Origin of the sequence: Rhizobium sp. ZK1 (assembly GCF_047782645.1) — a bacterium.
GTDB lineage: Bacteria > Pseudomonadota > Alphaproteobacteria > Rhizobiales > Rhizobiaceae > Rhizobium.
Genome location: NZ_CP180586.1, coordinates 1773167 through 1998282 on the forward strand (window position 1 = coordinate 1773167; position 225116 = coordinate 1998282).

224 protein-coding genes, 2 pseudogenes and 1 riboswitch (2 of these 227 running past the window's edge) are annotated in these 225116 nt (G+C 61.1%); of the genes and pseudogenes, 93 read left to right on the forward strand and 133 right to left on the reverse strand.

Annotated elements, in window-relative coordinates; translation table 11 throughout:
• On the reverse strand, positions 1-13 hold the 5' portion of the coding sequence (locus ACK9YZ_RS09130) for a hypothetical protein (protein ID WP_416066337.1). The gene continues 530 nt to the left of window position 1, outside the view; 13 of the gene's 543 nt are visible here — the first part of the coding sequence; the start codon lies at positions 11-13; the stop codon falls past the left edge of the window.
• A 192-nt stretch (positions 14-205) separates the two neighbouring features.
• Between ACK9YZ_RS09130 and ACK9YZ_RS09135 the strand changes: the two genes are divergently transcribed.
• Positions 206-1417: an NADP-dependent isocitrate dehydrogenase gene (locus ACK9YZ_RS09135; protein ID WP_416066338.1), complete on the forward strand. Its 1212-nt coding sequence runs from the start codon at positions 206-208 to the stop codon at positions 1415-1417.
• 443 nt (positions 1418-1860) lie between these two features.
• Positions 1861-2490, forward strand: a complete 630-nt coding sequence (locus tag ACK9YZ_RS09140; RefSeq protein WP_416066339.1) for a glutathione S-transferase family protein — start codon at positions 1861-1863, stop codon at positions 2488-2490.
• Between the two features lie 9 nt (positions 2491-2499).
• On the opposite strand, the gene ACK9YZ_RS09145 is transcribed toward ACK9YZ_RS09140, so the two are convergent.
• A complete protein-coding gene (locus tag ACK9YZ_RS09145) occupies positions 2500-3351 on the reverse strand; it encodes an AraC family transcriptional regulator (protein ID WP_416066340.1) in 852 nt (283 codons plus the stop codon).
• 127 nt (positions 3352-3478) lie between these two features.
• Here ACK9YZ_RS09145 and ACK9YZ_RS09150 point away from each other — a divergent pair, with 127 nt between their 5' ends.
• Positions 3479-4111 carry a LysE family translocator gene (locus tag ACK9YZ_RS09150; RefSeq protein ID WP_416066341.1) on the forward strand — a complete coding sequence of 211 codons (633 nt, stop codon included), beginning with the start codon at positions 3479-3481 and terminating at the stop codon, positions 4109-4111.
• 89 nt (positions 4112-4200) lie between these two features.
• Here the strand turns inward: ACK9YZ_RS09150 and alaS are convergent, their stop codons facing one another.
• Positions 4201-6855: an alanine--tRNA ligase gene (gene alaS / locus ACK9YZ_RS09155; protein WP_416066342.1), complete on the reverse strand. Its 2655-nt coding sequence runs from the start codon at positions 6853-6855 to the stop codon at positions 4201-4203.
• A gap of 156 nt (positions 6856-7011) precedes the next feature.
• Positions 7012-8100 (reverse strand): recombinase RecA, encoded by a 1089-nt coding sequence (recA, locus tag ACK9YZ_RS09160; RefSeq protein WP_216758250.1) that lies wholly within the window; start codon positions 8098-8100, stop codon positions 7012-7014.
• 229 nt (positions 8101-8329) lie between these two features.
• Here recA and ACK9YZ_RS09165 point away from each other — a divergent pair, with 229 nt between their 5' ends.
• Positions 8330-9274 (forward strand): carbohydrate kinase family protein, encoded by a 945-nt coding sequence (locus ACK9YZ_RS09165; protein WP_416066343.1) that lies wholly within the window; start codon positions 8330-8332, stop codon positions 9272-9274.
• Between the two features lie 30 nt (positions 9275-9304).
• Complete coding sequence (locus tag ACK9YZ_RS09170; protein ID WP_416066344.1) at positions 9305-10231, forward strand: pseudouridine-5'-phosphate glycosidase; 927 nt, start codon at positions 9305-9307, stop codon at positions 10229-10231.
• Between the two features lie 115 nt (positions 10232-10346).
• Here ACK9YZ_RS09170 and cckA read toward each other — a convergent pair whose 3' ends face one another.
• Positions 10347-12950 (reverse strand): cell cycle histidine kinase CckA, encoded by a 2604-nt coding sequence (cckA, locus tag ACK9YZ_RS09175; RefSeq protein ID WP_416066345.1) that lies wholly within the window; start codon positions 12948-12950, stop codon positions 10347-10349.
• Positions 12951-13254: 304 nt separating this feature from the next.
• Here cckA and ACK9YZ_RS09180 point away from each other — a divergent pair, with 304 nt between their 5' ends.
• Entirely contained in the window at positions 13255-14379 is a 1125-nt protein-coding gene (locus ACK9YZ_RS09180) for a flagellar biosynthetic protein FliO (RefSeq protein ID WP_416066346.1), read from the forward strand.
• A 115-nt stretch (positions 14380-14494) separates the two neighbouring features.
• Here the strand turns inward: ACK9YZ_RS09180 and dksA are convergent, their stop codons facing one another.
• The gene (gene dksA, locus ACK9YZ_RS09185; protein ID WP_007826301.1) at positions 14495-14914 is read right to left on the reverse strand and encodes an RNA polymerase-binding protein DksA; all 420 of its coding nucleotides are present in this window, start codon (positions 14912-14914) and stop codon (positions 14495-14497) included.
• A 277-nt stretch (positions 14915-15191) separates the two neighbouring features.
• On the opposite strand from dksA, the gene ACK9YZ_RS09190 reads away from it, so the two are divergent.
• The 4 genes from ACK9YZ_RS09190 to ACK9YZ_RS09205 all read left to right on the forward strand — a co-directional run bounded on the left by ACK9YZ_RS09190 (position 15192) and on the right by ACK9YZ_RS09205 (position 19073).
• Positions 15192-15686 (forward strand): SixA phosphatase family protein, encoded by a 495-nt coding sequence (locus tag ACK9YZ_RS09190; RefSeq protein ID WP_183734913.1) that lies wholly within the window; start codon positions 15192-15194, stop codon positions 15684-15686.
• A 73-nt stretch (positions 15687-15759) separates the two neighbouring features.
• Positions 15760-17235 carry a YcjX family protein gene (locus ACK9YZ_RS09195; RefSeq protein WP_416066347.1) on the forward strand — a complete coding sequence of 492 codons (1476 nt, stop codon included), beginning with the start codon at positions 15760-15762 and terminating at the stop codon, positions 17233-17235.
• Entirely contained in the window at positions 17232-18311 is a 1080-nt protein-coding gene (locus ACK9YZ_RS09200; protein ID WP_416066348.1) for a YcjF family protein, read from the forward strand. Before ACK9YZ_RS09195 ends, ACK9YZ_RS09200 begins: the two co-directional genes overlap by 4 nt.
• 210 nt (positions 18312-18521) lie before the next feature.
• The gene (locus tag ACK9YZ_RS09205; protein ID WP_416066349.1) at positions 18522-19073 is read left to right on the forward strand and encodes a hypothetical protein; all 552 of its coding nucleotides are present in this window, start codon (positions 18522-18524) and stop codon (positions 19071-19073) included.
• Between the two features lie 221 nt (positions 19074-19294).
• Here the strand turns inward: ACK9YZ_RS09205 and ACK9YZ_RS09210 are convergent, their stop codons facing one another.
• Positions 19295-19471, reverse strand: coding sequence for a hypothetical protein (locus ACK9YZ_RS09210; protein ID WP_416066350.1), 177 nt, complete (start codon positions 19469-19471; stop codon positions 19295-19297).
• A 198-nt stretch (positions 19472-19669) separates the two neighbouring features.
• On the opposite strand from ACK9YZ_RS09210, the pseudogene ACK9YZ_RS09215 reads away from it, so the two are divergent.
• Positions 19670-19882, forward strand: a pseudogene (locus ACK9YZ_RS09215) (hypothetical protein); the annotation flags it as partial.
• A gap of 21 nt (positions 19883-19903) precedes the next feature.
• Positions 19904-20479: a cysteine hydrolase family protein gene (locus ACK9YZ_RS09220; RefSeq protein WP_416066351.1), complete on the forward strand. Its 576-nt coding sequence runs from the start codon at positions 19904-19906 to the stop codon at positions 20477-20479.
• Positions 20480-20497: 18 nt separating this feature from the next.
• Here ACK9YZ_RS09220 and ACK9YZ_RS09225 read toward each other — a convergent pair whose 3' ends face one another.
• The 6 genes from ACK9YZ_RS09225 to folP all read right to left on the reverse strand — a co-directional run bounded on the left by ACK9YZ_RS09225 (position 20498) and on the right by folP (position 23930).
• The gene (locus tag ACK9YZ_RS09225) at positions 20498-20941 is read right to left on the reverse strand and encodes a DUF421 domain-containing protein (RefSeq protein WP_416066352.1); all 444 of its coding nucleotides are present in this window, start codon (positions 20939-20941) and stop codon (positions 20498-20500) included.
• A 7-nt stretch (positions 20942-20948) separates the two neighbouring features.
• Positions 20949-21443, reverse strand: a complete 495-nt coding sequence (locus tag ACK9YZ_RS09230) for a hypothetical protein (RefSeq protein ID WP_416066353.1) — start codon at positions 21441-21443, stop codon at positions 20949-20951.
• 175 nt (positions 21444-21618) lie between these two features.
• Entirely contained in the window at positions 21619-21963 is a 345-nt protein-coding gene (locus ACK9YZ_RS09235) for an oxidoreductase (RefSeq protein ID WP_416066354.1), read from the reverse strand.
• A gap of 85 nt (positions 21964-22048) precedes the next feature.
• Positions 22049-22498 carry a 2-amino-4-hydroxy-6-hydroxymethyldihydropteridine diphosphokinase gene (folK, locus tag ACK9YZ_RS09240; RefSeq protein ID WP_416066705.1) on the reverse strand — a complete coding sequence of 150 codons (450 nt, stop codon included), beginning with the start codon at positions 22496-22498 and terminating at the stop codon, positions 22049-22051.
• A 61-nt stretch (positions 22499-22559) separates the two neighbouring features.
• Entirely contained in the window at positions 22560-22925 is a 366-nt protein-coding gene (gene folB / locus ACK9YZ_RS09245) for a dihydroneopterin aldolase (RefSeq protein WP_216758276.1), read from the reverse strand.
• A 75-nt stretch (positions 22926-23000) separates the two neighbouring features.
• Positions 23001-23930: a dihydropteroate synthase gene (gene folP, locus ACK9YZ_RS09250; RefSeq protein ID WP_416066706.1), complete on the reverse strand. Its 930-nt coding sequence runs from the start codon at positions 23928-23930 to the stop codon at positions 23001-23003.
• 66 nt (positions 23931-23996) lie between these two features.
• Here folP and ACK9YZ_RS09255 point away from each other — a divergent pair, with 66 nt between their 5' ends.
• The gene (locus ACK9YZ_RS09255) at positions 23997-24626 is read left to right on the forward strand and encodes a DUF922 domain-containing Zn-dependent protease (protein ID WP_183734903.1); all 630 of its coding nucleotides are present in this window, start codon (positions 23997-23999) and stop codon (positions 24624-24626) included.
• Positions 24627-24950: 324 nt separating this feature from the next.
• Here the strand turns inward: ACK9YZ_RS09255 and ACK9YZ_RS09260 are convergent, their stop codons facing one another.
• Both ACK9YZ_RS09260 and ACK9YZ_RS09265 read right to left on the reverse strand, forming a co-directional pair.
• Entirely contained in the window at positions 24951-25271 is a 321-nt protein-coding gene (locus ACK9YZ_RS09260; RefSeq protein ID WP_112547779.1) for a 2Fe-2S iron-sulfur cluster-binding protein, read from the reverse strand.
• Between the two features lie 201 nt (positions 25272-25472).
• Entirely contained in the window at positions 25473-25844 is a 372-nt protein-coding gene (locus ACK9YZ_RS09265; protein ID WP_416066355.1) for an Hpt domain-containing protein, read from the reverse strand.
• 464 nt (positions 25845-26308) lie between these two features.
• On the opposite strand from ACK9YZ_RS09265, the gene ACK9YZ_RS09270 reads away from it, so the two are divergent.
• Both ACK9YZ_RS09270 and ACK9YZ_RS09275 read left to right on the forward strand, forming a co-directional pair.
• Positions 26309-33271 (forward strand): hypothetical protein, encoded by a 6963-nt coding sequence (locus ACK9YZ_RS09270; protein ID WP_416066356.1) that lies wholly within the window; start codon positions 26309-26311, stop codon positions 33269-33271.
• A gap of 194 nt (positions 33272-33465) precedes the next feature.
• Positions 33466-34332: a D-alanyl-D-alanine carboxypeptidase family protein gene (locus ACK9YZ_RS09275; protein WP_416066357.1), complete on the forward strand. Its 867-nt coding sequence runs from the start codon at positions 33466-33468 to the stop codon at positions 34330-34332.
• Between the two features lie 63 nt (positions 34333-34395).
• Here ACK9YZ_RS09275 and ACK9YZ_RS09280 read toward each other — a convergent pair whose 3' ends face one another.
• Genes ACK9YZ_RS09280 through ACK9YZ_RS09300 form a run of 5 tightly spaced genes read right to left on the reverse strand, consistent with a single transcriptional unit; the run spans position 34396 to position 38943 of the window.
• On the reverse strand, positions 34396-34836 hold the full coding sequence (locus ACK9YZ_RS09280) for a hypothetical protein (RefSeq protein ID WP_216758288.1): 441 nt from the start codon (positions 34834-34836) through the stop codon (positions 34396-34398).
• 35 nt (positions 34837-34871) lie between these two features.
• Complete coding sequence (locus ACK9YZ_RS09285) at positions 34872-35486, reverse strand: ABC-type transport auxiliary lipoprotein family protein (protein WP_416066358.1); 615 nt, start codon at positions 35484-35486, stop codon at positions 34872-34874.
• 54 nt (positions 35487-35540) lie between these two features.
• Positions 35541-36911, reverse strand: coding sequence for an MlaD family protein (locus ACK9YZ_RS09290; protein ID WP_216758294.1), 1371 nt, complete (start codon positions 36909-36911; stop codon positions 35541-35543).
• A 9-nt stretch (positions 36912-36920) separates the two neighbouring features.
• Positions 36921-37772: an ABC transporter ATP-binding protein gene (locus ACK9YZ_RS09295; RefSeq protein WP_216758297.1), complete on the reverse strand. Its 852-nt coding sequence runs from the start codon at positions 37770-37772 to the stop codon at positions 36921-36923.
• Position 37773: 1 nt separating this feature from the next.
• A complete protein-coding gene (locus tag ACK9YZ_RS09300) occupies positions 37774-38943 on the reverse strand; it encodes an ABC transporter permease (protein ID WP_416066707.1) in 1170 nt (389 codons plus the stop codon).
• Between the two features lie 101 nt (positions 38944-39044).
• On the opposite strand from ACK9YZ_RS09300, the gene dgcA reads away from it, so the two are divergent.
• Entirely contained in the window at positions 39045-40028 is a 984-nt protein-coding gene (gene dgcA, locus ACK9YZ_RS09305; RefSeq protein ID WP_216758298.1) for an N-acetyl-D-Glu racemase DgcA, read from the forward strand.
• Here the strand turns inward: dgcA and ACK9YZ_RS09310 are convergent.
• The 3 genes from ACK9YZ_RS09310 to ACK9YZ_RS09320 all read right to left on the reverse strand — a co-directional run bounded on the left by ACK9YZ_RS09310 (position 39980) and on the right by ACK9YZ_RS09320 (position 43850).
• Positions 39980-41200, reverse strand: coding sequence for an MFS transporter (locus ACK9YZ_RS09310; RefSeq protein ID WP_416066359.1), 1221 nt, complete (start codon positions 41198-41200; stop codon positions 39980-39982). The genes dgcA and ACK9YZ_RS09310 overlap by 49 nt on opposite strands.
• Before the next feature lie 189 nt (positions 41201-41389).
• A complete protein-coding gene (locus ACK9YZ_RS09315) occupies positions 41390-42202 on the reverse strand; it encodes a UDP-2,3-diacylglucosamine diphosphatase (protein ID WP_216758840.1) in 813 nt (270 codons plus the stop codon).
• A gap of 208 nt (positions 42203-42410) precedes the next feature.
• Positions 42411-43850, reverse strand: coding sequence for an FAD-binding oxidoreductase (locus tag ACK9YZ_RS09320; protein ID WP_416066360.1), 1440 nt, complete (start codon positions 43848-43850; stop codon positions 42411-42413).
• A 236-nt stretch (positions 43851-44086) separates the two neighbouring features.
• On the opposite strand from ACK9YZ_RS09320, the gene ACK9YZ_RS09325 reads away from it, so the two are divergent.
• Positions 44087-46399 carry an NADP-dependent malic enzyme gene (locus ACK9YZ_RS09325; protein WP_416066361.1) on the forward strand — a complete coding sequence of 771 codons (2313 nt, stop codon included), beginning with the start codon at positions 44087-44089 and terminating at the stop codon, positions 46397-46399.
• A 129-nt stretch (positions 46400-46528) separates the two neighbouring features.
• On the opposite strand, the gene ACK9YZ_RS09330 is transcribed toward ACK9YZ_RS09325, so the two are convergent.
• Positions 46529-47062: a ribonuclease H family protein gene (locus ACK9YZ_RS09330; protein WP_416066362.1), complete on the reverse strand. Its 534-nt coding sequence runs from the start codon at positions 47060-47062 to the stop codon at positions 46529-46531.
• A gap of 198 nt (positions 47063-47260) precedes the next feature.
• Between ACK9YZ_RS09330 and ACK9YZ_RS09335 the strand changes: the two genes are divergently transcribed.
• Positions 47261-48340, forward strand: a complete 1080-nt coding sequence (locus ACK9YZ_RS09335) for a DUF2865 domain-containing protein (protein ID WP_416066363.1) — start codon at positions 47261-47263, stop codon at positions 48338-48340.
• Here ACK9YZ_RS09335 and bluB read toward each other — a convergent pair.
• A complete protein-coding gene (gene bluB, locus ACK9YZ_RS09340) occupies positions 48300-49034 on the reverse strand; it encodes a 5,6-dimethylbenzimidazole synthase (protein ID WP_416066364.1) in 735 nt (244 codons plus the stop codon). The genes ACK9YZ_RS09335 and bluB overlap by 41 nt on opposite strands.
• Before the next feature lie 41 nt (positions 49035-49075).
• Positions 49076-49266, reverse strand: a riboswitch (cobalamin riboswitch).
• A 302-nt stretch (positions 49267-49568) separates the two neighbouring features.
• On the opposite strand from bluB, the gene ACK9YZ_RS09345 reads away from it, so the two are divergent.
• The gene (locus tag ACK9YZ_RS09345; protein ID WP_416066365.1) at positions 49569-50636 is read left to right on the forward strand and encodes a 3-deoxy-7-phosphoheptulonate synthase; all 1068 of its coding nucleotides are present in this window, start codon (positions 49569-49571) and stop codon (positions 50634-50636) included.
• Between the two features lie 555 nt (positions 50637-51191).
• On the opposite strand, the gene ACK9YZ_RS09350 is transcribed toward ACK9YZ_RS09345, so the two are convergent.
• From ACK9YZ_RS09350 to ACK9YZ_RS09365, 4 genes are all read right to left on the reverse strand, one after another.
• Positions 51192-51593 (reverse strand): hypothetical protein, encoded by a 402-nt coding sequence (locus ACK9YZ_RS09350; protein ID WP_416066366.1) that lies wholly within the window; start codon positions 51591-51593, stop codon positions 51192-51194.
• 104 nt (positions 51594-51697) lie between these two features.
• Positions 51698-52531: a TolB family protein gene (locus tag ACK9YZ_RS09355; protein ID WP_416066367.1), complete on the reverse strand. Its 834-nt coding sequence runs from the start codon at positions 52529-52531 to the stop codon at positions 51698-51700.
• A gap of 27 nt (positions 52532-52558) precedes the next feature.
• Complete coding sequence (locus ACK9YZ_RS09360; RefSeq protein WP_416066708.1) at positions 52559-54238, reverse strand: NAD+ synthase; 1680 nt, start codon at positions 54236-54238, stop codon at positions 52559-52561.
• Between the two features lies 1 nt (position 54239).
• Positions 54240-54428: a hypothetical protein gene (locus ACK9YZ_RS09365; RefSeq protein WP_416066368.1), complete on the reverse strand. Its 189-nt coding sequence runs from the start codon at positions 54426-54428 to the stop codon at positions 54240-54242.
• On the opposite strand from ACK9YZ_RS09365, the gene ACK9YZ_RS09370 reads away from it, so the two are divergent.
• The 4 genes from ACK9YZ_RS09370 to ACK9YZ_RS09385 all read left to right on the forward strand — a co-directional run bounded on the left by ACK9YZ_RS09370 (position 54427) and on the right by ACK9YZ_RS09385 (position 58008).
• On the forward strand, positions 54427-54963 hold the full coding sequence (locus ACK9YZ_RS09370; RefSeq protein WP_216758317.1) for a DUF1003 domain-containing protein: 537 nt from the start codon (positions 54427-54429) through the stop codon (positions 54961-54963). The genes ACK9YZ_RS09365 and ACK9YZ_RS09370 overlap by 2 nt on opposite strands.
• A 108-nt stretch (positions 54964-55071) precedes the next feature.
• Entirely contained in the window at positions 55072-55710 is a 639-nt protein-coding gene (locus ACK9YZ_RS09375; protein ID WP_416066369.1) for an ArsR/SmtB family transcription factor, read from the forward strand.
• Positions 55707-56945, forward strand: a complete 1239-nt coding sequence (locus ACK9YZ_RS09380; protein ID WP_416066370.1) for an MFS transporter — start codon at positions 55707-55709, stop codon at positions 56943-56945. Before ACK9YZ_RS09375 ends, ACK9YZ_RS09380 begins: the two co-directional genes overlap by 4 nt.
• Positions 56946-57177: 232 nt before the next feature.
• Positions 57178-58008: an alpha/beta fold hydrolase gene (locus tag ACK9YZ_RS09385; RefSeq protein WP_416066371.1), complete on the forward strand. Its 831-nt coding sequence runs from the start codon at positions 57178-57180 to the stop codon at positions 58006-58008.
• Positions 58009-58115: 107 nt separating this feature from the next.
• Here ACK9YZ_RS09385 and ACK9YZ_RS09390 read toward each other — a convergent pair whose 3' ends face one another.
• Positions 58116-58511: a GFA family protein gene (locus ACK9YZ_RS09390; protein WP_416066372.1), complete on the reverse strand. Its 396-nt coding sequence runs from the start codon at positions 58509-58511 to the stop codon at positions 58116-58118.
• 29 nt (positions 58512-58540) lie between these two features.
• Here ACK9YZ_RS09390 and ACK9YZ_RS09395 point away from each other — a divergent pair, with 29 nt between their 5' ends.
• Positions 58541-58699: a hypothetical protein gene (locus ACK9YZ_RS09395; RefSeq protein ID WP_416066837.1), complete on the forward strand. Its 159-nt coding sequence runs from the start codon at positions 58541-58543 to the stop codon at positions 58697-58699.
• 17 nt (positions 58700-58716) lie between these two features.
• On the opposite strand, the gene ACK9YZ_RS09400 is transcribed toward ACK9YZ_RS09395, so the two are convergent.
• On the reverse strand, positions 58717-59091 hold the full coding sequence (locus ACK9YZ_RS09400) for a DUF4440 domain-containing protein (protein ID WP_416066373.1): 375 nt from the start codon (positions 59089-59091) through the stop codon (positions 58717-58719).
• A 271-nt stretch (positions 59092-59362) separates the two neighbouring features.
• Between ACK9YZ_RS09400 and ACK9YZ_RS09405 the strand changes: the two genes are divergently transcribed.
• On the forward strand, positions 59363-60112 hold the full coding sequence (locus ACK9YZ_RS09405; protein ID WP_416066374.1) for an aminoacyl--tRNA ligase-related protein: 750 nt from the start codon (positions 59363-59365) through the stop codon (positions 60110-60112).
• Positions 60113-60226: 114 nt separating this feature from the next.
• Here ACK9YZ_RS09405 and ACK9YZ_RS09410 read toward each other — a convergent pair whose 3' ends face one another.
• Positions 60227-60703 (reverse strand): NUDIX hydrolase, encoded by a 477-nt coding sequence (locus ACK9YZ_RS09410; RefSeq protein ID WP_416066375.1) that lies wholly within the window; start codon positions 60701-60703, stop codon positions 60227-60229.
• A 46-nt stretch (positions 60704-60749) separates the two neighbouring features.
• On the opposite strand from ACK9YZ_RS09410, the gene ACK9YZ_RS09415 reads away from it, so the two are divergent.
• Positions 60750-61229 (forward strand): HIT family protein, encoded by a 480-nt coding sequence (locus ACK9YZ_RS09415; protein WP_416066376.1) that lies wholly within the window; start codon positions 60750-60752, stop codon positions 61227-61229.
• On the forward strand, positions 61229-61987 hold the full coding sequence (locus tag ACK9YZ_RS09420) for an NUDIX domain-containing protein (RefSeq protein ID WP_416066377.1): 759 nt from the start codon (positions 61229-61231) through the stop codon (positions 61985-61987). The genes ACK9YZ_RS09415 and ACK9YZ_RS09420 overlap by 1 nt, the downstream gene beginning before the upstream one ends.
• A 66-nt stretch (positions 61988-62053) precedes the next feature.
• Here ACK9YZ_RS09420 and tyrS read toward each other — a convergent pair whose 3' ends face one another.
• The gene (gene tyrS, locus ACK9YZ_RS09425; protein WP_416066378.1) at positions 62054-63328 is read right to left on the reverse strand and encodes a tyrosine--tRNA ligase; all 1275 of its coding nucleotides are present in this window, start codon (positions 63326-63328) and stop codon (positions 62054-62056) included.
• A gap of 293 nt (positions 63329-63621) precedes the next feature.
• The gene (locus ACK9YZ_RS09430) at positions 63622-64995 is read right to left on the reverse strand and encodes a class II 3-deoxy-7-phosphoheptulonate synthase (protein WP_416066709.1); all 1374 of its coding nucleotides are present in this window, start codon (positions 64993-64995) and stop codon (positions 63622-63624) included.
• Between the two features lie 193 nt (positions 64996-65188).
• Between ACK9YZ_RS09430 and ACK9YZ_RS09435 the strand changes: the two genes are divergently transcribed.
• Entirely contained in the window at positions 65189-66532 is a 1344-nt protein-coding gene (locus ACK9YZ_RS09435; protein WP_416066379.1) for a pilus assembly protein TadG-related protein, read from the forward strand.
• Positions 66533-66562: 30 nt separating this feature from the next.
• Here ACK9YZ_RS09435 and gor read toward each other — a convergent pair whose 3' ends face one another.
• The 3 genes from gor to rpiA all read right to left on the reverse strand — a co-directional run bounded on the left by gor (position 66563) and on the right by rpiA (position 69416).
• The gene (gene gor, locus ACK9YZ_RS09440; protein ID WP_416066380.1) at positions 66563-67948 is read right to left on the reverse strand and encodes a glutathione-disulfide reductase; all 1386 of its coding nucleotides are present in this window, start codon (positions 67946-67948) and stop codon (positions 66563-66565) included.
• Between the two features lie 170 nt (positions 67949-68118).
• Positions 68119-68700: a DUF2059 domain-containing protein gene (locus ACK9YZ_RS09445; RefSeq protein ID WP_216758341.1), complete on the reverse strand. Its 582-nt coding sequence runs from the start codon at positions 68698-68700 to the stop codon at positions 68119-68121.
• A gap of 17 nt (positions 68701-68717) precedes the next feature.
• On the reverse strand, positions 68718-69416 hold the full coding sequence (rpiA, locus tag ACK9YZ_RS09450; protein WP_216758343.1) for a ribose-5-phosphate isomerase RpiA: 699 nt from the start codon (positions 69414-69416) through the stop codon (positions 68718-68720).
• A 194-nt stretch (positions 69417-69610) separates the two neighbouring features.
• Here rpiA and ACK9YZ_RS09455 point away from each other — a divergent pair, with 194 nt between their 5' ends.
• Positions 69611-70345: an HAD family hydrolase gene (locus ACK9YZ_RS09455; protein WP_416066381.1), complete on the forward strand. Its 735-nt coding sequence runs from the start codon at positions 69611-69613 to the stop codon at positions 70343-70345.
• Positions 70346-70457: 112 nt separating this feature from the next.
• On the opposite strand, the gene ACK9YZ_RS09460 is transcribed toward ACK9YZ_RS09455, so the two are convergent.
• Positions 70458-72350, reverse strand: a complete 1893-nt coding sequence (locus ACK9YZ_RS09460; protein ID WP_416066382.1) for a L,D-transpeptidase family protein — start codon at positions 72348-72350, stop codon at positions 70458-70460.
• Between the two features lie 417 nt (positions 72351-72767).
• Here ACK9YZ_RS09460 and fumC point away from each other — a divergent pair, with 417 nt between their 5' ends.
• Together fumC and ACK9YZ_RS09470 are read left to right on the forward strand one after the other, a co-directional pair.
• Positions 72768-74159 (forward strand): class II fumarate hydratase, encoded by a 1392-nt coding sequence (gene fumC, locus ACK9YZ_RS09465; protein ID WP_416066383.1) that lies wholly within the window; start codon positions 72768-72770, stop codon positions 74157-74159.
• A 190-nt stretch (positions 74160-74349) separates the two neighbouring features.
• Positions 74350-75981 carry a fumarate hydratase gene (locus ACK9YZ_RS09470; protein WP_416066710.1) on the forward strand — a complete coding sequence of 544 codons (1632 nt, stop codon included), beginning with the start codon at positions 74350-74352 and terminating at the stop codon, positions 75979-75981.
• Between the two features lie 58 nt (positions 75982-76039).
• On the opposite strand, the gene ACK9YZ_RS09475 is transcribed toward ACK9YZ_RS09470, so the two are convergent.
• Entirely contained in the window at positions 76040-76261 is a 222-nt protein-coding gene (locus tag ACK9YZ_RS09475; protein ID WP_416066384.1) for a hypothetical protein, read from the reverse strand.
• A gap of 364 nt (positions 76262-76625) precedes the next feature.
• Between ACK9YZ_RS09475 and ACK9YZ_RS09480 the strand changes: the two genes are divergently transcribed.
• On the forward strand, positions 76626-77696 hold the full coding sequence (locus ACK9YZ_RS09480; protein WP_416066385.1) for a GGDEF domain-containing protein: 1071 nt from the start codon (positions 76626-76628) through the stop codon (positions 77694-77696).
• A 109-nt stretch (positions 77697-77805) separates the two neighbouring features.
• On the opposite strand, the gene ACK9YZ_RS09485 is transcribed toward ACK9YZ_RS09480, so the two are convergent.
• Positions 77806-80229, reverse strand: a complete 2424-nt coding sequence (locus tag ACK9YZ_RS09485; protein ID WP_416066386.1) for a glucan 1,4-alpha-glucosidase — start codon at positions 80227-80229, stop codon at positions 77806-77808.
• A gap of 162 nt (positions 80230-80391) precedes the next feature.
• On the opposite strand from ACK9YZ_RS09485, the gene ACK9YZ_RS09490 reads away from it, so the two are divergent.
• Positions 80392-81132: an ROK family protein gene (locus ACK9YZ_RS09490; RefSeq protein ID WP_416066387.1), complete on the forward strand. Its 741-nt coding sequence runs from the start codon at positions 80392-80394 to the stop codon at positions 81130-81132.
• A 185-nt stretch (positions 81133-81317) separates the two neighbouring features.
• Here ACK9YZ_RS09490 and chrA (ACK9YZ_RS09495) read toward each other — a convergent pair whose 3' ends face one another.
• The 3 genes from chrA (ACK9YZ_RS09495) to ACK9YZ_RS09505 all read right to left on the reverse strand — a co-directional run bounded on the left by chrA (ACK9YZ_RS09495) (position 81318) and on the right by ACK9YZ_RS09505 (position 85171).
• Positions 81318-82529, reverse strand: a complete 1212-nt coding sequence (gene chrA / locus ACK9YZ_RS09495; RefSeq protein ID WP_416066711.1) for a chromate efflux transporter — start codon at positions 82527-82529, stop codon at positions 81318-81320.
• Between the two features lie 136 nt (positions 82530-82665).
• Positions 82666-83571, reverse strand: a complete 906-nt coding sequence (locus ACK9YZ_RS09500) for a DMT family transporter (protein ID WP_416066388.1) — start codon at positions 83569-83571, stop codon at positions 82666-82668.
• 157 nt (positions 83572-83728) lie between these two features.
• Entirely contained in the window at positions 83729-85171 is a 1443-nt protein-coding gene (locus ACK9YZ_RS09505; RefSeq protein ID WP_416066712.1) for a DUF1254 domain-containing protein, read from the reverse strand.
• Between the two features lie 327 nt (positions 85172-85498).
• Between ACK9YZ_RS09505 and ACK9YZ_RS09510 the strand changes: the two genes are divergently transcribed.
• The 3 genes from ACK9YZ_RS09510 to ACK9YZ_RS09520 all read left to right on the forward strand — a co-directional run bounded on the left by ACK9YZ_RS09510 (position 85499) and on the right by ACK9YZ_RS09520 (position 87260).
• A complete protein-coding gene (locus ACK9YZ_RS09510; RefSeq protein WP_416066389.1) occupies positions 85499-86134 on the forward strand; it encodes a LysE family translocator in 636 nt (211 codons plus the stop codon).
• A 120-nt stretch (positions 86135-86254) separates the two neighbouring features.
• Entirely contained in the window at positions 86255-86677 is a 423-nt protein-coding gene (locus tag ACK9YZ_RS09515) for a hypothetical protein (RefSeq protein ID WP_416066390.1), read from the forward strand.
• A 4-nt stretch (positions 86678-86681) separates the two neighbouring features.
• Complete coding sequence (locus tag ACK9YZ_RS09520) at positions 86682-87260, forward strand: OmpA family protein (RefSeq protein WP_416066391.1); 579 nt, start codon at positions 86682-86684, stop codon at positions 87258-87260.
• A 291-nt stretch (positions 87261-87551) separates the two neighbouring features.
• On the opposite strand, the gene ACK9YZ_RS09525 is transcribed toward ACK9YZ_RS09520, so the two are convergent.
• Positions 87552-87863: a hypothetical protein gene (locus ACK9YZ_RS09525; RefSeq protein WP_416066392.1), complete on the reverse strand. Its 312-nt coding sequence runs from the start codon at positions 87861-87863 to the stop codon at positions 87552-87554.
• A 110-nt stretch (positions 87864-87973) separates the two neighbouring features.
• Positions 87974-88873 (reverse strand): LysR family transcriptional regulator, encoded by a 900-nt coding sequence (locus ACK9YZ_RS09530; protein ID WP_183804536.1) that lies wholly within the window; start codon positions 88871-88873, stop codon positions 87974-87976.
• Positions 88874-88987: 114 nt separating this feature from the next.
• Between ACK9YZ_RS09530 and ACK9YZ_RS09535 the strand changes: the two genes are divergently transcribed.
• The 4 genes from ACK9YZ_RS09535 to ACK9YZ_RS09550 are packed head-to-tail and all read left to right on the forward strand — an operon-like array spanning position 88988 to position 92717.
• Positions 88988-90070, forward strand: a complete 1083-nt coding sequence (locus ACK9YZ_RS09535; protein ID WP_416066393.1) for a 4-oxalomesaconate tautomerase — start codon at positions 88988-88990, stop codon at positions 90068-90070.
• A 45-nt stretch (positions 90071-90115) separates the two neighbouring features.
• Positions 90116-91117, forward strand: a complete 1002-nt coding sequence (locus ACK9YZ_RS09540; RefSeq protein WP_416066394.1) for an ABC transporter substrate-binding protein — start codon at positions 90116-90118, stop codon at positions 91115-91117.
• 12 nt (positions 91118-91129) lie between these two features.
• The gene (locus tag ACK9YZ_RS09545) at positions 91130-91960 is read left to right on the forward strand and encodes an ABC transporter ATP-binding protein (protein ID WP_216758362.1); all 831 of its coding nucleotides are present in this window, start codon (positions 91130-91132) and stop codon (positions 91958-91960) included.
• Positions 91944-92717: an ABC transporter permease gene (locus ACK9YZ_RS09550; RefSeq protein ID WP_416066395.1), complete on the forward strand. Its 774-nt coding sequence runs from the start codon at positions 91944-91946 to the stop codon at positions 92715-92717. Before ACK9YZ_RS09545 ends, ACK9YZ_RS09550 begins: the two co-directional genes overlap by 17 nt.
• Before the next feature lie 154 nt (positions 92718-92871).
• On the opposite strand, the gene ACK9YZ_RS09555 is transcribed toward ACK9YZ_RS09550, so the two are convergent.
• Entirely contained in the window at positions 92872-93618 is a 747-nt protein-coding gene (locus tag ACK9YZ_RS09555) for a sulfite exporter TauE/SafE family protein (RefSeq protein WP_416066396.1), read from the reverse strand.
• Positions 93619-93715: 97 nt separating this feature from the next.
• On the opposite strand from ACK9YZ_RS09555, the gene ACK9YZ_RS09560 reads away from it, so the two are divergent.
• The 4 genes from ACK9YZ_RS09560 to ACK9YZ_RS09575 all read left to right on the forward strand — a co-directional run bounded on the left by ACK9YZ_RS09560 (position 93716) and on the right by ACK9YZ_RS09575 (position 96718).
• Positions 93716-94597 carry a LysR family transcriptional regulator gene (locus ACK9YZ_RS09560; protein ID WP_216758365.1) on the forward strand — a complete coding sequence of 294 codons (882 nt, stop codon included), beginning with the start codon at positions 93716-93718 and terminating at the stop codon, positions 94595-94597.
• Between the two features lie 126 nt (positions 94598-94723).
• Positions 94724-96277: an acetolactate synthase large subunit gene (locus ACK9YZ_RS09565; protein ID WP_416066397.1), complete on the forward strand. Its 1554-nt coding sequence runs from the start codon at positions 94724-94726 to the stop codon at positions 96275-96277.
• Positions 96278-96342: 65 nt separating this feature from the next.
• Positions 96343-96492, forward strand: coding sequence for a hypothetical protein (locus tag ACK9YZ_RS09570; RefSeq protein WP_416066398.1), 150 nt, complete (start codon positions 96343-96345; stop codon positions 96490-96492).
• A 76-nt stretch (positions 96493-96568) separates the two neighbouring features.
• Entirely contained in the window at positions 96569-96718 is a 150-nt protein-coding gene (locus ACK9YZ_RS09575) for a hypothetical protein (RefSeq protein ID WP_113308362.1), read from the forward strand.
• A 103-nt stretch (positions 96719-96821) separates the two neighbouring features.
• Here the strand turns inward: ACK9YZ_RS09575 and ACK9YZ_RS09580 are convergent, their stop codons facing one another.
• Positions 96822-97118, reverse strand: coding sequence for a hypothetical protein (locus tag ACK9YZ_RS09580; protein WP_216758368.1), 297 nt, complete (start codon positions 97116-97118; stop codon positions 96822-96824).
• Between the two features lie 448 nt (positions 97119-97566).
• On the opposite strand from ACK9YZ_RS09580, the gene ACK9YZ_RS09585 reads away from it, so the two are divergent.
• From ACK9YZ_RS09585 to ACK9YZ_RS09600, 4 genes are all read left to right on the forward strand, one after another.
• Positions 97567-98310 (forward strand): DUF2092 domain-containing protein, encoded by a 744-nt coding sequence (locus ACK9YZ_RS09585; protein ID WP_416066399.1) that lies wholly within the window; start codon positions 97567-97569, stop codon positions 98308-98310.
• Positions 98307-98564: a hypothetical protein gene (locus ACK9YZ_RS09590; RefSeq protein ID WP_416066400.1), complete on the forward strand. Its 258-nt coding sequence runs from the start codon at positions 98307-98309 to the stop codon at positions 98562-98564. Before ACK9YZ_RS09585 ends, ACK9YZ_RS09590 begins: the two co-directional genes overlap by 4 nt.
• 386 nt (positions 98565-98950) lie before the next feature.
• Positions 98951-99742 carry a hypothetical protein gene (locus ACK9YZ_RS09595; protein ID WP_416066401.1) on the forward strand — a complete coding sequence of 264 codons (792 nt, stop codon included), beginning with the start codon at positions 98951-98953 and terminating at the stop codon, positions 99740-99742.
• A gap of 11 nt (positions 99743-99753) precedes the next feature.
• Positions 99754-100143: a YkvA family protein gene (locus tag ACK9YZ_RS09600; protein ID WP_216758371.1), complete on the forward strand. Its 390-nt coding sequence runs from the start codon at positions 99754-99756 to the stop codon at positions 100141-100143.
• Between the two features lie 12 nt (positions 100144-100155).
• Here ACK9YZ_RS09600 and ACK9YZ_RS09605 read toward each other — a convergent pair whose 3' ends face one another.
• The gene (locus ACK9YZ_RS09605) at positions 100156-101046 is read right to left on the reverse strand and encodes a LysR substrate-binding domain-containing protein (protein ID WP_416066402.1); all 891 of its coding nucleotides are present in this window, start codon (positions 101044-101046) and stop codon (positions 100156-100158) included.
• Between the two features lie 169 nt (positions 101047-101215).
• Between ACK9YZ_RS09605 and ACK9YZ_RS09610 the strand changes: the two genes are divergently transcribed.
• Positions 101216-101377, forward strand: a complete 162-nt coding sequence (locus ACK9YZ_RS09610; RefSeq protein WP_416066403.1) for a DUF1127 domain-containing protein — start codon at positions 101216-101218, stop codon at positions 101375-101377.
• Between the two features lie 92 nt (positions 101378-101469).
• On the opposite strand, the gene ACK9YZ_RS09615 is transcribed toward ACK9YZ_RS09610, so the two are convergent.
• Together ACK9YZ_RS09615 and cax are read right to left on the reverse strand one after the other, a co-directional pair.
• Positions 101470-101850, reverse strand: a complete 381-nt coding sequence (locus ACK9YZ_RS09615) for a potassium channel family protein (RefSeq protein WP_416066404.1) — start codon at positions 101848-101850, stop codon at positions 101470-101472.
• Between the two features lie 81 nt (positions 101851-101931).
• Positions 101932-103077, reverse strand: coding sequence for a calcium/proton exchanger (cax, locus tag ACK9YZ_RS09620; RefSeq protein WP_416066405.1), 1146 nt, complete (start codon positions 103075-103077; stop codon positions 101932-101934).
• 288 nt (positions 103078-103365) lie between these two features.
• Here cax and ACK9YZ_RS09625 point away from each other — a divergent pair, with 288 nt between their 5' ends.
• Complete coding sequence (locus ACK9YZ_RS09625) at positions 103366-103746, forward strand: cupin domain-containing protein (protein ID WP_416066713.1); 381 nt, start codon at positions 103366-103368, stop codon at positions 103744-103746.
• Between the two features lie 53 nt (positions 103747-103799).
• On the opposite strand, the gene ACK9YZ_RS09630 is transcribed toward ACK9YZ_RS09625, so the two are convergent.
• From ACK9YZ_RS09630 to ACK9YZ_RS09655, 6 genes are read right to left on the reverse strand one after another with little or no spacing between them, the layout of a single operon-like run.
• On the reverse strand, positions 103800-104660 hold the full coding sequence (locus ACK9YZ_RS09630) for a glycerophosphodiester phosphodiesterase family protein (RefSeq protein WP_416066406.1): 861 nt from the start codon (positions 104658-104660) through the stop codon (positions 103800-103802).
• Between the two features lie 16 nt (positions 104661-104676).
• Complete coding sequence (locus ACK9YZ_RS09635) at positions 104677-105507, reverse strand: glycerophosphodiester phosphodiesterase family protein (protein WP_416066407.1); 831 nt, start codon at positions 105505-105507, stop codon at positions 104677-104679.
• Positions 105508-105518: 11 nt separating this feature from the next.
• Complete coding sequence (locus tag ACK9YZ_RS09640; protein ID WP_416066408.1) at positions 105519-106616, reverse strand: ABC transporter ATP-binding protein; 1098 nt, start codon at positions 106614-106616, stop codon at positions 105519-105521.
• 1 nt (position 106617) lies between these two features.
• Positions 106618-107535, reverse strand: a complete 918-nt coding sequence (locus tag ACK9YZ_RS09645) for an ABC transporter permease subunit (protein WP_416066409.1) — start codon at positions 107533-107535, stop codon at positions 106618-106620.
• Between the two features lie 9 nt (positions 107536-107544).
• Positions 107545-108435 carry a carbohydrate ABC transporter permease gene (locus tag ACK9YZ_RS09650; protein WP_216758379.1) on the reverse strand — a complete coding sequence of 297 codons (891 nt, stop codon included), beginning with the start codon at positions 108433-108435 and terminating at the stop codon, positions 107545-107547.
• A 60-nt stretch (positions 108436-108495) separates the two neighbouring features.
• Positions 108496-109806, reverse strand: a complete 1311-nt coding sequence (locus tag ACK9YZ_RS09655) for an extracellular solute-binding protein (protein ID WP_216758380.1) — start codon at positions 109804-109806, stop codon at positions 108496-108498.
• A gap of 191 nt (positions 109807-109997) precedes the next feature.
• On the opposite strand from ACK9YZ_RS09655, the gene ACK9YZ_RS09660 reads away from it, so the two are divergent.
• Positions 109998-111152 (forward strand): ROK family transcriptional regulator, encoded by a 1155-nt coding sequence (locus ACK9YZ_RS09660; protein WP_216758381.1) that lies wholly within the window; start codon positions 109998-110000, stop codon positions 111150-111152.
• A 22-nt stretch (positions 111153-111174) separates the two neighbouring features.
• Here ACK9YZ_RS09660 and ACK9YZ_RS09665 read toward each other — a convergent pair whose 3' ends face one another.
• The 3 genes from ACK9YZ_RS09665 to ACK9YZ_RS09675 all read right to left on the reverse strand — a co-directional run bounded on the left by ACK9YZ_RS09665 (position 111175) and on the right by ACK9YZ_RS09675 (position 113206).
• Positions 111175-111315 (reverse strand): hypothetical protein, encoded by a 141-nt coding sequence (locus ACK9YZ_RS09665; protein WP_416066410.1) that lies wholly within the window; start codon positions 111313-111315, stop codon positions 111175-111177.
• A 280-nt stretch (positions 111316-111595) separates the two neighbouring features.
• On the reverse strand, positions 111596-112207 hold the full coding sequence (locus ACK9YZ_RS09670; RefSeq protein WP_416066411.1) for a pyridoxamine 5'-phosphate oxidase family protein: 612 nt from the start codon (positions 112205-112207) through the stop codon (positions 111596-111598).
• A gap of 48 nt (positions 112208-112255) precedes the next feature.
• Positions 112256-113206, reverse strand: coding sequence for an alpha/beta hydrolase (locus ACK9YZ_RS09675; RefSeq protein WP_416066412.1), 951 nt, complete (start codon positions 113204-113206; stop codon positions 112256-112258).
• Between the two features lie 45 nt (positions 113207-113251).
• Between ACK9YZ_RS09675 and ACK9YZ_RS09680 the strand changes: the two genes are divergently transcribed.
• Positions 113252-113719 carry a MarR family winged helix-turn-helix transcriptional regulator gene (locus ACK9YZ_RS09680; RefSeq protein ID WP_216758847.1) on the forward strand — a complete coding sequence of 156 codons (468 nt, stop codon included), beginning with the start codon at positions 113252-113254 and terminating at the stop codon, positions 113717-113719.
• Here the strand turns inward: ACK9YZ_RS09680 and ACK9YZ_RS09685 are convergent, their stop codons facing one another.
• Entirely contained in the window at positions 113720-114904 is a 1185-nt protein-coding gene (locus tag ACK9YZ_RS09685; RefSeq protein WP_416066413.1) for a low temperature requirement protein A, read from the reverse strand. It abuts the gene before it with no gap.
• 32 nt (positions 114905-114936) lie between these two features.
• A complete protein-coding gene (locus ACK9YZ_RS09690) occupies positions 114937-115311 on the reverse strand; it encodes a gamma-butyrobetaine hydroxylase-like domain-containing protein (protein WP_416066714.1) in 375 nt (124 codons plus the stop codon).
• A gap of 136 nt (positions 115312-115447) precedes the next feature.
• Here ACK9YZ_RS09690 and moaA point away from each other — a divergent pair, with 136 nt between their 5' ends.
• Positions 115448-116494 carry a GTP 3',8-cyclase MoaA gene (gene moaA, locus ACK9YZ_RS09695; protein ID WP_416066414.1) on the forward strand — a complete coding sequence of 349 codons (1047 nt, stop codon included), beginning with the start codon at positions 115448-115450 and terminating at the stop codon, positions 116492-116494.
• A gap of 297 nt (positions 116495-116791) precedes the next feature.
• Here the strand turns inward: moaA and ACK9YZ_RS09700 are convergent, their stop codons facing one another.
• Both ACK9YZ_RS09700 and ACK9YZ_RS09705 read right to left on the reverse strand, forming a co-directional pair.
• Entirely contained in the window at positions 116792-116998 is a 207-nt protein-coding gene (locus tag ACK9YZ_RS09700; protein ID WP_216758388.1) for a CsbD family protein, read from the reverse strand.
• A gap of 117 nt (positions 116999-117115) precedes the next feature.
• Positions 117116-119671 (reverse strand): methyl-accepting chemotaxis protein, encoded by a 2556-nt coding sequence (locus tag ACK9YZ_RS09705; RefSeq protein WP_416066715.1) that lies wholly within the window; start codon positions 119669-119671, stop codon positions 117116-117118.
• 311 nt (positions 119672-119982) lie between these two features.
• On the opposite strand from ACK9YZ_RS09705, the gene ACK9YZ_RS09710 reads away from it, so the two are divergent.
• The 3 genes from ACK9YZ_RS09710 to mobB are packed head-to-tail and all read left to right on the forward strand — an operon-like array spanning position 119983 to position 122099.
• Positions 119983-120891: a DMT family transporter gene (locus ACK9YZ_RS09710; RefSeq protein ID WP_216758389.1), complete on the forward strand. Its 909-nt coding sequence runs from the start codon at positions 119983-119985 to the stop codon at positions 120889-120891.
• Between the two features lie 37 nt (positions 120892-120928).
• Positions 120929-121558, forward strand: a complete 630-nt coding sequence (gene mobA / locus ACK9YZ_RS09715) for a molybdenum cofactor guanylyltransferase MobA (RefSeq protein WP_416066415.1) — start codon at positions 120929-120931, stop codon at positions 121556-121558.
• Positions 121559-121574: 16 nt separating this feature from the next.
• Positions 121575-122099, forward strand: a complete 525-nt coding sequence (gene mobB / locus ACK9YZ_RS09720; protein WP_416066416.1) for a molybdopterin-guanine dinucleotide biosynthesis protein B — start codon at positions 121575-121577, stop codon at positions 122097-122099.
• An 88-nt stretch (positions 122100-122187) separates the two neighbouring features.
• Here the strand turns inward: mobB and ACK9YZ_RS09725 are convergent, their stop codons facing one another.
• Positions 122188-124350, reverse strand: a complete 2163-nt coding sequence (locus tag ACK9YZ_RS09725; protein ID WP_416066417.1) for an OmpA family protein — start codon at positions 124348-124350, stop codon at positions 122188-122190.
• Positions 124351-124703: 353 nt separating this feature from the next.
• On the opposite strand from ACK9YZ_RS09725, the gene ACK9YZ_RS09730 reads away from it, so the two are divergent.
• From ACK9YZ_RS09730 to ACK9YZ_RS09755, 6 genes are all read left to right on the forward strand, one after another.
• Complete coding sequence (locus ACK9YZ_RS09730; RefSeq protein WP_416066418.1) at positions 124704-125477, forward strand: transporter substrate-binding domain-containing protein; 774 nt, start codon at positions 124704-124706, stop codon at positions 125475-125477.
• A 113-nt stretch (positions 125478-125590) separates the two neighbouring features.
• Entirely contained in the window at positions 125591-126397 is an 807-nt protein-coding gene (locus ACK9YZ_RS09735) for an ABC transporter permease (RefSeq protein WP_216758394.1), read from the forward strand.
• A complete protein-coding gene (locus tag ACK9YZ_RS09740; protein WP_416066419.1) occupies positions 126394-127224 on the forward strand; it encodes an ABC transporter permease in 831 nt (276 codons plus the stop codon). The genes ACK9YZ_RS09735 and ACK9YZ_RS09740 overlap by 4 nt, the downstream gene beginning before the upstream one ends.
• Before the next feature lie 162 nt (positions 127225-127386).
• Entirely contained in the window at positions 127387-127653 is a 267-nt protein-coding gene (locus ACK9YZ_RS09745) for an usg protein (protein ID WP_183734805.1), read from the forward strand.
• Between the two features lie 43 nt (positions 127654-127696).
• Positions 127697-128518 carry a class I SAM-dependent DNA methyltransferase gene (locus ACK9YZ_RS09750; protein ID WP_216758396.1) on the forward strand — a complete coding sequence of 274 codons (822 nt, stop codon included), beginning with the start codon at positions 127697-127699 and terminating at the stop codon, positions 128516-128518.
• 68 nt (positions 128519-128586) lie between these two features.
• Positions 128587-129270 (forward strand): glutathione S-transferase family protein, encoded by a 684-nt coding sequence (locus ACK9YZ_RS09755; protein ID WP_416066420.1) that lies wholly within the window; start codon positions 128587-128589, stop codon positions 129268-129270.
• Between the two features lie 15 nt (positions 129271-129285).
• On the opposite strand, the gene maiA is transcribed toward ACK9YZ_RS09755, so the two are convergent.
• The 7 genes from maiA to ACK9YZ_RS09790 all read right to left on the reverse strand — a co-directional run bounded on the left by maiA (position 129286) and on the right by ACK9YZ_RS09790 (position 135109).
• The gene (maiA, locus tag ACK9YZ_RS09760) at positions 129286-129936 is read right to left on the reverse strand and encodes a maleylacetoacetate isomerase (protein WP_216758398.1); all 651 of its coding nucleotides are present in this window, start codon (positions 129934-129936) and stop codon (positions 129286-129288) included.
• 155 nt (positions 129937-130091) lie between these two features.
• Entirely contained in the window at positions 130092-130376 is a 285-nt protein-coding gene (locus ACK9YZ_RS09765; RefSeq protein WP_216758399.1) for a YciI family protein, read from the reverse strand.
• Between the two features lie 34 nt (positions 130377-130410).
• Positions 130411-130995: a TetR/AcrR family transcriptional regulator gene (locus tag ACK9YZ_RS09770; protein ID WP_416066421.1), complete on the reverse strand. Its 585-nt coding sequence runs from the start codon at positions 130993-130995 to the stop codon at positions 130411-130413.
• Positions 130996-131091: 96 nt separating this feature from the next.
• A complete protein-coding gene (locus ACK9YZ_RS09775; RefSeq protein ID WP_416066422.1) occupies positions 131092-131913 on the reverse strand; it encodes an ATP-binding cassette domain-containing protein in 822 nt (273 codons plus the stop codon).
• Between the two features lie 68 nt (positions 131914-131981).
• A complete protein-coding gene (gene ssuC / locus ACK9YZ_RS09780; RefSeq protein ID WP_416066423.1) occupies positions 131982-132848 on the reverse strand; it encodes an aliphatic sulfonate ABC transporter permease SsuC in 867 nt (288 codons plus the stop codon).
• 40 nt (positions 132849-132888) lie between these two features.
• Complete coding sequence (gene ssuD, locus ACK9YZ_RS09785) at positions 132889-134064, reverse strand: FMNH2-dependent alkanesulfonate monooxygenase (RefSeq protein WP_416066424.1); 1176 nt, start codon at positions 134062-134064, stop codon at positions 132889-132891.
• 79 nt (positions 134065-134143) lie between these two features.
• Positions 134144-135109 (reverse strand): aliphatic sulfonate ABC transporter substrate-binding protein, encoded by a 966-nt coding sequence (locus tag ACK9YZ_RS09790; RefSeq protein WP_416066425.1) that lies wholly within the window; start codon positions 135107-135109, stop codon positions 134144-134146.
• Positions 135110-135374: 265 nt separating this feature from the next.
• On the opposite strand from ACK9YZ_RS09790, the gene ACK9YZ_RS09795 reads away from it, so the two are divergent.
• Complete coding sequence (locus ACK9YZ_RS09795) at positions 135375-136244, forward strand: NAD(P)-dependent oxidoreductase (protein WP_416066426.1); 870 nt, start codon at positions 135375-135377, stop codon at positions 136242-136244.
• A gap of 13 nt (positions 136245-136257) precedes the next feature.
• A complete protein-coding gene (locus ACK9YZ_RS09800; protein ID WP_416066427.1) occupies positions 136258-136938 on the forward strand; it encodes a DNA alkylation repair protein in 681 nt (226 codons plus the stop codon).
• Positions 136939-137043: 105 nt separating this feature from the next.
• On the opposite strand, the gene ACK9YZ_RS09805 is transcribed toward ACK9YZ_RS09800, so the two are convergent.
• The 5 genes from ACK9YZ_RS09805 to ACK9YZ_RS09825 form a co-directional block, all read right to left on the reverse strand.
• Positions 137044-137976: a LysR substrate-binding domain-containing protein gene (locus tag ACK9YZ_RS09805; protein ID WP_416066428.1), complete on the reverse strand. Its 933-nt coding sequence runs from the start codon at positions 137974-137976 to the stop codon at positions 137044-137046.
• 444 nt (positions 137977-138420) lie between these two features.
• Positions 138421-139449, reverse strand: coding sequence for a porin (locus tag ACK9YZ_RS09810; RefSeq protein WP_416066429.1), 1029 nt, complete (start codon positions 139447-139449; stop codon positions 138421-138423).
• A gap of 869 nt (positions 139450-140318) precedes the next feature.
• The gene (locus ACK9YZ_RS09815; RefSeq protein WP_007816294.1) at positions 140319-140807 is read right to left on the reverse strand and encodes an Lrp/AsnC family transcriptional regulator; all 489 of its coding nucleotides are present in this window, start codon (positions 140805-140807) and stop codon (positions 140319-140321) included.
• 71 nt (positions 140808-140878) lie between these two features.
• A complete protein-coding gene (locus tag ACK9YZ_RS09820; RefSeq protein WP_416066430.1) occupies positions 140879-141520 on the reverse strand; it encodes a uracil-DNA glycosylase family protein in 642 nt (213 codons plus the stop codon).
• Complete coding sequence (locus ACK9YZ_RS09825) at positions 141520-142065, reverse strand: thermonuclease family protein (protein WP_416066431.1); 546 nt, start codon at positions 142063-142065, stop codon at positions 141520-141522. The genes ACK9YZ_RS09820 and ACK9YZ_RS09825 overlap by 1 nt, the downstream gene beginning before the upstream one ends.
• A gap of 106 nt (positions 142066-142171) precedes the next feature.
• On the opposite strand from ACK9YZ_RS09825, the gene ACK9YZ_RS09830 reads away from it, so the two are divergent.
• Positions 142172-143707, forward strand: a complete 1536-nt coding sequence (locus tag ACK9YZ_RS09830; RefSeq protein WP_416066716.1) for a sensor histidine kinase — start codon at positions 142172-142174, stop codon at positions 143705-143707.
• Between the two features lie 13 nt (positions 143708-143720).
• On the opposite strand, the gene ACK9YZ_RS09835 is transcribed toward ACK9YZ_RS09830, so the two are convergent.
• Positions 143721-144101 (reverse strand): diacylglycerol kinase, encoded by a 381-nt coding sequence (locus ACK9YZ_RS09835; RefSeq protein ID WP_216758411.1) that lies wholly within the window; start codon positions 144099-144101, stop codon positions 143721-143723.
• A 105-nt stretch (positions 144102-144206) separates the two neighbouring features.
• Positions 144207-145223, reverse strand: a complete 1017-nt coding sequence (gene cobT / locus ACK9YZ_RS09840) for a nicotinate-nucleotide--dimethylbenzimidazole phosphoribosyltransferase (RefSeq protein ID WP_416066432.1) — start codon at positions 145221-145223, stop codon at positions 144207-144209.
• Positions 145224-145397: 174 nt separating this feature from the next.
• On the opposite strand from cobT, the gene ACK9YZ_RS09845 reads away from it, so the two are divergent.
• The 3 genes and pseudogenes from ACK9YZ_RS09845 (at position 145398) to ACK9YZ_RS09855 (ending at position 147091) form a co-directional block, all read left to right on the forward strand.
• Positions 145398-146177 carry an adenosylcobinamide-GDP ribazoletransferase gene (locus ACK9YZ_RS09845; protein WP_416066433.1) on the forward strand — a complete coding sequence of 260 codons (780 nt, stop codon included), beginning with the start codon at positions 145398-145400 and terminating at the stop codon, positions 146175-146177.
• 18 nt (positions 146178-146195) lie between these two features.
• Positions 146196-146282, forward strand: a pseudogene (locus ACK9YZ_RS09850) (DUF1289 domain-containing protein); the annotation flags it as partial.
• A 110-nt stretch (positions 146283-146392) separates the two neighbouring features.
• Positions 146393-147091, forward strand: coding sequence for a TIGR02281 family clan AA aspartic protease (locus ACK9YZ_RS09855; protein WP_416066434.1), 699 nt, complete (start codon positions 146393-146395; stop codon positions 147089-147091).
• A 182-nt stretch (positions 147092-147273) separates the two neighbouring features.
• Here ACK9YZ_RS09855 and ACK9YZ_RS09860 read toward each other — a convergent pair whose 3' ends face one another.
• On the reverse strand, positions 147274-148245 hold the full coding sequence (locus ACK9YZ_RS09860) for an alpha/beta fold hydrolase (protein ID WP_416066435.1): 972 nt from the start codon (positions 148243-148245) through the stop codon (positions 147274-147276).
• Positions 148246-148391: 146 nt separating this feature from the next.
• Here ACK9YZ_RS09860 and ACK9YZ_RS09865 point away from each other — a divergent pair, with 146 nt between their 5' ends.
• On the forward strand, positions 148392-148829 hold the full coding sequence (locus tag ACK9YZ_RS09865) for an Rrf2 family transcriptional regulator (RefSeq protein WP_416066436.1): 438 nt from the start codon (positions 148392-148394) through the stop codon (positions 148827-148829).
• Positions 148830-148882: 53 nt separating this feature from the next.
• Here ACK9YZ_RS09865 and ACK9YZ_RS09870 read toward each other — a convergent pair whose 3' ends face one another.
• Complete coding sequence (locus ACK9YZ_RS09870; RefSeq protein WP_416066437.1) at positions 148883-149509, reverse strand: TetR family transcriptional regulator C-terminal domain-containing protein; 627 nt, start codon at positions 149507-149509, stop codon at positions 148883-148885.
• A gap of 106 nt (positions 149510-149615) precedes the next feature.
• Here ACK9YZ_RS09870 and ACK9YZ_RS09875 point away from each other — a divergent pair, with 106 nt between their 5' ends.
• Entirely contained in the window at positions 149616-150473 is an 858-nt protein-coding gene (locus tag ACK9YZ_RS09875; protein WP_416066438.1) for an MBL fold metallo-hydrolase, read from the forward strand.
• 48 nt (positions 150474-150521) lie between these two features.
• Here the strand turns inward: ACK9YZ_RS09875 and ACK9YZ_RS09880 are convergent, their stop codons facing one another.
• Positions 150522-150974 carry a pyridoxamine 5'-phosphate oxidase family protein gene (locus ACK9YZ_RS09880; RefSeq protein ID WP_216758419.1) on the reverse strand — a complete coding sequence of 151 codons (453 nt, stop codon included), beginning with the start codon at positions 150972-150974 and terminating at the stop codon, positions 150522-150524.
• A 185-nt stretch (positions 150975-151159) separates the two neighbouring features.
• On the opposite strand from ACK9YZ_RS09880, the gene ACK9YZ_RS09885 reads away from it, so the two are divergent.
• The gene (locus ACK9YZ_RS09885) at positions 151160-151540 is read left to right on the forward strand and encodes a DUF4180 domain-containing protein (protein ID WP_416066439.1); all 381 of its coding nucleotides are present in this window, start codon (positions 151160-151162) and stop codon (positions 151538-151540) included.
• 43 nt (positions 151541-151583) lie between these two features.
• Here ACK9YZ_RS09885 and ACK9YZ_RS09890 read toward each other — a convergent pair whose 3' ends face one another.
• Complete coding sequence (locus ACK9YZ_RS09890; RefSeq protein WP_416066440.1) at positions 151584-152570, reverse strand: squalene cyclase; 987 nt, start codon at positions 152568-152570, stop codon at positions 151584-151586.
• A 175-nt stretch (positions 152571-152745) separates the two neighbouring features.
• Between ACK9YZ_RS09890 and ACK9YZ_RS09895 the strand changes: the two genes are divergently transcribed.
• Complete coding sequence (locus tag ACK9YZ_RS09895) at positions 152746-153669, forward strand: LysR family transcriptional regulator (protein WP_416066441.1); 924 nt, start codon at positions 152746-152748, stop codon at positions 153667-153669.
• On the opposite strand, the gene ACK9YZ_RS09900 is transcribed toward ACK9YZ_RS09895, so the two are convergent.
• The 9 genes from ACK9YZ_RS09900 to ACK9YZ_RS09940 all read right to left on the reverse strand — a co-directional run bounded on the left by ACK9YZ_RS09900 (position 153632) and on the right by ACK9YZ_RS09940 (position 160877).
• Positions 153632-154369 carry an SDR family oxidoreductase gene (locus ACK9YZ_RS09900; protein WP_416066442.1) on the reverse strand — a complete coding sequence of 246 codons (738 nt, stop codon included), beginning with the start codon at positions 154367-154369 and terminating at the stop codon, positions 153632-153634. The two genes, ACK9YZ_RS09895 and ACK9YZ_RS09900, sit on opposite strands and share 38 nt — an antisense overlap.
• A 113-nt stretch (positions 154370-154482) precedes the next feature.
• On the reverse strand, positions 154483-155880 hold the full coding sequence (chrA, locus tag ACK9YZ_RS09905) for a chromate efflux transporter (RefSeq protein ID WP_416066443.1): 1398 nt from the start codon (positions 155878-155880) through the stop codon (positions 154483-154485).
• Between the two features lies 1 nt (position 155881).
• Positions 155882-156697 (reverse strand): chromate resistance protein ChrB domain-containing protein, encoded by an 816-nt coding sequence (locus ACK9YZ_RS09910; protein WP_416066444.1) that lies wholly within the window; start codon positions 156695-156697, stop codon positions 155882-155884.
• A 160-nt stretch (positions 156698-156857) separates the two neighbouring features.
• Positions 156858-157388 carry an AAA family ATPase gene (locus tag ACK9YZ_RS09915; protein WP_416066445.1) on the reverse strand — a complete coding sequence of 177 codons (531 nt, stop codon included), beginning with the start codon at positions 157386-157388 and terminating at the stop codon, positions 156858-156860.
• Between the two features lie 121 nt (positions 157389-157509).
• Positions 157510-157875: a hypothetical protein gene (locus ACK9YZ_RS09920; protein ID WP_416066446.1), complete on the reverse strand. Its 366-nt coding sequence runs from the start codon at positions 157873-157875 to the stop codon at positions 157510-157512.
• Positions 157876-158053: 178 nt separating this feature from the next.
• Positions 158054-159367, reverse strand: a complete 1314-nt coding sequence (locus ACK9YZ_RS09925) for an ATP-binding protein (RefSeq protein WP_416066447.1) — start codon at positions 159365-159367, stop codon at positions 158054-158056.
• Positions 159364-160041, reverse strand: a complete 678-nt coding sequence (locus tag ACK9YZ_RS09930; RefSeq protein ID WP_416066448.1) for a response regulator — start codon at positions 160039-160041, stop codon at positions 159364-159366. Before ACK9YZ_RS09930 ends, ACK9YZ_RS09925 begins: the two co-directional genes overlap by 4 nt.
• Positions 160038-160607, reverse strand: coding sequence for a cytochrome b/b6 domain-containing protein (locus tag ACK9YZ_RS09935; protein WP_416066449.1), 570 nt, complete (start codon positions 160605-160607; stop codon positions 160038-160040). Before ACK9YZ_RS09935 ends, ACK9YZ_RS09930 begins: the two co-directional genes overlap by 4 nt.
• A gap of 3 nt (positions 160608-160610) precedes the next feature.
• A complete protein-coding gene (locus ACK9YZ_RS09940) occupies positions 160611-160877 on the reverse strand; it encodes a PepSY domain-containing protein (RefSeq protein ID WP_416066450.1) in 267 nt (88 codons plus the stop codon).
• A gap of 273 nt (positions 160878-161150) precedes the next feature.
• On the opposite strand from ACK9YZ_RS09940, the gene ACK9YZ_RS09945 reads away from it, so the two are divergent.
• Positions 161151-163043 carry a PhoX family protein gene (locus tag ACK9YZ_RS09945; protein WP_216758432.1) on the forward strand — a complete coding sequence of 631 codons (1893 nt, stop codon included), beginning with the start codon at positions 161151-161153 and terminating at the stop codon, positions 163041-163043.
• A gap of 130 nt (positions 163044-163173) precedes the next feature.
• Here the strand turns inward: ACK9YZ_RS09945 and ACK9YZ_RS09950 are convergent, their stop codons facing one another.
• A complete protein-coding gene (locus tag ACK9YZ_RS09950; RefSeq protein WP_253958292.1) occupies positions 163174-163545 on the reverse strand; it encodes an NIPSNAP family protein in 372 nt (123 codons plus the stop codon).
• Between the two features lie 396 nt (positions 163546-163941).
• Between ACK9YZ_RS09950 and ACK9YZ_RS09955 the strand changes: the two genes are divergently transcribed.
• Together ACK9YZ_RS09955 and ACK9YZ_RS09960 are read left to right on the forward strand one after the other, a co-directional pair.
• Positions 163942-164652, forward strand: a complete 711-nt coding sequence (locus ACK9YZ_RS09955) for a DNA helicase (RefSeq protein WP_216758433.1) — start codon at positions 163942-163944, stop codon at positions 164650-164652.
• A gap of 417 nt (positions 164653-165069) precedes the next feature.
• On the forward strand, positions 165070-165705 hold the full coding sequence (locus ACK9YZ_RS09960; RefSeq protein WP_416066451.1) for a DUF1062 domain-containing protein: 636 nt from the start codon (positions 165070-165072) through the stop codon (positions 165703-165705).
• 18 nt (positions 165706-165723) lie between these two features.
• Here ACK9YZ_RS09960 and ACK9YZ_RS09965 read toward each other — a convergent pair.
• The 4 genes from ACK9YZ_RS09965 to ACK9YZ_RS09980 all read right to left on the reverse strand — a co-directional run bounded on the left by ACK9YZ_RS09965 (position 165724) and on the right by ACK9YZ_RS09980 (position 169123).
• A protein-coding gene (locus tag ACK9YZ_RS09965; RefSeq protein WP_221111278.1) for an IS5 family transposase occupies positions 165724-166484 on the reverse strand; the annotation gives its coding sequence in 2 pieces (ribosomal slippage) (positions 165724-166157 and positions 166157-166484; 762 coding nt in all).
• A gap of 299 nt (positions 166485-166783) precedes the next feature.
• Positions 166784-167344 carry an NUDIX hydrolase gene (locus ACK9YZ_RS09970; protein ID WP_416066452.1) on the reverse strand — a complete coding sequence of 187 codons (561 nt, stop codon included), beginning with the start codon at positions 167342-167344 and terminating at the stop codon, positions 166784-166786.
• Positions 167345-167474: 130 nt separating this feature from the next.
• Entirely contained in the window at positions 167475-168479 is a 1005-nt protein-coding gene (locus ACK9YZ_RS09975) for an inorganic phosphate transporter (RefSeq protein WP_216758436.1), read from the reverse strand.
• Positions 168479-169123, reverse strand: a complete 645-nt coding sequence (locus ACK9YZ_RS09980) for a DUF47 domain-containing protein (protein WP_216758437.1) — start codon at positions 169121-169123, stop codon at positions 168479-168481. Before ACK9YZ_RS09980 ends, ACK9YZ_RS09975 begins: the two co-directional genes overlap by 1 nt.
• Positions 169124-169236: 113 nt before the next feature.
• Here ACK9YZ_RS09980 and ACK9YZ_RS09985 point away from each other — a divergent pair, with 113 nt between their 5' ends.
• Complete coding sequence (locus tag ACK9YZ_RS09985) at positions 169237-169791, forward strand: NUDIX hydrolase (RefSeq protein WP_416066453.1); 555 nt, start codon at positions 169237-169239, stop codon at positions 169789-169791.
• Positions 169792-169814: 23 nt separating this feature from the next.
• Here the strand turns inward: ACK9YZ_RS09985 and ACK9YZ_RS09990 are convergent, their stop codons facing one another.
• From ACK9YZ_RS09990 to ACK9YZ_RS10040, 11 genes are all read right to left on the reverse strand, one after another.
• Complete coding sequence (locus tag ACK9YZ_RS09990) at positions 169815-170657, reverse strand: isocitrate lyase/PEP mutase family protein (protein ID WP_416066454.1); 843 nt, start codon at positions 170655-170657, stop codon at positions 169815-169817.
• 132 nt (positions 170658-170789) lie between these two features.
• Positions 170790-171362 carry a hypothetical protein gene (locus ACK9YZ_RS09995; protein WP_216758440.1) on the reverse strand — a complete coding sequence of 191 codons (573 nt, stop codon included), beginning with the start codon at positions 171360-171362 and terminating at the stop codon, positions 170790-170792.
• Complete coding sequence (locus tag ACK9YZ_RS10000; protein WP_416066455.1) at positions 171359-171757, reverse strand: hypothetical protein; 399 nt, start codon at positions 171755-171757, stop codon at positions 171359-171361. Before ACK9YZ_RS10000 ends, ACK9YZ_RS09995 begins: the two co-directional genes overlap by 4 nt.
• 22 nt (positions 171758-171779) lie before the next feature.
• Complete coding sequence (locus ACK9YZ_RS10005; protein WP_416066456.1) at positions 171780-176309, reverse strand: caspase family protein; 4530 nt, start codon at positions 176307-176309, stop codon at positions 171780-171782.
• A gap of 273 nt (positions 176310-176582) precedes the next feature.
• Positions 176583-177344 carry an ABC transporter permease gene (locus tag ACK9YZ_RS10010; protein ID WP_216758442.1) on the reverse strand — a complete coding sequence of 254 codons (762 nt, stop codon included), beginning with the start codon at positions 177342-177344 and terminating at the stop codon, positions 176583-176585.
• Positions 177341-178267, reverse strand: a complete 927-nt coding sequence (locus ACK9YZ_RS10015) for an ABC transporter ATP-binding protein (RefSeq protein ID WP_416066457.1) — start codon at positions 178265-178267, stop codon at positions 177341-177343. Before ACK9YZ_RS10015 ends, ACK9YZ_RS10010 begins: the two co-directional genes overlap by 4 nt.
• Positions 178268-178716: 449 nt before the next feature.
• Complete coding sequence (locus ACK9YZ_RS10020) at positions 178717-179199, reverse strand: GNAT family N-acetyltransferase (RefSeq protein WP_416066458.1); 483 nt, start codon at positions 179197-179199, stop codon at positions 178717-178719.
• Positions 179200-179292: 93 nt separating this feature from the next.
• The gene (locus ACK9YZ_RS10025) at positions 179293-179583 is read right to left on the reverse strand and encodes a hypothetical protein (RefSeq protein WP_216758445.1); all 291 of its coding nucleotides are present in this window, start codon (positions 179581-179583) and stop codon (positions 179293-179295) included.
• A gap of 7 nt (positions 179584-179590) precedes the next feature.
• Entirely contained in the window at positions 179591-179824 is a 234-nt protein-coding gene (locus ACK9YZ_RS10030) for a hypothetical protein (RefSeq protein WP_183734746.1), read from the reverse strand.
• A gap of 230 nt (positions 179825-180054) precedes the next feature.
• A complete protein-coding gene (locus ACK9YZ_RS10035) occupies positions 180055-180990 on the reverse strand; it encodes a flagellin (RefSeq protein ID WP_416066459.1) in 936 nt (311 codons plus the stop codon).
• 193 nt (positions 180991-181183) lie between these two features.
• Positions 181184-181435 carry a DUF982 domain-containing protein gene (locus tag ACK9YZ_RS10040; protein WP_416066460.1) on the reverse strand — a complete coding sequence of 84 codons (252 nt, stop codon included), beginning with the start codon at positions 181433-181435 and terminating at the stop codon, positions 181184-181186.
• 211 nt (positions 181436-181646) lie between these two features.
• Here ACK9YZ_RS10040 and ACK9YZ_RS10045 point away from each other — a divergent pair, with 211 nt between their 5' ends.
• A complete protein-coding gene (locus tag ACK9YZ_RS10045; protein ID WP_416066461.1) occupies positions 181647-182378 on the forward strand; it encodes a Crp/Fnr family transcriptional regulator in 732 nt (243 codons plus the stop codon).
• A 12-nt stretch (positions 182379-182390) separates the two neighbouring features.
• Here ACK9YZ_RS10045 and ACK9YZ_RS10050 read toward each other — a convergent pair whose 3' ends face one another.
• From ACK9YZ_RS10050 to ACK9YZ_RS10065, 4 genes are all read right to left on the reverse strand, one after another.
• Entirely contained in the window at positions 182391-182885 is a 495-nt protein-coding gene (locus tag ACK9YZ_RS10050; protein WP_216758449.1) for a sigma-70 family RNA polymerase sigma factor, read from the reverse strand.
• Positions 182886-183142: 257 nt separating this feature from the next.
• Positions 183143-183526, reverse strand: a complete 384-nt coding sequence (locus ACK9YZ_RS10055) for a response regulator (RefSeq protein WP_216758450.1) — start codon at positions 183524-183526, stop codon at positions 183143-183145.
• Between the two features lie 370 nt (positions 183527-183896).
• Complete coding sequence (locus tag ACK9YZ_RS10060) at positions 183897-184871, reverse strand: flagellin (RefSeq protein ID WP_216758451.1); 975 nt, start codon at positions 184869-184871, stop codon at positions 183897-183899.
• 265 nt (positions 184872-185136) lie between these two features.
• Positions 185137-185727, reverse strand: a complete 591-nt coding sequence (locus ACK9YZ_RS10065) for a chloramphenicol phosphotransferase (protein ID WP_416066462.1) — start codon at positions 185725-185727, stop codon at positions 185137-185139.
• 134 nt (positions 185728-185861) lie between these two features.
• On the opposite strand from ACK9YZ_RS10065, the gene ACK9YZ_RS10070 reads away from it, so the two are divergent.
• Positions 185862-186209: an ADP-ribosylation/crystallin J1 gene (locus ACK9YZ_RS10070; RefSeq protein ID WP_416066463.1), complete on the forward strand. Its 348-nt coding sequence runs from the start codon at positions 185862-185864 to the stop codon at positions 186207-186209.
• A 7-nt stretch (positions 186210-186216) separates the two neighbouring features.
• On the opposite strand, the gene ACK9YZ_RS10075 is transcribed toward ACK9YZ_RS10070, so the two are convergent.
• Positions 186217-187503, reverse strand: a complete 1287-nt coding sequence (locus ACK9YZ_RS10075) for an extensin family protein (RefSeq protein WP_416066464.1) — start codon at positions 187501-187503, stop codon at positions 186217-186219.
• A gap of 228 nt (positions 187504-187731) precedes the next feature.
• On the opposite strand from ACK9YZ_RS10075, the gene ACK9YZ_RS10080 reads away from it, so the two are divergent.
• Both ACK9YZ_RS10080 and ACK9YZ_RS10085 read left to right on the forward strand, forming a co-directional pair.
• The gene (locus tag ACK9YZ_RS10080) at positions 187732-188121 is read left to right on the forward strand and encodes a DUF4440 domain-containing protein (protein ID WP_416066465.1); all 390 of its coding nucleotides are present in this window, start codon (positions 187732-187734) and stop codon (positions 188119-188121) included.
• A 119-nt stretch (positions 188122-188240) separates the two neighbouring features.
• On the forward strand, positions 188241-188672 hold the full coding sequence (locus tag ACK9YZ_RS10085) for a nuclear transport factor 2 family protein (RefSeq protein WP_416066466.1): 432 nt from the start codon (positions 188241-188243) through the stop codon (positions 188670-188672).
• 57 nt (positions 188673-188729) lie between these two features.
• Here ACK9YZ_RS10085 and ACK9YZ_RS10090 read toward each other — a convergent pair whose 3' ends face one another.
• Both ACK9YZ_RS10090 and ACK9YZ_RS10095 read right to left on the reverse strand, forming a co-directional pair.
• Positions 188730-189608, reverse strand: coding sequence for an ornithine carbamoyltransferase (locus ACK9YZ_RS10090; protein WP_416066467.1), 879 nt, complete (start codon positions 189606-189608; stop codon positions 188730-188732).
• Between the two features lie 197 nt (positions 189609-189805).
• A complete protein-coding gene (locus ACK9YZ_RS10095; RefSeq protein ID WP_416066468.1) occupies positions 189806-191626 on the reverse strand; it encodes a methyl-accepting chemotaxis protein in 1821 nt (606 codons plus the stop codon).
• Positions 191627-191925: 299 nt separating this feature from the next.
• Here ACK9YZ_RS10095 and ACK9YZ_RS10100 point away from each other — a divergent pair, with 299 nt between their 5' ends.
• Positions 191926-192312, forward strand: coding sequence for an acyl-CoA thioesterase (locus tag ACK9YZ_RS10100; RefSeq protein ID WP_113430227.1), 387 nt, complete (start codon positions 191926-191928; stop codon positions 192310-192312).
• Positions 192313-192316: 4 nt separating this feature from the next.
• Positions 192317-192901: a hypothetical protein gene (locus tag ACK9YZ_RS10105; RefSeq protein WP_216758855.1), complete on the forward strand. Its 585-nt coding sequence runs from the start codon at positions 192317-192319 to the stop codon at positions 192899-192901.
• Between the two features lie 51 nt (positions 192902-192952).
• Here the strand turns inward: ACK9YZ_RS10105 and ACK9YZ_RS10110 are convergent, their stop codons facing one another.
• The 8 genes from ACK9YZ_RS10110 to ACK9YZ_RS10145 all read right to left on the reverse strand — a co-directional run bounded on the left by ACK9YZ_RS10110 (position 192953) and on the right by ACK9YZ_RS10145 (position 202460).
• Entirely contained in the window at positions 192953-194125 is a 1173-nt protein-coding gene (locus tag ACK9YZ_RS10110) for a DUF1501 domain-containing protein (RefSeq protein ID WP_416066469.1), read from the reverse strand.
• 40 nt (positions 194126-194165) lie between these two features.
• Positions 194166-195695, reverse strand: a complete 1530-nt coding sequence (locus ACK9YZ_RS10115) for a DUF1800 domain-containing protein (protein WP_416066470.1) — start codon at positions 195693-195695, stop codon at positions 194166-194168.
• A gap of 206 nt (positions 195696-195901) precedes the next feature.
• Positions 195902-197083: a GGDEF domain-containing protein gene (locus ACK9YZ_RS10120; RefSeq protein ID WP_416066471.1), complete on the reverse strand. Its 1182-nt coding sequence runs from the start codon at positions 197081-197083 to the stop codon at positions 195902-195904.
• Between the two features lie 156 nt (positions 197084-197239).
• The gene (locus tag ACK9YZ_RS10125) at positions 197240-198478 is read right to left on the reverse strand and encodes an endonuclease/exonuclease/phosphatase family protein (RefSeq protein ID WP_416066472.1); all 1239 of its coding nucleotides are present in this window, start codon (positions 198476-198478) and stop codon (positions 197240-197242) included.
• A 237-nt stretch (positions 198479-198715) separates the two neighbouring features.
• Entirely contained in the window at positions 198716-199969 is a 1254-nt protein-coding gene (locus tag ACK9YZ_RS10130; protein WP_416066473.1) for an MFS transporter, read from the reverse strand.
• Between the two features lie 230 nt (positions 199970-200199).
• Positions 200200-201273 carry a hypothetical protein gene (locus tag ACK9YZ_RS10135; RefSeq protein WP_416066474.1) on the reverse strand — a complete coding sequence of 358 codons (1074 nt, stop codon included), beginning with the start codon at positions 201271-201273 and terminating at the stop codon, positions 200200-200202.
• Between the two features lie 120 nt (positions 201274-201393).
• A complete protein-coding gene (locus tag ACK9YZ_RS10140; RefSeq protein ID WP_416066475.1) occupies positions 201394-201678 on the reverse strand; it encodes a hypothetical protein in 285 nt (94 codons plus the stop codon).
• Positions 201678-202460, reverse strand: a complete 783-nt coding sequence (locus ACK9YZ_RS10145) for a DUF899 domain-containing protein (RefSeq protein ID WP_416066476.1) — start codon at positions 202458-202460, stop codon at positions 201678-201680. The genes ACK9YZ_RS10140 and ACK9YZ_RS10145 overlap by 1 nt, the downstream gene beginning before the upstream one ends.
• 117 nt (positions 202461-202577) lie before the next feature.
• Between ACK9YZ_RS10145 and ACK9YZ_RS10150 the strand changes: the two genes are divergently transcribed.
• Positions 202578-203798: a helix-turn-helix domain-containing protein gene (locus ACK9YZ_RS10150; RefSeq protein WP_416066477.1), complete on the forward strand. Its 1221-nt coding sequence runs from the start codon at positions 202578-202580 to the stop codon at positions 203796-203798.
• Positions 203799-203833: 35 nt separating this feature from the next.
• A complete protein-coding gene (locus ACK9YZ_RS10155; protein ID WP_416066478.1) occupies positions 203834-204466 on the forward strand; it encodes a PQQ-binding-like beta-propeller repeat protein in 633 nt (210 codons plus the stop codon).
• Positions 204467-204592: 126 nt separating this feature from the next.
• Here the strand turns inward: ACK9YZ_RS10155 and ACK9YZ_RS10160 are convergent, their stop codons facing one another.
• The 3 genes from ACK9YZ_RS10160 to ACK9YZ_RS10170 all read right to left on the reverse strand — a co-directional run bounded on the left by ACK9YZ_RS10160 (position 204593) and on the right by ACK9YZ_RS10170 (position 206911).
• A complete protein-coding gene (locus ACK9YZ_RS10160) occupies positions 204593-205396 on the reverse strand; it encodes a class I SAM-dependent methyltransferase (RefSeq protein WP_416066479.1) in 804 nt (267 codons plus the stop codon).
• Positions 205397-205484: 88 nt separating this feature from the next.
• The gene (locus ACK9YZ_RS10165) at positions 205485-205937 is read right to left on the reverse strand and encodes a TspO/MBR family protein (protein WP_253958297.1); all 453 of its coding nucleotides are present in this window, start codon (positions 205935-205937) and stop codon (positions 205485-205487) included.
• Positions 205938-206005: 68 nt separating this feature from the next.
• Complete coding sequence (locus ACK9YZ_RS10170) at positions 206006-206911, reverse strand: AraC family transcriptional regulator (RefSeq protein WP_416066480.1); 906 nt, start codon at positions 206909-206911, stop codon at positions 206006-206008.
• A gap of 92 nt (positions 206912-207003) precedes the next feature.
• Here ACK9YZ_RS10170 and ACK9YZ_RS10175 point away from each other — a divergent pair, with 92 nt between their 5' ends.
• Positions 207004-207741 (forward strand): SDR family oxidoreductase, encoded by a 738-nt coding sequence (locus ACK9YZ_RS10175; protein ID WP_416066481.1) that lies wholly within the window; start codon positions 207004-207006, stop codon positions 207739-207741.
• Positions 207742-207849: 108 nt separating this feature from the next.
• On the opposite strand, the gene ACK9YZ_RS10180 is transcribed toward ACK9YZ_RS10175, so the two are convergent.
• The gene (locus ACK9YZ_RS10180; RefSeq protein WP_416066482.1) at positions 207850-208725 is read right to left on the reverse strand and encodes an NmrA/HSCARG family protein; all 876 of its coding nucleotides are present in this window, start codon (positions 208723-208725) and stop codon (positions 207850-207852) included.
• 109 nt (positions 208726-208834) lie between these two features.
• Here ACK9YZ_RS10180 and ACK9YZ_RS10185 point away from each other — a divergent pair, with 109 nt between their 5' ends.
• Positions 208835-209752 carry a LysR substrate-binding domain-containing protein gene (locus tag ACK9YZ_RS10185; protein WP_416066483.1) on the forward strand — a complete coding sequence of 306 codons (918 nt, stop codon included), beginning with the start codon at positions 208835-208837 and terminating at the stop codon, positions 209750-209752.
• A 68-nt stretch (positions 209753-209820) separates the two neighbouring features.
• Positions 209821-210579, forward strand: coding sequence for an adenylate/guanylate cyclase domain-containing protein (locus ACK9YZ_RS10190; protein WP_416066484.1), 759 nt, complete (start codon positions 209821-209823; stop codon positions 210577-210579).
• Between the two features lie 42 nt (positions 210580-210621).
• Here ACK9YZ_RS10190 and ACK9YZ_RS10195 read toward each other — a convergent pair whose 3' ends face one another.
• Complete coding sequence (locus ACK9YZ_RS10195; protein WP_416066485.1) at positions 210622-211494, reverse strand: hypothetical protein; 873 nt, start codon at positions 211492-211494, stop codon at positions 210622-210624.
• Between the two features lie 148 nt (positions 211495-211642).
• Between ACK9YZ_RS10195 and ACK9YZ_RS10200 the strand changes: the two genes are divergently transcribed.
• From ACK9YZ_RS10200 to ACK9YZ_RS10215, 4 genes are all read left to right on the forward strand, one after another.
• Positions 211643-212212 carry a TetR/AcrR family transcriptional regulator gene (locus tag ACK9YZ_RS10200; RefSeq protein ID WP_416066486.1) on the forward strand — a complete coding sequence of 190 codons (570 nt, stop codon included), beginning with the start codon at positions 211643-211645 and terminating at the stop codon, positions 212210-212212.
• Positions 212213-212347: 135 nt separating this feature from the next.
• Positions 212348-213544 (forward strand): efflux RND transporter periplasmic adaptor subunit, encoded by a 1197-nt coding sequence (locus ACK9YZ_RS10205; protein ID WP_416066487.1) that lies wholly within the window; start codon positions 212348-212350, stop codon positions 213542-213544.
• Positions 213545-213550: 6 nt separating this feature from the next.
• The gene (locus ACK9YZ_RS10210) at positions 213551-216709 is read left to right on the forward strand and encodes a multidrug efflux RND transporter permease subunit (protein WP_416066488.1); all 3159 of its coding nucleotides are present in this window, start codon (positions 213551-213553) and stop codon (positions 216707-216709) included.
• A 355-nt stretch (positions 216710-217064) separates the two neighbouring features.
• On the forward strand, positions 217065-217862 hold the full coding sequence (locus ACK9YZ_RS10215) for a methyltransferase domain-containing protein (RefSeq protein ID WP_416066489.1): 798 nt from the start codon (positions 217065-217067) through the stop codon (positions 217860-217862).
• A 48-nt stretch (positions 217863-217910) separates the two neighbouring features.
• Here ACK9YZ_RS10215 and ACK9YZ_RS10220 read toward each other — a convergent pair whose 3' ends face one another.
• From ACK9YZ_RS10220 to ACK9YZ_RS10245, 6 genes are all read right to left on the reverse strand, one after another.
• Positions 217911-218255 (reverse strand): hypothetical protein, encoded by a 345-nt coding sequence (locus ACK9YZ_RS10220; RefSeq protein ID WP_216758857.1) that lies wholly within the window; start codon positions 218253-218255, stop codon positions 217911-217913.
• Positions 218256-218441: 186 nt separating this feature from the next.
• Positions 218442-219188 carry an SDR family oxidoreductase gene (locus ACK9YZ_RS10225; RefSeq protein WP_416066490.1) on the reverse strand — a complete coding sequence of 249 codons (747 nt, stop codon included), beginning with the start codon at positions 219186-219188 and terminating at the stop codon, positions 218442-218444.
• Between the two features lie 177 nt (positions 219189-219365).
• Complete coding sequence (locus tag ACK9YZ_RS10230; protein ID WP_416066491.1) at positions 219366-220265, reverse strand: helix-turn-helix domain-containing protein; 900 nt, start codon at positions 220263-220265, stop codon at positions 219366-219368.
• 131 nt (positions 220266-220396) lie between these two features.
• Positions 220397-220951, reverse strand: a complete 555-nt coding sequence (locus ACK9YZ_RS10235) for a hypothetical protein (protein ID WP_416066492.1) — start codon at positions 220949-220951, stop codon at positions 220397-220399.
• On the reverse strand, positions 220948-222093 hold the full coding sequence (locus ACK9YZ_RS10240; RefSeq protein ID WP_416066493.1) for a hypothetical protein: 1146 nt from the start codon (positions 222091-222093) through the stop codon (positions 220948-220950). Before ACK9YZ_RS10240 ends, ACK9YZ_RS10235 begins: the two co-directional genes overlap by 4 nt.
• Positions 222094-222331: 238 nt before the next feature.
• On the reverse strand, positions 222332-223339 hold the full coding sequence (locus ACK9YZ_RS10245; RefSeq protein WP_416066494.1) for an MBL fold metallo-hydrolase: 1008 nt from the start codon (positions 223337-223339) through the stop codon (positions 222332-222334).
• Positions 223340-223942: 603 nt separating this feature from the next.
• On the opposite strand from ACK9YZ_RS10245, the gene ACK9YZ_RS10250 reads away from it, so the two are divergent.
• Both ACK9YZ_RS10250 and ACK9YZ_RS10255 read left to right on the forward strand, forming a co-directional pair.
• On the forward strand, positions 223943-224143 hold the full coding sequence (locus ACK9YZ_RS10250; RefSeq protein WP_216758483.1) for a hypothetical protein: 201 nt from the start codon (positions 223943-223945) through the stop codon (positions 224141-224143).
• Positions 224144-224492: 349 nt separating this feature from the next.
• A protein-coding gene (locus tag ACK9YZ_RS10255) for a glycoside hydrolase family 15 protein (RefSeq protein WP_416066717.1) crosses the window boundary here: on the forward strand, positions 224493-225116 show its start. 1167 nt of this gene lie beyond the right edge of the window; only the first 624 of its 1791 coding nucleotides appear in the window; the start codon lies at positions 224493-224495; its stop codon lies beyond the right edge, outside the window.

The following is a 225116-nucleotide window of genomic DNA, read 5'->3' on the forward strand; positions in this document are numbered from 1 at the left end:
CGATCTTCTTCATGGCAAAATGTCCGGGACTCGGGGGGCTTATGCCGGCGAGACTAGCCATTTTCCTGCACTTGGCAATGGCGGCAAAAACGCTACGTCCCTGCCCGTTCTGCTTTGCGTTCCCGGCTCACAATGCTATAGCGCTCCGGACCCACATCACCCACCCGGGACAACTGTCCCTTTCTTAAGCTTACGAGGCAGATACATGAAGAAGATCAAGGTCGCCAATCCCGTCGCCGATCTCGACGGCGATGAAATGACTCGCATCATTTGGCAGCTCATCAAGGATAAGCTGATCCATCCGTATCTCGACCTCGACATCGACTATTACGACCTCTCGGTCGAAAACCGCGACGCCACCAACGACCAGGTAACGGTCGATGCCGCCAATGCCATCAAGAAGTACGGCGTCGGCATCAAGTGTGCGACGATCACCCCGGACGAAGCCCGCGTGAAGGAATTCAACCTCAAGGAAATGTGGAAAAGCCCGAACGGCACGATCCGCAACATCCTCGGTGGCGTCATCTTCCGCGAGCCGATCATCTGCCGCAACGTTCCCCGCCTCGTTCCCGGCTGGACGCAGCCGATCGTCGTCGGTCGCCACGCTTTCGGCGACCAGTACCGCGCAACCGATTTCAAGTTCCCCGGCAAAGGCAAGCTGACGATCAAGTTCGTCGGCGAAGACGGTACGGTCATCGAGAAGGAAGTCTTCAACGCACCGGGCGCCGGCGTTGCCATGGCCATGTACAACCTCGATGAATCGATCCGCGAATTCGCCCGCGCCTCGATGATGTACGGCCTGATGCGCAAGTGGCCGGTCTACCTGTCCACCAAGAACACCATCCTCAAGGCCTATGACGGCCGCTTCAAGGACATCTTCGAAGAAGTCTACGAGACCGAATTCAAGGATCGGTTCAAGGAAGCCGGCATCACCTACGAACACCGCCTGATCGACGACATGGTCGCTTCCGCTCTCAAGTGGTCCGGCGGCTACGTCTGGGCCTGCAAGAACTATGACGGCGACGTCCAGTCCGACACGGTTGCCCAGGGCTTCGGCTCGCTCGGCCTGATGACCTCGGTTCTCCTGACGCCGGATGGCAAGACGGTTGAAGCCGAAGCCGCTCACGGCACGGTCACCCGCCACTACCGCCAGCACCAGAAGGGCCAGGAAACCTCGACGAACTCGATCGCTTCGATCTTCGCCTGGACCCGTGGCCTCGCGCACCGCGCCAAGCTCGACGACAATGCCGAGCTCGCCCGCTTCGCTTCCACACTGGAAAAGGTCTGCGTCGACACCGTCGAATCCGGCTTCATGACCAAGGATCTGGCCCTGCTCATCGGCCCGGATCAGCCGTGGCTTTCCACCACCGCTTTCCTCGACAAGATCGACCAGAACCTGCAGGCTGCAATGGCCTGAGCCCTATCAGGGTAGAGATCGAAAGACCCGGCCATCGAGCCGGGTTTTTTGTTGTCGGTCAGTGCTTTTGGATCCTAAATTAGCAACGTCTTTACAAAGCAAGCCTCGCGTAAGTTGCAAGGCCTATTCAGAAACTCGCCTAAGCATGGAGGTTCTGATGGCCAAGAAGAGTTTTGTCCCCGAATTTCTGCAACTTGTAAGGCTGCTCGCGCGTCGCGAGGGTCAGGATATGATCGTCTTCTATCTCGATCTCGCGTTACTCGAGACCCAGACCCAGCATTATAATCAGCGTTTTCGCTCGCCTGCCGGTCTTGCGGCAACTGTAGAGGCGCCACCCTCGACCGAGGTCATTCCCCGCGCAGCCGTGAAGCCGCCGCCGGCGCCAAAGGTTGAAATCTCCCGCGCCAATGCTACGAAAAGAGCATGGGAGAGAGGAGTGCACGATGACCGAGGAAATCACCTTCTACACCAACCCGATGTCGCGCGGCCGGATAGCACGGTGGATGCTGGAAGAAACCGGCGTCCCATATCATACCGAAATCCTGACTTTCGGCGGAACGATGAAGGAGCCGGACTACCTGTCCGTCAACCCGATGGGCAAGGTGCCGGCGATCCGTCATGGGAAGACGATCGTGACGGAATGCGCGGCGATCTGTGCGTATCTTGCGGACACGTTTCCGCAGGCAAGGCTCGGCCCGCAGCCCGATGAACGCGCCGATTATTACCGCTGGATGTTCTTCGCCGCCGGGCCGCTGGAAGCGTCCGTTACGCTGAAGGCACTCGGCTTCGAAATCCCGCAGGAGCGACTGCGCATGGCAGGCTGCGGCTCTTTCGGCGATGTCATTGGCACGCTGGAAAAGGCGGTCTCGGCTGCCTCTCCCTATATCGCCGGCAAACGCTTCACCGCGGCTGACGTCTACGTCGGCTCGCATGTCGGCTGGGGTCTCGCCTTCGGCAGTATCGAAAAGCGCCAGGCCTTCGTCGATTATTTCGGCCGCCTTGCCGAGCGCGATGCCTATAAGCGGGCAACCGCGCTGGATGACGAGGCGGCGAAGGCCATGCAAGCCGCTTGAGCGTTGCGCTTAGACAAGCGGCATATAGATATCCGTCCGCAATTCGGTCGGCGCGACCTCGCGCGGATTGTTGAGATATTCCTCGAACATGACGCGATCCCGGATCTGCCGGCCGGATGCCGGCAGCCATTGGGCGTAGAGCCATTGATAAGCCCTATACATATCGGCATAGGGACCTTTGTGGTGCAGCACGGCATAGTCGCCGCCTTCCACCATGCGCCGCTCCAGCGGTGCGCTGGCGGTCGTCTCTTCGCCGGCCGAGACACAGGCGACGGAGCGCAGATTTTCGGGCTGTACGAGATCGGGATCGTCGAGATAGACGCCGATCATCCGCATATCGGCTTTTGCGAGGCCGCGGGCATAGAGCGTGCCGAACAGCGTCTCGAAGGCCCTGCCGATCTCCATATAGGAGCCTGTATGGGGAACGCCGACCAGTTCGAGCGGCGGGACGGTTTTCAGGGTGACATCAAACATGGCTGTCGCCTTTCCGGAGGTTGAGGGTTCGAACTGCGTGTGGCTTCCCTCTTTCCGGTAGCGTGCCGGCGGCATTCCGTAGACCGATTTGAAGATGCGGTTGAAGGATTGGAGATTGGGATAGCCTGATCGCTTCGCAATCTCGCTGACATCAAGATCCGTGCGAACGATATCGCCCGCCGCGCGATGCAGCCGCAACCGCTTGACGGTTGCCGCCAGCGTCTCGCCGTAAATCGCCCGATAGATCCGGTGCCAGTGGTAGCTCGACAGGCAGGCAATGTCGGCAAGCCGCTCCATATCCAGATCCTCATCCAGATGATCGTGGATATAAGCCGAGACCCGCCTCAGACGGTTCTCATAGAGCGCCCATGCCGTTTCACCCACCACGTCAAACCTCATGCAAAATCGATCGGCTACAGCAAAGCATAGCTCGATTTGACAAATCCTGCGCACTTGAACTGGCGGCGAATCCTGCGTAGACCGGAATTCCGGCTCGAACCCAAGAGGAAGACTGATGCCGGACTTTTCTACATTGATACTCTTTGCCGCCGCAGCGCTGGTGCTCACTGCGACGCCCGGTCCCGATATGCTGCTGATTGCCTCACGCAGCATCAGCCAGGGACGCGCCGCCGGACTTTTGACCTATGCCGGCATTGCTCTCGGCACCTATTGCCACGCGCTTGCCGCAGCTTTCGGGCTCTCGCAGCTCGTGGTGGCCGTGCCCGTCGCCTATGAAGCCGTACGCTGGGCCGGCTGCTGCTATCTGCTTTATCTTGCCTACAAGACGATCCGTTCGGAAAGCACCGCCTTTGCGCCCGCAGCCACGCTGAAGAAGCTGTCGGGTCGGCGCATCTTCTTTGCCGGTCTTGCCACCAATCTGCTCAATCCGAAAATGGCGCTCTTCGTCATGGCGCTCTTTCCGCAATTCGTGAATGCGGAGAGCGGCGTGATGACCGTACAGATGCTGGTGCTTGCAACTGTGCTGAACGGCGTCGGCCTCGTCGTGAATGGCGCCGTTATCCTGCTCGGCAGCCAGATCCGCTCACGCTTCGGCTCGATGCGCCGTTTCCCGAAACTGCCGCAATATATGCTGGCGACGGTCTTCACCGGGCTCGCCTGCCGTCTCGCGCTGCAGACCAGAAACTGACCGCCGCAGGCGCGCCGAAAACAAAACCGGCTGCGAAATCCATGATCTCGCAGCCGGTTTTCATTTCAAACAGTTCTCGGGTTCGGCGATTAGCCTGCGAGTGCCGCTGCAACAGCCTCAAGCGCCTCGTCGGCCTTGGCTCCGTCAGGGCCACCGGCTTGCGCCATGTCGGGACGGCCGCCGCCGCCCTTGCCGCCGAGCGCTGCAGAAGCGACACGCACCAGATCGACGGCGCTGAAACGATCCACGAGATCGGGCGTGACGGCAACGACAGCACTTGCCTTGCCATCCTCTGAAACGCCGATCAACGTCACGATGCCGGAGCCGATGCTGGACTTGCCGTCATCGGCGAGACCCTTCAAATCCTTCGGGTCGACGCCAGTCACGGCCTTGCCGAGGAACTTGACGCCGGCAACGTCGCGCACGGCATCGGCAGAACCGCCCTGCCCGCCGCCCATGGCGAGCTTGCGCTTGGCATCCGCCAGTTCCTTTTCGAGTTTGCGACGCTCGTCCATCAGCGCCTCGACACGGCCAAGAACTTCCGATGGCTGCACCTTCAGCGAGGCAGCGAGCGTCTTTACGCGATCGTCCTGCTCGGCCAGATATTCACGCGCCGATTCACCGGTAACCGCTTCGATACGGCGAACGCCGGCACCGACGGCGCTTTCGCCGAGGATGCGCACGAGGCCGATCTGGCCCGTCGCCGACACATGCGTGCCGCCACAGAGTTCGACCGAATAAGGCCTGTTGGCTTTGGCGCCATGCAGACCCGTTCCCATCGAAACGACACGCACTTCATCGCCGTATTTTTCGCCGAAGAGCGCCATGGCGCCTTCCGCAATGGCGTCGTCGACGCTCATCAGGCGGGTGGTGACAGGTGCATTCTGCAGAATGATCTCATTGGCCATCTCTTCGACGACTTTCAGTTCTTCTGCCGTCATCGGCTTCGGATGCGAAACGTCGAAGCGCAGGCGCTCGGGCGCGACCAGCGAGCCCTTTTGGGCAACATGGGTGCCGAGCACTTCGCGCAGCGCTTCATGCAGCAGGTGGGTTGCCGAGTGGTTGGCGCGCAGGCGCGAACGGCGGGCATGATCAACCGTCAGCACGACCGCATCGCCGTCCTTGAACGCGCCTTCGATGACAGTACCCAGATGCACGAACAGGCCCTCGCCCCTCTTCTGCGTATCTGATATCTCGATCTTGCCGTGGTCGGACGAGATCACGCCGGTATCGCCCATCTGGCCGCCGGACTCACCGTAGAACGGCGTCTGGTTGACGACGATTTGAACCTTGTCGCCGGCCCTGGCTCCAGTCGAAATCGCGCCATCCTTGACGATCGCCTGCACCACGCCTTCAGCCGTTTCCGTGTCATAACCCAGGAACTCGGTCGCTCCGTGCTTTTCCTTGAGCTCGAACCAGACGGTTTCGGTTGCCTTCTCGCCGGAGCCGGCCCAGTGCGAGCGGGCTTCGGCTTTCTGGCGCTGCATCGCATCGGTGAAGCCGGAGATGTCGACGCCGATCTCGCGGGCGCGCAGCGCGTCCTGTGTCAGATCGAGCGGGAAGCCGTAGGTGTCGTAGAGCTTGAAGGCGGTCTCGCCGTCCAGCATGTCGCCCTTGCCGAGGTCTGTCGTCGCATCCGACAGCAGCGACAGGCCACGCTCCAGCGTCTTGCGGAAGCGGTTTTCCTCGAGCTTCAGCGTTTCGGAGATCAGCGCCTCGGCGCGCACCAGTTCCGGATAGGCGCGACCCATCTGCTGCACCAGAGTCGGCAGCAGCTTGTAGATCAGCGGTTCCTTGGCGCCGAGAAGCTGCGCATGGCGCATGGCGCGGCGCATGATACGGCGCAGCACGTAGCCGCGGCCCTCATTCGACGGCAGCACGCCATCGGCGATCAGGAAGGCCGACGAGCGAAGGTGGTCGGCGATGACGCGATGGCTTGCGGAACCTTCAGCCTTTACGCCCATCGTATCTTCGATGGCGCCGATCAGGGTGCGGAACAGGTCGGTGTCGAAGACGCTCTGGACGCCCTGCAGAACGGCGGCCATGCGCTCCAGACCCATGCCTGTATCGATAGACGGACGCGGCAGCGGGTTGCGCACGCCGGGCTCGGTCTGTTCGAACTGCATGAAGACGAGGTTCCAGAATTCCAGGAACCGGTCGCCATCTTCTTCCGGCGAGCCGGGAGGGCCGCCCCAGATATTCTCGCCCTGGTCGATGAAGATTTCCGAGCACGGACCGCAGGGGCCGGTATCGCCCATCTGCCAGAAATTGTCCGACGTCGGGATGCGGATGATCTTGTCGTCGGAGAAACCGGCGATCTTCTTCCAGAGCGTCGCAGCCTCTTCATCTTCGGAATAGACGGTTACCAGCAGGCGATTCTTCGGCAGGTCGAAACCTTCGGTGACGAGCTTCCAGGCAAGCTCGATCGCATTCTCCTTGAAATAGTCGCCGAAGGAGAAGTTGCCGAGCATTTCGAAGAATGTCAGGTGGCGCGCGGTATAGCCGACATTGTCGAGGTCGTTATGCTTGCCGCCGGCGCGCACGCACTTCTGCGAGGTGGTCGCCGTCGAATAGGGACGCTTTTCGAGACCGGTGAAAACGTTCTTGAACTGCACCATGCCGGCATTGGTGAACATCAGCGTCGGATCGTTGCGCGGCACGAGCGGGCTCGATGGAACGATCTCGTGGCCGTTCTTCTTGAAGTAGTCGAGGAAGGTCGACCGGATATCGTTTACACCGCTCATTTCATGCCCTTCGATGCTGCCTGCAGGCAGGTAAAATTAAATCCATCGGCTTTTATCGTTCGACCTAGCCACTGTCCAGCAAACAAACAAAACCGGCCGCATTCTCGTTGGGGAATGCGGCCGGCAGGAAATCTGCTTCAACAGTAGAGGCGAAAATTACATATCGCCATCACCTGCATCGTCACCGGCGTCAGGTCCGCCATTCTGCAGGAAGCGGTCGGCGATCAGGCCGGCATTCTGGCGAAGCGCCGTTTCGATCTCGCGGGCGAGATCCGGATTGTCGCGCAGAAAAGTCTTGGCGTTTTCGCGGCCCTGGCCGAGGCGCTGGCTGTTGTAGGAGAACCAGGCGCCCGATTTCTCGACGATGCCGGCCTTGACGCCGAGATCGACGAGTTCGCCGGTCTTGGAGACGCCTTCGCCATACATGATGTCGAATTCGACCTGCTTGAAGGGAGGCGCCATCTTGTTCTTGACGACCTTGACGCGCGTCTGGTTGCCGATCACCTCTTCGCGTTCCTTGACCTGGCCGATGCGGCGGATGTCGAGACGGACGGAGGCGTAGAACTTGAGCGCGTTACCGCCGGTCGTCGTTTCCGGCGAACCGAACATGACGCCGATCTTCATGCGGATCTGGTTGATGAAGATCACCATCGTATTCGATTTGGAGATCGAAGCCGTCAGCTTGCGCAGCGCCTGGCTCATCAGACGGGCCTGCATGCCCGGCAGGTTGTCGCCCATTTCGCCTTCGATTTCGGCGCGCGGCGTCAGCGCTGCAACCGAGTCGACGACGAGCACGTCGATGGCGCCGGAGCGCACCAGCGTATCGGTGATTTCAAGCGCCTGTTCGCCGGTGTCCGGCTGGGAGATCAAAAGGTTCTGCAGGTCGACGCCGAGCTTGCGGGCATAGACCGGATCGAGCGCATGTTCGGCATCGACGAAGGCGCAGATGCCGCCCTTCTTCTGCGCTTCGGCAATGGTCTGCAGCGCGAGCGTCGTCTTACCGGAGCTTTCCGGACCGTAGATCTCGATGATACGACCCTTCGGCAGACCGCCGATGCCGAGAGCGATATCGAGGCTGAGCGAACCCGTGGAAACCGTTTCGATCTCGACGATGTTCTCGTTCGAGCCGAGTTTCATGATCGAGCCCTTGCCGAACGACCGCTCGATCTGTGAGAGTGCCGCTTCGAGCGCCTTGCTTTTGTCCACCGATTTGTCCTCTACGAGCCGCAATGAATTCTGAGACATTCGATCCACCTTTAGGTTATTGACGCTGCTCAAGCAATGTCGCCGCTGATGTGAAGTTTGTACCCCATTTGTTCTTATTTCGCAATGGGGTTGCAAATAATTGAAAGAAAAAGGTAAAACGGCCCGTGTTCTATTTTTGTTTTATCGATGCAAAGCAACGGCTTAATGCGTTTCGGCAAGTGAATGCGGCAGCTTTGCCCACCATTCGATTCGCTTGGGGAGTGCAGAAATGAGCCGCAAGATTCTCGTCCTCGGCGGCGCCCATATCGATCGCCGCGGCCGCATTGCCGGAGAGACGGCGCCTGGTGCCAGCAACCCCGGAACATGGTTCGAGGAACCGGGCGGCGGTGGCTTCAATGCGGCGCGTAATCTCGCCCGACTCGGTTTCGACGTAACGATGATTTCGCCACGCGGCGGTGACCCGATCGGCGAGATGGTGAGCGAGGCGGCCGACTTTGCCGGCATCAACGACCGCCCCTTCGTGTTCCTCGATCGCAAGACGCCGAGCTATACGGCGATCATCGAGAAGGACGGCAACCTCGTCATCGCGCTGGCGGATATGGACCTCTACCGCTTCTTCGCGCCGCGGCGGCTCTCGATCCGCTGGGTGCGCGACGCCTTCGCCGCCACCGATTTCATCCTCTTCGATGCCAACCTGCCGGAGGAAACGGCAGTGGCGATCGTCGCAAAGGCAAAGGCACTCGGCAAGCCGGTCGCGGCAATCGCCATTTCGCCGGCCAAGGTCGTGCGCCTCCTGCCCTGCCTCGATGGCATCGACTATCTCTTCCTCAATGAGGCCGAGGCTGCGGCCCTTGTCGGTGACCGTCCGGAAGACGCGACCGCCTGGCCGTCCCTGCTCGGTGACATCGGCATTGGTGGTGCGGTCGTCACCCGCGGTCAGCGCGAACTCGTCGCCTTCAAGGATGGACGTGCGTTTGTCCTTCAGCCACCGATTTCGGACATTGTCGCCGATGTCACCGGCGCGGGAGATTCGCTGGCAGCCGGCACGCTCTCTGCGCTCATGCGTGGCCTGCCGCTCGAAGAGGCGGTCCGTCATGGCGCGGCGGCGGCAGCATTGACCGTGCAATCATCGCATGCCGTGAACGAAAATCTTTCGCCGGAACTGCTCCGAGACATGCTTTCGCTTGTCCCGGCGGCGAGAATTCTGCATTGAAGCCGCTAAATCGATAAACGGATACGGATCATGACCAAACCCATCTCGCCCCTGCTGCCGATCTCCTACTCGAAGGAAGTGGCCGCAGCCAAGCAGCGCGGCGCCCCGATCGTGGCGCTCGAATCGACCATCATCACCCATGGCATGCCCTATCCCGGCAATATCGAAATGGCGCGCAGCGTCGAAGCGATCATCCGCGATCAGGGTGCCGTTCCCGCGACCATCGCCGTTATCCACGGCACGCTGCATATCGGCCTCGAAGCTGCAGAGCTGGAGCAGCTCGCCCAGGCCAAGGACGTGATGAAGATCTCGCGCGCCGATATCGCCTTCGCGATCGCCGAACGCCGCACCGGTGCGACCACCGTTGCCGCTACGATGATCGCGGCAGCTCGCGCCGGCATCAGGGTCTTCGCGACCGGCGGTATTGGCGGCGTGCATCGTGGCGCCGAAGAAACATTCGATATCTCCGCCGACCTCGAAGAGCTCGCCCGCACCGGCGTCATCGTCGTCTGCGCCGGCGCCAAGGCGATCCTCGATATTCCGAAGACGCTGGAAGTGCTGGAAACCCGCGGCGTGCCCGTCGTCACCTATGAAAGCGATGAATTCCCCGCCTTCTGGTCGCGCTCCTCAGGCATCCGCAGCCCTCTGACCCTGAACAGCCCGGCCGCGATCGCCAATTTCCAGACAACCCGCGAGCAGCTTGGCATCGAAGGCGGCATGCTGATCGCCAATCCTGTCCCGGAAGCCGACGAAATCGCCCGCGAGGAAATGGAGATCTATATCGAGCGCGCGCTCGACAGCGCCGAGCGCGACGAAATCACCGGCAAGGCGGTAACGCCTTACCTGCTGAGCACGATCTTCGACCTGACGGACGGCCAGAGCCTGAAGACCAATATTGCGCTTGTGGAGAACAATGCGCGCCTGGCGGCGGAGATTGCCGTGGCGCTTGGCGAGTGATTTTTGATGGGGCGGGCTGGTCCCGCCCTATTTTTGGGCTGTGCGTTTGGCCACTGCCTGCCGATAGGGTGTGCCCCACGGCACGGTCTCTCCGGTAACCGCCAGACGGTAATCTTCAGCTATCCAGCGTCTCTTTCACCACCACGGCCAGCTGCTTCAGCGAAAACGGCTTCGGCAGGAAGCCGAATTTGGCTTCCGGCGGCAGGTTGCGGGCGAATGCATCCTCGGCATAGCCTGACACGAAAATGAACTTCAGGTCCGGATAGTTCTTGCGCAATTCGCGCAGCAGTGAAGGTCCGTCCATCTCCGGCATCACCACGTCGGAAACGACGATGTCCACCTTGCCTTCCAGCTCTTCCATGATTTCGAGGGCTTCGACGCCGGACCCCGCCTCATGGACCGTATAGCCGCGCGTCTCCAGCATGCGCTTGCCGCCGCGGCGTACGGCCTCTTCGTCCTCCACCAGCAGGATGACGGCCGAGCCGGTCAGGTCTTCCGGCTGCTGCGGCTGGACCAGTTCCACAACCTGCGCGCCGCCGGCCGCAACAGCTTGATCGGCGGCTTCGGCTTCAGCGGCAACCGCCGGCTCGACGATATGGCGCGGCAGGAAGATGCGGAAAGTCGTGCCCTTGCCGACCTCCGATTCCGGCTGGATATAACCGCCGGATTGCTTGACGATGCCGTAGACCATGGCAAGGCCGAGACCGGTACCCTTGCCCACATCCTTGGTCGTGAAGAAGGGCTCGAAGATCTTGTCCATGATCTCGGGCGCAATGCCGGTGCCGGTATCGGTCACCTCGACCAGCACCATGTCTTCATGCGGCATGTAGGAATAGTTGAAGGCCGCAACTTCGGCTGCCGGCAGATTACGGGTGCGCAGCGTCAGCGTGCCGCCATCCGGCATGGCGTCGCGCGCATTGACGCAGAGATTGATCAGCACCTGCTCGAATTGCGAAAGATCGGTTTTGACCGGCCAGAGATCGCGGCCATATTCCACGTCGAGCTTGACATTGGTGCCTGAAATCAGCCGGTCGACCAGCATGCGCAGGTCGCCCACGACATCGGTCAGGTTCAACACCGTCGGCCGCATCGTCTGCTTGCGCGAGAAGGCGAGAAGCTGGCGCACGAGCACCGCAGCGCGATTGGCGTTGCGCTTGATCTCGATCAGATCGGCGAAGCTCGCATCGGCAGGCCGCGCCTGCAAGAGCAGGTGGTCGGAAGACAGCAGGATTGCCGTCAGCACGTTGTTGAAATCGTGTGCGATGCCGCCGGCAAGCGTGCCGACCGCGTTCATCTTCTGCGTCTGCGCCATCTGCGCTTCCAGCGCCTTCTGCTCGGTCACTTCGACCGCGTAGACAATGGCCGCCTCCTCGGGCGCCTCGTCGCTCTGGTCGATGACGGCATTCACATAGAAGCGGAAGAAACGCGCATCGTCCGTCGGCGTGCGGGAATCGATCGGCGCGATATCGCCCTGCCGGTCCTTGGCGGCGGCGAGTGCCGCGGCAAGTTGCGGCCGGTCGCTTTCCTGCACGATCGTTTCCAGAAGCGCGCCGCGCTCCAGATCGTCACGCGAGACGATATTGGAGAAGAGTTTCAGGAAAGGCGCGTTGGTGCGCAGGATCTTGCCGTTGCCATCGACGGAGGCAATCGCCATCGGCGTGTTGTTGAAAAAACGCGTGAAGCGCATGGCGGCTGCAGAAGCAGATTGCCCGTTCTCGCCGTCCTTGTCGCGCGTCAGCACGATCGTCCGGCTTTCGCCCGGCGCCCCGTCGCGCATGGAGGTGACACGGTGGATGATCTGCACCGGCAGGCTCTGGCCGTTGGATTTACGCAGGTCTAGGTCGAGCGTCACGGTCTTTTTCAGACCCGGCTCAGCCTGCACGGATTGGATCAGCGCCAGCCCCTCGCCCGCCACCAGATCGCCGATGTTCATCGAGCCCGGGATGAATTTGGTGAGATCGAGACCCAGCCATTCGGCAAGCGTCGCGTTCAGATAAAAGATCTCGCCCTTGCGCCCGGCTGAGAAGAAGCCAGACGGAGCATGGTCGAGATAGTCAATCGCGTTCTGCAGCTCCTTGAAGAACCGCTCCTGGTCCTCGCGCTCGGCGGTGATATCGGTGATCTGCCAGATCTGCAGAGGCTTGCCGTCGCCCTCTTCCGGCTTCAGTTGCCGGGCTTTCAGGCGGTACCAATGGGCGCCGGCGCTGCTCCCCGGTCCGACGGCGCGCAGCAGGCGGAATTCCTCGCGGCCTTCCCGGCCCTCGCGCAGGCCGTTTACCAGCCGGTAGAGCGCCTCGTTCGATTCGCGGTGGCGCGACAGCAGCGTTTCCAGCGTCTGCACCTCGGTCGCCTTGCGTGCGCCCGTCAGCGCCCCATAGGCGGCATTGGCGTAGACGATGCGGCCCTTGTCGTCGGTGATCAGCGTCCCGTCCGGATGGCTGTTCAGGAAAGCGCGCGCCAGGCCGTCGGACTGGCGCTGCGGCATCACCTCGATGAAGCCGATGACCGAGGATACCAGGAAGAAGATGCCGACCATGGCGAGAACGCCGAGACAGCCAAGCACCAACTCGTTGCCGAGCGAATCCTTGAAGAAGACGAAGGCTGCCGCCGCCGCAATCAGCACGATCGCCAGCAGGATGATGCGTATTGCCGTGCCAGAACGCCCCCCACGATCCACGAGCGGGGCGTTATAGTCGTCGACCTGACGCGATTTCGTCATCTATTCCTCGCATAAGCCCTTCCTGCCGCGCTCGTAACACCGCTACGAAGCAGGAATCAGGCAGTCTTTTCCTTCTTATCAACTTGCTGCGCCGGCAAAAACAGCAGGTTTCATCAGACTGCTTGAATTCACAGGCAAACGCGCCAATTTGCCCATAATCCCGCCGGTGCCGCAGCGAGCGTCGGGCCAAATAGCTGCACAACACGAAATCGCGTTCGCCGGTGACTGGACAGACCTGCCGGCTCTTGCCTAAGGAGCGGAAAAGTCGTCTGTTGTGCCATAATGCGAAATGGAGTGAGTGCCTATGTTCGATGATGTTGTAGGAGCTTACGGCAGCCGCTTCCTGCTTGCCGCCGGCGGCGTCGGTATTGCGCTCATCCTGCTCATCGCCATCCTGTGGTTTCTTCGCAACCGCGCGCCCTCGCCCTTCGTCCGCGGTGGCCGCAACCGCCAGCCGCGTCTGCAGGTGCTCGATGCCGCCGCCGTCGATGCCCGCCGTCGCCTGGTGCTCGTGCGGCGCGATAATGTCGAACATCTCGTCATGATCGGCGGACCCACTGATATAGTCATCGAAAGCCGTATCCTGCCGGAATCGGAAGTCGAAACGGCCGCTGAGTTCCGTCCGCAGCCGGTCGTGGAGCGCCCAGTCGTCCAGGAACCGTCTCTCGTCCAGCCGCGCCGCGAGCCGCCGCCGGCCCCGCAGCCGCGACCGGTTGCCGCTTCCGTCGCACCGCCAGTAACGGCAAGCTCCGAACCTGATTTCGAAACCTATATGCCGACGCCGACACCCGCCCCTGTCATCGCCCCGCCTGCCGAGCCTATCCGCCAGCGTGCCGAGCCCCCGGTCGCTCCGGCTGTGGCCCCGCCCATGACTGCTCAGCAAATGTCTGCTCAGCAAATGCCGAGCCAGCCGGAACGTTCCGCTCCGCAGATGTCGGCTCCGCTCACAGCCGAGCGTGACGGCCTGCAGCGCGCGCCGCAGGTTCAGCCGCGCCAGTCCGAACGCCCGGCTCCGCAGCCGGTGCCGGATGCGGCCAACGCCGCCGATATCCTCGATGCAGCCCGCCAGCGGGTGTTGCCGCAGCAACGCATCGAACCGGAAGTTTCCACGCCCCCTGCTCAGGGCATCCCCACCGTTTCGCGCGGCGCACCAGTGGCGACGGAAGATGGCGGCGTGCAATCGGCTGCCATCCGCCGGGATTTCCAGCGCATCCTGGATGAGGAAATAACCGGTAATGTCGCCGCAGACCGCGTGGTTCCCGCGCCCAATGCCCAGCAGCCGCGCCCTGCCCCGCAGCCCGGCTCTTCTCAGCCTGGATCAATGCCGCGCCGCGACCCCGAAATGGCGCCGATCACAGGTGCGGATGCAGCACTTCAGAAGGAAGTCGCCCGCATCTTCGGCGAAATGAGCGTCAACCGCGACAAGTGAGCGAGAGCGCCAGATAAAAGCTGGGGCCATATGGCCCCAGAGCAAAGGGTACTAAAACAGAAAAGGCACCGCGGTCGTCTCGCGGTGCCTTTTTTCATTCTCGGTCCGGAACCGATTATTCGTCCCGGTAAACCTTTTCGCGCCGCTCGTGGCGTTCCTGCGCTTCGATCGACAGCGTAGCGATTGGCCGGGCGTCGAGACGCTTGAGACCGATCGGTTCGCCGGTTTCCTCGCAGTAGCCGTAGGTGCCATCTTCAATGCGTTGCAGGGCTGCGTCGATCTTGGAGATCAGCTTTCTCTGACGGTCACGGGCGCGAAGTTCGATCGCCCGATCGGTTTCGGAGGATGCACGATCTGCGAGATCAGGGTGGTTTGCGCTTTCCTCAGCCAGATGGTCGAGCGTTTCGCGCGCTTCTCTAAGGATATCGTTTTTCCAGGCAACCAGCTTGGCTCTGAAATAAGCGCGCTGGTTCGTATTCATGAACTCCTCGTCTTCCGAGGGAACATAATTGCTAAGATCGATCTTCTCACTCAACGCGATTCTCCTGAAGAACATCTCATCTGGCGGGCTGTATATCCCAAGCGCTATCAGCGATTCAAGCCAAATAAGACACGTAAACAGATTTTTAAATCTGTCATAAATTTGAGCTAACAGTCTATTTTCTCACCATTATTCCGAGCGGTGATTCTCACCTCGCATTCAAAATGCCGTGTTGCGACCGCCCTTTTGCGCTCACGAAAGCCTTTCGACAGTTGACGTCGCCGGACCGCAGCCGCTACTTAAAAGGCTCCGCTCGAAGCTGGATTTGCCCATGGTCGCCCTCCTGCCTCCACCGCACCGGATCTACCTCCTCCGTCATGCCCAAGCTGCCCAGGCCGAGCCCGGACAGCGCGATTTCGACCGCCCGCTGAGCGAGAAGGGGTTTGGGGATGCCGAGATCGTCGCCGACCGTGCTGCCGACAAGGGCTACCGTCCGGATATCCTCATCAGTTCGACGGCGCTCCGCTGCCGTGACACCGCGGAGGCCGTGCATCGCGCCATGGGCGAAACGCTGGATATGCGTTTTGTCGACACGCTCTATAATGCCTCCGTCGATACCTATCTCGAAATCCTCGACACACAGGATGTGGGGAGCGTCATGCTCGTCGGCCATAACCCGACCATGGAACAGGCCCTATCGGCACTGATCGGCCACAAGGCGATGGCGGCCTCTTTGCCGAAGGGCTTCCCAACGGGCGGTCTCGCCGTCATCGACTACGTCACGACGACTGCGGCGTGGCGTCTCGTCGATTTCGTCACCGACTGAGCTTTTCGCGCCGCTTCTTTTTCGGGCAGCGGCCCTTTCCTATATTGCAGGCAGTGCCATCAGGGATTCCGATTTGCCGCCACGCCTGACATCCTTTGCCGACGATGCGCTGATCGCGCTGGATAATCTTGCAGACCGCGCCAGCGGTCTGGTCAATCCGACCATCCGGCTCGGCGTCACCGGCCTTTCCCGCTCCGGCAAGACCGTCTTCATTTCCTCGCTCGTCCATAATCTTCTGCATGGCGGCCGCCTGCCGCTGTTCGAGGCGGTGCAGTCCGGCCGCGTGTCGGCAGCGCGCCTTGAGCCGCAGCCGGACGATGCCGTGCCGCGCTTCCAATATGAGGATCATATCCGAGCGCTGGTGAAGGAGCGCAGCTGGCCGGATTCCACCCGCGCGATCTCCGAGCTGCGCATCACGCTCGATTATCAGAGCGCCAGCTCCTGGGCACGCATGTTCTCGCCCGGTCGCCTCTCGATCGATATCGTCGATTATCCCGGCGAATGGCTGCTTGACTTGCCGCTGCTCGGCAAGGATTTCCGAACTTTCTGCGAGGAAACCATCGCGCTTGCCACCACCGGCATCCGCGCCGAGCTGTCGAGCGCCTGGCTGACGTTGACGAAAGCCACTGACATCACCGCTTCCGCCGATGAAATGGTGGCCCGCGACCTCGCCACCAGCTTCGCCGACTATCTGAAAGCCTGCAAGGCCGATGAGCGCTCGCTCTCCACCCTGCCGCCCGGCCGCTTCCTGCTGCCCGGCGATCTCGACGGTTCGCCTGCATTGACCTTCGCGCCGCTTGCCTTGCCCCCCGAGGGCCGGCCGGAGCGTGGCTCGCTCTGGGCGATGATGGAGCGCCGCTACGAGGCCTACAAGTCCGTCGTCGTCAAACCCTTCTTCCGTGAGCACTTCGCTCGCCTCGACCGGCAGATCGTGCTGGTCGATGCGCTGCAGGCCATGAACCGCGGGCCGGAAGCCGTGCAGGATCTGGAGCGCGCGCTGACCGATGTGCTTGCCTGTTTCCGCCCCGGCAGCAATTCCATCCTGTCGTCGATGCTCGGCCGGCGCATCGACCGCGTGCTGGTCGCCGCCACCAAGGCCGATCATCTGCATCATGAAAGCCATGACCGGCTGGACCGGCTGACGCGCCGCCTCGTCGATCGCGCGATCGACCGTATCGGCATGGCCGGCGCCGGCATCGATGTCATGGCGCTTGCCTCAGTGCGCGCCACGCGGGAGGCCACTGTACGTCAGGATGGCCACGACCTGCCCGTCATCGTCGGCACGCCGATGGCAGGCGAGAAGATCGCCAGGGAGACCTTCGACGGCGAACGCAAGACGGCGATCTTCCCCGGCGACCTGCCGGAAAATCCCGAATCCCTGTTCGAGCGCATCGAGGCCGGCGACACCTCTGTCGAACTGCCCGACGTCAATGTCGTGCGCTTCCGCCCGCCGCAGCTCGAGGAAACCGGTGGCGGCATAAAACTCTCCGTGCCGCATATCCGCCTCGACCGTGCCATGCAGTTCCTGTTCGGAGACCGCCTCGCATGAGCAAGCCGCCGATCGACCAGCCCAATCCGCCACGCCGCCCGCCCGCCGCCTTCACTTATGAAGACGAGGATACGACGGCCGAAGTCCCGCGCGCCGCGCGCCGCAAGCCGGCAAGTTTCTCCGGCGAAGTGCTGCTGACATCAGACGAGGATGATCCCTTCCTCAATCCGGAACAGGATCTGAGCCCGTTGCCGGTCGCTGCCTCGCGCAAGCGCCGCACCTCCTTTGCCAGCATCGCCGCCGGCGCCTTCGGCATTCTGTTGTCCCTCGCCTTCGGCCTCTGGACCGATCGGCTGATCCGCGATCTCTTCAGCCGCGCCGACTGGCTGGGTTACGCCGCGCTCGCCGCGCTCGCAATCGGCATCCTCGCCGTCATCGCCATCGTCATCAGGGAGACGGCGGGCATGATGCGGCTTGCCGCGGTGCAGGCCATCAAGGCCGAGGCCGATGCCGCGATCCTCGAAACTCGCCCGGCCAAAGCCCGCGCGGTTGTCGCCCGCCTGACTGGCCTTGTCGACGCCAAGCCGGAAACAGCAAAGGGCCGCACCACGCTGAAGGCGACTGAAGGTGAGGTCATCGACCCCCCGCATCTGATTGCGCTTGCCGAGCGCGAGCTTCTCGGCCCGTTGGACCGGCAGGCGCGCGCGCTGATCGTCAACTCTTCAAAGCGCGTCTCGATCGTCACGGCGGTCAGTCCGCGCGCCATCGTCGATCTTCTCTACGTGCTCTATGAGGCCGCTCGCCTGATCCGTGCCATGGCCGAACTCTATGGCGGTCGGCCGGGCACGCTCGGCATGATCAGATTGATGCGCGACGTGCTCGCCCATCTTGCGGTGACCGGCTCGATTGCCGTCGGCGACAGCCTCGTGCAGCAAGTGCTGGGCCACGGCCTCGCCTCAAAACTTTCCGCCCGACTCGGCGAAGGCGTCATCAACGGGTTGATGACGGCGCGGATCGGCATCGCCGCCATGGATCTCTGCCGTCCGCTGGCCTTCCGGGCACTGAAACGGCCGGGAATCGGTGATTTCATCGGCGACCTGACACCCTCGATGACGGCGCGCAACGGCAATCCGTGAAGAAGAGGCCGGATTTCGACACCTTTGTGCCTTCTTGCGCAGGGCGGAGAATTTCCAGAGGATTCAATGCGCTAAAGGCACAGCTTGAGAATCCTTGCCTTGCGAAAGCCCTGCATTTCCACGCATTTCAGCGCCTCGGAAAGAAAGCATTAACCATTCTCCGGCAAAACTTCCTGCCAGTTCTCGAGTGGTGTTTGCCAAGGAAAATCCATGTATTCGCGCAAGTTTCTTTTTGTATGCGGCCTGGCCGCCGCGGCATTGTCTCCGGTGGCAGACGTCGCTTCCAACGCCACGGCGGCAACCCGCGACAAGGCCTTCTTCGAATCCGTTGCCGGCACCTGGAAGGGTCCGGGCGAAATCGTAGCCGGCAAGTACAAGGGCACGAAATTCACCTGCAATCTCGTCGGTTCGCCGGCCGATGATTCCTCCGCCGGCATCAAGCTCGACGGCACTTGCCGCGTTGGCGTGTTCAAGCAGCCGATGACCGCCGTGATTTCCCAGTCCGGCTCCACCTACAAGGGCAAGTTCCTTGACGGAGCCGAAGGCAAGGGCCTCGACGTCGTCTCCGGCGCCGTCACGGAAGACACCGTCGTCGTCGGTATCAACCGCGCCAAGCTGAATGGTGCGATGATTGCCCGCGTTCGCGACGACAAGACCATGAACGTCACCGTTTCAGTCAAGGTCGAAAGCCAGATGATCCCGGTCATCGGTCTGACGCTCACCCGCCAGGTCGACGAAATGGCGGTTGGCTCAATCGAGTAAGGTCATCTGCCGGAACGGATTTTCCTGAGCGGCGGTTTTCCGCCGCTTTTGCTTTTCTGGTTCGGAAGATCGTCAGCATTTGTATGGCTGCAGCGACGAACAGTCCGGAGATCGGCTGTTCTGAAAACTGGCTCTTCAAGGACGCCGCAGAGTTGAAACACCGAGACGAAGACATAAAAGAAGCCCACTTCTGCGGGCTTCTTTCCGTATTGATCAGGTTATCAGTTATTGTTCTTATGGCTTTGCTGACCGGCCTTCACATGCTGTTCATGCGTGCCGCCGCGGGTACCCGAACTTGATTGATTATTGGCAGGCGAAGCCTGTTGTGAACCGGCATTCTTGTGGCTCTGCTGGCCAGCCTTGACGTGCTGTTCGTGTGTACCGCCTTGGTTTGCCATGATCATTCTCCTTTTTCATGATTGCGAGGTCGGCTCATCGCCGCCTCGGTAGGAAGAACTGTGCCAGCCGGCCTCCGTTCCCCATTTTAATATTTCGTGATGGGCTTGGATCATTTCGCGCCGCGCCCCGTTTTCCGTGAATAGCAGGGCTGGTCCCTGCGCAGTCGAGGAGACAAGGCCATGAACACGACCAATGTGGATACGGAAACCAGGAGCCTGAAGCTCGCCAAGGAATATCTGCGCCTCGGCGGACACCGCCGCTCCAAGATCGACGATAACATCACCACCGTGCGCCAGTGGGAGAAGGATCCGCCGGAGGCCGAACGCTTCTGGCAGGAGCAGGTGCAGCCGCTTTCCGCAGCTGACCGCAAGCAGGTCGAGGATTTCCTGCCCAGCATCAATTCGCCCTGATTGCAGGAAGCTTAAGGTCCGATGCCCGGCAATTGGATCCATCTCTGCATCGACATGCAGAGGATGTTCGCGGAACAGACAGCATGGCATGTGCCGTGGATGGCGACGGTATCGCCGCAGATTGTTGAACTCTCAGGGCGGTATGCGGAGCGAACGGTTTTCACGCGCTTCGTCCCGCCGCCGACCGCTGATGCCATGCCGGGCATGTGGAGGAACTATTACGAAAAATGGCCGATGATGACCGGCGAACACTTGCTGCCGGAACTCGTGGATATCGTTGCCGATTTGAAACGTTTCGCACCGCCTGCCCGCATCCTCGACAAGCGAACCTATTCTCCCTGGGTCGACGGGCGGCTGCATGGAACGCTCGCGCAGGAAAAGGTCGAGGCCGTCGCCATTACCGGCGGCGAAACGGATATCTGCGTGCTCGCGGCAGCACTCGGTGCAATCGATCTCGGTTATCGCGTCATCCTGTTGAAGGACGCCGTCTGCAGCAGCGCTGACGAAACGCATGACGCTACGCTCGAACTGCTGGGCGGCCGCTTTTCAGTACAGGTGGAGATTACCGAAACGGATGCATTCCTCTCGGCTCTCTGATCCGCCGTTCCCCCTCCCTCACTCCTTCGGAATGATGCTTATATTTCCGCTCACCTCGAGAATTGCAAACCGGATATCTTTGACACTCTCGATGCCCTGCTGCGTTCTTGCGGCTTCCATCACATCGTCTGGCTGAAGTCTCGATCCCCTCAGTGCGGCCTCATCGTAGACCCCGTTGGTAACGAGGACGGTCGGAACGCCGTCGATCAATCTGGCTGTGCGGCGCGACCAGCGCTTCAGATAGGAAAGGGCGATGTCGGTCGTAAACAACGTGAGGATCAGGAGCACGGCGTTGGTGATCGAATAGTCGTCGCCCAGCATGGCCTGCTGGGTCGTCTCCGACATCACCAGCACGATGACCAGATCGAACGGTGTCATTTGAGCGAGCGTACGCCGCCCCGACAGCCTGATGATCATCAGCAGGATGAAATAGATGGCGACACCGCGAACGACTGCATCCATCAGCACCTCACGGCAAGACGATGACCGAACGTTCGACGACGTCCTGGCCAATACCGATGCGGAAGGAGCGCAGCCCCGGCTTCTGCGTCTGAAGCCTCAGAATCACCTGGCTCGCCGCGATGGCGTCGGCAGGAAAGACATAGCCGATACGCCCGTTCTCGTAGTCCGTCGCTTTCTGCGGCGGTTCGATGCTTTCGATGGAGAAGATCGTCAGGAAATCGGGATCGACAACGAACCTGCGGTCCGAAGAGGATGGTAGGAAAAAGACGCGCAGCTCGTCGGGCGCATTCCACCGCGTGATGATCGGAAGTTCGAGGCTGCCGCCGGCAAGCTTCGTTTCCTGTTGGGAGAGAGGCCCGCCGCGCCCGAGCGCTCCGAAAAGCGCGGAGATGAGAATGGCGGCAAAGCCGACCCATGCCCAGCGCTGCGCATGCCAGATGCGCTCCTGGAAGCGAGTGTGATCTTCGATGCCTTCGGGAAGGCTGCGGCTCGTGTTCGGCATGTCGGCACCTGAAGAAGCGGCTTTTCCGGCTCCCGTTGAATTGCCTCATGATATTTCCAGCTTGGTCGCCACTCTGAGTTAGAGCAGCCGGCGCAGGCGACAAGGCGTTGCTAACGCAAGGAAAAGCCCCGCATGGCGGGGCCTTTGAGAATTGTTCAAGTCTTGCAGCCTGCTCTCAATGGCAATCCTGCTGACTGTCGGGGCTGGGATGCGCCGTGTTGTCGTTCTGTGTGGAGGCGCCGCCGCTCTGCGGCCGGCAATTGTCGCCGGTTGCATCGCTGTTGCCGAGCGAGTTGTTGCCCGCATTGTTGCTGCTATTCACCGAACCGGTCGAATTATCGTCGGTCCCGCTGCCGTTCTGCGAACCGCTGCCGCTTTGGCTATTCGTATTGCCGGACATGCCCGTACCGTTGCCGCCGGAATTGCTGCCGGCGCCGCCGGTACCGCCACTCGACTGTGCAAAGGCCGACGTGGCCATGCCGAGCGTCAGCAACGATACTGCAATGATTTTCATGCCCATGATTTTCTCCTTGGGTTTGCTTACCAAGGGTCAACCGGAGCGCTTCCAGAATGTTCCGATCACAGAATTCAAAAGCTTCAGCCGTTCAAGGCTTGCGCCACCAATCACGGCTGTCGTTTGCGATCTCGATTCCCGTGATATCTGCGCTGGCCAGCCAATCGGCCACCACCCTACCCCGAACCACAAGCTCTGGCGCGATATCGGCAAGCGGCATCAGCACGAAGCCCCGCTCCGTCATGCGCGGATGCGGCAGTTCCAGCCGCGGCGCATCCTGCTCGATGCCCTCATAAGTCAGCACATCGATGTCGAGCGTGCGCGGCCCCCAGCGCTCGATACGCTCGCGCTTCATCTCCCGCTCGATCGACAGGCAGAGATCGAGCAGCGCTTCCGGAGCAAGCCGTGTTTCCACAGCCGCGCAGGAGTTGAAGAAATGGGACTGCTCGGTCTTGCCCCAGGGCGGCGTGCGGTAAAGCCGCGACACGGCCGCCACCCGGCAACCCGCGTCGGCATCGAGCCGCGTGAGTGCCGCGGCCATGGACTTGACCGGATCGCCGATATTGCCGCCGAGGCCGAGCGTTGCGAGACGGAATCCGGGATCAGACACGATGCTCAACGGTCACCTGCACGAAGTCGAGCACGCCGGGGATAGGCGCATTCGGCTTGCGCACCGTGATCTTGGCCCTGATGATCTGCGGGAATTTCTTGCAGAGCCCCTTGGCGATATCGAACGCCAGCGCTTCAATCAGGTAACGCCGCTGGCCGACGACGATTTCTTCGATGATGGTGAAGGCGGTGCCGTAGTGGACGGTCTCATCGATGGAATCGTTTTCCAGTGCACTGCCCGCTTCCACCTCCAGTTCGGCATCCACGAAAAAGCGCTGGCCGAGGAATTCCTCTTCGGCATGCACGCCGTGGCGGGCGAAGAAGGCGCAGTTCTGCATCAGGATCGTATAGGTACTCATGACGGCCTCCCCCTAAAGAATGTCGCGCAAAAGTGCGTAGCGGTTTTGCGACAACGACATGCGTAGAACAAAGACTTAAAGCGTGGCATGCGGATCTGACAGATCGTGACACGCTTTAGAAGTGTCGTTCCGGGCGGCCAGCATAGCATCGGCTACGGCAAGCGCATCCCTGTTGATTGCGACATTGTGTACCCGGAAAACAGCCGCGCCTTGAACCCGCAAGAGCGCGCTGGTCGCGGCCGTCGCCGCATCGCGCTCCGCCGGCTCCCGGCCCGTGACGGCACCGAGGAATCGCTTGCGCGAGGTGCCGGCAAGGAGCGGCAGGCCGAAGCGGTGCAGCTCTTCGAAACGCGCCATCAGTTCCAGATTTTCTCCCGGCGTCTCCTTGGCAAAACCGAAGCCGGGATCGAGTACGATACGGTCACGCAGGACGCCGGCAGCCGAAGCGATCTCCAGCGAACGATCGAGAAAGAAAATCTGGTCATCGATGATATCGGCAAGCTTCTGCCGGTTGCGGCCCGTATGCATGATGCAGAGCCCCGCCCCGGTCTCGGCCGACAGCGCGGCGATTTCAGGCTCCTTCTGCAAGCCAAAGACGTCGTTGACGATATGGGCGCCGGCACTGATGGCAAGTCGCGCCGTTTCCGCGCGATAGGTATCAACGGAAATCAAGGCTTGCGTGCGTCCGCTGAGCGCCTCGATGACGGGCAGTACCCGCGCCTGTTCCTCCGCCGCGCTGACGGAAGCCGCATCCGGCCGCGTCGACTCGCCGCCGATATCGAGGATTTCGGCGCCGTCCGCGACCGCCTGCAGCGCGTGCTCGACGGCGCTGTCGACCGTCTGATAACGCCCGCCGTCGGAGAAGGAATCCGGCGTCACGTTGACGATCGCCATGATTACTGAGCGCTTGCCGAGCTTGATCTCGCGACCATGGGCCACACGCCAGAAACTGCTATCGAGCTGATTCACCAGTCTAATCCCGTCACTAACGAAAAAAGCCGCTATCCGATATTGCGCTTACCGTGGCTATGCCCCAAGCTCCGCCAAACTTCAACACAGGTTCAGTTCAGAATGCCGCTTGCGTTGCGTTATATGCGCCTTCCCATCGCCTTTTCCATGATTGCCCTTTTCCTCTGCAGCCCCGCGGCAGCCGAAGTCATTGCAACGAAAAGCTATTCCTACTTCGATATCAAAGGAAAGACAGCCGACGAGCTGGACGATGAGCTGAGCCGCCGTGGCCCGACAGCGAACGGCTCCTCCGCCCGCCATCCCGGCGCCACCAAGATCCGTTTCGGCGGTGAAGCGACCTATATCCAGGAAAACGGACGTTGCCGCGTCGGCAACGTCAAGGTCACCGTCCACACGCAGATCATCATGCCGCGCTGGGGCAACCGCAAGGGCACGAGCCGCGAGCTGTCGATGATATGGGATGCCTTGTCGAGCGATATCAGGCGCCACGAGGAGCGCCATGCCGAGATCGCCCGCACTCAGGCCCGCGTCATGGAGCGCGAACTCAAGGCGCTCCCGTCGCAGCGCAATTGCGAGGCCATGCAGGAACTCGTCTCGAATGAGTCGGCTCGCGGAATAGAGGAGCATGACAAGCTGCAGGCCCGATTCGATCGCGTCGAAGCCGTCAATTTCCAGAATCGCATGTTGAGACTGCTCAACAATAGACTCAAGGGCAAAGGCGGCGAAAGATAAGCTCTTTTCAGCCTCAAGGCGAGTAGGGATCGTTAGCTGCACAATGAAACTTGTGCGAAACTTGTGCGCTTCCCAGCCTTTTACCGGTCATTTTTCATTCTGGTGGACTCAACCGGAAAGCGGTAATATGACTATATTCGAAAGTGCAGTAAGGCAGCTGGCTTTCGTGACTGTGTTCTCCTGGCGCGTTCCGAAGCCGCGGGTGTTCCTCCCTCATCCGTAGGTAATGCGCCCGCCTCGCCTCGCTCGCCTCCGGCGTGCGAGGCTCTCTTTTTGGTAAAGCTCCCCCATTCTCACAAGAATGTTCTTCGAAACAGTGAGAAATCAGGCCTGCCGTTCCGGCACGTGCACGGTAAGGCCGTCATAGGCAGCCTTCATCCTGATCTGACAGGAAAGGCGTGAAGTCGGACGCACGTCAAAGGCGAAGTCCAGCATATCCTCTTCCATCGCTTCCGGCGGACCGACGACTTCCGTCCACTGTTCGTCGACATAGACATGACAGGTTGCACAGGCGCAGGCGCCGCCGCATTCGGCCTCGATGCCGGGCACGGAATTGCGGACCGCATTCTCCATTACGGTGGAGCCTTGATCGACATCGAGATCGAAGCGCGTTCCGTCAAAGGCGACGATGGTAAGTTTGGGCATCAGGATTATTTCCGGTCTTTGGTCGTAGATGGGCGGATTTTCTTCCGACAATTCGGCGCGTCAGTCAACATTGCCGGATGCCCCGAGCCTCGCAGATACGCAAAGGCTGCGCCATTCCCGATGCGTCATGGAGAACGTCGCAAAAAGACCCGCCGTTCCCTAATGGAACAGCGGGCCTAGGTCGTTTACAACCTTCCTGCCTTATCCTCGGCAGAGTTTCAGGATGAAATTCTCGGCATCGATGACGGCTGCACCGAGGGCTGCCATGGCGGTCGCGTCGCCATTGTTCACTTCCACGGCTTCCGCCGACTGCGAAACCCGGAAGGCGCCGATGGAGCTTGCTGCCCCCTTCAGGCGGTGCGCGGCTGCGCCTACCTTGGCGGACTCACCGCTTGCAATGTCCTGCAGGCAGGCGCGCGCCTGGCGCGCAAACATCTGGAGGACTTCAATTTCCACCGTCTTGTCGCCCATCGTCTGGCGCGCAAGATGGACAAGGTCGATCGGCCGTACCTTGGAAGGCGAAGGCCCGTTGGAATTGTCAGGTGCTTCGAACGCAATGCTTACTGCTGCCATTTGCCAATTCTCCCGTCTCGTATCGCCTGCGGTTGCATAAGTTGTGCGGTCGGAGAATGGCGATCCTGTTAAATTCCGGCACATCAGAGGCGGAAATCTGACCGTATGGTTAACGTCCCTTAAACATCGCTAAAATATCGGCTTTTAGGCGGGATTCAAAATTTAAAGGTGTTAACAACAGGTTAAGAAGGGCGCAAACGCAAGGGTTCATTAATTGTCTAAGGCACCCAGATGTGTCACTACGATACTGTTGAGGCGGGCTCATGCCGCGCGCCTTTGCCGTCAGAGTGGATAATGGTAGTGTTTTGATACCTTTCGTTTGAAAAATCGGCTATCTACTCTGAAATAACATGCTTATCCGTCCGTCTTGGGATGGAAGGCTGGAACGGCGAAGGTTCTTTCCGGGCAAAGGCGGTGGCCCGGATGCGCTGCCGGACTTGCCGGGAATTGTGAGGCGTATCGGAATGGCAAATAACAAGTACAATGAATCGATCGAGGACAAAGCGTTCAAGGCATTGGACGAGGCGCTTCAGATCGATTTCGGCCAGGAAAACGTGCCGCCCCGCCGCGGTAACGCGCCCCACGCCCCGGAGGCTAATGTGACTGACCCATCCAATGCCCGTAATCAGGCCCAGGAAGAAGCACAACGCCGCCGCGGTCGCGCTGGCCGCACAGGCGATCAGCAGGCACCGCGGGCGCCGGCCTTCGCCCCCGCCAACGACGCCAGCCGCAATTCACCTGCCTCGCTTCTGAAGTCGCTGGAAAACGGCTCCAGCCGCCCTGCCCTGCGCACGGCCACTCTCGTCTCCATTCTGTGGGTGGTCATCGGCCTCGGCCTGATGTTCATGCTCTATGCGCCGCAGATCGCGCAGATCCGCTCGCTGACCGATCTCGCTGCCCTACCGGGCGTGATCGCCGGCATCGTCGGCATCATCGTGCCGGTCATGATGTTCTATGCCTTTGCCATCATGATCTCGCGTGCCCAGGACATGCGCAACGCCGCCCGCTCCATGGCCGAGGTTGCACTGCGCCTTTCCGAGCCGGAAACCATTGCGTCTGAACGTATCATGACGGTCGGCCAGGCCGTGCGCCGCGAAGTATCGGCCATGAACGAAGGCATCGAGCGCACCATTGCGCGTGCTTCCGAACTCGAAACGCTCGTGCATTCCGAAGTGAATGCGCTGGAGCGCTCCTACGCAGATAACGAACTGCGCGTTCGCGGGCTTGTCCACGAGCTCGGCTCCGAGCGCGAGGCGATCGTCAACCATGCCGACCGCATCCGCTCTTCCATCGCCGGCGTCCACGACCAGCTCAAGGAAGAACTGTCGCTCGCCACCGAAGAGATCGCCATCCGTCTTGCGACCTCGGGCGAAGCCTTCGCCTCGCTGATCGATACGCGCGCCGCCGCGATCATGGAGAAGTCGGACAGCGCCATGCAGTCGCTCGGCACGCTGCTGGCCGCCAAGACGGATACGCTGCTCCATACGCTGACTGCCTCAGGTCTTGCGATCGGCAATGAATTCGACAACCGCCTGGACGCGCTGACCAACACGATCAACGAACATGGCGAGCGCCTGCTCACCCAGTTCGAGACGCGCGCCTCGACGATGGACGCCAGCACCGAGCGCCTGAATGCGGCGCTGCAGGAGCGCACCCAGCAGCTCAACGAGATTCTGATCTCCCGCACCCGAGATATAAATCAGAGCCTGACATCGGGCGAGCGCACGATCGGCGGCACGCTCGATGACGTGCTGACCAGGCTGAACGCGGCTCTCGACGAAAAAGGCGCCAGCTTCCGCCAGAGCCTGCAATCGACGGCCGACGATGCCGTCATGGATCTCGACTTGCGCTCGGGCTTCTTCGAGGAGCGTCTGCAGACGACTGTCGCCCAGCTTTCGACTGCCTTCGACGAACGAGTCGCCGAATTTACCGACGCCTTCGACAAGCGCGCCGGTTCGCTCGACACCAAGCTCATCGAGAGCCTTACCCGCATCAACAAGACGCTGTCGGGCAGCGCCGATTCCATCGATAACATCCTCAATTCCAATATCGATCGTCTCGGCACCTCCATGACCGAGCAGTCGCTGGCGCTGGCGACCGCCTTTGCAACCGGCCAGGAAGTGCTGGAAGGCACGCTTGCCAGCCGTGCGAAAGAGATTACCTCGGCGCTGACGACCCGCACCGGCGAGCTTAGCTCCGCTCTCGGCAACGCCACCTCGGAAATCTCGCTGGCGCTCGCGACCGGGACCTCCGAACTGCAGAACAACCTCGCCGCCCGGGCAGCCGAATTCCGGGATACGCTACAGACGACCACGACCGAACTCGCCACTGCCGTCGACAGCGGCACCGAAAAGGTCACGGGCGCATTCGGCGGTCGCGCCGAAGAGCTGAGCAGCGTTCTCGCCGCCCGCGCTGCTGAAATCACCGATGCGCTGAAGACTGCCCATACCGGCCTTGACAGCGTGATGGCCGAACGCGGCGGCGCCCTGATCGGCGCACTCGCCGACCACCACACCCGCTTCGACGAAGCGCTCACGAGCCGTTCCGAAGCCATCATCAATACTGTCTCGGGCACGCATGACCGTCTCGCCGAAACCCTCGACGAAAAGGCCATGGCGCTGGCGATTTCGCTAAACGAGACGCAGTCGCGCATCGAAGACACGCTGGCGACCCATTCGGAATCGCTCATATCAGCCGTTTCCGGCACACATGACCGCCTCTCCGATACGCTTGATGAAAAGGCGATGGCGCTTGCCATCTCGCTGAACGAGGGCCAGGCCCGCATCGACGATACGCTTGCGAGCCACTCGAAAGCCATCGTCGATGCCGTTTCCGGCACGCATGACCGCCTTTCCGACACGCTCGATGAAAAGGCGATGGCGCTTGCGATCTCGCTGAACGAAGGTCAGGCACGTATCGAGGATACGCTTGCGAGCCACTCGAAAGCCATCGTCGATGCCGTTTCCGGCACGCATGACCGCCTTTCCGACACGCTCGATGAAAAGGCGATGGCGCTTGCCATCTCGCTGAACGAAGGTCAGGCTCGCATCGACGATACGCTGGCGACCCGTTCTGAGGCGCTACTCGGCGCCGTTTCCAGCACGCATGACCGTCTCGCCGAGACACTGGATGAACGGGCGATGGCGCTCGGCATTTCGCTGAACGAAACGCAGGCGCGCATCGAAGACACGCTGTCGACGCATTCGGAAGCGTTCATCAATGCCGTATCGGGCACGCATGACCGCCTCGCCGAAACGCTCGACGAGAAGGCGATGGCGCTCGGCATTTCGCTGAACGAAACGCAGGCGCGCATCGAAGATACGCTGTCGACCCATTCGGAAGCGCTGATCAATGCCGTCTCCGGCACGCATGACCGCCTCGCCGAAACGCTCGACGAAAAGGCAATGGCGCTTGCCATCTCGCTGAACGAGAGCCAGAACCGCCTGGAAGACACGCTGACGGCGGGTGCTGACGCTCTCGTCAATGCCGCCGCCGGCACCCATGACCGGATCGCCGCATCGCTCGGCGAAAGCCAGCTCCGCATCGAGGAAGCGCTCACCAGTCGCGCCGAATCCATCGTCCATGCCGTGACCAACAGCGCTGACCGCCTGTCCGATACGCTCGACGAAAAGACCATGGCGCTCGCCATTTCGCTCGACGACGGCCAGAGCCGCTTCGAATCCGCGCTCGAAAACCGCAGTAACGCTATCATGGACACTGTTGCCAGTGCCGAAGAGCGTGTTGCCGGCGCCTTTGCCGACCGCACGGAAGCGATCCGCACCGCCTATACGGACAATCAGGCTCGTCTCGAAACCGCGCTTGCCGAGCACAGCGCTACGCTTTCGGAAGCTCTGGATGCCGGTGGCGCTCGCATGGAAGGCATCATCGGCAGCATGACGGGCCGCATCGAGGATAGCCTCATCGATGCGCAGCAGCGTCTGGGCAGCGTTGCGAACGATGCCGCAAACAACATCGAAGGCGGTCTCGAAGCCGCACATGACCGCATCCGCGCCACGCTCGACGATCGCACCAATGCCATCACCCTGTCGCTGACCGAGGCCCATAACCTCATCAACGACACGCTTTCCGAACAGGCGACCTCGATCGGTACGTCGGTTGCGACGAGCATCGGCATGCTCGAAATGTCGCTGGAAGATCGCGAGGCCGCGATCCGTCAGGCGATCGACAACAGCGCCCAGACGCTCGAGAACCGCATGCGCGAAAGCGCGGGTCAAATCGCCGGCCGCTTCCAGGAAGCCGCCAACACGATCTCGCGTTCCGCCGCCGATTTCTCCGGCCATCTCGACCATTCCGTCGACAATCTCACCGGTCGGTTCACTGAAACCGGCGCTCGCGTCGAAGCCGGACTTGCCGCCATCGAGGCTCGCATCGCCGATGGCGTCGGCGGCGTGGCCGATAAGGTCGACGCGGCAGGCAATCATCTCTCCGGGGTGCTGAACGACGGTATCTCCCGCCTCGGCGCGATCGGCGACGACACAGCCGAGCGCATCGCCACAACGCTCGGCAACAGCGCCGCAAATCTGACGCATGCGCTCGACAGCCGCAGCACCAGCCTGACCGAGGCCCTCGATAGCCGTGCCGCCAGCCTGACGGAAGCATTGCATGCTGGCACTGCCAACCTCACTCAGGCCCTCGACAACAGCAGTGCAAACCTCACGCAGGCTCTGGACAGCCGCCGGGCACATCTTGCTGAAACGCTCGACAGCAGCAGCGCGACCATGGCGCAATCGATCGATGGCCGCACCGCGGCACTGAGCGACATGATGGATCGCGGCAACGCGCGCATCGAGGAACGTCTCTCCACCATGGACCGCGCTCTGACCGTCGGTCTGGATGCCGTCAACCGCACGATCGAAGGCAAGGCCGCGGGTCTCGCCGCAAGCCTGCGCAGCGCCGTTGCCGAAGCTGCCGAAGGCATGGATGGCGAAGCCGCGAAGTCCTCGGAACTGCTCAGCCGTACCGGCCAGCAGTTCGCCGAAGCCATGGACGAGCGCTCGTCGCAGATCGTCAACCGCGTCGCCGAGGCGCAGAGCCGCCTCGCCGGCCAGGCTGCTGCCGTTGCCCAGACCTTCTCCGAGGCCGGCAACGTCATCGTCAGCAAGGTGGCGGAAGCAGAAAGTATCGTCAGCAGCCAGGTCAGCGCCATCAATCACGCGCTTGCCGATGCCGGCCAGACGCTGGAAGCGCACGGTAATTCGATCCGCTCGACCCTGACGGATGCCAGCAGTCAGATCACATCGAGCATGGCTGATGTCGACCGCGCGCTCGAAGCCCGCACCAGCATCATCCGCTCCAGCCTGGAGCAGCGTGCCCGCGAGATCGATACGACGCTCACCGATATCGACAAGGCGCTGGAAGCACGCGGCAGCTCGATCCGCGCAACTCTCGACGAGCGCACACGCGAATTGAACTCCATGCTGGCTGGCCGCTCCACCGAGCTGACGCGCATCCTCGACGAGACGGCGCGCCCGATCATCGACCGCTACACCGATGCCGGCCAGGAAGCCGCAGCCCGCATCACCGCGGCGGCAAGCCTCAGCGCCGAGCGCCTCCGTGCGGAAAATGACGCAATCACCCAGGCCGTCGAAGCGCGTGCCGAAAACGTCGCCAATGCCGTCGCCGCCATCGAGAACAGCCTGACGAACAACGTCGATGGCCTCGTCCAGCGACTGTCGGAAAGCAGTGCCGCCATGGCCATGATGATGACGCGCGCCGCCGACCAGCTGACCGGCGTCGACGGCCGTCTCAGCGACACGACCTCGCGCTTCACGGACTCTGCCGCCAAGGCCGCCGAAATGGTGTCTGCCTCTACCCGCCTTCTCGAAGGCAAGGTCGATCGCCTGTCGGATATTTCCGGCCAGACGCTCGCCCAGGTCGGCAGCATCATCGGTCGCTTCGACGATCACTCGAAGGTTCTGGGCCAGGCCTCGCATCTTCTTGCCGCCGCCCAGTCGGGCCTCGTCTCCACGCTGGAAGAGCGCGAAGACGCCTTGCAGACGCTGGCGGCCGGCCTCGTCCAGCGCTCGGGCGAGATCGAAAAGACCATGCGCGGCCTCGGCGGCATGATCGAGACGGTCTTCGAGCGCGCCGAACAGCGCTCCAATCAGGTCACCGGCACGTTGCGCCAGAGCGTCCAGGCCTCCTTCGCCGATATCGGCCGGGTGCTTTCGGACACCGAGAAGCGCGCCGAAGAGGCAGCTTCCACCATGCGCGAAGCAATCAACCGCGCCGGCGAGGAAGCCAATGCGACGATCGACAGCAGCTTTGCCAATGTCGAGCGCCGCTCCGGCGACCTCACGAACCGCCTGCGCGGCGGCCTGACGGCCTCGCTCTCGGAAGTCGAGCGCATGCTCGGTGAAGCCGGCCGCGCCTCCGACAATGCAGCGCAGAACCTGCGCGGATCGCTCCGCGATGCGATCGAGGAGGCGGTCGGCCGATTCTCGGGCGCAACAGAGGATATCCGCCGCTCGGCAGCCGATATCCGCAACGAACTCGACGCCACCCGCGCCGAGCTGAAGCGCGGCGCCTTCGACCTGCCGGAAGAAGCCAAGGAGAGCGCGTCTGCCATGCGCCGGGCCGTCGCCGAGCAGATCAAGGCCCTGCAGGATATTTCGCAGATCGTCGGCCGCTCCAGCCAGCGGCTCGAACTCTCCGAGCCGGTCGCCCGCACGCTTGCCCAGGCCGAACCTGCTCCGCGCGTTACCCAGCCGGTGATCCCGACGGCGCCTGCCCCGCAGCCGGCACCGACGGCGCGCCAGTCGATCGAATCCATGGGCCTGCGCGGCACTATTTCGCCAGCCCCGACTGCAGCGCCCGCTCCGGCTCCTGCACCCGCTCAGCAGCGTCCGGTCGCCCAGGCTCCGCAGCCGGCCCCTGCTCCAGTTCGCCAGGAAGCTCCGCGCACGGAAGGCGCCGGCGGCGGCTGGATCAGCGATCTCCTGCGCGGCGCCTCGCGTGAAGAGGCCGAAGAGGCTTCGCGTGCTCCGGCCCGCCCCGCTGCCGAAGCGGCCGCTCCGGCCCCTGCTCCCGCCCAGCGCGCCAATGACAGCCGCAACCCGCGCCATGTCGTTGAATCGCTGAATTCGCTCTCGGTCGATATCGCCCGCGCCATCGATCATGACGCCTCTGTCGACCTGTGGCGCCGCTATCAGCGCGGCGAGCGCGACGTCTTCACCCGTCGCCTCTACACGCTGAAGGGCCAGCAGACCTTCGACGAGATCAAGCGCAAATATGATCGCGAGCCCGAATTCCGTACCGCCGTCGACCGCTACATCGGCGATTTCGAAAAGCTGCTCGCCGATGTCGCCCGCACCGATCCGAACCGTACGGTGACGCAGTCCTACCTGACCTCCGACACCGGCAAGGTCTACACGATGCTTGCCCATGCGGCGGGCCGGTTGAACTGAGTTGCTGCGCCGGACGATCAAAACCTGAGAGTGTGAGACAAAAGGGGTCATCTGTGGATGGCCCTTTTTTATTGCCGCGGCTCCCTCATTCCGTCACAAACATCCCTGATCCGCATGGGCCGGACGGGGCGGTAGGCCCCGGCCAGGCCAATCACCAAGCAAGTTGCTTGTCACGACAGAGACCGTAGATATTGATGACCAAGACGACCTCCCGGCTGATAGTCGCCGCCTTCTCGTCCCTATTTCTTTTGGGCGCCTTCATCCAGGCCGAAGCCGGCCAGGCAAGCTTCCTCGTGGACGCGCAGTCCGGCCAGGTTCTGGAAGCCTCCAATCAGGACGATCTGAATTATCCGGCGTCGCTCACCAAGATGATGACGCTCTATCTCACCTTCCAGGCGCTGCATGAGGGACATCTGACCTGGGATCAGAAGCTCACCATGTCGGAAAATGCCGAGAGCAAGGAGCCCTTCAAGCTTGCCGTCGGCGCCGGCCGTAAGGTGACGGTCAAGGAAGCCGTCGAAGGTATCGTGGTGCTGTCGGCCAATGATGCCGCTGTAGCGCTCGCCGAACAGCTTGGCGGCTCCGAGCAGGCCTTCGGCTCGCTGATGACGGTAAAGGCGCATGAGCTCGGCATGAAGGACACCATCTTCAAGAATCCGTCGGGCCTGCCTGATCCGGAGCAGGTCACCACGGCGCGTGACATGGCGACATTAGGCGTTTCGCTGATGCGCGACTTCCCCGAGGAGTTCAAGCTCTTCTCCATGCGCGGCTTCCAGTTCCGCGGCATGAAGCTGCGCGGCCACAACAACCTCATGTATCGCTACAATGGCGTCGACGGCATCAAGACCGGCTTCACCGACGCGTCGGGCTATAACGTCGTGACCTCGGCCACCAAGGACGGCCGCCGCGTGGTCGGCGTCGTCATGGGCGAAAAGACAGCCAGCCTGCGCGACGACAAGATGGCCGGCCTGCTCGACAGCTACCTGCCCTCCGCTTCGACCGCTACTGCTTCGGCAACGGGCGGCACCCCGACGATGACGGATGCGCAGCCCACGAAATGACGTGGTAGGCAAAGGCTGCTCAGCAGTTTTGCCTACCACTGGGATGCCAGTGCATCATTGCGTTCAGTGGCTGGAAAGAAATCGTTGCTGGGCCTGCTCCCTATCTTTCTCCGGAATGCAACGAGCCCAGCCAGAATAATTGATGGCCCCGCCCGAGAAGGCGAGCTCCGGCGATTCAACGTTCCCTCTCTGTACCGTCCATTCAAGAAGCGAACCCCACCAGAAGTTTCGCTTCTGGCAGCCAAATCGCACGCATGTAAATTGAATGGATTTGGAGACTTGTGTGCAGCTGAATCCCAATGCTCGGAGCTTTGTGGCCATGGCGGCCTCGTCTCCTTTCATTTCGGTCGCGAGTTGTTGGACGAAGGCTTTGTAAGCATCGAGGTTAAGAGGCAGCGGAGTGAGCGTATTGCTGCGAACATCCTGAGCTTGCGCACTGCTCCAGGCTTCAAAAATGAGCAAGAGCGCGAATGCTAAACTGCACGCTGTTCTCAGTTGCGACATCCTACCCCCCAGCATTCCTCAGGGCTCTGAATGACCTAGATAGATTTCAGCGTCCAGCCGACGATCTGATCGGTCACTTCGGTAAAGGCGCGGCCTAACCCCTTGACGAAACTCACGTTGTCACCGCCGGCCGGAGCCGTGGCCCGGAAGACCTGCTGGGCGCGCACTGTGCCGTTTCGATCGTTGAGGATCTTGGCGGAAATCTCCACCACAGCCTTGTTGCCGGACGCTGCGTCGATCTCGAAGGAGCGGATGTCGGTCACGAGCTGATAATCGATCGCCAGTCCCTGCCCCGGCTTTCCGACGCCGCCGAGCTTTCCGGAATTCTCGAAGGCCTGGACGAGCTTCGATTGCACCATGCGCGGCAGCGTATCGCTCCACTGCGAGCGCGACAGATACTGGATTTCCGAGGGTGAAACGCGAATGACGATCTGGTCGCTGTTCAGCGCCTTCAGCGCCGTTGGATCGGCAATCAGGATCTGCTTGTTCTTGGCCGACGGACCGGTGCCATCGACCGTGGCTGCCGAGAGATCGTAGGTGTCGTTCTTCGCCGCCGTTCCGCAACCTGCGAGAAGTGCTGCCGTCAGCGGCAAAATAATCGCCGTTCCACGGATCCAGGAACGGCGCGACATCACATGCGATAGACCCATATTACGCTACCCCTGACCTCTGTTTTTATTCCCGCAATTCCTGACTGAAGCTGCTCAGCGCCGCGTGCGCCCGTCATATTGCTTGACCGTCGGCCCGCCGAAGATGATCCGCTGCGGGTTCTGGTCGAAATTGCTGATGGCATTGTTGAGATTGTTCGCCGTGCCGCGCAGCTCATTGACCAGTGTCTGGACGTCACTCAGCCCGCTGCCCGAGAACCGCTGCAGATTGTCGGCAATCGGCCCGATGCGCGCATTGACGTTGTCGGCGACCTTCTTGAAGGATTCGAGCGTCGCGCGCGCCTCGGTGAAGAGCGAATTCGTATTGTCTGAGCCAAGCAGCGCATCGACCTTGATGAGGATGCCGTCGACGCGGGTCGAAGCCGAGTTCAGCTTGTTCGCCATCTGCTGGACGTCCTGGATCGTCTGGTCGATGTCTTTCTTGCGGTCTCTGACGGTATCGGTGACATCGCGGATCGAGGCGACAGCGGTGCGCGCATCCTTGGTCGCCTGGGCGATATCGTCCACCGAACCCTTCACCTTGTTGGTGTCGATGGCGGCGACCAGTGTATCGACACGATCGAGTGTGACCTGTGCCTTCTTGCCGAATTCGTTGTAGGTCGTCACCGTCTGGTCGACCTTGTCGACGAGCCCCTTCAGATCGCCGGAGGCGTCGGCTATGTCACGGCTCACCTTCTCGGCATTGCTCAGGATCGTGTTGATCTTCTTCGCGTCGACCGCCTTCACCAGATCCTCGACGGCCGCAAGCGTCGAATCGACACGGCCCGAGACATTGCGCACCGTGTTGGAGAGGTCGCCCACACTCTGCAGGAAGCTGTCGATATTGCCGGAATTCTTGGCGAGCGCATCCGAGAAGGTTTCGGCATTCTGCAAGGTCTTGGTCAGTGGCCCGCGCGCATCGCGTACGAAGCCCTGCACATCGCCAACGGCGTCATTGGCGCGGTCGAGGATCTTGTCGGCGGTTGCGAGAAGGTTGGTAACGCTCGACTGGTCGGCGACAATCACTGCGCGCTTGCCGCTTTCCATCGCCTGCTGGAGGATGTTCTTGTCTTCCTTGCGGCCGCCCGAAAGCTCGATATAGGCCGCACCCGTCAGGCCCTGGATTTCAAGGGCCGCCTTGGTGGACGGATAGATCGGCGCATCCGAGCGTACTTCGGTAAAGGCCAGCGAATATTGCGGGTCGTCGGCATCGATGGAGAGCGTCTGCACCGAACCGACCTGGATGCCGTTGAAACGCACTGGCGAGCCGACGCTCAACCCGTTGGCGGAGCCCGGAATACGCACGATCAGCTCGGCCATCGGCCCGCTGCGGCCATATTCCGCCATCCAGTAGACGAAGCCGAATGCGGCAGCGATCACCAGAACGGTGAAAAAACCGACGATCGTGTAATTGGCTTTGGTTTCCATCGTCTCCGGTCACTTCCCGCTGTCATGCCGCGCCCGGGCCGCCGGCGCATCGTCCTGCGGCACGATCGAACGCGCGCGCTTGCCCTTGAAGTAGGCCTGAACCCACGGATCGTCGTAGGCCAGCATGTCGTCGATCGTTCCTTCCACCATTACCCGCTTCTTTCCAAGCACGGCAATACGGTCGCAGACCGAGAACAGGCTGTCGAGGTCGTGGGTCACCATATAAACGGTTAACCCCAGGCTATCGCGCAGATTGGCGATCAGTTCGTCGAATTCTGCCGCGCCAATCGGATCGAGGCCCGATGTCGGCTCGTCAAGGAAGACGAGCTCGGGATCGAGCGCCAGCGCGCGGGCAAGCGCTGCGCGCTTGATCATACCGCCCGAAAGCTCGGAAGGATATTTGTCGGCAGCGTCAGCGGCGAGGCCCACCATGCGGATCTTCAGATGCGCGAGCTCATCCATCAGTGTAACGGGCAGGTCGAGATATTCGCGCATCGGCACCTGGATATTCTCCTTCACCGTCAGCGAGGAGAAAAGCGCGCCCTGCTGGAAGAGGACGCCGAGACGCATGTCGAGCGCATTGCGTTCCGGCTCGTCCAGCTCGTCGAAATCCTGGCCCAGGATCTTGATGGTGCCGGAGCGGCGCGGCAGCAGGCGAAGCACGGTGCGCATCAGCACGGATTTGCCGGTGCCCGAAGCACCGACGAAGCCGAGGATTTCGCCGCGGTAGATATCGAGATTGAGCTTGTCGAGCACGATCTTAGGCCCGAAACCGACCGTGACGTCGCGCGCCGACAGCACGACATCCCGGTTCCCGTTTTTGGTCGTCTCGATCGGTTGCTGATCCACGTCGCCCGCCATGTCAGAAATCGATCGCTGCATAGAACATCGCAAAAAGCCCGTCCATCAGGATGACGACGAAAATCGCCTTCACGACGGAAGCCGTCACATGCTGGCCGAGCGATTCGGCGCTGCCGCCGACTTTCAGGCCCTCGACGGCTGCAACGATGCCGATGACGAGCGCCATGAAGGGCGCCTTGATCATGCCGGCCAATACGGTCGAAAGCGTCACGGCCTCATGCAGGCGCGACAGGAAGGTGGCAAAAGTAATGCCCGAATACAGATAGGCGACTGCAGCCGCACCCGCCAGCGAGGCGAAGTTGGCAATGATGGTCAGGAGCGGCAGCGCAACCGTCAATGCCACCAGCCGCGGGAAGATCAGCACGCCGATCGGGTTGAGGCCCATCACCTTCAGCGCATCGACTTCCTCGCGCATCTTCATGGAGCCGATTTCGGCGGTGATCGCGCTGCCCGAACGGCCGGCAATCATGATCGCGGTCAGAAGCACGCCGATCTCACGCAGCTGCAGGATGCCGACGAGATCGACGACGAAGATCTCGGCACCGAAATAGCGAAGCTGGAATGCGCCCTGCTGCGCGATGATCGCACCGATCAGGAAGGACATCAGCAGGATGATCGGAACGGCCCGCACACCCATATGATCGATCTGGTTGACGATCGAGGCTGGCGAAACGCCGCTGCCGCGGCCAAATTTCATCTGTGCGCCGCGCACGGCCGAGCCGAGGATATACATGGAGGCGGCGACATTGTCCCAGACATCGAGGGTCATCCTCCCGATCGGTGCGAGAATGCGCTCGGCGATCGATGGCTTCTCCTTCTGCTCGGGCTCCTGCTTTTCAGGCTCCTTGGAGAAGGTGGCGATCAGCTCGTCGATATGCTGGTTCGTGCCCTCGAAATGAACGGTTCGCCCCGCCTCTTCCTGCTTTTTCTTTAGCCGGCAAAGAAGCCAGATGCCGGCGGTGTCGATATCGGTGACATTGGCAAGATCGAGTGTCAGGTCACCGCTGTTGTTGCGTGACAGCTTCTCGAAATCCTGCAGGACGAGATGGATGTTGGCGCTGCGCCAATTGCCTTCAAGATGCACATGCTGACCCGAGCCCCCGGCTCGGTCGTCCACATGCAGCGAGGCGGCATTGCGTTTCTCGGACTTCAAAATACTTGTGTCTTTCAATGCTTGCAGCGACAGTCCCGACTCGCGAACATGGTATTCGCCGCCCGGCGCGTTAATATACAGAAGCAACGCGCAATTTCCATGCTCGCAGGAGAGCAAATATGCCGCGCCATCTTGATATCCAGATGAATTCATTCCCGATTGCGGGCTCTTTCACCATTTCCAGAGGGAAAAAAACCTCTGCGGACGTGATCACCTGCACGTTGACGGAATCGGGAGCCAGGGGGCTCGGCGAATGTGTGCCCTATCGTCGCTACGGCGAGACAATGGAAAGCGTCTTGGCGCAGATCGAATCGGCTCGCCCGCTGATCGAGGAAGGCATTTCGCGCGAAGAACTGCTGCATGCCATGCCGCCGGGCGCTGCCCGCAACGCCGTCGATTGCGCGCTCTGGGATCTAGAAGCCAAGCTCTCGGGCAAGAGCGTCGCCTCCCGCCTTGATCTGCGCAAGCTGAAACCGCTGACCACGGCCTATACGATCTCGCTCGGCGAGCCCGATGTGATGGCAGCGCAGGCGCGCGAACATGCGCAACGCCCCCTCCTCAAGGTCAAGGTCGGCACCGGCGATGACGAAAGCCGCATCCGTGCCGTGCGCGCGGCGGCCCCCGATGCCGCCATCATTCTCGATGCCAATGAAGGCTGGCCGGAAGACAGGTTGGAACACCACCTGCGCATCGCTGCCGAAGCCAATATCGCCCTCGTGGAACAGCCGCTGCCGGCCGGCCGCGACGACATGCTGGCGGAGATCGCCCGCCATGTTCTCGTCTGTGCCGATGAGAGCGTCCATCATACCGGCGATCTCGCAAGCCTTGCCGACCGCTATGACGCTGTCAACATCAAGCTCGACAAGACGGGCGGCCTGACGGAGGCGCTGGAAATGAAGGCCGAGGGGCAGCGGTTGGGCTTTTCGATCATGATCGGCTGCATGGTCGGCACCTCGCTTGCCATGGCGCCGGCCGTATTGCTGGCGCAGGACGCCGATTTCGTCGATCTCGACGGCCCGCTGCTGCTTGCCCGCGACCGCGAACCCGGCCTGAATTATGCCGGCTCCCTCGTATTCCCGCCCGAAGCCAGCCTCTGGGGCTGAAGGTAATAGGCGATGATGACGACGGCGAGCCCGAAGGCGGCGACACAGGCCATGACGTAATAGCTGTTCAGCCCGAGCGCCGAGTAGATATAGCCTGACGCGATGGTCATCAGGCCTGAAGCCATGCCGATATAGAAGAAATAGGCGCCCTGAGCCGAGGCTTCCTGCGTTTCCTGCACGGTGGCAACGATGCGCCGCTGCACGCCCGTATGCACGAAGGCATAGGTAAAACCGTGCAGGCATTGCAGCGCGAAGAAGCCGATGAAACTCGTCTCTGTCGGGAAGAACACCCAGCGGCAGACGCTGACGGCACAACCGAAACGGATCAGGGTCCAGGCATTGAAGCGGCGGTTGAGGCGCCGTGACAGGAAGAACACCGTTACCTCAGAGGCAACCCCGGCGCTCCAGAGGATGCCGACTTCCGTGCCGGAAAAGCCGAGTTGGTGCCAGTAGATCGAGGAAAAGGCGTTGAGCAGCGCATGGCTCGCCTGCTGGATCGAAACGCCGAGCAGCAACAGGAGCAGATGCGGCTCGCGAAGCCCGCTGCCCGTCGTCGCCGGAAGATTGATCGGCTGACCGCGCCGCCGCGTCGGCCCGATGCGCGGACAGAATATCGCCATGGTGATGGTCAACACGAAGCCGAAGATCATCACGGGGAGCACCATTTCGCCACCCCAGCGCCCGACCAGCTCACCGCCCACGAGCGTTGAAATGATGAAAGCGATCGAGCCCCAGACGCGCATGGAACCATAATCGAGCCCCCAGCGGCGCACACCCGAAATCACGATCGATTCGACGACCGGCACATAGGGCGCGAAGGTCGCGCCCTGCAGCGCAAAGACGATCAGCACCGGCCAGAAATTGCTCGTCCAGTAGAGCGCGATCGCCGTCAGGAGCGACAGGATGCCCGACCACAAAAGCACATGCGCCCGCTCCTGCATGCGGTCGGCAAAGACCGCCACGATCGGCGCGACGAGAACGCGCACCACCATCGGCACGGCGAGGATGGTGCCGATCTGATGATCGTTGAACTGGTGAGTCGAAAGCCAGACGGGGAAGAAGGGCAGGACGATACCGTTGACCAGCAGCGGCGCGCTGTAGCAAAGCGCGCTGAGCAGCCGGAAGCGCGGCGGCGCTCCCTCACCCGTCGAGGGACTTTGTGCGGGAATCATGATGGACCTGAAGGAAACTCTGCGTTGCCTAACACATCCAATCAAACACGACTATGGCGAGAAATAGCCGAATTGTAACGTTTCGGAGATAAGTCGAAACGATTTAAAAAATAAATGGGGCCTGACGCCAAGCGGCAACGGCTAAATTCATGATGCACCGGCCAGGCCGGTGCTGTACGCACACATTATTCAGGCAGCCTGCGGGGCGAGATCGCCCTCTTCCAGCAATTCGAGAGAGGTCAGCGCCGGCACGTTGCTGGTCAGCGCACGCCAGGTGATGAGTTCAAATCTGCCGTCCTCATGCTCGACGATCGCCGTGCAGCTTTCGACCCAGTCGCCGGTATTGATGTAGCGGATGCCGTCCATATCCTCGATCACGGCGTGATGGATATGGCCGCAGATGACGCCATCGGCGCCGTTCTTGCGGGCTTCCTCGGCAACCACGCGCTGGAACTCGCCGATAAAATTGACGGCATGTTTGACCTGCAGCTTTGCCCAGGCCGAAAACGACCAGTAGGGCATGCCGAGGCGCCGGCGCACGGCGGCGAGAACGATATTGATACGGATGGCCGTGTCATAGGCCCAGTCGCCGAGATAGGCGAGCAGGCGAGCATTACGCACGACGACGTCGAATTCGTCCCCATGCAGGATCAGGTATTTCTTGCCGTCCGCGCCGTCATGGATGATGCGGTCGACAACTTCGATGCCGCCGAAATGCGTGCCCGGAAAAGCGCGCAGGAATTCGTCGTGATTGCCGGGAATATAGACGACGCGCGTACCCTTGCGCGCCTTGCGCAAGAGCTTCTGAACCACGTCGTTGCAGACCTGCGGCCAGTACCAGCTGCGCTTCAAGCGCCAGCCGTCGACGATATCGCCGACGAGATAGATCGTATCGGCTTCGTGGTAGCGCAGGAAATCCAGCAGGAAATCTGCCTTGGCCGCCTTGGAGCCGAGATGCAAATCGGAAATGAAGAGGGTGCGGAAGCGCCGGGGTTCCATCATGTCTGTCACAAGCCTTTCCGCTCGTGTCCCATCGTTCTTCGTCTGGTCTTCCAAAATCAGACTCGTGTTTCAGGAAGATGACAAGGCTGTGGGAAAGCCCTGCAACCTGTTCATACAGGCTGGACGTGGGGCGCTGGGTGACCGACGTCACGCCAACACCTTCACATTCCGGCGCTGGCGCGAAACTCCTTCCCTAAAACATCAATCCTCAGGCAGTCCGCACCGTCGCCATCGGTTTCACGTTCTGGTTCATCCGGAACAGATTGTTCGGATCGTAACGCCGCTTGATCTCGGCAAGGCGGGCGTAGTTGGTACCATAGGCGGCTTCGACCCGGTCGATTTCGTCGTCAGGCATGAAGTTGATATAGGCGGTTCCGACAGCATGCGGCTTGGTGGCCTCGAAAAGCTCGCGCGCCCAGCCGACGCAGCTTCCATCCATCCCGGTTTCCCGCCAGCGGGCATGCACGTTCATGACGAAATGCGAGCTGCGCTGCGGAAACGCGGTGGCCTCGTTGGCCACGCGACCGGCAGCACCCCCGACATGGCCAATGAAGATCTCGCATTCCGGGCCGGGCAGCCTGCGCACCGCCTTGAGCAGCACGTCGATCGCCGCATCGGACAGAGACGCGAAATCCTGGCTCTTCCAGTAATTGCGCGCACCTGGTGTGAGCAGCGGATCGAAGGCCTGCTGCCAGCCGGTGAACGGCATCGGGCCGACGATATCGGCAATCGGCTTTCCGATAGCGCGCAACCTTGCCGCAGCCTTTTCACCCGCCGCGACATCTCCGCAATAGCACATCGCCAGTACTACGATCTCCTTGCCATGCCATTCGGCCGGCAGGAAGGGCAGCGGCGGCGCCTGGCGCATCACCACCCAGCAGGTCAGTTCGTCGGGCGCCGCCTCCAGCGCCTGCCGGTATTCCTTCAGCACCTTTTCCGCATCGGCGAAGGGATGCACGACGAGCCCGGCGAGAACCTCGGTGTCGAGCGGGTTGAGCTTGAACTCGAAGGAGGTCACGACGCCGAAATTTCCGCCGCCGCCGCGCAGCGCCCAGAAGAGATCGGGCTTATCCGTCTCGCTCGCCTTGACCAGTTCGCCATCCGCCGTCACCATGTCGACCGAGAGCAGATTGTCGAGGGTCAGTCCGAATTTGCGGGTCAGCCAGCCGAAGCCGCCGCCGAGCGTCAGGCCGGCGATGCCTGTCGTGGAATTGATGCCGGTCGGCAGCACCAGCCCGAAGGCCAGCGTTTCCTTGTCGACATCGGCAAGCGTTGCGCCCGGCTCGATCCTGGCACGCCGCGTCTGCGGATCGACCCGCACCGATTTCATCGCTGACAGGTCGATGACGACGCCGCCGTCGCAGACGGCGTTGCCGGCAATGCCGTGCCCGCCGCCGCGCACCGAAAGGAGAAGATTGTTGTCGCGCGCGAACCGCACCGCCCGAACGACATCAGCAGCGCCCGCGCAGCGCGCGATGAGCCCCGGCCGCCGGTCGATCATCGCATTCCAGATCGCCCGCGCCTCGTTGTAATTCATATCCTTGCTGGTCAGGAGAGTGCCGCGAAATCCGGCGGCAAATGCATCGATGGCCACGTCATTGACCATCGTCTGACCCCTTTGCAAGGTCGTGAGGTTCAAGTTGTCCATGATTTCCTCCATGCGAACGGCGCCCCGCACCGTCGCGCAGGGCATTCTGCGCTTGCCGCCCTCGCCAGACAAGTTTCCCCAAAAGGATTAGCTGGTGGCAACCGCTCGGCACCAAGGGCCGCCGCCCCCGCCCCCGCACGAAAACTTTCTCCACGCCGCATTTCCATACTGTCGCCCGTATCCGATTGATGTATGGAGAAGTCCTCAAAAGACTTCGAACAACGCTGGAGGCGGCGATGGATCACCAGGAAAAATCCAAAACGGAAAAGAATTTGACGGGCGGCAGCCTCGACGACCAGGCGCTTTTCTTCCACCGCTATCCGCGCCCCGGCAAGCTGGAAATCCAGGCGACCAAGCCGCTCGGCAACCAGCGCGACCTGGCGCTCGCCTATTCTCCTGGCGTCGCCGCCCCCTGCCTCGCCATCCGTGACAATCCTGAAACTGCGGCCGACTATACGTCGCGCGCTAACCTCGTTGCCGTGATCTCCAACGGCACCGCCGTGCTCGGCCTCGGCAATATCGGTCCGCTCGCTTCCAAGCCGGTCATGGAAGGCAAGGCCGTCCTCTTCAAGAAATTCGCCAACATCGACGTTTTCGATATCGAAGTGGATGCAACGGACGTCGAGCAGATGGTTTCGACCGTCGCCTCGCTGGAGCCGACCTTCGGTGGCATCAACCTCGAGGACATCAAGGCGCCGGAGTGCTTCCGGATCGAGAAGCAGCTGCGCGAGAAGATGAAGATCCCGGTCTTCCACGACGACCAGCACGGCACCGCGATCATCGTCGCCGCCGCCATCCTCAACGGCCTGGAACTGGCCGGCAAGAAGATCGACGAGGTCAAGATCGTTGCGTCAGGCGCCGGTGCTGCCGCCCTTGCCTGTCTCAACTTGCTGGTGACGCTTGGCGCCAAACGCGAAAACATCTGGGTCCACGATCTCGAAGGCCTCGTCTATGAAGGCCGCGTCGAACTGATGGACGAGTGGAAAGCCATCTACGCCCAGAAGAGCGACACGCGCACGCTCGCCGAGAATATCGGCGGCGCCGATGTCTTCCTCGGTCTCTCGGCCGCCGGCGTGCTGAAGCCGGAACTGCTGGCGCGGATGGCCGACAAGCCGCTGATCATGGCGCTTGCCAACCCGACGCCTGAGATCATGCCGGATCTCGCCCGCGCCGCCCGCCCGGACGCGATGATCTGCACGGGTCGCTCCGACTTCCCGAACCAGGTCAACAACGTTCTCTGCTTTCCCTATATTTTCAGGGGCGCGCTGGACTGCGGCGCTGAGACGATCAACGAGGAAATGAAGATGGCCGCTGTGCGCGCCATCGCGGCCCTCGCCCGCGAAGAGCCTTCGGACGTAGCCGCGCGTGCCTATTCAGGCGAAACCCCGGTTTTCGGTCCTGATTATCTCATCCCCTCGCCCTTCGATCCGCGCCTCATCCTGCGCATCGCCCCTGAAGTCGCCAAGGCTGCTGCCGAAAGCGGTGTCGCGCGTCGTCCGATCGCCGATTTCGACGCTTATCTCGACCAGCTGAACCGCTTCGTCTTCCGCTCCGGCTTCATCATGAAGCCGATCTTCACGGCCGCCAAGGTAGCAGAGCGCAAGCGCGTCATCTTCTCCGAAGGCGAAGACGAGCGTGTGCTGCGGGCCGCCCAGGTGCTGCTCGAAGAAGGCATCGCCGAGCCGATCATCATCGGCCGTCCGCAGGTCATCGAAACACGCCTGAAGCGTTACGGCCTTCGCATTCGCCCGTTACAGGATTTCGACGTGATCAACCCCGAGGACGATCCGCGCTTCCGCGAATATGTCGATCTCTATCTGCAGTTGGTCGGACGCCGCGGCGTCATCCCGGAAGCGGCCCGCACCATCGTGCGCACCAACACGACCGTCATCGGCGCGCTGGCGCTGAAGCGCGGCGAAGCTGACGCGCTGATCTGCGGCCTCGAAGGCCGTTACGAGAAGCACCTGCGCGATGTGCGCCAGATCATCGGCAAGCGCCCGAACGTGCGCGATTTCTCGGCTCTCAGCCTGATGATCTCGCAGCGCGGTGCGACGTTTTTCGCCGACACCTATGTGACCTTAAATCCGACGGCAGAAGACATCGCCGAGGCGACGGTTCTCGCTGCCGAAGAGATCAAGCGCTTCGGCATCACCCCGCGCGCCGCCCTCGTCTCGCATTCGAATTTCGGCTCGCGCGAATCCGAAAGCGCCACCAAGATGCGCAATGCGCTGCAGCTTGTGCGCGAGGCGGCACCCGACCTCGAAGTCGATGGCGAAATGCATGGCGAAAGCGCCATCTCCGAGGAACTGCGCCGCCGCGTCATGCCGCACACCACGCTGAATGACGAAGCCAACCTGCTGATCTTCCCGAACCTCGATGCCGCCAACATCACGCTCGGCGTCGTCAAGTCGATGACGGACGGCCTGCATGTCGGCCCGATCCTGCTCGGCACGGCGATGCCGGCGCATATCCTGGCGCCGTCGGTCACCTCGCGCGGCGTGGTCAATATGGCGGCGCTCGCTGTCGTCGAGGCATCGCAGCCGGCTTAAAGCATGTCGCGCAAAAGTGTGCAGCGGTTTTGCGGTAACGACATGCGTAAAACAAAGACTTAAAGCGTGGCAAGCGAATCTGAAAGATCGCGACACGCTTTAGCCGGTCGCGCGTCAGCATCCGGATAATCAGGCACGCCGTATCGATCGGCGTCCCTGATCTGCCAGCGCATCGGCCCGTTCGTTACCATCGGCGCCGGAATGGCCCTTGCACCAGGCAATGCTTATCAGGGAATTCTCGGATAGCTGGATATCGATGGCTTTCCAGATTTTCGCATCTGATATCGCTCGGTTTCTGGCCTTGCCGGTCGGGTTGCTTTTCTTCCAGCCATTGTTTCTCCAGATCGGACGCCAGCTGTTGCAGCCTTCGACGGCATAGGCGGAATCGGACCAGATGACTGCCGCTACATCAGCTGCTGAGCCGTTGATCCAGATTGCCGCCTCAAGCACGGCCGTCACTTCCATCGCGTTATTGGATGAATCCTTTGCACCGCCAAAGCCGGAGGCGATCTCGATACCATCGCGGTAGGCGACGAAGGCCCATCCCCCATGCCTTGCGCCGGGTTCCAAACAACCGTCCACGAAAACGTGAAGGCCCCGCCGGGTGTCCGGTGTCTCTGCGGACGTTTCGCGTGTGCGGGATTCGTCGGAATTATCTGTCATATCAACTGTCTGGATATCAACGGCTTCCCGCGCGGTTGCAGGAAGCGGGAAAGTGGAAGCATCCGGCTTGCTGGATAAGATCGCAAAAATACGCTAGGAATTACTGCGAGCTTATTAAGGGAAACACGTTAAGACAAAGCGCGGTGGATGGAAGCCGCAACGCACTGATAGATGCTTTTCTCTTTCCGGAACGACGTCGTGAAGCGCCGAAACCTGTATCTCGTTTTCTGTCTGGCATTCGCGGCTCCTGCGGCGGCGCAGACCAATGCGATCTGTGAGGATCTGCGCGGGCGCCTTGCCGACCTGCCGCAAACCTTCGGCAACAGCAGCAGCGAGATGCGCCAATATGCCGGCGCGCTTGCCGAACAGAATCTCGAATTGCGCAAGGTGCGCAGCGATCTGCGCCGGTATGGCTGCACCTCCGGCAGCATGGTCGTCGTTGGCGGCGACAACGCCGGCTTCTGCTCCGAGCTCGAGCATGCTGAAGCCAGGATGGTCGACAATATCAGCTTCCTTCAGCATCGCCGCAACGAGTTGCGCCAGTCCGGCCCCGATGCGGCCCGCGCGGAACTGATGGCCGCGCTCGAAGACAATGACTGCAACAGCGACAGTTTCAGCGGGCCTGCCGAAGGCGACGCCTACGCGCCGGCTCCGAGCATCGAAGAGCAGGCCATGCGCAGCGACACGTTCATCCCGCTCGGCGGCGGCGAGCGCTATGGCCTGCCGCGCGCCGAAATGCTCTCGCCCGTCAGCACCATCTGCGTGCGCACCTGCGATGGCGGCTTCTTCCCGATCAGCAACAATGCCACCTCGGTCGATTTCGACCGTGATGCCGCGACCTGCGCGAAGATGTGCCCCGGCCTCGAGACGGAACTCTTCTATCGCGAGGTTTCCAGCACCGAGACCTCGAACATGATTTCGACGGCAACCGGAGCGCCCTACAGCGCGATGAAGAACGCCTTCGCCTACAAGACCCGTGCACCTGGCGAAAAATCCGCCTGCTCCTGCAATCTGTCTGCCTATTACGAGCAGATGCGAAAGAGCCAGGCCGCCTATGCGCCGGCGCCCGAGCCGAAGGGCTCGATCACCACGATCCGGACGGAAGCGCCGAAGGCGGTCGGCACCCCGCCTGCCTCGCAGCCGCAGGTGGCGGATCGCCCCTATGATCCCTCTGCCAGCAAGGTCCGGCAGGTCGGCCCGCAATTCCTTGCCGGCGATCAGGGCAAGATCGATCTCGCTAATCCGGCGACACCTGGCCCTCAACCTCAACAGCAGTAGTGACCGGCTCACGGTCCGATCGTCCCCAGCCGTCATGGAAGACGAGATCTTCCAGCGGCATGCGCTGCCGCCAGCCTTTGACCGCCAGTTCCGGCTGGTCATAGAGCCGGTCGACGAAGCCGGCGCAGAGCCAGGCCACCACCTCGATATGATCGGGGATGCCGAGGATTTCCTTCAGGTCGCCCTCGCGAAAAATGCTGACCCAGCCGATGCCGACGCCTTCCGCTCGCGCCGCAAGCCACAGGTTTTGGATGGCGCAGACGGTGGAATAGCTGTCCATGCGCGGATTATGCGTGCGCCCCAGCACCACGCTGCCGCTGCGGGTAGGATCACAAGTCACGCAGATTCCGAGCGGCGCCTCGACGATGCCTTCGAGCTTCAGCGAGCGATAGGCCTGCCGCCGCTCGGCGGTAAACATCAGGGCCGCTTCCTCATTCGCCTTCGCGAAGGCATCGCGCACCTGCGCCCTCACCTCGGCACTTTTCACCAGAATGAAATTCCACGGCTGCATGAAACCGACCGAAGGCGCGTGATGGGCCGCCATCAGCAATCGGGTGACGAGATCATCCGGCAGGGGATCGGGCAGGAACTGGCAGCGCACATCGCGCCGCGTCATGATCGCATGATAGACGGCCTCGCGTTCGGCCGCAGAAAAGCTGGATGCCGGGCAAACGGCATCGTCAATGGGTCGCATCGTCAAATCCCCAACAACGCAACCGCCCGCCGTCCGCGCGGGTTGGGTCTATCTTGCCAGGCCGGTCTTCTGACTTGGCGTCATCCACTTGGCCGCAGCCTTCCCGGCCTTGAGGCCAGTGGCGTGGTGAGCGGCAAGCGTCGGCCTTACAGCGTTGGGCACGTTCCGGTCTTGCACCGGATTCCCGATTCTCCCGCTTGTGACGGCGGGCACCTGACGGGCGATCTATGGCGTGGAAACGGCATGGCAGCAAGTCAATTCGGCGAATATGCCTGGAACGGAACTGCATCTCCGCCCCTGCCCGGTAAGGAACTGTCACTTGCAAAATTCCGCGTGACAATTTGTTTCCGCATCGCTACATAGCCAGCATGTCGATCTCGTCCGTCTACGCATCGCGATTTTATTCGTACCGCTGCTTCCAGCGGATGCGGGTCTGTGCGTAACCAAATCTAACGCGACGACAACCCGAACAGCCGCTAGTCTACCTGGCGGCTTTTTTGTTCCGCACGGTATGACCAAACAGGAGAGCATACCGTGACTGACACCATTGATGATCTGCGCATCGTCGAGATCACCCCGCTGACCAAGCCGGCCGATATCATCTCGGAAATCCCGCGGACATCAGCGGTCACCGAGACCGTGACCGGCACACGCGACACGATCCATAATATCCTGACCGGCAAGGACGACCGCCAGCTCGTCGTCATCGGCCCCTGCTCGATCCATGATCCGGCAGCCGCCCGCGAATATGCGTCCCGGCTCGTTGAGCAGCGACGACGCCTGTCCGGCGATCTCGAAATCGTCATGCGCGTCTATTTCGAAAAGCCCCGCACCACCATCGGCTGGAAAGGCCTGATCAACGACCCGCATCTCGACGGCACCTACCGTATCGAGGAAGGCCTGCGCCTTGCGCGCCGCCTGCTGCTCGACATCAACGCCATGGGCCTGCCGGCCGGCTGCGAATTCCTCGATACGATCACGCCGCAATATATCGCCGATCTCGTCAGCTATGGCGCCATCGGCGCGCGCACGACCGAAAGCCAGATCCACCGCCAGCTCGCCTCGGGTCTCTCCTGCCCGATCGGCTTCAAGAACGGCACGGATGGCGGCGCGCGTGTCGCGCTCGACGCGATCATGGCCGCTTCCCAGCCGCACCATTTCCCGGCCGTCACCAAGGACGGACAGGCAGCGATCGCCTCCACCCGCGGCAACGAGGACTGCCACATCATCCTGCGCGGCGGCAAGCGTCCGAACTATGAAGCGGCCGATGTGCAGGCCGTCATCGCCGAGGCAACCAAGCTCGGTGTCGACCCACGCATGCTGATCGATGCCAGCCACGCCAACAGCGGCAAGGATCCGATGAACCAGCCGAAGGTCGTCCACGACGTCACCGGCCAGATCGTCGCCGGCAATCACCACATCAAGGGCATGATGATCGAGAGCAACCTCGTCGCCGGCCGCCAGGATCTCGTCCCCGGCAAGCCGCTCGTCTACGGCCAGTCGATCACCGATGGCTGCATCGGCTGGGATATGTCTGTCGACGTGCTCGAGGACCTGGCGAAGGCCGTCCGTGATCGCCGCAAGGCTGCCGTCGCGGCCTGAGCGAGAGAATGAAGTGCGGCGGGCGAAATCCCGCCGTGCTATCGCCTATAATCCACCGCCCCTCCATCAAAGATGGCGCGGCTGCACAATATCATTCGCCGACCATCTTTTACTTCAGGACGGCAGGTGTGATCTCGAATTGCTCCGATTGAGAAGGCGAGCGACAAGCAAAAATACCATTGCCAGGACATATCCCGCCAGTACGGCTAATGCTTCCAACGCGAGTGGAAGCATTACGATACCGTCGCCGGGACCTTCCATCTCGTCTGGCGCTATCCTCGGCATTCCGACGAGACTGAAGGTCAAAACGGAAGCTAGTACCCACAGAAATGCGAACATATGTGGCATCCACTTTAAACGCTTGAGTGAACGCCCGACAAGATGCGCCAATAGAGGCGCCATGACATTCGAAATAAGAAAAATCGGTAGCGCGATGAGTGGAGGCAATATTGTGGGATAAGCGGGATCATAATGCATAGAGTACCGCCGACGAACGAGTCTGTACTTTTCAGATATCCCACAAACCAAGTCACGCGGCTACCGCCGCTGGCGCTTTCACGAAATGCGCCTGTGCAAGCACTTAGAGGCGACGAGCAAATTATAATTGGTCACTGTGCGGATAGAGCCGAGATATTCGTTCTCGTCGTCAACGACGTCGCTTAAAAACAGGAGAGCAATCTTATCCTGTGACTGGAGTATGAACTCCTCTTCCTGGGTGAGAGGCAGATCATCGAAGAAGTTCATAGCGTTATAATTTCTGAAGTACGTCTCATTGCCGCAAGCATATCTAACATCATTCTGAATATAGAATTTGGCGATGGGTACCGCCATCTGATTCAAAATTTGCGACTCCTGATATTTTCCGAACCATCGCAGATACTCGACCGGAAACGTAACAAACAGCAAAGCACGGCAGCAGATCAAAAAGGCAAACGCCGCGAGCAATACCTTGTGCATAATTGTATGAAGGTCCCTCTGATGAGTGAGCGATGCTAGCTTGAGAAGGGTTGCATAGGACTTGAGGCCACGAGCACTCCATCATCAAACTGCGATGCGCCCTCTCAAGATCTCACCGGAAAATACCGCACATAGGCGAATTCCTCGCCATCCGGCGACCAGTTCGGCACATTGATCGTGCCCTGCCCGCCGAAAAGCTCGAACAGCTCCGTCAGATTGCCGCCATCCATATCCATCATGCGCAGCCGCACGTTCAGATCACGCGGATGGTCGAAGACATCGGGGTCGTAGGAGAGGATCAGCACCTTGTCGTTGTTGGGCGACGGATGGGCGAACCAGTTGCCGTAATTGTCCGATGTGACCTGCTGGAGACCCGTGCCGTCGGGGTGGATGCGCCAGATCTGCATCAGCCCGGTGCGGCTGGAATTGAAATAGATCCACTGCCCGTCCGCCGACCAGTCCGGCCCGTCATTGCGGCCCTCGCCATGCGTCAGCCGCTTCTCCTCGCCGCCATCGACCGAGATCGTGTAGATGTCGAAGACGTCGTTGCGGATGCCGCAATAGGCAAGCTCGCGCCCATCGGGTGACCAGCCATGCCAGTAGGACGGCAGGTTTCTGGTGATCAGACGCGGCTTGCCGCCCTCGATCGGGAGGATGTAGATCGCCGACTTGCCGAACTCGGTCTTGTCGGAAATGACGATCTCCTCGCCATCAGGCGAAATGCCGTGGTCATTGTTGCAATGGACGGCAAAGCCGGTATCGACCTTCTCGACAAGATCGCTGCCGTCGAGCCGCAGCCGGTAGAGCAGCGCGTCGCCATTGATCAGCAGATAGGCGCCGTCGCGCGAGAAATTCGGCGCCTCCACCAGCGCTTCCGTCTGCCAGATGACACGGCTTTCGCCCCGCCGCACATTGTAGATTTCAACTGAGCTGCGCATTCATCCCTCCCAGATTTTTGAAGCGTCTCAGCGATCCCGGAACCGGTTGGTGATCGGGTAGCGCCGGTCGCGGCCAAAATTCTTCTTGGTGATCTTCACGCCCGGCGCCGACTGGCGGCGCTTGTATTCGGCGAGATAGAGCAGATGCTCGATGCGGTGTACCGTTTCGACATCATGGCCGCGCGCCACGATCTCCTCGACACCCATTTCCCGCTCGACCAGGCATTCGAGAATGTCGTCGAGGACAGGATAAGGCGGCAGCGAATCCTGGTCTTTCTGGTCAGGGCGAAGCTCGGCCGAGGGCGCCTTGTCAATGATATTCTGCGGAATGACCACGCCCGAGGGGCCGAGCGCATCCGGCGGCACATTCCCGTTGCGCCAGCGGGCCAACGCATAGACCTGCATCTTGTAGAGGTCCTTGATCGGATTGAAGCCGCCGTTCATGTCGCCATAGAGCGTCGCGTAACCGACCGACATTTCCGACTTGTTGCCGGTCGTGACGACCATCGAGCCGAACTTGTTGGAGATCGCCATCAGGATCGTGCCGCGCGCACGGCTCTGCAGGTTCTCCTCGGTAATGCCGCTGTTCGTGCCCTCGAAGAGGTTCGACAGCGCCGAGGAAAAGCCCGTCACCGGCGCCTCGATCGGCACGATGTCGTAGCGGCAGCCAAGCGCCTTCGCGCAATCGGCCGCGTCCTTCAGCGAGTCCTCGGAGGTATAATAGTACGGCAGCATGACTGTGCGTACCCGCTCTTCGCCGAGCGCATCGACGGCGATTGCCGCGCAGATCGCCGAATCGATGCCGCCCGAGAGCCCGAGCACGACATTCCTGAAGCCGTTCTTGTTAACATAGTCGCGGAAGCCGAGCAGGCAGGCGCGGTAATCGGCCTCTTCGCTTTCCGGAATGCGCGCCATCGGCCCTTCGGCGCAGCGCCAGCCATTTTCGGTGCGTTTCCAGGTAGTCACCGCAAGCGCCGTTTCGAACTGGCTGAGCTGGAAGGCGAGCGACTTGTCGGCATTGAAGGCAAAGCTTGCGCCGTCGAAGACGAGCTCGTCCTGACCGCCGAGTTGGGCAGCGTAGACCATGGGAAGGCCGGTTTCGATGACCTGCTTCAGCACCACCTGATGGCGGATATCGACCTTGCCGCGGTAATAGGGCGAGCCGTTCGGCACGAGCAGGATTTCCGCCCCGCTTTCAGCCAGCGTCTCGCAGACGCCGAGATCGCCCCAGATATCCTCGCAGATCGGAATGCCGATGCGCACGCCGCGGAAATTCACCGGTCCGGGCATGGCGCCCTGATCGAAGACGCGCTTCTCGTCGAATTCGCCGTAATTCGGCAGGTCGATCTTGTCTCTGATGGCAATGACCTTGCCGCCGTCGAGCACGGCGATGGAATTATAGCGCCCCGTCTCGTCCTGGCGCGGAAAACCGATGACGATACCCGGCCCGCCATCTGCGGTATCGGCCGCAAGGCTTTCCACCGCCCTCCAGCAAGCCTGGATGAAGGCCGGCTTCAGCACCAGGTCTTCCGGCGGATAACCGGAGATGAAAAGCTCGGTCATCATGAGGATATGCGCGCCCTGCCGCGCCGCATCGGCGCGCGCCTCGCGCACCTTGGCAAGGTTTCCGGCGACATCGCCCACCGTGGGGTTCAGCTGGGCGATGGCGATGTTGAACGTATGGGAGAGAGCGTTTTCCTGTGTCATGTCATTCATTTAATCCGCCCCTGCGTGCACCGCAATAAGCCGCTTCAAAAGCCGTAGCTATCTGCGGCAAAAAATTGATGAAGGGCAGCCCCATCCTCTGTTTGCCTTGCGCGACGCCGATACGCATTGCAATTTGCGGCGACGGCGGAATACTGCGCGCCAATTCGATCCATTCCCGGGACAATGCCATGTCTAACTTTCCAAATTTCGTCCACCTGCATTTCGGCAAACCGGCCGAGGAGCTGGGTGCCATCGAAAAGCGCGTGCTGGCCAAGGCACATGAGCGCAAGATCATCTCCACCGACGTCAACGCTGCCTTTTCCGCCGAAGCCTCTTTCGGCGAGCGGCTGGCCGACGGCATCGCCCGCGTGGGCGGCTCCTGGTCCTTCATCCTGGCCTTTCTCGCCTTCCTCCTCTTCTGGACGGTCATCAACACGGTCATCCTGCTGACGCGCGCTTTCGATCCCTACCCCTTCATCTTCCTGAACCTCATCCTCTCCATGCTCGCCGCCATCCAGGCGCCGATCATCATGATGTCGCAGAACCGCCAGGCCGAGCGCGACCGTTTCGAAGCCGCCAAGGATTATGAGGTGAACCTGAAGGCCGAGCTGGAGGTTCTGTCGCTGCATCAGAAGATCGATATGCGGGTGCTGACGGAACTGACAGCGTTGCGCGAGGACGTCTCCCGGCTGAACGCCCTCCTTTCAGAGCGAGGTCAAGCTTGAGTCTGTTAAAACAGGAATCTTTAGGCATCTGAAATAGCGGCCCAATTCTGGTTCTTATATTTACAAACAAATCTTTGCAAAGATGTGTTTGTAAATTAAGCTGCCGCCATGAAAACACCTGCCCCTACATCGACGTCAGCAACATTCCGCAACGTCAGCCGCGTCGTCCCCGATGTCACCGCCCTCAAGGCGCTCGCCCATCCGGTGCGCCTGCGCATGCTCGGCATGCTCCGGATCGACGGCCCGGCCACGGCGACGCAGCTTGCGGCACGCCTCGGCCTCAACAGCGGCGCGACGAGCTATCATCTCCGCCAACTCGCCCAGTACGGTTTCATCGAGGATGCGCCGGGACCATCCCGCCGCGATCGCTGGTGGCGCGCGAGCCATGAGGTCACCTCGGTTCCGGCGGCCGAGAGTGGTGGCGCGGCTTTCGACATGGATGTCGCCTTCACGCAAGCGATCCTTTCCCTGCAGGTTGACCAGATGCAGAAGGCGGTCGAGGAATATGCCGAGCTGCCGCTCGAATGGCGCAAGGCCAGCACCGCAAGCGACATCATCATTCCGCTGACATCGGGACAGGCCGAAGCGCTGACGAAACGCCTGAACGATATCGTCATGGAGGCGATGAGCGAGGCCCCGCCTCTTGGCGAGCCCCTGCCGCCTGATGTCGTGCCCTTTATGGTCATGCTGCACGCCTTCCCCTATCCGGGCCGCGTGCCGCACGGCGACGAAGAGAGCGAGCCATGAGCCGCAGTCCTTTCATCGCGCTCGCCATTGCCGAGACGCTCTCCATCTCAGGCACGCGGCTGTCGGGCGTCGCCATTCCCTGGCTGGTGCTGAGCACGACCGGCAGCCCGGTGCTGACCGGCCTCGTCGCCATGATGGAGATGCTGCCCTATGTCGTCGCCAAGGCGCTCGGCGGCCCCCTCATCGACCGCATCGGCCCCAAACGCATCGCGGTCATCTGCGACAGCGCCTCGGTGATAACAGTCGGCCTCGTGCCGGTCCTGCATCTCCTCGACCTGCTTACCATTCCGATCCTGCTGCCGATCGTCTTTGCCATGGGCGTGCTGCGCGGCCCATCGGATGCCGCCAAGCAATCCATGGTTCCTGACATCGCCGAACTGGCCGCCGTGCCGCTGGAGCGCGTGACCGGCGTCGTCGGCGCCATCGAGCGCCTGGCATCGACCGCGGGGGCGGCAGGCGCCGGTGCTCTCATCGCCCTTGTGGGACCGAGCCAGGCGCTTGCCGTCAACGCCCTTACCTTCGCCGGCGCCGCCGTAACCGTCGCGGCCAGAATCCCCGTATTGCGACGTGCGTCGAAAGCCGAAGCGACCGGCATCGCCGCCTATGGCCGGGAACTGGCGGAAGGCTGGCGCTTTCTGCGTCGCGATGCGGTGCTGGTCGCGATCGTGGTGATGGTGGCGACCACCAATCTGCTCGATCAGGCTTTCTTCTCTGTCCTGATTCCTGTCTGGACCCAAGATTCAGGCCACGGCCCCGCTCTGCTCGGAACCCTGTTCGCCGTCTTCTCCGGCGCGTCGATCATCGGCGCGGCCATTGCCGCCATGATCGGTGAGCGGATGCCGCGCCTTCTCGTCTATACGGTCGCCTTCCTGCTGACGGGCTTTCCGCGCTTTCTGGTCTTCGCGGTGGAATCGCCGCTCGCTCTCATCTTTGCAACGCTCGCGGTCGGCGGTTTTGCTTCCGGCTTCCTCAATCCCATCCTCTCGGCGGTGCTCTTCGAGCGCATACCAAAGCCACTCATGGGCCGCGTCACATCGCTCAATGCGGCGCTCTGCTGGGCGCTCATCCCCTTCGGCGGGCTTGCCGGCGGCGCGTTGATCGATGCCTGGGGCCTTTCCGCCGCACTGCCGCTGACCGGTCTCGCCTATCTGGCGGTGACGCTCGCTCCGCTGGCGCATGGCAGCTTCCGCGGCTTCGAAAAGAAAAAAATTGCGGATAACATACTATCTTCATGAGGTTGGTACGTCTTATGGCGCATTGCCGTCATTCTTGCTTTGCATCAATTTACGACTGTTAACTCGCGTCACTGCCGGAACTGCATCAGCTTCTCCGCGTCGAAAAGGCGCGAAGAAGCCCGCAGGGAGGCAATATAATTGAACGCAGCATTGCACTGACGGCGGATGCCACACGGCGAAGGCCGCGTTCGCCGCAACCAATCCAGTATCATCAGAAAATCGGAGCCAGACCATGCCTTTCATCAAGACCACGGACGGAACTGAAATCTTCTACAAGGATTGGGGTCCGAAGGATGCCCAGCCGATCGTCTTCCATCATGGCTGGCCACTCAGCGCGGACGACTGGGACAATCAGATGATGTTCTTCCTCGATAAGGGCTTTCGCGTCATCGCCCATGACCGCCGCGGCCACGGCCGTTCCAGCCAGACCTTCGACGGCAACGAGATGGACACCTATGCGGCCGACGTTGCCGCACTGACGGATGCGCTCGATCTCAAGAATGCCGTCCATGTCGGCCACTCGACCGGCGGCGGCGAAGTCGTCCACTATGTCGCCCGCGCCAAGGAAGGCCGCGTCGCCAAGGCCGTGATCATCGGCGCCGTGCCGCCTGTCATGGTCAAGTCGGAGAAGAATCCCGGGGGCCTGCCGCTCGAAGTCTTCGATGGTTTCCGTGCGGCGCTCGTGGCCAACCGCGCCCAATTCTTCCTGGATATCCCGACCGGCCCCTTCTACGGCTTCAACCGTCCGGGCGCCAAGGTCAGCCAGGGTGTCATCGAAAACTGGTGGCGCCAGGGCATGATGGGCGGCGCCAAGGCCCATTACGATTGCATCAAGGCTTTCTCGGAAACCGACTTCACCGAAGACCTCAAGACAATCGCCGTACCTGTTCTCGTCATGCATGGCGACGACGACCAGATCGTCCCCTATGCAGACTCCGCGCCGCTTTCGGCCAAGCTGTTGAAGAACGGCACGCTGAAAACCTATCCTGGCTTCCCGCACGGCATGTGCACCACGCATCCGGACGTTATCAACCCGGATCTGCTGGCCTTCATCAAGGGCTGAGTTCTCCTGCGGAAGACGATGGAAGGCGCGCCCTTGCGGCGCGCCTGGTACTATCCGGGCTTTGGTCATGCCGAACGCAAGGACAGCGCCTACCGCTTCGTAAAGCCTTAAGCGCGTCCCGCATATTGCGACAGGCCGTCGGTGATCTCATAGAAATCGCCCTTGTCGGCGCAGAAGATATGATAGCCGAAGCTTAAGCCGCTTGGCTCATCGAAGGCCCCGGCCATGATGGAAATGGCAGGGCCGCCGAGCCGCTGCCAGAACAGTGCCGAGCCGCATTGCGAGCAGAAACCTCGCCTCGCCTCGTCGCTCGACTGAAACCAGCGCAGGTTTTCCTCGCCGGTTATCGAGACAGCCGAAACCGGCACGTCGGCCGAAGCATAATAGAGCCCCGTCTGCCGCCGGCACTGCGAACAATGGCAGCCGACCACGACATCGGGCTTCTCGCTTGCTGTAAATCGCACAGCGCCACACAGGCATCCGCCAACATGATCTTCGCGCATTTCCTGTTCCCCCTGAAGCGGTCGGCAGATTGACGTCGGTACACCCGTCAGTCAAATCCAAAGCGCTGATCAAAGGCTTCAGGAAAACTGATGCTTGCAACGCGCTGACGCTGCTCGGCATCAAGATCGGCAATGCCGATATCCGCGGCACGGATGTGCGCTGCCAGCAGTCGGTGCTGCTGCAGTAGCGACAGGCTTCGCCGGCTCAGCCCGCCGGCGTGCCCTGATGGAAGACAATCTTCCAGCCCTCGTCTGTCCGGCGCCAGATGGTCGAATGGCGCGTTACGCGCTGCGGCTCTTCGAGTATGTAGGACAGAAGAAAAAGCCCATCCGCCAGCACCGTGATGGTGAAATCTCGGCAGGGCCAATCATGCGGCTCCGGCCCGTTCTCGTAGCGCGCAAGTGATGTTTCGATGGCGTAGCCGCGCTGATAGACTCTCCCGCTCGCACCGATTTCCCAAAAGTTGTCATCGATCATCCGCTCGAGATCAGCCCGCGACGTGCCGAATTCCCGCCGGTGGAAGATCGGCTCGCGGGCCGCAAGTTCTCTAAGGATATGGTCCAGATCCAGGTCGCTCATGCCGCCAGAATGCATGGATGGAGCGCTGGTCGCAATTCGAAAAGCCGGTTTGACAAGCGCCCGCGCCGCAAGTACGAAGCTTGGCATGAGCTCTGACAGCGCGCCCATCTCCCGTTTGAACCGCACCTGCCTGCAGGTTGCCGTTCTGCGCGCTTTGGGCGGACGAGGTCTCCGCGTCCAGTCGTGACGTTCGGATGCCCTGATGCGTCCGGCGAACTGCTGGACGTAAAGCCCTCACGATAGTCTTAGGGTTGCCAGGGAGACAGGCACCGTGCTCAATCTTTTCAATGTCAATTCGCTCGTCCACTGGGAAGAGCGCGAAATCAACATGCGCGACCACATGGTCCGCTTGTTCTCCGAGGAAGTGCGAAATTTCCTCCGCTCCGCAAACCCGGCGTGGGATGTCCGCAGGGTCGAGGCTCCGGCGCTGACGCCGCGTGCTCTCGTCTCGGACGCCTATACCAACGCCGATATCTGGGTTCAGGAGCAACTGACCGAAACCGACGCGCTGCTGGTGCTGCGGCCGGAAACGACGCCTTCAACCTACGTCTACATGCAGCATATTCTCAGCAATCATTCGAGAACGCGTCTGCCGCTCTGCGTCTGGCAGGCCGGCCGCTCCTATCGCCGCGAGCAGGAGCAGTCGACCAAGCACATGCGTCTGAAAGAGTTCTGGCAGCTGGAATTCCAGTGCGCCTATACGGCCGATAGCGGCAACGACTATCACGCCATCTCCCTCGAGCCGGTTCGCCGCATGATCGCCGCGCTCATCCCGCTGCCGACCCGCATCGTGCCTTCCGACCGGCTGCCGGCCTATTCCGAGACGACGGTCGACGTGGAGGTGGATAACGGCGACAAGTGGATGGAAGTCTGCTCGATCTCGCGCCGCACGGATTTTCCGGAGCGCTACAGGACGCAGCCGAGAAAGGGGCCTGCGGTGGAGCAAGACGTCCTCGTACTGGAGATCGCCATCGGCCTCGATCGCTGCGTCTATAACTGGAACCTCGCAACGAGTATGTAAGGAAATGCGGACCGGGTTCATGGGCGGATCCGGTTCGCGTTTTAAACATAGGTATATTAATATGTGTTGTGTCCCGTCGACGGCTGGGTGTCGATGCGTATCACCAAGCAGAGACTATTCCTGAAGCTCGCCAAATATCGCACACCATTGCGGGTGCCCCATATCGTCCAGTGATGCGGCCTCATCAGGCGTGACCCACTGCATCGCCGTATGTTCGTCGCCAAGCAGAACGGGCTCTCCGCCCTGCCATTCGCTCACCAGAAAGAGATGAAAGACGGTATCCTGCTCAATGTGTTCAACGACTTTGCGAAACCACAATGGCGTCAGCCCGATCTCCTCTTTTGCCTCGCGCAGCATGGCCGCCTCGGCGCTTTCGCCCGGCTCGACATGGCCACCGACGAGATCCCAGCAATCGGGAAAGCGCTCTTTGTGGCCCGCCAGCCTGACCAGCAGAACGCGGCCTTCCCGCCAGAAGATGGCGCATGCAATATCAGTCAATAACATTTCCCTTTGATACGCCCGCAATCTGCCCCGACAACAGATCAATGTCACCTCCCCTTGCCCTTGCCGAAGCACCTCATCTTCAGCCACTGTGCGAATCCGCGCGGCTGCCCTGCGTGCGATGGAGAAGCAGTCCTTGGAAATTCCCGAGCAATTCCATGTATGCGAAACGACCGACTGGCTTGTGAACCATCGCATCAATTCCGCCCTGCCCGGCTATCTCATGGTCAGTTCCCGAAGCTTTACCAATGACCTCTCCGAATTATCACCCGAAGCGCTCGGCGAACTCGGCCCGCTATTGGCGAAAGCGCAGAAAGCTCTTGGCGCGGTCCTCGGCGCAAAACGCGTCTATATCGGCCGATACGGTCACATGCCGGGTTACCCGATCCATTTTCATATCATCCCCGTCTATGACTGGGTGGAAGCGCTGTTCTGGCAGGACGAACGCTACCGTCTGCTCCAGACCTTTGCCGAAGGCCCCGGCGAAACCCCGACCGACGGCGCGGAAATGACCTTCTTCATCTGGCGGGAATTCTGCGAGCGGGCCGAGCCGCCACCAATCCAGGGGCCATCCGTGAGCGAGACCATCGAATTGCTGAGAAAGGCAATGCAGTGATGATGCCGGCAGACGAAGCATTCAGCATCCCCGTCGACCAAATTCATTGCCGCCTTGCGGGAGAATTTGAGCTTTCCGAAATAGTCGAGGCAGAACGGAAATCCGGCTGGGATCGCTTCCTTGCCAGACATCCCGCCGCCTTTGACGGCCGGCTCCTGCGCATGGCTGCCTATGGCATCGAGAATGGCCGGCTGACCATCACCGCAAACAGCACATGCTTTTCCGCTTACGTGGTCACCCGTCATGCCGGCTTTGCCGACGAGCACCCGCAGGCCAAGCGCGCCGACCCGCTCGGGATCACTGTCGTTCTGATCACTGCGGACCAGCAGGTGATCCTCACCAAACGAAGCCTCACCGCCGAGCAGAACCCCGGCGCTCTCTATCTCGTCGGCGGTTATGCCGAGCCCGCGGCCGGCGAAGAGACCGATCTCTTCGAAGAAGCCGCCCGTGAACTCGCCGAGGAAATCGCCGTCGCTGATCTCGACCGGTCGGAGTCCTTCGCAATTGGCCTCGCCTATGATCCGGTCTTCTGCCATCCGGAACTCTTCCTGCTGACCGAAAGCCGCTCCAGCGCCGCCGAGATCCTCGACGGTGCCCATCAAGCGCCAGATCGCAACGAGGCCGCCGAACTCTTCGCGTCACCGCTGAGCGACATCCTGAATGACGACGATTTCCTGCCCGGTGCCCCACGCACATGGAGCTTCCTCAAGGCCCAATCCTTCCTGCAGCACCATTTCCGTCAGCGTCATTCCCTGTAGCATCGGTGAGCGGGTTCCGTTCATCATGCTGTTGGCGATGACGAATGGAGCCCGCCCCTGACGGCATCACGGTTCCGGCTGCAACAGGACATGCTTCTTCCTGCCGACCGACAGGCGGATGACGCCGTTCTCCATATCCGCACGACCGAGCTGCATGGTCTCGTCGAGGACAGCGCGGCTGTTGATCCGCACGCCGCCGCCAAGGATCAGCCGGCGTGCTTCGCTCTTCGACCTGGCGAGTCCGGCCATGACAAGTGCATCCGGTAGCGCAAGTCCGCCGCGCAAGAGCGCGCTGCTCATCGCGACAGTCGGCAGACCGGCTGCTGCCTCGCCTTCTTCGAACATGCGACGCGAGGTCTCGGAGGCGTCCTCTGCCGTTTCCTCGCCATGGCAGAGCCGTGTCACCTCATCCGCAAGCACCTTCTTCGCGACATTGATCTCGGAGCCGCGCAACGCTTCCAGACGCGCGATCTCGTCGAGCGGCAACTCGGTGAAGAGCCGCATGAAGCGACCGACATCGGCATCCCAGCTATTGCGCCAGAACTGCCAGAATTCATAGGGCGACAGCCGATCGGCATTCAGCCACACGGCACCCGCTGCACTCTTGCCCATCTTCGCGCCCGAGGCGGTCGTGAGCAACGGCGCCGTCAATCCGAAGAGCGTTCGCCCGCCGGAACGCCGCCCGAATTCCACGCCGCAAAGGATATTGCCCCATTGGTCCGAACCGCCGAGCTGCAGCAGGCAGCCATGCGTTTCGGCAAGCACGTGAAAGTCATAGCCCTGCATGACCATGTAGTTGAATTCGAGCAGCGAGAGCGACTGCTCCCGCTCCAGCCGCTGGCGCACGCTTTCGGATGTCAGCATGCGGTTGACTGAGAAATGCGAGCCGACATCACGCAGGAAATCCAGGTATTTGAGTCTACCAAGCCAATCGGCATTGTTGACCATGAGCGCATCTGTCGGCCCGTCACCGAAGCTCAGGAACCGTTCGAAAATGCGCCGGATGCCGACCAGATTGCCAGCGATCTGCTCTTCGCTGAGCAAGGGACGCGACATATCGCGAAAGCTCGGATCACCGAGCCGCGTCGTGGCGCCGCCCATCAGTGCGATCGGTCGGTTACCGGTCTTCTGGAACCAGCGCAGCATCATGATGGGGATGAGATGCCCGACATGCAGACTGTCGGCCGTCAGGTCGAAGCCGTTATAGGCGGTGCCGATCCCGGCGCTGAGCCAGCTATCGAGCGCTTCGATATCGGTGCATTGCTGGATGAAGCCACGCTCCGAGAGAACGCGCAGGAAGTCCGATCGAAGCCGGGTGGATGATTGAAAATTGATGCTCATAAAGGTCTCCATGGGGGCCGATCAGGCCGGAGACCTTATTGCTGGAACACGACGCCGCCGACCATGCGGCGTTTCGGGTTTCAAATAAATGACCGTCGCCGCTCTATGTGAGCAGCGCGTAATACAGGCCGGAAAGGGTCGATACACGGGTCATGCGTCTTGCATACAGCGCGTGCGGTGTGGCCACAAGAGGCTTATGCGTACCGAACATGAGAACGGGCGAGTAGTGATCCTTGAAAAAAAAGAAGCCCGGTACGCGCCGGGCTTCTCAATCTATTCGCTACTCACCCGCCTTACGCGCTGGCAGCTATCCGCTTCTCGTCGCGGCCGCCCTTCATGCGCTCAGCCAGCAGGAAGGCCAGCTCCAGCGCCTGGTCGGCGTTGAGGCGCGGGTCGCAATGGGTGTGGTAGCGGTCCTGCAGGTCTTCGGCGGTGACGGCGCGGGCGCCGCCGGTGCATTCGGTGACGTCCTTGCCGGTCATCTCGATATGGATGCCGCCCGGATGCGTGCCTTCGGCGCGATGGATCTGGAAGAAGCTTTCGACTTCCGAGAGGATCCGCTCGAAGGGGCGCGTCTTGTAGCTGTTGAGCGTGATCGTGTTGCCGTGCATCGGATCGCAGGACCAGACAACCTTCTTGCCCTCGCGCTCGACGGCGCGGATGAGCTTCGGCAGGCTTTCGGCCACCTTGTCATGGCCGAAACGGCAGATCAGCGTCAGGCGGCCGGCTTCGTTGGCCGGGTTCAGCACGTCGATCAGCTCGATCAGGTTGTCAGGCTGCAGCGACGGGCCGCACTTCAAGCCGATCGGATTCTTGATGCCGCGGAAATATTCGACATGCGCGTGGTCGAGCTGGCGCGTGCGGTCGCCGATCCACAGCATGTGGCCCGAGGTCGCGTACCAGTCGCCGGATGTGGAGTCGACACGCGTCATCGCCTCTTCATAGCCGAGCAGCAGCGCTTCGTGGCTGGTGAAGAAATCGGTCTCGCGCAGGCTCGGATTATTGTCCGAGGTGATGCCGATCGCCTTCATGAAATCCATGGTTTCGCTGATGCGGTCGGCAAGCTTGCGGTAGCGCTCGCCCTGCGGGCTGTCCTTGACGAAGCCGAGCATCCACTTGTGCACGTTGTCGAGGTTGGCATAGCCGCCCATCGCGAAGGCGCGCAAAAGGTTCAGCGTTGCGGCCGACTGCCGGTAGGCGTCGAGCTGGCGTTCCGGGCTCGGAATGCGGGATTCCGGCGTAAATTCGATACCGTTGACGATATCGCCGCGATAGCTTGGCAGCGACACACCATTCTGCGTTTCCATCGGTGCGGAGCGCGGTTTGGCGAACTGGCCGGCGATGCGCCCGACCTTCACGACCGGAAGCTGCGCGCCGAAGGTCAGCACGACGGCCATCTGCAGGAAGGCGCGGAAGAAGTCGCGGATATTGTCGGCGCCATGCTCGAGGAAGCTCTCGGCGCAGTCGCCGCCCTGCAGCAGGAAGGCGTTGCCCTCGGCCACATTGGCAAGTGCACTCTTCAGGCGGCGGGCTTCACCGGCAAAAACGAGCGGCGGATAGCTGGCAAGCGTGGCTTCCGTTGCCGCCAGAGCGGCCGCATCGGGATATTCCGGAACCTGCTGGATTGGCTTGCTCCGCCAGCTGCTCGGGGTCCAATTCTGTGCCATGTCACTCATCTGCTTCCCCATCCGGCTTACCCCGAATGCCTGCCCGTTAAAGAATGCGGCGGCTTATAAACCTTTCGGCTTCCCTTGCCTAGTCGTGCATCGAAACTGGCGTTAAGGGGATATATACCATGCTATTTTTCAGCTAATTTAGATTTCTTATGTACAGGATACCCTAATAAATTAGGGCTTCAGCATGAGTATCCTTTCGTCCGCATTCCTTTCGGACCGGTCTGGCAATTTCGGCATCATGACGGCACTGCTGGTCGTGCCGCTGGTCGGAGCGGCGGGCCTTGCAATCGATTTTTCCCATGCCTTGAGTCTCCGCAGTGAGCTTTACGCGGCTGCCGACGCCGCGGCGGTCGGCGCCGTCTCTCAGAAATCGAGCGCCGCCGCGGCCGCGACAAGCATGCTGCAGGACGGCACCATCGCCGTCGGCCAGACCGAGGCGCACGACATCTTCTTCGGGCAGATGTCCCCGGAGCTTGCCGAACTCAACGTCGACACCAGCATAGACGTCACCAAGACCGCCAACAAACTGCATTCGCAGGTTACCTTCAAGGCAACGATGCCGACCTCGTTCATGCGGATCTTCGGCAAGGACAGCGTCGATATCAGCGGCACCGCGACGGCGGAATACCAGACCGCCTCCTTCATGGACTTCTACATCCTGCTCGACAACACGCCTTCGATGGGCGTCGGCGCCACGCCCGCCGATGTCACCAAAATGGTCAATCTCACCGCGAACAACAAATCGAACCCCTCATGCGCCTTCGCCTGCCACGAAAGCGGCGCCAACAAGGGCAAGGACTACTATACGCTTGCCAAGAAGAACAATGTCACCATGCGCATCGACGTGGTGCGCCAGGCGACGCAGGCGCTGACCAAGACGGCCAAGGCCGATACGGACAACCAGTTCCGCATGGCCGTCTATACTTTCGGCGTGGCGGCGGAAACGGCGGGACTGACCGAGGTGGTGTCGTTGACGAGCGATCTCGACAAGGTGGGCAACAAGGTTTCCGAAAAGACGCTGAACCCGCAGCCCGGCGACAGCGAATATGTCCTGGACCTGATGACCATCCCCCAGCAGGGCTATAACAACGACACCCAGACGAGCTTCGACAACGCACTGACCCTGCTCAACAACAAGATCACCTCCGTCGGCTCGGGAACGAGTTCCGCCGACGCGCAGAAAATCGTCTTCTTCGTCTCCGACGGTGTCGGCGACAGCTACAAGGCGACGACCTGTACCGAACCAGTTACTGGCCAGCGCTGCCAGGAACCGATCGACGTCACCTTCTGCCAGAAGCTCAAGGACCGGGGCATCAAGATCGCCGTGCTTTACACCACCTACCTGCCGCTGCCGACCAACAGTTGGTACAATACGTGGATCAAGCCCTTCCAGGCCAAGATCCCGACCCGCATGGCGGCCTGCGCCTCGCCCGGCCTTTATTTCGAGGTGTCGCCGACCGAAGGTATTACCGATGCCATGAAGGCGCTGTTCCTGAAAGTCATCCGCACGCCGCGCCTGACGAGCTGAGCAACTGCGACGGGAGCCCTCTATTCTGGATCAGACGCGCTGACCGTCGCGGATGCGGTAGCTCGGCGCATACATGGTCACCAGCTCTTCGGCGGCGGTTGGGTGGAGCGCCATGGTGCGGTCGAAATCGTCCTTGGTGCAGCCGGCCTTCAGCGTGATGCCGAGGATCTGCGCCATCTCGCCGGCGTCATGGCCGAGGATATGGGCGCCGACCACCTTGCGGCTTGCGGCATCGACGATCAGCTTCATCATCATCTTTTCGGCCCGGCCCGAGAGCGTCGCCTTCAGCGGCCGGAACTGGGCGCGGTAGACTTCGAGCTCCTGGTAGCGCTTGCCCGCCTCTTCCTCGGAAAGGCCGACCGTGCCGATCTCCGGCTGTGAGAACACGGCGGTCGGAATCAGGTCGTAATCCGGCTTGGTCGGATTGTTCTTGTACTCGGTCTCGATGAAACACATGGCCTCGTGGATCGCCACCGGCGTCAGCTGTACCCGGTCGGTGACATCCCCGAGCGCATAGATGTTTTCAACATTTGTACGCGAGTAATTGTCGACGATGACGGCACCGCGCTCGTTCACCGCAACACCTGCCTTTTCCAGCCCCAACCCTTTCGTATTCGGATCGCGGCCGAGTGCCAGCATAACGACACCGGCATTGAGCGTCTCACCTTTCATCGTCTCGATGACGAGGCCATTTTCGCCCTTTGTCACCTTCTCCATTATATCCTGGCAGAGGATGCGGATGCCCTTGGCAACCATGGCTTCGTGCAGGCCGCGACGCAGATCTTCGTCGAAGCGCGAGAGGATTTCGGTGCCGCGATAGATCAGTGTCGTCTCGACACCGAGCCCGTGAAAGATATTGGCGAATTCGACGGCGATATAGCCGCCGCCGGCAATTAGGATCGATTTCGGCAGCTCTTCCAGATGGAAGGCCTCATTGGAGGAGATGCAGAGTTCGTGGCCGGGCAGTGCCTGATGCGGGTTCGGCCTGCCGCCGGTCGCAATCACGATGGTTTTGGCGGTCACCGTCTCGCCGGTCTTCAGAAGCTTGATCGTATGGGCATCGACAAGTTCGGCGCGGGTTTCCAGGATCTCGGCATTGGCGCCGGCAAGCCCCTTCTTGTAGAGCCCTTCGAGCCGCGCGATCTCATTGTCCTTGGCGGCCACCAGCTTCTTCCAGTCGAACGAGCTTTCGCCGACCGTCCAGCCGAAGCCCGCTGCATCCTCGAAATGTTCGTGGAACTGCGAGGCGTAGACGAAGAGCTTCTTCGGTACGCAGCCGCGGATCACGCAGGTGCCGCCGTAGCGATATTCCTCGGCGATTGCCACCTTCTTGCCGAGCGAGGCCGCAACGCGCGCGCCGCGCACTCCCCCCGAACCGCCGCCGATGACGAAGAGGTCGTAGTCGAAGGATGGCATGATGATCTCCGGAAGGAATCGCTGGACGGGTCGTTCACATATAGAGCAATTCCAGCAGAAGTGCGCAGCGGTTCTGCGTCCGGAATTGCGTGAGAACAAATAGATAAGGGCAGCGCCATAAAAACAAAAGCCCGGACGAAGCCGGGCTTTTGTCGAAATGAAGGCTAGCCTTACTTCTTGGCAGGTGCCGGGGCGGCCGGTGCTGCAGCCGGAGCCGGTGCGACAGGGCTGTCGGTTGCCGGCGGCGGAGCCTTGATGACCTTGGAGAGTTCGGCATTGCTCTGCTTTTCCAGATCGCGGGAGATGCCCTGCGCCCAGATATCGGCAGCCTTGGCGGTTTCGCGCGAGGCGACCGGGCCGTCACGCAGCAGCTTCTTGCCGACGTCGGAATTGTAGAAATCGGCGATCGCCTTCAGCTCGTCGACCGTAAAAGCCTTGGCATAGGTCAGAGCCGCTTCCTTTTCGAGGTCGGCGCGGCGGGGAGCCAGGGCCAGCGCCTGCTTGTCGACGGTTGCAGTGATGACATCCTGATAGTTCGGGGAATCCTGGATGAGGCCGGCCTTCAGACGTTCGGCCAAACCCGGCAGGATGTTGTCGTATTGGGTGGTTGCGCCGATCGCGTCCATGGCTGCGCGGGCAGCCTTCAACTGCTCCTCGGAAACTTCCTGCGCTCTTGCGGCAGAGCCGAAGGCAAGCCCGGAAAGAACGATGGTCGCAGCGGCAAGACGGCCAAGGCCTGCAATGTTCATCATGAGTTTCTATGCTCCTGTTATCTGTTTGCCTGCAGCGTACGGGCGCCTGCAGGACCGGCAATGATCGCAAGCGCCGCCATGTTGATGAAAAGCCCGTGCTCCACGACACCGGGTATGGAATTCAGTTCCCTCGAAAGCGCCTCTGCATCAGGAATGCGGCCAAAAGATGCATCGATGATGTGATGGCCTCCGTCAGTGGTAAACTCTCCGTCGCCGGACTGACGTAGCGTCAGTTCGCCCGAGAGGCCGAGGCGCGAGGCGGTCCTTTCGATCGCGATGCGCGTCGAAACGAGGCCGAATGGATTGACCTCGATCGGCAGCGCGAAGGCGCCGAGCGTATCGACCAGCTTGCTCTCGTCGGCAATGACGATCATCCGCGTCGAGGCCGCAGCGACGATCTTTTCACGCAGCAGCGCACCGCCGCCGCCCTTGATGAGCCTGAGGCCCGGATCAACCTCGTCGGCGCCGTCGATGGTGAGATCGAGCTGCGGCAGTTCGTCCAGCGATTTCAGGGGAACGCCGAGTTCGACGCAGAGCCGCGCCGTGCGCTCGGACGTCGGAACGCCCTCGACCTTGAAACCGGCTGCCACCTTTTCGGCGAGCAGACGGACGAATTCCTCCGCCGTGCTTCCCGTCCCGATTCCGAGGCGCATGCCGTATTCGACGTGGACGAGTGCTGCCTCGGCGGCCTTGATCTTCATTTCGCGGGCATCCATGCTCCGCCAGCTCCTGATATTGCGTTGGATGTGCTGTTTACACGGCTCGTATTGCAAACGAAAGCCAAAATCATCGCCCTGCGATTGAAAGCCACGCGTTTCGGCTGCGGCTTTTCTGCCTGATGTTCTGGCGTTGCTTTTCGCCTGTTCATCGCCTACTCCCTGAAAATCTTACCCCGCAAAGAGGCGCTACCGTGACCCCCGCTCCCGAAAATGCCGGCCAAGCTCCTTCCGAGAATAAGGCACTCGTTGTCTTCGATCTCGACGGCACGCTGCTCGACACCCATGTCGATCTGGTCGAAAGCTTGAACTATACGATATCGGCGCTGAACCTCGAGCCCGTTACCTATGACGACCTCACCCATCTCGTCGGCCAGGGTGCCCGTGTGATGATCGAACGCGCCTGCAGACTGCAGGGCCACCCGCTGACATCAGAGGAGGTCCCTGATCTCGTCGAGCGCTTCGTCGCCCATTATAATGCGAACATGCCCGGTCATACCGAGCCCTATCCCGGCCTCATCACCGCCATGGACCGGCTGAAGACATCGGGCTACCGCCTCGCCGTCTGCACGAACAAGCTGGAAGGCCTTGCCGTCAGCCTGCTGGAGAAGCTCGGCCTCAGGCATTATTTCGAGGCCATTACCGGCGGCGATACATTCGAACACCGCAAGCCCGATGCCCGGCATCTGACCGGCACCATCGAACGCGCCGGCGGCGATGTCGAGTGCTCGGTGATGGTCGGCGACAGCATCAACGATATCGCCGTCGCGAAAAATGCCGGCGTGCCGGCGATTGCGGTCCCATTCGGCTATTCGGATGTGCCGGTAGCGAGCCTCGATCCGGATGTGATCATCACGCATTTCGATGAGCTGACGGTGGAATTGGTGGAAGGTTTGCTGAAGGGATCTGCGGCGAAGGTTGCTGTTTGAGGGCTGATAATCTGGCCGAGGCGTTTGCGGGCGTGGCCCCCTCATATCTCTCGTGAAACGAAAACGAGCGGCCCGAAGACCGCCCGCTTGAACTCTCATCAAACGCCAGGCGTCAGATCTGCGCCTCACGCGACTTTGTCGTCGCCTCAAACGCCTTCTCCACGTACGCATCGCGGTCATACACATCGTCGAAATATTCGATCACGCCGTCCTTGTTCGGCCAGGCGGTGAAATAGGATACATAGACCGGGATCTTCTGAGGCACCTTCACGGCATGGTTCTGACCGGTGGCGATCTGCTTGGCGACATCGTCGACCGTCGTGCCGAGAACGGCGGCCGCCATGGCGCGCGGATCGGAAAGGCGCACGCAGCCGTGGCTCAGCGCACGCATGTCACGCTTGAAGAAGCTCTTCGAGGGCGTGTCGTGCATATAGATGGCGTGGCTGTTCGGGAACAGGATTTTCAGTTCACCCAGAGCATTGTCGCTGCTCGGCGGCTGGCGCACCGAGATGTTCTGCGTCGAGCCGTACCAGTCGACGCTGGAGGACGGAACGGCACGGCCGCCGACTTCGACCTGATAACCCATCTGGTCCAGATAGTTCGGATCGGAGCGCAGCTTCGGCAGCATCTCGTTGATGATGATCGACTGCGGCACGCCCCAGAACGGGTTGAACTCGACCGTTTCGATCTCGTCGTCGAAGAAATAGGTCTGGTTGTTCTTGCCGCCGACGACGGTGCGCATCGCAAGCTGCTGCTTGGAGTCGTTGTAATAGTAAGCCATGAAGGCCGGCTGGTTGATCATCACGTAGCGCGGGCCGAGATCGGCGGGCAGCCAGCGCAACTGCTCCATCGCTACGACGAGCTTGTCGATCTTGGAGGCATTGGAATCGCCGCCGGTCATGGTGCGCACGGTTGCCTGGCCGATGATGCCGTCAGGCTTCAAGCCGCGCTCCTTCTGGAAGTCCTCGACCAGTGACACAATCTCGGGCGAATAGTCGCTGGTGCCGGTATAGGCCGAGAAGGTAGCCGCATGCGCTGTCCTCAGCTCTTCCGAACCGTGCTTCTGGATCGCCTTGACGATGTTGGCCACTTCCGGTGAGCTGTCGCCCGGACGCAGCAGGGACGTGAGCGAAATGGTGATCCGCTCTTCATTGCCGCCGTCGGCTGCGCGCAGCTTGGCAAGCTCGGCCTTCAGCGCCAGGAACTGGGTGCTGTCGGGGTTGCGGCTGGAAAGATAGGCCGCAACGTCAGGGCTCAGGCGGGAAAGCTTCAGCACAGGATCGAGCTTCACGACCTTGCGCTGGAAATCATGGTAACCGGACAGCTTGTTGGGGTCGACGCGGCCGCGCGTGGTGTCCTGCACATAGGCGAGGACCTTGGAGGAAAGCGCCAGTTCGAACTGCGTCAGCGCCCGGTCGCGAGCATCCGGGTCCGGATTGGCCGGATCGAGCGTCGGCTCGGAGACGGCATAATCGGCCGGGTCGAGGCCGACGCTTGCGGCATCGGCAAGAACGCTGAGGGCCGCCTTGCCGCGCTCATTGACGCCCTCGCCGGACACCCAGACCAGCGGATTCTTGCCGTCGCCGTAATAGGCCTGCAGGGCCTTGGCGACATCGGCATTGGCACGAACCTTTGCTTCCGTCAGGAAATGGCGCTGCGGAGCGCCGTCGGTCGTCGCAGCACCCGAGACGTCGGCGACCGCACCGGTCACGACAGGATCGGCAAACTTCGTCGTATCGACGAGCAGCAAGGCTTCAGTCTTGTAGGTGTAATAGCGCGGGCTGGAAACCTTCGGCAGTGCGGCTTCCGGATCGATATCGCCGCCAAGGCCGCCATTGCGATTACCGCGGATAGGCGCCGAAGGGTCCATGATGATCGTGCTCTGGCCACTTCTTGCCCGGTCGCCACGTAGCATGTCCATCAGCGTATAGGCATGCGCAGGAACCGCGCCAATCACGCAGGAAAGTGCCAATGCGGAAACCGCGCTTTTCAAAACGAACTTCATCTTGTTTTCCAGTTCCAGTATCATGCTGTTGTCGAGCAAAAAGGCTCAGATCAATTCTTCCAGAATTCCCGGCGGCCGCGGCCCATTCATCAGAAACCGGCCCGCAATGCCAGCACTTTCAGGCTCAACTTCGTGTGACGGAGTCGAACGCAGCGCCGCGCAGCAGTTCACACAAAATTATGAAATTATTAGTTAATTTTTTACCGAATTTTCCTGTCCGAGAAAGGGCGCTTTCTGTCGCTTTTCGCATTAATTTCCCGGCGTGGCCGAAAAAACACGCTGACTGGCGATGCAAAACATGAGAGCTGTCTTCAATATTTCGTGTTGCGTCCGGTTTTCTTGTAAAGCGTTCCACCCTATAAGTCCCTCATCTTCAAAGACTGCCCTCAACAGCATGTGACAGGAAGGCACGAAGCCATGAGTTCCACCCGCACCGAAACCGACACATTTGGCCCGATCGAAGTCGCCAGCGACCGTTATTGGGGCGCGCAGGCGCAGCGTTCTCTCGGCAATTTCAAGATCGGCTGGGAAAAGCAGCCGCTCTCGATCGTGCGCGCGCTCGGCATCGTCAAGCAGGCGGCAGCACGGGCCAACATGGCGCTCGGCCAGCTCGATTCCAATATCGGCAAATCTATCGTGGATGCGGCCCAGGAAGTGATCGACGGCAAGCTGAACGACCATTTCCCGCTGGTCGTCTGGCAGACCGGTTCCGGCACGCAGTCCAACATGAACGCCAACGAGGTGATCTCCAATCGCGCCATAGAAATGCTGGGCGGCGTCATGGGTTCCAAGAAACCGGTGCACCCGAACGATCACGTCAATATGAGCCAGTCGTCGAACGACACCTACCCGACGGCCATGCACATCGCCTGCGCCGAACAGATCGCCCGTCACCTCCTGCCGTCGCTGAAGCATCTGCATGCGGCCCTCGACATGAAGGTCACGGAATTTAGCCACATCATCAAGATCGGCCGCACACATACGCAGGATGCGACACCGCTTACTCTCGGCCAGGAATTCTCGGGCTATGCAGCACAAGTTGGCTCGGCCATCAAGCGCATCGAAATGACCCTACCCGGCCTCTGCGAACTCGCCCAGGGCGGCACCGCCGTCGGCACCGGGCTGAATGCGCCCGTCGGTTTTGCCGAAAAGGTCGCCGAAGAGATCGCCGCCATCACCGGCATGCCCTTCGTGACCGCGCCGAACAAGTTCGAGGCGCTCGCCTCGCATGATTCCATGGTCTTCGCCCATGGCGCGATCAATGCGGCAGCCGCTGCCCTCTTCAAGATCGCCAACGACATCCGCCTGCTCGGCTCCGGCCCGCGCGCCGGCCTCGGCGAACTGGCGCTGCCGGAAAACGAGCCCGGCTCGTCGATCATGCCCGGCAAGGTGAACCCGACCCAGTGCGAAGCCCTGACGCAGGTCTGCATCCACGTCTTCGGCAATAATGCCGCGCTGACCTTCGCCGACAGCCAGGGCCATTTCGAGCTCAACGTCTACAATCCGATGATGGCTTACAACTTCCTGCAGTCGGTGCAGCTACTCGGTGACGCCGCCGTCTCCTTCACCGACAATTGCGTCGTCGGCATCGAGGCCCGCGAAGACAATATCAAGGCCGGCCTCGAACGCTCGCTAATGCTGGTGACCGCCCTCGCCCCGAAGATCGGCTACGACGCCGCCGCCAAGATCGCCAAGACGGCGCACAAGAACGGCACGACGCTGAAGGAAGAGGCCTTAGCGAGCGGGCTGGTGACGTCGGAAGAATATGACACGATCGTGCGGCCGGAGACGATGATCAGCCCGAAGTGAGCTGATAAGGCGTGACTGTCGAAGGCTGGCCGTGTGCCGGCCTTTTTGCTTTTCACGGCACAAGCGGCCGCAGAGATTTGGCGCCTCACCTTTCTTGATCAGGAGCGGAAGCGCCTCGGCATTTCGCCGCCAATCCCCCATCCTTCCCGATTGATTTTGCCCCCAGCCAGATTTAGACCGGTTCCAAACTATCCCACCTAGAAAGGTCACTTCATTGGCTGACGATCTCTTCCCCCTCGGCGCCGACACCACCCCTTACCGCAAGATCAGCAGCGACTATGTTTCGGTCGACAGTTTCAAGGGTCAGGAGATTCTGAGCGTCGATCCCGAGGGCATCCGCCTTCTCGCAGAAACCGCTTTTGCCGACATCAATCATCTGCTGCGCCCCGGCCATCTGAAGCAACTCGCTTCGATCCTCGACGACCCGGAAGCGACCGACAACGACCGTTTCGTCGCCTATGACCTCCTGAAGAACGCCAACATCGCCGCCGGCGGCCTGCTGCCCATGTGCCAGGATACGGGTACCGCGATCATCATGGGCAAGAAGGGCCGTCGCGTCTGGACCGAGGGCGGTGACACGGCCGCGCTTTCGAAGGGCGTGCTCGACGCCTATGAAAAGAAGAACCTGCGCTACTCGCAGCTCGCGCCTATCAAGATGTTCGAGGAAAAGAACACCAAGAACAATCTGCCGGCGCAGATCGATATCTACGAGGAAGGCACGGATTCTTACGACTTCCTCTTCGTCGCCAAGGGCGGCGGTTCGGCCAACAAGACCTTCCTCTTCCAGGGCACGCCCTCGCTCCTGTCGCATGACCGCATGCTGGACTTCCTTAAGGAGAAGATCCTGACCTTGGGTACGGCAGCCTGTCCCCCCTACCATCTGGCGATCGTCATCGGCGGTACATCGGCCGAGATGAACCTGAAGACCGTCAAGCTCGCCTCCACCCGCTATCTTGACGAATTGCCGACCGAAGGCTCCGAAAACGGCCACGCCTTCCGCGATATCGAGATGGAAAAGGAAATCCACAAGCTGACCCAGAGCCTCGGCGTCGGCGCCCAGTTCGGCGGCAAGTATTTCTGTCATGACGTGCGCGTCATCCGCCTGCCCCGCCACGGCGCCTCGCTGCCGATCGGCCTCGGCGTTTCCTGTTCCGCCGACCGCCAGGCCAAGGGCAAGATCACCCGTGATGGCATCTTCATCGAGCAGCTGGAGACTGATCCGTCGAAATACATGCCTGATATCGACGAGGCCAAACTTTCCGAATCCGTTGTGCGCATCGATCTGAACAAGCCGATGGCCGATATCCTCGCCGAGCTTTCCAAGCATCCGGTCAAGACACGCCTGTCTCTGTCAGGCACGATCATCGTCGCCCGCGACCTTGCGCATGCCAAGATCCGCGAGCGGCTGGAAAAGGGCGAAGGCATGCCCGACTATATGAAGAACCACCCGGTCTATTATGCCGGCCCGGCTAAGACCCCTTCCGGTTACGCCTCCGGCTCTTTCGGCCCGACGACGGCAGGCCGCATGGATTCCTATGTCGACCAGTTCCAGTCCTTCGGCGGTTCCATGGTGATGCTTGCCAAGGGCAACCGCTCGCGCGCCGTGCGCGAGGCCTGCAAGAAGCATCAGGGCTTCTATCTCGGCTCGATCGGTGGCCCGGCCGCCCGTCTGGCGCAGGACTGCATCCGCAAGGTCGATGTGCTGGAATATCCCGAACTCGGCATGGAAGCCGTCTGGAAGATCGAAGTGGAAGACTTCCCGGCCTTCATCGTCATCGACGACAAGGGCAACGACTTCTTCCAGGAACTGAACCTGGGGTGACGAATGCCGGCGTGGGCTGATTGAGGGGCCACACGGCAAGCCCTCAAAAGCGAACGCTCTACCGCACCGAAGCTGTCTCAGACGTATCGATATTGGCCGCTGCCGGTTTCTCCATGGCGGCGATATCGGATGCGTTGAGAATATCCCTCGCCTTCACGCTGGCGAGAATATCGGTGCTGAAGATGCCGTTGAAGAAGCCGCTCTGCTGCAGGAGGAAAGCGCCGCCGGCGAGAATGGCGAGTGCGAGAATGGTGGGCGAAGTATGACGAGACGATTGCATGATCTCATGCCTTCAACGATGGACCGCGATCCGGTCCCCGCAAATCAGGTTTCTTGAGATAGAATCTGTCGTTTCGCCCTGCCCGCCAGTAGATTAGAGAACAGACACCGACCGTCAACAAAACAAAAACAATCCCTAAAAAGAGAAAAAGACTGAACTTTTTTGGGGCCCCTCGCGCATAGGAGGTGTCTCTTTCGCAGTTGAACTTACAAAATCCTGAGAAAAATCATAGGGCTGATCATAGTATTGATGCCCATCAAACTTATCGTATGTAATCTTTGGTATATGTGGCTTTAATCTTTTCCCAAGAAATCTAAGCTAACAAGTAGAAGATTGCTTAGGAATTGGATGAGGAGTTGCCGGAATGAATACGGCCGTTGCGCCCAAGGTGCAAGTTCCCGATGTGGCGGGTCAGATCACCTATGCCATGCGTTCCATGGGCGTTGCACCAATTCCCCGCAACTACGAACTCTTCTATGAGGCCTATATTGGCTCCAACCCGGCGCTCACCCGCGACCTTGCCGCCCTCGGCAGCCAGGCGACGCAGGCCGAGATCGATGCGCTCGGCGCCCAGCATTGCGCCCACACGGCACCTGCCAAGATCTTCGATGATGCGCATAGCCGCATCGCCGGCGAACTGGAAGGCCTGCTGAGGGTGCTTCGCCAGGAGCAGACCTCGCTCGAAAGCTACAACAGGCTGCTCAACGAGACTTGCAAGCGCATCAATTCCAAGAGCACGAGCAGCGCCGACCTTATCGAAAACGCCATCGACCTGCTCACACAGGCAACCGGCGATACGATCACCCACGGTGAAAAGACCGTTGAAGACATGGTCCAGCGCTCGCAGGAGATGGATGAGGTCCGCAAGGAACTCGACGAATACAAGCGCATCGCCAATACGGACTCGCTGACGCGCCTGTCCAACCGCCGCGCCTTCGACGACCGGCTGGCCGCCGTCTTCAACAATCCGGCGCTGCGCCCGGTCACGGCGCTGCTGCTTGCCGACATCGACAATTTCAAGAAGATCAACGACACCTACGGCCACCCGGTCGGCGACAAGGTTCTGGCGACGGTCGCCTCCGTCATTCGCGCCAATGTCCGCCGCGACGTCTTCGTCGCCCGCACCGGCGGCGAGGAATTCGCGCTCATCATCGACGGCAATACGCTCGAGGAAGTAACGGCAATTGCCGAGCGCATCCGCCGCACGCTGGAATCCACCCCCTTCAAGAATTCCCGCACGCGCGTCAATTACGGCCCGGTCACGGTCTCGATCGGCATCTGCATGGCCTCGCACGCCGGCGATGCCGGTGAGCTCTATTCCAAGAGCGATATCGCCCTTTACAGCGCCAAGAACGCCGGCCGCAACTGCACCGTCGTCTATGAGGACGGCATGCAGAAGGAATTCACCAAGAGCTGGCTGATCTACAAGTCCTGATCACGGGGCGGTAATAGAGAGAAAACGAAATACATGCATCTGGTGGCCGGAAACGGCCGCTTTCTTTTTGAGTGAAGGCATGTCGCGCAAGAGTGCGCCGCTGCTTCCCTCAAACCACCTCGATCCGGAAATCCGTGCCCTCCCAGCGCTGTACATCCGTCCAGAAGATCGTGAAGTCGATCATTCCGGGGCCGAGCGTCTGCGTCGGCAGGTCGAAGACATGCATGCCGAAGCCGGTGTCGCGGCACGGGCTGTCGGTGGCGCTCGTCCAGCCGTCGGTGGACCAGCGCACCCGCGCGGGTGATGGCAGTTCGATGCGCAGCTCACGGCCCGCCGGCATCTGGTCGCGCCGGGCGGTCAGCCGCCAGGAGAATGGTGCCGGCGCCGGTTTTGCCGCGACATAGCGGGCAAAAGTCTGTGGCGGCCTGTCGAAGATCACGCCATCGCGCAGCGACCGCAGCAGCTTGATATGTTCCGCGTGCGCCCAGACCAGCGGCATGGCGCTGCCCGAGGGGCGGCCGAGGAAAAGCTCGCGTTCCGGCACGTCCTCGCTGTCCCAGATCTGCTCGGGCAAGAGCCCGCCTTGGCTCGCCGAGGCTTCGAGCGCGGCGAGCATGCGCCGTGCTTCGTCCGCTCGCCCGGCAGCGAGTTCGTAATGAGCGCGCTCGCCTGTCAGCAGCGGCCAGAGCCTGCCGACACCGCTGCCGGCAAAGGGCGCGCCGCCAATGCGCTCGCCGTAGCCGTCGTCATTGTAGCGATACCAGTAGGGACCGGCTGGAAGATCGCGCCGTAGCTCCGCATCGATCGCCGCGACCGTGCCGGTGATGCGCGGATCGTCGGCGGCCCGAAGGCCGAAGCGCACCAGCGCCAGCGCATCCGGGCTGATCAGCAGGTCCGCTTCCAGCACTTCTCCGCCATTGTCACGATTGCGGATCGGAATGAAGTCACGCCGCAGTGACAGGCTGCCGTCTGTGGCCGAGGCGATGCGCACGTAATAGCCCTCGATGCCGAGGCTGCGCGACAGTTCCGTATTGCTGGCGTAGGTCCATTCCTCGATACGCTCGTTCCAGCCATCGGCCACTTCGCGCAGATAGCGCGCCGCATCCAGCCGCCCGGCCGCTTCCACCGCGTCGGCCGCCGCAAGCAGCCCGGCGATCTCGACGGCGAGCGTGAACGGCGAATAGCCGGCATCCTCCTCCCAGCGATCCTCCTCCGTGGCGGGACCGTTTCTGACGATGTAACCCGCTGCCGCCTCGATCATGGGCAGATAGCGGCCGGCCTCCGAGGCACCGACCGCGCCCGATCGCAGCAGCATGTCGTAGAGCAGGATGGGAAATGCCGTCTCGTCCATCTGGATGCCGTACCAGTAGGGCCTTCCGTCGAGCCAGGCATTCTGCACCCAATGGCCGTCCGCCTCCTGGATGACAGCGAGATAGTCGAGCACGGAGCGCGCGTCAGCGGTAGCGCCTGCGGCAAGCAGGCCGCCCGCCGTCTCCACTAGGTCGCGCGTCCAGACCAGGTGATAGCCGCCAAGGTCGTCATCGCTCTTGCTGAAGCCCCAGGGGATGGACAGGCTGGCGATGATTGCGCCCGAGGCATCGTCGCGATGGGTGGCGAGCACGCCGGTACTGACGCGGTAGCGGTTCAGTTTATCAGGATCATGCGGCTCGTCCAACGCAAGCAGCCCGGCCTGCCACTCCCGCCAGCCGCTGCAATAGTGCTTCAGCGCCGGCTCGGCGCCGTGCTCTAGGCTGAGAAGGGTGCGCAAGGCTGCCTCCTCAGGCTGGGTGCCGAAGCCAATGGCAATCAGCGCCCTTCCCTGTTCAGCTCGCCCCTCGCCTGCCTGGATGTCGAGCGTGCCCGACAGCGCGACATTGCCTGAGGTGGCCCGGCAATATTCCTGCTTCAGCCCCTCGCCGCGTGACAATGTCTGCCAGCCGTCGGAAAAGCCGACATAGCCCACTGAGCGGGCAAGCCAGGGCACCGACGCAGCAACCGCAAGCGCCCGCCCGGAACCTTCGGCAAACAGCATCGGCCTGCGTTTGAAATCGGCATACCAGCCGGTGTTGTCGCCGCCGCCATTGACGAGATGCGGGGCGATCAGCGCGTGCAGCCGGTAGTCGGAGAGATTGCCCGTCAATGCCTCGAAGCGGATGTCTTGCAGCACCACCTCGCGCTCCGGGTCCGAAAAGATGGTCTTGGTGATGCGATAGCGCCCATCGCGCGCGGTATTGACGATGCGGAAGGCAGGAACGCCATCCTCGATCGCCTGCACACTGTGATCGGCATCGCGCTTCTCCTCTGAGAAATAGTTCTTCGCCGTGACGATGAAGCCGAAATCGCGCACGCAGGCCATATCGAGCCGTGGCGCGTAGATCTCGTTGAGGATACCATGGCTGGCCGTGAACCAGACGCAGCTCGCCGAATTGACTGATGTGCCGACCGCGCTCTTATCGCTCGAGGTCCAGCGTGGTTCGATGCCCGGTGCACCAGGCGGCACGACGGAACCGGGTGGCAATGTCGGAAAGGCCAAGTGCAGTTCCTCCGCTCAGGCTGTGCTTCTCATCGAGCGCGACATCCTGAGACGAAATTGAATGATCCGCAATATACCGGCCTTGACAGTTGCCGCCGATCTTGTGCCGGATAGGATCGCGCGGGGAGCTGAAGCGGGCATTGCCCGGGAGGAGCGTCAGGCATGGCTGACATGACGGAAGCATCTGAAGCAAAACAGACAAGCGAGCGCAGCAAGCCGAAGGCGGCAGCATCTGCCGGCCGCATCGTGCTCGCCGTCGATATTGGCGGCTCGCATGTGAAAGCGGAACTCAGCAGCGGCAGCGAGCGACGCTCGGTCGTTTCAGGGTCGAAGATGACGGCGGCCAGGATGGTGGACACGCTCAGCGATCTCACCGCCGACTGGCACTATGACCTCGTCGCCATGGGCTATCCCGGCCCTGTCGCCGCTCATCGCCCGGCGGCCGATCCGTTCAACCTCGGGCCGGGATGGAAGGGTTTCGATTTCGAGACAGCCCTCGGCAAGCCCGTGCGCATGGTCAACGACGCGCTGATGCAGGCGATCGGCAGCTACGAGGCCGGCCGCATGCTCTTCCTCGGCCTCGGCACCGGTCTCGGCTCGGCCATGATCGCCGAAAACGTCTGCATGCCGCTCGAACTGGCGCACATGCCCTACAAGAAGGCGACATTCGAAGATTATGTCGGCGAACGCGGCCTGGAAGGCCGCGGTAAAGGCAAATGGAGAAAGTCGGTCTTCGACGTCGCCGATCGCCTGAATGCTGCCCTGCTGCCCGATTACATCGTCATCGGCGGCGGCAATGTCGAACGGCTCAAGGAATTGCCGCCGAAGTGCCGGCGCGGCAACAATGACAACGCCTTCCGCGGCGGTTTCCGGATCTGGCTCGACGACAGCCTGCGGCTGTGAGCGGCACCCGAACGGGCAAGCTGGCCCGATTTGGGCCGGAAGCTGATTACGACCTGATCGAACCCCAAACCAGTTTCGGCTCCGCCCACCCGATAAGACAGCCGCAGGCCAGTGTCACTGGTCGTTGACCACGAGGCAGGCCATCGCGCGCTGCTCCCCGGCGAAACCACGTCTCGTTCCAGCCATCAGGCGGAAAGCTGCAGCAGGATCGCACTTGCTGCCATCAGCAGCACGACGATCCATGGCGGCGCCTTCCAGACGACCAGCAGAAGGAAGCCTGACAGGGCAAGGGCAAAATCGGTCGATGTCAGGACCGCGCTTGTCCACACCGGATTGTAGAGGGCCGCCCCCAGTACGCCGACCACGGCTGCATTTGCGCCACGCATGGCCGCCTGGGCCAGTGGATAGGTGCTGAGCCTGTCCCAGAAAGGCAGGGTGCCGAGCAGCAGCAGAAAGCCGGGCAGAAAGATGGCGGCCAGAGAGATAGCTGCGCCAGCGATACCGTTGGGAGACGGCCCCATCACGGCTCCGAGATAGGCCGAAAACGTAAAGAGCGGACCGGGTACCGCCTGTGCAACGCCGTAACCGGCGAGAAACGCGTTTTCCGAAACCCAGCCCGACCGCACGACCTCCGCCTCGAGCAGCGGCAGGACGACATGTCCGCCACCGAATACCAGCGCACCCGAGCGATAGAAGGCATCGAAAAGGCGCAGCCCCTGCGAATCCATGATGGAAGCGATGAGCGGCAATCCGAACAGCAGAAGCAGGAACGCCAGCAGACAGATGACGCCTGCAGATCTCGATATTCCGAACGAAAAACCTGTCCGCGGCTCGACCGCGGCCCCGCGGCAAAGGACGAGCCCTGAAACGGCACCCAGCACGATGGCTGCGAGCTGGCCGAGCGTCCCTCCTGCTGTCACCATGAAAATCGCGGCCAGCGCGATGCCGCCGCGCGGCCTGTCGGGTGTCAGCGATCGTGCCATGCCCCAGACGGCTTGTGCCACCACCGCCACGGCGACGAGCTTCAATCCATGCAGCAGGCCCTGCCCGGCGGGATTGTCGAGCGCGGTGGCGGCGGTCGCGAAGATGAGGAGGATCAGGGCAGACGGAAGCGTGAATGCGCTCCACGCCGCAAGCGCCCCCAGCGGCCCGCCGCGCAGCAGGCCCATGGCAAAGCCGACCTGGCTCGATGCGGGACCGGGAAGAAACTGACAGAGGGCAACGAGATCGGCATAGCCCTTCTCGTCAATCCATTTGCGCCGCGTCACGAGCTCGTCGCGGAAATAGCCGAGATGCGCGATCGGTCCGCCGAACGACGTGAGGCCAAGCTTCAGGAAGGCGCCGAAGACCTCCGCAGGCGTACCTGCCGATGGAGCCGCCGTCTTCTCCCCAGTCATTTCCTTTGCATCCACGCCAATATTTCCCGTTGCTCCGCCCCCGTACCTCATCATTAATGACAGCACGATGACAACAGGTGATTTTCGATGTCAGTCGAATAAGCCGTTGCAGATTTTGTGGTCTTGGCGGCATGGATCAGACAGCCTGACGGATCCGCGTTCGGGCGGGCAGCGTCATGGCGATGACACCGGCCATGACGCAGGCAAGACCAAGCACTGCCGTGGAAGACAGCGTTTCGCCGAGGGAGACGACACCGATTGCAACGCCGATCGGCACCCTGAGATAGGCCTGGGCCGTGGCACCCACCGAACCGAGCGTCTGCACGAGACGGAAATAGATCACGAAGGCGAGTGCCGTCGAGAAGACGGAGAGAGCAAGGAGCGCTAGCAGCGAATGGAGGCTCGGCTGCAAAGTCCAGGGATGATCGACGATGACGCTGACCGGGATCAGGATTGCCGCCCCCGATATCAGCGAGCCGGCAGCCGGCATCATGGGGTCAAGCCCCCTGAAATTCCGGCCGAAGACTGCGGCACCCGCATAGCAGATCGTGGCGGTCACGATCGCAAGCTGCGCGGTGAGCGCCTGTCCGATGCTGCCGAGCGCACCGACGCCGATGATTAAGGCGGTTCCGATCAATCCCGAGGACACGCCGAACAGCTTGCGGCCTGTCAGGGCCTCATGCCGGGTGATCAGTGCCGTGATCAGAAAGGCAAAGATCGGCGTCGTGGAATTCAGGATGGCCGCAAGACCGGCATCGGTCGTCCGCTCGGCCCAGGCAATCAGTGTGAAGGGTAGGACGCTGTTGAGGCAGGCCTGAAACAGGAAGCAGGTCCATGCTTTTCGCTCGCGGGGCAGCTTGAGGCCAAGCCAGCGGATGATGGCGAGAAGCAGCGCGCCGGCGATGAATGTCCGTGCTGCCACCAGCGTGACCGGCGGAATGGTTTCGACGCCGATCTTGATGAACGTGTAGGAGGCTCCCCAGAGCGTCGAAAGCGCCAGAAGCAGCGCCAGCTCCGTTGTCATCGTTGCCGTCTTTTCCATCGCAGTCGCTTTCCCTCGTGCAAAACCGACCGCCTGTTTAACGGCTGCGGCCGCAAAATGCTTCGATGCGGGACGAACTATCGATGGAAAAGAAAGGCTTGGCGGGACGCGCCTGTTGCGTCGCGTGCCCGCAAAGCCTCCGGTGCGCTTCGCCTTATCACTGAGCAGCGAGCGGAGCCGCTGGAGCCGCACGCGTCACCGGCGGCGGGTTCCACTTGCCGATCAGCGCGCTACCCTTCGGCGCATAGAGCCTCATCGTCAGATTATACGGGCCGTTCGGCGCCGGCAGCCAGTTCCATTCCCTATCCTTCCCGGGGCTTTCGGTCTGGAAATAAAGGTCGAGCGAGCCGTCGGCGTTATACTGGAACGGCATCCAGCTGCTGACCGCGAAACGGTTAAGCGGGTTGGCGACCTGGAAGCCGTCGCTGTCATAGAGGGTGACCGACCAGAAAGCGTTGACCGGCGGAATCGCCTCCTTTTCGAAATGGATGGTGTAATTGCTTCGTCCGTCCAGCGGGTTGCCGGTTTCATCCGCAAGGTTCAACGGATAGATGGCGTCTTCGGGCAGATTGGCGCCAAGTCCCTGTTGCGCCACGATCGCTCGTTTCAGGTAGTAATTGCCATAGACGCCCATCGTGTCGGTGTTCATCGACCAGCCGTTGACCACGCGTGCCAATGTCTTCAGCTTCCAGCCCATGAGCGCCTGCGCATCCTGAGGTGCCGTCTTCAACGCTTTCTGAACGATGGGATCGGCCTTGGACAGGTCAAAGCTCTTGCCGGGCTCGATACCGATCTGCTTCATGCGGGCAATGATCGGTTGATCGGTGCTGTGCGGCGGATGAAGTTTCAGGAGTTCGGCAGCGTAAGCGAAATAGTCTTCCGCCGAAGCCGTATCGGCCTGCATCTTAGGCGGCGTCTTCATGTCGACGGAAGGGTCTATCTTGACCTCGGCCGGCTTGGCGTCTTTGCCCCACTGCGACAGCGGCGTGATCTTGTAGCCGTCCTGGATCTTGTGAACGGCATCGTAGTCATCGGGGCCATCGGTCTTGGTGCGCCCGATGATCCAGACATAGGGCGTCGGAGCGTCGATCCGTTCGGTCCCATCAGGCAGCTTGAATTCATCGAACCTGTCGCGAAGCTCGGGCCTCCAGCCGGGCGGTGCGATCAGGAAATTTCCGGCCGATGTTCCGGTCGTTCGCCAGCCCGGCGCGGCGAACACATCCGTCCACATGTCCAGCATCGGCAGTAGGTAATAGCGGCCTCCGGTATCCGGCGCGGTAACCACCACCGGCTCCGTCGTCAGATCGAGCCAGCCGCTCGAATAGAGCGTGTCGAAATTCGGCCGGACCACGGCCTTCATGTCCGCCGTCGGAAACGCGCGGATATTGATGAACCGGTTGGGCGGACCGCCGATTGCCCCCTCCTTCGGTTCCATGTTGGTCAATTGCTTGCGGGTGATGTCCATCGTTATCAGCGGATAAAAATAGACATAGGCCTCGATGCCGATCTGACGCGCCTCCTCCTCCGTCAGGGAGGCGGCCCCGGCCTCAGGTGCGGCCGGAATGGCCATCGAAGCAATTGACAGGAAGACGAACGACATAGGCGTTCGCAACAGGCGTTTGATCCCAAACTGGATTGTCATGTGCGTTTCCCCCCGAACGAAATGAAGAACCCGGCAGGACCTCGATTTACGCCGGCGCATCTTTGGCGAGACCAAGATGGCCAATGTACTCGGACCTGCTGAGCGACCCGACCGAAACATAAAGGGCGTATATCCGGAAGTACGTTACAGTAAACGGCGCCGTAAATGGCCGGGATACAGAACTCTTTGCTTCGATCCGGAGCAGGATATTGGCTTTGATTGAAGGCCCTTCCGCAAATGTCAGGCGAATGCCATAACTCGATTCCCGACACGGAGGAGGACGACATGACTGAAATGACGGTTCTTGCATTTGCGCTCGTGGCATTCATCGGCATCGCCACGCCCGGCCCGACCGTGCTTCTCGCCCTGGCGAACGGCTCGAAATTCGGAGTGCGCCGGGCGATATCGGGCATGATCGGTGCTGTCATGTCCGACTTCGTGTTGATCGGCGCAGTCGCATTGGGTCTTGGCGCCCTGCTCGCGGCCTCGGAATTCTGGTTCACCGTCGTCAAATGGGTCGGCGTCTGCTACCTCGCCTTCCTGGGTGTGATGCTGCTGCGTTCGAAGGGAACGTTTGACGTCTCGCTGCGCTCTGAAAGCGGGAACGCATCCGGCTCAGTTGTGACGATCTTCCTGAAGAGTTTTCTCGTCGCCGTCACCAACCCGAAGGGCTATCTGTTCTTCTCGGCCTTCCTGCCGCAATTCATCGATCCCTCGGGTCCGCAGGTCGAGCAATATGCCATTCTCGCCCTCGTCTTCGCCGCCATCGATTTCATGGTCATGTTCGGCTACGCGGCTCTTGGCTCGCAGGCCGTCCGGCTGCTCCGGAAATCGGGCGCGCTCTGGCTCGACCGGATCTGCGGCAGTGCCTTGCTGACGCTTGCCGGGTCCTTGGCGCTCTATCGGCGGGCTAGCTCGTAACTCCCCTCACCTGCCGATTTACAGCGAGTTTACGGTAACGTACTTATCCGAACTCTCCTGATCTGCATTCAATAGTCCCGAGGGGGCGCCATTCCGGCGCCGCAACAGGAGGGCTTGTGCATGCGTGGAGTATGGAGACTGACTGGCGCGGCGGCGATCGCCATCATCGGCTGGACGGGTGCGGCGAAGGCAGACACGATCAGCTATGCCGATGCGATCACCGTGCTCGCGAAGGATTGCGGCGCCGATATCAAGAAGCTCTGCAAGGGGCTGAACCTCGGCAATAACAGGATCGCCGATTGCCTCGCCCAGAATGCGGGCAAAGTCTCGCCAACCTGCACATCCACGCTTGCGAGTGTTGCGGCATCGATCCAGAAGCGGGAGCAGGCGCAGACGGCCTACAGCAAGGTCTGCGCCACCGACATGGCGCGGCGCTGCAATGGCGTCGTCGGCGACGGCTACATTCTCGCATGCCTGGCCAAAAAGCAGAAAACGATCAGTGCCCGGTGCAATCAGGCGATATCGGATGCAGGCTGGAGGTAAGGTCATGATGTCAAGAAAAATCGCCCTCGCCGGCTTTGCTGCCGCCCTCCTCTTGCCCGCTCTTGCGCTTGCGCAGCAAGTCTCCCAGGAGCGGATCATCAACGGTCTTGGAAAGCTTCAGGGGGCAGCGCCCATCGTCGACGTCGAACTGCTGAGACAGGAGGCACTGACCGGGTCCGGAAAACAGATGTCCGGCCTGCCGAACTGGAGCAAGGTCGCGCGCCTGCCGCAGATGGTGGTCGAGATCGACTTCGCGAACGATTCCGTCGCCATCGAACCGGAATCCTACCGCACGCTGGGCATGATCGCCGATGCGCTGCATCACCCGAACCTCTGGGCCTACAAGTTCCTCGTCGTCGGCCATACGAGTTCGACCGGCACCGACCAGCACAATCTAGACCTCAGCCAACAGCGGGCCGAGGCGATCAAGGAGATTCTTTCGACCACCTTCGCCATCGATCCGAGTCGCCTTTATGCCGTCGGGGTCGGCGAATATTTCCCGATCGAGGGCTCGAAATCGGAGGCCGCCAATAACAGGCGCGTCCAGCTTTACAATCTCGGTGTCTTCACCAGGAAGCAATGAGCGGCCGGAACCGGAGCTGTCGTCGTGGACTTCCTTCGCGATCTCGCCGGGTGGACCATTCTGCCCGTCGCCGCGATATTGCCGATCGTGCAGCTTCGCTGGCGGGTGCGATCGCGATTCGGCTGGCTGCGTAAGAGGCCGTTTTTAACCGCCGGTCCCGCTCGGTGTGCCGCAGCAAAATGCGCCAACTGGTCGGCATCGGCCTTCTGAAAAGCCTGGCAGGCCTTGGCGCGCGTAGTGTAATCCCGGCAGCCGGCATAGGCCGCGAGTTTTCGCAGCGGTGCCGTCGGATCACCGGCCGAGCCAGCGATATTCCTGGATCGAGGCCTTGCCGGTTTTCTTGTCGTAAAGGCAGATCAGGTTGACGTTCTTGACCCGGCTCTTGCCCTTGCCCATCGAGCCTCGCAGCAGAACGGCGACCTTGCCCGTGGCGTCATCGAACACGATCGGAGCGGTCGCTTCGGGCGTATCCATGCCGGATTGGCCGATGCACGTGCCGTTCACCTTGGCAAACAGTGCATTCCAGGCGGCATCGCTGGAGGCGCCGGCATAGTGAGCCGTCAACAGCAGTGTGGCGGCCGCAATCGTCATTGTCTTGATCATTCTCAAACCCTTGTTGAACGGAAAGGAATCGTTCCCGTGCGGGACTTGTCGGCGAGAAGTCGGCGGAACTGAGACTTCCGGTTTTGCGGCTGCCGATTTCTCAGCGTCTTTCAATCATTTCCCCACACACCAATCAACATCTTGAGAAAACGCTCCGCTGCCGGCGACAGGGTGCCGCCGCGACGGCGAACCACGCCGATCGTGCGTGATATCTCGGGATTGCGGATCGGGCGGGTGATCAGAAACGGATGGTCTTCTCTTGGGGTAGCCATTCTCGGCAGTACGGAAATCCCGAGGCCTGCCTCCACCAACCCGAGGGAGGTGGACAGATGGGTTACCTCGTAGAACCAGCGAAGCTTGATGTTCGATTTTGCCAGTGCTGCATCGAGCAGCGTTCTGTTGCCGCTTGATCGGTGAACCGTGATCAGATGATAGGGCTCCAGTTCCGCCCACCCGACCCATGGTTTTGCTGCAAGAGGGTGATCCTTGCGGGCTGCAAGCACGAACGGGTCTTCCGCGAGCCGCTCGAAGGTCAGGTCCGGATCCGACGTGCCCATGATATTTATGCCGAATTCAACCTCCCCGCGTGCCACGGCTTGAAGACCGTCGGTCGCCGGCAAGTCGAGGATGCGAAAGCGGATGTTCGGGTACTCCTCGTTGAACTGTCTGATGACTGTAGGCAGGAAGTAGAATGCCGCGGTGGGGAGGCATGCGATCGTTACCAATCCGCCCCGATTGGGTCCAACGTCACGAACAGCAAACAGAGAGCCATCGAACTCCTCCAGCATACGCCGGACGAGCGGCACGAACTCTGTACCGAGAGCCGTGGCGCTGACATGCCTGGTTGTCCGCTCCAGGAGCGGCGCTCCGACAACCTGCTCCAGTTTTTGAATGCGGCGGCTCAACGCGGGCTGTGACAGATGCAAGGCCTCGGCGGCGCGATGAAAACTCTCCAGCTCTACGACGCTCAGGAACGCGCGAAGGTCAAGGATCTCGCAATTAATGCTCATGACGCATCAATCCCCCGATTTTTAGCATTTCACAAATAAACGCCTGTTCCGATAATTGGATCAAACGGTGCCGATTGATACGGCGATGACATAATTCTGATGGAAGCACAAGCGATGAACGACCTGTTGGCGATCCCTTGCGTATTGATGAGAGGCGGCACCTCGAAGGGTCCGTTTTTCCTGGCAAGCGATCTTCCCGCGACTGCCGGTCAGCGTGACGAGATCCTGCTGTCCATCATGGGCTCGGGTCATCCGCTGCAGATCGACGGCATAGGCGGCGGCAATCCGGTCACGAGCAAGGTGGCGATCGTCGGGCCTGCCGGCATTGCCGGCGCCGACGTGGATTATCTCTTTGCACAGGTGCGGATCGACCAACAGATTGTCGACACCTCCCCGAACTGCGGCAACATGCTGGCTGCGGTCGGCCCGTTTGCCATCGAAGCCGGACTCGTCCCGGTTCGCGGAGAAACGACGCTCGTCCGGATCCATAATGTCAACACCGGCAAGCTGATCGAGGCCGAGGTTCCCACTCCAAACGGCAGCGTCTCCTATCTCGGTGATGCTGCAATCGATGGCGTGCCCGGACGTGCAGCGCCGATCGCACTGACCTTCATGGACGCAGCCGGGGCTCGTACCGGGCAGCTCTTTCCCACTGGCAGGCCCGTCGACCTGATCGATGGCGTTGCTGTCACCTGCATCGACTGCGCAATGCCGATGATGTTGATCGAGGCCGCCGCGATCGGCGCAACCGGCTCGGAATCGGCGGCTGAACTCAATGCTGATGAGGAATTGCTGACGCGGCTGGAAAAGTTGCGTATCGCTGCTGGCGAACGGATGGGCCTCGGCGACGTGCGCAATCAGGTAACGCCGAAGCCGGTTCTCATTTCCCGGCCAAAGTCGGGAGGTGACATCAGCGTACGGTATTTCATGCCGCATCAATGTCATCCGTCGCTGGCAACCACCGGCGCCGTAGGAATCGCCACAGCCTGTATCAGCCAGGATACGGTCGCTTCGCTTTTGATCGGCAGGCGTACCCCTCCAGTCGTTCTTTCCATAGAACACCCAAGCGGTCACCTGGACGTCAAACTGTATGAGAGGGACGGCCAGGTCGTCGCCGGAATCCTTCGCACCGCCCGCCGGCTGTTTGAAGGACACGTATTCGCAAAACCTGTCGCGCGACTGGGTTACGCGGCATAATAACCGTGGCCGCCGGGAGGGCGCCACCAACAGGAGGAGAATATCATGCGCAAACTCATGCTCGCCCTCGCGGCAACCGTCGCGTTTGCCGGTTCCGCATTTGCGGATCCGGTCCGCATCAGCGTCGGCTCTTACAACCTCAACAATCTTCCCTTTCCGGTCGCCCAGGGGCTCGGCCTTTATGAAAAGGAAGGCCTGGAGGTGACCGTCGAAAACTTCGCATCGGGCGGGTCGAAGACGCTTCAGGCGCTTGTTGCCGGCTCGACGGATATTGCCGTCGGCTTCTACGACCATACGATCCAGATGCAATCGCAGAAGAAGGCTGTCGTGGCGTTCGTACAGCTCGCCCGCAATTCAGGGCTCGTGCTGGCTGGCGGCAAGAACAGCACTTTCGATCCGGCAAAACCGGAAACGATCAAAGGCGCAAAAATCGGCATCACCTCGCCGGGCTCGTCTTCCGATTTCTTCGTCCGCTATTATCTGCAGCGCCACGGCCTGTCCGCCGACGACGTCTCGCTGATCGGCGTTGGCTCAGGATCTGCCGCTGTCGCGGCCGTTGAGCAGGGCAAGGTCGACCTCCTCGTCAACTACGACCCGGCAGCGACCTTCATCGAGGCCAAGGGCGTCGGCAAGATCCTGATCGACGGGCGCAGCGACGACGGTGCGAAGGCGATCTATGGCGGGATTTACCCGACCTCCGTTCTCTATGCCACGCAGAGCTATATCGAGGAAAATCCGGAGACCATCCAGAAGGTCACGAATGCGACGGTCAAAGCGCTCGAGTGGATGAATAGCCACTCGGCGGAGGAGATCGTCGACAAGCTGCCGAAGGAGTTCATTTCCGGCGATCGTGACACCTACGTCAAGGCGGTCGAGAACGCGAAAGCGATCTTCTCGAAGGACGGGCGCATCAACGAGGAGGATATCAAGATTCCCCTCGCCGTTCTGAAGAGCTTCAACGAAAAAGTCGCGGCGGCCGAAATCGACCTTACGAAAACCTACACGAACGAGTTCGTCGGCAAGGTCCCGAACGTCGCAGCCAACTGACAGGAGGAGGTCATGGCATTGGCCGTAGTAAAAACCGCAGCCCCGACGGACAGTCCGCATCAAGCAAAGCCGATGGTTTCCATCGACGCGGTCACCATGGCCTTTGGCGCCTACGTGGCCGTGCAGGATGTGAACTTGAAAGTCTCCGATGGTGAGTTCCTCGCCATCGTTGGTCCAACCGGCTGCGGCAAGAGCACAATACTCAATGCAATCGCCGGCCTGCTGAAACCTGCTGATGGCACCGTATCGATCGACGGTCAGCCGGTACGCGGGGTTCAGAACGACATCGGTTATCTCTTTCAGCAGGATGCATTGCTTCCGTGGAAGACCGCAATCGAGAACGTGGAGCTCGGACCCATGTTCAAGGGTGTCGGTACTGCCGAACGTCGCGAGCAGTCGATGAGATGGCTGGCGAAAGTCGGGCTGAAAGGGTTCGAGCATCGCTATCCCCACCAGCTTTCAGGCGGACAGCGCAAGCGCGTCCAGATGGCCCAGGCGCTGATCACCGGTCCCAAGGTCATTCTGATGGACGAACCTTTCTCCGCGCTCGATATCCATACCCGCCATCTGATGCAGAACGAACTGTTGCGGCTTTGGCAGGAAGAAAGACGCGCGGTCGTGATGATCACGCACGACCTCGAGGAGGCAATTGCTCTCGGTGATCGGGTCGTGGTGCTTGCTGCGGGACCGCGTTCGCGCGTGATCGACAGCTTCCCCGTCGATCTCGAACGCCCTCGCGATGTCGCGGAAATCAAGCTCGATCCGCGCTTCATGGATCTTTATCGCAACATCTGGTCGTCGCTGCGCGGCGAAGTGGAGAAAAGCTATGAACGCCATGACTGAACGCCTTATCCAAATCGTGCTCTTGGTAGCAATTGTCGGAGGCTGGCAGCTGGGTGTCGAGGTCGGCTTCATCGACGTCTTCTTTTTTCCGGCTCCGGTCGACATCTTCAATCAGGTCGCATCCTGGGTGGTGGACACCAGCTTCTATAGCCATGTCGCCATCACCCTGACGGAAACCGTGCTCGGCTATCTGGTCGGTACGGCACTTGGTGTAGCAGCAGGCGTCTGGCTCGGTCTCAGCCGTTCGACCGCGCGTATTCTGGACCCCTTCATCAAGGGCTTGAACGCGATTCCTCGAGTCGTACTTGCGCCGATCTTCGTCCTCTGGCTCGGTCTCGGTCTCTGGTCCAAGGTGGCGCTCGCCGTGACGCTGGTGTTCTTCGTCACGTTCTTCAACGCCTTGCAAGGCGTCCGGGAAGTGAACCCGGTGGTGCTGTCGAACGCCCGCATTCTAGGGGCCAGGCGGTCGGATCTGCTCCGCCACGTCTATTTCCCGGCAGCCGCGAGCTGGATCCTCTCCTCCCTGCGCACATCGGTCGGCTTTGCCGTCGTTGGAGCGATCATCGGCGAATATCTTGGCTCTTCCGCTGGTCTTGGCTACCTCATCGCCCAAGCAGAAGGCAATTTCGATGCGGTCGGCGTCTTCGCAGGCATCCTGATCCTGGCGGTTTTTGTCCTTATTATCGACAGCATCCTGGACATCGCCGAGAAGCACCTCATCAAGTGGAAAACGAGCGTTTCCGAACGGCCTGCATGACAATCGTCAGCGGTAACAGAGAAGCCTGTTCACAAGCGTCCTCCCTTTTACCCAAAAAGGGAGGACGCAGACGCTCTGCGCACTTCACCGGTGCCGTCCTGCGCGATCCCTTCGAGTGCAAGGTGACCGGTGCGACACCGTAAAGTCGACGGCCTCAGCGCGGCCACAGACACATCTCTGCGCCGAGCAGCAGAAGGCAGACGAGAAACCCGCGGCGGAAGGTGGCCGGCGCAATCCGATCGCGCAGCACCTGCCCGGTCCACATGCCCGCCAGTGCCGGCAGGATCGCGAGGACTGAAAGCGCAAGATTGCCCCCTTCGAAAGCGTTGCGCAGGCCGAGCGAGGCTGCAAGCGCAACCGTGGAGACGGTGAAGGACAGGCCGAGCGCCTGCACCAGATCATCCTTCGCAAGCCCGAGCGCCTGCAGATAAGGCACGGCCGGGACAACGAAAACGCCTGTGCTGCCCGTGACGAAGCCCGTCGCCGCACCGATGACGGGCGAAAGCCATGGCTCCATCGCCGCCGGCACGCGGAGCGGACGGCCAAAGAGCGCATAGGCGGAATAGAATACCAGCGTCGCGCCAAGCCCTTTGGTCGTAGCGCCGGTATCGCCGCTCGCAAGCCATGCCGACCCAAGCATCGTTCCCGCAACGACGGCTGTCATCATCGGCCAGAACCGACGCAGAAGCGGAACGAAGCTCGGGCCTGCAAACAACTGCCAGAGATTGGTGACCGACGACGGTGCGATCAGCAGGCTTGCCGCCGTCAGCGGCGAGGTCAAAACGCCCAATATGCCCATGGCGACCGTCGGAAGTCCCATGCCGGTGACACCCTTGACGAGGCCGGCGGCAAAGAAGGTGGCGGTGATTGCTGACAGGAAGGTGATGGAAAGCTCGGACATGCCGCTTCGGTAGCAGCTTCGAGGCCATGGACAATGCGGAAGTTCCCCAGCCAGCCTTCGGCTGGCCCGAAGGCAGGAGATGCCTTATTGTGGCAAAATGCGTTTTGATCTGACCGACCTTCGCCTCTTCCTGGCCGTCGTCGATGCCGGCAGCATCACCCATGGAGCGGCAGATGCGGGGCTCTCGCTTGCCGCTGCGAGCGAACGGCTGCGCGACATGGAGGCGCTCGGCGAAGTCATCCTGCTGGAACGCGGCCGGCGCGGCGTCTCGCCAACGGAGGCCGGGGAAGCGCTCGCCCACCATGCCCGCGTGATTCTCGGCCAGATCAGGCGGATGCGTGGCGAACTCGGCGAATATGCGCGGGGGCTGCGCTCGACGATCAGCATTCTCGCCAACACGGCTGCCATATCGGAACATCTGCCTGAACGGCTCGCATCCTGGATGGCCGCCAACCCGCAGGTGGATCTGCAACTGAAGGAACGGCAGAGCGTCGAGATTGCCAGAAGCGTGGCGGCGGGTCATGCCGAGATCGGCATCCTCTCTGCTGCGGCGGATATGGCCGGGCTGGCGGTGAGACCTTTCGCCATGGACCGGCTCGTCGCCGTTGTCAGCAAAGGCCATCCTCTGGCCCGAGAGAGCAGCGTCAGTTTCACCGACCTCGTCGATGAGCATTTCATCGGTCTCGCCGGCGGCGCCCTGCAGGATCATATCGATGCGCAGGCGGGCCGTATCGGCATCAGGCTGAAGACCCGCGTGCGGCTGCGCGATTTCGGGGCCATCTGCCGGCTGGCGGGTGCCGATATCGGTATCGGCATCGTGCCTGAAACGGCCGCCCGCCGCGCCGGGCGATCATCCGGGATTGTCGTTCTCCGCCTCTCGGATGACTGGGCCACGCGCCAATTGCTGGTCTGCACGGCGGAACGGGCGGAATTGTCGGTCCACGCGCGCAGCCTTCTGGACCATCTCGCGCCGGCCTGAAAAAATGTTCATCCAATGCCTGTGAGGAAGGCTTTCCGCTCTGTCACGAAAGCGTGCCGACGCGTTATTCAAGGTTGTGCTTATGTTCTTCCCGTGCAAGGCTGAAGTAAGCGGGAGGGAACTGCCATGAATGGTGCGGACAGCCTGTGTGATACGCTCCTGGCAAACGATGTCAGGGTATGTTTTGCCAATCCCGGCACGTCGGAAATGCATTTCGTGGCCGCCCTCGACCGCAAGCCCGAAATGCGCTGCGTTCTCGGTCTCTCCGAGGGCGTGGTGACGGGCGCGGCCGATGGTTATGCGCGCATGACCGATCACCCGGCGGCGACATTGCTGCACACCGGGCCGGGGCTCGCCAATGGCCTTGCCAATCTCCACAATGCCCGCCGCGCCAGAGTACCGGTCATCAACATCGTCGGCGATCATGCCTCCTATCATCTTCCCCTCGACGCGCCGCTGACATCTGACATCGAGAGCTTGGCAGGCGCGATGTCCAAGTGGGTGCACCGTATCCGCAGCCCGGAAGAAATTGCCGGCGCGACGGAGGCGGCCTACCGTGCCTCAATGTCACCGCCCGGTGTGGCAACGCTCATCCTGCCGGCAGATGCTGCCTGGGGCGATGTCGAGGCGGAGCAGCCGATCAGGCTGTCGCGGCCGGAGCCTCATGCCGTTAACATGGATAGCGTGCGCGAGGTTGCCGCCGCCATCAGAGACACGCCCGGAGAGGCCGGAATTCTCGTCAGCGGTGCGGCTGCCCGCGCCGACTGCCTGGAGATTGCGGGTGCGATTGCAGCCGCCAGGGATGTTCGTCTCTTCAGCGAGATGCAACTGCCGAGGGTCGAGCGTGGCCGCGGCCGTGTCGCCGTGACCCGCATCCCCTACCCGATCGACGCCGCCCTGGATCTGCTGGCCGATATCGATGTGCTGGTATTGGTTGGCGCGCCCGAGCCTGTCGCCTTCTTTGCCTATCCGGGCAAGCCCGGACGGCTGGTGCGCAAAGGCTGCAAGGTTCTGACCCTTGCAAGGCATGGCGAGGATCTGAAAGGCGCGCTGGAGGCACTCAGGGACGAACTGAGCGTCAGGCCGTCGCAGCCTCTGCCAAGGGCAAGTGCCGCTTCCGACCATATCACTCCCTTCGGGCATCTGACCGAAGATGCGATCGCCGTGATGGTGGCGGAAAGACTTCCCGACAATGCCATCGTCTGCGACGAAGGGATCACCTCGGCCCGCCGCTTCTTCGAACTTTCAGCCGGCTCGGCGCCGCACGACTACCTGATGAACACTGGCGGCTCGATCGGCTGTGGCATACCGCTTGCGACGGGTGCCGCAATCGCCTGTCCGGACCGGAAGGTCATCAATCTGCAGGCAGATGGCAGCGCCATGTACACGGTGCAGGGCCTGTGGACGCAGGCGCGTGAAAATCTCGACGTGGTGACGATCATCTTCGCCAACCGCGCCTATGCCGTGCTTCATGCCGAGATGCGCAATGTCGGCGTCAACGGAATCGGCGAAAACGCCCGCCGGATGATGGACCTCGATCACCCTGCCTGGGACTGGGTATTGATCGCCAAAGGCATGGGCGTCGATGCCGCCGGCGCGCACAGCTGCGAGCAATTTGCCGATCTCTTCGACAGCGCGCTCAAGCGCGGCGGGCCGTTTCTGATCGAAGCGATCATCTGATTGCGACGACGAACGCGGTTGAAGCCCTGCCCCGCTCGCTGTGGCGGGTAAGCCTGGGTCGGGTGATGAGCGCCAGCGCCGCCGATCTCCTGACCGAGCTTTACGAGGTTCACGGCCGGGGCGGCCTCATCGACGTCGAGCCGAATGCGCCCGATGTCCGCAGAGGTTCCACCGAGCTGATCGACGCGCTCAGGCCCATTGTCGCCGTGCGGTGACCTTGAGAAAGATCGTCCTGCCAAGCCGGAACCGGATAAGGCTGCGGGGATTTACCCCTCAGCACAGGAGGTTCAGATGATCCGCAAACTGAAGTCAGGTGAATATCGTCTCTATTCCCGCAAACCCGATGCGAAGACGCACAAGCGCAAGAACCTTGGCACCTTCAAGACCCGGGAAGCGGCTGAAAAGCATGAGCGCGAGGTGCAGTATTTCAAGCATCACTAGAGCATTCCAGCAGCAAGGTGTGGAGCGGATGCACGGCCCGCTTCAACAGCAATAGTGCCGTCGTCGCGACTCCCCAAAGTGTGCTGCAGGAGGATCGGCTTCCTCAGCGGCCGATCGTGCCCTTCGGATCCTCCTGATAAGGTTCGCGGCGATTGGGATCGCTGTAATAAGTCCGGTAGCCGCCGCTCGAATAGGTCTCTCGATAGGTGCCATTGAGCTGCTGATGCGTCTGTGAATAGAGATCTCCGTTTCGGTACGTATTGTAGCCGCCACCGAGATTCTGCTCTCTGATATAGGTATTGCCTGAACTGTCGGTAGAACACGGAGCCGAAACCAGATCGCAGGAAGCAGATGCATTCCCGGCGACCAGCAAGAAAATCCCAAACAAAACCGCCTTCATGCAAACTCCTTTTTCGCGAAAATTGGCGTCGCGCGCGAGAGCAATGTAACGTGACGGCGAAAAAGAACAAACAGAAAACATTTACGCCTGTCCCGGCAACATATTTCAGCATGGCGCCAGGCTGAGTTTCTTCTGCTCCCGGCACTCGACCCGGGATATCGCAAAATAGGCGCAAAGCGCTGACGACCTTGATCTGCGTCAATGACGATGATATCGGGCAGATGAATATATTAGAAAATACTTATTTTAATTCCGGTTAGTGCGATATTCTTCGCTGAGGAGCGGCCCAGCTTCGGGGCGTAGGTACTGACGCCTGGGGTGAAGGTGTAATTGGGCTATTCCTTTAAAGGGGGGGATGATGCGATATTGCAATGGCATCACAGATAGGCCTTTTCTCGCACAGTTCCTGGGGTTGCGGACGGCTCGCAGGGCAATCATAGCCTTTGCCTTGGCAAGCGTTGCAGTCGTGCCGTCGTTTGCGAACGGCGGCAAAACCGATCCCAAGGCCATTCTCAAGTCGATGTCGGACTATCTGGCAAGACAGTCGGCGATCTCGGCGAAGTTCAACTCGAGCATCGAGGTGATCACGCCGGAACTCGAGAAAATCCAGTTCGACAGTTCGACGACCCTGCAGTTGAAGCGTCCCGACAAACTGAGAGCGGAGCGTGTTGGCGGTTATGCGGCTGTGGAGATGATCTTCGACGGGACCACGCTGACGATCCATGACATCGACAACAAGAAGTATGCGCAGGCGAGCGCCGGTGGGACGATTGACGCCCTGGTCGATCGCATGCGCCACGAGTTCGGCATCGGCGCGCCGGGCGTTGATCTGCTCTTGAGCGATGTCTATGGCGCCTTGAGCGCAGACGTGCTGGCCGCAAAATACATCGGCCAGGGCGTCATCGATGGTGTCGAGTGCGAACACCTCGCCTTCAGGAACAATGAGACCGATTGGCAGCTCTGGGTCAGAACAGGTCCGGAACCGATCCCCTGCAAGATGGTGATCACCAGCAAGACGGTGACCGGCTCGCCGCAATACACGGTCGAGGTCCGGGATTGGAAGCCAGGTGCGGCAATCGGGAATGCGGCGTTTGAATTCAAGGTCGATGGCGCGGGCTCGAAGGTGGACATCAAGGACCTTTCGGCTCTCGACGAGGTGCCGCCTGCCGCGACGGAAGGAGCGCAACAATGAGCATCACGAAAACGATGATCGCTGGCATGGTCGGCCTCAGCGCTCTGCTCATGGCCGACAATGCCTCTCTGTCGAATCCCGAGACCTGGGTCGGCAAGGCTGAGGCGCGTATCGGTCGGCCGGCGACGCCGATGAGCTATGCCGGCGTGGCAAGGCGGACCACACGCCGAGCCGTCGCCGTCGGTGCGGCGGCGTCGACCGGCTGCCGGACCGTCTACGATGCCTACGGCCAAGCGGTGACGACCTGTTATTGAGCCGGCTTGATGCTGCATTGATAGGGCGAATTGCCTCGAACCCGCCACGCTCACTTTCGCGTTCCTGATATCCTGTATCGCCGCTCGCGCCGATGAGCAGTGGCGTCGGTTTCTGGCTCCAGGGCAATATGGCAGCTTCGCAGCCATAGCGCCGGAGCTGGGCTTTTCGCTTCCCATGATCACCTACGCCTATTCGGGAGATGCGGGCAAATGCGAACAGAACGGACATCGACTGTGGCAATCAAGCCACGTTAATAAAATGCCGCCGGCAACCGAAAATATTAGCAGTCGAAAATATTTTGAAAAATCTGAGGCCACGATCATGATCGAGGCTATCAGGGCGGGATTCGGCATTCATCGCGCGCTGAAGATTTGTGGGGGAGCCAATGAGATCTTCTGTCATTCGAACTCTGGTCTGCATCGGAATCTGTTTCATCACCGGCAGCACCCTCGCCGCGGACATCCAATCCCCGATGACGCCGGAAGTGCAGCCGATAAAGACCGAAAGTGGCTGGACCTTTGCATTCGTGCCTTATTTCTGGGCGGCAGGACTGTCGGGCGACATTGCCCAGTTCGGACTGCCGGAAGCTCATGTCGATGCCAGCTTCAACGACATCCTCGACCACTTCGATTTCGGTGCGATGGCGATGGGGGAAGCCCGTTACGGGCCGTACAGCATCTTCGGCGATGCAATCTATTTGAAGATATCAGGTCAGTCGGGCACGCCGAGGGGGATTTTGGCGACTGGCGTCGAACTCTCGTCCGAAACCTTCGCAGGCTTGCTTGGTGCCGGTTACTCGGTCTACGAGGACTATGCAGCGCGGCTCGACATTGTCGGCGGCGCGCGCGTGTGGTCCGTCAAAAGCGAACTGTCCTTCAGCGGCGGCGTTCTCGACGGACGTTCTGCCACCGATGAGGCAACCTGGGTCGATGGCATGGCCGGTTTCAAGGGGACCTATTCCATCACCCCGGAAATCTACCTGACCGGCTGGGGGCTTGTCGGTGCCGGCGGTGCCGACCTCGATTGGGACGTCGCCGCGGCGATCGGCTACAACTTCAACGATACCGTCTCGGCGCTTGCCGGTTACCGCGCACTCGGGGTCGATTACAGCAACGACGGATTCGTCTTCGACGTGGTCCAGCAGGGACCGATGCTTGGGCTCAAGGTGAAGTTCTAAGCCGCGCAAGAATGAGCGAATGGCTGAAAGCGACAAGACAATGGGCGCGATCCGTGAAACGCGATGTGGTCGCACTCTGGATTGCCGCGCGCGACAGCCGCACGCCTGTTGTGGCCAAGATCGTCGCCGGTGCGGTTGCTGCCTACGCACTTTCGCCCGTCGATCTCATCCCGGATTTCGTGCCTGTGCTCGGCTATCTCGATGATCTCATCATCGTCCCGTTCGGCATTCTCATCGCCATCCGCCTCATTCCGGAGCCGCTGATGGCGGAATTCCGGGACATGGCCACCCAACGGGCGCAGCGCCCGGTCAGCCGTTCGGGGCTTATCGCGATCATCATCATCTGGCTGATCGCCGCGGCCCTCTGCATCTGGTCTGCACGGAACCTGTTTCTTCGCTGAGCCGAAACCCATCTACTCCCGCATGAAGGCGCCGCGCAGCCAGTCTAGGAAATGGCTTGCCGCCGGCGAGAGCGCCCGGCCGGGCTTCATGATCGCCACGAAACCACCCTCGTAGGTCAGGAATTCGGATCGCTGCACCAGCTTGCCGCTTTTCAGCTCGGCGAGCGCAAAGCGCCGCTCCACCAGCGCCACACCAAGCCCGGTTACGGCGGCGCTGACGCAGAGATGCATGTGCGGGAAATAAAGCTCCGACTGCGCCGAGATCCGGTGCCCTGTCGCCGCCTGCCAGCCCGTCCATTGCTCGCTCATATGATCGGGGGAAATGCGGGTCGGAAAGAAGAATTTATCACCATCGATTCTGAAGGGATAATCCGGCGCGGACACCAAGCCGAAGGAGACGGAGGCCAGCGGTACGAACTCGCCCTTCACCTGCGGTCGCGACAAGCGATCCCAGCTCAGCGTGAAATCCACGCCGTCCCTCGCCCGGTTCGAGCCGCCGTCACGCGCGCTCGATGACATGTTCAACTGCACGCGGCAATTCGGATAGAGACTGTAGAATTCCGCCAGACGCGGCACCAGCCAGACCATGGCGAAGGTGGCGCTGCAGGAAAGATGCACGCTCGCCTCGTTTCGGCTCGCCTTCAGCTCCTGATAGCGCTCTTCCAGCAGATCGAAGGCGCGCGACACGGTGGCGAAGAAGGCAGCTCCATCCTCGTTCAGCCGAAGCCCGGTCCCCGATTTCTCGAACACGGGGATCTCAAGCTGCTCCTGCAGAAGCTGCAACTGCTTGGAAACGGCACCATGCGTGCGCCCCAGTTCGTCGGCCGCCCGTGTCACCGAGCCGAGACGTGCCGTGGCTTCGAAGGCCCGAAGATAGGAGAGCGGCGGCAGATTGCGGGCCATGGCGTCCTTATATGTGAGTTTTTCTAACTGATACAGTCAGGATAACGCGCTTTTGCGCTGTCTGAAACTGCCATAAAATCATGACAAACAAGTAAGACAGGTGGAAATCGCCGCTTAAGACTTCGTTAGCAATAGGTGAGTTTTGCCGACAGAGAAAGGAAACTTCATCATGCACGTGACAGATACGTTCCGCCTGTGGCGCGAGCGCTGGACCGAACGCCGCCTCTTCGCCCGCGAACTGGATATGCTGCCCGACGAGACCCTCCGGGATTTCGGCATGACGCGCGAGGCCGCCTACGAGCAGAGCCACAGGCCCTTCTGGCGCGCGTGAGCATCCACGGTGATCTCCTCGGAATTGACGATGCGCCCGAACACGGCCCGTCGTGTGGGATCGGCAAGAGGTGATGCAATCCGCGTTACTCCCTATGATCCGATATCGGTGAGATCATCCCGTTCGGTTCGGGTGCGGCCCGCCGCATCGAGCGCCTGCACACTGACGGCGGCAACAAGGCCGGTTAGTATGATGCCGCAAAGGCCGATCGGCACGAATAGGATGCGTGCTATCGTACTCTTCGGCGCAAGATCGCCGTAGCCGATCGTCAGGCCGGTGACGAAGGTGAAATACAGGCTCTCACCGATGCCCCAGCCCTCGATCCAGCCGACAACGGCGCCTGCTCCGACCATGACGATCAGCACGCCGGAAAAAATCGGCCAAAGGATGCGGATCTGGTTGAAAAGCGCCGCGAAGAACAGCCGTCTCATCCGTGTACTCGATTGAAATGTCGTGCCGATTTTTGTCGTCATGTCCCTGCCATTCCCCTCCTGCAATCCATCGGGCCAATCCATCACGCACGCGTCCCGGCTGCCATTTTGCGGGTTGAATGATCAGGACGGACTTGCCGGCGGCAGGACGAACAGGGTGAAAGCGAAAATCCCGTAAAGCGCCAGAGCCATGACCCCCGCATACCAGGCGCCGCGTCCGCCATTGGACAAGAGCGTGGCGGCGAGCGTGGCAACGATCATCATTGTCACCGCGCCGCGCCAGAATTGCAGCGTCATCGGTTCCGGGCCGATGAAATAGCTGACCACCACCAGGAGAGGCGCGACGAAGAGCGCAATCTGGGCAGCACTGCCGAGCGCAATGCCGACGCTGAGATCCAGCCGATCGGCACGCGCCGCGGAAAAGGCCGTCGTCATTTCCGCGGCCGCGCCCACCAGCGCCACGACGATGAAGCCGACAAAGGCCGGCGTCATGCCGAGATGTTCGGCGGCAACCTGCACCGATCCGACGAAGATCTCGCTGACCAGCGCCACCAGCAGCGTCACGACGACGAGCAGGACGAGAGCCAGCGTCATCGGCCAGTGTTTCTCCTCTTCGCCGCCATGGCTGACGCTGGCGAAAAGTTCCTTGTGCGTGCGCAGCGAAAAGAACATGCCGAGTGCGTAGACGACGATGAGCAGGATCGAAAGGCCGAGGCTCAGCGTCTGCGACACCTCGGGTGCCGGCGGCTGATCCGCTTCGCTGAGCAGCGATGGCACAAGAACCGCGATCGTTGCCAGGAACAGCATGCAGGCCTGAAAGCGCGCATTGACCCTGTTGAATTCCTGAATGTGATGCTTGAGCCCGCCGAGCAGGAAGGAGCCGCCCAGCATGAACAGCGTATTGGTAACGATCGCGCCCGCTATTGACGCCTTGACCAGCAGATATTGCCCCGCCTGCAGCGCCGCCAGCGAAATGACGAGTTCGGTCAGGTTCCCAAGCGTGGCATTGAGCAGTCCGCCGACCGCGTCTCCGGTCTTCGCGGCGACTGCCTCGGTTGCCCGGCTCAGGAGAGCGGCAAGAGGTATGATCGCCACGACCGATAGCAGGAACAGCAGCGTGTGCGAGTCGGGCATAAGCCGCTCCAGCACCAGCACCACAGGCACGAAAACGATGAGCGCGAGAAGGGGCGATTGACGGACCTCGTCCACAATGGCCCTTCCCACGGAAGAAGACGGCGTAACTGAAGGCCCTTCCGCAAGCTTGCCCATGCCTCATCCCCCACAAGACGAGCAACCAACATATAATTTTACCACCGTCTCCGGTCGTTGTCGCGGCATTCCTGCACCCGCCCCATTGGCTGCGCATGCCTGGCCGCCAAGGGCGCTGGCCGGAGAATACGGCTTCGATCCCTCACCGGTCGCGCAGATACATGGCGATACAAAAAGCCCTGATGGCGGAAACATTTCCAATTCATCCCTCTGCTCAAATGACCCTGTCGCCCGATCATGGGGGCAAGCAACTGACGGAAGGATATGCAAATGAACGCGATCAAGATCATGGCAATGAGCGCCCTGCTCGCCACCGGCGCTATGCAACTGACGCCTGCCTATGCCGACCAACCGATAGAGCGCACCGACCTCGTCCATGCTGATATCGACGTGCCCGGCCACCAGGCCGCCCAGGTCCGCGTCGATTTCGCCCCCGGCGCCTTTGCGCCGAAGCACCAGCATCCGGGCGAAGAGATCGCCTATGTCATCGAAGGTTCGTTGGAGTATCAGCTCGATGGCCGGAAACCGGTGACACTCAAGGCCGGCCAGTCGCTCTTCATCCCCTCGGGCATTGCCCATTCGGCAAGGAACGTCGGCATTGGCAAGGCCTCGGAACTGGCGACCTATATCGTCACCAAGGGGTCACCGCTCGTTGTGCCGGTGAAATAACCCGACGCTGGCCACCTCGTCTTGCGGCGGATGGCCCGCGTATCGGCAGAGGATCAACCCGCGACGTGGGCTTTAGCCGGCTTCCGTGCCGATTTCCGGGCCTCGATATAGTGCCGCAGGGCAGCCGGCTCGTCAGTCTGGATAGTGCTGATGCCGGCATCCATCAGGCGGCCCCAGATGGCGTCGGGATCGGCAAGAGCCTTGGGATCGGTCCATTCGCCGCTGGCAGCCATGTCAAGCGTATTGAACCAGATCGCCATATTGGCATCCCTGAAGAGCTGCTGATTGTTTGCGATAGTCTTGAGATCGTCGAAGCGCAACTCGCACATGAAGGGCTTGAGCTCCGAGAGCAGCGCCAGCCTGTCGCCGACATCGCCAGCCGAAAACTGCGCCATCGCCATGAAGGGCACGCCTTCGATAGTCTGGGCGCGCACCCAGTCGACGTCTGCGCGGTTCATCACGACGGTCTTGAGGTCGACGGAGGATGCGACGCCCATCTCGCGGGCGCAGGCCGCCACTTCCGAAAACAACCCGCGATCCTTGAGGTCGAGATCGGCAAAGATACGGCCGCGAATGGCTTCGAAGGCCTGCTTCAGGGTCGGGATGCGCTGGTCGGTGACGGCGCGATCTTCGCCGCCATTGTCTTCGCGCAGCGCGATCGCCTGCAGTTCGGCCATGGTGAAAGTTTCCGCATCGCGGTCGATGCCGGCCATGCGCAGGAGCGTATCGTCATGCATCAGGAAGAGCTCGCCATCGGCGCTCTTGCGCACGTCGATTTCGACGATATCGGCACCGACGGCAATGGCGTTCTCGATGGAGGCCAGGCTGTTTTCCGGCGCGCCATGCCAGGCGCCGCGATGGGCGACGATGGCGCAGGAGCGGCTCGGGTCGTTGATGAAGTCTTTGTAGCTCATGGTCTTTCCTTATGTGTCAGCCGCGACGGCTGGCGAGGTATGATTTCAGTGCAACCGGTTCATCGGTCTGGATAAACGAAATGCCGGCCTCGATGAGCCGGCCCCAGATGGCGTCGGGATCCTCAATGGCGGCCGTATCGGTGAAGCCGGCAAAGGCGACGGAACCGAGCGTATTGGCCCATAGCTTCATGCCCGTCTCGCTGATACGGGCATGGAGAGCCGAGATATCGTCGATATGGTCGAAGCAGACTTCGCAAACGGGTGGCGCGAGTCGGAACAACAGATCCAGCTCGGCCTCCGCATGCGTAGCGCCGATCCGTGACTTCGCCATGAACAGCACGCCATGCGGGATGACCGTCTCGCGCACCCAGGCAAGATCGTCGGCCGTGCGGAGACTGCCCCAGAAATCCACCTGGGCCTCGACGCCCATGTTGCGGGCACAGGCGATGACCTCGGGGATGACGGCTCGGTCCTTGACATCGAGATGCAGGAAGATCCGGTCGCGGGTGAGATCGAAGACATCCAGCAGGCTCGGCAGCCTCTCGCCGGTCATCTCATTGCCGTCGCCGCCATCGCGATTCTTCAGCGTGAGGCTCGCAAGGCGCTCGGAACTCAGCGCCTCCGCCATCGCATCGATGCCGGCCATGCGCTGAAGCGTCTTGTCATGCAGCAGGAAGAGCCCGCCATCGGCACTGCGGCGCACGTCGATCTCGACGACATCGCACCCCGCGCGGATCGCCGCTTCGATGGCTGCAAGGCTGTTCTCGGGAGCCTCGCGCCAGATGCCGCGATGCGCCACGACCGCACATTCCCTTTGGGGTGCGCGCACATAGTCAGTGTAGTTCATGGATAGATCTTTCAATGCTCGGCAAATGCATCCGCAATGGCGCGCCCCGTTTCGCCGTCAAACAGGTGCAACCGGGATCGTGGGAAGGAGAAGGAAAGCTCAGCGGCGGGATCGATATCGGCGCCGAAGGGTGTGGCGATACGAACAGGCGTGCCGGCGAGATCGGCAGCCAGTACCGCATGCGAGCCGAGATCCTCGAAATGCCGCAGCCGGCCTTTGATCGCGCCCCTCGCTTCGATGACAATATCTTCGGGGCGAATGCCGAGCTGGAACTTGCCCGCCTTGTGGTATTCTGCAACCGCCTGTCCGTCTGCCAGGCGCAGCGCCGAACCGTCTGATGTCACAGGCAGGATATTCATCGGCGGCGCGCCGATGAATTTCGCGACGAAGACCGAGGCCGGGCGATGATAGATCGCCTTCGGCGTATCGAACTGCTCGATGCTGCCCCTGTTGAGGATCAGGATTCGGTCGGCGAGCGTCATCGCCTCGACCTGGTCATGGGTCACGAAAACCGTGGTGGCACCGATGCGCCGGTGCAGATCGGCGAGCTCGACGCGCATATCGTGACGCAACTGCGCATCGAGATTGGAAAGCGGCTCATCGAAGAGCAGCACGCCGGGCTCACGCACGATCGCCCGGCCGATCGCCACACGCTGGCGTTGACCGCCCGAGAGCTGTCCCGGCTTGCGGTCGAGATAGGCAGAAAGCCCGAGCATTTCGGCGACCGCGCTGACCCGCTGCTGGCGCTCGGCCTTCGGAAGACCGGCGACGCGCAGGCTATAGGCCATGTTCTGGAACACGGTCATATGCGGATAGAGCGCATAATTCTGGAAGACCATGGCGCAGCCGCGCTGCTTCGGCTCCAAGCCCTGCACCTCGCGATTACCGAACAGGATCTTGCCGCCGCTGACGGTCTCGAGCCCGGCGATCATCTGCAGCAGCGTGGATTTCCCGCAGCCGGATGGGCCGAGTACGACGGTGAATTCGCCGGCACGCAACTCGACATCGAGCGGCGGGATGACTGTCGATTTCGTGTCGTATGCCTTGGTGACGCCTGCAAGCGTGATGTTGGTGGCCGCGGTGCGGATGGCGGTATCGATGGCGTTCACGTCATTTCTCCGAAAGAACAAGGCCCTGCACGAGGTAGCGCTGCAAAAGCGCAATCATGACAAGGGGAATTAGCGAGACGACCACGACACCGGCCATGATCATCGGGAAGTCCGGAACTTCGCCTTCCATGTCGGGCACAAGCCGCGCCAGGCCGACGACCGCCGTCGTCATCTCGGGCTTGGAGGCAGCCACCAGTGGCCAGAGATACTGCGTCCAGCCGCCGAGGAAGGTCAGCACGAAGAGGGCTGCAAAACTGCTGCGCGAGATCGGCAACAGGATATGGAAGAGGAAGCGGATCGGCCCTGCCCCATCCATGCGCGCCGCCTTGAAGAGATCCGATGGCAGCGTGCGGAAGAACTGCCGGAACAGGAAGGTGCCGGTGCCATGCGCAACCAGTGGCGCCACGAGGCCGAAATGCGTGTCGAGCACGCTCAGTTCGAGATGAACCGGCGCACCGAACAGGCTTTCGATCAGCGCATTGGCGCCGGTCAGATCAAGCAGCGTATTCAGTGGTGAAAAGATGTTCGCCGCCACCTGATAGGTGGTGATGACGCGGATATCGATCGGCAGCATGATCGTCGCCAGGATTGCGGCGAAAGCGATACCTGCCCAGCGGATGCGGAAATAGACGAGCGCATAGGCTGTCAGGAACGACAGCGCGCAGGTGAAGAAGGCATCATAAAGCGCCACCAGCATGCTGTTCAGCATCTGGATCGGGATGCGTGTCTCGGTAAAGACGCGCATGACATTGGCGATGAAATGGTTGCCAGGATACCAGGCAAGCCCGTTGCGCAGCAGAAACTCGTAGGGTTGCGAGGCATTGGCGAGCGTCAGGTAGAGCGGTCCGAGAATGAAGATGATACCGACAGCCAGAATGGCGCTGGCGGCGAAATTGAGCGAGCGAGCGTTTTCGATCATGGCTCTCTCCTACCGTTCGTAGTTGACGCTGCGGCCGAGAAGCAGGAATTGCGCAGCGGTGAGAAGGACGACGAAGATCATCAGAATGGCCGTCTGGGTGGAGGCGCCTGACAGGTCGTATCCGCTGAAGCCATCGGTATAGATCTTGTAGACCAGCAGGTTTGTGGAGCCGCCCGGCCCGCCCTTGGTGATCGTATCGATGAGCGCGAAGGCCGAGGTGACGCTTTCGGTAAATTCCAGCACCAGCGTCAGGAAAAGCTGCGGCATGATCAGCGGCAGCTGCACGTCGAAGATGCGCCGCCAGGGTCCGGCACCATCCATGGCCGCCGCCTGAAACATGGTGCGCGGAATGGATTGCAGCCCGGCGAGCAGGATGACGAAATTGAAGGGAATGCCGCCCCAGACATGCGCGATGATGAGTGTGATGAAGGCATCCGTTCCATCGAGACCCGGCGCCCAGGCACCCGGGAAAAAATGGTTGATGGGTGCCAGAATACCGACGAAGGGATTGAAGACGAAGGCGAAGACGACGCCGATCGAAGCGCCCGCCACACCCTTCGGCCAGACCAGCACATTGCGGGCCGTCAGTGACAGCCGGATTTTCCGGTCGGCAGCGACCGCCAGGATCAGTGGCAGAAGCACTGATAGTGACGAGGCGACGACCATGAAGATGACGGTGCGCCAGCCAGCATTCCAGAATTCCGGATCGGCAAGCACACGGCGGAAATTATCCCAGCCGACGAATTCCGACCCGCCGCCGAAGGGCCGCTCCAGAAAGAAGGACCAGTAGAAGGCCTGGATAACCGGTGCGTAGAAGAAGATGAGGATCAAGAGCAGCATGGGGGCGGCCAGCAAAAGCGGCAGCCAGCGATGGCTGAAAAGCGAAGATTCCGACGACATCACGCATGTCCATTTCGAGGAAAGCAGGTGCGGCGACGGGAGCGCCGCACCTGACATGGATCAGGGCAGCTTTGCCGTCTTGTAGGTCTGCTCGAAGCGGCGCAGCAGCTCGTCGCCACGCTTCTTGGTGTTATCGAGCGCCACCTGCATGGTCTGCGTGCCGGCGTATGCCTTCTGGGTTTCTTCCATGAAGATCGAGCGGAACTGCACGTAGAAGCCGAGGCGGATGCCGCGGGTGTCCGGCGTGCCGGGCTCGTTCATGGATTGGATGCCGACACCAGCCGTCGCATATTTGGCGGAGCCCGCATCGGGGCTCCTGGCGATCGCATCGAGAACGTCGTTGGTGACGGGCACGTAGCCTGTCGATGCCGTCATGAACATCTGCTGCTCGGGCTTGCGCAGGAAATCGAGGAATGCCTTGGCGCCGTCGATCTCTGCCTGGTCATGACCCTTCATGATGTAGATGGAAGCGCCGCCGACGAAGGTATTGTGGCGCTCGTATCCCTTGTACATCGGCGCCATGTCGACGGCGAGTTCGTATTTGCCGGCAAAGGCCTTGGCCGAATCCGTATAAGAGCCTGAAGAGCCTTCCATCATGGCGCATTCGCCGGCATTGAAGGCGGCCGTGTAGTTGCCGGCCTTGGTATCCGTGTTGAGCCTGACGAGGCCTTCCTTGCGCCACTCGACGAGATTGGCGAGATGCTTGGCTGCGAAAGTCGTGTTGAAGACATACTCGGCATCGAGGCCGTCATAGCCGTTGTGCTTGGAAGCGATCGGCAGGCCGTGACGAGCGGAGAACTGCTCGAGCACGCGCCAGGTGTCGCCGTCCGTGACAAACGGGCATGCGTGGCCTGATGCCTTCAGCTTGCGGGCCGCCTCGATAATGTCTTCCCAGGTCTTCGGCATCTCGGTGACGCCGGCTTTCTCGAGCTCGGTCTTGTTGACGTAGAAGAGCAGAGTCGAAGCATTATAGGGTTGCGAATAGAGCTTGCCGCCCGACGTCTCGTAATAGGAGCGTGCACCCTTGATGTAGTTGTTCCAGTCGACATCCGGCAGCACGTCCTGAACCGGCACGACGGCGTCCGACAGCAAGAGGTCGAGCGTGCCGGCATCGAAGAACTGGATCAGCACCGGATGCTTGTTGGAGCGGTAGGCGGCGATCGCCTTCTGCATGGACACTTCGTAGCTGCCCTGCCCGACGCATGTCACATGGTCTTTCGACTGCGACGCATTGAAGGCGTCGCATTGCGCCAGGATCGCCTTTTCGACGCTTCCCGTATTGCCATACCAGAATTCGAAATTGGCAGCTTGCGCAGAAGAACACGCAGCCGTCATCAGGGCGGCCGCAGCCACCAGAATGGAAATCTTCATTTTGCCCTCGCCTGAATTGTGAGACCCGCCGGATCGGTATCCGGATCGTGAACGGCCGGGTTAGTACACTTTATGTGTAACAAACGGATGACGAGATCTGGCTTGATTGGACCAGAAAAGCCCGATATGCAGTCACCAGCGGTTGCTTTCGGCTTCAGTGTTACACTTTTGTAGTATATTAGAGGTGCGTCATGGCTTATTCTCCAGAACCGTTGATCGCCTCGCGGTTCCGGCGTCCGGGCGAAGAAATCGTCGTCTCCTCGAATGAGCGCAGCCTGCTGAAACTCATCTGGCGCAATCCCGGCCTGTCGCGATCGGAGATCACCGGCCATACGGACCTGACGCAGCAATCGGTCCATCGCATCATCGACCAGCTCGTCGAGCGCGGCATCGTTTCGCTGGGGTCTCCCAAGCCCGGCCTCGGCCGCGGCCAGCCGAGCCCCATGCTCAGTCTCAACGGCCGCCACGCCTATTCGGTGGGCATTTCCGTCAATTCCGACGTGGTCGACATCTGCCTGGTGGATCTGTCAGGCAATGTGCTCGGCGAAAGCGACATCTCGCTGAGGGAGCTCGGCATGAACCAGGCGCTGGACCGCGTTCGCGACCGCATCGCGGACCTACAGCAGCAGAACGGCCTCGACGATGAGACCTTCTTCGGTATCGGCTTCGGCATTGCCGGCGCTCTGATATCAGGGACAAAATACAACGCCTCGATGCCGCTGCATGAATGGTCGCTGATCGAGCTCGGGCCGCTGCTGACCGATACTTTTAAAAAGCCCGTCTGGCTGCTGAACGGCGGTAGCGCCGGTGCAGTTGCAGAGGCGATGTTCGGCTGCGGCCGCTTCGTCAGGCACTTCGCCTATCTCAGCTTCAATTACGGCTTTGGCGGGGGCCTGATCAACGATGGCGAACTTCTGGCCGGCGGCAATGGCAATGCCGGCGAATTCTCCGGCATGTTCGACGACGAGGAGATCCTCCACCGCCCGGCCCTGCAGTTTCTCCTGGAGAAGCTCAAGCGCCACAATGTCGACGTGCCGTCGATCCCCTATCTGCGCAGACATTTCGATCCGAAATGGCCGGGTGTGGCGGAATGGGTCGAGGAGATCACCCCCGCCTACAACCGTCTCGTCAACGCCATCTGGGCGATCTACGACCCGCAGGCAATCGTCTTCGGCGGCCAGGTGCCGCCGGGACTGGCGCAGATGCTGAGCGACCGCACCGAACTTTTCGGCCGCCCGCGCTACGGCGTGCCGCGCCCGCACCCCAAGCTCATCGTGTCAGAGATATCAGGCGACGCCGCCGCCATGGGCTCGGCGATCGTTCCCTTCAAATCGACGTTTTATTGACGACTATGGCCGCGTTCCGAATTTACGGCGCGTGTTCGTTTTCGTCGTAAAGCCGGACGTTCGGGATCGGCGGCAGCCAGGGCTCGCGCCTGACCGTCCAGACTTCGACCATGGGGCCGATGCCGTTCGGCGCCTCGTCCAGAGTTCCAAGGAACACTTCCACCGATTCCTCCGCGCAATCGCATCAGGCCGTTGCGAAGGAAAGCCCATATCAGGCAGAAAGCAGCCCGCTTGTGCAAACGGGCGTCGGCGCCGCTAACCTCTCCTCCCTCATTCCTGTGTCCTCGCGCCAGCGCGAGGGATATCACAGGAATCCAGCCACCGCGCGGCTGCGCGGTGAATGACTCATGTGCTGCCAGAGAAAAAGTCTCTCCTGCCCAAGGACTTGGGCAGACTGGATTCCTGTGACGAGCACAGGAATGAGGGAGAAGGAGATGGCGCCCTCACCACATCGTCTTTGCAGCGCGCGCCGGCCATTCCCGGTCATAAGTCTCGTGGTCGAAATCACCCACCGCATCCTTCAGCATCTGGCCGGGCGTCGGCAGGCTGGCGGGATCGACGAAGTGGTCGGCATTCCAGAGTTCGGCGCGCATGACGGCGCGGGCGCACTGGAAATAAACCTCGACGATGCTGATGACGATGACCGTGCGCGGATGTTTGCCGTCCATCTCGAAACTTGCAAGCAGCGCCTCGTCATTGGAGACGACGCCGCGGCCATTGATGCGCATGACCGTGTTGGAGCCCGGAATGAGGAACATCAGCGACAGGCGCGGATCGCGCACGATGTTGGAAAGCGAATCGACGCGGTTGTTGCCGCGCCAGTCGGGCAGATGCAGCGTCCTATCGTCGATGATGCGCACCACCCCGCCGAGATCGCCGCGCGGCGAGCAGTCGAGCCCTTCCGGGCCGACGGTCGCAAGCGCCGCGAAGGGCGACATCTCGATCATGCCCCGGTAGAGGGGCGTCAGCGCCTTCGTCACCTTGTCGACGGAGGCCTGCGACAGCCCCGCGCCATAGATTTCGCTGAGCTCCTCGATACTGCCGATGATTTTCATGGATATCCCGCCATAGTGCCGGCCGCCCGAGCTGCGGCCGGGCGGACGCTACACCGATGCGCGACGCGCCGGAAGCTCAAAAATCGGAATGATCTCAGCATCTTTTTTGATGTCTTCCTCCGCGAGGAACGCCGCGACCTCGCTCAGCACCGGACCTGCCGACATGATGCGCCGGTGGCCGAAACCGTTGGCCCAAGAGAGCCGCACATGCCCGCCTGATGCCGCATAACGACGAGCATGGGCAGCACTCACTTCCTTGTCGTCCTCGGCATGGATGACGAGCACCGGCTTGCCGACGTGATTGGCCCGTTTTCCGGCGTCAAAATCCTCAAGTCTCCGACCGGTGATACGATACACGACATCCTCAAGCGCTTCCTGTGCCGCCGGTTTCAGCCGCAGCATCCGGCCGAAATCGGTAAACAGCCACTGCATTTCACTGGGTGAGCCGATCAGTACCAAACGTTCGGCCGAGACGGGCTTCACATCCGGCAGCATGGCCAGGGCCGAAACCATCAACGCCGCGCCACCGAAGGAATGACCAATGACCGCATCGAACCGGCCGAAGCGGGCCTCGGCTGCGGCAATCGCCTTCACCGCAAGCGCCATATGTAGGAAGCGTCCGCCCGATCGCCCATGGCCCGGAAAATCGAGCGCGATCACTTCGGCACCCGTAGCCGCCAGCATCGTCACGAGATCGGCCATATAGGCCATGCCGGAGCCCCAGCCATGGGTGACGAGATAACGTTTGCGCCGGCCGAGCGCGCCGCCATTCAGCCGGTAGGCATGCGCGCGCTTGCCCTCGACGGGCAGCACGAACCGTTCCGCATCTGCAAGCTTCGCGACACCCGCTGCATGCGCCGCCCTTGCCTTCTTGCCTTTGGGCCTGGCGGATGGCGTTCGGCAAAACAGCCGGAAGGCCGCCTCGCCGGCAAGACGCGGGGAAACGGATTGCATGAGCGAAAATCCGAGGCGGGTGACCTCAAGCGCAAAGTTTGCCATGATGGGAATCCGATAATGTTCAACACTGAACAATAAAGTACAACGATGAACAAAAATCAATCCCTCCCCTGGGATCATCCGCGTTTTAGAAGCTGGATCGCGGTGGCTCGCGCCTGCCAGCTCATGCAACAGTCGCTGGCGCGCTCGCTCTCCGATCTCGATATCAAGCCGCCGCATCTCGATATTCTCGTCAATCTCTACCGCTTCGAAGGTATTTCGCAGCAGGAGCTGGCGCGCAAGCTGCTCGTCGGCCGCTCCAATATGAGCATGCTGCTGCCGCAGATGGAAAAGCGCGGCCTGATCATCCGCCGCGACGACGAGCGCGACAAGCGCGTGCTGCGGCTGCACCTCACGTCAGAAGGCCGCAGGCTGACCGAAGAGGCCATGGCCATACAGACCGCGCTCATCGAGCGCACATTGTCGGCCGAGCCGATCGAGCAATGCATGGCAACCGCCGATTCGATGGAGCGCATCATCGGCGTGTTGCTGCAGGATTTGCGGGACGAGGATTGACTAATGCAGCGCCGGCCCGGACGGCGCGCGCGTCAGCGATTTGTACTCCCAGGCCGCTACGACGATCAGCACCAGCGCCGCCAGAATGCCCATCACGTAGACCTGCATGAAGGGCGCAAAGAAAGCGCAGAGGATCAGGATCACGATGCCGGCGAGATGCGAGAGCGGCAGGTGCCCGCTGGTCGCCCCCTTGAACCAGAGATTGCCGATCAGGAAGAGGCCGGAGCCGCCGAGTACGGAGGCGGCGATGGCGAGATTGCCGGTCTCATGCGGATGCTCGAACATGAATTCCACCGCCACTGCATGCACGATGATGCCTGCCAGGATCGGGATATGCGCATAGGTGAAGGCCTGCCGCGCGAGGCTCCCCGGCGTATCCTCATGCTCGATGCGATGCGCCGCCCGCTCATGGCCGAAGCGGAAATACAGCCACCACATGGCGACCGTGCCGATGAAGCCGATCAGGAAGACAACCCCGGTCATGACCGAGAATTCCATTTCGGAGAAGGTGCGGCCGGAAACGAGGATCGCTTCGCCGAGGCAGATGATGATGAAGAGCGCGCAGCGCTCCGCCATATGCGCGCCGGAAACGTCCCACTCTTCTGTCTTGGACTTGCCGAGGCCGGGCACCGCAAATCCGAGCGCCGGCCCGGAATATTCGATCAAGAGCGCGATCACCCAGCAGATCAGCCGCGCCTCATGCTCCAGAAGCCCGCCTGATATCCAGAACACGCCGGCAACGGCAAGGTAGGTGGTGATGCGCACGAAGTTGATGGTGGCCGAACGGCCGGCAGCCCGCATCGCATAGGTAGTGAAGAGCGAGCGGCCGACCTGCATCAGCACATAGGCTGAGGCGAAGAGCAGGCCCTTCTCGCCGAAGGCTTCGGGAATGGAGGCCGAGAGCACGAGGCCGAACAGCATCAGCACGATCAGCATTGATCGCACCGGCATGCGCTCCGGATCGAGCCAGTTCGTCACCCAGGCGGTGAAGATCCACACCCACCAGACCGCAAACATCATCAGCGCCGCTTCCACGGCACCGAGCGGCGTATAATGGGCAAAAAGCGCGTGCGATAACTGCGAGATGGAAAAGACGAAAACGAGATCGAAGAAGAGTTCCAGGAATGTGACCCTGCTACCGGTATGCCCGTGGGCTCGCAGCCAGCTCTTCTGTGTTTCCGCCATGTGCCCCTCGTCTGCCCTTGAGTCTATCGCGATCAGCGCGGCTTTTCCGCTACGTCCCGGCTCATTCCCTTGGCCGCAAGCTCTTCTTCATAGGCCGAGAAGAGCTCGAAGCCGCGCTCGCCGAGTTCGCGCAGATACGTCCATGTATAGATGCCGGTATCGTGCATGTCGTCGAAGCCGATGCGCACGGCATAATTGCCTGTGGGGATGACGGAGACGATGGCAACGTTGCGCTTGCCCGGCACCGTCACCTTTTGCCCCGGACCGTGCCCCTGTACCTCGGCCGATGGCGACAGCACGCGCAAGAGCTCGGCCGAGAGATCGAAGCTCTGCCCGTCGTTGAAGCTTACCACCAGCCTTTGGCGGTCTTTCGATACCTTAAGTTCGGTCGGCCAGATATCGCTCATCATGATGTCCTCTTCTGATGCGAGGAGTAGGCGCGGATCTTTTTCAGCGCAAGCTCAAATTCGCTTGGCGCCGTGGCCTGTTTCCCTTGACGCCACAATAGCATATGCCCACATTGACGTGAGTACGGAGATTGACGTGAACACCAGAGTCGGAACGATAGGCAGTGCCGCGCCGCTTGTTGCTGATGCAGCCCCGATGATCGACCCCTTCGGGCGGGCGGTGACGTATCTGCGCGTCTCCGTCACCGATCGCTGCGACTTCCGCTGCACCTATTGCATGGCGGAAAACATGACCTTCCTGCCGAAGAAGGATCTGCTGACGCTGGAAGAGCTCGACCGGCTCTGTTCCGCCTTTATCGCCAAGGGCGTGCGCAAGATAAGGCTGACTGGCGGTGAGCCGCTGGTGCGCAAGAATATCATGTATCTGATGCGCCAACTCGGAAAGCAGATCGGCTCCGGCTTGGATGAGCTGACGATCACCACCAACGGCTCGCAGCTCGCCCGCCATGCGCAAGAGCTCTACGATTGCGGCGTGCGCCGCATCAACGTCTCGCTCGACACGCTCGATCCCGACAAGTTCCGCAGGATCACCCGCTGGGGCGATTTCGCCAAGGTGATGGAAGGCATTGATGCCGCCCAGAAGGCCGGCCTGAAGATCAAGCTCAATGCCGTGGCACTGAAGGATTTCAACGAGGCGGAAATGCCCGCCATGCTGCGTTTCGCGCATGGCCGCGGCATGGATCTCACCGTCATCGAAACCATGCCGATGGGCGAGATCGAAGAAGACCGCACCGACCAGTACCTGCCGCTCTCCAAGCTGCGCGCCGATCTCGAAGCGCAGTTCACCCTCACCGATATCGACTACCAGACCGGCGGGCCTGCCCGCTATGTCCGCGTTGCCGAAACCGGCGGCCGCCTCGGCTTCATCACGCCGCTCACCCATAATTTCTGCGAGAGCTGCAACCGCGTGCGCCTGACCTGCACCGGCACGCTCTATATGTGCCTCGGCCAGAACGACGCCGCCGACCTACGCGCCGCATTGCGCGCCACCGAAGACGACGGTCTGCTGCATGCGGCCATCGACGAGGCGATCACCCGCAAGCCCAAGGGCCACGATTTCATCATCGACCGCACCCATAACAGGCCCGCCGTTGCCAGGCACATGAGCGTTACGGGGGGGTGACAAGCCTCGCAGAGTTCGGCAGCACGGAGTCTCTTTAAGCGCCACCGCTTGCCTTCTCCGCGTCATTCCTGTGCTTGTCACAGGAATCCAGTGTGCCCAAGTCCTTGGTTATGGGAGACTATTTTTCATCGCCGCAATGAGTCGTTCACCGCGCCGACGCGCGGTGGCTGGATTCCTGTGACAAGCACAGGAATGACGGAGTAGAGGATGTTCCACGCAACGCTCCCAGCAAAAAAAGCCCCGCGAAAGCGGGGCCAAGTCTTTCTGAAGTGGAATTCTACCGATGTCTGAATGTTATCAGTGCCAGGTCTGGCCGTCGTACCAGGTGTCGACGTCGCGCCGGATACGGTCCTTTTCGTAGCCGTAGCGTTCCTGCAGCTTGCCTTCGAGCTGTTCACGACGACCGTTGATCTGGTCGAGGTCGTCGTCGGTGAGCTTGCCCCACTGTTCCTTGACCTTGCCCTTCATCTGCTTCCAGTTACCTTCAACACGGTTCCAGTCCATTCCAATATCTCCTCTGTTGGACGTGCTAGAAGAACGACCGGCCCGCTTAATTGTTCAAAAGAAAAACCCGCAATCCGAAAACCGCGGGCTTCTAAATCTCGTTCCTGAAACGTCAGCTTATGCCGCTCGACCGCTCCAGCGGCCCTGAGCAAGCCCATAGCCGCGCACCTCGCCTTCGTCGCCGGTGCGGAAGCGGTTGACCTTGTCCGAGAGCATGTCGACGCGCTGGCGCAGGCCCTGGATTTCGGCATTATTCTCTTCCACCATTGCGGCATTCTGCTGGGTGATGAGCTCGACGTCATGCACCGCCTTGCTGACTTCGTGAAGGCCGGTCGACTGTTCGCCGGTGGCCGCCGAAATCTCGGCGACGAGGCGCTGCACGCCGCCGACATGGGCGATGATTTCGGCGAGCGCCTGGCCGGTTTCCTCAACGAGCTCCACGCCGCTCTGCACCTGGCCGGAGCTTGCCGAGATCAGTTCCTTGATCTCGCGGGCAGCCTTGGCGCAGCGCTGCGCCAGTTCGCGCACTTCCTGCGCCACGACCGCAAAGCCGCGGCCCGCCTCGCCGGCACGCGCAGCTTCGACGCCGGCATTCAGGGCCAGAAGGTTGGTCTGGAAGGCGATCTCGTCGATCACGCCGATGATCGTCGCGATCTTCTCGGATGAGCGGTTGATCTCGCCCATCGCATGGACCGCCTTGGCGACGACCTCGCCGGAGCGGCTGGCGAAAACCTGCGTCTGATCTACGGATTGCGCCGTCTGTTTGGCGCGGTCGGCGGTGGAGCGCACGACGTCGCTCAGGTGCCGCAGCGCCCGCGAGCTTTCTTCAAGCGCCGCCGCCTGCTGTTCGGTACGGCGGGCGAGATCGTCCGCAGACGATGCAAGATTGCCCGTGCCGCCCTTGATCTCGACAGTGGCGCCGCGCACATCGGCCAGCGTCTGGCGCAGTGCCTCGACGGCGTGGTTGTAGGTATCGGCCATGTCGATGAAATCAGTCGCGAGATCGCGGCGCATGCCGACTTCCAGATTGCCTTCTGCGAGCTGCCGCAGCACGTCGGAGAGCGCGTTCAGCGCCTGTTTCTGTTCGGCTTCGATGCGGGCGCGTTCGCTGGCGCGGCGGCCGGCTTCCTCGGCAGAGAGTGCGCGTGCGCTTTCGGCTTCCTTCTCCAGGCGGACGTTTTCAACCGCCGCATCGCGGAAGACCGCGACCGAACGCACCATGTCGCCGATTTCGTCACCGCGGTTGCGGCCTTCGATCGCGACTTCGAGATCGCCATTGGCAAGCCGCGTCATGACGTCGGAAACGCGCTTCAGGGGGCCGCGCAGCGTCTCGACCAGCATCAACCCGCCGATGATGGCCAGCAGCGTCCCGAGTATCATCGCAAAGACGGAAACATTGGCCGAACGCTCGCTGTCTTCCTTGCCGAGTTCCTGCGCCTGGCTGACGAACTGGCGGAGCGAGGCCATGGCGCCGGAAAGGATTTCCGAAGACTTCTGGCGGGCAGCCTTCCAGTCCGCAGCCGCCTTCAGCATGTCGGCAGACCCTGACGTCAGCGAAGCGGCAGCCGGGGCGACTTTGTCTGAAAAGGCTTTCATCACGGCGTCGTCGGCGCCGAGCGCGGAGATCTTCTTCGCGGTTTCGGTCAGCGACTTGAGGTCGGCGAGAACCACGTCACGTGAAGCAGCATCACGGGCGCTCAGCATCTGGCTCACATGCACCTGCAACCGGTCGGCGCTGTCGCGCACCTGGTCGACCGAAGTCAAAAGCTCGCGCTGTTCGGCAATGCTCTTGTCGAGGCTGACGAAGCGGGCGGACGCTGTATCGCTGTTCTTGGCCGACTGCAACGTCATCTGGCCCTCGGTATTGACGAAGCCGGTCAAGAGCGGCGCCATGCCGGAGGCTTTCTCATCCGGCGTGCCGTTGCCCTTCAGGAGCGCATCGAGCTTGCCGGCTGTCTCCGCGACCTGCGCGATCAGCGGCTGTCCGTCCTTGGAGACCATCGCCTTGGCGACGTCGAGCTGTTTCAGGATCTCGGCAATATGCTGCTGGGCGGCCTCGATCTGTTCCTCGGGCGTAAAGCCCATCTGGATGTCGACCCGCATCGCGCCCATGATATCGGTCAGCGACTTGAAGGCGGCAGAATTGTAAAGCAGTGCCTTGGCGAAGACTTCCTTGTCGGTGAAATCCTTACGCACGAGATCGGTCTGGCCGCCGGCTTCGTCAGCCGCAGCCGAGATCGCCTGCACTGTCATGTTGATGGCGGCAACGCTTGCATCCTCGGTCTGACGCAGTCCCCACAGTGTCTGCTGCTGCTTGCGCATGGCGGCGGCAAGGCCGCTGACTTCGGTGAGCTGGCTGTGCTGGTCGTCGGTCTTCAACAAACCGTTCAGGCGCACGACACCGCTTTCCTGCGCATCGATCGCCTTGTCGAGATCGGCCTTGCTCGCATCCGACGGGTCGGAGACGAATTCCTGCAGCGCCGCCTGGAGGTTCTCGAAATCGGAAATGTTTTCGATCGTCGCGCGCGTCACCGTCATGTGACCGTTCAGGATATTGGCCGTGTGGTAGCCGAGGATGCCGACACCGGCGATCAGCACCACGAGCGGGATGACGAATAGCAGGACCTTGGTGACGATACGACGGCTTTGCAGAAGTCGGTCGATGAAGTGCATGGGGAGCGGCGCCTTGAAACTGATGGTACCGTCCACTCCGCAATCATTCCGGATGGTTCGGCGGCCTCCTCCATCATGGAGAGTGGCTGCATCTTTCGCTGAATCGGTTGATACAACCTTAATCGGCAGCCGAGAGATTTGGGAATTATCCTTATATTTCTTATATTTGCCGCAACTGCACAAGGATTCGCTTACCTAACGGCAGGTTGCGCTGCGCTGCAGCATCGAATTATTGCAGGTGTGGCATTCCTCCGATTCCCTTGCCGTACGTTCCCTTCTAAAAGGGCTTGTAAGGTAAGGGAATCTCCAGCATGCCGCGATCACGCAATACCGAAGGCGCCATCTACATGAGCATGGCGATGGCCGGCTTTTCCGCAAGCGACGCACTCTCCAAATCGGTCATTTCCTACATGAATGCCGGCGAGATCATGTTTCTTCGCGGCCTCTTCACCAGCATCCTCGTCTATCTGATCGCCTGGAAGTTCGGCGCACTGCGCCCCTGGCGCGTCATGGTCAAGCCCATTATCGCGCTGCGCATCGCCTGCGAGATCATCGCTGCCGTCACGTACATCACCGCGCTCGGCATGATGCCGATCGCCAATGCCTCTGCCATCCTCCAATCGCTGCCGCTGGTTGTCACCTTTGGCGCGGCGCTTTTCTTCCATGAGCCGGTCGGCTGGCGGCGCTGGATGGCAATCCTCGTCGGCCTCGCAGGCGTCATGATCATCATCCGCCCCGGCCCGGAAGGTTTTACCGCCGCCGCGCTGCTCTGCGTCGCCAGCGTGGCTTCAACGGCCGGCCGTGATCTCGCCACCCGCAGCATCAGCAAGGATATCCCGTCGCTGATGATCACGACGGTGACGGCGATCTCGGTTGCGATCTTCGGCGCGCTGATGATCCCCTTCCTCGGTGGCTGGGAGCCGGTCAGCGTCACCTCGCTGACGCATCTGCTGCTCGCCTCCGTGCTCGTGCTTGTCGGCTACCAGTCGGTCATCGTCGCCATGCGCACCGGCGAAATCTCTTTCGTCGCGCCCTTCCGCTATACGAGCCTGATCTTCTCCTCCCTGCTCGGCTTCTTCTTCTTCGCCGAAGTGCCCGATTTCTGGACGCTGGTGGGTGCCGCCATCGTGATCGCGTCGGGTCTCTATACGTTCTATCGTGAGGCCAAGCGCCACGTGCCGCCGGTTGCCCAGGAATCGGCACCCCGTTCACCGGTGTAAGAGTTCGCCCGTCTGAGAGAATGTCTGAGGTATCGCCATGACTGATTTCGTGCTCGACCAATCGACCATTCCGGGCGTTGTGCTGGCCGGTGGGCGCTCGTCACGGATGGGGCGCGACAAGGCGGGCGTGACGCTGGGCGGCCGCAGCCTGCTCGACCACATGTTGTCTCGCCTTTCGCCGCAGGTCACGCAGATCGCCATCAATGCCGATGACGCCACCGGCCACGACCTGCCGGTCGTCTCCGACCGTATAGCAGGCAAGGCGGGACCGATGGCCGGCATCCACGCGGCGATGGTCTATGGCGCCGGCCTGCCCGCCACCCACGTCGTCACCGTCTCGGTCGATTGCCCCTTCTTCCCTGCCGATCTCGTCAGCCGGCTTGCGAGCGTGGTCGACCATCCGGATCGCATCGCCATCGCTGCCTCGCAAGGCCGCAGCCATCCGGTCTTCGGCCTTTGGCCGACCGCACTGGCGGCCGATCTCGAAATGTGGGTGAAGACCGACGAGAAGCGCCGCGTCCGCGACTTCCTCTTGCGTCATGACGTTGCGGAAGTGCCCTTCCCGCTGCATCCGACCCGCGCCAGCGTTCTCGATCCCTTCTTTAACATCAACACATCAGATGATCTAATGGAGGCCGAACGCTGGCTGGAGGCCCTTCGCGCATGAGAAGGAAGATGGCAGGATGACACAGAAGATCTTCGGCATCGCCGGCTGGAAGAATTCCGGCAAGACCGGGCTTTCGGTGCGCCTCGTCGAGGAGTTTACGCGGCGCGGCTACCGCATTTCCACCGTCAAGCACGCCCACCACGATTTCGACATCGACAAGGTCGGCGCCGACAGCTACCGCCACCGCCAGGCCGGTGCCCATGAGGTGACGATCGTCTCGGGCACGCGCTACGCCATTATGCACGAGCTGCGCGGGGAGCCGGAACCAAGCTTCGAGGACATTTTGGCGCGGCTGGCGCCGTGTGATCTGGTGCTGATCGAAGGCTACAAGCGCGAGCCGATCCCGAAGATCGAGGCGCGGCGGCTGGAGGCCGCAAGGCGGGATCCGCTGGCGCCGGAGGATCCGCATATCGTGGCGATTGCGGCCGATCATGTGGTCGAGGATGCTCGGGGGCTTGCTGTGTTTGATTTGGATGACACCGTGGGTATTGCGGATTTTGTTGCGCAGACGGTTGGGCTTGGTGCTCCGGTTGGCGTTTGAGAGATCGGTGCGACCTGCCTCCCCACCTCACTACAAAACGAAAGGGCGAGGCCTCGCGACCCCGCCCTCCCTATTATGAGGTAATGAATTACCTCTGTGCCACCGGCCGCACCAGCGGCGTAACACGGCGAATGGTCACGCGCCGGTTCTCCTGATTCGGCCCCAAGGTATTCACCTTCAGATACCGCTCGCCATAGCCCTGCGTCGCAAGGTTCTCCGGCGGAATGCCGTAGACATCCGTCAGCACATTGGCGACCGATTCCGCGCGCTGGTCGGACAGGATCAGGTTGCTCTGGTCCGAACCCACCGCATCGGTATGGCCTTCGATCAGGAAGGTCTCGCTCTTGTTCTTGTCGAGCACTTCATTGATCGCATCGGCAACCTTGCGCAGCGTGCGGGCCTGGCTCATCGGGATTTCCGCGCTGCCCGTTGCGAACGTTACCGTGTCCAGGTCGATACGGCGTACCTTGTCGCGGATACGGGCGGAATATTTCACCTCGTTCAGCGAATAGACGCGCTCGACGGGTTCCACGGGCGGCTCGCTCAGGAACTCGTAATAGTCGCGGTCCGGGTCGGTGCTGGTGTCGATGATATAGTCGTTGAGCGGCACGCGCAGGCGCATCGGCGGCAGGTCGGCGCCCGGATCCTCGAAGTAGTCGCGATCCGGATCCTCATAGAGTTCGGGCGAATAGTAGAGCACTTCCTCCCGGCCGCGGGCATCGACACGCGAGCGCTGAATGATGTCGCCGTACCGGTTGCGGATCGTCACGATGCGATAGCCTTCGGGCCGCATGATCGTTTCGCGGTAGCGGTCGCCGGAAAGCTCCTCATAGCTCGGTCGTTCGCCGTCACGCAGGAAGCGGCGGTCGTCGTCGCTGCGAACAATGGTGCGGTCGCCGAACTGGATGATGACGCGGCTGTCGTCCGTGCGCTCGCCGTAACGCACGCCATCAGGCTGGGCGAACTGCGGACGGCGGTCGATGCGCCGGCCTTCTTCACGCGTGATGGCCTCGATCTGCACCGGCGCACGCTGTTGGGTGGCGCTCAGCGACTGAGCCTCGGCATCCGAGGTCGGCAGCTTGAAATCCTGGCTGTCGGCACGCTGGCGGTCCCGGTCGCGACGCCCCTGCCGGCCCTGGCTGCGGTCGGCATCCTTGTCGCTGTCGAGAACGGCGGCACCATTCTCAACCGGCAGGATGATGGTCTCGCTGCTCTTGGCCGGATCCTGGGCGATCTCCTTGCGGCGCTCCAGCTCCTGTGGCGTCACCTTTTCAGGCGCGGGGATCGCCTGTTCGGCCTGCTGCGGCGCTACGGCTGCCGGCTGTTCACCGGGCTGCGGCGCGATGGCAGTGGGCTGTTCAGGCTGCTGGTCGGGTGCGGGCTGGACAGCCTGCTGACCATTGGCGGGCTGTTCGCCAGCGGCAGGCTTTTCAGCCGGCGTTTCAGTTGCAGCGGGCTTTTCGGTTGTCGCAGGCTGTTCCGCCGTTGCGGGCTTCTCGGTCGGGAGGGGTGCCTCACCGGATGGTGCTGCCCGCTGCTCTGCCGGCTGTTTCGTGCTCTGCTCCGCGGGCTGATCTGTCGTTTCTGTCTTCTGGCGCTGCGGGCGCTGGCGCGGCTTTTCTGCGGGCTGATTCGCCTCGCTGGCGGCCGGGGCTTCGGCAGCCGGCTGCTGGGCGTCAGGCGCTGCCTGCTCGGCATTCTGCTTGCGGTCGCGCTGGCGCTTTGGCTGTTCTGCCGGCGGCTGCTCAGCTTGCGGCTCGGCCTGCTGTTCCGGCTGTGCCTGCTTCTGGCGACGCGGCTTCTGCGGTTCTTCGGCGGCAGGGGCCTGCTGCTCGGGTGCTGCCTGTTCGGGCTGGGCTTCGCGTTGGCGGCGTGGACGTGCGGGCTCCTCAGCCGCGGGTGCCTGGACTTGCGGCTCTGCCTGCGGTTCGGGCTCGCGCTGGCGCTTGGGCTTCTGTTCCTGTTCCGGAGCGCTTTCGGCGGGCGCTTCGCGCTTCTGCGGCTTTTCGGCGGGCGCCTCCTGTTGCTGCTCTTCTGACTGCTTCCGCTTCTTTTTCAGAAGCTCCTCTTCAGAAGATGCGTCCTGCGCTACCTCGTAGCTGCCCCCAACGACGGTATTGGCAACAGTGCCGGCAGCGCCATGCTCTACCCCACCGCTCACTGCGGCGTAAGCGCCCACCGGCGGCACCGCAAAGGCAAGGGAAAGCAGCGGAAAGGCCGCACTGGCAAACAGTCTGGATTTCATGCCCATCAGGGTTCCTCATCCTTGTTTTAATTTCGACCGAGGCTGACTGCTCGGCAATCACGGCTTTTTGTGAGTCGAGCAGAGCTCAAATCGCTAAAATGCCGATTTGTTCCGGAGGCTAGAAAGACAGGCATTAACCCTGCCTGAACGTAGCAGTCGGCCTCCGTTCATATCGGCTCGCATATCGGCCGGCCCGCCGGCCGATATGTCGACCGCACCGCACAATTGCGGCGGGATTCCTGTTGCAATTTTGTGAAAAAAGGTTTGATTATCGCCGCAAGACGGTGGTGGCACCGTCGGAGTGTGCGGCCGCCGGCGAACAACAAAAAGACCCGGCGCCACCAACAGAGAGGATCCTCATGCGCATTTCCACCAAGCTCCTTGCTGCAGCTTCGCTCGCAGCAATGTCCTTCTTCGCCGGATCGGCCCTCGCCGACGGTGAAAAATACGTGATCGGTACGGACTCGACCTACCCGCCGTTCGAATTTGTCGACGCCAGTGGCACCATTCAGGGCTTCGACATCGATATCGCCAAGGCACTCTGTGCCGAAATGAAGGCCGAATGCTCCTTCGTTTCCACCGACTGGGACGGCATCATCCCGGCTCTGAACGCCAAGAAGTTCGATATGATCGTCTCGTCCATGTCGATCACCCCCGAGCGCCTCAAGCTCGTCGACTTCTCCAACAAGTATTACAACACCCCGCCGGCAATCGCCGTGCCGAAGGATTCGACGATCACTGACGTCGCCGGCCTCAAGGGCAAGGTGATCGGCGCGCAGACCTCCACGACCCATGCCAACTATGCCGAAAAGCACCTCGCCGATACAGAGCTGAAGCTCTACCCGACGGCTGACGAATACAAGCTCGACGTCGCCGCCGGCCGTGTCGATGCGGTCATCGACGATGTCGTCGTTCTCTCCGAATGGGTCAAGTCCGACGCCGGCACCTGCTGCAAGATCCTGACGACCCTGCCGGTCGATAAGGAAATCAATGGCAACGGCGCGGGCATCGCCATCCGCAAGGGTGATCCGCTGAAGGAAAAGCTCAACACTGCGATCGCTGCGATCCGCGCCAGCGGCGAGTACAAGAAGATCCAGGACAAGTACTTCGATTTCGACGTTTACGGCGAATGATAAATTCGCTATCTGGCCGATAAAGGAAATGGCGGAAGGCTTGCTCTTCCGCCATTTTTGTTTGACAAAGGTGGCAAGATCAAAACGGCAAAAGCCGTGAGGGGACTTCTGGCATGGGCGGATTGTTTTCCGCGCTCGGCTCCTTCTGGAGCCTACTTGTGCACATTTTCGATCCGCTGTGCGGACCCGTCGGCCTCTTCACCTGGTTTGGTCAGTCGACGCTTCTTGCCTGTGGCGATGCCGGCTGGGGCGATGAGATCGCGCTCGGCCTGCAGGTCACCGTTTCCGTGGCCGTCGTCACTCTGCCGATCGGCCTGATCATCGGCTTCCTCGTGGCGCTCGGCCAGCAATCGGAAGAGAAGTCGCTTCGGCTTGCGGCCGGCGTCTACACGACGATCTTCCGCGGTCTGCCCGAGCTTCTGACGCTCTTCATCATCTATTACGGCATGCAGATCCTCATCCAGTATCTGCTGGATCTCGCCGGCTATGAGGGGCCGCCGGTCGAAATCAACGCCTTCTTCGCTGGCGTGATCGCGCTGTCGGTCGTCTTTTCCGCTTACTGTTCGGAAGTGTTGCTCTCGGCCTTCCGCGCCATTCCCAAGGGTCAATACGAGGCAGGAGATGCGCTTGGCCTGCATCGCGGCCGCACGCTGCGCCTCATCGTCCTGCCGCAGCTCATCCGCATTGCCCTGCCAGGCCTCACGAACCTCTGGATGGTGCTGCTGAAAGACACCTCCTACGTCTCCATCATCAGTCTTTCCGATATCCTGCGCCAGACGAACGTGGCCGTGCGTGTGACCAAGGAACCCTTCTTCTTCTATGGCATCGCCTGCGTTCTCTATCTGGTGCTCGCCATCCTCTCCTCCTTCCTGCTCGTATATATCGACCGCTGGGCCAAGCGTTCGGAGGTTCGCCGATGAGCTACGCCGAAACATTGATCCCGCCGCAGCCGGCACCGCGGGCGGTGGCAAAGCCGGTGACGGCTGCCCGCCTCGGCGGATACATCCTCGTCGCGTTCTGGGCGCTGCTCGCGGCGCTGCTGATCTTCACCGTCATCAATGGCTGGGATCCGGAGAAGTTCACGCGCTACGGGCCGCGCTACCTGCATGGCCTCTGGGTGACGCTGAGCATTGTTACGCTGTCCGTCTTCTTCGGCGCCATCCTGTCGCTGCCGCTCGCCATGGCCCGCCTGTCGAACAACCGGGTGCTGAACTGGCTGGCCTACGGCTATATCTATTTCTTCCGCGGGACGCCGCTGCTCGCCCAGCTCTTCCTCGTCTATTACGGCCTCGGCGCGTTCCGGCCGCAGCTGGAATCGGTCGGTCTCTGGTGGTTCTTCCGCGATGCCTGGTTTTGCGGCGTCTTCGCCATGACCATCAATACCGCGGCCTATCAGGCGGAGATCCTGCGCGGCGCCATCGAAAGCGTACCGTATGGCCAGCGAGAGGCCGCCGCCGCCCTCGGCATCCACAAGACTATCGCCTTCCGCAAGATCATCCTGCCGCAGGCCTTCATCGTGGCGCTGCGCCCGTATGGCAACGAGATCATCCTGCTGATCAAGGGCTCGGCGGTCGTCGCCATCATCACCGTGCTCGACCTGATGGGCGAGACGCGCTACGCCTTCTCGCGCACGTTCGATTACCAGACCTATCTGTGGGCGGCGATCTTCTACCTCGCCATCGTGGAGGCGCTGCGCCACCTCTGGAACTGGATCGAGCGCCGTCTGACGCGCCACCTGAAGCGATGAAGAAATTTGGCAGCACTCTCCTATTGCTGCTGCCAAGCCTTTGAAATCAAAAACAAATAGCTCTTTCGCACTGCATCTGTCAAGCTTCGGTTAACCACCGCATGATTTCATTTCATGTGGCGCTAACAAGCGCGGAGTGGGAACAAGAACAAGCGAGACAAAATGCACAAGGACATGGAAAAACAGCTTGAGGGCTATGGGCTGACGACGGCCCAGATCCTCTATCGCATGCCGGATCACCCGGCCTTTCTCCAGACCTATATCTGGCAGGACTACGACCTCGCCCCGGACTTTCCGGAAATGCGCGGTTTTCTGAAGTTCTGGCAGGAGAAGCTGGACGGACCGCTGCATTCGGTGCGCTATATCCACCGCAGGCTCATTTCGGCAACGGAGTGGCGCTCTCTTAAGGGCGAATTCATATTGCACTGAGATTGCAGTTGCGATGGTAAGCTGTGGGCTCTAAAACGCCCGCATGAACAAAAAGAAGATCGACGAAGAGGCTCTCGCGGAAGCCTATAACCGCGCTCTTGCGCTTGAAAAGGCCGGCGATATCGATGCGGCCGTGGACGCCTATCAGGAAGTCCTGGCAATCGATCCCGACGATCACGGCGGCGCGGCCGTCCGTATTGCCTCCATGGGTCGCGGCGAAACGCCGGTTCGCGCACCGGACGCCTATGTCGAAACCCTCTTCGATCAGCATGCCGAAGTCTTCGAGGACGTGCTGGTGGAACAGCTCGGCTATCACGTGCCGATGCTCGTGCGCCAGCGCCTGCAGGATCTGAAGCTCGGCCCCTTCAAGCGCATGCTCGATCTCGGCTGCGGCACGGGCCTCACCGGCACTGCGCTGAACGATCTCTGCGAGGAGATGATCGGCATCGACATTTCCGAAAACATGGTCGTCATCGCCGACGAGAAGGAAGTCTATGAGACGCTCTTCGTCGCCGAAGTCGAGGATTTCCTCGACGACAATGACGAGGACCCCTTCGACCTGATCACCGCCACCGACGTGCTGCCCTATCTCGGCGCGCTCGAACCGCTCTTCTTCGGCGCTGCCGAGAATATGAACACCGGCGGCATCTTCATCTTCTCTTCGGAAACCCTGCCCGACAGGCTGGCGGACGGCCGCCCCTATATGGTCGGCCCGCACCAGCGCTTCATCCACACCGAGACCTATATCCGCGAGCGCCTGGCCGCCACCGGCTTCGAGCTCATCGAGATCATGGAGATCAACGTGCGCATGCAGGAGGGACAGCCGAGCCCCGGCCATCTGGTGACGGCGCGTTATACGGGCTGAAGGCCACCTGGCATTTTGCGGGCGCTTTGCTAATTTCCTGACCTGATCTCTTCAGGAAAGGTCAACGCATGGCGCTCGTTCTCTACCAGCATCCGCTCGCTTCCTTCTGCCACAAGGTGCTGATCGCGCTCTACGAGAACGGGACGCCCTTCGAAAACCGCTTCGTCGATCTCGCCGACGAACAGTCGAGCGCTGACCTTCTGCGTTTCTGGCCGGTCGGCAAGATCCCCATCCTGCGGGATGAGACGCGCGACAGCACGATTCCCGAAACCAGCGTCATCATCGAATATCTGGACCGGCATTATCCCGGCCCTGTGTCCCTCGTGCCAGAGGAAACCAATGCCGGCCTGCAGGTGCGCCTCTGGGACCGCTTCTTCGATCTCTATGTGCAGGTGCCGATGCAGAAGATCGTCATCGACCGGATACGCCCGGAAGGCTCGGCCGATCCACACGGCGTCAATGAAGCGCGCGGCATGCTGCAGCTTGCCTATGACATGGTGGAAAAGCAGATCGACGGCAAAGCCTGGATCACCGGCGACGCCTTCACCATGGCCGACTGCGCCGCCGCACCCGCCCTCTTCTATGCGCGCACGCTCGTGCCCTTCACGGAGAAACGACCGGGGCTCGAAGCCTATTACCGCCGCCTGCTGGAGCGCCCCTCCTTCGCCCGCGCGCTGAAAGAGGCGCTACCCTATTTCAAGTTCTATCCCTATAAGGAAAACCTGCCGGACGAGTTTCGGCTGCAGGAATAGCAGGCGCCTGCCGTTCTAGTGAGGGTTCGAATAGCCGGCCTGCTGGGACGGATGGGCGTCCGCAAATTCCGGCATGTCGAAGCAGCGCTTTCCGAGAGTCGCCACGGCTGGAAAGGCAGAGAGGTCAATCTTGTTGAACTCTGCCAAGACGATCTGGCCGGCGATGCAGATATCGGCAATGCCAGGGGTCTCGCCCAGCGCGAAGGGTGTGGGCGGGCGCCGGGTGAGCAGGCGCTCGTAGGTCGCAAGTCCTTCCGTCGTCCAATGCCGGCACCATGCCTCGATCGCGGATGCATCGGCGCCGAATGCCTGGCCGAGATGTTTGCGCACACGCGGCACGATCAGTGGATGGGCATCGGCGACGGCAACCAGCGCCAGCGACCGGGCATAGGCTTTCTCTCTTGCTTCAACAGGCATCAGCCTTGGCTCGGGATGGATATCATCAAGATATTCCATGATCGCCAGCGACTGGAAGACCCGGTGACCGTCCTGAACCAGCGTCGGCACGACACGCTCGGCATTTACTTCCGCATAGGCAGCATCGAACTGATGCCCGGAGAGGATGTCGATCTCGATTTCCTCGAAAGGCAATTTTTTCAAGGCAAGCGCGACGCGGACGCGAAACGCCGCGTTGGAGCGCCAGAAGCCGTAGAGTTGAATGGTCATGGGAGTGATCCGCTTTCCATTGAATGCCAAGTCTCGCGACAACGCGAACCTGCCCTGTCTAGCAGATGATCTGCCCTCGCGTCTCACTTCGCGCCATTGCAGCGACGCAATGTCACTTTGCAGGCTTTCCAGTGCGCGACGAAATCTCCCGCGCGCTAAGCCTTCAGAAAGGACAGCCGCTCATCGACGCGGCCTGGCGAAATCTCCAGGATGTCGGCGCTGACGACGCCTTCAGCAACGAACGGATCGTCCTTCACCCGTATCTCCAGATCCTCACGCGCTATACCGTGAGCGAGAATGGCGCCACCGGCATTGGGCTGAAGGCTGCCGATCAACTGGAAAACGCCATCATCGAAACCGCGCTTGATCCAGGCATTGTGCCCTTCCATATGCTGCGGCGCCTTGCTCTTGTCGGCAAATTTCAGTGTGACGATAAACATTCGATATCCCTCAGTTCACTTGATGATGAAAAGATCAGGCGGCACGTGCGCCACCGGCAATTTCCGCGTCCAGCCACGCGCTCATGTCTTCCACCTCACGGCGGATAAAACCTTCATCGCGGAAGGCTGCGGCAAGTGAAGCAACACCCTGGCTTCGCATCAGCACATGCATGGAAAGCGCATCGGCATCCGCTCCCCTGCCAAGCGCTGCAAACTGGCGCCTCAGCCAATCGCGAAACAGCGTGAAAAGCTCGGCGGCATCGGCCTTGGCCACATGATCGAGCTTCGCAAGCTCATTGCAAAGCGTGCCCACGGGGCAGCCATAGGCCATGATCTTGGTGCGGTTCACGATGAGGATATTGAAGAAGCTGCGGATGCGGTCGACAGGCTCATCGTCTTCGGCTTCCCACGCGTCAAGCATGGCCCGCGTATTCGCCATCCTGAGCGCAATCACCGCATCAAGAATCTCGTCCTTGGTTTTGAAATGATAGTAGAAATTGCCCCGCGACAGGCCAACAGCACCGGCAATATGCGCAAATGAGGTCGCCTCGAATCCGCGCTCGTAAAAGAGCTGATCAGCAGCCTGCACGATCTGCCTGCGTGTACCCTCAGCGCTCATCAGTCATCCCCACCTCTAGGGCAATTGTCCTAAATCATCTCTAGGACAATTGACCTACGGAAATCAAGTGACTTTTGAGGAGGAACAGACGGTGGCTTAATGCCCGCCATCGCTGCCGAGGATAGCCGACAGCAGCCGTCCCTCGAGTTCGGCGAGCGCCGGATCGCCATGGCGGCGCGGGTGCGGATAGGGAATGGCGAGATCGAGCGCAATGCGGCCCTCTTCCAGCACGATCACCCGGTCGGCAAGATGCACGGCCTCGCTGACATCATGGGTGACGAGCACGGTGGTGCAGCCGAGTTCGCGCCAGACGCGGTTCAGCAATTGCTGCATGCTGATGCGCGTCAGAGCATCCAGCGCACCGAGCGGCTCGTCGAGCGCCAGAATGCCGGGCTTGCTGACGAGCGCGCGGGCAAGCGCCACGCGCTGGCGCTGGCCGCCGGAAAGGCGCGTCGGCCATTCACCCGCTTTTTCGGCAAGCTGCACTTCGTCAAGAACGGCTTTCGCTTCCTCGCGCGCGCGCTTCTTCTCGATCCCCTCGCCGAGACCGACGACGACATTGTCGATGACGCTGAGCCAGGGCAGAAGCCGCGGCTCCTGGAAAACGATGCGGGCATTCGGCTGTATCTCGACGCCGTCGGCACCCTCGAAGCGCAGTTCGCCTAATGTCGGTTCGTCGAGGCCCATCAGGATGCGCAGCAGCGTGCTCTTGCCGCAGCCGCTCTTGCCGATGACGGCGACGAACTGGCCGGCCGGAATATGCAGGTTGATGCCGCGCAGCACCCTGTTGGCACCAAAGCTCTTTTCGAGGCCGGAAAGCGTGATCGCCGCAGCACCGGCACCCGCCGCAACGGCCGGGCTCTCATCGAAATCCACTGCTTCCGAAGGATGGAAACGCTCATGCGTGATGACGGCCATGGCTTGTCTCTCTCTATTTTCGCGCAATTCCGAACGCAGAACCGCTGCACGCCTTTGCTTGAATTGCCCTATTTCGCATAAGCCGGGTTCCACTTGAGCGTCTGACGCTCCAGGGCGCGGGCGACGACATCGGCGAGCTTGCCGAGCACGGCATAGATGACGAGCGCCAGCACCACGACATCGGTCATCATGAATTCGCGGGCATTGTTGGCCATATGGCCGATGCCCGAGGAAGCGGCAATCGATTCCGAGACGATCAGCGTCAGCCACATGATGCCGAGCGCATAACGTAACCCGACGAAGATCGACGGCAGCGCGCCGGGGAAGATCACCTTGCGAAACAGCGTCCAGCCGCTCATGCCGTAGACCTTGCCCATCTCGATCAGGTCCCGGTCGACATTGCGCACGCCATGATAAGTGTTGAGATAGACGGGGAAGAGCACGCCGAGCGAGGTGAGAAACAGCTTCGATTCCTCGCCGATCCCGAACCAGAGGATGACGAGCGGGATCATCGCCAGATGCGGAATGGTGCGCAGCATCTGCAGCACCGTATCCGTCAACTGTTCCGAAAGCTTTGAGACGCCATTGGCGATGCCGAGCAGGAAGCCGATCGAGCCGCCGACGAGAAGGCCGGCAAAGGCGCGCCCGGCACTGACGAGAACATCTTCAGGCAATTGCCCCGAGATCGTCGTCGTCCAGAATGCGCTGGCGACATCGGCGGGCGACGGCATGATGCGCGAGGAAATCCAGCCGACTGAACAGCCGAGCTGCCATAGCGCGACGATCGCGAGCGGCACCAGATAGGGCAGCAGCCTGTCGCGGCCGGGCAGCGGCAGGCGGAAACCTGTCCTTGCCCCAGCTGATCTGGCCCCACCTGCCCTGGTCTTGCCGGCTTCAGCGCCAGCCCGCGCAAACGGCGTATCGAAAATCGACATGGATGATATCCTCGCGCTTCGGTTCAAAAATCCGGCTCGATCAGGAGCCGGAAACGACCTTCAGGTTGCCGCCATGGCTGCCGCCGGCGAAAACCTTCTTGCGGCCGAACTCGTTGTTGAAGCCGAGCCGCTGTTCGTCCCTCTCGATGCCGAGTTCCGGGAAGAGCAGTTCGGCGACGCGATAGGCTTCTTCGAGATGCGGATAGCCCGAGCCGATGACCGCATCGATCCCGACCTCCTGATATTCCCTCAGGCGTGCAGCAACAGTCTTCGGCGAGCCGACGAGCGCAGTGCCGGCACCGGCGCGCACCAGGCCGATTCCGGCCCAGAGGTTCGGAGAGACTTCGAGCTTGTCGCGGCGGCCGCCGTGGAGCGCTGCCATACGCTTCTGGCCGACCGAGTCCGATTCCTTGACGAAGCGCTCCTGCGCCTCGGCGATCGTCTGGTCGTCAAGATGGCGGATCAGGCGGTCAGCGGCCTCCCATGCTTCCTCGTCCGTCTCGCGGACAATGAAGTGCAGGCGGATACCGAAAGAGACCTCGCGACCCTTGCCGGCTGCTGCTGCGCGCACCTTCTGCACCTTCTCGGCAACCTGCGCCGGCGGTTCGCCCCAGGTCAGGTACTTGTCGACGCGGCCGACGGCGAAATCGATACCGGCATCCGAGGAGCCGCCGAAATAGAGCGGCGGGCGCGGCGTCTGCACCGACGGAAAGCCGAGCCGGGCTTCGGTCGCCTTGATATACTTGCCGTCATAGCTCGCCACACCCTTTTCCAGCAGTTCCTCGAAGACATGGAAGAACTCGTCGGCATGAGCATAACGCTCGTCATGCTGCAGATGGATGCCGTCGCCGGCAAGCTCGCCCGGGCTGCCGCCGACCACGATGTTGAGCAGCAGGCGGCCGTTGGAGATGCGGTCGAGCGTGGTGGCAAGGCGCGCATAATAGGCCGGCGATGCCGTGCCCGGACGGATCGCCACAAGGAATTGCAGCCTCTCGGTCCTGGCGGCCAGCGCCGATGCCATCACGAAGGATTCCTCGCAGGCGACACCGGTCGGCAAGAGCACGCCGGAGTAGCCGAGCCGATCGACCGCCTGGGCGATCTGCGTCAGATAGCCGATTTCAGGGGCGCGGTTGAGTTCGGTGGAGCCGAGATAGGTTCCATCACCGGATGTCGGGATGAACCAGAGGAAATTGATCGGATCGGATGAAGCGGTCATGAGCGCGTTCCTTGTTATTGATATCTGAAATCAGCGGCATCTGATGTCAGCCGATATCGTGACATAGGCTATAGAAGGGTCAGCTTGCCTTCGGACGCCAGACGATATCGCCGGTCGTGAGCTTCTTGGGCACGATGCCGAGATTGTAAAACTCGTCGGCAAGCGCCTCCTGATAGGCGGCCGCCGCTTCGGTCACGGTCGTCACGCTGCCGAGATCGGCGCCAGGGCGCTGCAGCGCCACCCGCGTGATGTCGGCCGGCACGCCTGTGATCTCCGAGAGCTCCTTGACCGTGGCATCGAGATTGTCCTGCGCCGAGCGGCCGACTTTGGCGAGCTCGTCGAGCACGTTGACGATGACGGTGCCGTTCTCGTCGGTGAAATCCTTGTTGGCGAGGAAGAAGCTGTAGGAATCGACGATGCCTTCCGCCGTCGTCAGGATGCGTGTATCCGGATCGGCCTCTGCGATGGCGAGATAGGGATCCCAGATCGACCAGGCATCGATGCTGCCATTCTTGAAGGCAGCCGCGGCATCCGGCGGCGCAAGATCGACCTGCTGCACATCCTCGGGTTTCAGCCCCACCTTACGCAAGACCTTGACCGTCACGTTATGGGCGCTGGAGCCGCGCTTGAAGGCGACTTTCTTGCCCTTCAGATCCTCCAGCGTCTTGATCGGCGAATCTCTGCGCACGAGAATGGCGGAGCCCGCCGGACTGCCACGGTAGATGCCGACATAATAGAGCGCGCCACCCGCCGCCTGCGCAAAGAGCGGTGGCACGTCGCCCGTCGCGCCGAAATCGAGCGCACCGGCGCCGAGCGCTTCGAGCAACGGCGGGCCTGATGTGAATTCCGACCAGCTCACCGTAATCCCCTGATCGGCAAGCCGCTTCTCCAGCGCCCCACGGCGCTTGGCAAGCGCCAGCACGCCATTCTTCTGCCAGCCGATGCGGAACTCCGTTGCTGCAGCATGCGCCAGCCGAACGGACGGCAGAATGGCGGTGGCGCCTGCTGCCGCAAAAAGCCCCAGCGTTTGTCGACGTGTGATCATCACTATCCCCTTTTCTGGCGAATCCGCGCTCCTGCTGCGCTGGCCTGCCTGTTTCGATGGTGTGATGATGATTTAGTCTATAAATTAGATCGACAATTAAAATTATCATATTCGCGATATCTGAGACTTTCCCGACCCCGTTTTGTCAGGCTCGGAGAAATTTTGTTCTAAGAGAGGCCGCTTCTCCTTGGTCGGTGGCTTTCCGTCATCAGCCGTTTCCGCTAATCCTCGGAGCCTGTTTGCAAGCGGTCATGGAGAACAGCATATGGCGAAAGTCGCTTTCATCGGTCTCGGCGTCATGGGTTTCCCGATGGCAGGCCATCTGAAGATTAAGGGCGGCCACGACGTCACCGTCTATAACCGCACGGCCGAGAAGGCCGCCGCTTGGGCCGAAAAATTCTCCGGCAAGTCCGCCCCTACCCCGGCTGAAGCCGCCGCCAGCTGCGATTTCGTCTTCGTCTGCGTCGGCAATGACGACGATCTGCGTTCGGTAACGACGGGCGAAAACGGCGTGCTGAAGACGATGAAGCCCGGCTCCGTGCTGATCGACAACACCACGGCAAGCGCCGAAGTCGCTCGCGAACTCTATGAAGCTGCCAAGGCAAAGGGTGTCGATTTCATCGACGCTCCCGTCTCCGGCGGCCAGGCGGGCGCTGAAAACGGCGTGCTGACCGTCATGTGCGGCGGCGATGAAGCCGTGTTTGAAAAGGCAAGACCCGTCATCGACGCCTATGCCCGCATGGTCGGCCTCATGGGGCCGGCAGGGTCCGGTCAGCTTACCAAGATGATGAACCAGATCTGCATTGCCGGCATCGTCCAGGGTCTCGCCGAAGCCGTACATTTCGGCAAGCGCGCCGGCCTCGACATCGAAAAGGTGGTCGACGTCATCTCCAAGGGCGCGGCCGGCTCCTGGCAGATGGAAAACCGCCACAAGACCATGAACCAGGGTAAATATGATTTCGGCTTCGCCGTCGATTGGATGCGCAAGGATCTCGGCATCGTGCTGGCGGAAGCCCGCAGCAACGGCGCCAGGCTGCCGCTGACGGCCCTCGTCGACCAGTTCTACGGAGATGTCCAGGCGCTTGGCGGCAACAGGTGGGATACGTCCTCGTTGCTGGCCCGCCTCGAAAAATGACTGGCTCTCCAGAATGATTGCCCCTTCTTCGAGCGCAGCGGATCTGATCGCGCATCTGCAGACGCTGCGCTCCGAGAACAATATCGCCGGCATGGCGCGTTTCGGCATCGTCACCGACACCGCCATCGGCATTTCTAATCCCGATCTGCAGAAGATTGCCCGGTCGGCAAAGAAGGATCACGTCAGGGCGAAAGAGCTCTGGGCAAGCGGCATCCGGGAAGCGCGCATGCTGGCGCTCTATACCTTCGAGCCGAAGAGGCTGACGGCCACCGAGGCCCGCACCCTCGCCGCCGACTTCAATTCCTGGGAGATCGTCGATTGCGCCGCCGACCTCTTCATCGAGGCGAACCTTGACGCACTCATCCCGAACTTTGCCGCCGATATCAGAGAATTCGTCAGGCGAACCGCCTTCGCCATGATCGCCGGTGCCGCAGTGCGCCGGAAGACGGACTCGGACCAAAGCCTGCTTGCCTACCTGCCGCTGATCGAAGCCCACGCGACAGACCCGCGCAACTTCGTCCGCAAGGCGGTCAACTGGGCACTCCGCAATATCGGCAAGCGCAATCGTGCCTGCCACGCTCCGGCGCTGGCCCTTGCCGAACGCCTTGCAGCAAGTACAGACAAGACGGCCCGCTGGATCGGCAAGGATGCTGTCAGGGAATTGACGGGAGAAAAGCTGCTCGCCCGGCTCTAAAGCACGTCGCGACCTCCAAGATTCGCTCGCCGTGCTTTAGATCTTTGTTTGTACGCGTGTCGTTATCGCAAAACCGCGCACACTTTTGCGCGCCACGCTTTAAACCTACTGCGCTGCGATCGCCGCATTTGTCGTAACGATCTGATGCAGCTTGGATTTCTCGACCAGAAAATCGATCAGCGCCCGCACCGCCGGCGGCATGCCCTTGGTCGTCGTGAAGACGAGATAGAACTGGCTCTCCACCGTCTGCCACTCCGGCAGCACGCGGACCAGCCGGCCGGACTGGATATCCGCCGCGCAGGCATGTTCGAGAATGAGCCCATAGCCCACACCCGCGCGTGCGGCATCGAGGATCGCCGTCATGCTGCGGCAGGTGAGCCGCGGCTGGTGGCGCACGACCTTCTTCTCCCCATCAGGACCGACCAGTTCCCAGGTATGGAAGGACATCCAGGTGGTCATGGCGAGTGTCGGCGCATTGCCGAGATCGTCGACGCTGCCGAGTTCGCCCATGCGCTCGACAAGCGAGGGACTGGCGACAAGGATGCGCCGCGCCCGATCGAGCTTGCGCATGGTCAGGCTCGTCTGCGTTTCCGGCTCGTTGGCTGCCCGCACTTCGACATCGATACGCTCGTTGATGAGGTCGGTACGCCGGTCGGAGCCGATGATCTGCAGCTTGATCTTGGGATAACGCTCCAGAAATTCGGGCAGAACAGCGCCGAGCGAAATATCGACGAGACCAAGCGGGCAACCCATGCGCACGATCCCCTGAGGATCGGACTGGGCTTCCGTCACGATCGATTTGGCGCGATCGGCTTCCCTCAGGATCGTCTGGCACTGCTCGTAGAAGGCTTGGCCGATCTCCGTCACCCGGAAGTGACGCGTGGATCGTTCAATCAACCTTGTGCCAAGGCTATCCTCCAGCCGGCCGACGCGCCTGCTGAGTTTGGAACGGGGTATCTTTAGGGTTCTACTTGCGGCGGCAAACCCACCACTAGAGACGACGGCTGCAAAATAGAAGTAATCATTAAGATCGTCCATAATCGAAACCTACCCAAGAGTAGCAATGAATGCCAGCCCGTCCGAAAGGGCTTATATCGTGCCATCTGTCACGTTACAGTCACATTATCGGCACTGAATCCGGAAAATGAAACCGATCCAAGGTGCGCTTTTCAGGATGATGACTGCACAACGACGGCGTACGTATCGCGCCATGAAATTGAGCGCGGGTGATCGGAGGAAACGAATACGCCGATAGCTTTTAAATGTGCTCGATATCAGGAAAATTCCTGAGAAAAACCTGCTGGACATAATAAGACCGGTGAGCGTGACGGCGCTCCTGGCTTCTCAGCGGTTTTCAACTGCAAAGGACTGGCCCAGCAGGGAAAACCGGACCAGTCCCTCGTTACTGATCGGAGGTCATTCTGATCAGAAACTCGTGGGTTGGGAACCCCCGGCACGAAGCCGGGGGATCCGTCGTTCAAATTAGAACGAGCGCTGCAGACGGAAGTAACCGGTCGTGACGTCGTCGCCATCTTCCGGATCCAGGTACTGGACGGAAGCCTTGGCGTAGAAGTTGTCAACAATCTGGTAGTCAACCGTCAGACCGACCTTCCAGGCATCGCCGAGACCGTCGAAGTCGTCCGGAACATCAGAGTCGCTGCCGAAGTAGTTACCGTAGTACTGAACGCCGGGGGTGATCTTCAGCTTGTCGGTAGCCTTGATGGCGTACTCGGCAGCAACTGCCCATTCAGCGATCGAGTAGTAGGAGTTCGGGCCGCTGGAGTAAACGCCAGCGAGGCCGAGCGTGCCCGGGCCGATTTCAACCGTACCCATTGCACGGATTGCGCCGTCTTCGTTGTCGAAGTCGTAGCCGCCGGTGACCTGGTAGCTGAAGGCGCCAGCCGTGCCGCCGATGCCGAAGGCAACGCCGACGTTGTTCGGCTCTTCGCCAGCCTTGAAGACACCGTCTTCCAGTTCATCGACGCTGAGGCCAGCGTAGAAGGAACCGGTTTCGTACTGATAACGGAGCGAGTTATGCAGCGTTACGTTGGAGCCGATGTCGTCCGTTTCGCCGGAGAGACCATCGTCCCACCAGGAGTAGAAGAGACCAGCGCGGAAGCCCGCGACGTCGAGGTAAGCGGAGTCGAGGATCGTGTCCTGGTCCGTCGCGTTGTCAGCGTTGGCCTGGAGGACGATCACACCGGTGAGCGGGCCGTATTCGGTGTCGCTCTTGGCCGTGAACTGAACCTGACCGCGGGTAACCGCATCCCAGCTCGAGTCGTTGTCGCCGCCGGCGCTCGGGCCGACGTTAACCTGGAAACGGATGTAGCCTTCGATCTTCAGGCAGGTTTCCGTGCCCGGGATGTAGAAGTAGCCGGTGCCGTAAGCGTCGCAGACGCGAACGTACTCAACCGGCTCCGGCTCGGCAGCAACGATTGCGTCTGCTGCGAGTACCGGGGTCGATGCAGCAAATGCTGCTGCCGACGCAAGCAATACCATCTTGATGTTCATTGTAGAATTCCACTCCTTTGTCGATCGGGACTTTCACTCTGTCTCCGAAGATCCAAAGCCGACCCGTTTGAACAGCCTCACGGCGTGCGGATCGATCGAACCGCCGAACGTTCATCCCACAGACATCTAACTGTAGCAATTCGTGAACCGTACCAACCCACAGCCGGAGCATTCTTTCTGCGCCAGGCGTGGTTTTTATACAACAATTTCAGAGAGATGGATGGTTAACGCACGAATGCCGCCGCGATAACCGATGGTTCTCGCAAGCGGCCGAACTAATCCTCCCAAAGCACCGCAAAAATGGAGCAAAGCTCGAACAATTTCGCGAAGCAACCGAGCTATAGCGCCGGCTAAGGACTATATAAAGATCGGAGATTGGGACATGGTGTCCTGAAATCGAACCTAATGGTGCAGATAGCGACCATCAATCGATTTGGGGCCTACTTTGTGTTGTATAAACAACCGCAAACACGCGTTATGGTGTCGCTTAAACGTTTCGCCAAGGGCGCAAAAAAATCGTGTACAGCGCGATATTGCGCTGCACCGGCATTACAAAAGTGTCCCAGATACCCCCGGACCACCTCTTGAACCAGCGCCCGTGCCTCCCAACACCAAGGCCAGTTCATGACACGCGTGGAATTCGCATAGTTCCATGACAGGAAGATTACAATTTGGAAAGGTTTCGCGCCGCCGTCAAGTTGCTTGTGCTTCACGAGCACTCTTCGGACTCACGGATGAATTCCTGAGTCTCCCTGCGCAGCTTGCCTGCGCAGATTGTCTACCGTGAGATTCGGCTCCCTCGCCGGAGCGGCGCGATTCGCTCGCGCCTGCCCGAAATCACGTGCGCTGTATCAAGGTGCCTGCCCTGTTCAGTCCTCGTTGGACTTGGCGTTTTCAAGAAGCATGTAGTCGAGCGGCAGCTGCGTCGAATACTTGATCTGCTCCATCGCGAAAGCAGACGATACATCGCGAATCTCGATCTTGGCGATCATCCGTTTGTAGAAGGCGTCATAGGCGGCGATATCGGGTACGACGACGCGCAGCAGATAGTCCACATCGCCGCTCATGCGGTAGAATTCGACCACTTCGGGGAATTCCGCCACGACCTCGGAGAAGCGGCGCAGCCACTCGATCGAATGGGTCGCGGTGCGGATCGACACGAAGACCGTGACCTTGGTGTTGACTTTTTCCGGATCGAGAATCGCCACCCGGCGCTTGATGACGCCGTCTTCCTCCATCTTCTGGATACGCCGCCAGCATGGCGTCGTCGAAAGCCCGACCTTCTTGGCGAGGTCGGCAACGGCGAGCGTCGAATCTTCCTGGAGCAGGCGCAGTATCTTCCGGTCGAGGCGGTCCATGCGAAACGAAGTCCCTTTCGAATTTATTTTCTTTGTATAGCGCGATTCCGGCCGACGAAAAGAATTTTGTTTCAGAAGACGAGCATTTTGATTCGCCGGCGCAGTTCCGGCAACAGCTCTTCCTCGAACCAAGGATGCCGCTTCAGCCAGCCCGTATTGCGCCAGCTCGGATGTGGCAGCGGAAGAATGGCAGGCTTGCCCGGTACGGTAAGAGTGCTGCGCCAGGCCTGCACCGTCTCGGTCATGTTTTCGCGCCTCGCTGCGCCCATGTGCCAGGCCTGCGCATAACCACCGACGGCAAGCATCAGCTCGATCTGCGGCATGGCCGAAAGCACGCGCTCCCGCCAGATTGGTGCGCATTCGCGCCGCGGCGGCAGGTCGCTCCCCTTGGCATCATAACCCGGGAAACAGAAGCCCATCGGCACGATCGCGAATCGATCCCGGTCGTAAAAGGTCGGCCGGTCCACCTGCAACCATTGCCGAAGCCGGTCGCCGGAAGCATCATCGAATGGGAGCCCGCTTTCATGCACGCGCAACCCCGGCGCCTGACCCGCGATCAGCACACGGGCGCGCGACGAGAGGACGGCAACCGGCCGCGGCTCGTGGGGCAACCGGTCCTCGATCCCGCGCAGCGGCGCATCGCGACAGATCCGGCAGGCAGCGATCTCGGCCCGCAGCCCGTCCAGCCGCTCCTCGTTCGATGCACCGTTCACTACCATCCCGTCCATTCGCCGATCAGCCGTCGCAAACCCGAGCTTTCATGCCGGGCCTGATCCCTGACATCGCGCGGCATGTCGAAACGGCCGGCCCAGAGCCCGAGCTTTTGCGCCCTCGCCTGCCCTTCCTCCTGCCGGTAGCTGCCATAGGAAACCGCCATCCCGGAGGCCACCATGCGCGCATTGATATTGCCGGCATTGTTCTGGCACGTGACCAGCAACCGGTTGTAGCGATCGCGCTCGTTTCCGCCGCATTGCGTACTGTTGTCGGAAACCAGCTGCTGCAGCGTGTGTTGGGCCTGCCTGCCGCACGCCCAATCCTGCCCGGCCCGCTCGCAAGTCTGCGACAGTTCCGGGGCATCGATGCCATCGAGCCGCATCCGCTCGCCGTCGAGAACGAGGCTGTCGCCATCGGCGGCGTGAAAAGCACCCCGGTGCCGGATGTCGGGCCTGTCATTAAGCTTGGCCGCAATTAATGCAACGAGAGCAAGAAAAGCCAGGGCGGTTGCACCGTCTCGGGTCAACACAAGAAGCCGTGCCACGCTTTTGCCTCCTTGCAAAACAAACCCTTGGCAAAGATGGCAAACATCTTCTTAAGACTTTCCGGTTAAGCTCTTATTCATTTGCGGGACAAATTTCAACGTGCACATGAGTACCGGCGTCAGCACATCGACCGACAAGATCATTGTCGACAAATCGCGCGGCCACCGCAACAAGGCGGTTTCCAAGGCCGTGCGGCAGACGCGCGAACGCCTGCAGTCCGGCCATGCCCCCAGCTCTGCTTTCGACCGTGACGTACTGCACATGTATATTACTGCAGTGCTGCAGGGCGCGGCGATCATGCCGCTCTTCATCATCATCGTCGCAGCACTCGGCACCTATTTTACCGAGGATGCGAGTCTGTTCTTCTGGGCGTTGCTGACGCTGACCTGTCACGCCGTCAATATTCTTCTGGCCCGCCGTGCCCGGAATCGGGAAATTACCGCAGAGACTGTGCGCCGCTGGCGCAACCTGTTACTGGGCGGCCAGTTCCTGATCGGCTGCTGCTGGGCGATCTTTGCCCTGCAGAGCTGTTCGGCCTGCGAACCTTCGGGCTTCACGCTCTACAAGGGCGCTAGCCTGTTGATCGCGCTGTCGGTCACGACCATGTCGAATTTCATGCTGACACCAGCCGTACTCGTCGGCTTCGCGCCTGCCGTCGTGGCGCTTGCCGCCAAAAGCGGCCTGTCGCGCGATATTCTGGAACTCAGCCTGGCCGCGGTTTTCACCACGACGGTGGTCTTCTTCAATTACATCAGCGACCGGCTCTTCCAGTTCAGCCTGAGGATCCTCTCCTTCCAGTCGGAAAAGGATGATCTGATCGCCGAGTTGGAAGTGGCGAAATCCATGTCCGACGAGGCCCGCCGACGCGCCGAGGAAGCAAACCTCGCCAAGTCGCGCTTCCTCGCCTCCATGTCGCATGAGCTGCGTACGCCGCTGAATGCCATCCTCGGCTTCTCCGAGGTCATGTCGGCGGAGGTCATGGGGCCGCTGGCAAATCCGACCTATAAGGAATATGCCGGCGATATCCATCGGTCCGGCCAGCATCTGCTCGATCTCATCAACGAAATCCTCGATCTTTCGCGCATCGAAGCCGGCAAGTACGAGCTGAGTGAAGAGGCGATCTCGCTGCTCGATATCACCGAAGACTGCATCGGCATGGTGCAACTTCGGGCACGCGCCAAGAACATCACCATCCACGATCAGGTCGAGCGCCAGCTTCCGGCGATCTGGGCGGATGAGAAATCCATGCGCCAGGTCGTGCTTAATCTTCTTTCCAACGCCGTTAAATTCACACCCCAGGGTGGAGAAATTAACGTCAAGGTTGGCTGGACGGCCGGTGGCGGCCAGTACATCTCGATCAGGGACAACGGCCCCGGCATTCCCGAAGACGAAATCCCGGTGGTGCTGTCGGCTTTCGGTCAGGGCTCGATCGCCATCAAGAGCGCCGAACAGGGCACCGGCCTCGGCCTGCCGATCGTCCAGGCGATCCTTGCCAAGCATGACGGCCAGTTCATCCTGAAATCCAAGCTGCGCGAAGGCACCGAAGTCATCGCCATCCTGCCGGCCAAACGCGTGCTGCAGAGCATCCCGGCCGTGGAAGAAGCCCAGCCGGTCACCAAGAAGCGCCGCAGCTTCGCTTAGTCGTCTCACCTTCCTAAAAGAAAAGATGCCTGATGACGACGAAACCGAGATAAAGGCAGCAGGCGGCAATCATGCAGGCCACGGCGAAGGAGCCGAGATCCTTGGCATGTTTGCCGACGATGGAAATCTCCGGTGAAATCCGGTCGATCACTTCCTCGACGGCCGTATTCATCGCCTCGATGGAAAAGAGCCCGAGGAAGAGTATCGTCGTGACGACGAATTCCGTGGCATCGGCGCCGACGAGGAGAAGCATGATAAGCGCCGCGACAAAGAAGCCGAGCTCCTGTCGGAAGGCCGATTCCCTGAAGACCCGCAGGAAACCTGCCCAGGAATAGCTGGCCGCAGCCACGAAATGGCGAAATCCCGTTTCCTTGGTCACGGCAGGTTTCGTCAAAGGCGCCTCGTTTCCTCCACGCCGGTCTTTTGCCGACGCTTTCATTTATCAGCGGATACGCAGATACCGTTTCCACGGTCTCAGCGCAAGCAATGCGCTGCCGCATCAATGCTTGCCGGAAACACCGGCCTGGCTGAAGGTCGCCATGCCGGAATGGCAGGCGGCGGCCGCCTTGACGATACCGGCGGCCAGCGCCGCACCCGTGCCTTCGCCAAGCCGCATGCCGAGCGCCAGGAGCGGCGTCTTGCCGAGCTGTTCGATGGCCCGCAGATGGCCGGGCTCGGCCGAAACGTGGCCGATCAGGCAATGGTCGAGCGCAGACGGGTTGGCAGCCCGCAGGATCGCGCCGGCAGCGGTTGCCGTATAACCGTCGATCAGGACAGGAATACGCTCCATGCGCGCCGCAAGAATGGCGCCCGCCATCGCTGCAATCTCGCGCCCGCCGAGCCGGCGCATGATCTCGAGGGGATCGTCGAGGTGATCGCTGTGCAATTCAACCGCGCGCTCGACGGCATCGATCTTGCGCTCCAGCATCTCGCCTTCCGAGCCAGTGCCCGGACCGACCCAGTCGCGCGCCGTGCCGCCATAAAGCGCATAGTTGATCGCAGCCGCGATCGTCGTGTTGCCGATGCCCATTTCGCCGATGCAGAGCAGGTCCGTGCCGCCGGCAATCGCTTCCATGCCGAAGGCCATGGTGGCGGCGCAGTCGCGCTCGGTCAATGCTGCTTCCTGGGTGATGTCGCCGGTCGGGTAATCGAGCGCCAGGTCGAAGACTTTCAGGCCGAGATCATAGGCGACGCAGATCTGGTTGATCGCCGCCCCGCCGGCCGCGAAATTCTCCACCATCTGCTGTGTCACTTCAGGCGGGAAAGGCGTGATACCCTGCCGCACGACACCATGATTGCCGGCGAAGATCGCCACCAGCGGCCGGTTGACGGCAGGCGGCCTGCCCGTCCAGGCGGCGAGCCAGAAGGCGATCTCTTCAAGACGGCCAAGCGCCCCCGGCGGCTTCGTCAATTGCGCGTCGCGTTCGCGAGCAGCGACCAGCGCGCGGGCATCGGGCCCCGGCAGGTCGCGAAGAAGGGCGCGAAAATCGTCGAACGGCAGGCCTGAAACGCTCATCTGAATGGCTTTCCTTGTATTCTTGTCTTTTCCCGGCAAATCGGGTTCCTTGCGTGGCGACTCTCTTAAAGCGACCGGCTCTGGCTCACAACTCAAAAAGCCCGAAGACGACAGTCACCCGAGAAGACAAAAACGCCGCAGGAGAGACGGGGACCGAAGAGAATGATCCCAGGAATGATAAAAGCCATAGTGGTCGATGCCGCGCGCGCCGTGGCTTTCCTGAGCCGCATACCCATGCCGCCATGGCTGTTTGCCGGCTATGACGGCAAGCTTGGCCGGTTGGTCCGCGTCTTCCCTGTCGCCGGTCTCCTCATCGGCGCCCTGCCCGCCCTCGTTTTCCTCGTGATGCTGGCGTTTCGCACCGACCGGCTGATGGCGGCTTTCGTGGCACTCGCCGTGCAGACGATCCTGACCGGCGCGTTGCATGAGGACGGGCTTGCCGATACGGCCGATGGTATCGGTGGCGGCAAGTCGCGCGAGCAGAGCCTTATCATCATGAAGGACAGCCGCATCGGCAGCTATGGCGCCATCGCCCTCATCCTCTCTTTCGCACTCAGGGCGTCCGCCCTTGCAGCGATCGCCCGTGAAGCATCGCCCTTTGCCGCCGCCCTTGCCATTCCCGCCGTTGCCGCCCTCAGCCGTGGAGCGATCGCCTGGCACTGGCAGCGCCTTCCCGCCGCAAAGCCGGACGGGCTCGCGGCTTCCGCAGGAAGTCCCGCCGAGGTGACGATGCAGATAGCCCTTGTCACGGCAGGTTTTGCGACGGCAATCCTCATCTGGCCGGCGCTCGGTCTTCAACCGCTCGTCTCGGCTCTTCTAGGCGCAGGCCTTTCCGCTCTCGCCTTCACCTGGTTCGTCCGCCGCAGGCTTGGCGGCCACACCGGCGACACGCTCGGCGCCACCCAGCAGATTTGCGAGGTCGCAGCCTTCTGCGCCCTTGCCATGGCCCTCTGAAATCCCGATATATCGCCCATGCGAACACCCTGCATCCGCGTATGCTCCCTGGATCCTCTCACCGGTCTCTGCGCCGGATGTGGCCGCACAACGGATGAAATTGCCGGCTGGATGCGCTTTTCCGACGAGGAGCGCGAAACCATCATGGAAAATCTGCCCGCCCGCCTCGCCGCCCCTGTTTCCGAATCGACGAAAACCCTGGAGACGACAGGCTGATGCGCCTCATCCTCCTGCTTGCCGTCATCGGCATCGGCCTTGCCGTCCTGCTCTTCAACAGCGACCAGAGCCGCATTTTCGGGCTGGCAAATGACGATTTCGGCCGCTTCGTCTACCTGCTGCCGATCGCCCTCATGCTGTCAGCCGGCATCTGGGGCAGCCGTCGAAACATAGGCCAGACCCTGCGGCAATTCATGATCTGGCTCGTCATCATCCTGGCGCTCGCCACTGCCTATCTCTACCGGCAGGATGCGCTCGGTGTCGGCAACCGCCTGCTTGCCGGCCTCGTGCCCGGCCGCGCCGTCGTCGTCACGACCAGCGAGGGGGGCCAGGAAGTCATCGTCCACAAGATGCTGAACGGCCATTTCGAAGCCGAGGTCTCGGTCAACGGCCAGTCCGTGCCGATGCTGGTCGATACCGGCGCCAGCATGGTGGCGCTCTCGCATGAGGATGCGCTGCGCATCGGCATAGACCCGAAGCAGCTCACCTACTCAATGACCGTGATGACTGCCAACGGCCGCGCCCGCGCCGCCCCGGTTACCCTCGATCAGGTGGCGATCGGCCCGATCGTGCGCAGCAATGTCGCAGCAACGGTTGCCGAAGACGGCAGGCTCGACCAGAGCCTGCTCGGCATGAGTTTTCTGGAAACGCTGGGCTCTCTGCAGATGCAGACGGATGAGCTGCGGATGCGGGACTGACAACCGCATCTGCCTTGCGGCATCGGCCCCGGCATCTTCCAGACAATCGCCGACGACCGAACCGGCAGCCAGGAACTGATCGCCGTTCTCCACCGGATGCTGGAAGACAAGCACTAAGCATCGGCCCGAAATCGAATCGATTTTCGGAAAGCCTGATGCGTATATTCAAAAGAGAGAGCCCGTCACAGGCCCCGCACGAAATCGATCATTGCGCGGCTGACGATGTCAGGCTGCTCCTGCGGCAGCCAATGGCCCGCACCGGGCACGAATTGTGTCGTTCTCAGGCGAGGCGCGAGCGCCGGCATCGCTGCGATGATCTCCCGCATGCCGGGGATCGCAAGGCCCGTATCGCGTTCGCCGGCCATGAACAGCGCGGGAATCTCGACCTTCAGCCCATTCAGAGCCTTCTGCAATTCCCAGTTCCGGTCGAGATTGCGGTAATAGTTCAGGCCGCCGCGAAAGCCCGATGCCTTGAATGCGTCGACAAAGACTTGGAGATCGGATTGCGGCAGCCAGCCGGGAAGTGTTTCGCTTTCCGGCAAATCGGCAAGCAGACCCGATGCGCGCGACACCATCCCGAAGGGATTGGGCGTCCCGTCGCCCGGCAGCCGCGGGCCCGCCTCACCGCCGGCGGCGCCGTAGATCTTGCGCAGCGTCGACTCCACGTTCCGCTCGAATTCGGCTTCCGCCACTCCCGGTTTCTGAAAGTAGAGCACGTAAAGCAGGTGATCCGGCGTCTCCGGAAAGATCTTCGTCGGCGGCACGGGCGGCTGGCCCATGAGGGGCACGCTCATGGCGACAACGCCGCGGAACCGGTCCGGGCGCATCAGCGCCGCCTGCCAGGCTACCGTTGCACCCCAGTCATTGCCGGCAATAACGGCCTTTTCCTCGCCAAGCGCATCGACAAGCGCCACCATGTCGGCTACGAGATCGAAGACCGTGTAGGCGCCGATCGTTTCCGGGCTTTCCGTCCGGCCATAACCACGCATATCGGGCGCCACGGCATGGAAACCCGCTTCGGCAAGTGCGCTGACCTGGTGGCGCCAGGCATGTGAGGTTTCAGGAAACCCATGGCAGAGCAGCACCAGCGGCCCCTGGCCGACCTCGCAGATGTTCATCCTCAAGGTTGCGGTTTCAATCATGCGCTGCTGCATCTCTGCCTCCTCGATATCAGGGCTGCTGCACCCGGAAAAATCGCATCCGGGCGGTGTTGAATCTTTCATTCTGTATCTTTTTACGTTACGGAAAACAGGAGTCAATAGACCGTAACAGTATTTGTTACGCTATGCGGAGAGCACAGATGCGGCAAGACGGAAGACTGGCGCGGATGATCCATGTTCTCGTCCACATGGGATTGCTGGGCGGCCGGGAAACGAGCGAGCGTATCGCTCAGATGCTCAACACCAACCCTGTCGTCGTTCGCCGCACCATGGCGTCGCTGCGCCAATACGGCATCGTCGAATCGGAAGGTGGCCGCGGCGGCGGCTGGTCGCTGACGAAGCCGCTTGCGGACATCACCATTCTGGATGTGCAGCGTGCCTTGCAAGGTGAAACGATCCTCGATGCGCCGCTTTCCAACGATCACCCATCCTGCCCTGTCGAGCGCGCCGCCAATGCCAAACTCCAGCGCGCCTTCGAAAGCGCCGAACAGACGCTGGAACGGGAATTCCAGAAGGTGACGCTGGCCGAAATCGGCAAGATCGCCGTGGTTTCAGCCGGAGCCGGAAAGGCTGGCTGATTAGCCGAAACAATTGCCGGCAAGCTCACAAAAGATGACGGGCACCTCCCAATTCAATGCGCCCTGCCATGCAGCAATGTGTCGAAGACCATTTGCTTGAATGCCTCGAGCGGCGCCGCGCTGCGCTCGGCGCGCATTCGCAGAAGCGCTCCCTCCCAGCTGTTCAGGATGAAATCCGCAAGTGTATCGGCAGGCAGGTCGCCAGCAAGCGCGCCATCCCTCTGGGCTTCAGCCAGGCAAGCCGCGATCACCCCGCTCCAGCGGCGAAAATGTGCTGCCACATGCTGGCGGATCAATTCGCTATGGTCGACCGTCTCGGCGCTGAAATTGCCGAGCACGCAGCCCTGCACAAATCCTCTCAAGGCGAAAGAAGCGGCGCGGTCGTCGAAATAGGCTTTGAGCCGACGAAGCGGCGGTTTGTCGGCATCGGCAAGAAAGCCCGTGAGCCGGGCAAGCGCCTGCTCGGAATAACGATCGGAGACCTCCGCGCCGAAAGCCTCTTTGCTGTCGAAGTAATTGTAGAAAGAGCCCTTTGGCACGTTGATGTCGTCGACGATCTTCTGGATGCCGGTCGCGGCGAATCCATTGGCATGGATCTCTTTCAAACCCGCCTCGATGAGTTTTTGCCGCGTCTGCACATTCGGCTTCGGACCGCGGCGGGCCGGCTTGGCTGCGTCCATTTTACCCTCTTGAACAATTATAGACGACCGGTCATATATTTATTGTCCTGCTGCGAAAATCAAGCGATTTCACTCCCTCACTCCAACTCTTCAGGAAATTGCCACCATGACTTCCAGCCCCTCCACTAGCCTACGCTACGATGTTCTCACAATCCGCCGCCCCGGCCTCAGCCGCGACGTGCCATCAGGCGATCCGTCTCTCCAATGGGTGGCCAATTCCGCCACGCTGATCTCCGGCGAGCACGAGGCCGTGCTCGTCGATACCTTCCTGACCGAACCGCAGGCGAGAACCCTCGCCGACTGGGTGGAAGCGAGCGGCAAGCGGCTGAAGGCCATCTACATCACCCACGGCCATGGCGACCATTTCTTCGGCATCCGCACGCTGCGTGAACGCTTTCCCGATGCGAAGGCCTATGCCGTCGCTGATGTCGTGGAGGCGATGCGCCGCCAGAGTGCGCCGGATATGCTCGATGGTTTCTGGCGAAAACTCTTCCCCGGCGAAATATCGAAGACGCTTGAGGTCGCTGATGTCCTGCAAACACCGGAACTGGAGCTCGAAGGCCACAGACTGATCCCCATCGATGCCGGCCATACCGACATGTCGCGCTCCACCTGCCTTCACGTACCCTCAATCGGCCTCATCGTCGGCGGCGACGTGGTCTATAACGGCATCCACTGCTACCTCGGCGAAACCACACGCGAGAGCCGTCAACACTGGATCGAAACGCTCGACAGGCTGAAAAAGCTTGAACCCAAAGCCGTCATCGCCGGCCACAAGATCCCCGAAAATTCCGATGATCCTGGCATCATCGACGAGACGCAGCTATATCTGCGCGATTTCAACCGGATCGAACTGGAGACGACGACAGCGCGTGAATTGTTCGACGCCATGCTGGCGCTATATCCGCACCGCGCCAATCCGGGCTCGCTCTGGGGCGCAGCCAAGGTCGCGAAAGGCGCCTGACCCCGCTCATTCGCCCCGGGCTGCCGGGCGTTTGCGCGGCATGCCGTATCAGACCGTGACGAGATCGGCGTGCCCGAAGCCCTTGGAATAATCGAGCACGGAAATCACCTTCGGCACGACACGGAAGATGCAGATCTGATCCCGCGTCGGCATTGAGATCGACAGACCTTCCTGAGCCGGATATTTCGCCGGCATGAGACGCAACACCCTGTCCGCCTCGTCAGGGTCTTTCACCTTCTCCGCATGCGCCGCCATCGACAGGCCGGTGATTTCCATCACCTGGCCGGCATCCGGGTTGATCGTCAGCGACACCCTGTTGTCGCGCGCGATGTTGGCGGCCTTCTGGCTGTCCGGACCGCAGAGGAAATAGAGCGTCAGCCCGTCATTGACGTAACCGACCGTCGTCGCCTGCGGCCAGCCATCCGGCCGCAGCGTCGCAACGCTCATGATGCGCTGGCCGTCCAATATCGCCTGGATCGTCTTCCTGATCGCCTCGTCCATGGATGCCTCCATTCCGCTTGATGACGAAACAAGCCTGTCTCCATGACCCACATCAGGCATTGACGCATATCAACGGAAAACCCATGTCCCAACCGGACAGACGGTCGTAGCGATCGACACGCCGTCGAATAGGATAGCCTGGACGTCTATTTCCAGACAGTCCGCCGAAACGAGAAGGATATTCCGTGCACCCCGACATCAGGCTTCTCCACGGCTTTCGCCTGCTTCTCCGCAATCCGGATGGTCCGCGGCTGACTGCCGACAGCGGCTTCAACGACCTGATCGGCCATGCCCTCGGCGAAGCCGTCGATTGGGTTGTGCTGCCGGTCGAACGCCTGCCCGAGGGTTTCCTGAACCTCCGCTCAGGCATTGCCGGCGCCACGATCCAGAAATTCGTGAACTACCGGCTGCGCCTCGCCATCATCGGCAATATAGACGCCGGGCTTGCCCGCAGCAACGCACTGCGAAGCTTCGTTCATGAGACCAATCGCGGTACGGATTGCTGGTTTCTCGATACGATGGAAGAGTTCGAGACCAGGCTCTCGGCTTTCAGCACACCGGCCTAAGTCACAGTTTTATCGTGATAATGCGGGAATCCAATGGGCAGCATTACGTAAGGGAAGCCGTCCAGCCATCCCACCATTTCAAGACGCGCAGCGCCCTGAGCGTCACCCAGCGGGAGGGCTCTCCCTCGCCGTCATCCATCACGAACCAGGCCCTGCCGGACAAGCGCCAGTCGAGCGGCCATCTCCCATCCTCCAGTCGCCGCGAGCGAAGGTATTCAATTGCCTCCGTCAACCGCATATCAGGTGTCGCTCCTGTCAGCAGGCTTGACGCGCGAAAATAATCGAGCGCCCGCAGCACATCGAAGCGCCAGCGGTTCGGATGCAGGAACTGCATGAATTTATCATCGACGGGCTCGCCATTGCTGAGCCGGCGCATGAGATGCCGCGCCAGCAGATAGTCCTCTCCCGACCGTCTTGCCTCGCGCGATTCCTCCGTGCCGCCGGTCGCCCGCTCATATTCCAGCAGTCCCTCCAGCACATTGATCGTCGTGTGGAAGGACGAGCGCACCGAGCCATTCGCCCGCTCGCAGTTCCAGCCGCCATCGGCCTGCCGTTCGCCAAGCAGCCTCTCGACGATCGGCGAGACATCGACGCCGAAATAGGCGCCGTCGCCAACCGTGCGGCCATTGATGCATTCCTCCACCTCACCCTCCCAGAAGGGCTGCCCACCCTCATCCCAGCGGCAATTGGCGCCGATGAGCGCAACGGTTCTCTTTGCGCTCTCTGAGCGCGGATCGAGCCCGAATTCGCGAAGCTGCGTCAGCGCGAAATTCGTCGCCGTCCAGGGCTGGCCGGTCGCCTGCCATTCCTCGCGGGTAAAATCGCTGGGCACGAAGGAGCCGCCTGCCCATTGCCCGTCCGCATCCTGATAGGACAGTAGCTCGGCACCCCACCCTTCCCGCTCGACCTGCTGCCGCTCGGCGGACCAGACAGGCTCCGGCGCATCGAAGAGATCGCGCAGCACCTGCCAGCGGATGGCCGGGTCGGAGGCCAGCAGCCAGTCGATCACGGATGTCTCTGAGGGTGGCATCGGCAAGGCTCCCTTTTGCTTGCAAATACCAACGCAGCTTGGCCAAACCCATGGCTGTCGTCAACATCACTGGACCCGGCGCGGAGGTGACGCCCAGCGGAGAGACTCCCTCTTCGCTCCTCCGCCTGATATAGGCAGGGCGTGCCCATCCTTGTCATGGAGCACGGAGCCCAGGATGAACCCACGACAATTGAAGACCTTCCTTGCGGTCGCGAGGCACTGCAATTTCACCCGCGCGGCCAGCGAGGCGAACCTGGCCCAGTCGAGCCTCAGCGACCAGATGCAGGCGCTCGAAGAGGAATTGGGCGTCCAGCTTTTCGAACGCTCCCGGCAGGGTGCGACGCTGACACCGGCCGGTGACACGCTGAAGGCCTATGCCGAAGAGATCCTGGCTCTGAACGACGAGGCAGAGGCGGCGATCCGAGCAACCGCCGGCCTTTGCGGACAATCGCTTGCAATCGGCACGCTTGAAACCATCGCGGCGGAGAAACTCGCGCCCTTCTTGTCGCGCTTTCGCGAGACGCATGCCGATATCAGCCTGACGCTGAAGATCGCCGGCAGTGGCGAGTTGCCGCAACGGCTGGAAGATGGCTCGATCGATATCGCCTTCACCTTTGATCGCGGAGAACGGGACGAGCGCTTCATGACCCGCCTCATCTCGCGGGAGCCGCTGGCCCTCATCGCGAGCCGCAATAACGGAGCCACACCGCCCGAGGGCCTCGCGGACCTGAGCCATATGCCGTTCATCGCCACGGAAACCGGCTGCGTCTATCGCCGCCTCTTCGATACGGCCTTCACCGAAGCAGGCATTGCCGCACCTGAGATCGTCACCCAGGCCGACAGCATCCAGACGATCATCCGCCTCGTTGCATCAGGCGCCGGTTACGGTCTTGTTCCACGTCTGGCCGCCGCCCCGGCTGCCGAACGCGGCGACGTCGTGGAGATGTCCTGGCCGGGCGACACTCCAACGGCTTCGCTGATCATGCTGTGGCGGCGCCGGCGCGTGCAGCCGCCGGCGCTTTCCTCGCTGCTGGCTGCAGCCGTTGAGGCTTTCCGGCCTGTCAGACCAGCCGATGCCCGCCTTCGACGTGCAGGATAGTGCCTGTCGTAAAGCCGTTACCGATCAGGAAGCGGATCGCATCGGCAATATCCTCAGGCCTGCCGACACGGCCCGCCGGCAGGCGTTTGGCCATCGCTTCCAGCGTCGCCTGCTTGGTGTCACCGGCAACGAAACTCCAGATCGGCGTATCCACCCATCCCGGCGACACTGCGTTGACGCGAAGAGGCGCAAGCTCCACCGCCAGCGCCCGCACCAGCCCTTCCAGCGCTGCATTGACGGCAGCAACGATCGAACCCCGCGCCGTCGGCCGATAGGCTGCCACGCCCGCCGTATAGGTGATCGACCCCGACGGCGGCAGGCGGGGTGCGCCGTATTTGGCAAGCAGCAGCGGCCCGTAGAACTTGCTCTCGACCACCCGCTGCGCCGCCGAAAGCTGGATATCCGGCAGAAGCTGGTAAGCTCCCTCGATATCCGCCGCCGTGCTGACGATATGATCGACCGGCCCGCAATCGCGGAAGAAGGCAGCGATCTCCTCCTCCCGCGTAAGGTCGAGGACGGCGGTCTTAAGACCCGAGGGATCGCCGAGCTCCCGCCGTGCCGCCGCAAGCCTCTCCGCACTGCGCCCCGCAATCGTCACGTCCGCCCCTTCGGCCAGCAACCGCCGCGCCAGCGCCAGCCCCATGCCGGAACTGCCGCCGATAATGATGATATCAGCGCCTTCGATCCTGATTTCGGTCATCTGCCGTCTCCTTCTTGGTTGGGAGAGCAGATGCCCTGCGCCGGTCCGGAAGAAAAACGGAAGAAACCGATGATGCCATCGGTTTTCCCGATCACCCGGCTGCCGGCGATGCCTCAGACCGGCCAGAGCATCCCGGCGACGGCGCAGCCGAGCAGCACGGGAATGACCGCCAGTTTGAACCGGAAGATCGCAACCGCTGCCGCAAGGCTCAGCAGCAACGATGGCAGCGATAGCGACGTCCAGACGGGCAGCTCGATCGAGAATGGCCCAAGGCTGTGCACTTGCGCACTCCGGAAAAGGAAGTGCAGGCCGAACCAGATCGCCAGATTGAGGATGACGCCGACCACCGCCGAAGTGATGGCCGACATCGCGCCGGCAAGTGCTGCATTGCCGCGCAGCTTCTCGATGAAGGGTGCGCCAAGGAAGATCCAGAGAAAGCAGGGAACGAAGGTCACCCATGTCGTCAGGATGGCGGCGAGCGTGGCTGCCGTCATCGGAGAGAGGCTGCCGGGATCGCGATAGGCGCCCATGAAGCCTACGAATTGGAGAACCATGAGCAGCGGGCCGGGCGTCGTCTCCGCCATGCCGAGACCATCGAGCATTTCGGTGGGCTTCAGCCATCCGAAATGCTGGACGGCTTCCTGCGCGACATAGGCGAGCACGGCGTAAGCGCCGCCGAAAGTCACCAGCGCCATCTTGCTGAAGAACACGCCGATCTGCGTGAAGATATCGCCGGGTCCAAGAAAGAGATGGAGCAGCAGCAGCGGCAGCAGCCAGAGCACCAGCAGCACCCCCGAGATCCTGAGCGACCAGCGAAGATTCGGTCGCGCATGATCGGGTATGTCTTCCCCGAGCAGCGCGTCGGCATCGGACAGCGCCGGGCCGCCGGCTGCTTTGTGCCCGCCACCGCCCTGAAATAGGCGGGAGCCCGACTTCGATTCCAGGAAGCCTGTCATGGCGGCCGCCAGGATGATGACGGGAAAAGGCACATGGAAGAGGAAGATCGCCAGGAAGGCGGCTGCCGCGATCCCGATCATCGCCCTGTTCTTCAGCGCGCGGCCGCCGACCCTGACGACCGCCTGAATGACGACGGCAAGCACGGCGGCCTTCAGGCCGAAGAACAGGCCCTCGACGACATCGACGTTGCCAAGGGTCACGTAGAGGTAGCTGAGCGCCAGGATGGAGAGGAAGCCGGGAAGCACGAACAGGATGCCAGCGACCAGACCGCCGGCAGTCCGGTGCATCAGCCAGCCGATATAGATGGCAAGCTGCTGTGCCTCCGGTCCCGGAAGCAGCATGCAATAGTTCAGCGCATGCAGGAAACGCTGCTCGCCGATCCACCTCTTCTCATCGACGACGATGCGGTGCATGACGGCGATCTGCCCCGCAGGTCCGCCGAAGCTCAGGGCTGCAACGCGCAGCCAGACGCGAAAGGCTTCGCCGAAGGTGACGCCATGCGGGTTTGGTGACGCGCCGGTATCGGGCGTCGCATGGGTAACGGCACTGGTCACGTCAGCCTCCCTTTTTCGCGGAAGGCCAGTTGTGCGTTTCGTCTGTAGCGTCGCGGCACCAGCGATAGAAGGCATCGTAGAGCAGCATGCCGGCATCCAGCTGCTTGAGATCGTCGACGAACATGCGCGACAGGCCGAGCGAAGCGGCCAACAGCCCGGCCGCTTCGGGGGCAAGGTCCGGCCTGGCGGTATCGGCGCCGCGAACGATGGTTGCGAGCCTCGACAGCGGCCCCGACGCAAGGCCGAATTCATCGACCATCACATCGAAGCTGCAGAGCTCGCCGCGATGGCTCCAGAAGACCTCCTCGATGTCGAAGGGTACGGCGCCGAAGCGGTCGGCAACCATCAAGACGTCCGATGTCGGCACGAAGAGAAAGACGGCCGAGGGATCGACGAAGCGCCGGATAAGCCATGGGCAAGCGATACGGTCGATCTTCGGGCGCGCACGTGTGACCCACACGGTCCGTCCCTGCCTGTCGCGCGGCGGCAGCCGATCGACCGGCACAGCCGCGCCGCCCGAGCCTATCCAGGCCTCGAAACCGCCTTCCAGCACCTCCGCCACACCGCCGGCATGCCGGATATAGGCAGCGACGCCGTGGCTGAGCTTGCCGCCCGCCCGGCAGACGACCACCACGGGGCTGGTGAAGCCGCCTGCCCATTCGGTGACATCGATGTGGGATTTGCGGATCGAGCCCGGCACGAGCCTCGGATCGCGGGTGAAATCCTCGTCGGTGCGCACATCGACGATAACAGGCGCATTCGGTGTGCCGATGATGCGAGCGAGTTTGTCAGACGATATTTCAAGAAATGACGGCATGACGCGTCCCTCCGTTGTTCGGTTTCATGGACGCGATTCTTCGGCATGTCGCCTCGTGGGGTGATCGCAACCCCATATGGTTTTTATGCGCGCCGTCGTTTTCCGTGTCAAGCTGCGGGAGCTTCATGTCTCTTGCTGGCAATCAGCGGACGTTGAAACGTCAGCTCGGCAGCCGGCCCAGCAGAAAATCCGCCCGTGCTGCGACATCGACCTTCGGCAGGATGACGATCTCATAGCCGATCTCAGGATAGGCTGATGTCAGCCGCTCATATTCGCAAACCGCTTCCTCGAAACCATGCCGCCGTTCGGGATCGTTGACATAGATCTCCGGCCAGGGCGGCGTCAGGAACACAGTCTGGTGATAACGATGCCGGTCCCGCAGCGTCTCCAGCACCGCTTCTCCGGTCGTGGCCTGCAACGCCGAGGCGGCATCGATCAGGCCGCGGTCGAAGAACGTCCAGCCCGCCTGCGCCTCCGCCAGCCTCTGATCCCTGAACGCCATCGCGATTGCCCGCCGGGCAAAGGCAGCCGGAGCGACCCAGGGCAAGGCCGCGCCCTGCCCGGCCATCTCCTCCCGGACGATGCGCCGCCCAGGCTCTTCTACGGTGGCGTAACCGCGCCGGGAAAGCTCTTCGAGCAGAGTGGATTTCCCGCCGCCGGAGCAGCCGGATATGACGACCAGTTTGGTCATGGATATCTCCAATCAGTGACAAGGATGAAATGCCGAGCCGGAGCGACGCGAGACCGTCACGACACCGGCGCTTGAGTGTTGAGGGCTGGGGCTGGGGATTGGGACTGCGGGGCAGAACCGCCTAGCGGGAATTGGCCGCCACGGGCAGGAAGCGCCCGCGCATCGCCCCTTCGGTCTCATCGCTGCGCCAAGCATCGGGAAAAGGCAAATCCCAAGCGAGCCGCCGTACCGCGTCGAGGCTGAGGCCATGATAGCCGAATTCTTCGAGACGCACGATCAAGAGGCAGGGATCGATCTGGATGACGACCCGCGTCGATCCCCCGAGCCGGTTCAGGATATGGAGCATGGCCGCATGTGATTTGAAACCGAAGGCGCTGGCAAGGGCCTCATCGACATGGCCGGAACGCAGCATATCATGCTGTTTTCTGAGCGCTTTCTTGAAGGCGGCAATGTTGGCGGCCGAAAATTTGACGGTCGGTTGGAGCATCGGACGATCCACTGTTCAGGTCGATGTCTGCCGATTACGCATCGACCGTTGAACATGGTCGTCTTCCGTGCGCTATAGCCCTTCAACCCGGCAGCAGGTTCGGACAGGCTCTCCGGACCGGAAGATAGCAAGCGCGATGACCGGCCACAAGATGAGGACACGCAACCAGTTTCGAAAATCAGGAGCCGATTTCCAGATCGAAGGTGTGGCCGCGCTGGGAGCCGGAGCAGCGCAGTGAACCCCGATGGATCGCGGCGATGCGCTCGACGATCTTAAGGCCGATCCCGAGGCCGTCGCTTTGCGTGGCAAAGGTGTTGACGGCGGCGGGATGCTGATCCTCGACCCGGATACGGCCATTGGCAACACGCACGATAATGGCGGTACGGATCGGCGTATGGCGAACGGCGTTGTCGATCAGGTTGCGCACGGCATCTCTCAGCAGGGCCGGCACACCCTGCACGATGGCGGCATCGACCTGCGCGGAAAGTTCCAGCGAGTGATCGTTCTCGTAGACCCAGGGGGCAAGCTGTTCCACGACGCTGGATGAAAGTTCGACGAGGTCGACCTCCTCGAACATGCCGTGATCGAACGTGTCGAGCCTGGCAAGCGCGGTGATCTGGCTGACGAAGCGCACGAGATCGTCGAGGTCCGCTTCCGCCTTGCGCGCCCGCGGATGGTCGATATGGCCAAGCTCCAGCTTGATCGCCGCAAGCGGCGTGCGCACTTCATGCGCGATGCCCGATGTCAGGATCTTCTGCGATTTCATCAGCTCGCCGACGCGCTCGAAGGCCCGGTTGACGGCCTCGGCGAGATGGGCGACTTCCCGCGGCATGTCCTGGAATTGCAGATGCGACCGCGAGTCCATCGGGTCGATCCGCTCCGCCGCCTCGGCCGCAATCCGCACCGGCTTCAGCGCCTGGCGCACGGAAAGCAAGGTGGCGCCGAGCACCAGCACCAGCAGGATGCTCATCGGCACGATCATATGGGCGATCACCTCATTCCAGAAGACATCGGATGTGACATCCTGCGGATCGCCCATCGTCGCGACATCGATGACGAAACGCTGCCCGCCGACTGTGAAGGCCCGCCCGCCGACCAGCGTCAGCGGCTTGCCCGGCGCGAGCGACCGCAGCCAGAAATCCGGTGGATTCACATCGGGAGGCAGGAAGCGGCTTTCGCAGGCGGCATCGCAGGACTGGAAGACCAGCTGGCCATCGGCCCCGCGGATACGCGCCACATAGCCGGTCTGCGCCTGCCCGTACCGCCCCTCGACGCTTTCGGGAAGCCGGTAGCGGACGGTGTCATTCTCCTCCGCCGTGATGCCGGAGGCAAGCCGCTCGGTCTCCTGCTCGACGAACAGGCGCGAAAGCTCGCCGACATTCCAATAATAGTCCGAAAAGATCACCGCGAGTTGCACCACCATGGCCAGCACAGCAAAGAAGGCGATGCGCCGCGCCAGGATCGCGCCCAGTGTCGGCGATTTCAGGCTCACCCGCGCGTCTCCCGCATCATATAGCCGACGCCCCGCACAGTCTCGATCAGCGCCTTGGTCGGATGTCCGTCGAGCTTCTTGCGCAGCCTCGAAACGGCAAGCTCCACGGCATTGCTGCTGCGCTCGTCGCCGAATTCGGAGAAGGCATGCTCGATCTTCGGCTTGGGCACCACCTGTCCGCCATTGCGCATCAAGAGTTCGAGCAGGCCCTTCTCCGAGGGGGCGAGCGCGATCTCTTCGTCGCCGCAGGTGACTCGCCGCGAAGCGACGTCATATTGCAGGGCCGCAAATTCCAGAACCGGCATGGCAGTGACCGGCGCGCGCCGCGTCAGCGCGCGGATGCGGGCGATCAGCTCGCCATTGTGAAAGGGTTTTACGAGATAGTCGTCGGCACCGGCATCGAGCCCGGCAATGCGTTCGTCGACGGCGCCGCGCGCCGTCAGTACCAGAACCGGCATCTGCACCTTGGAGGCCCTGAGCGACCGCAGAAACGCGATCCCGTCCTCATCGGGCAGGCCGAGGTCGAGAAGCATGAGATCGTAGTCCGTTCCCTCAAGGGCAAGCCGCCCCTCCTGCGCCAGCGCGAAGGCATCGATCTTCCAGCCGGCATCGCGGATGGCCTCGCAAAGCAGCTCGCGAAGCCGGAAACTATCCTCGATCAGCAGTATCCTCATGCCTTCTTTCGACCTGTGACCATCGACCAGACGAGATTTTCTCTGTGCCTCCAGCTTTCGACGATGGCCGCACCCGCATGGACGAAGGCAAGCACCATGATGCCGTTTGCGATGGTGCCATGCAGCTTCTCCAGCCACTTCTCGCCCCAGAATGCGTCGAGCGTCGTCATCCAGCCGGTCAGCGCCGTTGCCGCCAGCAATACCATCAGGATGAGCATCATAACCGATGCCAGCGGATTATGCCCCAGGTAACGTTTCTCGTTGCCGTCGATCATATCGAGTATCTGCTCCATCACCCTGCTTGGCGTCGGCAGGAAATCGGAAAAGCGAGCGTGTTTTGTACCGACGAAACCCCAGAGGATGCGAATGACGATTGCCGCAGCCACGACATAACCCGTGATGCGGTGCCAGTATTTGCCCTCCTCGAGAATGAAGAGGTTGAGCGTGCAGGCCGCTACGATCGTCCAGTGAAACAGCCTGACGACCGGATCCCAGACCTTGACCGTCTCCTCGACGGCGTCGGAGGGCTCTGGGCCCTCCTCCTTTTTCAATGAGAGCGCCGTCATCGCTCAATCGCCCTTCTGAACGATCTCGCCGGAGACCGGATTGAAATAGACCTCGGCGCGTTCGCCGTTCTTGTCCTTGCCGTAGATCTCGTAGCAGTTGCCGGTGACTTCGAAAGTCTTGACCTTGTAGCCCATCGCATCGATCTTCGCCTTCATGGCGGCCTCCGGCATCCACTTCGATTTCGGCTCCTTCGTGCAGCTTGGACTTGCAAGCGCCAGGGCTGGCGAGAGCGACAGGATGGTAAGAGCGGCGATCAGTTTCAGCTTCATGATTTGACCCTTTTGCTGCTGCCCCTTGCGGGCGACGGGCAGAGGGGTAACGCGGCGAAGCTGTCCGTTTGCTGTCGGGGATCGCAGACAAGTTTCCGCTCACAGCATCGGCACGAGGCACGATTCTGATTTTTGGAAAGCCTGATGCGTGGATTTAAACAGTCCGGGCGCCCCCTCTGTCATGCCAAGAGTGCTTATTCGTCATCTGGATGTGATCCTGCAGAGCTAAGGCCTTTGTTGGACAGATTCTACAAGCAAAAACGGAGAACCAGCATGGCTCATATCGACACCAACAAATTGTCCTGGGACGAATGGGACGAACTGCAAAATCCGCCGCCGGCAGAAACCGATTTCGACCGCGTCGTCGAATCGGCCGTCTCACGCCGCAGCTTCCTTGGCGGTATCCTGGCCTTCGGCTCAGCCGCCGCCGCCATGGGAACGCTCGGCAACCTGATGAATTCCACCTCGGCTCAGGCGCAGGAAGCTTCGTCGCGCTTCTCCTTCAAGCCGATCCCGGTCTTCACCGACAACACCGTGCACGTTCCTGACGGCTATGCATGGAAGCCACTCGCCAAATGGGGGCAGCCGCTGTTCTCCAACGTCCCGGATATCGATCCCGTCAACGGCGTCAGCGTCGAACATTCCGACAAGGTCTTCGGCGAGAACACCGACGGCATGGAGTTGTTCGTGATCGGCGGCCGTCAGGTCATCGCCGTCAACCATGAATACGTGAACAACGAAACCAATCTTCCGCACAATGAAAAAGGCATGCCGAAGACCGCCGACGACGTGAAGATCCTGCAAAACCTTCAGGGTGTTACCGTCATGGAAGTCGCCGAAGGCGAAAACGGCTGGGAAATCGTGCTCGACAGTCCGTTCAACCGCCGCATTACCCATCTGACGCCCATGAAGATCTCCGGTCCGGCTGCGGGCTCCGACCTCGTCAAGACCGAGGCCGATCCGAACGGCACCGACTGTCTCGGGACCTTCAACAACTGCGGCGCCGGCAAGACGCCGTGGGGCACCTATCTCACCTGCGAGGAGAACTTCAACGGCTACTTCGGTTCGACCGATCCGAACTTTGCCATGCCCAGCGACTTCAAGCGTTACGGCATCGCGGCCGAAACCCGATACGGCTACGAAGCCTTCGATCCCCGTTTCGACGTGTCGAAAAACCCGAACGAGCCGCGCCGCGCCGGCTATATTGTGGAAATCGACCCCTCGGACGCTTCCTCGACGCCGATCAAGCGCACCGCACTCGGCCGCATCAAGCACGAGAACGCTGCCGTCGTGATTGCCCGCGATGGTCGCGTGGTCGTCTACATGGGTGACGACGAACGCGGCGAGTTCCTCTACAAGTACGTTTCGAACGACATCTACGTTCCGGGCGGCGACACCTCCAAACTGCTGGATGAAGGCACGCTCTACGTCGCCAAGTTCGTCGATGACGGCAATGGCGAGTGGCTGGCCCTGACACCGGAATCGACCGGCATGAAGATGGACGAGGTTTGCGTCTTCACCCGCCAGGCCGCCTCCAAGGTCGGCGCCACGACAATGGACCGTCCGGAGTGGGTCGCCATCAACCCGGTCGCGATCGAAGCCTATTGCGCACTCACCAACAACACCAATCGTGGCGTGAAGAAGAATGCCGGCGGCGACGACATGCCGGTCGGCGGCGCGAACCCACGTGAGAAGAACGCTTATGGCCAGATCGTCCGCTGGTATCCGGAAAACGACGACCACGCCGACGGCAAGTTCAAATGGGACCTGTTCGTCATGGCCGGCAATCCGGACGTTCACAAGGACGCCTATGCCGGCTCGTCCAACATCAACTCCGGCAATATGTTCAACTCGCCGGACGGCATGATGTTCGACTCGACAGGTCTCTTGTGGATCCAGACGGATGGCGAAGACACCAACGAAGGCGACTTTCTCGGCCAGGGCAACAACCAGATGCTCGCCGGCGACCCGGCGACCGGCCGCATCGAGCGTTTCCTGACCAGCCCGAAGGGCGCAGAAGTCACCGGTCAGACCTGGTCCGCCGACAAGCGAACCCACTTCGTCGGCATCCAGCATCCTGACGCGCCCTTCCCGGACGGCGAAGGCAAACTGCCGCGCTCGACGATCATTGCGATCAAGCGCAACGACAATGCCATGATCGGCTGAGCGCTCGTCTCTCGACACGGCTTCGGGGGCGCTGGCGTAAGCGCCCCCGTTTTTATAAGTTGCCCCCAAGTCGCGATTTTCACGCGCTCTTTGCCGCGGGATCGGATCAGGCGATCGGTGGACATACATGCTATTCGCTGCGCGGCAGCGGTCGCAGAAACAGGCGCTCGTAACTCCTGAACGGCGGATCGGCCCCGAAGCGCGCATTGGCCGCGATACTGTCCGGATCGGCGGCGACGCTGGCACGGTAGCCGAGATAGGTCTCCTCATCCGGGAAGGTGAAAAGAGCGATGGCAATATTGCCCTCCCCATCCGCCCCGGCACCGGGAAAGCTCAAACCGGCACCCTCAGGCTTTTCGCGCGGCATGAAATAGCCGTGATGGGTTCCGCCATAGCGCTCGATCAGCTGGACCCAGACCTCGGCATAGGCTTCGAATTCCGTGCGTTTTCCGGGATCGAGGCGGTAGCGCACTTCGCAAGTGACGGGCATGGTCGATTTCAAGGAATTTCCTCCCATGTCAGCATATAGAGCAATTCCAGCAAAAGTGCTTGAGCGTTTTGCGTCCGCAATTGCGTGATCAACCCGCTCAAGCCGGAAACCGCGCGTCAGAGCCTGCCATCTCCCCGAAGCAGCCGTAGTGGATGCCGGCGGCCCGTTATCGGCGTCAGGCGGAGCCGCTGTGCTGAAATTGCGGAGCCGCTGTGCTGAAGTCTCCGGCCCCATCATTTCCCGCTTGTCGCGAATCGCTGATCCCGTTACCTCTTGAGGCAAGGCTCTACCCAAGCCTCCTCCCTCCATCCGGGAAGCATCGTCCATGCGGGGTAATCGACGACAGAACCATCTGTTCGAGCGCCGCATAAGGAGGGGTTGCGTTTCCGGCTCGCAATGGAGGTTTGAATGAAATTGTCTGCACCCATCTATCAATTGAAACGTCGGGCGAAAGTGCTGGCGCGGACCGATACTATCCCGCTCCATCAGGCGCTGGATCGAATCGCCGAGGAAGAAGGTTTTCCGGCCTGGAGCCTGCTTGCCTCGCGCTATGAAACCGAGGGATCGACGACATCCATGCTGTCACAGCTTGCGGATGGCGACCTGTTGCTGATTGCCGCCCGTCCGGGCCACGGCAAGACCCTGCTTGGCCTGCAGCTTCTCCTCGATGCCGTCGCAAAGGAGCGAAGGGCGACCTTCTTCACGCTCGAATATACCAGGCAACAGACCCTGCAGCGCATCCATGCCCTGCCCGAAGGGGAAGCGCTTGGCGATAAGGTGGAGATCGTCACCTCGGACGAGATCAGCGCCGATTACATCATGCGCCATCTCGCCGGTGCCCCGCGGGGAACGGTTGCCGTCGTCGACTATCTGCAGATCCTCGACCAGCAGCGCATCAAGCCGAGCCTTTCGGAACAGATGACCGCCATCAGCAGCTTTGCCCGCAAAACCGGCATCATCATGGCCTTCATCTCGCAGATCGACAGGTCCTTCGAGGCCGACAGCAAGGGCCTGCCGGATCTGACCGATATCCGCCTGCCGAACCAGCTCGATCTCAGGCTCTTCAGCAAGGCCTGCTTCCTGCACGATCGCAAAGTCCAGCTTCAGCATGTAGCTTAAGTTCTAAAGCGGGGCCGGCACCGGCCCTCGGCTGCAGCGGGCGCGCCTTCAGCACAAAGTTGCATAAATGCCGCATATCGCAGCTCCCGCGCCGGGGCTGCGATATGACACTCCCGTTCGGCCAGATCATTTGCTATCCCTGCTGCCGAAGAGCATTGGCGCATCGAGGTAGACTTTGCCTAAGTAATCACCGGTCTCAATCCAGTTTCACCCGTACTGCCGGATAGCCGCGGGCTGTCGGCGTATGAATATGTTCATCGGGTGGCGGCAAGAGACCGGTTTGGCATTGTTCTCAATGTGCCAGTAACAGCTCTGCTGTGTCTGCTCTTCAGCCACCCCCAACCATCGCCACACCGCGCCCTCAAGGCATTTCTCTCGCGCCATCTTGGTGAACTTCCGAATGGAAGACCAAGACTTATGTGCGATACTTTACGGGTCCGATGGACCATCACACCCAAAACCGCCCCTCAGCCCTGGATTGCCTGCAGTGGATGCGGCGGATTGAGAGCCTTTCAATCCAGTGGCAAGATCCGGCTCAATGCCAATGGCCGCAGGCTGGATGCCTGGCTGATCTATAAATGCCTGACCTGCGACAAGACCTGGAACCGGCCGCTCTTCGAGCGGCAGAACGTGCGCGACATCGATCCGGCCATTCTGGAAGCGCTGCAATCCAACGATATCAATTGGATCCGGGCGGAGAGCTTCAACCTCCAAGCCTTGAAACGCAAGTCGCAGCGCATCGACGAATTCCCTGAATTCGACATCGCCAGGGACGTGGTGCGCGAGACTGCCGGCTGGACGCGGCTGGAGATCGAACTGGTGGTGCCGTTGTCCGCGGGCACACGCCTAGACCGTCTGCTGGCATCCGAGTTGGAGCTTTCGCGCACGCGGCTTCAGGCGCTCCACGAGAAGGGTCTGCTGCGGACGCATCCCGATCGCGCCGACATCCTGCGGCGGCGGATCAAGACCGGCATCGAAGTGCTGATCGACCTCGCGGCGACAGCGGATCGCGAGCTCTCCTGGGGACCTCTGGCGACCGGCAGTCCGCGGTAGCCTAGGTCGTGTGGACAATTATCTGATCCATAGCACGACGGCGGCGATTGTGACGACTGCGAGATAGTTTCGTGCTGTTTTCTCGAAGCGCGTTGCGACCCTGCGGAAGTGCTTGAGCTTGGAGAAGCAGCATTCGATGAGGTGGCGCTGGGCATAGAGGTGCTTGTCCAGCTTGTGTTTCTTGGCACGGGAGGGATTATTGGGGATCACCGCCACAGCGCCTTTGTCCGCAATTGCATCACGCAGACGATCACTGTCGTAGGCGGTGTCGGCCATGACGATATCGGCGGGCAGGCCTTCGATCAGGGCATCGGCCTGTGGCGCATCGCCCTTCTGGCCGGCGGTCAGAGTGAAGCGGACCGGGCAGCCGAGACCACGCACCGCCATGTGGATTTTGGTGCTCAGGCCGCCACGGGAACGACCAAGGGCTTGATCTTCAGCCCCTTTTTTGCGCCGGCAGCGTGCTGATGGGCGCGGATGATGGTGGAATCGACGATCAGATACTCGAAGTCCGGATCATCTGACATCGCTGCAAACATGCGCCACCAGATGCCCTTCTCGCTCCACCGGCTGAAACGTCGGAAGACACTGTTCCACTCGCCGAACACTTCTGGCAGGTCACGCCAAGGCGAGCCCGTGCGTACGATCCAAAGCACGGCTTCCACGAACATTCGGTTATCGCGGCCCGAAGACCCCCGCGTCCGATCGTCACCTATGATGTGCGGCGATATCCGCTCCCACTGCTCGTCCCGTAGAATCAACCGGTCCAATACACCCATGACTGCCTCCAAAAGACAGTCTTGAATCTGATTTGCTCAGCCTTGGGAATCCCAAGAGTCCACACGACCTAAAGCATGTCGCGCAAAAGTGTACAGCGGTTTTGCGATAACGACATGCGTAAAACAAAGAGATGCGCGAAGGCCCGTTGTCGGGCCTTCGTCATTCCAAAGTGCATTTGGCGGCAACTACAGCGCCGCGCGTCTTTTCAGGCGCGCAAAGGACGCTGTAGCACTTTAAATTGCTGCATAATTTTATCCTTAAATCGATTCTGATTTAAGGAATTATGCAGTAACGGCTGTCAGCGCGAGGCCGGCGACGTGGCGAGCGACACCGCCGCCTCATGCAGCGGCCGCCGTCCGGCGATCCGGCGCGGCTTCAGCCGGTCCTGCGATGTCAGGGGATTGTCCGCATCGATAGACCGGAAGAGCGCCTGCAGTTCCGGCTCCTCGACAAGCAGGGCGGCCTCTGCCGGAGAAACCCAGATCTTCAGCCTCTGGGCGCGCTCCGGAAATTGACTGACCTCGTTTCTGAGCCTGAGCAGGTGGATCGAGACCGTCAGCGGCGTCTCGGTGTCCTTCATGTAGGTGTAGTAACCGAGTGGCCTCTTCCTGACCTTGCCGATGATACCGGCTTCTTCGAGCGCTTCGCGCTGAGCGCAGCGATAGGGCTTTTCCTTCCTCTCCAGATAGCCCTTCGGGATCACCCATCGTCCGGTATCTCGGCTGGTGACGAGCAGAACGCTCAGCCTTCCGCCTCTTTCGACGCGGCAACAGATGGCGCCGCACTGGTGGGTCCGGCGGCGGCCGGCACTTGTCGGTATCTTCGCATTCAATTCAGACAGATGCTCAGACAGATCCATCGCCCGCTCGCCATCGCTTTCTCCTTGCATAGGAAATAGAGCGCAACAGGTGATCGAAAATAGCAGCACCTGAAATTAGAGTACCGGATGAGCGAAACCCGAGCCTCTGCCCGCAGATCGTCCCCTGCTCTCAGCCGAACAGGCTGGCGATACCGTAAGAGGCGGCAGCAATGGCAGCGGCTGCCGGCATGGTGATGATCCAGGCGATGACAATATTGCCTGCCACGCCCCAGCGCACGGCGGACAACCGCCGCGCTGCGCCGACACCGATGATGGCGCCGGTGATCGTATGGGTCGTGGAGACGGGAATGCCGAGCCAGGTCGCAGCAAAGAGCGTCAGCGCCCCGCCGGTTTCGGCGCAGAAACCTTGCATCGGATTGAGCCGGGTGATCTTCGAGCCCATCGTATGAACGATCCGCCAGCCGCCGAAAAGCGTGCCGAGCGCCATCGCCGACTGGCAGGAAATGACCACCCAGAGCGGCACATGGAAGCTGCCGCCGAGATGCCCCTGGCTGAACAGCAGAATGGCGATGATGCCCATGGTCTTCTGCGCGTCGTTGCCGCCATGGCCGAGCGAATAGAGCGAGGCGGAGATGAACTGCATGAAGCGGAACGTGCTGTCGACGGCAAAGGGCGTCTGGCGCACGAACATCCAGGAGACCATGAGAACGAAGAACAACGCCAGCAGGAAACCGATCGCCGGCGACATGACGATCGCGCCGACCGTCTTCAACAACCCGCTCCAGACGATCGAGCTGACGCCGACCTTCGCAAGCCCCGCTCCGACAAGCCCGCCGACGAGCGCATGCGACGATGAAGACGGGATTCCGAACAGCCAGGTGACGATGTTCCAGACGATCGCCCCCATCAGCGCCGCAAAGATCACCTGCGGCGAGACGATGGCCGGGTCGATGATGCCGGTGCCGAGCGTTTCGGCGACATGCAGGCCGAAGAACAGGAAGGCGATGAAATTGAAGAAGGCGGCCCAGGCGACGGCATATTGCGGCCGGAGAACGCGGGTGGAGACGATCGTCGCGATCGAGTTTGCCGCATCATGCAGCCCGTTCAGAAAATCGAAGAACAGCGCGACGCCGATCAGACCGACCAGCAGCGGAAGGGAGAGAGAGGCTTCCATCAGACGTTCTCGATGACGACGCCGCTGATTTCGTTGGCCACGTCCTCGAACCGGTCGACGATCTTTTCCAGGTTGGAGTAGATCTCGCTGCCGATCATGTAGGCCATGGCATTGCCGCTGGCCCCATGCCGGCGATAGAGGTCTTTCAGCCCCTCGTCATGCAGCTCGTCGGAGCGTCCCTCGACCCGGGTGATCTCCTCGGCAATCGCCGAGAGTTTCGAGGCATTGGCGCCGATCTTGTCGAGCAGCCCGATCGCCTGCTGCATCAGGATCGCCGCCTTGATGATCTCTCCGCCCATTTCCCGCATCAGCGGATCGAAGCTCGACTGCTCGAAGAGCCGGATGATCTTCACCGTCTTGTGCATCATGTCGATCGCATCATCCATGGACTGGATCAGGTCCTTGATGTCGCCGCGGTCGAAAGGCGTGATGAAGCTGCGGCGGATCGCCAGCAGCACCTCGCGGGTGATCTGGTCGGCATCGTCCTCCAGCGCGACGATACGGTCGCAATTCTCCTCGACATTTTCGCCCTTCAGCAGTTTCTCCATCGCCTCGGCTGCTGCGACCACGGTTTTCGCATGCCTGGAGAACATCTCGAAGAAGCGGTCCTCCCGCGGCATCATCTTGCGAAACACGCTCATCATATCGGGCGATCCTTCCCTGTGCGGACGACTGTCCATAGGAGACTGTCATAAATCTGTCATAAAGCGTCGCAGGCAATTGATCGAAAAAGTAAAAATTGACAATGCTAGATGTCATGAAATCCAATAAAAAAGGCGCAAAATCCCGCGCCGGCACATCCCTGCCACTCTTGAAGCAGCTTGCAGCGAGGCCCGAGAAGCTTTTCTCCGGCGCCTTTCGCCAGCAATATGGCGCCGTCTGCTTCCGCTATCGGAAAGGCAGTCCCGACACCGACCGCCTCGAAATTGAAGTTCTCGTCGTCACCACGCGTGACAGCGGCCGCTGGATTATTCCAAAGGGCTGGCCGATGAAAAAGAAGAAGCCGCATGAGGCAGCCGCGATGGAAGCCTGGGAGGAAGCCGGCGTGCGCGGAACGGTCAGCAAACAGCCGGTCGGCCGCTATACCTATCTCAAGGAACTGGATGACGGCGACGTTGTTCCCTGCATCGTCGACATCTTCCAGATCGAGGTGGAGGCCGCCCAAAGCGAATTCAGGGAAGTCGGTCAGCGCATGCTGGCCTGGGTAAGCCCCGACGAGGCCGCCCGGCGTGTGCGCGAACTCGAACTGAAATCCCTGCTCGTCGATTTCCGCCCTCGGCCCGGTAGGGGGCGGCGCAAGAAGAAGGGCTGACGAGCAGACATCGAACGACGGCCCTACTCCCGGTCCCAGCTCTTCTCCTGCGACATGAGCTGGCTGAGCGTGGCCGCCGGGATCGCATCGGCGGCATAGGTAAAGGTGCCAGATGATTTCACTTCCTCGGCGGCCCGCAGCAGCGCGCCGAGTGCCGCGCGCGCAAAGGAGCCGCCGACACTCACGCGGCGCACGCCGGCAGCCGAAAGTTCGGCGACGCTGTAGCGCGGCCCTTTCAGCCCCATCACCACGTTGACGGGCTTGTCGACGGCCGCGCAGACCGTCCGGATGGCGTCGATGTCAGGCAGGCCGGGCGCATAGAGCACATCGGCGCCGGCCGCCGAAAAAGCCTGCAGCCGCCTGATCGTGTCATCGAGATCGGGCCGCTCCCACAGAAAATTCTCCGCCCTTGCCGTCAGCAGGAAAGGCAGTGTCCGCGCCGCCTCTGCTGCAGCCTGCACACGCTCGACAGAATGCGACAGATCGTAGATCGGGCGGGCCGGTTCGCCGGTGGCATCCTCGATCGATCCGCCGACCAGCCCGACCTCGCAGGCCAGCCGGATCGTCTCGGCGCAGATCTCCGGTGCTGCGCCGAACCCATCCTCGAGATCGGCCGATACGGGAAGATCGGTGGCGCCGACGATCTCGGCGGCGTTATCGAGGATTTCACTCCGGGTCAGGCTCGCAAAGGAATCCCGCTTGCCCTTGGAAAAGGCATAACCGGCGCTGGTTGTCGCCAAGGCCTCGAAACCGAGACTCGTCAGGATTCGGGCCGAGCCGGCATCCCAGGGATTGGGAATGACGAATGCCTCATCCCTCTGATGCAACGCCTTCAACCGCTCGAACTTCGCCTGTTGCCCTGCCACGACTCTCCTCCTCCGCAAATGACAGCGAGGTTAGACTAGCATTCGCGAACAAAATGTGAACAACCTTGTGGGGCCTGTGCGGGCAAATCCCTCAATCGAAAGCACCATTTTGGTGGCGATGGCGAGAGACGGTCAATTCAATCGCGCCGACAATGCCTCAAGTGCCGGAAGCCCGCCGGGCATATCGCGCTGGTTGGCTTCGAGGTGGGGGCGGAAAACCTCAAGGAACGATTTGACCGTATCGTTGAAGAAGATCGTGGCCGTCTCGTCGGAGCAAAGATCTGCGTCGAGGCAAAGATTGAGCTTGTTGAAGAAATAGGCCACGTCGCGGATCTGTCGCTTCGCCTCGTCGTTCGATTCCAGGCTGGCGTTGAATTTCTCGATCACCTCTCTCCTCGCTTTCTCGTCCGTCTCGGCCGTCTCTATCCGTTCTTTGGGCAGCTGGACCAGAAAACCGGTGTAGCGCTCACGCAGCTCCCAGTAAGACTTCTTGTACTCCTCTCTTTCCCAACTATCGATAAGGCGGAACGTATATCTGTTCCGCTCGTCCGCCGCGTTGTTGTAATATTCAAATATGACCCAGCCGGCTCCGACCAGGGCTATAAGGATGCCCGCCGTGGTGACGGCCTGACTCCAGATTTCCCAGGACTCCGCACGCACCCACAAAAACCGGTTGGGCTTCCTGCCTGCTGGTTGCACGCTCACGGCTGGCACTCTTCCTGAAGGTCGAAACTCCGTCTCGGATCGAGATTGTTGCCCTGCGCGTCCAGCAGACGTCTGAGGCAAACGATGCTTGCGGTATCGAGGATATAGACCGAGCGTAACGCGACTTGATTAGCACCATCCTTTTTCTGCTCACCGCTACCCAGCAGAGGCATGCTGTCGATACCGCGTTTCTCCTCGTCACTGGCTCCGCAGGCAGAAAAATTGACCTCCGCACGCGAAGCCGGAGAGCTCCTGGCGGTCGCGAGTATCTTGTCGTAGCTCTGCTGGAAACAGCTTGCCAGCGCCGTGTTGAGTTCCACTACCTCATCGCAGACGTAGCAGATCGGATCTGCCCGAACCGACAGTGCCGACATCACGGCCAGCATGGCGCCCATGGCCAGTCTTGATCTGAAAACGTTAGAAGAGCGCATAGTCCCCCACCAATCTGCTGTTGATAATCCATGGCGTTTGCTGCCCTTCGCTCTGATCGACAACCAGCGCCTTGACGCCTCGATAAAGCTCCGAAGCCTCGATTCTGCCATTTCCATTGCGATCGTATTGTCCGCGGTCTGCTCCCAGCACGTCGGCAATCGCATGCGTAAACAGGCCTCCCGTCTCGTACCGCCCCTGAGACTGCTGTCGGCCCTTTGCCGCCGCAAGCACGGTGATGTTCGACTTCAGCCGCGCAAGATTATTGGCGAGATCATCGTTGGTAGCGGCGATGCTGTTTCCGACCAGCCCCGAATGGCAGGCGTCAAGCAGCACGGTAACCCGTGCTTCCGTCCGCTCCAGCACCGCCGAGAGCCGGTCGAAAGGAAGCGCCGTGTGTTCGAGATCTGCGGGGTCCGTTGCCGAGGTCGCAAAGTAGAACCGTCCCTTCTCGTCCTGCAGGCCATGCCCGGCGAGGAAGAGCACGGCATGATCGCCGCGCGACAGTCCCGCCAGCAGCTTTTCGGTCGCCGACAGGATTGCATCGGGCGTTGCACGGCGATCCTTCGGACCCTCCACGACCGTGAATGCCGGCCCTGCCCCCTGCGGATGCCCGAGCACGTCAAGAAGCAGACCGGCATCACGAAGGGCGTAGTTGAGGGATGGCAGGGCCTCATTCTCATAGGTGTTGATGCCGATGGCGAGAACACGATTGACCGATCGCTGCTGCGCCGGCGGCCCGGCATCCACGGAGACCGGAAGGCTTGCCAGCGCATCCGCACTCGAGGCGATCACCGAAATCCAGCGCGCGTCCTTCAGCCGCGCGAAGGAAATATCGTGCCCGGCCACCGCTGCACCTTGCAGATCGAAAGTATCGGTGAGAACCCCGTCCTGAAACACGCTGAGACGCGTGACCCTCTGTCCGTCATAATCGAGAGCAGCCGTCATGCGCTCCGGACCGTCACCAGACAGACTGCCGTCGAGCGATGGCGGAACACCGATATCGCCGCCCTCCGGCGAGGTCCATTTCTGCGCCAGCACCATCTGCGCAAGATCCCGGACACGACGCTCCGGGCCGAAGCGATCAAGGCTGAATTGTCCCGGCTGTCCGGGAAACTTCAGATCGATGATTGAGGCTGCTTCGGCGGTCGCATCATAGTGATAGTCGGCCGTCCAGATGGCGACTTCGTCGTCGACGATGCGTCCGGACAGGGGCGTTTCACCTTTCTTTGCCAGTGAATGCAGATAGAAGTTCCCGTCCGAATTCAGCTGGACGGCAAAGCGCCGATCCCCAGTCAGCCAGGCATCGGTGAGCAGATCGCCATTCGGCAGGTTTTCTCCGATCCAGAGGAACTTGCGGGTCTGCCGGTCGACGACGGTGATGACGCCGTTGCCCGGAGCGTAGCTCACCAGCAGGGCGTCATTGGCCTTGATCTCGAATGGATGCTCATACCAGAGCCGCTGGCCGGCATTCTCAAAGAAGAAGCTTGCCTCCAGAAGAACCGCCTTGCCGCCCTTCCTCAAGGGTGCTGCGAAGTCGATGTAGTAAATGGCGTTATAGGGGCGAAGGCTGCCCAGGGTCGCACCTGCGACGCAGGTTGCCCGTGCAACCCAGCTTGCGCCGCGCGGCGTGCGAACGGTTGCGACTTCGACGACATCGCGCGGGAGGGGAATTCGGCGCTCGCCGGCGCTTTCCTCCAACATCAGGTGTTCGCAGTCGTTCTGCATCGCCTCGTCTTCCGGAACCGCCCAGCTTGTCTTCCAGCCAGCAGCATCTGCGTCGGCCTGCATCTGGCCCATCGCGGTCTTTGAGCGTTCGAGCCTGGCGGCGAACTCCCCGGCATATAGCGACCTCTTCTCCCAGGCCTGGTCGACTTCAACCGAATGCCGGCCGTCCGTCATCGGATCAAGTTCAATGCCGAGCCGCGCCAGTTGCTCCGGCAGGGTTTCCTTCAGCGGCTTGCTATTGCCCGCCTCGGCAAGCCGTCGGACCTCCACGGCGTCGAGTGTCCGCGCCGTGAGCCCAACCCGATCGAGCGTGCGTGAAAGCCGGTCGGCAAACGGCCTTGGTGGCGAGCCCTCCTTCGTCTCGTCGATCTGGTCCCGATAGTCGGCAGCGAAGATGAATCCACCCGCGACATCCAGATCGCGCGCCATGCTGACGGGAGAAACAAGTCCGAGCGACCAGAACGTATTCATGTTGATGGCCAGCGTCTCGCCACCCTCCGAACTATATCCGCCCTGCGCATCCGAGATTGACGCATAGCCGGTGTTCTGCAGCGCACCGACGCGGTAGCCGAGATTGCCCCAGATCGAAAATGCGGCATTTTCCAGATCGATCCCGACACGCGTATTACCGCGCCCGGCCTCGCAGCAGGAAGGGCCGGTCATCTGCGCCCGGATGTCGAGGAAGCTGCCGAATGTCGAGGAGAGATTGACCATGCCCCACGGCACGGAGGTCGTGAAGACGACGCTATCACCAAGGGCCCAACGCAGGTTACCGGAATCGATCGTCGCCGTCGTCTTGCCGTCGATCATATCGACGATGTCGGTGCGCCCATTCTGATCGACTGCGATGAAGCGGTGCGTCGGGGAAATCAGGAGATTCGAGCCCGCCCTTTCGACAATCTCGGTACCAGTTTGCGTATCCCTCAACAGGAACCGCTTCTCGTTGAGGAATATCTCCCGAGAGCCTTCGGGAACCTCGATGACGTCGGTGAAGGCCGCACGCCCGTCAGGTGTGTTGAGGACGATCTCTGCGCGCGACGGCTTTATATCGAACGTTTGTTCACCTGCCTTCAGCGCAATCTCCTTCTGGCAGCCTCTGATATAGCCGACGACATCGACCGCTATCGCCTGCCGCCCGGCCACGAGAGGCAGGATATCGAACGCGCCCTTCGCCCCGGCACCACGTGTTGCGAGCGAAACGAGCGCACGCGTCTCGCCTTCTCCGGCCTTGATGGCAAAAGGATTGGGTGCCGAAGGGCCGAGCGCGATATGGCCTTTGCCGGAGAAGCGAACGGCCTTCGAATGAACAACGATCCAGACAGGAATGCGCTCGGCGAGCGTATTGCCGCTCCACTCGAACCGGATAGCCTCTCCCACGCGCGCGGAAGTGTCAGTCGAAAAGGTCCACTTCAGCTGCTCGGCAAGCGCAGACAGCGCCGCCTCTTCTTCCTCGCAGGTGCCGCCGAGTTTCTGCGCGGCAGTCCTCACACGCGCCTGGTATCCGGCAAGCGTATCATCCGGCCGCCACCGCACCGAACCATCGACGACCGGCCCCGGCCCGTCGGTCGGTGGCGGCGCAAATCGCGCTTTCGAGCCGGTAAACCGACCGCTTTTCGCACCGGCAAAAGGCGTCATCCGCCCCGTCCCGCTCTTGAGGAAACATGTTCCACCGGTGGGATTGAACGTATAGGCCAGACACATCTCCGTCTCGCTGCACAGGCGAGCGCACTGCCCTTCGTCAAGGGCACGCAGAAGAGGATCCTTCAGGCCCGACCGGATGTCGGCTCCGGCAAAATCCACATTCGGCTGGTCCACCCAGCTCTCCTTGCTGTCAGGCAGCGCCGCCACCTCGTCCGGCAGCCTCTTCAGGCGTCCGGCATAGGGGTTTTCGCCGCTGCGCAGCCGGGTGAGCAGCACGTCGCATTCGTTCTTGACGCGCTCATACTCGCCTGCAAATCCGCCGAGTGGGAATGACAGGCTCTCGTCTGCCGTCGTCGTCGTCAGCGCGCGACCAGAAAGCATCTGCGCAAACAGGCCGGAACCCTCGCCGTCGATCGTCGGACCCGGATCAAGGATATCGAGGGTCACCGCAGTCTGCTGGCCATCATCCACGCGCAGCGTGACGACGGGCCTATCCTCGTCGCTTTTCCGAAAGACGCTGAGATCAAGGAAGAAGCCACGCTCGATGTCGCAGGCAAGACTGATGCATTTCTTTTCATACTTGCCGGCGACGCAACTTTGGCTGGCGCGCTGGTCGGACTCGCTGACGGTCCAGTTTTGACCACCTGGCACCCTGTTCTGCGCAATCACCTGCGCAGGCGCGGGCTGTGCCGTCGCCGCCCGGCTCGCAATCTCCTGTTCCATATTGTCGGCATGCGCCTGCCGGATGGTCTTCGGCGCCGTCCATCCCCGGTCCTTTGCCCAGGCCGCAAGCGCCGAAAGCGTCGCAGCACTCGACTGGCCGTCGACAGGCCCGGCATAATAGCCGAGTTTCACAAGCCCCGCCTGCACCCGCTGCACGGTCGGATCCGAAGCACCCGGGCTCTGGCTGTCAGGGTTTTGCGCACCGACACCCCGTCCCGCCAACTCCTTTTCCAACGCTGCCACATGCGCGCTACGCAGCGTAGACGGTGCCTCCCACCCCCTGTCCCTCGCCCAGTCGATGACCGCGTCCCAGGTGCCAGGTGCAGCAAGCCCGTCGACCGGACCATGATAGTAACCGAGCGTCGCAAGCGCCCGCTGCAGGCGAACGACTTCCTGGGTTGTGAGCTGGGAGCGAAATTCTCGCACCGAAGTCTGCGTTTTTCGCGAATTTCCGAACAGAAAATTCTGCTGTGCCTGCATCGGCGTTGGACAAGACAGTAAAACGGCGAAAGCCAGTGCGAAAAACATTCGCATCATAATTTTTCCAGCGCCCCAGATCGCCTCAAAACATGACTTGACCTCTATTCAGCCTGAATCAATTGAGAGACGCAACCGATTTTATCGGGCGTGAAAGTAATTTCCTGCTGATCTACTTCCTGTTATTTGGCGTGCAACGTGGCACGCCGTATCGACGCCCGCTCAGTTGCGCAGCCGATACCCCGTCTTGAAGATCCACCCAAGCGTGCTGAGACAAATCACCAGAAACAGCGAGATCATCCCGAGGCTGACCAGCGGGTTGACGTCGGCAATCCCGAAGAAGCTCCAGCGGAAGCCGCTGACGAGGTAGAGCACCGGGTTGAAATGGCTGACGGCCTGCCAGAAGGGCGGCAGCATGTTGATCGAGTAGAAGCTGCCGCCGAGGAAGGTCAGCGGCGGCACGACGAGCATCGGGATGAGGTTGAGCTGCTCGAAATTCGTCGCCCAGATGCCGATCATGAAGCCGAACAGGCTGAAGCTGATCGCCGTCAGCAGGAAGAACAGCACCATCATGAGGGGATGCTCAATCCGGACATCGACGAAGAGATTGGCCGTGAGCAGAATGATGACGCCGATGATCAGACCCTTGGTGGCCGCCGCGCCGACATAGCCGATCAGGATTTCCGTCATGGCGACCGGCGCAGACAGGATCTCGTAGATCGTGCCGGTGAATTTCGGGAAATAGATGCCGAAGGAGCCGTTGCCGATGCACTGGCCGAGCAGCGTCAGCATGATGAGGCCGGGCGTGATGAAGGCGCCGTAAGACACGCCCTCCACTTCCTGGATGCGCGAGCCGATGGCAGCGCCGAAGACGATGAAATAGAGCGAGGTGGAAATGACGGGCGAAATGACGCTCTGCAAGAGCGTGCGCCGCGTGCGCGCCATCTCGAAATAATAGATCGATTTGATCGCTTCGAAGTTCACTTTGCGGCTCCTACCAGCGATACGAAGATATCTTCGAGCGAGCTCTGGCGCGTCGAGAGATCCCGGAAATTGACGTTGTTTTCCCCAAGCCGGGTCAAAAGCGATGCGACGCTTTCGTGCTCGTTGTGCGTGTCGAATTCATAGACAAGCCGGTTACCCTCGGCCTCGATCGACAGGCCGTTGCCGGCAAAGCAATCCGGAAGCTTGTCCAGCGGTTCGTTGAGTTCGAGGATCAGCTGTTTGCGGCCGAGCTTGGCCATCAGCGCCTGCTTGTCTTCGACGAGCAGCAACTCGCCGCCATTGATGACGCCGACGCGATCGGCGATCTCCTCGGCCTCTTCGATGTAATGCGTCGTCAGGATGATGGTGACGCCTTCGGCGCGCAGCCGCTCGACGACATGCCACATGTCCTTGCGCAGCGTCACGTCCACACCCGCCGTCGGCTCGTCGAGGAAAAGAATCGAAGGCTCGTGCGACAGCGCCTTGGCAATCAGCACGCGCCGCTTCATGCCGCCGGAGAGCTGGCGCAGCATATTGTCCTTCTTGTCCCAGAGAGACAGGTCGCGCAGCACCTTTTCGATATGGGCGGGATTAGCCTTCTTGCCGTGCAGGCCGCGCGAAAAGCTGACCGTATTCCACACCGTCTCGAACTGGTCGGTGGTCAGCTCCTGCGGCACCAGGCCGATCAGCGTGCGCGTGGCGCGAAAATCCTTCACCACGTCATGCCCGTCGACCACGACCACGCCGCCGCTCGGATTGGCGATACCGCAGATGATCGAGATCAGCGTCGTCTTGCCCGCCCCGTTCGGCCCGAGCAGCGCCAGGATTTCGCCGCGTTCGATTTCGAGGTTGATGCCCTTCAGCGCCTGGAAGCCATTTGCATAGGTCTTGGTGAGATTTTGGACGGAAATGATCGGTGCCATGGGGCTCTTTGCGGATATCAGTGCGATTTCGCCCGCTATATAGCCCCTTTGTGAAGCTTTGACATCCCGAAGAGCCTGAACACAGAATTCACACCATCATTCCAGCCGCCGACAATGTCAGGCATCGGATGCCCGTCCACAGCGAAAATCGGCCGATGAAAAGAAAATCATCGCCTCCTTCCCGATGTCATCAATCGGTGATGTTCATCCCCCATAAGAACACGCGAGGACAGCACCGGCTCCCGCCCGCCGCCCACCCCTTTGCGGAGCCGCCCTCTCGGCGATCTCGTTACGCCTTTTCTGCTGACCTCGGCATTGTAGTGAAATTGATTGTCAGTCACGAAATGCCTGGAACCGGCCAGTATCCCCTGTTCAGCCGCGTTCGTCTAAGCCGGCCCTAGGCCGGCTTTCTTTTTTGTTGCAGATGAGAAGGGTCTTTAATCCGCTGTCTAGAGTTCCCTAAACATCACGAGCGCATCGACATAGCCGAGATCGGGATGATTGAACGCCCCCGGAAGCCGGCCGACAACCTGAAAATCGAGCGACTGCCACAGCCGCACTGCCCGCTCGTTGGAACTGACGACGAAATTGAACTGCATGGCCCGGAAGCCGCGCTGGCGCGCATGGGCAAGCGAGTGCTGGTGCATGATGCGCGCCACACCCTGGCCCGCCGCAGCCGGCGCGGTCATATAGCCGCAATTGCAGACGTGATTACCGCCACCGGCCTGATTGGCCTTGATATAATAGGTGCCGACGACGCTGCCGCCGTCATCGGCGACGAATGTCTCCTTGTCGGGGCCGAGCCAATAGTTAAGCGCATCGGCTTCGCTCATGTCGCGGTCGAGCGTATAGGTCTCGCCCGCCCGGATGACAGGTTCCAGGATGGTCCAGATGGCGTCGCGGTCTTCCGCTCTGGCAGGTCGGATCAGCATGGCCGCATGTTCGCACGAGCAGATGGCGCTCCGCAACTGCGGCATGGCGGCTGGAAGCGTGCTGAGAAACAAGAAGATGTGAAGGGAGCTGCTTCAGTCGTTGAGGCTGTCGAGGATATCGTGGAGAAGCCGCTCGGCATAGCGCATCGTTTCGAGCTCTTCTTCCGGCGCGAGCTTATGCGCAACGCATTCCGCCCGCATGGCGGTTCTCAGCTTCGCAAGCAGCGCAGCCTGTTCATAGGGCGTAAACGCGCTGTCGCGAACGCTGATCTTCGCAATCGTCTCCAGAATCGCGATCCGCCCTTCCACCTGCCTTGCCGAGCCGACATAGGATGACCGCGACGGCCGGAGATTTCGGCGCGGGAATGTTACGATATTGCCCATGCGCCTCTCACAGGGCCGGTGTCTTGAAATCGGAGCCTGACAGCATGGTGTGCAGCTTGTACTCGCTGTCGGCGCCCTGCTGGTAAAGGTCGATTGTCATACGGGCGAGCTCACGCGCTTCCTTGCAGTCGCGCGACAGACCCCGCTCTGCGCAAAGCCGGTTGAAGGCCTTCTGCACGATCGCAAGCTCCACGGCACCGATCCAGCGGTCAGGCGCATCCGTTCTGATATTCGGTTGCATGATTTCCTCCCGATCGCTCCTTGAAGATGCTGCCAAACGCATAAGGGAGCAGAGAGTTCCATACAAAATGCAGAACGCAAAAATTTTCCATCGAGCCTCCCCGTATGCCCCGGTTCAAGGCCTACAGGCGACTCTGCAGCCGCTCTGAAAGGAAAAACATGCGCGTTTGAAGCTTTTGCGTTTCTCCTTTGTTTGGAAAACATCCTGAAGCCGGCGCTCGTCGCTCTCGTTCAGCTCCGGAAGAGCGACAGAATGTTCTGCGGCGCGCTGTTGGCGATGGAAAGCGATTGAACGGCCAGTTGCTGCTGCGTCTGCAGCGCCGACAATCGCGAGGACTCCGCCTCCATATCGGCATCGACCAGCCGCCCGACGCCACTGTCGGTGGAATCGCTGAGCGTGGAGACGAAATCCTCCTGCATGGTGATGCGCTTCTGCAGCGAGCCGAGCTCGGAAGCCGTGGCGACCATCAGGCCCAACGCCTGCTCCACATCCTGCAGCGCGTTGCCGATGCCGCCCGACGTGGTGAGCGTCGTGATGTCGAGTGCGTAGATCGACTGGCCGGATAACTTTCCCGCGCTCGTGCCGAGTATGCCCTCGTTGAGATTTTCGAGGCTGCCGCCGGTCGCCCAGGCACCGAACAGGGTATTCGAATCAAGGAGATTGCTGCTTCGGGCGACATAGTCCGTCATCGTCACCTTCACATTGCCGCTGCCGTCGCGCACGAAGGAGGACACGACCGAGCGGGTCGTCAGGTCGATGGCGATCATCCAGTTCTCGCCGGAGAATGAGGCCGACCGGGCAATGCTCAGCAACTGGTCCTGCAGCTGATCGATCTCTTCCTGCACCTTGGCTCTGTCGACGCCCTTCTCCGAAGCGGCGACGAGCTTCGCCTTGATCTCACTCACCACGTCGATGGCGCTCGACATCGCGGTATAAGCAGTGTCCACCTTTGCCGCACCAAGGCCCAGCGCATCCGAAACCGCCGAGAGCGCCTTGTTGTCCGAACGCATGGTCGTGGCGATCGACCAGTAGGCGGCGTTGTCGGCTGCCTTGTCGATCCGATAGCCCGAGGAGACGCGCTGCTGCGTATCCCGAAGGCTGCCGTTCACGTTGCGAAGCGTTTGAAGTGCGGCAATGGCGGAATTGTTCGTGATGATCGACGACATCAAAGGCTCTGTTATTCAACGAGAAAGTGATCATTGGATAGGAGAATCGCTGCGTCATGCACCCGAGGATGAAGAACTTATCGGCGGCGCAAGGTTAACAATTCCTTGCTGAACTCTCCCCCCCTCGATCTTACGGTCGGCCAAAACGCCTGCCGTCGGCTTGGAAACGGGCCATATGGTTGTGACGGCGATATCAGGCTTCGTCATCGATGCAGAGGACGCCGGCGGCATCGGCCGCATCGATAAAGGTTTCCCGCGCCTCGTCTGGCAGAAGCTCGCCTTCCGAGACGGCCGCAAAGGAGGCCAGCGCATTCTCGAAGGCCAGACCGTAGGTGACAGGCCACTTTTCGGCGAGAAGTGCTGCCGCGTGGCCTGTTCCACGCACGGTGATGAGGCTCTCCTGCCCCGGAAGCCGGATATGCAGCGGTATGGTCCAATCTGGCATGATGAATAGCGCCGCTGCCTGCCCCCGGTTGATCGTGTCGGCCCCTCAAACTCGACCACCCTAGTAAAGTTCCCTCGGGGCGCCCTGAATGCCCCAAATAAGATCACCATTTGGTGACAGTGTGAGGGCCGCAGGATTTGCAGGCAAATCGACCGCAACCGGGAACCTCAGCCGTTGTCTCGAGTCGGATGGTTTGACGAAGAGGAAAGCCATGGACAAGGCGCTTTACGCGGCGGGCGACAATATATTGCTCGCAAGGATGGACGAGGAGGCGAGACGGCATCTGGCCCCTCACCTGGAGCCGCTTGTCCTGCCGCGGGGCTTTGCGCTGTCGACATCAGGCCATGAGGTGAAATATTGTTATTTCATCGAGGATGGCATCGCCTCGATCATCGCGAGATCGGCGGCCGACCGATCGAGCGAGGTCGGCATCGTCGGGCGAGAAGGCATCGTGCCGCTGACGCCGATCCTCGACAGCACGCATGCGACCTTCGACATTTTCATGCAGCTGGAAGGGCGTGGTTCGCGCATCGCCCTGGAGCCGCTGCAGGAAGCGCTGAAGGCCGTACCGTCTCTGCGCCGGCTCCTGAACCGCTATGTCCAGACGTTCATCGTCCAGGCGGCTTTCACCTCGCTTGCCAATGCCAATCAATCCATCGAGCCGCGGCTGGCGCGCTGGATCCTGATGTGCCACGACCGCATCGACGGCGACCACATCGGCCTGACGCACGAGTTCCTGGCCCTCATGCTGTGGGTCCGCCGTGCCAGCATCACCAACGCGCTGCATGATCTGGAAGGCAGGCTGCTCATCTGGTCGGAGCGCAGCATGGTCACCGTCCGCAACCGGGCGGGCCTCGAAGAATTCGCCGGCGATTCCTACGGTCGTGCCGAGCGGGAATATCGCCGGCTGATCGGCGAACTCAAGCAGCCGGACACCGTCTAGCAACGATCCGGGCTAATGATGATAGCCGATATCGTCCGCAATGCGGTGGCGGGCGCGGTTCACCCGGCTCTTGATAGTGCCGATCGGACAATGGAAATGGTCTGCCGCTTCCTCATAGGAGCGCCCATCCACGAAGATGAAGGCGAAGGCAGCGCGGTAAGGCTCCGGCAGGTGTCCGCAGGCAGCCTCCAACTCATGGCCGCGCAGATGCCATTCCTGATCGGCCGGCACGCTGCCCTGCGACGAAGCGCATTCCTCCGAACCGAGCGTCTCGCGCTGTCTGAGGCGGAAGCGTGTGCAGAAGGCATTGCGCATGATCGTGAACAGCCAGGATTTCATCCGCGTGCCCTGTTTGAACTGTTCGATATTGCCAAGCGCCCTGACAAGCGTTTCCTGCACGAGATCGTCCGCATCCGCGGACGACCGGTAAAAGGTGCGGGCAAATGCCCTGAGCGCCGGAATGAGTGTGACCACTTCCTCTTGAAGAACGTCGCGGGAATGTTTCATGTCACTGCTCCCTGGAGCCGTGCGTCCCTTCGGACACACTCACTCTTTGAATCTACGCATCAGGCTTTCGGAAAATCGATTCCGATCTCGGGCCGATGCCGTAGCCGTTCATATGGAGGGCTCTTGATGTGGATCCCTCGGATATCGAGGCCTCCGCTGCTCAGAGAAAGGGAGGCACCGTCCTGTTCGTTCCATAAATGGGCATCTTGGTACGATATCGCACAATAGGCACGCTGCCGGCCTCTGAAAGGCCGGACTCAGCCGCCGTCTTCGCGCGACGCAAAGAGCGCCTTGGCGATCTCGGCGAGTGCGGAGAGGTTCTCGCTGAGCAAATAGCCGCCATATCCTGCGGCGATATCCGCATCGGCATGAGGCATCGCAAAAACAAAGGGTATCTGGGCATCCTGCAGCCGCTCGGCGAGCGGAAACACCACGTCGCCCTCGATGCGTATATCCAGAATGGCGCCGTCGATCCTGGCCATATCGAGCAGCGCCAGGCCGATTTCCGCTGATGACGCAGGTCCGACGATGACGACCCCGGCCTTTTCCAGCGCAAGCCGCACCGCATCGGCGACCATGTCACCGCTTTCGACAATGAGCAAATGCTTACCCGCCAGAAGCCCGAGATCGTCGATCTTCATCCATCCCCGCAATCGCCTCATCCCCCGGGATCAGGCCCCAGGATCAGGCTGAGTGTCCCTAACCGCTCATCGCGGCGAAGGTTTCCGGCGCAAACTCGGACATCCGCCCGATCTGCGGCAGGGCGGGAACAAGCGGTCTGTTGCGACAGGACGGCCCATGGCAAACTCCGCCACGCGCGCCGATACAAGCGCATTGAACATGACGCATCGAAGGCTGTCGTGCCATTGAACCGATTGGTGATTCATGCGCACAATGTCGAGGAGGCGGATGGCTATGTCTGCGCCAATGCGAAAGACCCGTGCCGGAGCCCCATTTAGGTTTCCAGCCGGGCCTTTCGCAAAAAAAGTTGAGCAGCATCAGCCGCTCGGACTAGCCGCGGAAGAGGCTGAGCAGGTTCTGGGAAGAACTGTTGGCGATCGACAGCGACTGGATGGCAAGCTGCTGCTGCGTCTGCAACGCAGAAAGCCGGCTGGATTCGTCTTCCATATTCGCATCGACGAGACGGCCGACACCGGAATCGATGGAGTCGCTGAGCTTGGTGACGAAATCATGGGCCTGGTCGATACGGGCTGAAACCGCACCAAGCTTGGCGGCGAAAGAGGTCATCTTCGTCAGATAGGTGTCGGCCGCCATCAGCATGCCCTGGACATCCTGCGTCGTGGTCGAGGAGGTCAGCTTCATCTCGTTGCCGGCCGAGCCTGCCTGCGAGCGGATCAGGAACCAGTCTGTGGGCGTGGTGCCGACGCCGCTGACATTCGGCTGCTGCACGGTGACGCGCATGGTCAGCAGGCCGCCGTAATCTGCCTGGTCGCTGATCAGCGCCAGCTTGTCGACATCGACTGCGATCGTGCCGACGGAAACCGTACCATTGCTGCCGCGATTGAACGAAGAAACGAGCTGCTCGATCGGCACACCGCTCGGCGGCGCATTGACACCCTTGTAGAGCCAGTTCTGGCCGCTGAAGCTTGCCGACTGCGAGATGCTTTTCAGCTGGTCCTTGAGCTGTTCGAGCTCTTCGCCGACCTTGGTTTTGTCGACGCCCTTTTCGGTCGCGGCCACCAGCTTGGCCTTGATTTCGGACATGACGTCGATAGCGGAATCCATGGCCGTGTAGGCCGTATCGACCTTGGCGGCGCTGATGCCCATTGCATCCTCGACGGCGCCCAGCGCCTTGTTGTCAGAGCGCATGGTGGTGGCGATCGACCAGTAGGCGGCATTGTCGGATGCCTTCTGTACCCGGTAGCCGGAAGAGACGACATTCTGCGTATGGTTGAGACTGGAGCCGACGCTTCTAAGCGTCTGCAAAGCAGCCATTGCGGAATTATTGGTATTGATCGACGTCATCGCACAGCACACCCACGGTAAGTTTGAGGGAAACATCACAACCAGAAAGTCATCATGCCTTCGCAGCGTTTTGCCATATTTGCGGTGGAACCGATTAAAAATGATTTACGAAAAGAAACGTTAGAATTTTAATTTCCACGACGGGATGTATTATTTTTATTGCCTGCTCGAATGACAATTTGTTCCAAATATACCTATGCGGGCGAATCCTGGACCAAAAAAGTACTTTTAACTATTTCGTCGCGGCTGAGTTGCGTAAACTCGTTCACGATGCCGGACCGCCTGCCCTGCTCGAAACGACGGACACGTGCCGCCGGATCGCCTCGGCGCCCTCCTCTGCAGACATGGCGGTGACGTCGAGGTTGAGCGTGTTCGCATGCTCGGGATCGAGCACCTGCAGCGTCCGGCTGCGCTCCTTTGATGCCTCAGCATTGACCGATTTCAGCCGCTCGCGCCGCTCCGGCATGGCAACCCGCCGCGACAGTTCCTCCGTCTCGCAAAGCAAGCGCACCGGTACCAGCAGCGACCCGCGCTGCCCGGCAGCATCGGCAATCTGCCGGAAGGTGCGGTGACTGCGCTCATCGCCGTGAATGCCGGCATGGGTGAAGATGAAATTCGCTGACGGCGCGCTGAAAGCGACGATCGTATCCAGAACCGTCTGCCGCACCCTGCCCGTCTGCTCCCAGATCTCGCTTGGCAGCGGCTTTGTCAGATCATGATCGAGAACGCCCATCACCGGATTGTTGACCCAGTGATTGTCGATGATTTTAGCCCGGTAATGCGGGGCGAGTTTGCTCGCGATGGTGAGCTTGCCGGTACCGGGAAAGCCGATGAGCAGGAGGAAAATGCCGGTCATGGTGCAAGGCTCTGAGAATACGAATTGATCTATGTGGGCACTCTGGCCGGCCGCGCAGTCAGCCGCAATAGTCCTTCTCGCGCAACAGATTCTCGGCTAACAGTTTCAGCAACTTGTCACCTCAGAAAGTTCTCATGAGCGATATAACCATCACCCTCTGGCGCCCGGTAGGCCCCGAAGAACTGGCGCTCGTGCGCGAGCTCGGCATGCGCGGATTTCCGCCCCGCCTACCCGACCAGCCGATCTTCTATCCTGTGCTTTCGGAAGACTATGCCATCAAGATTGCCCGCGACTGGAACGTGCCGAGAAGCGGCACGGGCTTCGTGACCAAATTCGAGGTCCGCAAGGAATATCTCGATGGCTACGCCGTGCAGGAAGCCGGCGGCCGGGCACATCTCGAATACTGGATACCCGCCGAGGAGATGGACAGCTTCAATGCCGCCATCGTCGGCGATATCGAGGTAATCAAGAGCTTCCCGTAATGCCGGTCTACTTACAAACGGTCTTTCCGCTCCTGCGCGACATGAGATCGAAGTGGAAATGGTTCCAGTGCTCCGGATTGTAGCCCGGGCCGAGCACGGTCGTGAAATAATTACAGCTGTCGCTGCGCACGGCCTTCAGGAGGCGCCCTTCGCGGAAGGAGAACAGCCCCTTCTTGCGCACGTCGATCTTGTGGCCGTTCTTCAGCACGAACTTGCCGACATCGATGGCGTTACCCTTCGCATGCTCAGAAATCGGATTGTATCTCTGGCGGCTGTTGTTCATGCGCCGGCAGGAATAGCCGCCGAGCGGCTCGATGGTCTGAATGCCGCTCCAGTAACGGAAGCGGGCTGATGGTGCGAGCTCGTTCTTCACCCATTTGGCGAAGGCGAGTGTAACCTGGCAGTTCAGGACGACCGCCGGCTTGACGCCGATATTGCCGGAGAGCCCCTTCAGTGACACGGGATACGGCACCTGGCAGGATGGCCCGTTGGAGATCGGCGGTCGGTCCTCGAAGATCACGCCCATGCGCTTCAATTCGCGCCGGCAGGAAAGCTCGGAGGCCGGCATGACACCGGGATCGACGGGCGCTGACGGCTCGCTCATCATGGGATTGTTCGGCCTGATCATGGCGACCTGTTCCGGCTCATCCTCTTCCGGCACCCGTGTCGGCGCCAGAACCGGGCTGCCGTCGCTCCAGGTCTGAGCGCCGTTACTCGCCGCACGCATCGGCGCGCGGCTCATCTGGCTGGCTGCGACCGGCTGCGGCACGCTGCGCTGGTTCAGTTGTCTCGGATTGTCCGTGCCGATACCGTCGACGACGGGCTGGGTGGCGTCGCCCTCGGCGATCTGCTGCTGCTCGTCCTGCGCCAGCCCGACGACCGGCTCATTCTCAGCTCCGGCGCCGAGCTCCTCATCCATGTTGACGCCACCAGGGGGGATGGCGAGCGGCTTCACGCCGCCCCAGTTGCCGTTTGAGGCGACCTGCTGGCCCTGTTGCGGCGTGGTCATGGGCGCAGATTGCTGTGTCTCTGATCCGGCAAGATTAGGCGTATCGAGATAGTCGATCTGCCCCTGCGTATTGCCGACAGGCGTGCTTACGCCGGGATAGGGTTGCTGACTTTGGACCGGCGCCATGCGCACCGCCCCGCCGCGTGCCGGCGAAATGGAGCTGACACGCGTGCTGCTGTCGACATTCTCGGGCGGCACCAGCCCATCGCTGATCGAACAGGTCGTCAATGCCGCCGAAAGCAGGGCCGGCAGGACGGAGCGCCGAAGAAGGGAAAGAAACGCCATACTTATCGCTTCCGCATGCGGTCTGTGATCGGAAAACCTCGATTCAAATTTAATTAAAAACGGTGAATGAAAGCTTTACGTGTGGAGATTGACTGATCGAACACGTCCACACCAGTTAGGGAGGTATCTGTGCCCCAAGGGGAAGAAAGCGTATCCAAAGCCCTTGGAAGCTGTCGCCATGAGCCGGCTGCTCTAGTTTTCTGGGGAATTCGTGAAAGGCATAACACAGTGAACACACCCGAAATCCGCATTGAAGAAATCCGTGAACGCGAAGAAGCGCTGCATCGTCATGAGGTGCGCCATTCCCGCGAGGCTCTCGAAGAGCTGCTGGCCGATGGCTTTGCCGAATTCGGATCCTCGGGGGTGGTCTATCGCCGCGACGTCATGATCGAACTCTTGTTGCAGGAGGAAAACTATGCAGGCGACGCCCCGCTGCAAGCGGCCGACTATGCCTTGACGCCCATTTCCGTCGACGCCGGCCTGCTCACCTACCGCACATGGCGCACTCAGCCGGATGGCTCCGAGCGGCATGTGCTGCGCAGTTCCATCTGGAAGCATGACGGCCGGCGATGGCAGATGCTCTTCCATCAGGGCACTCAGACCAGTTCGGCAGGCTGACTGCCAATCAGGCTGGCGATCCGAGAAATGCCGGTCATTGACTTGGACCCTATTGGCATCCTCAGCCATCACCATAGCTACTGCATCATGAGCCAGGTCCACACTCAGGAAAGCAGCCGATGGAAGCAGCGGTAAGGAAACTGTCCGAGCATTACGCACACCTTTTCCGAGAGGCTCTGGCAGGTAAAACCGACATAGCCGAGGTCGTAGCCCTCTATGCCTCCGATGTCATCTCCGCCTCCACTGCCGGGGTGATGTCCGGCAAGAATGACGACAAGTTCAAACAGATACTGGCGAGCAGTTATGAGCACTACCGGGCCATAGGCACGAAGAGCATGCGGCTCCGGCATATCCGCCTCTCGCCGATCGATGAAAACCATTGTGTAGCCCATGTCGCCTGGACGGCGACTTACGCCCGCAAGGACCAGCCGGACACGACAATCGACTTCGATGTGCATTACCTCGTGCAGGTCCTGCAGGGAGAGGCGAAAGTCTTCGGCTGGGTTTCAGGCGACGAGCAGGCGCTCCTTAAGCAGCATGGTATCGGATGAGGCAGACATGGCCTGGCAGCCTCAGTCCTGACCTTCTCACTGTTTGGCGCCAAGCGGTTACGCCGAGGTCGATGGCGAACTCGTAATCCACTCCATCAGCGCATTCTGGGCATGGAGCAAGAACGCCTTCGCGGGGCGGCTCTGGCAGGCTGCGTGCAACATCGCATCGGCGCTCATTTCCTGCCCCCGCGTAACCGGCGGACACGGCAGGAAAATCGTATTGCGTTGTCCCCTGTCGAGGAGTGCGGCTGTCACCTGATAATCGAGCAGTTCGCGATCTCCGGCGTCGTTCGGCCACGAATCAGTAACGATCACATCCGCTTCAAGGATATGCTGCAGGTCTTCGCTGGTCTCGAAATTTGGGTTCAGAAGACTGGGGTCAGCAACATGCCAGCGTTCGGGATAGACCTGGACGACGTGAATCGGCATGGTCTTTGATGCTTCCACCCACGAACGGAGAATGTTCGCATCAGGCGCGATGCCAACAATTTTCAGACCCTCCATCGTTCCCCGCACGTTTCTCACATAAGCAAGATCGCCAAGCGTTTCACATGGATGATTTGATCGCGTGCGTGCATTGACGACAGGGATATGGATCGAGGAAGCGAGTTCCCTCAAGGTCGCGAGCTCTCTGGTTCTGACAGCGAGAAGGTCAAACCAGTTGCCGAGATAGCCCGCGAGATCGGCGACATCTTCTCCTGCGCCGAATTTGATCGGCGCTTCGACACAAAGACCGCCCATCGCTTTTACGCCCAGTTCGAAAGCCGTCGTGTTACGCCAGCCGCTATCGTCGACAATGAGGCTGACCCGCTTGCCGAACAGACTTTGAGGCATGGCGCGGTCAACCCAGCACTTTGCCAGGTCACAGGCTCGTTCGATAATCCTGAAGATGGTTTCGGACGGAAGGGAATGAAATTCGAGGAAATCCTTGTGCAAGCCGTAAACTCCGAAATCACTATTCTTCAGCGCAACTCGGGCCGCCGAACTCGACGCTATTATCGCTGCACCGCTAAATCCATTCGGTCATGCTCATCGGTCCCATCAAAAATACTCATCGCAAGGCGCAATGCGGGACGCAAAGGGCCACGGCATCCTCTGCCGCGACCTTCAATGTTCAAACAGTCCTGACTGCCTTAAGCAGCCCGCCCGAAACGCTGCCCCTGCCCCGTCTCGCTCCGCAGCCGGAACTTCGACAGCAGCGACCGCAACTGCTGGCTCTCCTCCGCGAGCGTCTGGCTGGCCGCCGTCGTCTCCTCGACCATGGCGGCGTTCTGCTGGGTCATCTGGTCCATGTGGTTGACCGAGGTATTGATCTCGTGAAGGCCCGTCGCCTGTTCGCGGGCAGCCGTCGCGATGGAATCGACATGGGCGTTGACGCGGTTGACCAGCGCCTCGATCTCGACCAGCGCATCGCCGGTGGAGCGCACCAGCGCCACGCCGCCTTCGACCTCGGATGCCGAGCTCGAAATCAGCGTCTTGATCTCCTTCGCCGCATTCGCCGAACGCTGCGCCAACTCGCGCACTTCCTGCGCCACGACCGCAAAACCGCGACCGGCTTCACCGGCACGTGCTGCTTCCACACCGGCGTTCAGTGCCAGGAGGTTGGTCTGGAAGGCGATCTCGTCGATGACGCCGATGATCTGGCTGATGCGGCTCGAACTATCCTCGATGCGGCTCATGGCCGAGACGGCGTTGCGGACGATCTCGCCGGATTTGCCGGCACTGGTCTTCGTTTCCGCCACCATGGTACGCGCCTCGTTGGCGCGCTCGGAGGCGGTGCGAACCGTCGCGGTGATCTCGTCGAGAGCGGCGGCCGTCTCTTCCAGCGCAGCCGCCTGCTGCTCGGTGCGCTTGGAGAGGTTGTTGGTGGCCTCGCTGATATCTCGAGCGCTGTCGTTGACGATATGACTCGATTCGGCAATCGCATTGATGACGCTGTTCAATGCATCCACGGCGGCGTTGAAATCGGAGCGAAGCTTCGCATAATCCTGGCCGATATCGTCGATCGCCACGGTCAGGTCGCCGGCCGCAAGCCGTTCCAGTCCGGCGCCAAGCGCCATCATCGCCGCAGTCTGGCGTTCTGAGGAGGAGCGCAGGCTCGCCTCGTTGCCGCGCCGCTCGCCTTCGATCTCGCGCTGGCGCTCGTCCTCGCGCACCCGCAGCTCCGCGCGCTCGGCAACGGAATCGCGCAGTACGATCAGCGATTTCGCCATCTGGCCGATTTCGTCGCGACGGTCGGCATCGGATATCTGAACGCTCGCATCCTCATCGGCAATCGCGTTCATCGCCGCCTTCAGCCGGGCAATCGGCGAGGTCACGCTGCGCACGATGGCATAGGCGATGGCGAGCGTGGCGATGGCGCCGAGCAGGCAGAGCACCGCAGCCCATATCGCATTCTGGCGATAAAGCGCGGCAAGGTCGTCTGCATAGACGCCGGTGCCGACGATCCAGCCCCAGGGCGCAAAACCGGCCACATGCGAATATTTCAGCACCGGCTGATCGGCGCCCGGCTTCGGCCAGTAGTAATCGACGAAGCCCTGCCCGCTCGCCTTCACCGTATTGACGAATTCGATGAACAGGAACTTGCCGTTCGGGTCCTTGTTCTGGCTGAGGTCCGTGCCGTTCAACTCCGGCTTGACCGGATGCATCACCATGGTCGGATGCATGTCGTTGATCCAGAAATAGCCGGTGCCGCCGCCGTAGCGCATGGAGGCAATCACGTCCTTGGCGGCAGACTGCGCCTGTTCGCGGGTCATCGTGCCCGCCTGCTCCAGCTTGTAATATTTGTCGAAGATGGCAAGCGCCGTCGCATCCATCTGCGCCAGACCGGCTTTGCGCTCGGCTTCCAGCTCCCGATAGGAAAAATTGAGGAAGAAGATCATCGTCGCGGCAAGCACGGCGAGCGCGAAAGCGACGAGGCTGTAGAGGCGGGTTGAAATCCTGATGTTGCGCATGGGGTTCCGGCGGTTCTCATGTGTGACAATTATCAAATACTGATGTGAGCCGCTTACCGGACGGTAAAGCTTGATTAGAATGTGATGAAATAACGCTACGTGAGGCAATCGGGCGCAGCCCTTATCCTCAGATCAAAGAATTGAATTTTAACAGAATTTCAACAGTTGAGAATCTTGCGCAGGCAGCGGATATTTTTCGCCTGACACACCGGGACCGCCTGTCTCGCAGGCCTTCGCATCACTTGGGCTTTGCATTACGGTGAGTCCAGATGAATCACCGGCCAGATGAGGAGCCCTTGATGACCGATGCCGCCAAGCCGACAGGCGAACTCACCTTGCGTACGCTGGCCATGCCGGGCGATGCCAATCCCGCTGGCGATATTTTCGGCGGCTGGGTCATGGCGCAGATGGACCTGGCAAGCGGCATCCGCGCCGCCGAGCGCGCCAGAGGCCGCGTGGTAACGGCGGCGGTCAAGGAAATGGCCTTCGAACTGCCGGTCAAGATCGGCGATACGCTATCCATCTATACGCATGTGGAGCGCGTCGGCCGCACCTCGATCACGTTGCGGGTGGAAGCCTGGGCGCATCGCTCGCGCTATAACGAGCAGGAAAAGGTCACCGCCGGCACCTTCATCATGGTGGCGCTGGACGAGGACGGCAAACCCAAGGTGGTCCCGCAGGAGTGACATGATGCAGGCGGCGGCGACACCGGAGGTTTATGTCTACATCCGCACTGTGATGTCGATGGTGATCGGCCTCTCGCTCGCCCGTTTGCTCACCGGCCTCGGCGGCATCGTCCAGACGCCCGGCAAGCACCGCGTCTACTGGGTGCATCTCGGCTGGGTCGCCTCGATGTTCCTGTTCATCATTCATTTCTGGTGGTGGGAATATCGCCTTCAGTCGCTCGCCGTCATCTCCTTCGGCGTCTACCTGTTTCTCATCAGCTTCTGCTGCCTGTTCTTCTTCCTCTGCGTGCTGATCTTCCCGACGACGCTGGAGGATTACGGCGGCTACGAGGAATATTTCATCTCGCGGCGCCGCTGGTTTTTCGGCATGCTGGCGGTGACCTATGTGGTGGATTTTCTGGATACGCTTTTGAAGGGCAAGGCGTATCTGGCGGCGCTCGGATGGGAATATCCGGTGAGGAATGCCGTCTATATCGTGCTGTGTGTCGTTGCGGCCTGGACGGCGAACCGGCGGTTTCATGCGGTGTTCGTCGGCGCCGGCCTGCTCTACCAGATCACCTGGATCTTCAGGCTTTACGATTTGATCTGAAGCCTCTCTCCTCCTGTGCCATTGTGCTGAGATGAGGGAGGTGAGGATGCCTCAAGTCCGCAAGAACTGCGACCCCTTGTCGAAACTCAATCCCGGAAAAATCTTCCCCGTCAGATCCTCGGCCGACACATCGAACTGCCGGTAGAGCATCGCCGCCGCCAGTTCCCGCACATCCGCCGTCGGCATCAGATCCCGATCATCGAGCAGCGCCCCATCCACAATCCCCGGCCATCTGCCGAGAATCCTCCCGCCGTCGATCGCCCCACCCGCCAGCACTGCGCAGCCGCCCGTGCCATGATCCGTCCCGGCGGAACCATTCTCCCGCACGGTGCGACCGAATTCCGTCATGGCGAGCACCACCGTCTTCGCCCAGAGATCGGCTCCCATCGTCGCCTTCAGCGTGGTGATCGCTTGCGCCAGATCCTGCACCGGCCGCTTGAACTGGCCGAACTGGCCGACATGCGTATCCCAGCCGGTGATCGAGAAGCTGGCGATGCGGTAATCGCCCTTCAGCATATTGCCGGCTAGCGCCGCGACATCGGTGATCTTCTCGCCGCGCTGACCGGATGGTTCTGCCATCATGGAGGCGCTGTTGGCGCGCATCGCCTCGTCCATCGCCTTGGCAAAGGCCGGGTCGCCGGCATAGAGCCGCATCAGGAACTGCATCTCGTCCTTGGCCGGCCCGAGATTGGAGTCCGACGCCCAGACATCGACATTGTTCGGCCCGGTCAGGATCAGCTCGGTCGAGGTATTGACGTCGATCGCCTTCCTCGCATCCGAGCGCGGGATGACGGCGAGCGCCCGGTTCAGCCAGCCGGTCTTTTCCTCGGCCACATGTTCGCCGCCGGATTCCAGCATGTCCTGCCCGTCGAAATGGCTGCGCTGGTCGCGATAGGGCGTGGAGACGGCATGGACGAAGGAGAGCTCTTTGGCCTTCCACAGCGGCAGCAGGTCGGCCGCTGCCGGGTTTAGCCCGAAATGCCCATCGAGATCGATAAGCCCCTTGTCCGGCGTCAGCGCCAGCGTGGGCCTCAGCGCCGCAAAACCGGCATCGCCATAGGGCTGTACCAGATCGAGCCCGTCCATCGCCCCCCGCAGCACGATCGTTACGAAACGGTTGTCGCCGGGCATCGCCGCGAAGGTCACCGGAGTGAAGATGGGGGCTGCGGCAAGGCAGCAGGCGGAAGCGAGAAAACCGCGGCGGGAAAGCGTGAACTCTGTCATGACCGGCTCCTAAAGCAATTCCAGCAGAAGCGTTTTGCGTCTATCGACGGTTGAATTCGGGGGAAGCGAGAACCAGCGTCAGGCCGCTCGCCCTGCTCGGCGCCTGCGAGACCACACGGATCGTCTCGTCGCGGGCGGCATCTGCCAGCGTCGCCTTCAGGAACTCACGCGGATCGACATCCCTGCCGAACTGGGCGCTGGCGCGTCTGGCCCAGGCAAGCCGCTCCGAGAGCTGGCTTGCCGTAATCCAGGCGGAAAAACTCTCCTCGAAGCCGGCCGGGCTCGACGGCAGCCACGTGGGCTGGCCCATGCGGCGAAGAGCGCCCTGCCCGATCGCGCGTGCCATCTGGAAAGCCTTGCGACGTTTGATGCGCGCCTCGTCATCTGGGCTCGGCGGCGCCTGCATCATCGCCTGCCCGTCAGGCGCCCCATCCTGCTTCTTCGGCTGCATCGTCATCATCTCGTCGCTATCGGCATCGTCCCCCTGATAGGCCTGCATGAAGGCTGCGACATCGCCGGCACCAGAACCGCTGTTCAGCGCCCTCAAGCCGGCGACGATATAATCGAAAGGCTGGCGTGCCTTGGCGCCGTCATCCCGCCAGGCGGCCGGATGATCGAGCATGGCGCGATAGACGGCGGACAACTCGCCATCCGTCTTCTTCCACGCCTCGCTCATGGCCGCGATCATCTCTTGCGGCGGCTGGTCGGAGATAAAATGCACTGCGAGCTTGCGGCTGATATGCTCCGCCGTCTTCGGATTGGCTGCGAGATCGTCGAGCATGGCAAGGTAATCCTTGCGCGTGCGCTTTGCCCCGCCGTAGCTGATCCCAAGCACCTCGTGTTTTCCGGGCTCGGAAATCTGCGGCCGGAAGGCGGTCTCCATTTCCTGCGGGTCGATTGTCAGCCCGGTCAGCACCATGGCCGCCGAGCGCACATCAGCCTGCGTATAGCCGCTGCCGGCACCGAGGGTGTGCAGTTCCAGAAGCTCGCGGCCGAGATTTTCGTTCAGCCCCTTGTTGCGCCGCATGCCGCCCTTCGAATCCGGCCCCAGCGACTGCGCCTGGTCGAGATAGATCAGCATCGACGGATGCTCGGTGGCACTGCGCAGCAGCGTCGAAAACTTGCCGCCCATATAGGGACGGATCGCCTCGGCCTCATAGAGCGGCACGATCAGCCGCATCGGCAGGCTCTTGGCGGCACTCGTGGAGAAATGATTGGTCCAGAACGTCGCCAGCCGCTCGTTGAAACCATAAGGCGAAAGCACGGATTGCATCAGCCGCGCATTGGCATCCATCTGGAAGAGCACCTGCGCCCGGCGCTGGAGAAGCCGCCGCTGCTGCCGCCGGGCAAGATCGTCGCCATCGGCCTGCCGGATCTGCCTGAGCCTGTCCTGCAAATCGAGGATCTGCGTATGCCGCGCCTCGATGCCGCCGACGGGAAAGCCCGGCACGATATCGGCGCCGCGCGTCACCTGCCCGATCAGATCATCCTTCGTCTGCGGCGGGTTCTCGCCCGGCCGCAACCCGTAACCGAAACGGATCGCCGCCATTGTCGGAAAAGACAGGCTCATGACCGTTCACCTCCTCATCACCGGATAGTGACAAGGTCTCAGCCAATTGCGCCGGCAATCTGCAGGAATTGCGGCAATTTTCGGACATGGACGATTTGTAATCTATTGAAATCGTTGGATTCGGCGTATCTCTGACAGGGCATTGATAGCCGGCGGATTTGTCAATTGCCACCACGAGGCCGGGTCGAAGACCGGCCGATATCGCCTCAGCAGCCGTGCTTTTCCGATGCGCGATAAAGACGCGGCCCGGACATGTCGCTGGGTGGTTCGCCCTCGACCATCACCTTGTTGCGCCCGGCCTCCTTGGCCCCATAGAGCGCCTTGTCGGCCCGGGCGATTTGCTCGTAGAGGGAATGATCGGCGGGATTGGCGCCGGCAACGCCGAAGCTTGCGGTGATCGCGCCGTCGGACCCGATCGCCTTGCGGTCGATCGCCGCAAAGGCAAGCCGCGCCCGGTTGGCGAAATCGGCACCCGCCACCAGCGGCGTTTCAGGCAGGAAGATCACGAATTCCTCGCCGCCGAAGCGCGCCGCAAAGCCGCCTTCCGGCAGCCGCACCTGCAGTATCTCGGCAAAGGCGCGGATCACCTCGTCGCCGGCGCCATGACCGAACGTATCGTTCACCCATTTGAAATTGTCGATGTCGCAGATGATGGCGGCGCCCTGCACCCGGCCGCGATCACGGACCATACGATCGAAACCGCGTCGGTTGAGCATGCCGGTCAGCGGATCGCGCTCGGCGGCATCGCGGTGCGCCGTGATGGTATCGAAGGTGGCTGCCGCAAGTGCCGCGAGCGCAAATATCAGCGCCAGGATGGATGCCGAGGCCTGCATATAGAAGGCATATTGCGACGAGATGAAATCGTCGTGGCCGCCATAGGACGGGATGATGAAGACGAAAACGATATTGCGGACAATCGTATCGGCAACCACAAGGCCGGAGACCCCCAGCAGCACCTTGTCCGCCGCATGGCGCATGCGCCGCAGGCTGGTGGCGATCGCAAAGGCGAGCAGCGTCGCGCAGCCGAGATCATCCAGCAGAAATTCCACCGGAATGCTCTTGAGGACCAGCGCGGCATAGAGGATCCCCGCGTAGATCGCCCCTGCAAAGCCGAGACGCTGCGCCAGCCAGGACGGCAGCCCGAAACGGGCGAGCAGCGCGCCCGAATAGAAAATGAACGAGATCAGGAACAGCGCGTCGGCGATCAGCGATGCGGTGCGCTCGGCAACCAGGCTATCGATCAGCGGAACGGAAAAAGCGGCCGCGGCAAAGAGATAACCCGGCCCCCACAACCTGGCTTCCCGCGACCCGAAACGGCTCACGATCAGGAAGGTGCAGCCGAAAATCAGCATCATGACCGGCAGCAGGAAGGCGAAATTACTATCCATGAACCCTCGCGGCGGGACGCGATACAGAACCGGCGCATGGAGGACGTTAGACCGAACGGGTTAAGAAAGACCTATGCGGGAATTTCTGCCAGGGCCGGAACGGGACGACGCCGATGCATCCGTCCCGAACGTCCAAGGCGGATGGTGTTTTCCCCCTTACGGGATGACCGGTTCGTCGTTCTTCAGCTTGTCGAGATAGCCTGCGGCAAAATCGATATTCAATTCCACGAAAAGCGGGAAATGATCGCTGATCTGGTAGGTGCGCCATTCCTCGTAGAAAGCCTGCAGCTTCGGCTCATCGGTCTTCAGGACCGTCTGCTCGGCGATAAAGGCCCTCTGCTTGGTGATCTTCCTCTGTGCGGTCGCTATTCTTTCAGGCGTGGCGCCTGGTTTGTCTGCGGCCCTCTGCTGACGAGCGATCTCTTCGTCGGCGGCTGCGATCTTGCTGTCGATGGAGGCGATCACGGCATCGCGGTGAAGCTTCAAATCGTCCTTCCGGAAAACGGACTCGAACACGTTCAGCACACCATGCGCCTTGCCGCTGCCAGGATTGGCGAGGCTCACCTCACCCGCCTCCGGCATGAAGGAAATCTGGTCATAGAACTTCGTCTGGGTGGAGTTGCTGCCTATATTATTCTTGAAGACCTGGAAGCCGTGTCTGGCCAGTGCATCGAAGGTCGGCGCATCGAAAGCGTCAATATTGAAATCGCCGACGAGAATATGTGCGGTCGTCTTGTCCTCCTTGGCACGATCGGCGACGAATTCTGCAACCGCATCGATTTCATTCACGCGCCTTTTGAATTCCGGCGCCGTCAGCTTGTCCTTGCCGTAATAGATGTGGACGGTCGCGAAATTGAACTTGAACCAGCCCGACTGGAAACTGCAGGAAAAAGGCGTTCGGGCAAATTGTCTGGCCTTGGTCACGTCGGAGATCTGCTGATCGAAAGGCAGCACCAGTTCACCGGCAACCCCGGTGAAATGAACCTTGTTCTTGTTGTAGATGAAGCCCAGTCGCTCCTTGTTGCCGGATTCCCCCAGCGTAACATCGGTCATGATGTAATCATATTCCGGACCGACCGTTTCCATCAGCCGCTCGAAGGGCGCCATATCTTCGCAAATCTCCTGTACCGCGATGATATCGAAGGCCGAAACCACCTCTGCGAGATAGAAGAAACTCTCATCGAGCCGCGGGCCGTTGCCGAAGCGGTTGTCATCGAAATTGCGGATGTTCCATGTGCCCAGCAGCAAGGTCTGTCCGGCAGTCCGGATCGGCATGGCGGCAGCGATCTGCGCCTTGAGCCGTTTCAATCCGTCGATCGTCTGATCTCGCAACGCCTTCCGTTTGTCTGCCGGATAACGTCGAAATGCGTAACGCAATTTCCAGTAAGCAACCATTTCCCCCTCCCCAAGTTTGCAAGTTAAAGTTTTAACCGCAGTCCCAAAAAAGAAAAGCGAAATAACCGTCATAATTGCAGGAAGAACAAAAAGAGGAGGCCGCGCACGACAGCGCCGCGGGGTCTTTTAAGACGCGCAAAGGACGCTGTAACACTTTGAGGTTCTGCATAATTTTGCCCTTAAATGGATTCCGATTTAAGGAATTATGCAGCAGGCGCGGCCCCTATCGAGAAGAAGTCAGGCGCGATGAATCGCGCCACGGGGCGCTTCAGCCTCCTCCGTGCCGAAGAGCACATCCTTCTTCTCGTACCCGAGGCCCGACAGTACCGCGACCGCGATGGCGACGACGACGGCTACGATGACCAACGCGCCCGCGTAGTCACCGTTCCAATGGGCGGCGAGACCTGCCTGCATCGTCGCATTGCCGGATGCAAGCAGATTACCGAGCTGATAGGCAAAGCCCGGAAATGTGCCGCGTACCTCGTCGGGAGAAAGCTCGTTGAGATGCACGGGCACGATGCCCCAAGCACCCTGCACGAAAAACTGCATCAGGAAGGCGCCGATCGCAAGCAGCACCGGCCCCGGCGCATAGGCCCAGAGCGGTGCCACGGGTACGGCTATCAGTGCGGCGATGACGATCGCCCGCTTGCGGCCGATGCGCTGTGAGAGCGCCCCAAAGAACAGCCCGCCTGCTATCGCGCCGATATTGTAGATGATGGCGATCGCGCCGACCGTATAGCTCGAATAATTGCGCTGCGTTTCGAGGAAGGTCGGGTAGATATCCTGCGTGCCGTGGCTGAAGAAATTGAAGGCGGTCATCAAGAGCACCGCCCATATGAAGAGCGGAATGTTTTCGCGCAGCACGGCGAGGAACGGCCGGCGCCCCTGCTGCTGGCGTTTCACGAAGACCGGGCTCTCCTGAACATTGCGGCGGATATAGAACACGAGCAGCGCCGGAGCCACGCCGACGAAGAACATGCCGCGCCAGCCGATCACAGGAAAGAGCAGGAAGAACAGCAGCGAAGCCAGCAGATAACCCGAGGGGTACCCCGCCTGCAGAATGCCCGAGACGATGCCACGGCTTTCCTCCGGCACAGTCTCCATCACGAGCGAGGCGCCGACACCCCACTCCCCGCCCATGGCGATGCCATAGAGCGCGCGCAGCACCAGGAACATGGTGAGTCCGGTGGAAAAGCCGGTCAGGAAATCGAACAGCGAATAGAGGAGCACATCCACCATCAGCGTGATGCGCCGCCCGTAACGGTCCGCCGCAAGCCCGAAGATCAGGGCGCCGAGCGCCCGCATGGCAAGGGTGAGGAAGATCGCAATGGACACCGCGGCAACGTCGGTATGGAACTCTTCGGCTATATATTTGAGAACGAAGACGAGAATGAAGAAATCGAAGGCGTCGAGCGTCCAGCCGAGATAGCTGGCGATGACGGCGTTGCGCTGCTGCGGCGTGAGAGCTCGCAGGCTTGCCAGTGCGGACATATGCATTTCCTCCGTCCGAAAGCGGCGGCGAGGCGGGCAATTCCGGATGCCGTCGGAAGGGGTGTCAGGGTGGGCTTGCTGTCGGGAGACAGCGGGTCGGAAACGTCAGTGTTGCTGACTGGGTTCCATCACATCGGCGCGATTGGGGGTGATCCAAAACTACTCTCGGTCAAACGTTTACTGGGCCGGCCCTCTCCGCTGGGTAGGGGGCTGTGCCACCCGCGATACCTTTAGTCGTTACTGACCTTCCGATCAGAAGCCGACGTCTGTTTTGGCGCGATACCCGTGGCCGGTTTAAAGTCGAAGACTTCCAGTGTTGTCCCTTCGGTCGTTCCGAATTTTTTGTTCGGATACTCAGGATTTTTGAAGCGTCGCTCCACGCGGATAAAGCGCTTGTCTCTCGAGGAGATCCACACGTTCATATCCGCTTCAACCCCATTGTCTTGCCATTTTCCGCTGTACCGCCGGACCTTGCCGCCCCCCTCCTTGTGCTCGCCTTCGAACTTGCATGATTGGAACTTGGGACCAAATGCATCCTTCAGCGACCAATTGGCCCGCGGAAAGCGATCCCAATCCGGCCTCTTCAGCGGCCTGTAGTAAAGGGTATCCCGATCGATCCGCATCTCCGCATACTGCTTGCCCGCGCCATCCTTGCGAACGTCATAGAGCTTTTCACTGTAAAGCCGGCTCGATCGTGTCGCCGCATAGGCATAATTCACCTCGGCGCAAGACGGATCCTCGCTGATGGGCGTCGTACCAAGCCCATAAGCTGCGGCTACCCTCGCACGGTCATAATCGAAAACCTCAAGAACAGTTCCCGATGTCGTTCCAAACTTGAACTCACTTGGATGCATCGACCGTCGCTCGACACGAACGATCCATTTATCCCTCACCGATATCCAGATATCTGCATAGGCAGAATAGGGAAATTGATGCCATGTGGCCGTGAAATGCCGGATTTCATTGCCCTGCTCTCCGTTCTCATCTGCCAGAACACAGGATCTGAACTTTGGCCCGAAACGGTCCAGAGGGGACCAGCCCGATCGATCGGTCTGATCCCATGTCGATGCATCCATAGTCTTGTAGAACGCCGTGTGCCAATCGACATACATCTCCGCAAACTGCCGTGGACCATCCGGCAACACGTCGTAGAATTTTGCGCCATACAATTCGGTCGAGCGGGTGACGACATAGGCGTAATTCACCTCCGCGCAGGACGGGTCTTCTTTGATTTCCTGGCCGAAGGCGGAAGCGGCGGCCATAAAGGCCATCAGCATTCCCAATGCAATCGCAAATATCCGCAAGTCCCCGCTCCCCAGCGCCAACATTGACCGGGATTTCATACGACCTATTGGCGCAGGCAGGCAATATGCAACGGTTGGTCAAAATTATCACAGGGCAATGTATTCAAAACCTCCGCCGCCTCAGGAGCCACGAAGCCCTCCCTCGCCCATCAGCCTCAGCCACGGCCCGACATGGAACAGGCTCATCAGCGCATACATCGGCACCATGCCGCTGAAGGCCGACGCCCCATGCATCGACATGCCGCTCATCGAGCAGATCATGTCGGCCGCGGGCTCGCTCGCCGAAAGTGCCGCCATGACGGCAAAGGTCGGTGTCGCCGCAAGGGACAGACCCCGCGCAATGCCCGATGGCAGGTGGGAGCCGGCGGAACTGCCGGCTCCTGGTATGGATGCTGACGGGCGCATCAGGCTGCCTCGTAGCGGTCGTGGTGGCGCCACCAGACGCCCTCCTCGTTGCGGCCGAACGGGGCGCGGTCGAGCCACTGGTACATGCCCCAGACGCCATCCAGCCCGCGGGCATAGGAGGAGTAGGTGTGGTAGATATCGCCGTCCCGCATCACGAAGGCGCTGAGGCCTGGTCTCTCGCGGGCGAAGGTGTTGATGTCGGTGCCGGTCATCGAGGCGATCAGGTCGGCCGGGCTCTGTTCGGCACTCGCTTCCTGCTTCTGCAGCACGGCGGGGACAGGCGGTTCGCGGCGGAAGTTATATTCGATGCCGCCGCTCTGCTGTTCCTCCGGCGTGAACCAGACATTGAAGTCACGGTTGAAATCACTTGACGATGACGAGGCCCAGTCGAAGGTCCAGCCCATGCGGCGCTTGAACGCCAGAAGCTTTTCCAGCGGCGCGCGGGAAACGGCGCTGAAGGCGACATCGTGGTTTTCCAGATGCACGGTCACACCGTTGAAACCATCGGCGATCGACGAGCAGGACGGGCAGCCCGCCGTATAATCCGGGCCGAACATGAAATGGTAGACGAGAAGCTGCGAACGGCCCTTGAAGAGCGCCGAAAGCGGCTTGACGCCCTTTTCCGTCTCCAGCCTGTATTCCTTCTCGATCTTCACCCAGGGCAGGTCCTGGCGCTTGACGGCGATCTCGTCGCTGCGGCGCGTCAGCGCCTTTTCTTCTTCCAGGAGCGCCAGCCGCGCCTGCAGCCATTCCGCCCGTGTTCCGGTCTTGTGCGTCATCATGGTTCTTCTCCTCACTTGCGTTGATACGTGTGTGACGGCGGGCCGTTGCCTGCCGATGGGGAATAAACTAGGTCTGGATGCCCGAGGGGTGGGAGTTACAAGTGTGACGGGATTCCGATGGACTCGCTGATAACAGCTGCCGCACAGGCGCTCGCCGTGGGCGATGCGCTGGGCGCGATGAAGCGCGTGGCGCTGCGCGACGATCCGCCGGCGCTTGCCCTGCGCGGCATTGCCATGGCCCAGCTCGGCGATCTCACCCGCGCCAAGACACTCCTGAAAAGCGCTGCCCGCGCCTTCGGCCCGCGGGAACCGGTGGCGCGTGCCCGCTGCATCGTCGCCGAAGCCGAGATCGCCCTGGTCTCGCGCGATCTGACCTGGCCGGAAAAGGCGCTGGAAGCGGCCCGCGCCACGCTCGCAAGACGCGGCGACCGCGTCAATGCCGCCCATGCCCGCAACCTGCAGATCCGCCGCCTGCTGTTGATCGGCCGTCTGGATGCGGCCGAAAAGCTGCTGGCTGATCTCGACCCCTCGCCCCTGCCGCCGGCCGCCCGCGCCGGCCATGAACTCGCCGTTGCCGGCGTGGCGATCCGCCGGCTGCGCACGGAACCAGCGCGCGCGGCACTGGCAAGGGCAGGACAGGCAGCATTGAAGGCCGATATCCCCGCGCTCGCCGTCGAGGTGCGGGATGCGGCAAGGGTTCTGGAAGCGCCCGCCGCCCGGCTGATTGATGGCGGCAGGAACCGTCTGCTGAGGCTCGAAGAGGTCGAGGCGCTGCTTGCCTCCAATACGCTAGTCATCGATGCCTGCCGCAATGTCGTGCGCGCAGGTGCTCGGATCGTGCCGCTGGCGAGCCGCCAGGTGCTTTTCACGCTCGCCCGCGCGCTTGCTGAAGCGGCACCTTCGGATGTCTCCCGCTCCGCTCTGCTTGCCCGCGCCTTCCGCGCCCGCCATGCCGATGAATCCCATCGGGCGCGGCTGCGCGTCGAGATCGGCCGGCTGCGCGCCGCCCTTGCCGGTCTTGCTGAAATCAAGGCGACAAGCCACGGTTTTACGCTTCAGCCGCACGGTGGGAGAAAAGTCGTCGTCCTCGCACCTCCGGTCGAGGAAGAGCACGCCTTCCTGCTGGCGCTGCTCGCCGACGGAGAATCCTGGTCCAGCACGGCGCTGGCGATTGCGCTCAGCCTCAGCCCGCGCACGGTGCAGCGGGCGCTCGATGCGCTCGGAGCGGCCGGCAAGGTGCAGTTTTTCGGCAATGGCCGCGCGCGGCGCTGGATGATGCCGCCGGTCGTCGGCTTCCCGACAACATTGTTACTCCCGGGGCCGCTGCCGAGCGACTAGCATCTGTGGTGAAAACAAAGAGAGGACGCGACACCATGAAGACGGCACAGGCAGAGATCATCAGGGAATACGGCCCCTTCGAGGGCACTCGCAATATCGGCGGCGTCACCTTCGACGGCAGCCGGGTGTGGTTTGCCGCCGGCGAAAACCTTCGGGCGCTGGACCCCAAAAGTGGCGCCGAACTCACCACCATCGACGTCGCCGCCCATGCCGGCACCGCCTTTGACGGGCGCCACATCTTCCAGATCGCCGAAGACAAGATCCGCAAGATCGACCCCGAGACCGGCGCCGTCGTCGCCACCATCCCTGCCCCCGGCAAGGGGGCCGATTCCGGCATGGCCTGGTGCGAGGGCAGCCTCTGGGTCGGCCAGTACCGCGACAACTGCATTCACGAGATCGACCCGGAGACCGGCAAGATCCTGCGCACGATCGAATCCAAGCGCCATGTGACGGGTGTGACCTGGGTGGATGGCGAGCTGTGGCACGCCACCTGGCAGGACGACAAGAGCGACATCAGGCGCGTCGACCCCAGGACGGGTGACGTTCTGGAGCGGCTTGACATGCCCGAGGGCACCGGCGTTTCCGGGCTGGAATCCGATGGAGCCGATATCTTCTATGCCGGCGGCGGCGGCAGCGGCAAGGTACGGGCGATCCGCCGGCCGAGGTGAGGCTGGGGATCGATGTCGCTCCTGAAGCGCAGCGCTGGCGTGAGCGCACAGGATCAGGGAGCAAGGGTGCCCACGGCACACCCTCGCCTCCCTAACCTCCTGATATCGATCGCACCCAGATCAACCTCACGCCACCACCTTGCCCCGGCAGGCCCAGGCAACCGACGCAAACGACCGCGGCCCGTCCGGCTCCCCTGCCTCATAAGCCTCCCTGACCGCGGTATCGACCCTGGTGCGGGTATAGGCATCCAGCCCCGCCACATATTTGCCGAGCGGGCCTTCACCGGCGGCGATGGGCGCCCAGAAGTCGTCGAAGGAACTGTAATCCATGCGGATCGTCAGCGACGTCTCCTCGATATCGGCGAGACCGTTTTCGACGAAGCTCGCCTTCATCTCCCCCGGCCGCATCATCGGCTGGAAAGAATAGCGATGGCGCATCGCCCGCGCGCTGGCGTCGATCATGGCGACCGTATCCCACACCATGCGCATGCCGGACATGCCGCCATAATGGTCCCAGACGGCGGCGGCGACCACGCCGCCCGGCCGCACGACGCGGCGCATCTCGGCCACCGCCTTGCCGGCCTCCGGCACGAAATGCAGTACGAGCAGCGACAGCGCCCGATCGAAACTGTCATCCTCGAAGGGCAGCGCGCAGGCATCCGCCTGTTGAATGGTGATGCGCGGGTCCGTGTTGCGTTGGGTGACTGCCTCCACGAAAACGGGCGAAAAATCGATGGCCGTGATCGATTTGAGACCGGGCCTTCCCGCCAGAGCGAAAGTGAGGCTTCCCGTGCCGCAGCCGACATCGAGAACGCTTTCCCCATCCGCAAGCCCGGCAAAATCGATGAACCCGGGCGCGAGCCGCTTGCTCCAGCGCCCCATCAGCCGTTCGTAACCATCGGCACTTTCGACATTGAAACTCGACGCCATCGCAGCCTCCCCCGAAAGCGACATATAAACGGGACATGCCCACCTTTATTTTTAGGGCTCGTGGGCACTGCGGCAAGCGGCAGGAACCCTAATTCAACGCGACGACAGCCGCATTGAGAACAGTGGCGTATGCCACCCACAAGCCGTAGGGAACAAACAGCACCGATGCCAGCCGATCGCGTCGCCACGACAGCCCGATGAAGACTGTTATCAGCACCAGCAGGGCGATGATGATGACAAGGCCGAGTGCGGGAAACTGCAGGCCGAAAAAGGCCGGCGACCAGGCAAAGTTCAAGACGAGCTGGGCGATCCAGATGATCATGACAGGTGAATTCCTGCTGTGCTCGAAGGTCCGCGCGCCGGCGATGCCAACAAGGATATAGAGGATCGTCCAGGCCGGACCGAACAGCCAGCCCGGCGGCGTGAACCAGGGCTTGGCAAGAGAATCATACCATTCGCCCGGCTGGTTCATGAGACCGATAAGAAGCCCGCCACCGAGCGCCAACAGGATGAAAACCAGATAATGATCGAACCGGTGCACCGGAACCCTCCGCTTCAGTGATGAAGTGAAGTGGTGCCCGGTGACCCGCCGTCAAGGGAGCCGGCAGATCAGCCCGCGTCCTGCCAGTAGCGTTTCGGTGCACGGCCGAAAACGCGCTTGAACGCATTGCCGAAGGCACTTTCGGAGGAATAGCCGAGGCTGGCGGCAAGGCTTGCCACACTCGCTTCCTTGCGACGCAGCGCCTCGCGGGCGCGGTGCATGCGCCAGCGCGTGACATAATCGAGCGGTGCGACGCCGACCAGTGTCCGGAAGCGCTCGGCAAAGGCGGAGCGCGACATGCCGGTGCGGCCTGCAAGCTCATTCACCGTCCAGCGATGGCCGGGCTCGTTGTGAACAAGGCTGATCGCTTTGCCGATATGCGGATTGCCAAGCGCACCGATCCATCCGGCATTCTCGGGGCCGACGCGGGAGACATAGGCGCGTAGCGCTTGCACCAGGAGAATATCGCCCATGCGCCTCGTCATCAGCGTGGAGCCCATCTCGCCCGCCCCGAGTTCATCGTCGAGGGTGGCGAGCGTGGCGCGGAGGATGCCGGCGGCGCGATCACTTGCCGGAATATGGATGAAGGGCGGCAGCGCATCGATGAGCAGCTGCGCATTGCCGCCGGCAATGACGAAACTGCCGCCGATCAGCGCCGTCTCGTCGCCGCCGTGCCGGGCAATGTTCGAATGCTCCCAATCGAAGAAGGCGATGCCATCTTCAGGTTCGCTCTGCAGGTCATTGGCGATCACGTAGGCGGGCGCATTGGCAAGCAGGAACGTATCGCCGGCTGTCAGCGCAAAGGGCGGCTCGCCGGGCAGGATGATCCAGCATGCGCCCTTGAGAACCGCCACGAACTTCAGCGCCGGCTTTGGCGGAAAGCGGAAGGCCCACTGCCCGCCAACCTCGAAACGCGTGCAGCGGGCGCTGTCGATATCAACGAGCGAAAACACATCGGACAGGGGATCGATCATGGTTTCTGGACGATCTCGACGAAATGACGGAGCCTGCAGCATAGATTCTCCATTCCATCGCTGCAATCCTTTGGGTAACAAAGGAGAACGAGATGTCACCGATCAAGGACAAGATCATCGCCATCACCGGTGCCAGCAGCGGCATCGGCGAAGCGTCCGCACTGCTGTTGGCCGAGCGCGGCGCGAAGATCGTGCTGGGCGCAAGGCGTACCGAGAAGCTGCAGGCGTTGGCGCGGCGCATCAAAGAGCAAGGCGGCGACGCGATCTACCACACCGTCGACGTGAAGAAACGCGCCGATCTGGAAGCGCTCGTCGGACTCGCCCGCGACACCTATGGAACGCTCGACGTGCTGATCAACAATGCCGGCATCGGCCCGATTTCGCCGATGGACGAATTGCGCGTCGAGGATTGGGAGGAGATGATCGACGTCAATATCAAGGGGCCGCTCTACGGCATTGCCGCTGCCCTGCCCGTCTTCCGCCGCCAGGGTTTCGGCCATTTCGTCAATACCCTGTCGACCGCGGGCATCACCATCAAGCCGACCATGGCCGTCTATGCCGGCACCAAGAACGCCATGCGCACCATCGCCGAGGGCCTGCGCCAGGAGGCCGGCCCGAACCTGCGCGTGACCAATATCTCGCCGGGTTTCATCCGCACGAACTTTGCGGACTCCCTGACCAGCCCCGCCGTGAAGGCTGGCATCACCAGGAGCATGGAGGAGATGGCGATTACGCCAGATGCAATCGCCCGCGCCATCGCCTTCGCGATCGAGCAGCCCGCCGATGTCGATGTCGGCGATATCGTTATCCGGCCGACGGCACAGGAGTGAAGGACGCCCTCAAGAAGACGACAGCCCACCCTCCGCCATGCTCGGGCCTGTCCCGGACAAGCCCTGACAGGACGGACTGCGGTAGCCGGTACCGCAGTCCGCAAGACATCACGCCTTATCAAGAACACTCCAGTCGAAAGCCTTCGCCCAGTCGGCATAGCTGTGCCAACCGACCTCGGGGAAATCCCTGCGCAGCGCTGCGATATCGGCGGAGTAGCCGGTGCGGTCGAACCATTCATACATCAGCGCTAGGTCCTCGTTCTGCTGGCGAAGTACGGAGATCGGCAGCTCCTGGAAACGGATCGGCCGGCCGATGGCGTCCGAGAGGATCTTCGCCTGCGCCTCGCCCGAAAGTTCGTCGCCGGCAATGTTGAACCGCTTGCCGAAGACCTGCTCGCGACGCTCCGCAAGCGCGGAGACGAAATGGCCGATATCATCGGTGGTGATCTGCTGCAGCACGCGGGCCGGCGGCAGGGCCGCGGCATAAAAGCCTTGCTTCAGGCCGGCGATCGTCCAGGGGGCAACGGTGTTTTCCATGAAGGCGACCGGGGCCGATATCGTGTAGGGAATGCCGAGCCCGGCAATATGCTGTTCGACCAGATATTTGCTGTCGAAATGCCTGATACCTGTCTTCCTGTCGGCATCGGATACCGAGGAATAGATCAGATGGCCGATGCCGGCCTCCTTCGCCGCATCGGCGGCCGCAATGCCCTGGCGCGTCTCCGCCTCGATGCCTGCCTCATAGCTGTTGCCCATGAGAAACATCGTTTCGACGCCCTTTGCCGCCTGAACGATGGAGACCTTGTCGTCGAGATCGCCGGCGACGACCTCGACACCGGTTGCGGCAAGACGCCTGGCGGCATCGCTGTCCGGCCTGCGGGTCAACGCCTTGACGTGATGGCCGCGCGAGACAAGAGCGCGGGCGACGCCGCCGCCCTGCTGGCCGGTTGCGCCTGTTACGAGAACGGTTCTGCTGATGCTCATCTCAATACTCCCTTTCGTTGGGGTCGTTGCTGATGATCCAAAGTTAGGGATTGTCGCATTGAGCCATAATGGCCTACAAATGCAAAACATCGTCCCATCACAGGCATCAATGATCGACCTGAACGACATCGCGATCTTCGCCCGCGTCATCGAAGCCGGCAGCTTCACCGCAGCCGCGCGGCTCATCGGCACCCCGAAAACGACGGTCAGCCGCCGCATCGCCGCTCTGGAGCGCGAACTCGGCGTGCGGCTTCTGCAGCGCACCACCCGCAGCCTCGGCATGACCGATGCCGGGCGTCTCTATTACGAGGAGGCGAGCCAGGCGCTGCGGCGCATCGAGGAGGCCAATATCCGGCTGGCCGAAGCCCGCGCCGAGCCCGCGGGCACGATCCGCATTTCCGCCCCTGTCGGCTTCGTCAGCCACTTCCTGGCCGATACGGTCTTCGAGTTCATGGCGACCTACGAGAAATCCAGGGTCGAGCTGCGCCTCACCGACGAGAAACTGAACCTCATCGACAACGGCATCGATCTCGCCTTCCGCACCGGAACGCTGGAGGATTCCACCCTGATCGCCCGAAGGCTCGGCCCCACCTACCGCCTGCTCTGCGCCAGCCCCGCCTATCTCGCGCGTGCAGGCACACCGGCGACACCGGCCGATCTCGCGACCCATCAATGCGTCATCGCCGGACCCTCCGCCGCCCATGCGCTCTGGGTGCTGCAGGGAGAAAAGGGCGAAGAATCCGTCACCGTCTCGGGCCGTTTTGCCGCCAACGAAATGCAGGCCGTCATGGCCGCCGCCCTTGCCGGCTACGGCATTGCGCAACTGCCCTATGGCATCGCTTTCACCTGCATCGCCGATGGCAGGCTGCAGCGTGTGCTGGAGACCTATACGACGCCTGCGGGCGGGCTGCATGTCGTCTATCCCAGCAGCAAACACCTCTCGCCGCTGGTGCGTGCCTTCATCGCGCTTGCCGAAAAGCGGCTGCATGAAGCCGATGCGAGCAACGTCCTGCCTGACGACGCCTGACCTCCGGCATTGCCTGTTGCCAAACCTGCCGGACTGGCGGAAGCTGCCTTCACCAGGGGATTGCAGCCATGACCACCACGACAGCGACCAGGCATCCGGCAAGGCCAGGCAGCGCAGGCATCTGCCGCGGCTGCTGGGACCAGATGCACATGCCGATCCCCATAGGCGGCCCGCTCTCGCTGCCGCTGCGCGCCTTCGGCATCACCAGAAGCAAGATGAACCCCGATATCTGCACGATCTGCGAGCGCTCCTTCCAATATGTGAAGAAGCAGCGCCAGATCACCTCAGGCGCCACCATCCTCTTTGCCGATATCAGGAACTATACCGGCCTGTCGGAGCGCCTTGGCGCCATCGAACTCAGCCATATCGTCAGCCTGTTCCAGGACCGTTCGGCAGGCGCAATCTGGGCCAATGACGGCATCGTCAACAAGCAGATGGGCGACGGGCTGATGGCGATCTTCAATTTCCCGATCAAGCGCGGGGACCATGCCGCAGCCGCCATCACAGCCGCACTTGAAATCCAGCGCGCCTGCGCCGAAGCGCTGGGCGAAATCGACGTCGGCGAACCGCTCGGCGTCGGTGTCGGCATTCATACCGGCGACGTGCAGATCGGCGAATTCTCCAGCTTCCACAGCGATTTCACCGCGATCGGCGGCGTTGTGAACCAGGCCGCGAGACTGGAATCGCAGGCTGCACCGGGCGAGATCGTGATCTCCGCCGAAGCCGCCCGTCAGGCGCCGGAACTGGTGGCCGAGAGCGAAGCGCGGATGCTTTCGCTCAAGGGCATCGGGCAGCCGGTGGAGGCGCGGATTTTGCGGGCGGGCTGAGCGCGGATGCATACGCTGCTCATTGTCATCGCCTGCGAATCGCTACTCCGGATAGGCAGAAACAGGCGAATTGGCTTTCCACTCTTCCAACGTCCTGAGAGCATTCTTGATCAACTGCGGCTCGGAGATCTCCAATCCCTGTTCACCGATCCAATCGAGTAAAGGCTTTGCACCACCTGCCTCGCCGCGCTTTGCTGCCTTGGCTGCATCAATCACGAAATGCTTGACGGCATCCATGTCATACACAAAGCGACGCACCATTTCTTCAGGATAGATGGTGAAGCCCAGTCCCGCCTGCGGGAATACGGCCTCATCCGCCATACTGTTGAAAGTCTGCTGCCACATTTCCAGAAATTCTAGATTATTGACGTAATCGAGGTCCGTCCCAGCCCTGCGGATTGCGACGAGACCGAAGCAAAGTAGCCATGTCTTTTCCCTCAATCTGCTGTACTCCAGCAGTTGTGGGCCGTCGGCCCCCGTCACGAACTGCTCGTCGCCATCTTGCTTTGTCTCGAACGGCTTAGGGATCAAATTGATCATGTTGCGAGCGCGCCACGTGATTTCCATAGAGAGAACCTTGGCGTTCAGAGTGAGAATCCTGCGTTTAATCTCGTCCATCTCGGTAGGATTGGCATCCTGCGAGGCGTCGACTTCAGGTGCCGGTGTCTCAGGCGCCGCTGCCTCGTTTGCCGGTCCCTCGGGTGGCGTGCTTTTAGGTACCGAGCTCTCTTCCGTTTGCTGCCCCGTGATCCGCCGCGTGCCTAGCAACCCAAACACCGCAGCGACGATGAAGGAAAAGAGCCAGTCGCTCCCATAAATGCCGCCCTGGGCAAATGACAGAAGCTGAAAAAGGACGATGACCCACGCAGTGGCGATGCAGGCATAGCGCTGCGCCTTGGCCAGCTTGATTCGCACATGTTCCCCCTGTGTTCTCGGCCTGGACCATAGTGGGCGGCACCGCGGAAAGCCATGCCCACCAGCGCTGCCACGCCAAAAAACAAAAGCGCTTGCATTTAAATCCGAACGTTCGTATTTTTATGCCGAAAAACCAGGACCCGCAGCCATGACGCGAACGCGCAAGATCACCGCCGACGATATTCTCGACGCTGCCGAGCGCGTCGTCGTACGATCAGGTGCGACGGGGCTTTCGATCGATGCCGTCGCCAGGGAAGCGGGCGTCAGCAAGTCGCGCGTCGTCTACGACCACAAGACCAAGAGCGCGCTTCTGGAAGCGCTGGTCGACCGCCGCGTCGGGGCCGATATTGCCCATATGGAAAAGTGCGTGAAGGCGAGTGCGGACACCCCTCACCCGGAGCTTTACGGCCGCATTGCCGCTGCCGATAAGACGCTCGATGATACCGACCGCGCCGTTGCGATGGCGATCAGCGCGTCGATGTCGAGCGAGGAAAATCTGCAGCAGATCATCCGCAAATGGGTGCTCGACGATCTGGCGGCCATGACCGCCGGGCCGAAACCGCGGGCGGCGCTGATGGCCTATCTGGCGCTGACCGGCTTCTACTGTACCGAACTCTTCGATTTCCACCGCTGGAGCGGCCCGGAACGGCAGGAACTGCTCGAGGATATCCGCAAGGTCTACACGACCTTCCCCGAGCCGCCTGACACGAAGACTTGAAAACCCTGAAATGACGTTAACCTAAGCAATTCCAGGAAAAGTGTGAAACGGTTTTCCGTCCGGAATTGCGTGAAGACGAAGAAACCAAAGCAATAACCTAGCAAGCCGCCGGGGCGGCCAAAAAGGGATATATCCATGTTGCGCAATAGCAGACTGCCGCGCCTGAAGGCGATGATGGCGGCCACCACCCTTCTCGCACTGGCCGCTGGGCAGACCTTTGCCCAGGAAGAGGGAATGCAGATGCCGCCGGCGGCCGTCGGCGTGGTTGAGATGAAGGCCCATGCCGTGCCCGTGATCAACGAATTGCCGGGCCGCATTGCCGCAACCCGCGTTTCGGAAGTGCGCGCCCGCGTGTCCGGCATCCTGCAGGAGCGCGTCTTCGAACAGGGCACGCTCGTCAAGCAGGGCGACGTGCTCTACCGCATCGATCCGCGCCTCTTCCGCGTCCGCGTCGCCTCTGCCGAAGCGACGCTGCAGCGCGCCAAGGCCACGCAACAGAATGCCCGCCTGCAACTGGAGCGCCAGCAGAACCTCAGGGAGCGAAATATCGCGACCGGCATCGATTACGATACGGCGGCCGTCGCCGTTGCCCAGGCCGATGCCGATGTGGCGAGCGCCGAGGCCGGTCTCGACGAAGCCAAGATCAATCTCGACTATACCGAAGTCCGTGCGCCCATTACCGGCATCATCGGCGGCGCGCTGGTCACCGAAGGCGCGCTGGTGACCGCCGACGGCACATCCAACCTGGCGCTGATCCAGCAGATCGACCCCGTTTATGCCGACTTCACCCAGTCGGCCCAGGATCTCCTGAACCTGAAACGCGCGGTGGCCGAGGGCAAGCTGGAGAGTGCCGCACCCGGCGAAGCCCGCGTCGAGCTCGTCTTCGACGATGGCAGCCTCTATGCCGAACCCGGCCGGCTGCTGTTTGCCAGCGCCAATGTCGACCCCAATACCGGGCAGGTGACGCTGCGCGCCGAATTCCCCAACAAGCATGGCGATCTGCTGCCCGGCATGTATGTGCGCGTGCGCATCGAACAGGCAGTGCGCCAGGATGCGCTGACCGTGCCGCAGCGCGCGGTGACCCGCAACGAGGCCGGCCAAGCGCAGGTCTATGTGCTCGCCGAAGGCAACAAGGCGGAGCTGCGCCCCGTCACGCTCGGCCAGGTTCTCGGCTCCGAATGGGTCGTGGAAACGGGCCTGAAGCCCGGTGAAACCGTGATCGCCGATGGCGTGCAGAAGGTGCAGCCCGGCGCCACCGTCGTGCCCGAACCCTGGAAGCCGGATGCGACGGCAGACGCCTCCATCCCGGCCCCCACGAAGCCTGCGGAGTAAGAACTCATGGCACAATTCTTCATTCGCAGGCCGATCCTGGCCTGGGTCTTCGCATTGTTCATTTCGATTGCCGGCATCATCGCGATCCCCTTCCTGCCGGTCTCGCAATATCCGAAGGTCGCCCCGCCGCAGCTGTCGATTTCCACTTCCTATCCGGGCGCGTCCCCGCAGGAGATCTATCAGGGCGTCACCCGCCAGATCGAGGATGAGCTGAACGGCGTCGAAGGCCTGATGTATTTCGAATCGACCTCGGACAATTCCGGCTCGGTCAGCATCAACGCCACCTTCCGCGCCGGCACCGATATCGACCAGGCCTCCGTCGATGTGCAGAACGCCATCCGCCGCGTCGAAGCCCGCCTGCCCGCCACCGTGCGCTCGCAGGGCATCAACGTGGAAGAAGCAAGCTCCGGCTTCCTGATGTTCATCGCGCTGACCTCGACCGACGGCAACCGCGATGAAGTGGCGCTCGGCGATTACATCACCCGCAACATCATCGGCGAGCTGCGCCGTATCGATGGCGTCGGCCGCGCCCAGCTCTTTGCCGCCCAGCGGGCGCTGCGCGTCTGGATCGACCCGGACAAGATGGTCGGCCTGAACCTGACGACCGACGACATCAACAACGCCATCACCGCCCAGAACGCCCAGGTGGCCGCCGGCCAGATCGGCGCCGCGCCGAACCCGGTCACCCAGGATCTGACGGCAACCGTGCTCGTTCAGGGCCAGTTGCAGACACCGCAGCAATTCGGCGAGATCATCCTGCGCGCCAATGCCGATGGCTCCACCGTGCGCCTGAAGGATGTCGCCCGTGTCGAACAGGGTGCGGAATCCTATAACTTTACGAGCCGCCTGAACGGCCAGCCGAGTGCTGCAATCGCCATCCAGCTCTCGTCCACCGGTAATGCCGTGGCCGTCTCCAACGCCGTCAACGCGAAAATGAAGGAGCTCTCCCGCTTCTTCCCGTCCGGCATCGAATATTCCGTTCCCTACGATACCAGCCCCTTCGTCTCGGCCTCGATCGAGAAGGTTATCCACACGCTGGTCGAGGCTGTCGCCCTCGTCTTCGTGGTCATGTTCATCTTCCTGCAGAATTTCCGCTACACGGTCATCCCGACGCTCGTCGTGCCGGTGGCGCTGCTCGGAACCTGCGCGGTCATGTATGCGACCGGATTCTCGATCAACGTACTCACCATGTTCGCCATGGTGCTCGCGATCGGCATCCTCGTCGATGACGCGATCGTCGTCGTCGAAAATGTCGAGCGCATCATGGCCGAGGAAGGGCTGTCGCCCAAGGCGGCCGCCCAGAAGGCGATGAGCCAGATCACCGGAGCCATCCTGGGCATCACGCTGGTTCTCTCCTGCGTCTTCATTCCCATGGCCTTCTTCCCCGGCTCGACTGGCATCATCTACCGCCAGTTCTCGCTGACCATGGTCGTCTCGATCCTGTTTTCGGCCTTCCTGGCGCTGTCCCTGACGCCGGCGCTCTGCGCCACATTCCTGAAGCCGATCAAGCAGGGCCACCACCACAAGCGCGGCATCGGCGGCTGGTTCAACCGCAATTTCGAGCGCATCACGTCGGGCTATTCGAAGACGGTGACGGGTATGGCCCGCCGCGCCGGGCGCATGATGATCGTCTATCTCGCCCTCGTCGTCGGCCTCGGCTATCTCTTCATCAACCTGCCGACGGCTTTCGTGCCGGATGAAGACCAGGGCTACATGATCGTCGATATCCAGGGACCGCCGGAGGCGAGCGCCAACCGCACGATCGAATCCATCAAGCAGGTTGAGGCGATCTTCCGCTCCGAACCGGCCGTCGAAAACATCGTCGCGATCCAAGGCTTCTCCTTCTCGGGCAACGGCGCCAATGCCGCCCTTGCCTTCGTCACCTTGAAGGACTGGGCAGACCGCGGCCCCGGCAACACCGTGCAGGAAATCGCCAATCGCGTGAACGGGCAGCTCTTCGCCCTGAAGGATGCCACCACCTTCGCGCTCTCGCCGCCGCCGATCGAAGGCTTCGGCGCCACCGGCGGCTTCTCCTTCCGCCTGCAGGACCGCGGCGGCAAGGGTCAGGTGGCCCTCGTCGAGGCGGCCGGCCAGCTGATGCAGATGGCGGGCAAGAGCCCGGTGCTGACCGGCATGCGCGTCGAAGGCATGCCGGATGCCGCCCAGGTGCTGATGGTGATCGACCGCGAAAAGGCCAACACCTTCGGCATCTCCTTTGCCGATATCAACAATGCGATCACCGCCAATCTCGGCTCGTCCTATATCAACGACTATCCGAATACCGGCCGCATGCAGCGCGTCATCGTCCAGGCAGATGATCGCGCCCGTCTGCAGATCGACGACGTGATGAAGATCAACGTGCGCAATGCGAGCGGCGGCATGGTGCCGCTCTCCTCCTTCGCCATTGCCCAATGGCAGAAGGGCGCGCCGCAGATTGTCGGCTACAACGGCTATCCGACCGTGCGTATCTCCGGTGCCCCGGCCCCCGGCCAGTCTTCGGGTGCGGCAATCACCGAAATGGAACGCCTCGCCTCGCAACTGCCGGATGGTTTCGGCTTCGAATGGTCCGGCCAGTCAGCGGAGGAAATCACCTCGGGCAGCCAGGCGCCCTTCCTCTTCGGCCTGTCGATCCTCTTCGTCTTCCTGCTTCTGGCGGGTCTCTACGAAAGCTGGTCGATCCCGCTCTCGGTCATGCTGGTCGTCCCCCTCGGCGTCATCGGCTCGGTCGCGGCTGTGATGCTGCGCGATATGCCCAACGACATCTATTTCAAGGTGGGCCTCATCGCCATCATCGGGCTCTCGGCCAAGAACGCCATCCTGATCGTGGAGTTCGCCAAGGATTATTACGCCGAAGGCAAATCCCTGCTGGATTCGGCAATAGAAGCCGCCCGCGTCCGCTTCCGCCCGATCATCATGACCTCACTGGCCTTCACCCTCGGCGTCGTGCCGCTGGCGATCGCGACCGGCCCAAGCGCCGCCAGCCAGAACGCCATCGGCACCGGCGTCCTCGGCGGCATGATATCAGCGACGGTGCTCGCCATCTTCTTCGTCCCGGCGTTTTTCGTCTTCGTGCTTAAGCTGATGCGCACGAGGCGGCCGGTGGCGGAGGAGGAAACGATGCCGGCCACAGAAACCCCGCCACCCGCACCGGCCATCCACTCCTGACCCGTGCGCAAATGCCTCCCGGGCTCCACCAGAGTCCGGGAGTTTTCGTTTGAGGCTGGTTCATTTGGGCTTGGAGTGCTGGACACCCCCCTCTGGCCTGCCGGCCATCTCCTCCACAGGTGGGGGAGATAACAAGCCGCCTGACCTTCGCGTTCCTCTACCGTTTCGCCAACTGCAATGCTGATTGGTTGGGGAAACCGGCGCCCCCAGCTAGTCTCCCCCACCTGTGGAGGGAGATGGCCGGCAGGCCAGAGGGGGGTGCCGCGCCCGAAAACGCCAATCGCCCCCACCCAATAGACGCCACCCCCATCCGCCCTATATCCGCCCGGCAAACGCACAACCGCCGGGAAGCCCAATGCCATCCACCTTCATCGCCAGAGGCGCCGAAGCCTATGAAGCCAGCATGGGCCGCTGGAGCCGCCGCCTCGCAGACCCCTTCCTCACCTTCGCCGGCATACCACCTCACGGCCGCGTGCTGGACGCCGGCTGCGGCACCGGCAGCCTTACATTGGCGCTATCAACCCACCCCGAACTCACTGCCATCGAAGCCCTGGATTTCGAGGAAAATTTCGTCACGGCACTCCGCGCCCGCACCGATGACCCGAGGATATCGGCCCGCCAGGGCGACGTCTGCGCCCTGCCCTATGAGGACAAGAGCTTCGACGCCGCCTATTCCCTGCTCGTCCTGCACTTCGTCTCCGACGCCGACAAGGCCATCACCGAAATGCGCCGCGTCCTGAAACCCGGCGCCACCGCAGCCGCCGCCGTCTGGTCCCATGACGGCATGCCGAGCTGGCGCCTCTTCTGGAACACGATCCGCGCCGTCGAACCCGAAGCCGAAGGCAACGGCATTCCGTCAGGCCCGAGGCCGATGACATCAGAGGGTGAACTGCGGGCGCTCTTTGCGAATGCCGGCTTTGCCGATGTCACCGAGGCACGGCTGACGATCATGATGGATTACGCCGATTTCGACGATTTCTACCTGCCGAAGGTCTATGGGCAGGGACGGTTTGCGGCGTTTTTCGAGGGGTTGCCGGAAGCAAGACGGGATCGGCTGCGGGAGGCGCTGAAGGCGGCCTATCTGGATGGCAGGTCAGAGGATGGGCCGCGTGGGTTTGAGAGTATCGCCTGGGCGGTGCGAGGCAGCGCGTAAGACGGATTTAGCGCCGCCTGCCCGTATTGGCGGCCGAAGCCGGCTCTGTCAGTACTTCATGTTCCGCAGCTCGGGAAAATCGTAGTAACGCAGCCGCTCATCGCGGCAGCGGTAGTCATTCTTTGAGAGGCCCATGATCATGTTATGCTCTAGGGTCAGGTCGATATAGGACCAGTTCGGGTTGGCACGCTCCGCCGTCCGCGTGCAATAAGCGTAGACCTGCTTTTCAGGATCGAGCAGCACCACGCTCGAAATCTCGGCCTTCACGAAATATCCCGGTTTGATGGTTCCGCGCAGGGCATCCACATACTCGCGTTTAACCGAGCTGGACGGAGGACGCTGCGAATCCAAGACAGATTGTGGTGCTGGCGTCTGGCAGCCAGCCAGTGTCATCGCGGCGGCACAGAGAAGTAAAGGCGTCCTTATCAAGTTCAATCTCCAAAAAAAACAAAGTACAAGGCACACAATATTTCCTACAAATATTACGAGAATAATATCCGCAATACACTGAAATCCACAGCCGATGCCACGAACCCGCGACACCGGCCTTATGCAAAGGTCAAGAATGCACCCAACCAATCACCAGGCCTGCTGCGTCGGCATCACAAACACCTCGGCAATATCCATATGATCAGGCGACTGCACCGCAAACAGAACCGTCTCGGCGATATCCTCGCCCCTCAGGAATTCCATCTGCGTCTTCAGGTCTTCCATCTGCTGGCGCACGGCCGGATCGGAGATCTGGTCGTAGAGTTCGGTCTCGACGGCACCCGGCTGCACGCAGGTCACGCGGATATTGTGCTTCTTGCCGAGCTCGATGCGCATGCCGTCAGACAGAGCCGTGATCGCATGTTTCGTCGCGCAATAGACCGTAAGCCCCGCAAAGACCTTGCGGCCGGCAATCGAGGAGGTGTTGACGATATGGCCGGATTTCTGGCCGATCATATGCGGCAGCACGGCGGCCGTCGTGTTCAGCACGCCCTTGAAATTGACGTCCACCATCCGGTGCCATTCCTCCGTCTTCAGGGCCTCGATATCCGATAGCGGCATAAGGCCGGCATTGTTGAAGAGGATATCGATACTGCCGAAGGCCTCGGCGAGCCTGGAAACGCCCGCCTCGACGGAAGCGGCATCGACGACATCCATTTCCAGCGCGATCGCCCGCCCGCCGGCCCGGCCGATTTGCGAAACAAGTTCTTCCAGCCGCTCAGTGCGACGCGCGGCAAGCCCGATCTTGGCTCCATTGGCTGCAAGCTTGAGTGCCGTGGCAGCGCCGATCCCGCTCGACGCACCGGTGATAAGAGCGGTTTTTCCTTGGATTGACATGGTCATTCCCTTTCATTGCCGTCCCTGAGACGGTTGGTTTCGACGGGAACAAACTAGAAAAATCACACGAGGCTTTCGCTCGGCCAATTGCTGGAACTGTCGCGGATTTGCTGCGAAAGAGAGCAATTCCAGCAAAAGCGTGCAGCGGTTTTGCGTCCGCAATTGCGTAAAAAGGGTCTACCCGCGATAGTCACGCGGGCTGACGCCGACCTGCCGGCGGAACACCTGCGCGAAATGGCTGGGGCTGGAATAGCCGAGATCGAGCGCAATCTGGATGATGCTGGCATCCGTCTCGCGCAGCAGCCGGCGCGCCTCGGCCATCTTCAGCTGGATGAAATAATCCGATGGCGAAGAGCCGGTCGACTGCTTGAAGACGCGGGAAAAATGAAAGGGGCTGAGCTCTGCCTCGGCCGCGAGGCTTTCCAGATTGAAGGCCCGGTCGAGCCCCGCCTCCATCATCCGCACCACCTTCTGCAGCTTGAAGGCCGGCAGCGCCCCGCGCCGGGCGGGTGCTGCGCCATCCCGCCTGCCGTAATGCCGCACGAGATGGACGGCGAGCGCCTGCGCAATGCCCTGCACCGCCATTTCGCTGGGCTCGGCCGCCTCCGTCAACTCTTTCAGGATCATCCCCATCAACCCCGAAATCGCCTCGTCGCGCGCCCCCGAAACATCCGCCAGCCGAAACCGCTCCGCGCCCTCGGCGCCCAAAACCTCCGCTATCGCCCGCTGGTAGATCGGCAGCCCGAGATAGAGATGCATGACGCAAAGCGCCTCGCCGCCGCTCGTCTCCCATCTCAGCTCATAGGGCGTCTCACTCTGCGTCAGATAAAAATCCCCCGCCGAAACCTCCACCGGCATCCATTCGCCGCCGATGTCCCGCTCCTCGATGCGAGCGGAGCCGGAGACGATCCAGACCACGAGCGGTTCCGCGACGGCGGGCACGAGGAGATTGGTTTCGAGCGGCTGGTGGGAGAGAAGGTGCACGGAAATGGTGCTCCACGCCGGGCCGTGACTGCTGGCGAGAAGGCGAGCGTGGATGCGCTGGCTCAGGGCTTCGGGGGTGGATTTTTCAGGCACGTTTTTTAACTTACCGCACATCTAGGCGCAGCGATAAAGTACGCCTGCAAAATAACTAACTTGGTTTCTATATCGCGGAAAATTAAGGCACGGATTCAGGTTCTCGCGCCCTCAGCATTGCACCGCTCTATTTAAGAATTTGCTAAGTATCGCTTATAGTCACCAAGCTGAGATGCCAAAGAATTTAAATAGTTTTCTTTTGCCTTGATGTAGCGATCATAGTCAACTCGAAAGTTTCCGTAGAAACGCATCCACTCAACACTCCCCTTGGCAGGAGGATTTTCCTCCGAATAGTAAGTATTTAATAAGGAGAGAGCATTTATGTACTTATCTAAGTCCGATTCAGTCGCAGGCAGAAGTCGACTCACTCCTTGGAGTTTACCTATGTAAGATTGCGCCGCGCCAGAAAATCCATCATCTATTTTCGCGACCGGCCGCCCGTCAAAAACAACATTATACTTCAAAACTTGTTCTTCGAAGCGAGCATTCGCGGCTAAAACGGCTTCATATTGCGCAATAATAAGCTTCTGATGATTTTCTCTAAAATCCCAAAAACCAGTCAGCAACTGAAGCGCGATAGTTACAAGAGCGCCAACAACTATACCGAGAATCTGAAGACGCGAGAAAAGCCAGCCGACCTTCAAGCCAACTGCTATCCACTCCTCTTTGGTCTGCGGTAAATTCACGGCTTGACCTCAATATTGAAGTTAGTGTGCGCCCCAGTGTGGTCATGCGCTTCTCGCAGTAGCGCGCAATTCCGCTGAAATTCGGGCTCAACACTCAAAAAACGTAACATACTTTGGCTGAGTTGCCCGACCTCTTGGCTACAAAGATCGACAACATCGTTAATTTGGCTATTCGTCACTGAAACAACAACCTCCGGCGTTATCGCATTGGCATCAAAGTTCACGGCGACCAAGACAGCTAATATGCTACCAATAACCAGAGGTGCGACCGTCTTCGCAATCACTGCGATATGACCGGGAGAATTGATATTAATTCGCACCTGCAGGTCGTCGGCATCAATTTGCATGAAAGCCGCACGCTCCAAATCGACAAGATTGGGATTGAGGCCACCATGCTGTAGGCGATCAATATTCTCCGTTACCATGGTAATCAACGCATTCAAGACAGTACTGTCAAATGAGTTGAAATCATCCTTAGTTGTTATAATGCGTGCTGCAAATTCGTCGTCTATCACGTAGTCATCGTAGAGAAGTTGGAAGATTCTCTTCTTAACGCGTGCATTGTAGATCTCAGCAAAACCGGTAGGCACGCGAGATAGCTCGACAACCGTCGGAGGCAGATCGGCCATCCGAACTTCTTTGAAATGACCAAAACGCCGGCCGTCGAAGTTGTAACCATTGAATCGCTCGATTCCCGGTATTCGCACGATATTGCCCTCTAAGGGCAAGATTTCAGCGATCAACGCATTTCCGAAAGCCGATGGGTTAGGGATAACGACGATATCGCCATGTTGAAGAAGCTCAAAATAGCTCCGAACAACACCTTCGACTTGCGCAAATCCAGGACCCTTTGGCTGATCCTCGTAGTAATAAAGCGCAGTCTGCGGCTCATTCCCCCGGTTGTAGGCCGGGGTTCTAAGCCATTTGCTGAGCGCACGCGCCCGTTTAATCTTGGATTCGAGTTCATGATCGCCTTCCAATCCAGTCGCAAGATTTACGCCCAGGTTAGGAAGATCTGGGCCTATTGCCTTGGAATTGAATACTGGAACAAATAGGTGTCCATTTTTTCCGGCGCGAGCGAGATATACTTTCGTGTCAGCGCCGATAATGCGCGTATTCAAATCGACTTCAAAAGTTGTCACAGGATTGTCTCAGTAGGATCGGTTGCGTAGCGTGGATATCACAACTTAACACCACACATCAACGTGGGATATTTTCTCCACAACCTATTGCGCTGTAGTCAGAGGTGATCGTTCGTCCTGATTTTCCGTTGCGATGCGTTTAACCTACACCCCAATTCAATGCACCTTGTGCTTTAGTTATCCAGAACGCTATTTGATCCCGAATCAATCACTCCCCCACCACACCCCCAGCCTTCTTCTAAGCATCAATCCCACCCTCAATATGACACGCGCTCCCCACCCCCGCATCCTGCGCCGCCTGCACGGCCATCGCCGACCGCTCCCCGAACGCACAGTAAAACACCACCCTCTTGCCCGTCGCCACCGCCAGCTCATGCAGCATCCCGCCCGCTGACAGGTTCTCCTGCAGATCCGCATAGGGCGCATGCAGCGCGCCCGGGATCACCCCATGCCGCTCCCGCTCACTCCTCTCGCGCAGGTCGACGATAACGACATCGCTGCGCCCGCGCAGCTCCAGCGCATCCTTCGCGCTCACCGCCCAGCCCTTCCGCGCAATCTCCTCCTGATGCAGCCCGATATGGATGTTGGCGGGGACGGCGACGTCCATCATTTTCGGGTTGGGCAGGTGCAGGTTGTTCATGACATCGACATATTCGTCGATCGATTTGACCTGCAGGCGCGGGTTGAAGCGTTTTTCCTCGCCGATGGTGGAGACCGTGTCGCCCTTGTAGTCATGGGCGGGAAAGAGCAGCGTTTCCTCCGGCAGGCGGAGCAGCTTGTTGAAGATCGAGTCATATTGGGCGCGCGGATCGCCGTTCTGGAAATCGGTGCGGCCGGTGCCGCGGATGAGCAGCGTGTCGCCGGTGAAGATGCGGTCGCCCATCAGGTAGGAATAGGAATCGTCCGTATGGCCGGGCGTATATAGCACGTCGAGGCTGATGCCCTCGATGCCGACGCGGTCGCCTTCGGAAACGCGCATGGCAACGACATCCGCCTTGGTCTGCTCGCCCATCACGGTGATGCAATGGGTCTGGTCGCGCAGCGCGCCGAGCCCGGTAATGTGGTCGGCATGGAGGTGCGTATCGACGGCTTTCACCAGCTTCAGGTCCAACTCGCGCACGAGCTGCATGTAGCGATCCACCTTTTCCAGCACGGGATCGATGATCAGCGCCTCGCCGCCGCGCCTGGAGGCGATGAGATAGGTGTAGGTGCCGGATACGCTGTCGAAAAGCTGTCGGAAAATCATCTGTCCACTCCATTGCCTTCTGGCACTGGCGCTTTCTGGCCTGCGGCTGCGAACTGCATCGGGACGTCTGCGCCGATAATATCTTTGCGCCGAAAAAAGCGGAAGAAGCGGGCGGCAGATCCGCCCTCACCCAATCTTGGTATCCCGGCGTTGCGGAGCCGGTACGATGTGCGAGGCGCAGATGGATGAACGCGACTGTATTAACCCCAGGAGAATCCAGCAAAATCGCCGTTTTTACTGTGTAGGAAATAATACAATTGCCCGGCGGAAAGCACCGCCGGGCAATTATTAAGCACATACTGAAATAATTTCGCCGCGATTTAAAAAGTGAAATTACGGTTCTATTATTCCGGCCTACAATGCTCCACGCTGGATGCTGCAAACCCAGTGGAGAAGGGGTGCCCAAACGTCTGGATCGCGGGCTGCCCTTCTCCTTCCATATAGCAAGCGCCGATCTGTTGCTATTACGTGCGTAACATCGTGAACAGGCATTGAAAAAATCCCCTGGGCGGACGGGGCTGCACGATGACGTGATCTCTCTTTTGTTGAAGAACGCGATCTGCGCCCTAGAACCTCCCCGTGGGGACGCGTGAGGGAATTTCGATGATCAGAGAAAAGATGTCGGCGAGCCAGACGCCGCTGCAGGAAGAGGACGTCGCGCTCTGCCAGAGCGTCTACGACCATATCTGCGAGGCAAGGCAAATCTCCACAGCCCGCGAACGCGAGGAACTGGCCATCCAGATCCTACATTTCTACCAGCATGGGGTGAAGGATCGGGGGAGTTTGGAGCGGCTGCTGCTGTAGGCGGGTGGTTTCTTTTGAAAGAGCGACCTCCTCCCCTCCGTCATTCCTGTGCCCTCGTGCAAGCACAAGGGATGTCACAGGAATCCAGCCGGCTTGCGTCTGCAAGCCGAATTGACTCTCTAACATTGGTGTTGGCCGGACTCTTTCGCCGCGTGGACACGCGGCTGCTGAATTCCTGTGACGATCCCCGGAACAAGCCCGAGGACAGGAATGACGGAGATGGGGTTGTCCTCACCATCCATCAAAACGTCACGATGCGTAGCAGGACTGGTCGACCGGAAACCCGTCGCAGTTGACCTCCACGCACAAGCCCTACCTAAAGCCCGACTGATATGTTCAGGAGGCTATGGTGACGGCACCTATCGAGGATTATGCCCTTATCGGCGATTGCGAGACCGCGGCACTCGTGTCCAGAAACGGCTCGATCGACTGGTTGTGCTTTCCGCGCTTCGATTCGCCCGCCTGTTTCGCCGCCCTGCTCGGCACGAGGGAGAATGGTTTCTGGTCGCTCGCGCCCTCGGGCGGCAAATACACCACCACGCGCCGCTATCGCGAAGACACGCTTATCCTCGAAACCGAATTCCAGACCGAGACCGGCACCGCCGTCCTGACCGACTTCATGCCGCTACGCGACGGCGCCAGCGACCTGATGCGCATCGTCGAGGGCAAGAGCGGCAGCGTCGCCTTCGATATGGAGCTCAACCTTCGCTTCGATTACGGCCGGACCGTTCCCTGGGTCACGCATGGCGAAGACGGCGGCATCACCGCCATCGCCGGCCCTGACAGGCTGACCCTGAACTGCGCCGTGCCGCTCGAAGGCCGCGGGCTGAGCACGGTCGGCGCCTTCCAGGTCGCGGCCGGCGAACAGCAGATATTCACGCTCACCTGGTCGCCCTCGCACCTGCCGCAGCCGGCACCGCGGCAGGTGGAATATGCGCTGCCGGACACGGAGGAATTCTGGTTATCCTTTGCC

Coding starts and splice junctions, on each gene's coding strand:
- ACK9YZ_RS09135 (WP_416066338.1), top strand. CDS start 206: ATGAAGAAGATCAAGGTCGCCAATCCCGTCGCCGATCTCGACGGCGAT.
- ACK9YZ_RS09140 (WP_416066339.1), top strand. CDS start 1,861: ATGACCGAGGAAATCACCTTCTACACCAACCCGATGTCGCGCGGCCGG.
- ACK9YZ_RS09150 (WP_416066341.1), top strand. CDS start 3,479: ATGCCGGACTTTTCTACATTGATACTCTTTGCCGCCGCAGCGCTGGTG.
- alaS (WP_416066342.1), bottom strand. CDS start 6,855: ATGAGCGGTGTAAACGATATCCGGTCGACCTTCCTCGACTACTTCAAG.
- recA (WP_216758250.1), bottom strand. CDS start 8,100: ATGTCTCAGAATTCATTGCGGCTCGTAGAGGACAAATCGGTGGACAAA.
- ACK9YZ_RS09165 (WP_416066343.1), top strand. CDS start 8,330: ATGAGCCGCAAGATTCTCGTCCTCGGCGGCGCCCATATCGATCGCCGC.
- ACK9YZ_RS09170 (WP_416066344.1), top strand. CDS start 9,305: ATGACCAAACCCATCTCGCCCCTGCTGCCGATCTCCTACTCGAAGGAA.
- cckA (WP_416066345.1), bottom strand. CDS start 12,950: ATGACGAAATCGCGTCAGGTCGACGACTATAACGCCCCGCTCGTGGAT.
- ACK9YZ_RS09180 (WP_416066346.1), top strand. CDS start 13,255: ATGTTCGATGATGTTGTAGGAGCTTACGGCAGCCGCTTCCTGCTTGCC.
- ACK9YZ_RS09190 (WP_183734913.1), top strand. CDS start 15,192: ATGGTCGCCCTCCTGCCTCCACCGCACCGGATCTACCTCCTCCGTCAT.
- ACK9YZ_RS09200 (WP_416066348.1), top strand. CDS start 17,232: ATGAGCAAGCCGCCGATCGACCAGCCCAATCCGCCACGCCGCCCGCCC.
- ACK9YZ_RS09205 (WP_416066349.1), top strand. CDS start 18,522: ATGTATTCGCGCAAGTTTCTTTTTGTATGCGGCCTGGCCGCCGCGGCA.
- ACK9YZ_RS09210 (WP_416066350.1), bottom strand. CDS start 19,471: ATGGCAAACCAAGGCGGTACACACGAACAGCACGTCAAGGCTGGCCAG.
- ACK9YZ_RS09220 (WP_416066351.1), top strand. CDS start 19,904: ATGCCCGGCAATTGGATCCATCTCTGCATCGACATGCAGAGGATGTTC.
- ACK9YZ_RS09225 (WP_416066352.1), bottom strand. CDS start 20,941: ATGGATGCAGTCGTTCGCGGTGTCGCCATCTATTTCATCCTGCTGATG.
- ACK9YZ_RS09230 (WP_416066353.1), bottom strand. CDS start 21,443: ATGCCGAACACGAGCCGCAGCCTTCCCGAAGGCATCGAAGATCACACT.
- ACK9YZ_RS09235 (WP_416066354.1), bottom strand. CDS start 21,963: ATGGGCATGAAAATCATTGCAGTATCGTTGCTGACGCTCGGCATGGCC.
- folK (WP_416066705.1), bottom strand. CDS start 22,498: ATGGCCGCGGCACTCACGCGGCTCGATGCCGACGCGGGTTGCCGGGTG.
- folB (WP_216758276.1), bottom strand. CDS start 22,925: ATGAGTACCTATACGATCCTGATGCAGAACTGCGCCTTCTTCGCCCGC.
- ACK9YZ_RS09255 (WP_183734903.1), top strand. CDS start 23,997: ATGCCGCTTGCGTTGCGTTATATGCGCCTTCCCATCGCCTTTTCCATG.
- ACK9YZ_RS09260 (WP_112547779.1), bottom strand. CDS start 25,271: ATGCCCAAACTTACCATCGTCGCCTTTGACGGAACGCGCTTCGATCTC.
- ACK9YZ_RS09265 (WP_416066355.1), bottom strand. CDS start 25,844: ATGGCAGCAGTAAGCATTGCGTTCGAAGCACCTGACAATTCCAACGGG.
- ACK9YZ_RS09270 (WP_416066356.1), top strand. CDS start 26,309: ATGGCAAATAACAAGTACAATGAATCGATCGAGGACAAAGCGTTCAAG.
- ACK9YZ_RS09275 (WP_416066357.1), top strand. CDS start 33,466: ATGACCAAGACGACCTCCCGGCTGATAGTCGCCGCCTTCTCGTCCCTA.
- ACK9YZ_RS09280 (WP_216758288.1), bottom strand. CDS start 34,836: ATGTCGCAACTGAGAACAGCGTGCAGTTTAGCATTCGCGCTCTTGCTC.
- ACK9YZ_RS09285 (WP_416066358.1), bottom strand. CDS start 35,486: ATGGGTCTATCGCATGTGATGTCGCGCCGTTCCTGGATCCGTGGAACG.
- ACK9YZ_RS09290 (WP_216758294.1), bottom strand. CDS start 36,911: ATGGAAACCAAAGCCAATTACACGATCGTCGGTTTTTTCACCGTTCTG.
- ACK9YZ_RS09295 (WP_216758297.1), bottom strand. CDS start 37,772: ATGGCGGGCGACGTGGATCAGCAACCGATCGAGACGACCAAAAACGGG.
- dgcA (WP_216758298.1), top strand. CDS start 39,045: ATGCCGCGCCATCTTGATATCCAGATGAATTCATTCCCGATTGCGGGC.
- ACK9YZ_RS09310 (WP_416066359.1), bottom strand. CDS start 41,200: ATGATTCCCGCACAAAGTCCCTCGACGGGTGAGGGAGCGCCGCCGCGC.
- ACK9YZ_RS09315 (WP_216758840.1), bottom strand. CDS start 42,202: ATGATGGAACCCCGGCGCTTCCGCACCCTCTTCATTTCCGATTTGCAT.
- ACK9YZ_RS09320 (WP_416066360.1), bottom strand. CDS start 43,850: ATGGACAACTTGAACCTCACGACCTTGCAAAGGGGTCAGACGATGGTC.
- ACK9YZ_RS09325 (WP_416066361.1), top strand. CDS start 44,087: ATGGATCACCAGGAAAAATCCAAAACGGAAAAGAATTTGACGGGCGGC.
- ACK9YZ_RS09330 (WP_416066362.1), bottom strand. CDS start 47,062: ATGACAGATAATTCCGACGAATCCCGCACACGCGAAACGTCCGCAGAG.
- bluB (WP_416066364.1), bottom strand. CDS start 49,034: ATGCGACCCATTGACGATGCCGTTTGCCCGGCATCCAGCTTTTCTGCG.
- ACK9YZ_RS09350 (WP_416066366.1), bottom strand. CDS start 51,593: ATGCACAAGGTATTGCTCGCGGCGTTTGCCTTTTTGATCTGCTGCCGT.
- ACK9YZ_RS09355 (WP_416066367.1), bottom strand. CDS start 52,531: ATGCGCAGCTCAGTTGAAATCTACAATGTGCGGCGGGGCGAAAGCCGT.
- ACK9YZ_RS09360 (WP_416066708.1), bottom strand. CDS start 54,238: ATGACACAGGAAAACGCTCTCTCCCATACGTTCAACATCGCCATCGCC.
- ACK9YZ_RS09370 (WP_216758317.1), top strand. CDS start 54,427: ATGTCTAACTTTCCAAATTTCGTCCACCTGCATTTCGGCAAACCGGCC.
- ACK9YZ_RS09365 (WP_416066368.1), bottom strand. CDS start 54,428: ATGGCATTGTCCCGGGAATGGATCGAATTGGCGCGCAGTATTCCGCCG.
- ACK9YZ_RS09375 (WP_416066369.1), top strand. CDS start 55,072: ATGAAAACACCTGCCCCTACATCGACGTCAGCAACATTCCGCAACGTC.
- ACK9YZ_RS09380 (WP_416066370.1), top strand. CDS start 55,707: ATGAGCCGCAGTCCTTTCATCGCGCTCGCCATTGCCGAGACGCTCTCC.
- ACK9YZ_RS09385 (WP_416066371.1), top strand. CDS start 57,178: ATGCCTTTCATCAAGACCACGGACGGAACTGAAATCTTCTACAAGGAT.
- ACK9YZ_RS09390 (WP_416066372.1), bottom strand. CDS start 58,511: ATGCGCGAAGATCATGTTGGCGGATGCCTGTGTGGCGCTGTGCGATTT.
- ACK9YZ_RS09400 (WP_416066373.1), bottom strand. CDS start 59,091: ATGAGCGACCTGGATCTGGACCATATCCTTAGAGAACTTGCGGCCCGC.
- ACK9YZ_RS09420 (WP_416066377.1), top strand. CDS start 61,229: ATGATGCCGGCAGACGAAGCATTCAGCATCCCCGTCGACCAAATTCAT.
- tyrS (WP_416066378.1), bottom strand. CDS start 63,328: ATGAGCATCAATTTTCAATCATCCACCCGGCTTCGATCGGACTTCCTG.
- ACK9YZ_RS09430 (WP_416066709.1), bottom strand. CDS start 64,995: ATGGCACAGAATTGGACCCCGAGCAGCTGGCGGAGCAAGCCAATCCAG.
- ACK9YZ_RS09435 (WP_416066379.1), top strand. CDS start 65,189: ATGAGTATCCTTTCGTCCGCATTCCTTTCGGACCGGTCTGGCAATTTC.
- gor (WP_416066380.1), bottom strand. CDS start 67,948: ATGCCATCCTTCGACTACGACCTCTTCGTCATCGGCGGCGGTTCGGGG.
- ACK9YZ_RS09445 (WP_216758341.1), bottom strand. CDS start 68,700: ATGATGAACATTGCAGGCCTTGGCCGTCTTGCCGCTGCGACCATCGTT.
- rpiA (WP_216758343.1), bottom strand. CDS start 69,416: ATGGATGCCCGCGAAATGAAGATCAAGGCCGCCGAGGCAGCACTCGTC.
- ACK9YZ_RS09460 (WP_416066382.1), bottom strand. CDS start 72,350: ATGAAGTTCGTTTTGAAAAGCGCGGTTTCCGCATTGGCACTTTCCTGC.
- fumC (WP_416066383.1), top strand. CDS start 72,768: ATGAGTTCCACCCGCACCGAAACCGACACATTTGGCCCGATCGAAGTC.
- ACK9YZ_RS09475 (WP_416066384.1), bottom strand. CDS start 76,261: ATGCAATCGTCTCGTCATACTTCGCCCACCATTCTCGCACTCGCCATT.
- ACK9YZ_RS09480 (WP_416066385.1), top strand. CDS start 76,626: ATGAATACGGCCGTTGCGCCCAAGGTGCAAGTTCCCGATGTGGCGGGT.
- ACK9YZ_RS09490 (WP_416066387.1), top strand. CDS start 80,392: ATGGCTGACATGACGGAAGCATCTGAAGCAAAACAGACAAGCGAGCGC.
- chrA (WP_416066711.1), bottom strand. CDS start 82,529: ATGACTGGGGAGAAGACGGCGGCTCCATCGGCAGGTACGCCTGCGGAG.
- ACK9YZ_RS09500 (WP_416066388.1), bottom strand. CDS start 83,571: ATGGAAAAGACGGCAACGATGACAACGGAGCTGGCGCTGCTTCTGGCG.
- ACK9YZ_RS09505 (WP_416066712.1), bottom strand. CDS start 85,171: ATGTCGTTCGTCTTCCTGTCAATTGCTTCGATGGCCATTCCGGCCGCA.
- ACK9YZ_RS09510 (WP_416066389.1), top strand. CDS start 85,499: ATGACTGAAATGACGGTTCTTGCATTTGCGCTCGTGGCATTCATCGGC.
- ACK9YZ_RS09515 (WP_416066390.1), top strand. CDS start 86,255: ATGCGTGGAGTATGGAGACTGACTGGCGCGGCGGCGATCGCCATCATC.
- ACK9YZ_RS09520 (WP_416066391.1), top strand. CDS start 86,682: ATGATGTCAAGAAAAATCGCCCTCGCCGGCTTTGCTGCCGCCCTCCTC.
- ACK9YZ_RS09525 (WP_416066392.1), bottom strand. CDS start 87,863: ATGATCAAGACAATGACGATTGCGGCCGCCACACTGCTGTTGACGGCT.
- ACK9YZ_RS09530 (WP_183804536.1), bottom strand. CDS start 88,873: ATGAGCATTAATTGCGAGATCCTTGACCTTCGCGCGTTCCTGAGCGTC.
- ACK9YZ_RS09535 (WP_416066393.1), top strand. CDS start 88,988: ATGAACGACCTGTTGGCGATCCCTTGCGTATTGATGAGAGGCGGCACC.
- ACK9YZ_RS09540 (WP_416066394.1), top strand. CDS start 90,116: ATGCGCAAACTCATGCTCGCCCTCGCGGCAACCGTCGCGTTTGCCGGT.
- ACK9YZ_RS09545 (WP_216758362.1), top strand. CDS start 91,130: ATGGCATTGGCCGTAGTAAAAACCGCAGCCCCGACGGACAGTCCGCAT.
- ACK9YZ_RS09550 (WP_416066395.1), top strand. CDS start 91,944: ATGAACGCCATGACTGAACGCCTTATCCAAATCGTGCTCTTGGTAGCA.
- ACK9YZ_RS09555 (WP_416066396.1), bottom strand. CDS start 93,618: ATGTCCGAGCTTTCCATCACCTTCCTGTCAGCAATCACCGCCACCTTC.
- ACK9YZ_RS09560 (WP_216758365.1), top strand. CDS start 93,716: ATGCGTTTTGATCTGACCGACCTTCGCCTCTTCCTGGCCGTCGTCGAT.
- ACK9YZ_RS09565 (WP_416066397.1), top strand. CDS start 94,724: ATGAATGGTGCGGACAGCCTGTGTGATACGCTCCTGGCAAACGATGTC.
- ACK9YZ_RS09570 (WP_416066398.1), top strand. CDS start 96,343: ATGAGCGCCAGCGCCGCCGATCTCCTGACCGAGCTTTACGAGGTTCAC.
- ACK9YZ_RS09575 (WP_113308362.1), top strand. CDS start 96,569: ATGATCCGCAAACTGAAGTCAGGTGAATATCGTCTCTATTCCCGCAAA.
- ACK9YZ_RS09580 (WP_216758368.1), bottom strand. CDS start 97,118: ATGAAGGCGGTTTTGTTTGGGATTTTCTTGCTGGTCGCCGGGAATGCA.
- ACK9YZ_RS09590 (WP_416066400.1), top strand. CDS start 98,307: ATGAGCATCACGAAAACGATGATCGCTGGCATGGTCGGCCTCAGCGCT.
- ACK9YZ_RS09595 (WP_416066401.1), top strand. CDS start 98,951: ATGAGATCTTCTGTCATTCGAACTCTGGTCTGCATCGGAATCTGTTTC.
- ACK9YZ_RS09600 (WP_216758371.1), top strand. CDS start 99,754: ATGAGCGAATGGCTGAAAGCGACAAGACAATGGGCGCGATCCGTGAAA.
- ACK9YZ_RS09605 (WP_416066402.1), bottom strand. CDS start 101,046: ATGGCCCGCAATCTGCCGCCGCTCTCCTATCTTCGGGCCTTCGAAGCC.
- ACK9YZ_RS09610 (WP_416066403.1), top strand. CDS start 101,216: ATGCACGTGACAGATACGTTCCGCCTGTGGCGCGAGCGCTGGACCGAA.
- ACK9YZ_RS09615 (WP_416066404.1), bottom strand. CDS start 101,850: ATGACGACAAAAATCGGCACGACATTTCAATCGAGTACACGGATGAGA.
- cax (WP_416066405.1), bottom strand. CDS start 103,077: ATGGGCAAGCTTGCGGAAGGGCCTTCAGTTACGCCGTCTTCTTCCGTG.
- ACK9YZ_RS09625 (WP_416066713.1), top strand. CDS start 103,366: ATGGCAATGAGCGCCCTGCTCGCCACCGGCGCTATGCAACTGACGCCT.
- ACK9YZ_RS09630 (WP_416066406.1), bottom strand. CDS start 104,660: ATGAGCTACAAAGACTTCATCAACGACCCGAGCCGCTCCTGCGCCATC.
- ACK9YZ_RS09635 (WP_416066407.1), bottom strand. CDS start 105,507: ATGAACTACACTGACTATGTGCGCGCACCCCAAAGGGAATGTGCGGTC.
- ACK9YZ_RS09645 (WP_416066409.1), bottom strand. CDS start 107,535: ATGATCGAAAACGCTCGCTCGCTCAATTTCGCCGCCAGCGCCATTCTG.
- ACK9YZ_RS09650 (WP_216758379.1), bottom strand. CDS start 108,435: ATGTCGTCGGAATCTTCGCTTTTCAGCCATCGCTGGCTGCCGCTTTTG.
- ACK9YZ_RS09655 (WP_216758380.1), bottom strand. CDS start 109,806: ATGAAGATTTCCATTCTGGTGGCTGCGGCCGCCCTGATGACGGCTGCG.
- ACK9YZ_RS09660 (WP_216758381.1), top strand. CDS start 109,998: ATGGCTTATTCTCCAGAACCGTTGATCGCCTCGCGGTTCCGGCGTCCG.
- ACK9YZ_RS09670 (WP_416066411.1), bottom strand. CDS start 112,207: ATGAAAATCATCGGCAGTATCGAGGAGCTCAGCGAAATCTATGGCGCG.
- ACK9YZ_RS09675 (WP_416066412.1), bottom strand. CDS start 113,206: ATGGCAAACTTTGCGCTTGAGGTCACCCGCCTCGGATTTTCGCTCATG.
- ACK9YZ_RS09680 (WP_216758847.1), top strand. CDS start 113,252: ATGAACAAAAATCAATCCCTCCCCTGGGATCATCCGCGTTTTAGAAGC.
- ACK9YZ_RS09685 (WP_416066413.1), bottom strand. CDS start 114,904: ATGGCGGAAACACAGAAGAGCTGGCTGCGAGCCCACGGGCATACCGGT.
- ACK9YZ_RS09690 (WP_416066714.1), bottom strand. CDS start 115,311: ATGAGCGATATCTGGCCGACCGAACTTAAGGTATCGAAAGACCGCCAA.
- ACK9YZ_RS09700 (WP_216758388.1), bottom strand. CDS start 116,998: ATGGACTGGAACCGTGTTGAAGGTAACTGGAAGCAGATGAAGGGCAAG.
- ACK9YZ_RS09705 (WP_416066715.1), bottom strand. CDS start 119,671: ATGCACTTCATCGACCGACTTCTGCAAAGCCGTCGTATCGTCACCAAG.
- ACK9YZ_RS09710 (WP_216758389.1), top strand. CDS start 119,983: ATGCCGCGATCACGCAATACCGAAGGCGCCATCTACATGAGCATGGCG.
- mobA (WP_416066415.1), top strand. CDS start 120,929: ATGACTGATTTCGTGCTCGACCAATCGACCATTCCGGGCGTTGTGCTG.
- mobB (WP_416066416.1), top strand. CDS start 121,575: ATGACACAGAAGATCTTCGGCATCGCCGGCTGGAAGAATTCCGGCAAG.
- ACK9YZ_RS09725 (WP_416066417.1), bottom strand. CDS start 124,350: ATGGGCATGAAATCCAGACTGTTTGCCAGTGCGGCCTTTCCGCTGCTT.
- ACK9YZ_RS09730 (WP_416066418.1), top strand. CDS start 124,704: ATGCGCATTTCCACCAAGCTCCTTGCTGCAGCTTCGCTCGCAGCAATG.
- ACK9YZ_RS09735 (WP_216758394.1), top strand. CDS start 125,591: ATGGGCGGATTGTTTTCCGCGCTCGGCTCCTTCTGGAGCCTACTTGTG.
- ACK9YZ_RS09740 (WP_416066419.1), top strand. CDS start 126,394: ATGAGCTACGCCGAAACATTGATCCCGCCGCAGCCGGCACCGCGGGCG.
- ACK9YZ_RS09745 (WP_183734805.1), top strand. CDS start 127,387: ATGCACAAGGACATGGAAAAACAGCTTGAGGGCTATGGGCTGACGACG.
- ACK9YZ_RS09750 (WP_216758396.1), top strand. CDS start 127,697: ATGAACAAAAAGAAGATCGACGAAGAGGCTCTCGCGGAAGCCTATAAC.
- ACK9YZ_RS09755 (WP_416066420.1), top strand. CDS start 128,587: ATGGCGCTCGTTCTCTACCAGCATCCGCTCGCTTCCTTCTGCCACAAG.
- maiA (WP_216758398.1), bottom strand. CDS start 129,936: ATGACCATTCAACTCTACGGCTTCTGGCGCTCCAACGCGGCGTTTCGC.
- ACK9YZ_RS09765 (WP_216758399.1), bottom strand. CDS start 130,376: ATGTTTATCGTCACACTGAAATTTGCCGACAAGAGCAAGGCGCCGCAG.
- ACK9YZ_RS09770 (WP_416066421.1), bottom strand. CDS start 130,995: ATGAGCGCTGAGGGTACACGCAGGCAGATCGTGCAGGCTGCTGATCAG.
- ACK9YZ_RS09775 (WP_416066422.1), bottom strand. CDS start 131,913: ATGGCCGTCATCACGCATGAGCGTTTCCATCCTTCGGAAGCAGTGGAT.
- ssuC (WP_416066423.1), bottom strand. CDS start 132,848: ATGTCGATTTTCGATACGCCGTTTGCGCGGGCTGGCGCTGAAGCCGGC.
- ssuD (WP_416066424.1), bottom strand. CDS start 134,064: ATGACCGCTTCATCCGATCCGATCAATTTCCTCTGGTTCATCCCGACA.
- ACK9YZ_RS09790 (WP_416066425.1), bottom strand. CDS start 135,109: ATGATCACACGTCGACAAACGCTGGGGCTTTTTGCGGCAGCAGGCGCC.
- ACK9YZ_RS09795 (WP_416066426.1), top strand. CDS start 135,375: ATGGCGAAAGTCGCTTTCATCGGTCTCGGCGTCATGGGTTTCCCGATG.
- ACK9YZ_RS09800 (WP_416066427.1), top strand. CDS start 136,258: ATGATTGCCCCTTCTTCGAGCGCAGCGGATCTGATCGCGCATCTGCAG.
- ACK9YZ_RS09805 (WP_416066428.1), bottom strand. CDS start 137,976: ATGGACGATCTTAATGATTACTTCTATTTTGCAGCCGTCGTCTCTAGT.
- ACK9YZ_RS09810 (WP_416066429.1), bottom strand. CDS start 139,449: ATGAACATCAAGATGGTATTGCTTGCGTCGGCAGCAGCATTTGCTGCA.
- ACK9YZ_RS09815 (WP_007816294.1), bottom strand. CDS start 140,807: ATGGACCGCCTCGACCGGAAGATACTGCGCCTGCTCCAGGAAGATTCG.
- ACK9YZ_RS09830 (WP_416066716.1), top strand. CDS start 142,172: ATGAGTACCGGCGTCAGCACATCGACCGACAAGATCATTGTCGACAAA.
- cobT (WP_416066432.1), bottom strand. CDS start 145,223: ATGAGCGTTTCAGGCCTGCCGTTCGACGATTTTCGCGCCCTTCTTCGC.
- ACK9YZ_RS09845 (WP_416066433.1), top strand. CDS start 145,398: ATGATAAAAGCCATAGTGGTCGATGCCGCGCGCGCCGTGGCTTTCCTG.
- ACK9YZ_RS09855 (WP_416066434.1), top strand. CDS start 146,393: ATGCGCCTCATCCTCCTGCTTGCCGTCATCGGCATCGGCCTTGCCGTC.
- ACK9YZ_RS09860 (WP_416066435.1), bottom strand. CDS start 148,245: ATGCAGCAGCGCATGATTGAAACCGCAACCTTGAGGATGAACATCTGC.
- ACK9YZ_RS09865 (WP_416066436.1), top strand. CDS start 148,392: ATGCGGCAAGACGGAAGACTGGCGCGGATGATCCATGTTCTCGTCCAC.
- ACK9YZ_RS09870 (WP_416066437.1), bottom strand. CDS start 149,509: ATGGACGCAGCCAAGCCGGCCCGCCGCGGTCCGAAGCCGAATGTGCAG.
- ACK9YZ_RS09875 (WP_416066438.1), top strand. CDS start 149,616: ATGACTTCCAGCCCCTCCACTAGCCTACGCTACGATGTTCTCACAATC.
- ACK9YZ_RS09880 (WP_216758419.1), bottom strand. CDS start 150,974: ATGGACGAGGCGATCAGGAAGACGATCCAGGCGATATTGGACGGCCAG.
- ACK9YZ_RS09890 (WP_416066440.1), bottom strand. CDS start 152,570: ATGCCACCCTCAGAGACATCCGTGATCGACTGGCTGCTGGCCTCCGAC.
- ACK9YZ_RS09895 (WP_416066441.1), top strand. CDS start 152,746: ATGAACCCACGACAATTGAAGACCTTCCTTGCGGTCGCGAGGCACTGC.
- ACK9YZ_RS09900 (WP_416066442.1), bottom strand. CDS start 154,369: ATGACCGAAATCAGGATCGAAGGCGCTGATATCATCATTATCGGCGGC.
- ACK9YZ_RS09910 (WP_416066444.1), bottom strand. CDS start 156,697: ATGCCGTCATTTCTTGAAATATCGTCTGACAAACTCGCTCGCATCATC.
- ACK9YZ_RS09915 (WP_416066445.1), bottom strand. CDS start 157,388: ATGACCAAACTGGTCGTCATATCCGGCTGCTCCGGCGGCGGGAAATCC.
- ACK9YZ_RS09920 (WP_416066446.1), bottom strand. CDS start 157,875: ATGCTCCAACCGACCGTCAAATTTTCGGCCGCCAACATTGCCGCCTTC.
- ACK9YZ_RS09930 (WP_416066448.1), bottom strand. CDS start 160,041: ATGAGGATACTGCTGATCGAGGATAGTTTCCGGCTTCGCGAGCTGCTT.
- ACK9YZ_RS09935 (WP_416066449.1), bottom strand. CDS start 160,607: ATGACGGCGCTCTCATTGAAAAAGGAGGAGGGCCCAGAGCCCTCCGAC.
- ACK9YZ_RS09940 (WP_416066450.1), bottom strand. CDS start 160,877: ATGAAGCTGAAACTGATCGCCGCTCTTACCATCCTGTCGCTCTCGCCA.
- ACK9YZ_RS09945 (WP_216758432.1), top strand. CDS start 161,151: ATGGCTCATATCGACACCAACAAATTGTCCTGGGACGAATGGGACGAA.
- ACK9YZ_RS09955 (WP_216758433.1), top strand. CDS start 163,942: ATGAAATTGTCTGCACCCATCTATCAATTGAAACGTCGGGCGAAAGTG.
- ACK9YZ_RS09960 (WP_416066451.1), top strand. CDS start 165,070: ATGTGCGATACTTTACGGGTCCGATGGACCATCACACCCAAAACCGCC.
- ACK9YZ_RS09970 (WP_416066452.1), bottom strand. CDS start 167,344: ATGGATCTGTCTGAGCATCTGTCTGAATTGAATGCGAAGATACCGACA.
- ACK9YZ_RS09975 (WP_216758436.1), bottom strand. CDS start 168,479: ATGGAAGCCTCTCTCTCCCTTCCGCTGCTGGTCGGTCTGATCGGCGTC.
- ACK9YZ_RS09980 (WP_216758437.1), bottom strand. CDS start 169,123: ATGATGAGCGTGTTTCGCAAGATGATGCCGCGGGAGGACCGCTTCTTC.
- ACK9YZ_RS09985 (WP_416066453.1), top strand. CDS start 169,237: ATGAAATCCAATAAAAAAGGCGCAAAATCCCGCGCCGGCACATCCCTG.
- ACK9YZ_RS10000 (WP_416066455.1), bottom strand. CDS start 171,757: ATGGGCGCCATGCTGGCCGTGATGTCGGCACTGTCGGTTCGGGCAGAT.
- ACK9YZ_RS10015 (WP_416066457.1), bottom strand. CDS start 178,267: ATGGCACCGATCATTTCCGTCCAAAATCTCACCAAGACCTATGCAAAT.
- ACK9YZ_RS10020 (WP_416066458.1), bottom strand. CDS start 179,199: ATGCTGATCCGACCTGCCAGAGCGGAAGACCGCGACGCCATCTGGACC.
- ACK9YZ_RS10025 (WP_216758445.1), bottom strand. CDS start 179,583: ATGGGCAATATCGTAACATTCCCGCGCCGAAATCTCCGGCCGTCGCGG.
- ACK9YZ_RS10030 (WP_183734746.1), bottom strand. CDS start 179,824: ATGCAACCGAATATCAGAACGGATGCGCCTGACCGCTGGATCGGTGCC.
- ACK9YZ_RS10035 (WP_416066459.1), bottom strand. CDS start 180,990: ATGTCGTCGATCATCACGAACAATTCCGCCATTGCCGCACTTCAAACG.
- ACK9YZ_RS10040 (WP_416066460.1), bottom strand. CDS start 181,435: ATGCCAGATTGGACCATACCGCTGCATATCCGGCTTCCGGGGCAGGAG.
- ACK9YZ_RS10045 (WP_416066461.1), top strand. CDS start 181,647: ATGGACAAGGCGCTTTACGCGGCGGGCGACAATATATTGCTCGCAAGG.
- ACK9YZ_RS10050 (WP_216758449.1), bottom strand. CDS start 182,885: ATGAAACATTCCCGCGACGTTCTTCAAGAGGAAGTGGTCACACTCATT.
- ACK9YZ_RS10055 (WP_216758450.1), bottom strand. CDS start 183,526: ATGAAGATCGACGATCTCGGGCTTCTGGCGGGTAAGCATTTGCTCATT.
- ACK9YZ_RS10060 (WP_216758451.1), bottom strand. CDS start 184,871: ATGACGTCGATCAATACCAATAATTCCGCAATGGCTGCTTTGCAGACG.
- ACK9YZ_RS10065 (WP_416066462.1), bottom strand. CDS start 185,727: ATGACCGGCATTTTCCTCCTGCTCATCGGCTTTCCCGGTACCGGCAAG.
- ACK9YZ_RS10070 (WP_416066463.1), top strand. CDS start 185,862: ATGAGCGATATAACCATCACCCTCTGGCGCCCGGTAGGCCCCGAAGAA.
- ACK9YZ_RS10075 (WP_416066464.1), bottom strand. CDS start 187,503: ATGGCGTTTCTTTCCCTTCTTCGGCGCTCCGTCCTGCCGGCCCTGCTT.
- ACK9YZ_RS10085 (WP_416066466.1), top strand. CDS start 188,241: ATGGAAGCAGCGGTAAGGAAACTGTCCGAGCATTACGCACACCTTTTC.
- ACK9YZ_RS10095 (WP_416066468.1), bottom strand. CDS start 191,626: ATGCGCAACATCAGGATTTCAACCCGCCTCTACAGCCTCGTCGCTTTC.
- ACK9YZ_RS10100 (WP_113430227.1), top strand. CDS start 191,926: ATGACCGATGCCGCCAAGCCGACAGGCGAACTCACCTTGCGTACGCTG.
- ACK9YZ_RS10105 (WP_216758855.1), top strand. CDS start 192,317: ATGCAGGCGGCGGCGACACCGGAGGTTTATGTCTACATCCGCACTGTG.
- ACK9YZ_RS10110 (WP_416066469.1), bottom strand. CDS start 194,125: ATGACAGAGTTCACGCTTTCCCGCCGCGGTTTTCTCGCTTCCGCCTGC.
- ACK9YZ_RS10115 (WP_416066470.1), bottom strand. CDS start 195,695: ATGAGCCTGTCTTTTCCGACAATGGCGGCGATCCGTTTCGGTTACGGG.
- ACK9YZ_RS10120 (WP_416066471.1), bottom strand. CDS start 197,083: ATGGATAGTAATTTCGCCTTCCTGCTGCCGGTCATGATGCTGATTTTC.
- ACK9YZ_RS10125 (WP_416066472.1), bottom strand. CDS start 198,478: ATGGTTGCTTACTGGAAATTGCGTTACGCATTTCGACGTTATCCGGCA.
- ACK9YZ_RS10130 (WP_416066473.1), bottom strand. CDS start 199,969: ATGTCCGCACTGGCAAGCCTGCGAGCTCTCACGCCGCAGCAGCGCAAC.
- ACK9YZ_RS10140 (WP_416066475.1), bottom strand. CDS start 201,678: ATGCGCCCGTCAGCATCCATACCAGGAGCCGGCAGTTCCGCCGGCTCC.
- ACK9YZ_RS10145 (WP_416066476.1), bottom strand. CDS start 202,460: ATGATGACGCACAAGACCGGAACACGGGCGGAATGGCTGCAGGCGCGG.
- ACK9YZ_RS10150 (WP_416066477.1), top strand. CDS start 202,578: ATGGACTCGCTGATAACAGCTGCCGCACAGGCGCTCGCCGTGGGCGAT.
- ACK9YZ_RS10155 (WP_416066478.1), top strand. CDS start 203,834: ATGAAGACGGCACAGGCAGAGATCATCAGGGAATACGGCCCCTTCGAG.
- ACK9YZ_RS10160 (WP_416066479.1), bottom strand. CDS start 205,396: ATGGCGTCGAGTTTCAATGTCGAAAGTGCCGATGGTTACGAACGGCTG.
- ACK9YZ_RS10170 (WP_416066480.1), bottom strand. CDS start 206,911: ATGATCGATCCCCTGTCCGATGTGTTTTCGCTCGTTGATATCGACAGC.
- ACK9YZ_RS10175 (WP_416066481.1), top strand. CDS start 207,004: ATGTCACCGATCAAGGACAAGATCATCGCCATCACCGGTGCCAGCAGC.
- ACK9YZ_RS10180 (WP_416066482.1), bottom strand. CDS start 208,725: ATGAGCATCAGCAGAACCGTTCTCGTAACAGGCGCAACCGGCCAGCAG.
- ACK9YZ_RS10185 (WP_416066483.1), top strand. CDS start 208,835: ATGATCGACCTGAACGACATCGCGATCTTCGCCCGCGTCATCGAAGCC.
- ACK9YZ_RS10190 (WP_416066484.1), top strand. CDS start 209,821: ATGACCACCACGACAGCGACCAGGCATCCGGCAAGGCCAGGCAGCGCA.
- ACK9YZ_RS10200 (WP_416066486.1), top strand. CDS start 211,643: ATGACGCGAACGCGCAAGATCACCGCCGACGATATTCTCGACGCTGCC.
- ACK9YZ_RS10205 (WP_416066487.1), top strand. CDS start 212,348: ATGTTGCGCAATAGCAGACTGCCGCGCCTGAAGGCGATGATGGCGGCC.
- ACK9YZ_RS10210 (WP_416066488.1), top strand. CDS start 213,551: ATGGCACAATTCTTCATTCGCAGGCCGATCCTGGCCTGGGTCTTCGCA.
- ACK9YZ_RS10215 (WP_416066489.1), top strand. CDS start 217,065: ATGCCATCCACCTTCATCGCCAGAGGCGCCGAAGCCTATGAAGCCAGC.
- ACK9YZ_RS10220 (WP_216758857.1), bottom strand. CDS start 218,255: ATGACACTGGCTGGCTGCCAGACGCCAGCACCACAATCTGTCTTGGAT.
- ACK9YZ_RS10225 (WP_416066490.1), bottom strand. CDS start 219,188: ATGTCAATCCAAGGAAAAACCGCTCTTATCACCGGTGCGTCGAGCGGG.
- ACK9YZ_RS10245 (WP_416066494.1), bottom strand. CDS start 223,339: ATGATTTTCCGACAGCTTTTCGACAGCGTATCCGGCACCTACACCTAT.
- ACK9YZ_RS10250 (WP_216758483.1), top strand. CDS start 223,943: ATGATCAGAGAAAAGATGTCGGCGAGCCAGACGCCGCTGCAGGAAGAG.